Origin of the sequence: Microbacterium resistens, assembly GCF_021172025.1 — a bacterium.
GTDB lineage: Bacteria > Actinomycetota > Actinomycetes > Actinomycetales > Microbacteriaceae > Microbacterium > Microbacterium resistens.
Window position 1 is genome coordinate 1462386 of record NZ_CP082781.1, and the last position, 230023, is coordinate 1692408.

The 230023-nt window shown below is 71.6% G+C and carries 201 protein-coding genes, 1 tRNA gene and 1 pseudogene (2 of these 203 only partly in view); 78 read left to right on the top strand and 125 right to left on the bottom strand.

Annotated features, from left to right (window positions below; genetic code table 11):
- From infB to nusA, 3 genes are all read right to left on the bottom strand, one after another.
- Positions 1 to 2571, bottom strand: partial view of a translation initiation factor IF-2 gene (gene infB / locus K8F61_RS07130; RefSeq protein WP_231821166.1) — the 5' portion only. 183 nt of this gene lie to the left of the window's left edge; 2571 of the gene's 2754 nt are visible here — the first part of the coding sequence; its start codon is at positions 2569 to 2571; its stop codon lies off the left edge, out of view.
- Between the two features lie 59 nt (positions 2572 to 2630).
- Positions 2631 to 2876: a YlxR family protein gene (locus tag K8F61_RS07135; RefSeq protein WP_231821167.1), complete on the bottom strand. Its 246-nt coding sequence runs from the start codon at positions 2874 to 2876 to the stop codon at positions 2631 to 2633.
- A gap of 96 nt (positions 2877 to 2972) precedes the next feature.
- Complete coding sequence (gene nusA, locus K8F61_RS07140) at positions 2973 to 3962, bottom strand: transcription termination factor NusA (protein ID WP_067247186.1); 990 nt, start codon at positions 3960 to 3962, stop codon at positions 2973 to 2975.
- Positions 3963 to 4082: 120 nt separating this feature from the next.
- Here nusA and K8F61_RS07145 point away from each other — a divergent pair, with 120 nt between their 5' ends.
- On the top strand, positions 4083 to 5549 hold the full coding sequence (locus tag K8F61_RS07145) for an alanine/glycine:cation symporter family protein (RefSeq protein WP_231821168.1): 1467 nt from the start codon (positions 4083 to 4085) through the stop codon (positions 5547 to 5549).
- 43 nt (positions 5550 to 5592) lie between these two features.
- Positions 5593 to 6672 (top strand): DNA polymerase IV, encoded by a 1080-nt coding sequence (locus tag K8F61_RS07150; RefSeq protein ID WP_231821169.1) that lies wholly within the window; start codon positions 5593 to 5595, stop codon positions 6670 to 6672.
- A 55-nt stretch (positions 6673 to 6727) separates the two neighbouring features.
- On the opposite strand, the gene K8F61_RS07155 is transcribed toward K8F61_RS07150, so the two are convergent.
- A complete protein-coding gene (locus K8F61_RS07155) occupies positions 6728 to 7756 on the bottom strand; it encodes an LOG family protein (protein WP_219084632.1) in 1029 nt (342 codons plus the stop codon).
- A gap of 154 nt (positions 7757 to 7910) precedes the next feature.
- Positions 7911 to 9671: a proline--tRNA ligase gene (locus K8F61_RS07160; protein ID WP_231821170.1), complete on the bottom strand. Its 1761-nt coding sequence runs from the start codon at positions 9669 to 9671 to the stop codon at positions 7911 to 7913.
- Between the two features lie 323 nt (positions 9672 to 9994).
- Here K8F61_RS07160 and K8F61_RS07165 point away from each other — a divergent pair, with 323 nt between their 5' ends.
- Positions 9995 to 10927, top strand: coding sequence for a hypothetical protein (locus K8F61_RS07165; protein ID WP_231821171.1), 933 nt, complete (start codon positions 9995 to 9997; stop codon positions 10925 to 10927).
- A gap of 42 nt (positions 10928 to 10969) precedes the next feature.
- On the opposite strand, the gene K8F61_RS07170 is transcribed toward K8F61_RS07165, so the two are convergent.
- Entirely contained in the window at positions 10970 to 11743 is a 774-nt protein-coding gene (locus K8F61_RS07170; protein WP_231821172.1) for an isocitrate lyase/PEP mutase family protein, read from the bottom strand.
- Between the two features lie 82 nt (positions 11744 to 11825).
- Here K8F61_RS07170 and K8F61_RS07175 point away from each other — a divergent pair, with 82 nt between their 5' ends.
- Entirely contained in the window at positions 11826 to 13241 is a 1416-nt protein-coding gene (locus K8F61_RS07175) for an RNB domain-containing ribonuclease (protein WP_231821173.1), read from the top strand.
- A gap of 74 nt (positions 13242 to 13315) precedes the next feature.
- Here the strand turns inward: K8F61_RS07175 and K8F61_RS07180 are convergent, their stop codons facing one another.
- From K8F61_RS07180 to ispG, 3 genes are read right to left on the bottom strand one after another with little or no spacing between them, the layout of a single operon-like run.
- The gene (locus K8F61_RS07180) at positions 13316 to 14167 is read right to left on the bottom strand and encodes an alanyl-tRNA editing protein (protein ID WP_231821174.1); all 852 of its coding nucleotides are present in this window, start codon (positions 14165 to 14167) and stop codon (positions 13316 to 13318) included.
- A complete protein-coding gene (locus tag K8F61_RS07185) occupies positions 14164 to 15069 on the bottom strand; it encodes a phosphotransferase family protein (RefSeq protein WP_231821175.1) in 906 nt (301 codons plus the stop codon). Before K8F61_RS07185 ends, K8F61_RS07180 begins: the two co-directional genes overlap by 4 nt.
- Positions 15066 to 16217: a flavodoxin-dependent (E)-4-hydroxy-3-methylbut-2-enyl-diphosphate synthase gene (gene ispG, locus K8F61_RS07190; protein ID WP_174522541.1), complete on the bottom strand. Its 1152-nt coding sequence runs from the start codon at positions 16215 to 16217 to the stop codon at positions 15066 to 15068. Before ispG ends, K8F61_RS07185 begins: the two co-directional genes overlap by 4 nt.
- 209 nt (positions 16218 to 16426) lie before the next feature.
- Here ispG and K8F61_RS07195 point away from each other — a divergent pair, with 209 nt between their 5' ends.
- The 3 genes from K8F61_RS07195 (at position 16427) to K8F61_RS07205 (ending at position 19777) form a co-directional block, all read left to right on the top strand.
- The gene (locus K8F61_RS07195; protein WP_231821176.1) at positions 16427 to 18361 is read left to right on the top strand and encodes an anthranilate synthase family protein; all 1935 of its coding nucleotides are present in this window, start codon (positions 16427 to 16429) and stop codon (positions 18359 to 18361) included.
- 199 nt (positions 18362 to 18560) lie between these two features.
- Positions 18561 to 18806: a hypothetical protein gene (locus K8F61_RS07200; protein ID WP_231821177.1), complete on the top strand. Its 246-nt coding sequence runs from the start codon at positions 18561 to 18563 to the stop codon at positions 18804 to 18806.
- Positions 18803 to 19777, top strand: coding sequence for an SRPBCC family protein (locus K8F61_RS07205; RefSeq protein WP_231821178.1), 975 nt, complete (start codon positions 18803 to 18805; stop codon positions 19775 to 19777). The genes K8F61_RS07200 and K8F61_RS07205 overlap by 4 nt, the downstream gene beginning before the upstream one ends.
- A gap of 24 nt (positions 19778 to 19801) precedes the next feature.
- Here K8F61_RS07205 and K8F61_RS07210 read toward each other — a convergent pair whose 3' ends face one another.
- The 7 genes from K8F61_RS07210 to K8F61_RS07240 form a co-directional block, all read right to left on the bottom strand.
- Entirely contained in the window at positions 19802 to 21082 is a 1281-nt protein-coding gene (locus tag K8F61_RS07210) for an RNA polymerase sigma factor (protein ID WP_231821179.1), read from the bottom strand.
- Positions 21082 to 21447, bottom strand: coding sequence for a YciI family protein (locus K8F61_RS07215; protein WP_231821180.1), 366 nt, complete (start codon positions 21445 to 21447; stop codon positions 21082 to 21084). The genes K8F61_RS07210 and K8F61_RS07215 overlap by 1 nt, the downstream gene beginning before the upstream one ends.
- Before the next feature lie 108 nt (positions 21448 to 21555).
- Positions 21556 to 22926, bottom strand: coding sequence for an MFS transporter (locus K8F61_RS07220; RefSeq protein ID WP_231821181.1), 1371 nt, complete (start codon positions 22924 to 22926; stop codon positions 21556 to 21558).
- A 190-nt stretch (positions 22927 to 23116) separates the two neighbouring features.
- Positions 23117 to 23923 (bottom strand): SDR family NAD(P)-dependent oxidoreductase, encoded by an 807-nt coding sequence (locus K8F61_RS07225; protein WP_231821182.1) that lies wholly within the window; start codon positions 23921 to 23923, stop codon positions 23117 to 23119.
- Between the two features lie 237 nt (positions 23924 to 24160).
- Positions 24161 to 25495: a M50 family metallopeptidase gene (locus K8F61_RS07230; protein WP_231821183.1), complete on the bottom strand. Its 1335-nt coding sequence runs from the start codon at positions 25493 to 25495 to the stop codon at positions 24161 to 24163.
- Positions 25496 to 25555: 60 nt separating this feature from the next.
- Positions 25556 to 26641, bottom strand: coding sequence for a 1-deoxy-D-xylulose-5-phosphate reductoisomerase (gene dxr, locus K8F61_RS07235; protein ID WP_231821184.1), 1086 nt, complete (start codon positions 26639 to 26641; stop codon positions 25556 to 25558).
- A 62-nt stretch (positions 26642 to 26703) separates the two neighbouring features.
- Complete coding sequence (locus K8F61_RS07240) at positions 26704 to 27660, bottom strand: FKBP-type peptidyl-prolyl cis-trans isomerase (protein WP_231821185.1); 957 nt, start codon at positions 27658 to 27660, stop codon at positions 26704 to 26706.
- Between the two features lie 146 nt (positions 27661 to 27806).
- On the opposite strand from K8F61_RS07240, the gene K8F61_RS07245 reads away from it, so the two are divergent.
- Complete coding sequence (locus K8F61_RS07245) at positions 27807 to 28595, top strand: lysophospholipid acyltransferase family protein (protein WP_372449930.1); 789 nt, start codon at positions 27807 to 27809, stop codon at positions 28593 to 28595.
- Positions 28596 to 28611: 16 nt separating this feature from the next.
- Here the strand turns inward: K8F61_RS07245 and K8F61_RS07250 are convergent, their stop codons facing one another.
- On the bottom strand, positions 28612 to 29088 hold the full coding sequence (locus K8F61_RS07250) for an OsmC family protein (protein ID WP_219084621.1): 477 nt from the start codon (positions 29086 to 29088) through the stop codon (positions 28612 to 28614).
- A gap of 38 nt (positions 29089 to 29126) precedes the next feature.
- On the opposite strand from K8F61_RS07250, the gene K8F61_RS07255 reads away from it, so the two are divergent.
- Entirely contained in the window at positions 29127 to 30122 is a 996-nt protein-coding gene (locus K8F61_RS07255; protein WP_231821186.1) for an asparaginase, read from the top strand.
- Positions 30123 to 30155: 33 nt separating this feature from the next.
- Here K8F61_RS07255 and K8F61_RS07260 read toward each other — a convergent pair whose 3' ends face one another.
- From K8F61_RS07260 to prmC, 18 genes are all read right to left on the bottom strand, one after another.
- Complete coding sequence (locus K8F61_RS07260; RefSeq protein ID WP_231821187.1) at positions 30156 to 33053, bottom strand: FtsK/SpoIIIE domain-containing protein; 2898 nt, start codon at positions 33051 to 33053, stop codon at positions 30156 to 30158.
- Positions 33054 to 33110: 57 nt separating this feature from the next.
- The gene (locus tag K8F61_RS07265; protein ID WP_067247140.1) at positions 33111 to 33971 is read right to left on the bottom strand and encodes a PP2C family protein-serine/threonine phosphatase; all 861 of its coding nucleotides are present in this window, start codon (positions 33969 to 33971) and stop codon (positions 33111 to 33113) included.
- Positions 33972 to 34045: 74 nt separating this feature from the next.
- On the bottom strand, positions 34046 to 35035 hold the full coding sequence (locus tag K8F61_RS07270) for an aldo/keto reductase (RefSeq protein ID WP_067247137.1): 990 nt from the start codon (positions 35033 to 35035) through the stop codon (positions 34046 to 34048).
- Between the two features lie 75 nt (positions 35036 to 35110).
- Positions 35111 to 35911 carry a DUF5684 domain-containing protein gene (locus tag K8F61_RS07275; protein ID WP_231821188.1) on the bottom strand — a complete coding sequence of 267 codons (801 nt, stop codon included), beginning with the start codon at positions 35909 to 35911 and terminating at the stop codon, positions 35111 to 35113.
- A 195-nt stretch (positions 35912 to 36106) separates the two neighbouring features.
- Positions 36107 to 39907 (bottom strand): Ig-like domain-containing protein, encoded by a 3801-nt coding sequence (locus K8F61_RS07280; protein ID WP_231821189.1) that lies wholly within the window; start codon positions 39905 to 39907, stop codon positions 36107 to 36109.
- Between the two features lie 235 nt (positions 39908 to 40142).
- Positions 40143 to 40904: a YaaA family protein gene (locus K8F61_RS07285; protein WP_231821190.1), complete on the bottom strand. Its 762-nt coding sequence runs from the start codon at positions 40902 to 40904 to the stop codon at positions 40143 to 40145.
- Between the two features lie 105 nt (positions 40905 to 41009).
- Entirely contained in the window at positions 41010 to 41273 is a 264-nt protein-coding gene (locus tag K8F61_RS07290) for a F0F1 ATP synthase subunit epsilon (RefSeq protein WP_067248891.1), read from the bottom strand.
- A gap of 2 nt (positions 41274 to 41275) precedes the next feature.
- On the bottom strand, positions 41276 to 42730 hold the full coding sequence (atpD, locus tag K8F61_RS07295) for a F0F1 ATP synthase subunit beta (RefSeq protein WP_067248894.1): 1455 nt from the start codon (positions 42728 to 42730) through the stop codon (positions 41276 to 41278).
- A 23-nt stretch (positions 42731 to 42753) separates the two neighbouring features.
- Positions 42754 to 43653, bottom strand: a complete 900-nt coding sequence (locus K8F61_RS07300; protein WP_067248897.1) for a F0F1 ATP synthase subunit gamma — start codon at positions 43651 to 43653, stop codon at positions 42754 to 42756.
- Between the two features lie 19 nt (positions 43654 to 43672).
- Complete coding sequence (atpA, locus tag K8F61_RS07305) at positions 43673 to 45313, bottom strand: F0F1 ATP synthase subunit alpha (RefSeq protein WP_067248899.1); 1641 nt, start codon at positions 45311 to 45313, stop codon at positions 43673 to 43675.
- A 50-nt stretch (positions 45314 to 45363) separates the two neighbouring features.
- Entirely contained in the window at positions 45364 to 46152 is a 789-nt protein-coding gene (locus tag K8F61_RS07310; protein ID WP_067248902.1) for a F0F1 ATP synthase subunit delta, read from the bottom strand.
- The gene (locus K8F61_RS07315; protein WP_067248905.1) at positions 46152 to 46706 is read right to left on the bottom strand and encodes a F0F1 ATP synthase subunit B; all 555 of its coding nucleotides are present in this window, start codon (positions 46704 to 46706) and stop codon (positions 46152 to 46154) included. The genes K8F61_RS07310 and K8F61_RS07315 overlap by 1 nt, the downstream gene beginning before the upstream one ends.
- Before the next feature lie 27 nt (positions 46707 to 46733).
- Positions 46734 to 46970, bottom strand: a complete 237-nt coding sequence (atpE, locus tag K8F61_RS07320; RefSeq protein WP_017830994.1) for an ATP synthase F0 subunit C — start codon at positions 46968 to 46970, stop codon at positions 46734 to 46736.
- A 45-nt stretch (positions 46971 to 47015) separates the two neighbouring features.
- Positions 47016 to 47759, bottom strand: a complete 744-nt coding sequence (gene atpB, locus K8F61_RS07325) for a F0F1 ATP synthase subunit A (RefSeq protein WP_157518287.1) — start codon at positions 47757 to 47759, stop codon at positions 47016 to 47018.
- A 173-nt stretch (positions 47760 to 47932) separates the two neighbouring features.
- Entirely contained in the window at positions 47933 to 48442 is a 510-nt protein-coding gene (locus K8F61_RS07330) for a hypothetical protein (protein WP_231821191.1), read from the bottom strand.
- Complete coding sequence (locus tag K8F61_RS07335) at positions 48439 to 49617, bottom strand: MraY family glycosyltransferase (protein ID WP_067248914.1); 1179 nt, start codon at positions 49615 to 49617, stop codon at positions 48439 to 48441. Before K8F61_RS07335 ends, K8F61_RS07330 begins: the two co-directional genes overlap by 4 nt.
- On the bottom strand, positions 49614 to 50288 hold the full coding sequence (locus K8F61_RS07340) for an L-threonylcarbamoyladenylate synthase (protein WP_067248918.1): 675 nt from the start codon (positions 50286 to 50288) through the stop codon (positions 49614 to 49616). The genes K8F61_RS07335 and K8F61_RS07340 overlap by 4 nt, the downstream gene beginning before the upstream one ends.
- 38 nt (positions 50289 to 50326) lie before the next feature.
- The gene (gene prmC / locus K8F61_RS07345) at positions 50327 to 51205 is read right to left on the bottom strand and encodes a peptide chain release factor N(5)-glutamine methyltransferase (protein ID WP_418888079.1); all 879 of its coding nucleotides are present in this window, start codon (positions 51203 to 51205) and stop codon (positions 50327 to 50329) included.
- A 133-nt stretch (positions 51206 to 51338) separates the two neighbouring features.
- Between prmC and cysK the strand changes: the two genes are divergently transcribed.
- A complete protein-coding gene (gene cysK / locus K8F61_RS07350) occupies positions 51339 to 52286 on the top strand; it encodes a cysteine synthase A (protein ID WP_067248920.1) in 948 nt (315 codons plus the stop codon).
- Positions 52287 to 52291: 5 nt separating this feature from the next.
- Positions 52292 to 52861, top strand: a complete 570-nt coding sequence (gene epsC, locus K8F61_RS07355) for a serine O-acetyltransferase EpsC (RefSeq protein WP_067248922.1) — start codon at positions 52292 to 52294, stop codon at positions 52859 to 52861.
- A 24-nt stretch (positions 52862 to 52885) separates the two neighbouring features.
- On the opposite strand, the gene prfA is transcribed toward epsC, so the two are convergent.
- From prfA to lysA, 5 genes are all read right to left on the bottom strand, one after another.
- Positions 52886 to 53965, bottom strand: a complete 1080-nt coding sequence (gene prfA / locus K8F61_RS07360) for a peptide chain release factor 1 (RefSeq protein ID WP_067248924.1) — start codon at positions 53963 to 53965, stop codon at positions 52886 to 52888.
- A gap of 22 nt (positions 53966 to 53987) precedes the next feature.
- The gene (gene rho, locus K8F61_RS07365; protein WP_231821193.1) at positions 53988 to 56006 is read right to left on the bottom strand and encodes a transcription termination factor Rho; all 2019 of its coding nucleotides are present in this window, start codon (positions 56004 to 56006) and stop codon (positions 53988 to 53990) included.
- A gap of 163 nt (positions 56007 to 56169) precedes the next feature.
- The gene (gene thrB, locus K8F61_RS07370; protein ID WP_231821194.1) at positions 56170 to 57144 is read right to left on the bottom strand and encodes a homoserine kinase; all 975 of its coding nucleotides are present in this window, start codon (positions 57142 to 57144) and stop codon (positions 56170 to 56172) included.
- Positions 57144 to 58445: a homoserine dehydrogenase gene (locus K8F61_RS07375; RefSeq protein WP_231821195.1), complete on the bottom strand. Its 1302-nt coding sequence runs from the start codon at positions 58443 to 58445 to the stop codon at positions 57144 to 57146. Before K8F61_RS07375 ends, thrB begins: the two co-directional genes overlap by 1 nt.
- The gene (lysA, locus tag K8F61_RS07380) at positions 58442 to 59917 is read right to left on the bottom strand and encodes a diaminopimelate decarboxylase (RefSeq protein ID WP_231821196.1); all 1476 of its coding nucleotides are present in this window, start codon (positions 59915 to 59917) and stop codon (positions 58442 to 58444) included. Before lysA ends, K8F61_RS07375 begins: the two co-directional genes overlap by 4 nt.
- Positions 59918 to 60331: 414 nt before the next feature.
- Between lysA and K8F61_RS07385 the strand changes: the two genes are divergently transcribed.
- Entirely contained in the window at positions 60332 to 61417 is a 1086-nt protein-coding gene (locus K8F61_RS07385; RefSeq protein ID WP_067245080.1) for a YihY/virulence factor BrkB family protein, read from the top strand.
- Here K8F61_RS07385 and K8F61_RS07390 read toward each other — a convergent pair.
- Genes K8F61_RS07390 through K8F61_RS07400 form a run of 3 tightly spaced genes read right to left on the bottom strand, consistent with a single transcriptional unit; the run spans position 61368 to position 64920 of the window.
- Positions 61368 to 62204: an LmeA family phospholipid-binding protein gene (locus K8F61_RS07390; protein WP_231821197.1), complete on the bottom strand. Its 837-nt coding sequence runs from the start codon at positions 62202 to 62204 to the stop codon at positions 61368 to 61370. The two genes, K8F61_RS07385 and K8F61_RS07390, sit on opposite strands and share 50 nt — an antisense overlap.
- A gap of 9 nt (positions 62205 to 62213) precedes the next feature.
- Positions 62214 to 63881, bottom strand: a complete 1668-nt coding sequence (argS, locus tag K8F61_RS07395) for an arginine--tRNA ligase (protein ID WP_067245076.1) — start codon at positions 63879 to 63881, stop codon at positions 62214 to 62216.
- A 52-nt stretch (positions 63882 to 63933) separates the two neighbouring features.
- Positions 63934 to 64920, bottom strand: a complete 987-nt coding sequence (locus tag K8F61_RS07400; RefSeq protein WP_231821198.1) for an N-acetylglucosamine kinase — start codon at positions 64918 to 64920, stop codon at positions 63934 to 63936.
- 87 nt (positions 64921 to 65007) lie between these two features.
- On the opposite strand from K8F61_RS07400, the gene K8F61_RS07405 reads away from it, so the two are divergent.
- The 7 genes from K8F61_RS07405 to K8F61_RS07435 all read left to right on the top strand — a co-directional run bounded on the left by K8F61_RS07405 (position 65008) and on the right by K8F61_RS07435 (position 71911).
- Positions 65008 to 65952 (top strand): MurR/RpiR family transcriptional regulator, encoded by a 945-nt coding sequence (locus K8F61_RS07405; RefSeq protein ID WP_067245072.1) that lies wholly within the window; start codon positions 65008 to 65010, stop codon positions 65950 to 65952.
- Entirely contained in the window at positions 65949 to 66701 is a 753-nt protein-coding gene (locus tag K8F61_RS07410; protein ID WP_231821199.1) for a sugar isomerase domain-containing protein, read from the top strand. Before K8F61_RS07405 ends, K8F61_RS07410 begins: the two co-directional genes overlap by 4 nt.
- Before the next feature lie 53 nt (positions 66702 to 66754).
- On the top strand, positions 66755 to 68167 hold the full coding sequence (gene ngcE, locus K8F61_RS07415) for an N-acetylglucosamine/diacetylchitobiose ABC transporter substrate-binding protein (protein ID WP_067245068.1): 1413 nt from the start codon (positions 66755 to 66757) through the stop codon (positions 68165 to 68167).
- Entirely contained in the window at positions 68164 to 69189 is a 1026-nt protein-coding gene (locus K8F61_RS07420) for a carbohydrate ABC transporter permease (RefSeq protein WP_219084601.1), read from the top strand. Before ngcE ends, K8F61_RS07420 begins: the two co-directional genes overlap by 4 nt.
- Positions 69186 to 70091, top strand: coding sequence for a carbohydrate ABC transporter permease (locus K8F61_RS07425; RefSeq protein ID WP_231821200.1), 906 nt, complete (start codon positions 69186 to 69188; stop codon positions 70089 to 70091). Before K8F61_RS07420 ends, K8F61_RS07425 begins: the two co-directional genes overlap by 4 nt.
- A 117-nt stretch (positions 70092 to 70208) precedes the next feature.
- Positions 70209 to 71000: an SGNH/GDSL hydrolase family protein gene (locus K8F61_RS07430; RefSeq protein ID WP_231821201.1), complete on the top strand. Its 792-nt coding sequence runs from the start codon at positions 70209 to 70211 to the stop codon at positions 70998 to 71000.
- 128 nt (positions 71001 to 71128) lie between these two features.
- The gene (locus K8F61_RS07435; RefSeq protein ID WP_067245061.1) at positions 71129 to 71911 is read left to right on the top strand and encodes a glucose 1-dehydrogenase; all 783 of its coding nucleotides are present in this window, start codon (positions 71129 to 71131) and stop codon (positions 71909 to 71911) included.
- A gap of 13 nt (positions 71912 to 71924) precedes the next feature.
- On the opposite strand, the gene K8F61_RS07440 is transcribed toward K8F61_RS07435, so the two are convergent.
- The 5 genes from K8F61_RS07440 to K8F61_RS07460 form a co-directional block, all read right to left on the bottom strand.
- Positions 71925 to 72833, bottom strand: coding sequence for an ABC transporter ATP-binding protein (locus tag K8F61_RS07440; RefSeq protein WP_231821202.1), 909 nt, complete (start codon positions 72831 to 72833; stop codon positions 71925 to 71927).
- Entirely contained in the window at positions 72830 to 73921 is a 1092-nt protein-coding gene (locus tag K8F61_RS07445) for a FecCD family ABC transporter permease (RefSeq protein WP_231821203.1), read from the bottom strand. The genes K8F61_RS07440 and K8F61_RS07445 overlap by 4 nt, the downstream gene beginning before the upstream one ends.
- Positions 73918 to 74979, bottom strand: a complete 1062-nt coding sequence (locus K8F61_RS07450; RefSeq protein WP_231821204.1) for a FecCD family ABC transporter permease — start codon at positions 74977 to 74979, stop codon at positions 73918 to 73920. The genes K8F61_RS07445 and K8F61_RS07450 overlap by 4 nt, the downstream gene beginning before the upstream one ends.
- Positions 74980 to 75010: 31 nt before the next feature.
- A complete protein-coding gene (locus K8F61_RS07455) occupies positions 75011 to 76072 on the bottom strand; it encodes an iron-siderophore ABC transporter substrate-binding protein (protein ID WP_231821205.1) in 1062 nt (353 codons plus the stop codon).
- A gap of 115 nt (positions 76073 to 76187) precedes the next feature.
- A complete protein-coding gene (locus K8F61_RS07460; RefSeq protein WP_231821206.1) occupies positions 76188 to 77021 on the bottom strand; it encodes a helix-turn-helix transcriptional regulator in 834 nt (277 codons plus the stop codon).
- 98 nt (positions 77022 to 77119) lie between these two features.
- Here K8F61_RS07460 and K8F61_RS07465 point away from each other — a divergent pair, with 98 nt between their 5' ends.
- Genes K8F61_RS07465 through K8F61_RS07475 form a run of 3 tightly spaced genes read left to right on the top strand, consistent with a single transcriptional unit; the run spans position 77120 to position 81326 of the window.
- On the top strand, positions 77120 to 78742 hold the full coding sequence (locus K8F61_RS07465) for an ABC transporter transmembrane domain-containing protein (protein WP_231821207.1): 1623 nt from the start codon (positions 77120 to 77122) through the stop codon (positions 78740 to 78742).
- On the top strand, positions 78739 to 80571 hold the full coding sequence (locus tag K8F61_RS07470) for an ABC transporter ATP-binding protein (RefSeq protein WP_231821208.1): 1833 nt from the start codon (positions 78739 to 78741) through the stop codon (positions 80569 to 80571). Before K8F61_RS07465 ends, K8F61_RS07470 begins: the two co-directional genes overlap by 4 nt.
- On the top strand, positions 80538 to 81326 hold the full coding sequence (locus tag K8F61_RS07475) for a siderophore-interacting protein (protein ID WP_231821209.1): 789 nt from the start codon (positions 80538 to 80540) through the stop codon (positions 81324 to 81326). The genes K8F61_RS07470 and K8F61_RS07475 overlap by 34 nt, the downstream gene beginning before the upstream one ends.
- A 228-nt stretch (positions 81327 to 81554) precedes the next feature.
- On the opposite strand, the gene K8F61_RS07480 is transcribed toward K8F61_RS07475, so the two are convergent.
- The 7 genes from K8F61_RS07480 to K8F61_RS07510 all read right to left on the bottom strand — a co-directional run bounded on the left by K8F61_RS07480 (position 81555) and on the right by K8F61_RS07510 (position 86360).
- A tRNA-Arg gene (locus K8F61_RS07480) sits at positions 81555 to 81627 on the bottom strand.
- A 16-nt stretch (positions 81628 to 81643) separates the two neighbouring features.
- On the bottom strand, positions 81644 to 82348 hold the full coding sequence (locus tag K8F61_RS07485) for a DUF998 domain-containing protein (protein WP_231821210.1): 705 nt from the start codon (positions 82346 to 82348) through the stop codon (positions 81644 to 81646).
- Positions 82349 to 82405: 57 nt separating this feature from the next.
- Positions 82406 to 82795 carry a DUF1304 domain-containing protein gene (locus K8F61_RS07490; RefSeq protein ID WP_231821211.1) on the bottom strand — a complete coding sequence of 130 codons (390 nt, stop codon included), beginning with the start codon at positions 82793 to 82795 and terminating at the stop codon, positions 82406 to 82408.
- A 58-nt stretch (positions 82796 to 82853) separates the two neighbouring features.
- Positions 82854 to 83822 carry a DUF4436 family protein gene (locus K8F61_RS07495; RefSeq protein ID WP_231821212.1) on the bottom strand — a complete coding sequence of 323 codons (969 nt, stop codon included), beginning with the start codon at positions 83820 to 83822 and terminating at the stop codon, positions 82854 to 82856.
- Between the two features lie 75 nt (positions 83823 to 83897).
- Positions 83898 to 84719, bottom strand: a complete 822-nt coding sequence (locus K8F61_RS07500; RefSeq protein WP_231821523.1) for a CPBP family intramembrane glutamic endopeptidase — start codon at positions 84717 to 84719, stop codon at positions 83898 to 83900.
- A 44-nt stretch (positions 84720 to 84763) separates the two neighbouring features.
- On the bottom strand, positions 84764 to 85489 hold the full coding sequence (trmB, locus tag K8F61_RS07505) for a tRNA (guanosine(46)-N7)-methyltransferase TrmB (protein WP_067245049.1): 726 nt from the start codon (positions 85487 to 85489) through the stop codon (positions 84764 to 84766).
- 31 nt (positions 85490 to 85520) lie between these two features.
- A complete protein-coding gene (locus tag K8F61_RS07510) occupies positions 85521 to 86360 on the bottom strand; it encodes a DUF3097 domain-containing protein (protein WP_231821213.1) in 840 nt (279 codons plus the stop codon).
- A gap of 176 nt (positions 86361 to 86536) precedes the next feature.
- Here K8F61_RS07510 and K8F61_RS07515 point away from each other — a divergent pair, with 176 nt between their 5' ends.
- The 4 genes and pseudogenes from K8F61_RS07515 to K8F61_RS07530 all read left to right on the top strand — a co-directional run.
- Complete coding sequence (locus K8F61_RS07515) at positions 86537 to 88558, top strand: TPM domain-containing protein (protein ID WP_231821214.1); 2022 nt, start codon at positions 86537 to 86539, stop codon at positions 88556 to 88558.
- A gap of 54 nt (positions 88559 to 88612) precedes the next feature.
- Positions 88613 to 89356 (top strand): PspA/IM30 family protein, encoded by a 744-nt coding sequence (locus K8F61_RS07520; RefSeq protein ID WP_067245043.1) that lies wholly within the window; start codon positions 88613 to 88615, stop codon positions 89354 to 89356.
- 74 nt (positions 89357 to 89430) lie between these two features.
- Positions 89431 to 90258: an arginase family protein gene (locus K8F61_RS07525; RefSeq protein ID WP_231821215.1), complete on the top strand. Its 828-nt coding sequence runs from the start codon at positions 89431 to 89433 to the stop codon at positions 90256 to 90258.
- Positions 90255 to 90701 (top strand): annotated as a pseudogene (locus K8F61_RS07530) (Fe-S oxidoreductase); the annotation flags it as partial. The gene K8F61_RS07525 and the pseudogene K8F61_RS07530, both read left to right, overlap by 4 nt.
- Before the next feature lie 23 nt (positions 90702 to 90724).
- Here K8F61_RS07530 and K8F61_RS07535 read toward each other — a convergent pair.
- The 3 genes from K8F61_RS07535 to K8F61_RS07545 form a co-directional block, all read right to left on the bottom strand.
- Positions 90725 to 91210 carry an SIP domain-containing protein gene (locus K8F61_RS07535; protein ID WP_231821216.1) on the bottom strand — a complete coding sequence of 162 codons (486 nt, stop codon included), beginning with the start codon at positions 91208 to 91210 and terminating at the stop codon, positions 90725 to 90727.
- 61 nt (positions 91211 to 91271) lie between these two features.
- Positions 91272 to 91976, bottom strand: coding sequence for a tyrosine-protein phosphatase (locus K8F61_RS07540; protein ID WP_231821217.1), 705 nt, complete (start codon positions 91974 to 91976; stop codon positions 91272 to 91274).
- Positions 91973 to 92440, bottom strand: coding sequence for a carboxymuconolactone decarboxylase family protein (locus K8F61_RS07545; protein ID WP_231821218.1), 468 nt, complete (start codon positions 92438 to 92440; stop codon positions 91973 to 91975). Before K8F61_RS07545 ends, K8F61_RS07540 begins: the two co-directional genes overlap by 4 nt.
- Before the next feature lie 186 nt (positions 92441 to 92626).
- Between K8F61_RS07545 and K8F61_RS07550 the strand changes: the two genes are divergently transcribed.
- The 6 genes from K8F61_RS07550 to K8F61_RS07575 all read left to right on the top strand — a co-directional run bounded on the left by K8F61_RS07550 (position 92627) and on the right by K8F61_RS07575 (position 98639).
- Positions 92627 to 93556 carry an alpha/beta fold hydrolase gene (locus K8F61_RS07550; protein WP_231821219.1) on the top strand — a complete coding sequence of 310 codons (930 nt, stop codon included), beginning with the start codon at positions 92627 to 92629 and terminating at the stop codon, positions 93554 to 93556.
- A gap of 88 nt (positions 93557 to 93644) precedes the next feature.
- A complete protein-coding gene (locus tag K8F61_RS07555; protein ID WP_231821220.1) occupies positions 93645 to 95147 on the top strand; it encodes an ABC transporter substrate-binding protein in 1503 nt (500 codons plus the stop codon).
- 18 nt (positions 95148 to 95165) lie between these two features.
- Positions 95166 to 96116, top strand: a complete 951-nt coding sequence (locus tag K8F61_RS07560) for an ABC transporter permease (protein ID WP_067245029.1) — start codon at positions 95166 to 95168, stop codon at positions 96114 to 96116.
- Positions 96113 to 97018: an ABC transporter permease gene (locus K8F61_RS07565; RefSeq protein WP_231821221.1), complete on the top strand. Its 906-nt coding sequence runs from the start codon at positions 96113 to 96115 to the stop codon at positions 97016 to 97018. The genes K8F61_RS07560 and K8F61_RS07565 overlap by 4 nt, the downstream gene beginning before the upstream one ends.
- Complete coding sequence (locus K8F61_RS07570) at positions 97015 to 97824, top strand: ATP-binding cassette domain-containing protein (protein WP_231821222.1); 810 nt, start codon at positions 97015 to 97017, stop codon at positions 97822 to 97824. Before K8F61_RS07565 ends, K8F61_RS07570 begins: the two co-directional genes overlap by 4 nt.
- Positions 97821 to 98639 (top strand): ABC transporter ATP-binding protein, encoded by an 819-nt coding sequence (locus tag K8F61_RS07575; protein ID WP_231821223.1) that lies wholly within the window; start codon positions 97821 to 97823, stop codon positions 98637 to 98639. The genes K8F61_RS07570 and K8F61_RS07575 overlap by 4 nt, the downstream gene beginning before the upstream one ends.
- Positions 98640 to 98670: 31 nt before the next feature.
- Here the strand turns inward: K8F61_RS07575 and K8F61_RS07580 are convergent, their stop codons facing one another.
- Genes K8F61_RS07580 through K8F61_RS07590 form a run of 3 tightly spaced genes read right to left on the bottom strand, consistent with a single transcriptional unit; the run spans position 98671 to position 100689 of the window.
- Positions 98671 to 99216 carry a GNAT family N-acetyltransferase gene (locus K8F61_RS07580; protein WP_231821224.1) on the bottom strand — a complete coding sequence of 182 codons (546 nt, stop codon included), beginning with the start codon at positions 99214 to 99216 and terminating at the stop codon, positions 98671 to 98673.
- Positions 99213 to 99902: a uracil-DNA glycosylase gene (locus K8F61_RS07585; RefSeq protein WP_231821225.1), complete on the bottom strand. Its 690-nt coding sequence runs from the start codon at positions 99900 to 99902 to the stop codon at positions 99213 to 99215. The genes K8F61_RS07580 and K8F61_RS07585 overlap by 4 nt, the downstream gene beginning before the upstream one ends.
- Before the next feature lie 4 nt (positions 99903 to 99906).
- Positions 99907 to 100689: an SDR family oxidoreductase gene (locus tag K8F61_RS07590; RefSeq protein WP_219087069.1), complete on the bottom strand. Its 783-nt coding sequence runs from the start codon at positions 100687 to 100689 to the stop codon at positions 99907 to 99909.
- Positions 100690 to 100899: 210 nt separating this feature from the next.
- On the opposite strand from K8F61_RS07590, the gene K8F61_RS07595 reads away from it, so the two are divergent.
- The 3 genes from K8F61_RS07595 (at position 100900) to metX (ending at position 104905) form a co-directional block, all read left to right on the top strand.
- Positions 100900 to 102222 (top strand): bifunctional o-acetylhomoserine/o-acetylserine sulfhydrylase, encoded by a 1323-nt coding sequence (locus K8F61_RS07595; protein ID WP_219087070.1) that lies wholly within the window; start codon positions 100900 to 100902, stop codon positions 102220 to 102222.
- Positions 102223 to 102517: 295 nt separating this feature from the next.
- Complete coding sequence (locus tag K8F61_RS07600; RefSeq protein ID WP_231821226.1) at positions 102518 to 103495, top strand: hypothetical protein; 978 nt, start codon at positions 102518 to 102520, stop codon at positions 103493 to 103495.
- Positions 103496 to 103696: 201 nt separating this feature from the next.
- Entirely contained in the window at positions 103697 to 104905 is a 1209-nt protein-coding gene (metX, locus tag K8F61_RS07605) for a homoserine O-acetyltransferase MetX (RefSeq protein WP_231821227.1), read from the top strand.
- 37 nt (positions 104906 to 104942) lie between these two features.
- Here metX and K8F61_RS07610 read toward each other — a convergent pair whose 3' ends face one another.
- Both K8F61_RS07610 and K8F61_RS07615 read right to left on the bottom strand, forming a co-directional pair.
- A complete protein-coding gene (locus tag K8F61_RS07610; protein ID WP_231821228.1) occupies positions 104943 to 106160 on the bottom strand; it encodes an MFS transporter in 1218 nt (405 codons plus the stop codon).
- Between the two features lie 40 nt (positions 106161 to 106200).
- The gene (locus K8F61_RS07615) at positions 106201 to 106842 is read right to left on the bottom strand and encodes an NUDIX domain-containing protein (RefSeq protein ID WP_231821229.1); all 642 of its coding nucleotides are present in this window, start codon (positions 106840 to 106842) and stop codon (positions 106201 to 106203) included.
- A gap of 188 nt (positions 106843 to 107030) precedes the next feature.
- Here K8F61_RS07615 and K8F61_RS07620 point away from each other — a divergent pair, with 188 nt between their 5' ends.
- Complete coding sequence (locus K8F61_RS07620; RefSeq protein WP_231821230.1) at positions 107031 to 108596, top strand: nucleobase:cation symporter-2 family protein; 1566 nt, start codon at positions 107031 to 107033, stop codon at positions 108594 to 108596.
- 171 nt (positions 108597 to 108767) lie between these two features.
- On the opposite strand, the gene K8F61_RS07625 is transcribed toward K8F61_RS07620, so the two are convergent.
- From K8F61_RS07625 to K8F61_RS07635, 3 genes are read right to left on the bottom strand one after another with little or no spacing between them, the layout of a single operon-like run.
- A complete protein-coding gene (locus K8F61_RS07625; protein ID WP_067245003.1) occupies positions 108768 to 109094 on the bottom strand; it encodes a thiamine-binding protein in 327 nt (108 codons plus the stop codon).
- A 34-nt stretch (positions 109095 to 109128) separates the two neighbouring features.
- The gene (locus K8F61_RS07630; protein WP_231821231.1) at positions 109129 to 110391 is read right to left on the bottom strand and encodes a hypothetical protein; all 1263 of its coding nucleotides are present in this window, start codon (positions 110389 to 110391) and stop codon (positions 109129 to 109131) included.
- Complete coding sequence (locus K8F61_RS07635) at positions 110388 to 111269, bottom strand: NAD(P)H-hydrate dehydratase (protein ID WP_231821232.1); 882 nt, start codon at positions 111267 to 111269, stop codon at positions 110388 to 110390. Before K8F61_RS07635 ends, K8F61_RS07630 begins: the two co-directional genes overlap by 4 nt.
- Before the next feature lie 111 nt (positions 111270 to 111380).
- On the opposite strand from K8F61_RS07635, the gene K8F61_RS07640 reads away from it, so the two are divergent.
- On the top strand, positions 111381 to 112451 hold the full coding sequence (locus K8F61_RS07640) for an NADH:flavin oxidoreductase/NADH oxidase (RefSeq protein ID WP_231821233.1): 1071 nt from the start codon (positions 111381 to 111383) through the stop codon (positions 112449 to 112451).
- 60 nt (positions 112452 to 112511) lie between these two features.
- On the opposite strand, the gene K8F61_RS07645 is transcribed toward K8F61_RS07640, so the two are convergent.
- The 3 genes from K8F61_RS07645 to guaB1 form a co-directional block, all read right to left on the bottom strand.
- Entirely contained in the window at positions 112512 to 113573 is a 1062-nt protein-coding gene (locus tag K8F61_RS07645) for a hemolysin family protein (protein ID WP_219086882.1), read from the bottom strand.
- Positions 113570 to 114913, bottom strand: a complete 1344-nt coding sequence (locus K8F61_RS07650) for a hemolysin family protein (RefSeq protein WP_219086887.1) — start codon at positions 114911 to 114913, stop codon at positions 113570 to 113572. The genes K8F61_RS07645 and K8F61_RS07650 overlap by 4 nt, the downstream gene beginning before the upstream one ends.
- Before the next feature lie 148 nt (positions 114914 to 115061).
- Positions 115062 to 116519, bottom strand: a complete 1458-nt coding sequence (gene guaB1, locus K8F61_RS07655) for a GMP reductase (RefSeq protein ID WP_231821234.1) — start codon at positions 116517 to 116519, stop codon at positions 115062 to 115064.
- A gap of 166 nt (positions 116520 to 116685) precedes the next feature.
- Between guaB1 and K8F61_RS07660 the strand changes: the two genes are divergently transcribed.
- Both K8F61_RS07660 and K8F61_RS07665 read left to right on the top strand, forming a co-directional pair.
- Entirely contained in the window at positions 116686 to 120345 is a 3660-nt protein-coding gene (locus K8F61_RS07660; protein WP_231821235.1) for a multifunctional oxoglutarate decarboxylase/oxoglutarate dehydrogenase thiamine pyrophosphate-binding subunit/dihydrolipoyllysine-residue succinyltransferase subunit, read from the top strand.
- Positions 120346 to 120692: 347 nt separating this feature from the next.
- On the top strand, positions 120693 to 121058 hold the full coding sequence (locus K8F61_RS07665) for a hypothetical protein (protein WP_231821236.1): 366 nt from the start codon (positions 120693 to 120695) through the stop codon (positions 121056 to 121058).
- A 54-nt stretch (positions 121059 to 121112) separates the two neighbouring features.
- Here the strand turns inward: K8F61_RS07665 and K8F61_RS07670 are convergent, their stop codons facing one another.
- From K8F61_RS07670 to K8F61_RS07685, 4 genes are all read right to left on the bottom strand, one after another.
- Complete coding sequence (locus K8F61_RS07670) at positions 121113 to 122429, bottom strand: APC family permease (RefSeq protein ID WP_231821237.1); 1317 nt, start codon at positions 122427 to 122429, stop codon at positions 121113 to 121115.
- 118 nt (positions 122430 to 122547) lie between these two features.
- Entirely contained in the window at positions 122548 to 123849 is a 1302-nt protein-coding gene (locus K8F61_RS07675) for a GNAT family N-acetyltransferase (RefSeq protein ID WP_231821238.1), read from the bottom strand.
- Between the two features lie 80 nt (positions 123850 to 123929).
- Positions 123930 to 124175: a zf-HC2 domain-containing protein gene (locus K8F61_RS07680; RefSeq protein ID WP_067248159.1), complete on the bottom strand. Its 246-nt coding sequence runs from the start codon at positions 124173 to 124175 to the stop codon at positions 123930 to 123932.
- Complete coding sequence (locus K8F61_RS07685; RefSeq protein ID WP_157518235.1) at positions 124172 to 124855, bottom strand: sigma-70 family RNA polymerase sigma factor; 684 nt, start codon at positions 124853 to 124855, stop codon at positions 124172 to 124174. The genes K8F61_RS07680 and K8F61_RS07685 overlap by 4 nt, the downstream gene beginning before the upstream one ends.
- A 61-nt stretch (positions 124856 to 124916) precedes the next feature.
- Between K8F61_RS07685 and aroA the strand changes: the two genes are divergently transcribed.
- Genes aroA through bcp form a run of 3 tightly spaced genes read left to right on the top strand, consistent with a single transcriptional unit; the run spans position 124917 to position 127841 of the window.
- Positions 124917 to 126272, top strand: a complete 1356-nt coding sequence (gene aroA / locus K8F61_RS07690) for a 3-phosphoshikimate 1-carboxyvinyltransferase (RefSeq protein ID WP_067248162.1) — start codon at positions 124917 to 124919, stop codon at positions 126270 to 126272.
- On the top strand, positions 126269 to 127318 hold the full coding sequence (rsgA, locus tag K8F61_RS07695) for a ribosome small subunit-dependent GTPase A (protein WP_231821239.1): 1050 nt from the start codon (positions 126269 to 126271) through the stop codon (positions 127316 to 127318). Before aroA ends, rsgA begins: the two co-directional genes overlap by 4 nt.
- A gap of 46 nt (positions 127319 to 127364) precedes the next feature.
- Positions 127365 to 127841 (top strand): thioredoxin-dependent thiol peroxidase, encoded by a 477-nt coding sequence (gene bcp, locus K8F61_RS07700; RefSeq protein ID WP_231821240.1) that lies wholly within the window; start codon positions 127365 to 127367, stop codon positions 127839 to 127841.
- A gap of 20 nt (positions 127842 to 127861) precedes the next feature.
- On the opposite strand, the gene K8F61_RS07705 is transcribed toward bcp, so the two are convergent.
- Entirely contained in the window at positions 127862 to 128290 is a 429-nt protein-coding gene (locus K8F61_RS07705) for a hypothetical protein (RefSeq protein WP_231821241.1), read from the bottom strand.
- 246 nt (positions 128291 to 128536) lie between these two features.
- Between K8F61_RS07705 and K8F61_RS07710 the strand changes: the two genes are divergently transcribed.
- Positions 128537 to 128785, top strand: a complete 249-nt coding sequence (locus K8F61_RS07710; protein ID WP_067248175.1) for a WhiB family transcriptional regulator — start codon at positions 128537 to 128539, stop codon at positions 128783 to 128785.
- A 102-nt stretch (positions 128786 to 128887) separates the two neighbouring features.
- On the opposite strand, the gene K8F61_RS07715 is transcribed toward K8F61_RS07710, so the two are convergent.
- Together K8F61_RS07715 and K8F61_RS07720 are read right to left on the bottom strand one after the other, a co-directional pair.
- A complete protein-coding gene (locus K8F61_RS07715) occupies positions 128888 to 130372 on the bottom strand; it encodes a sensor histidine kinase (protein ID WP_067248177.1) in 1485 nt (494 codons plus the stop codon).
- 54 nt (positions 130373 to 130426) lie between these two features.
- Positions 130427 to 130813: an Rv3235 family protein gene (locus K8F61_RS07720; protein WP_067248180.1), complete on the bottom strand. Its 387-nt coding sequence runs from the start codon at positions 130811 to 130813 to the stop codon at positions 130427 to 130429.
- Between the two features lie 125 nt (positions 130814 to 130938).
- On the opposite strand from K8F61_RS07720, the gene K8F61_RS07725 reads away from it, so the two are divergent.
- The gene (locus tag K8F61_RS07725; RefSeq protein WP_231821242.1) at positions 130939 to 131535 is read left to right on the top strand and encodes a hypothetical protein; all 597 of its coding nucleotides are present in this window, start codon (positions 130939 to 130941) and stop codon (positions 131533 to 131535) included.
- 34 nt (positions 131536 to 131569) lie between these two features.
- Here K8F61_RS07725 and K8F61_RS07730 read toward each other — a convergent pair whose 3' ends face one another.
- Positions 131570 to 131842, bottom strand: a complete 273-nt coding sequence (locus K8F61_RS07730; protein WP_231821243.1) for a helix-turn-helix domain-containing protein — start codon at positions 131840 to 131842, stop codon at positions 131570 to 131572.
- A 97-nt stretch (positions 131843 to 131939) separates the two neighbouring features.
- Between K8F61_RS07730 and K8F61_RS07735 the strand changes: the two genes are divergently transcribed.
- Complete coding sequence (locus K8F61_RS07735; protein WP_231821244.1) at positions 131940 to 132557, top strand: SAF domain-containing protein; 618 nt, start codon at positions 131940 to 131942, stop codon at positions 132555 to 132557.
- Positions 132557 to 133834, top strand: a complete 1278-nt coding sequence (locus K8F61_RS07740; RefSeq protein WP_231821245.1) for a CpaE/TadZ family protein — start codon at positions 132557 to 132559, stop codon at positions 133832 to 133834. The genes K8F61_RS07735 and K8F61_RS07740 overlap by 1 nt, the downstream gene beginning before the upstream one ends.
- 8 nt (positions 133835 to 133842) lie before the next feature.
- Here K8F61_RS07740 and K8F61_RS07745 read toward each other — a convergent pair whose 3' ends face one another.
- The 3 genes from K8F61_RS07745 to secA form a co-directional block, all read right to left on the bottom strand.
- Complete coding sequence (locus tag K8F61_RS07745) at positions 133843 to 135066, bottom strand: pyridoxal phosphate-dependent aminotransferase (RefSeq protein ID WP_067249552.1); 1224 nt, start codon at positions 135064 to 135066, stop codon at positions 133843 to 133845.
- 9 nt (positions 135067 to 135075) lie between these two features.
- Positions 135076 to 135780 carry a GntR family transcriptional regulator gene (locus K8F61_RS07750; RefSeq protein WP_231821246.1) on the bottom strand — a complete coding sequence of 235 codons (705 nt, stop codon included), beginning with the start codon at positions 135778 to 135780 and terminating at the stop codon, positions 135076 to 135078.
- A gap of 91 nt (positions 135781 to 135871) precedes the next feature.
- Positions 135872 to 138679, bottom strand: a complete 2808-nt coding sequence (secA, locus tag K8F61_RS07755; protein ID WP_231821247.1) for a preprotein translocase subunit SecA — start codon at positions 138677 to 138679, stop codon at positions 135872 to 135874.
- A 205-nt stretch (positions 138680 to 138884) separates the two neighbouring features.
- On the opposite strand from secA, the gene K8F61_RS07760 reads away from it, so the two are divergent.
- Together K8F61_RS07760 and K8F61_RS07765 are read left to right on the top strand one after the other, a co-directional pair.
- Positions 138885 to 139493, top strand: a complete 609-nt coding sequence (locus tag K8F61_RS07760) for a PadR family transcriptional regulator (protein ID WP_231821248.1) — start codon at positions 138885 to 138887, stop codon at positions 139491 to 139493.
- A gap of 59 nt (positions 139494 to 139552) precedes the next feature.
- A complete protein-coding gene (locus K8F61_RS07765; protein ID WP_231821249.1) occupies positions 139553 to 140875 on the top strand; it encodes a coiled-coil domain-containing protein in 1323 nt (440 codons plus the stop codon).
- A gap of 344 nt (positions 140876 to 141219) precedes the next feature.
- Here K8F61_RS07765 and hpf read toward each other — a convergent pair whose 3' ends face one another.
- From hpf to mtrA, 5 genes are all read right to left on the bottom strand, one after another.
- Entirely contained in the window at positions 141220 to 141876 is a 657-nt protein-coding gene (hpf, locus tag K8F61_RS07770) for a ribosome hibernation-promoting factor, HPF/YfiA family (protein ID WP_067249527.1), read from the bottom strand.
- 88 nt (positions 141877 to 141964) lie between these two features.
- Positions 141965 to 142720 (bottom strand): ComF family protein, encoded by a 756-nt coding sequence (locus tag K8F61_RS07775; RefSeq protein ID WP_231821250.1) that lies wholly within the window; start codon positions 142718 to 142720, stop codon positions 141965 to 141967.
- 108 nt (positions 142721 to 142828) lie between these two features.
- Positions 142829 to 144532, bottom strand: a complete 1704-nt coding sequence (locus tag K8F61_RS07780; RefSeq protein WP_231821251.1) for an LpqB family beta-propeller domain-containing protein — start codon at positions 144530 to 144532, stop codon at positions 142829 to 142831.
- A complete protein-coding gene (mtrB, locus tag K8F61_RS07785; RefSeq protein WP_219086838.1) occupies positions 144529 to 146217 on the bottom strand; it encodes an MtrAB system histidine kinase MtrB in 1689 nt (562 codons plus the stop codon). Before mtrB ends, K8F61_RS07780 begins: the two co-directional genes overlap by 4 nt.
- A 6-nt stretch (positions 146218 to 146223) precedes the next feature.
- Positions 146224 to 146904: an MtrAB system response regulator MtrA gene (mtrA, locus tag K8F61_RS07790; protein ID WP_067250429.1), complete on the bottom strand. Its 681-nt coding sequence runs from the start codon at positions 146902 to 146904 to the stop codon at positions 146224 to 146226.
- A 188-nt stretch (positions 146905 to 147092) separates the two neighbouring features.
- On the opposite strand from mtrA, the gene K8F61_RS07795 reads away from it, so the two are divergent.
- From K8F61_RS07795 to K8F61_RS07815, 5 genes are all read left to right on the top strand, one after another.
- Complete coding sequence (locus tag K8F61_RS07795) at positions 147093 to 148481, top strand: DUF7847 domain-containing protein (protein ID WP_231821252.1); 1389 nt, start codon at positions 147093 to 147095, stop codon at positions 148479 to 148481.
- Entirely contained in the window at positions 148478 to 149119 is a 642-nt protein-coding gene (locus K8F61_RS07800; RefSeq protein WP_231821253.1) for a DUF4129 domain-containing protein, read from the top strand. The genes K8F61_RS07795 and K8F61_RS07800 overlap by 4 nt, the downstream gene beginning before the upstream one ends.
- On the top strand, positions 149116 to 150318 hold the full coding sequence (locus K8F61_RS07805; protein ID WP_231821254.1) for a DUF4350 domain-containing protein: 1203 nt from the start codon (positions 149116 to 149118) through the stop codon (positions 150316 to 150318). The genes K8F61_RS07800 and K8F61_RS07805 overlap by 4 nt, the downstream gene beginning before the upstream one ends.
- A gap of 158 nt (positions 150319 to 150476) precedes the next feature.
- Positions 150477 to 151400 carry an AAA family ATPase gene (locus K8F61_RS07810; RefSeq protein ID WP_067250832.1) on the top strand — a complete coding sequence of 308 codons (924 nt, stop codon included), beginning with the start codon at positions 150477 to 150479 and terminating at the stop codon, positions 151398 to 151400.
- Positions 151401 to 152708 carry a DUF58 domain-containing protein gene (locus tag K8F61_RS07815; protein ID WP_231821255.1) on the top strand — a complete coding sequence of 436 codons (1308 nt, stop codon included), beginning with the start codon at positions 151401 to 151403 and terminating at the stop codon, positions 152706 to 152708.
- Between the two features lie 139 nt (positions 152709 to 152847).
- Here K8F61_RS07815 and katG read toward each other — a convergent pair whose 3' ends face one another.
- A complete protein-coding gene (gene katG, locus K8F61_RS07820; RefSeq protein ID WP_231821256.1) occupies positions 152848 to 155109 on the bottom strand; it encodes a catalase/peroxidase HPI in 2262 nt (753 codons plus the stop codon).
- 83 nt (positions 155110 to 155192) lie between these two features.
- The gene (locus K8F61_RS07825; RefSeq protein ID WP_067250026.1) at positions 155193 to 155636 is read right to left on the bottom strand and encodes a Fur family transcriptional regulator; all 444 of its coding nucleotides are present in this window, start codon (positions 155634 to 155636) and stop codon (positions 155193 to 155195) included.
- Positions 155637 to 155817: 181 nt separating this feature from the next.
- Here K8F61_RS07825 and K8F61_RS07830 point away from each other — a divergent pair, with 181 nt between their 5' ends.
- Positions 155818 to 156588 carry an aquaporin gene (locus tag K8F61_RS07830; RefSeq protein WP_231821257.1) on the top strand — a complete coding sequence of 257 codons (771 nt, stop codon included), beginning with the start codon at positions 155818 to 155820 and terminating at the stop codon, positions 156586 to 156588.
- A 42-nt stretch (positions 156589 to 156630) separates the two neighbouring features.
- On the opposite strand, the gene K8F61_RS07835 is transcribed toward K8F61_RS07830, so the two are convergent.
- On the bottom strand, positions 156631 to 157623 hold the full coding sequence (locus K8F61_RS07835) for a stage II sporulation protein M (RefSeq protein WP_231821258.1): 993 nt from the start codon (positions 157621 to 157623) through the stop codon (positions 156631 to 156633).
- Positions 157624 to 157932: 309 nt separating this feature from the next.
- On the opposite strand from K8F61_RS07835, the gene K8F61_RS07840 reads away from it, so the two are divergent.
- Complete coding sequence (locus K8F61_RS07840; RefSeq protein WP_231821259.1) at positions 157933 to 158757, top strand: RDD family protein; 825 nt, start codon at positions 157933 to 157935, stop codon at positions 158755 to 158757.
- A 36-nt stretch (positions 158758 to 158793) separates the two neighbouring features.
- Here the strand turns inward: K8F61_RS07840 and ahcY are convergent, their stop codons facing one another.
- Together ahcY and K8F61_RS07850 are read right to left on the bottom strand one after the other, a co-directional pair.
- A complete protein-coding gene (ahcY, locus tag K8F61_RS07845; RefSeq protein ID WP_067250013.1) occupies positions 158794 to 160242 on the bottom strand; it encodes an adenosylhomocysteinase in 1449 nt (482 codons plus the stop codon).
- A 57-nt stretch (positions 160243 to 160299) separates the two neighbouring features.
- Entirely contained in the window at positions 160300 to 160506 is a 207-nt protein-coding gene (locus tag K8F61_RS07850; RefSeq protein WP_067250009.1) for a DUF3499 family protein, read from the bottom strand.
- A gap of 177 nt (positions 160507 to 160683) precedes the next feature.
- Here K8F61_RS07850 and K8F61_RS07855 point away from each other — a divergent pair, with 177 nt between their 5' ends.
- Positions 160684 to 161124 carry a hypothetical protein gene (locus K8F61_RS07855; RefSeq protein ID WP_231821260.1) on the top strand — a complete coding sequence of 147 codons (441 nt, stop codon included), beginning with the start codon at positions 160684 to 160686 and terminating at the stop codon, positions 161122 to 161124.
- 58 nt (positions 161125 to 161182) lie between these two features.
- Here K8F61_RS07855 and K8F61_RS07860 read toward each other — a convergent pair whose 3' ends face one another.
- From K8F61_RS07860 to manA, 4 genes are all read right to left on the bottom strand, one after another.
- The gene (locus K8F61_RS07860; RefSeq protein WP_231821261.1) at positions 161183 to 162577 is read right to left on the bottom strand and encodes a DUF5719 family protein; all 1395 of its coding nucleotides are present in this window, start codon (positions 162575 to 162577) and stop codon (positions 161183 to 161185) included.
- A complete protein-coding gene (locus tag K8F61_RS07865; RefSeq protein ID WP_231821262.1) occupies positions 162574 to 165963 on the bottom strand; it encodes a glycosyltransferase in 3390 nt (1129 codons plus the stop codon). Before K8F61_RS07865 ends, K8F61_RS07860 begins: the two co-directional genes overlap by 4 nt.
- Positions 165964 to 166101: 138 nt before the next feature.
- Positions 166102 to 166422, bottom strand: coding sequence for a WhiB family transcriptional regulator (locus tag K8F61_RS07870; protein WP_067246627.1), 321 nt, complete (start codon positions 166420 to 166422; stop codon positions 166102 to 166104).
- Positions 166423 to 166674: 252 nt separating this feature from the next.
- Positions 166675 to 167796 (bottom strand): mannose-6-phosphate isomerase, class I, encoded by a 1122-nt coding sequence (gene manA / locus K8F61_RS07875; protein WP_231821263.1) that lies wholly within the window; start codon positions 167794 to 167796, stop codon positions 166675 to 166677.
- Between the two features lie 86 nt (positions 167797 to 167882).
- Between manA and K8F61_RS07880 the strand changes: the two genes are divergently transcribed.
- The 4 genes from K8F61_RS07880 to K8F61_RS07895 all read left to right on the top strand — a co-directional run bounded on the left by K8F61_RS07880 (position 167883) and on the right by K8F61_RS07895 (position 172340).
- Entirely contained in the window at positions 167883 to 169322 is a 1440-nt protein-coding gene (locus K8F61_RS07880; RefSeq protein WP_231821264.1) for an O-antigen ligase family protein, read from the top strand.
- On the top strand, positions 169319 to 170617 hold the full coding sequence (locus K8F61_RS07885; protein ID WP_231821265.1) for an O-antigen ligase family protein: 1299 nt from the start codon (positions 169319 to 169321) through the stop codon (positions 170615 to 170617). The genes K8F61_RS07880 and K8F61_RS07885 overlap by 4 nt, the downstream gene beginning before the upstream one ends.
- 126 nt (positions 170618 to 170743) lie before the next feature.
- A complete protein-coding gene (locus K8F61_RS07890) occupies positions 170744 to 171700 on the top strand; it encodes a glycosyltransferase family 2 protein (RefSeq protein ID WP_067246624.1) in 957 nt (318 codons plus the stop codon).
- 1 nt (position 171701) lies between these two features.
- A complete protein-coding gene (locus K8F61_RS07895) occupies positions 171702 to 172340 on the top strand; it encodes a hypothetical protein (RefSeq protein WP_231821266.1) in 639 nt (212 codons plus the stop codon).
- Positions 172341 to 172460: 120 nt separating this feature from the next.
- Here K8F61_RS07895 and K8F61_RS07900 read toward each other — a convergent pair whose 3' ends face one another.
- The 9 genes from K8F61_RS07900 to rfbA form a co-directional block, all read right to left on the bottom strand.
- Positions 172461 to 173195 (bottom strand): ABC transporter ATP-binding protein, encoded by a 735-nt coding sequence (locus K8F61_RS07900; protein WP_231821267.1) that lies wholly within the window; start codon positions 173193 to 173195, stop codon positions 172461 to 172463.
- Entirely contained in the window at positions 173195 to 174013 is an 819-nt protein-coding gene (locus K8F61_RS07905; protein WP_067246616.1) for an ABC transporter permease, read from the bottom strand. The genes K8F61_RS07900 and K8F61_RS07905 overlap by 1 nt, the downstream gene beginning before the upstream one ends.
- A gap of 16 nt (positions 174014 to 174029) precedes the next feature.
- Positions 174030 to 175985 carry a glycosyltransferase gene (locus K8F61_RS07910; protein WP_231821268.1) on the bottom strand — a complete coding sequence of 652 codons (1956 nt, stop codon included), beginning with the start codon at positions 175983 to 175985 and terminating at the stop codon, positions 174030 to 174032.
- Positions 175986 to 175999: 14 nt separating this feature from the next.
- Positions 176000 to 177136: a UDP-galactopyranose mutase gene (gene glf, locus K8F61_RS07915; RefSeq protein WP_231821269.1), complete on the bottom strand. Its 1137-nt coding sequence runs from the start codon at positions 177134 to 177136 to the stop codon at positions 176000 to 176002.
- A gap of 115 nt (positions 177137 to 177251) precedes the next feature.
- Positions 177252 to 179336 (bottom strand): acyltransferase family protein, encoded by a 2085-nt coding sequence (locus K8F61_RS07920; protein WP_231821270.1) that lies wholly within the window; start codon positions 179334 to 179336, stop codon positions 177252 to 177254.
- A 195-nt stretch (positions 179337 to 179531) separates the two neighbouring features.
- Positions 179532 to 181703, bottom strand: coding sequence for an acyltransferase family protein (locus tag K8F61_RS07925; protein WP_231821271.1), 2172 nt, complete (start codon positions 181701 to 181703; stop codon positions 179532 to 179534).
- Complete coding sequence (rfbD, locus tag K8F61_RS07930; RefSeq protein ID WP_231821272.1) at positions 181700 to 183112, bottom strand: dTDP-4-dehydrorhamnose reductase; 1413 nt, start codon at positions 183110 to 183112, stop codon at positions 181700 to 181702. The genes K8F61_RS07925 and rfbD overlap by 4 nt, the downstream gene beginning before the upstream one ends.
- A 112-nt stretch (positions 183113 to 183224) precedes the next feature.
- Positions 183225 to 184223, bottom strand: a complete 999-nt coding sequence (gene rfbB, locus K8F61_RS07935) for a dTDP-glucose 4,6-dehydratase (RefSeq protein ID WP_231821273.1) — start codon at positions 184221 to 184223, stop codon at positions 183225 to 183227.
- Entirely contained in the window at positions 184223 to 185092 is an 870-nt protein-coding gene (gene rfbA / locus K8F61_RS07940; RefSeq protein ID WP_231821274.1) for a glucose-1-phosphate thymidylyltransferase RfbA, read from the bottom strand. Before rfbA ends, rfbB begins: the two co-directional genes overlap by 1 nt.
- Before the next feature lie 98 nt (positions 185093 to 185190).
- Here rfbA and K8F61_RS07945 point away from each other — a divergent pair, with 98 nt between their 5' ends.
- From K8F61_RS07945 to K8F61_RS07955, 3 genes are read left to right on the top strand one after another with little or no spacing between them, the layout of a single operon-like run.
- Positions 185191 to 187647: a hypothetical protein gene (locus K8F61_RS07945; protein WP_231821275.1), complete on the top strand. Its 2457-nt coding sequence runs from the start codon at positions 185191 to 185193 to the stop codon at positions 187645 to 187647.
- Between the two features lie 30 nt (positions 187648 to 187677).
- Positions 187678 to 188421: a glycosyltransferase family 2 protein gene (locus K8F61_RS07950; RefSeq protein ID WP_067246588.1), complete on the top strand. Its 744-nt coding sequence runs from the start codon at positions 187678 to 187680 to the stop codon at positions 188419 to 188421.
- A complete protein-coding gene (locus K8F61_RS07955; RefSeq protein WP_067246585.1) occupies positions 188418 to 188816 on the top strand; it encodes a DUF2304 domain-containing protein in 399 nt (132 codons plus the stop codon). The genes K8F61_RS07950 and K8F61_RS07955 overlap by 4 nt, the downstream gene beginning before the upstream one ends.
- 22 nt (positions 188817 to 188838) lie before the next feature.
- Here the strand turns inward: K8F61_RS07955 and K8F61_RS07960 are convergent, their stop codons facing one another.
- Positions 188839 to 189735, bottom strand: coding sequence for a glycosyltransferase (locus K8F61_RS07960; RefSeq protein WP_231821276.1), 897 nt, complete (start codon positions 189733 to 189735; stop codon positions 188839 to 188841).
- Between the two features lie 2 nt (positions 189736 to 189737).
- Positions 189738 to 190607, bottom strand: a complete 870-nt coding sequence (locus K8F61_RS07965; RefSeq protein WP_231821277.1) for a glycosyltransferase — start codon at positions 190605 to 190607, stop codon at positions 189738 to 189740.
- 68 nt (positions 190608 to 190675) lie between these two features.
- Here K8F61_RS07965 and K8F61_RS07970 point away from each other — a divergent pair, with 68 nt between their 5' ends.
- The 3 genes from K8F61_RS07970 to K8F61_RS07980 are packed head-to-tail and all read left to right on the top strand — an operon-like array spanning position 190676 to position 194051.
- Positions 190676 to 191866, top strand: a complete 1191-nt coding sequence (locus tag K8F61_RS07970) for a glycosyltransferase family 4 protein (protein ID WP_231821278.1) — start codon at positions 190676 to 190678, stop codon at positions 191864 to 191866.
- Positions 191863 to 192786: a glycosyltransferase gene (locus K8F61_RS07975; protein ID WP_231821279.1), complete on the top strand. Its 924-nt coding sequence runs from the start codon at positions 191863 to 191865 to the stop codon at positions 192784 to 192786. The genes K8F61_RS07970 and K8F61_RS07975 overlap by 4 nt, the downstream gene beginning before the upstream one ends.
- The gene (locus tag K8F61_RS07980) at positions 192783 to 194051 is read left to right on the top strand and encodes a lipopolysaccharide biosynthesis protein (RefSeq protein ID WP_219086141.1); all 1269 of its coding nucleotides are present in this window, start codon (positions 192783 to 192785) and stop codon (positions 194049 to 194051) included. The genes K8F61_RS07975 and K8F61_RS07980 overlap by 4 nt, the downstream gene beginning before the upstream one ends.
- A gap of 41 nt (positions 194052 to 194092) precedes the next feature.
- On the opposite strand, the gene K8F61_RS07985 is transcribed toward K8F61_RS07980, so the two are convergent.
- The 4 genes from K8F61_RS07985 to K8F61_RS08000 all read right to left on the bottom strand — a co-directional run bounded on the left by K8F61_RS07985 (position 194093) and on the right by K8F61_RS08000 (position 197976).
- The gene (locus K8F61_RS07985) at positions 194093 to 196030 is read right to left on the bottom strand and encodes a DUF6541 family protein (protein ID WP_231821280.1); all 1938 of its coding nucleotides are present in this window, start codon (positions 196028 to 196030) and stop codon (positions 194093 to 194095) included.
- Positions 196031 to 196145: 115 nt separating this feature from the next.
- Entirely contained in the window at positions 196146 to 197165 is a 1020-nt protein-coding gene (locus K8F61_RS07990; protein WP_231821281.1) for a glycosyltransferase, read from the bottom strand.
- A 43-nt stretch (positions 197166 to 197208) separates the two neighbouring features.
- Positions 197209 to 197694 carry a hypothetical protein gene (locus K8F61_RS07995; RefSeq protein WP_231821282.1) on the bottom strand — a complete coding sequence of 162 codons (486 nt, stop codon included), beginning with the start codon at positions 197692 to 197694 and terminating at the stop codon, positions 197209 to 197211.
- A gap of 30 nt (positions 197695 to 197724) precedes the next feature.
- The gene (locus K8F61_RS08000; RefSeq protein WP_231821283.1) at positions 197725 to 197976 is read right to left on the bottom strand and encodes an acyltransferase family protein; all 252 of its coding nucleotides are present in this window, start codon (positions 197974 to 197976) and stop codon (positions 197725 to 197727) included.
- A 208-nt stretch (positions 197977 to 198184) separates the two neighbouring features.
- On the opposite strand from K8F61_RS08000, the gene K8F61_RS08005 reads away from it, so the two are divergent.
- Both K8F61_RS08005 and K8F61_RS08010 read left to right on the top strand, forming a co-directional pair.
- Positions 198185 to 199072, top strand: coding sequence for an ABC transporter permease (locus tag K8F61_RS08005; RefSeq protein ID WP_157518093.1), 888 nt, complete (start codon positions 198185 to 198187; stop codon positions 199070 to 199072).
- Between the two features lies 1 nt (position 199073).
- Complete coding sequence (locus K8F61_RS08010) at positions 199074 to 199811, top strand: ABC transporter ATP-binding protein (RefSeq protein WP_231821284.1); 738 nt, start codon at positions 199074 to 199076, stop codon at positions 199809 to 199811.
- Positions 199812 to 199834: 23 nt separating this feature from the next.
- Here the strand turns inward: K8F61_RS08010 and K8F61_RS08015 are convergent, their stop codons facing one another.
- On the bottom strand, positions 199835 to 200905 hold the full coding sequence (locus K8F61_RS08015) for a glycosyltransferase (protein ID WP_231821285.1): 1071 nt from the start codon (positions 200903 to 200905) through the stop codon (positions 199835 to 199837).
- Between the two features lie 96 nt (positions 200906 to 201001).
- Between K8F61_RS08015 and K8F61_RS08020 the strand changes: the two genes are divergently transcribed.
- Complete coding sequence (locus tag K8F61_RS08020) at positions 201002 to 202762, top strand: DUF4012 domain-containing protein (RefSeq protein WP_231821286.1); 1761 nt, start codon at positions 201002 to 201004, stop codon at positions 202760 to 202762.
- A 151-nt stretch (positions 202763 to 202913) separates the two neighbouring features.
- Complete coding sequence (locus K8F61_RS08025; RefSeq protein ID WP_067248746.1) at positions 202914 to 203468, top strand: hypothetical protein; 555 nt, start codon at positions 202914 to 202916, stop codon at positions 203466 to 203468.
- A 252-nt stretch (positions 203469 to 203720) separates the two neighbouring features.
- On the opposite strand, the gene K8F61_RS08030 is transcribed toward K8F61_RS08025, so the two are convergent.
- From K8F61_RS08030 to K8F61_RS08050, 5 genes are all read right to left on the bottom strand, one after another.
- On the bottom strand, positions 203721 to 205196 hold the full coding sequence (locus K8F61_RS08030; RefSeq protein WP_418888080.1) for an LCP family glycopolymer transferase: 1476 nt from the start codon (positions 205194 to 205196) through the stop codon (positions 203721 to 203723).
- On the bottom strand, positions 205193 to 205660 hold the full coding sequence (gene purE, locus K8F61_RS08035; protein ID WP_067248789.1) for a 5-(carboxyamino)imidazole ribonucleotide mutase: 468 nt from the start codon (positions 205658 to 205660) through the stop codon (positions 205193 to 205195). The genes K8F61_RS08030 and purE overlap by 4 nt, the downstream gene beginning before the upstream one ends.
- Positions 205661 to 205794: 134 nt before the next feature.
- Entirely contained in the window at positions 205795 to 206919 is a 1125-nt protein-coding gene (locus K8F61_RS08040; protein WP_231821287.1) for a 5-(carboxyamino)imidazole ribonucleotide synthase, read from the bottom strand.
- Between the two features lie 126 nt (positions 206920 to 207045).
- Positions 207046 to 207594, bottom strand: coding sequence for a PH domain-containing protein (locus tag K8F61_RS08045; protein ID WP_231821288.1), 549 nt, complete (start codon positions 207592 to 207594; stop codon positions 207046 to 207048).
- A gap of 76 nt (positions 207595 to 207670) precedes the next feature.
- Positions 207671 to 208468, bottom strand: a complete 798-nt coding sequence (locus K8F61_RS08050; RefSeq protein ID WP_231821289.1) for a biotin--[acetyl-CoA-carboxylase] ligase — start codon at positions 208466 to 208468, stop codon at positions 207671 to 207673.
- Positions 208469 to 208657: 189 nt separating this feature from the next.
- Between K8F61_RS08050 and K8F61_RS08055 the strand changes: the two genes are divergently transcribed.
- Entirely contained in the window at positions 208658 to 210256 is a 1599-nt protein-coding gene (locus K8F61_RS08055; protein WP_067248765.1) for an acyl-CoA carboxylase subunit beta, read from the top strand.
- Positions 210253 to 210480, top strand: coding sequence for an acyl-CoA carboxylase subunit epsilon (locus K8F61_RS08060; RefSeq protein ID WP_067248768.1), 228 nt, complete (start codon positions 210253 to 210255; stop codon positions 210478 to 210480). Before K8F61_RS08055 ends, K8F61_RS08060 begins: the two co-directional genes overlap by 4 nt.
- 172 nt (positions 210481 to 210652) lie before the next feature.
- On the opposite strand, the gene K8F61_RS08065 is transcribed toward K8F61_RS08060, so the two are convergent.
- The 5 genes from K8F61_RS08065 to K8F61_RS08085 form a co-directional block, all read right to left on the bottom strand.
- The gene (locus K8F61_RS08065) at positions 210653 to 211921 is read right to left on the bottom strand and encodes an ROK family protein (RefSeq protein ID WP_231821290.1); all 1269 of its coding nucleotides are present in this window, start codon (positions 211919 to 211921) and stop codon (positions 210653 to 210655) included.
- A 237-nt stretch (positions 211922 to 212158) separates the two neighbouring features.
- A complete protein-coding gene (locus K8F61_RS08070; protein ID WP_219086150.1) occupies positions 212159 to 213184 on the bottom strand; it encodes a hypothetical protein in 1026 nt (341 codons plus the stop codon).
- Complete coding sequence (locus K8F61_RS08075) at positions 213181 to 214410, bottom strand: ATP-binding protein (RefSeq protein ID WP_067248778.1); 1230 nt, start codon at positions 214408 to 214410, stop codon at positions 213181 to 213183. Before K8F61_RS08075 ends, K8F61_RS08070 begins: the two co-directional genes overlap by 4 nt.
- Complete coding sequence (locus K8F61_RS08080; RefSeq protein ID WP_219086152.1) at positions 214400 to 215065, bottom strand: response regulator transcription factor; 666 nt, start codon at positions 215063 to 215065, stop codon at positions 214400 to 214402. Before K8F61_RS08080 ends, K8F61_RS08075 begins: the two co-directional genes overlap by 11 nt.
- A gap of 4 nt (positions 215066 to 215069) precedes the next feature.
- The gene (locus tag K8F61_RS08085; protein ID WP_231821291.1) at positions 215070 to 216362 is read right to left on the bottom strand and encodes a class I SAM-dependent RNA methyltransferase; all 1293 of its coding nucleotides are present in this window, start codon (positions 216360 to 216362) and stop codon (positions 215070 to 215072) included.
- Between the two features lie 87 nt (positions 216363 to 216449).
- Between K8F61_RS08085 and K8F61_RS08090 the strand changes: the two genes are divergently transcribed.
- Both K8F61_RS08090 and K8F61_RS08095 read left to right on the top strand, forming a co-directional pair.
- Complete coding sequence (locus tag K8F61_RS08090) at positions 216450 to 217100, top strand: Maf family protein (protein WP_067248787.1); 651 nt, start codon at positions 216450 to 216452, stop codon at positions 217098 to 217100.
- 105 nt (positions 217101 to 217205) lie between these two features.
- Positions 217206 to 218978, top strand: coding sequence for an acetyl/propionyl/methylcrotonyl-CoA carboxylase subunit alpha (locus K8F61_RS08095; RefSeq protein WP_231821292.1), 1773 nt, complete (start codon positions 217206 to 217208; stop codon positions 218976 to 218978).
- Positions 218979 to 219011: 33 nt separating this feature from the next.
- Here the strand turns inward: K8F61_RS08095 and K8F61_RS08100 are convergent, their stop codons facing one another.
- Positions 219012 to 219941 (bottom strand): hypothetical protein, encoded by a 930-nt coding sequence (locus K8F61_RS08100; RefSeq protein WP_231821293.1) that lies wholly within the window; start codon positions 219939 to 219941, stop codon positions 219012 to 219014.
- Positions 219938 to 221377, bottom strand: coding sequence for an NAD(P)H-quinone dehydrogenase (locus K8F61_RS08105; protein ID WP_231821294.1), 1440 nt, complete (start codon positions 221375 to 221377; stop codon positions 219938 to 219940). The genes K8F61_RS08100 and K8F61_RS08105 overlap by 4 nt, the downstream gene beginning before the upstream one ends.
- 106 nt (positions 221378 to 221483) lie before the next feature.
- Between K8F61_RS08105 and K8F61_RS08110 the strand changes: the two genes are divergently transcribed.
- Both K8F61_RS08110 and K8F61_RS08115 read left to right on the top strand, forming a co-directional pair.
- Positions 221484 to 222314 carry a purine-nucleoside phosphorylase gene (locus K8F61_RS08110; protein ID WP_067246140.1) on the top strand — a complete coding sequence of 277 codons (831 nt, stop codon included), beginning with the start codon at positions 221484 to 221486 and terminating at the stop codon, positions 222312 to 222314.
- Positions 222311 to 224002 (top strand): phospho-sugar mutase, encoded by a 1692-nt coding sequence (locus tag K8F61_RS08115; RefSeq protein ID WP_231821295.1) that lies wholly within the window; start codon positions 222311 to 222313, stop codon positions 224000 to 224002. Before K8F61_RS08110 ends, K8F61_RS08115 begins: the two co-directional genes overlap by 4 nt.
- 86 nt (positions 224003 to 224088) lie before the next feature.
- Here the strand turns inward: K8F61_RS08115 and K8F61_RS08120 are convergent, their stop codons facing one another.
- The gene (locus tag K8F61_RS08120; RefSeq protein WP_231821296.1) at positions 224089 to 225048 is read right to left on the bottom strand and encodes a type IV toxin-antitoxin system AbiEi family antitoxin domain-containing protein; all 960 of its coding nucleotides are present in this window, start codon (positions 225046 to 225048) and stop codon (positions 224089 to 224091) included.
- A 237-nt stretch (positions 225049 to 225285) separates the two neighbouring features.
- Between K8F61_RS08120 and K8F61_RS08125 the strand changes: the two genes are divergently transcribed.
- Complete coding sequence (locus K8F61_RS08125; RefSeq protein ID WP_231821297.1) at positions 225286 to 225876, top strand: GNAT family N-acetyltransferase; 591 nt, start codon at positions 225286 to 225288, stop codon at positions 225874 to 225876.
- Between the two features lie 43 nt (positions 225877 to 225919).
- On the top strand, positions 225920 to 226642 hold the full coding sequence (locus K8F61_RS08130) for a TSUP family transporter (protein WP_231821298.1): 723 nt from the start codon (positions 225920 to 225922) through the stop codon (positions 226640 to 226642).
- 77 nt (positions 226643 to 226719) lie between these two features.
- On the opposite strand, the gene K8F61_RS08135 is transcribed toward K8F61_RS08130, so the two are convergent.
- Together K8F61_RS08135 and K8F61_RS08140 are read right to left on the bottom strand one after the other, a co-directional pair.
- Positions 226720 to 227952, bottom strand: a complete 1233-nt coding sequence (locus K8F61_RS08135; protein WP_219085090.1) for a Gfo/Idh/MocA family protein — start codon at positions 227950 to 227952, stop codon at positions 226720 to 226722.
- Between the two features lie 29 nt (positions 227953 to 227981).
- A protein-coding gene (locus K8F61_RS08140) for an FAD-dependent oxidoreductase (RefSeq protein ID WP_231821299.1) crosses the window boundary here: on the bottom strand, positions 227982 to 230023 show its 3' portion. It continues 169 nt past the right edge of the window; the window shows 2042 of its 2211 coding nt (coding positions 170-2211); the start codon falls outside the window, past its right edge — the gene reads right to left on this strand; its stop codon occupies positions 227982 to 227984.

The following is a 230023-nucleotide window of genomic DNA, read 5'->3' on the forward strand; positions in this document are numbered from 1 at the left end:
GCGCGCCTTGGCGTTGCGCGTGATCGTGCCCGAGCGGACGATGACACCGGCGATGTTCCCGAACTTGGAGGAGCGGAACACCTCGCGGATCTCGGCGACGCCCGACTGGACCTCTTCGAACTCGGGCTTGAGCATGCCCTTCAGCGAGTTCTCGATCTCCTCGATCGCCGAGTAGATCACCGAGTAGAACCGCACGTCCACGCCCTCGCGGGACGCGGCCTCGCGGGCCTTGGTGTCGGGGCGGACGTTGAAGCCCACGATGATCGCGTTGTCGATCGTCGCCAGGTTCACATCCGACTCGGTGATCGCGCCGACGCCGCGGTGGATGATCCGCAGCTGGACCGAATCGTCGACCTCGATCTTGAGGAGCGACTCCTCCAGCGCCTCGACAGCACCGGACACGTCACCCTTGATGATGAGGTTGAGCGTCTCGACCTTGCCCTCCTCGAGAGCACGGGTGAAGTCCTCGAGCGAGATGCGCTTGCGGGCCTTGGCCAGCAGGGCGTTGCGCTCGACGGCCTCCCGCTTCTCCGCGATCTGCCGGGCCATGCGGTCCTCTTCGGTGACGATGAAGATGTCACCGGCACGAGGCACCGAGTTCAGGCCCTGCACCTGGACCGGACGGGACGGAGCGGCCTCCTCGACCGTCTCCCCGTTCTCGTCCAGCATCGCCCGCACGCGGCCGTAGGCCGTGCCCGCGACGATCGCGTCGCCGACGCGCAGCGTTCCGGACTGGATGAGCACCGTGGCCACCGAGCCGCGCCCCTTGTCGAGCTTCGCCTCGATCGCGACACCGCGCGCCGCCTTGTTCGGGTTGGCCGTGAGGTCCAGCCCCGCGTCGGCCGTGAGCAGCACGGCGTCCAGGAGCTCCTGGATGCCGGTGCCCGCGCGCGCGGACACGTCGACGAACATGACGTCGCCGCCGTACTCCTCGGCGACCAGGCCGTACTCGGTGAGCTGCTGGCGCACCTTGGCCGGATTCGCCTCGGGCTTGTCGACCTTGTTGACCGCGACCACGATCGGCACGTCCGCCGCCTGGGCGTGGTTCAGCGCCTCCACCGTCTGCGGCATGATGCCGTCGTCGGCGGCCACCACGAGGATCGCGAGGTCGGTCACCTGCGCACCGCGGGCACGCATGGCGGTGAACGCCTCGTGACCCGGGGTGTCGATGAAGGTGATCGCACGCTCGTTGCCCTCGTGCTCCGTCCACACCTGGTACGCACCGATGTGCTGCGTGATGCCGCCGGCCTCGCCCTCGATGACGTTGGTCTGCCGGATCGCGTCGAGCAGTCGCGTCTTACCGTGGTCGACGTGGCCCATGACGGTGACCACGGGAGGACGGATCTCGAGGTCGTCCTCGCTCTCCGCCTCCAGCTCCGCCTCGAGGTCCAGACCGAAGCCCTCGAGGAGCTCCTTGTCCTCGTCCTCGGGCGAGACCATCTGGATCTTGTAGCCCAGTTCGGCGCCGAGAACCTCGAAGGTGGCCTCGTCCAGCGACTCCGTCGCCGTGGCCATCTCGCCGAGGTTGAAGAGGATCGTGACGAGCGTCCCCGGCTGCACGGTGTACCCGTTCAGCGCCTCGAGCTTGTCCGCGAAGTCCGCGATGGACGCGCCGCGGCGCAGCCGGATCGTCTCGCCGTTGCCCTTGGAGACGTTGACGCCGCCGACGACCGGCGCCGACCGCATCTCGAACTCTTGCCGCTTCGCCCGCCGCGACTTGCGCTGCTTGCTCTTGCCGCCGCCCTTGCCGAACGCGCCGGCGGTACCGCCGCCGGGACCGCGTCCGCGGCCTCCGCCGCCGCCCGGGCGGCCGGCGAAGCCGCCGCCGGGACGCTGGAAGCCGCCGCCGGCACCCGCGCCGGCTCCGGCGCCGCCGGGACGGCCGGGACCGCCGGGGCGCTGCTGGAAGGGCGCGCCGGGACGACCGCCCTGACCGCCGGGACGTCCAGGACGACCGCCGGGACCGGGGCGGGGGCCGCCGATGCGAGGCGAACCGGGACGCGGCGCCTGCGGCCGCGGGATGTTGCCGGGCGTCGGGCGCTGGCCCATGCCCTGCTGGGAGGCGAAAGGATTGTTGCCCGGACGCGGGCCGGCCGGGCGCTGACCCATGCCCTGCTGCGACGCGAACGGGTTGTTGCCCGGGCGCGGCGCGCCCGGCTTGGGAGCCTGGCCGCCAGGCTTCGGAGCCGCGGCCGGACCGGGCTTCGGCCCGGCTGCCTGCTTGTCCGCCGGAGCCTCCGCCGCGGGGGCGGTCGGCGCGGGGGCGGAGGGAGCCGGGGTCTCGGCCTTGGCCGGGCCCGGCTTGGGACCGGGGACCGGGGCCTGGCCCTGGGGGCCGGGCTTGGGCGCGCCGGGCTTCGGCGCCGCGGACGGCTTGGCGTTCGCGGGCGCGGCGGCCCCTGCCGGCTTGTCCGACTCGATGGCCGCCCGCAGCTTGCGCGCGACGGGGGGCTCGATAGTCGAGGACGGGGACTTCACGAACTCGCCGAGCTCCTTGAGCTTGGCGAGTGCGAACTTGCTGTCGACGCCGAGCTCAGCGGCGATCTCGTGCACACGTGGTTTGGCAGCCACAATTCTCCTGTCTGGGTCGGTCCGCCCAGGCAGGGCAGACCACTAGTCGCGGACGGGTCTCATTTCGAGCCGTTCACTTTGTTTCCATAGCCGTTCAGCCGTTTCTCGTTGGTCTGCGTGTTCTCCGCCCAGGGCGGTTCCTGGGCTTCCGGGAAGTCCAGGGCGGGCGACACACGGAGCGCACGGGCGAATGCGCGGCGCCGCTGGGCGGCTTCGACGCATTCGGGAGTCGGATGCACCCAGGCGCCTCGGCCCGGAAGCACGGCGCGAGCGTCGAAGACGAGCGCACCGTCCCGGACGACCACCCTGAGCAGGGAGGCCCGAGACGCACGAGTGCGACAACCGACGCACGTTCGTACGGGATCCATCCTACACCTCGTCGCCTCGCGGATCCGCCGCGGTCACCCCTCGTCGAGGATGCTGTCGGGCTGGATGTCGATCTTCGCGCCCGTGAGCTTGGCGGCCAGCCGCGCGTTCTGCCCCTCCTTGCCGATGGCGAGCGAGAGCTGGTAGTCCGGCACCAGTGCGCGCACGGCCTTGGTGGCGGGGTCCAGGACGAAAGCGCTAGTGACCTTCGCGGGCGAGAGGGCGTTCGCGACGAACGTCGCGAGGTCCGCGTTGTGGTCGACGATGTCGACCTTCTCCCCCGCCAGCTCCTCGGTGACGGCGCGCACACGACGCCCGAGCTCGCCGATACAGGCGCCCTTGGCGTTGATCGCGGGGTCGTTCGCCTTCACCGCGATCTTCGTGCGGTGACCCGCCTCACGGGCGAGGGCGACGATCTCCACGAGCCCCGCGGCGATCTCCGGGACCTCCAGCGCGAAGAGCTTCCGCACGAGCCCCGGGTGCGTGCGGGACACCGTGATGGACGGCCCCTTCGCGCCCTTGGCGACGGACGTGACGTACACGCGCAGCCGCGATCCGTGACGGTACTCCTCGCCCGGGACCTGCTCCTCGGGGGGCAGGATCGCCTCGACCGAACCCAGGTCCACGTGGATCATGCGCGGGTTGGGCCCCTGCTGGATGACGCCCGCGACGATGTCGCCCTCCTTGCCGCGGAACTCGCCGAGGACGGCGTCGTCGGCGATGTCGCGCAGGCGCTGGCTGATCACCTGCTTCGCGGCGAAGGCGGCGATGCGTCCGAAGTCGGCCGGGGTCGCGTCCTCCTCGCCGATCACGGCACCCTCGTCATCGTGCAGCGGGACCAGGACGGCTACGTGCCCGGTCTTCCGGTCCAGCTCGACGCGGGTGCCGGCGGGCAGTTCGCCGTCCGAGGAGTCGTTCTTGGCGTAGGCCGTCAGGATCGCCTGCTCGATGATGGCGATCAGCTCGTCGAAGGGGATCTCCTTCTCGCGCTCGATCGTGCGCAGCAGTCCGAGATCGATGTCCATGGCGGGCCTCCCTATTCAGCTCTCAGCCGCGCGCCCCGCGCACGGCATCCGTACAACGATACCGGACCGGCCGGCCTCGATCCCCGGGGTCCGGCTGCCCTCTCGTGGATACTGGGCGGCATGGATGCGATCAACGAGTGGCTGCTGACGTGGGGCGATCGGTACTGGACCTGGGTCGTGCTGCCGATCGTGGTGGCCCTGGGTCTGTACTTCACCGTCCGCAGCGGCGTCGTGCAGTTCCGGCTCATCCCGGAGATGTTCCGGACCCTCACCAACCGGACGCCGCAGACGGCGGACGGGCGGCCGCAGTCGGTCTCCGCGTTCCAGGCCTTCACGATCTCCGCGGCCTCGCGGGTGGGCGTCGGCAACATCGCCGGCGTGGGGACGGCGATCGCGATCGGCGGCCCGGGCGCGGTGTTCTGGATGTGGCTGATGGCGTTCATCGGCGGCGCATCCAGCTTCATCGAGTCCTCCCTCGCCCAGCTGTACAAGGTGCGCGATCGCGACGGGTTCCGCGGCGGCCCCGCGTACTACATGAGCCACGGCCTCCGCGCCCGCTGGATGGGCGTTGTGTTCGCGGTCGTGCTCATCGTCTGCTTCCCCATCGCGTTCAGCTCCCTGCAGGCGAACACGGTGCAGGCCACCTTGGCCGCGTCGCTGCCCGCCGGATCGGACGGCTGGCTCCCGCTGGTGAGCGGCATCGTGCTGGCCGGCCTCACCGCGCTGGTCGTGTTCGGCGGGGTCCGCCGGATCGCTTCGGTCACCCAGACGCTCGTCCCGCTCATGGCGATCGCCTATCTCCTGCTGGGCCTCGTCGTGGTCGTCATGCACGCCGACCGCATCCCGGCGGTCATCGGCGCGATCTTCGGGCAGGCGTTCGGCCCCAACGAGGTGGTCGGCGCCGCGTTCGGGTACGTCGTGCTGCAGGGCGTGAAGCGGGGCATGTTCTCGAACGAGGCGGGGCTCGGATCCGCTCCGAACGCCGGCGCGACCGCCGCGGTCACCCATCCGGTGAAGCAGGGGCTCGTGCAGACGCTCGGCGTCTACTTCGACACGTTCCTCGTGTGCTCCATCACGGCGTTCATCATCCTCGTCTCCGTCCCGGACCTCGCCCAGGCCGAACGGGGCATCGGGCTGACGCAGGGGGCCCTCGTCGGAACCCTCGGCGAGTGGTCGAACATCGTCCTGAGCGTCATCATCTTCCTGCTGGCCTTCAGCACGATCATCGGCAACTACTACTACGGCGAGTCGAACATCGAGTTCATCACCACCCGACGCGGGACGCTCACCGCGTATCGCCTGGTCGCCGTCGCCGCCGTGTTCCTCGGCGCCCTCGTGTCGGCCGATGTCATCTGGAACTTCGCCGACGGGGCGATGGGTCTCATGGCGCTGGTGAACCTGATCGCCATCCTGCTGCTTTCGGGCATCGCGTTCCGGCTGCTGAAGGACTACACCGCCCAGCGACGGGAGGGACGCGATCCCGTCTTCACCCGGGACCGGCTGCCGGACGTGCGCGGGATCAGCGTGTGGGAGGACGAGGAGACCGTGACCGGTCCCATCTCCGCCCCGGCGCGCACGCGACGCTGATCCGGGGGTGCCGTCCTCGGGCATCGCCGGGCAGACTGGGCTCATGACCGGGACACCGATCCCCTGGGTGCTGCATGTCGATCTCGACCAGTTCATCGCCGCCGTCGAGGTGCTGCGGCGCCCGGAGCTGGCCGGCCTCCCGGTGATCGTCGGCGGGCGCGGGGATCCGGGGGAACGCGCCGTCGTGTCCACCGCGTCGTACGAGGCGCGGGATTTCGGCGTCGGGTCGGGCATGCCCCTGCGGATCGCGGCCCGGAAGGTGCCGGACGCCGTGATCCTTCCCGTGGACGCGCCCGCCTACCTGGCCGCCTCCGACGAGGTCATGGCGGTGCTGCGCGCGCATCCGGGCGCCGTGGTCCAGGTCCTCGGCTGGGACGAGGCCTTCGTCGGGATCCGCACCGCTGACCCCGAGGAGTCCGCGCGGCAGGTGCAGCGCGCGGTGCTCGAGCGCACCTCGCTGCACTGCAGCGTCGGCATCGGCGACACGCTCGTCCGAGCGAAGATCGCGACCGGCTTCGGCAAGCCCCGCGGGGTGTTCCGGCTCACCGCGGAGAACTGGTTCGACATCATGGGCGAGCGGCCCACCCGGGATCTCTGGGGCGTCGGCCCCAAGGTCTCCAAGCGCCTTCTCGGCCTCGGAATCCGTACCGTGGCCGAGCTCGCTTCCGCTGACGAGAAGGCTCTGATCGACGAGTTCGGGCCTCGGATGGGCCCGTGGTACCAGGAACTCGGCCGCGGGGAGGGGGCCTCCGTGGTCGACGACACCCCGTGGGTGGCGCGCGGGCACAGCCGGGAGACCACGTTCCCGAAGGATCTCCTGGACCCGGGCGACATCGCGGAAGCGGCCCGAACGCTGATCGATCAGGTCCTCGCCGACGTCGCCGAGGAGGGGCGTCCTGTCGTCGGGGTCGCACTCAAGGTCCGGTACGCGCCGTTCGTGACCAAGACGTTCACGAAGAGGATCCCGGAGACCTCGGCGCCGGAGGACGTCCGCGCCGCGATCCTGGCGCTGGTCGCACGGATGGAGGAGAACCGACCGGTGCGTCTGCTCGGCGTGCGCGCGGAGATGACGATGCCCGAGGGCGCGCGAGAGGGGCACACGCCGACCCGCGGCGGGTGGTGACCTGCCCTGAGCCACCGCCAGCCCCGCGAGACCCGCGTCGTGCCGCGCGCGTCGCTCAGGGCGCCAGGTCGTCGATCGCGCGGATCAGCTGGTACAGATCGCCCACCGCGCGCTGGCGCAGCCGCAGCACCAGTCGCGGGAGCTCGAGCTGGTCCGCGTCCGTGCGCTCCGGGCCCAATGGGCCGGACCGCTCGATCGCACCGGAGGCGCACATTCCGCCGAAGCGCTCGTTGAGTACGGCGAGCTGCTCGTCGGTGGGCTCCTGCCGGATGCGCAGGACCAGACGATCCCCCACCCAGCGCAGCGAGTCGTAGTTGCGCCAGAAGCCGGTGATCTCCGCCGCGGCGGCGTCGACGGAGTCGGTGATGAGAACCCGGTCCAGGTCATCCGGGGAGATGACGCCCGCGGGGACCAACTGCTCGTCGACGAATCTCCGGAGACCGGACCAGAAGCCGCCGCCGCGCGCATCCAGCAGAGCGATCGGCATGGGCTCCGCCTTGCCGGTCTGCTGCAGGGTGAGCAGCTCGAACATCTCGTCCAGCGTCCCGAACCCGCCGGGCAGACACACGAACCCGCGGGACTCCTTCATGAGCATCAGCTTGCGGGTGAAGAAGTACTTCATCGCCACCACCTGCGACTCCTGCGCGACGATCCCGTTCGCCTTCTCCTCGAACGGGAGCCGGATCGACACGCCGAGGGACTTCTCGGGCCCGGCGCCCTCCGCGGCCGCCTGCATGATGCCCGGGCCGGCGCCGGTGACGACCATCCATCCCTCTGCGGCGAGCGCCGAGGCGACGTCCCGGGCCTGACGGTAGAGCGGGTCGTCCTGCCGGGTCCGGGCGGACCCGAACACGGTCACCTTCGGCACACCGTGGAACGGACGGAAGAGGCGGAAGGCGTCTCGCATCTCGGCGAGCGCCGCCGACGCGATCTTCAGGTCGAGCCGGTCGGTCTCCTCCTGACCGAGCCGCAGAGCGGTCTGCAGCATCCGCGAGACCAGCGTGCGCTCCACGTGCACACCGGCCTCGTCCATGAGCGCATCGATGTCGGCCTGCAGCGTCTCGGGAAGGATCACGTCGGTCATGCTTTCAGCCTGGCACAGCCCGCCGCCGCCTCGCGCACGCCGTCGCCGACGCCCACGCCCCCGCGTTCCGGCACGCGAGAACAGGCGAACGCCCGGGATCAGGCGGATCGCGCCGATCCCTGCCTGTTCCCGGGCGTTCGCCTGATTCGGGGTGTCAGCGCGACGCGGCGAGGCGTCGGACGGCCTCGTCGGCGGGCAGCGCTTCGCGCTCCCCCGTCCGGCGGTCCCAGAGCTCGACCTGGCCGTCGGCCGCGCCGCGGCCGACGATGAGGATGCGCGGCACGCCCACCAGTTCGGCGTCGCCGAACTTGACGCCCGGCGACACCTTCGGGCGGTCGTCGTAGAGCACCTCGAACCCGTCGGACTCGAGCTGCGCGGACAGGCTCTCGGCGAGGGCGAACGCCGCCTCGTCCTTGCCCGTCGCCACGACGTGCACGTCGAACGGGGCGACCGAGGAGGGCCAGATGAGCCCCTTGTCGTCGTTGTTCAGCTCGGCGATGATCGCGAGGATCCGGGTCACGCCGATGCCGTAGGAGCCCATGGTGACCGTGACGAGCTTGCCGTTCTCGTCCAGCACCTTCAGCCCGAGGGCCTCGGCGTACTTCCGCCCGAGCTGGAAGACATGGCCGATCTCCATGCCGCGCGCGAGCGTCACCGGGCCTGAGCCGTCGGGAGCCGGGTCGCCCTCACGGACGTTCGCGATCTCCACGTAGCCGTCAGCGGAGAAATCGCGACCGGCGACGACGCTGTGCGCGTGCTTCTCGTGGATGTTCGCCCCGGTGATCCAGCGGGTCCCATCGGCGACCCTCGGGTCGAGCAGATAGCGGATGCCGGTCGCCGACTCCTCGCCGAGCACGGCACCCGTGGGCGACCAGGGACCGATGTAGCCCTTCACAAGAAGCGGGTGCTTGGCGAAATCGGCGTCGGTCGCGGGCTCGACCTCGGCCGGCGCGAAAGCCACCTCGGCGCGCTTCTCATCCACGTCGCGGTCGCCCGGGACGCCGACGACGACGAGCTCGCGTGAGCCGTCGAGGTGCGTGAGCGCCAGGACGACGTTCTTGAGGGTGTCCGCGGCGGTGACCTCCCCGTCCAGGACACGGTTGCTGTGGGCGACCAGCGTCTCGATCGTCGGGGTGTCCGGCGAGTCGAAGACGGTGGCCTCGGGGGCGTCCTCCCACCCGACCGCCTCGGGCGCCGTCGTCGTGTACGCCTCGACGTTGGCCGCGTAGCCTCCGGCCGAGCGCACGAACGTGTCCTCACCGACGGGCGTCGGGTGCAGGAACTCCTCGCTGCGAGAGCCGCCCATGGCGCCGGCATCGGCCTGCACGATCACGTACTCCAGGCCCAGGCGCTGGAAGATGCGCTCGTACGCGTCGCGTTGAGCCTGGTAGCTGGCGTCAAGCCCCTCGTCGGACGCGTCGAACGAGTACGCGTCCTTCATCGTGAACTCGCGTCCTCGGAGCAGGCCCGCCCGGGGACGCGCCTCGTCGCGGTACTTGTCCTGGATCTGGTAGATCGTCAGAGGCAGGTCCTTGTAGGACGAGTACAGATCCTTCACGAGCTGGGTGAAGGCCTCCTCGTGCGTGGGCGCGAGCAGGTAGTCGCCGCCCTTGCGGTCCTGGAGCCGGAACAGCAGCTCGCCGTACTCGTCCCAGCGGCCGGTCGCCTCGTACGCCTCGCGGGGCATGAGCGCCGGGAAGTGCACCTCCTGCGCCCCCGCCGCGGCCATCTCCTCGCGGATGACCGTCTCGATCCTCGCCTTGACCCGCAGCCCCAACGGCAGCCACGCGAAGATGCCGGCCGCCTGCGGTCGGATGTACCCGGCGCGGATCAGCAGCTTGTGGCTGGCGACCTCGGCGCCGGCCGGGTCTTCGCGGAGCGTGCGGAGGAAGAAGTTCGACAGACGTGTGACCACGCGATCAGTCTAGTGATGCCCGGCGTACCGCTTGTGCGGCCGCGGGCTGCCGGGCTCTGCGTTCGACGTGGTTCGCTGTCGGTGTGACCGAGACGCAGAAGACAAGAGCCGCCACCGTCGATCTCTGGGGTATCGCGGTACAGCTCTCCATCACGCCCCGTGGACAGGACGAATCCACCCGCAGTGCGCTACGGCGCGCCCTCAAGCGACGGCGACGTCTTTGGACGGTGCTGTGCGTCGGACTGGTCGTCACTGTTGCGAGCGCGACAGCCCTCGTCCTCGCTCTGCGGAGCTCAGCCCCGCTCCTTCCTCCGCTCTGCGTGTTGTCCCTGCTCATCGGCCTGCTCCTCACCGTGCCAGCGGGGACCAACCTGATCAGCGCGGGGATGTTCCATCGCCTGAGCAGATTCGGGCGCCGCTTCGATGCCGTGACCTGGTGGGTGTTTCTCCTGCTCGGCTACATTTCGGCAGGCATCTCCCTCACCGCTGCCCTCACGGCGCTCATCCTCGACACAACCTCGACGACCAGCACGGCGGCGAGCAAGTACGTGGCTGTCCTGCTGGGGCTGCTCGCAGTACTCTTCGCCCTCGTCGCCTCGTCCGCGTCCTCACCACTGATCTCGACGACGCCGAAGCCGCGGCTCTACCAGGCCCACGGTGCGCAGCTGCTATGGACCGTCGTTCTCATCGGCCTCGCCGTCAGTGCCGCCCCCTCGGCGCTGTGGCTGATCGAAGGAGTGCCAGATGAATCGCGGTGGGTCATCCTCTCGATCGCCGTCCCCCTCGGCGCGGGATACGTCGCAGCGCTCCTCGCCTGGCACCGGAAGGCGCTGGCGAGGATCGAGTCGGCGCGACAAGAGACCGCCGGGTCCGTCGGTGACGTTCTCGGCGCGCTGAGCACTGAGGAAGGCCGCAGCGATCTCATTCGCACCCTGTACCGGCTCGAAGTCGCACTCCGACCCAGTCCCTACCGATCGCAGTCCCCCGCTGCACCACCCTTGGCGGCCTCCTTCGAGATCTGCGAGATCGTGGGGCTCCTTCTCTGGGCCACCGGCGAACGTGCTTTTCCCGACTCGATCGCTCAGCGACGCCACCACCCCGAGTCGATCGCGAAGCCGTTCCGCGCCGTGGATCCCGAAGAGCCAGACCGCGTGCTCGCCGCCGCGCCCGCGTTCCTGAGAAGAGTCTCCGCCCGGTTGTTCCTCGGTGTCGAGGGGCCGGCCTCCTCTGAGCTCGCTTCCACATCTGTCGACTGATCAGCCCATCACACCGCCGTGACGGGACCGACGCCGCGGCGTTCAGTTCAGGGGGCGGGTGCCCTCCGGGATGCCTGCACCCGCGTAGATGCCTGACGCGGCGTCCTGGAGGGCGGTGAGCGCCACGCGCTGCGGCAGCGGTCCGTAGGAGATGCGGGCGACGCCGAGCTCCTCGTACTCGGGCGCGGTGAGCGCTCCGGGCAGTCCGATCACGCTGACCTTGCGCACGCCGATCCCCTCGACGAGCTGCCGGGTGACGTCGGCGTCGAGGATTCCCGGGACGAAGACGCAGTGCGCTCCGGCTTCCAGGTACGCCCGCCCCCGGGCGATCGCGTCGGCGACGCTCTCTTCCACCGGACGACCGCCGGCGCGGACGAACGCGTCCGTGCGCGCGTTGAGCACGAACGGCACGCCCTCGGCCTCGGCCGCGGCGATGATCGCCTCGACCGCGGCGACGGACTCCGCCAGCGGCTTCAGACGGTCCTCCACGTTCGCGCCGACCACGCCCGCGCCGATCGCGAGACGCGTCGTCTCCCCCGGCGCGCCGTAGGCGTCGTCGAGATCCGCGGTCACCGGCAGATCCGTGGACGCGGCGATGCGCCCCACCATGTCGATCATCAGGTCCCGCGGGATCGCACCGTCGTCGTAGCCGAAGCTCGACGCGATCGAGTGCCCCGCGGTGGCCAGGGCGGTCGTCTCCGGGAGGGCGGCCACGGCGGACGCCGAGACCACATCCCAGACGTTCACCACCCGCAGGATCTCCGGAGCGTCATAGAGGGCGGCAAGACGGACGGCACGATCGGTCGAAGAGGTCATGCGACCACGCTACCCATGCGGACGGACACCGGCGCCGGATCCGCCGAAGGCCGTCGTCGGAGGCGCGCCGTAGGCTGGCGTCATGCCGCAGCGCCGATCGCACGTCGCCCCGTCCGCCGAGCAGAGCGAGCTCGCCGCCGCCCTCGCCGACCTCCGGACGACCCTGGACGCGCCGACCTCCTTCTCGGCCGAGGCGGAGGCGGAGGCCGCCGAGGCGACCGCGACGACTCCCGACCTCGACCTGCGCGACATCCCGTTCGCCACGCTGGACCCGGCCGGCTCTCGAGACCTCGACCAGGCCTTCCATCTGGAGCGGGCAGGATCCGGTTTCACCGTTCGCTATGCGATCGCCGACGTCCCGGCCTTCGTCCGCCCGGGCGGAGCCGTGGATGCCGCGGCCCGCGAACGTGGTCAGACCCTCTACGCCGCCGACGGATCCATCCCGCTGCATCCCCGAGTGCTCAGCGAGGATCGCGCGTCCCTCCTGCCGGACGTGGACCGCCCCGCACTCGTATGGACGTTCGTGCTCGACGCCGAGGGAGCCGTGACCGATCGCCGCCTGGAACGCGCGCTGATCCGGTCCCGCGCCCAGCTCGACTACGTCGGCACCCAGCGGGCCCTGGACGCCGGCGAAGAGTCCCCCGCATCCCTTCTGCCCGAGGTCGGGGCCCTGCGGTTCGCCCAGGAGAGCGCCCGCGGCGGCGCCAGCCTGAACCTCCCGGACGAGGAGGTCGTGCGCCGCGAGGACGGCACGTACGCGATCGAACGGCGCCACCCGCTCCCGGTCGAGGAGTGGAACGCGCAGCTCTCGCTGATGACGGGCATGGCCGCCGCCGAGATCATGCTGGAGGCCCGGATCGGCGTGCTTCGCACCATGGCCCAGCCGGACGACGCGGCGTTCGAGGAGTTCCGCCGCCGCACCCGCGCCCTCGGACGACCGTGGACGACAGGACGATACGGCGACTACCTGAGAGGTCTCGACCGCGCGGATCCGCTCACCCTTCCGATCCTCGAGGCCGCGACCACCCTCTTCCGGGGCGCCGGCTACGTGACCTTCGACGGCACGGTGCCGCAGGACGCCGGCCAGGCCGCGATCGGCGCCCCGTACGCGCATGCCACCGCGCCGCTGCGGCGCCTGGTCGACCGCTGGGCCCTGACGATCTGCCTCGCCGCGGCCCGGGGCGAGGAGGTCCCGGATTGGGTCCGGGAGAGCCTGCCGACGCTTCCGGGGATCATGCAGGCGAGCGGCCAGCGGGCCTCGCGACTGGAGTCCGAGACGGTGAACCGGGTCGAGGCGGCTCTGGTCGCTCCCCTGATCGGCTCCTCGGTGCCGGCGACGATCATCGAGATCCGCAAGGACCGAGCCGAGGTCCAGCTCGTCGACCCGGTCGTCACCGCCACGGCGCCGGTCCCTCCCGGGGCGGCGCCGGGCTCGGTGGTGTCGCTGCGGGTCGTCCGGGCCGACATCGACCGCGGCGAGATCGAGTTCGCGCTCTGACCTCGCCGTTCGGGGCGCGTCCCGGGGCATGAGCACCCCGCGGAAGACCCCGATCCCCCGGCGGGCGCCCCGGATCAGGCCGAGGCCGGCACCGCCGTCGTCGTCATGACGAGCAGCTGCGGGTCGGACAGGTCCAGCGTCACCCGGATCGCGGCGAAATCCGCGGTGCTCGTGACGTGCGTGCCGCCGCAGAGGATCGAGGCGGTGCCCTCGGGAAGCTCGCACACCCAGCGACGCCGGTCCGTGATGGCGGGACCGTCGGTCTCGATCCGGCTGGGGGCGCCGGCCGCCACCCAGGCCGCGAGCTGCGCGTTGATCCGCTCCTCGCGCTCCGAGAGCGAGGCTGCGAACGTCTCGGTGTCGAACCCCGCCTTGCGCAGGCTCTTCCCCAGGCGGTACTCGTCGACCGATCCGTCCTGGCGGATCCGGCTGATCTGATTCGCGCGGCCCTCGAAGTCGGGGGTCCCCAACGCGTCCGACCCCGGATCCTTGCGCCAGAGGTCCGCGACGGCGAGGTCGAGGGCGAGGGAGGCGAGGTGACACGCCGTGTGCCCCCTGCTCAACCCCGCGCGGCGGTCGGCGTCGACGTCCAGGACGACGCGCGCCCCCGGAGCGAGCCATCCGGGCGCCTCGCCTCCGAGGCGGTGCCCCACGCCCCATGCCCATCCCTCGGCACCCCGCTTGACCGGGATGTCCGTCCCGACGGCGAGGACGCCGTCGTCGGACACGGCGACCATCACGGCCTCGGTGACCGGCACGGACTCCCCGTCAGGGTCGCGAACCCATCCGGTGTCCCCGGGCTGGTCCGGCCAGGTGTGGTCGACGGGATGGAAGGGCGTGGCGTCCACCACGAGGACGCCGCCGTCCACCCGCACCACCTGCGCGTCGCCGTGCACGTCCCCCTGCGCGAACGTCACCGTCGTCATCTCGTCTCCTCCGTCTCGCCCAGGACGTCCGCGATCATGCGATGCCCCTGTGCCTCGAAATCCTCGTCGCCCGTCTGGTACGCCCAGGCCGCGGTCCCCACGGCCTCCGCGAGGCGCAGCGCCGTCCAGTGGTCGTGCGCCCCCTCGCGGCCGAGGCGGGGATCCGCGCCATAGCCGTCGAGGAACGCATCCTCACACGACGGAGCGTCCCGCCATTGCTGCGCCGCGAGGCGCAGGAGGTCCGATGCGCGGCTGCGGAAGGAGAACCGTCCGAAGTCGATGACGCGGAGCCCGCGGGCCGGATCGTCGCCGTCGAGGAGCCAGTTGCGCGGCTGCCAGTCGCCGTGGGTCGGCACGAGCTCCGGGGTCCCCGGTCGGAGCCGGTCGAGCAGCGCCCGCACCTGCTCCTGGACCTCCGGGCGGATGCGGTGCGGCGAGGCGAGCGAGCGGCGGACGCGGTCGAGCACTCCCTCGTCGCCGGGGCGGGACGCCTGGTCGTGGAAGCGACGCAGCAGTTCGCCGGCACGGCGGTGGACCGCAGGATCGAACGCCGCGTCCGTCCCGTCCACGAGCTCGCCGGGAAGGTGGTCCGCCACGAACACGCGATCCTCCCGCGAGGCGTGCCGGAGCCGCGCCGCGAGGCCGTCCCGCGACCAGACGTCGGTCCAGCCGTCGTGCGCGTCGAGCTCCCGCCCGATGTGGTGGTTCGACGGATCTCCCGCCTTGACGATGAGACGACTCCCGTCGTGCTCCGCCTCGTACACGAACGCTGAGACGGAGCCGTGCCAACCCCGGTCGGCGACGATCCGGGCCCCGGGGATCCACTCGCTCAGGCGGGCACGCTGGGCGGCGCTCAACCGGTCCGCCCCGGGGATGTCCCGCGCGCCCGGGTGCGCGGTCACGCCGTGACGACCTGGGCGGTCCCGATCGGCGCGTCCGGGCCCATCTCGTCGGCGATCCGGTTCGCCTCCTCGATCAGCGTCTGCACGATATCCGCCTCGGGGACGGTCTTGATGACCTGGCCCTTGACGAAGATCTGCCCCTTGCCGTTGCCGCTGGCCACCCCGAGATCCGCTTCGCGGGCCTCTCCGGGACCGTTCACGACGCAGCCCATGACGGCCACGCGCAGCGGGACGGTCATGTCCTTGAGACCCTCCGTCACGCTGTCCGCCAGGGAGTACACGTCGACCTGCGCGCGTCCGCACGACGGGCAGGACACGATCTCGAGCTTGCGCTCGCGGAGGTTCAGCGACTGCAGGATCTGGTGGCCGACCTTGACCTCCTCCGCCGGCGGCGCGGACAGCGAGACCCGGATGGTGTCGCCGATCCCCTCCGCGAGAAGGATCCCGAAGGCGGTGGCGGACTTGATGGTGCCCTGGAAGGCCGGGCCCGCCTCGGTGACGCCGAGGTGCAGCGGCCAGTCGCCCATGGCGGCGAGCAGCCGGTACGCCTTCACCATCACGATGGGGTCGTTGTGCTTGACCGAGATCTTGAAGTCGTGGAAGTCGTGCTCCTCGAACAGCGACGCCTCCCAGCGCGCGCTCTCCGCGAGCGCTTCCGGGGTGGCCTTGCCGTACTTCTCCAGCAGGCGCTTGTCGAGCGAGCCCGCGTTGACGCCGATGCGGAGCGAGACGCCGGCGTCCTTCGCGGCCTTGGCGATCTCGCCGACCTTGTCGTCGAACTGCCGGATGTTGCCGGGGTTCACCCGGACCGCCGCACAACCGGCGTCGATCGCCTGGAAGACGTACTTGGGCTGGAAATGGATGTCCGCGATGACGGGGATCTGGCTCTTCTTGGCGATGATGTGCAGCACATCCGCGTCGTCCTGGGACGGAACGGCGACGCGGACGATCTCGCAGCCGGACGCCGTCAGCTCGGCGATCTGCTGCAGGGTCCCGTTGATGTCGGTGGTCTTGGTCGTGGTCATCGACTGCACCGAGATCGGGGCGTCACCGCCCACGAGCACCTTGCCGACCCGGATCTGACGGGTCTTTCGGCGCGGAGACAGGATGTCGGGGACGCGGGGCATCCCGAGGTTCACGGCTGGCACTCTTCCAGGGTAGTCGTCCGTCGCGCGACAGGGCCGGATGCACGCTGTGTGGTACCTTCAGGCGCATGTCCGTGAACTCCGACCGCCCGTCATCCGGTGGCTGGTGGCCCGCCTTCTAGGCGGACCGTTCGCGTACCACGAGACCGAGACCGCCCTCCCGGGGCGGTCTTCGTCGTTCGGCCGCACCGGATTCCCTCCAGGAGACACCGATGACCCCCACCGCCTCGCCGGAGTCCGACGCGACCAGGCTCCCGGCGCGTCTGCGCGCCCTCGCCGCCGATGCCTCCGCGTCCTTCGTCCTCCTCGCCCGCGAGGGCACCGACGCGGTAGAACTGCTCACCGGTCCGATCCGGGACGTCGAACTCCTCGCCGACATCCCTTTGCACGATGCGGACGGCGGATCCCGCGAGGTGTTCGCGCTCGTCCCCTTCCGCCAGGTGCGCGAACGGGGGTTCGAGGCGCAGGACGACGGGGCCCCTCTGCGGTGCCTCCTCGTGGAGGAGCATCTGACGGCGGACGCCGACACGGTGCGCCGGGCCCTCCCCGACGAGGCGATCCCGCTCCGGGACGGCGGGTTCGACCTCAGCGACGACGACTATGCCGCGATCGTCGAGACGGTGATCTCCGAGGAGATCGGGCGCGGCGAGGGCGCGAACTTCGTGATCCGCCGCGACTACACCGCGCGCATCGACGCGGATGAGCGCCACGCGGCGCTCACCTGGTTCCGCGCGCTGCTGGAGCACGAGCGGGGTGCCTACTGGACCTTCGCCGTGGTGACCCCGGACGTCATCGCGGTCGGAGCGAGCCCGGAGGCCCATGTGGTCGCCCGCGACGGGATCGTCACGATGAACCCGATCTCGGGAACCTTCCGTCACCCGGCGGGCGGGGCGACCGCCGAGACCCTGACCGCGTTCCTCTCCTCCACCAAGGAGACGGAGGAGCTGTTCATGGTCGTCGATGAAGAGCTCAAGATGATGAGCGCCGTCTGCTCGGACGGCGGACGCATCACGGGGCCGCATCTCAAAGAGATGTCCCGCCTCACCCACACCGAGTACATGCTCCGCGGCCGGAGCCGGCTGGACCCGCGGGAGATCCTGCGCGAGACGATGTTCGCCCCGACCGTCACCGGGTCCCCGATGCAGAACGCCTGCACGGTCATCCGGCGCCACGAGCGCAAGCCGCGCGGGTACTACTCCGGCGTCGCCGCACTGTTCACCCCGAACGCGGAGGGCGGACACGACGTGGACGCCCCGATCCTCATCCGCACCGTCTATCTGCGCGACGGCGCCCTCAGCGTCCCGGTCGGCGCGACCCTCGTCCGCCACTCGGCCCCCGCCGGCGAGGTCGGCGAGACGCACGGGAAGGCCGCCGGGGTGCTCGGGGCGATCGGGGCCGTCGCCCGCGACGCCGCCGCCGAGGCCCGGGCGGATGCGGACGCCCCGGGTGCGAAGAAGGATGCCGCTCGGCTCGCCGACGACCCCGCGATCGCCGCTCTCCTCGCCTCGCGCAACGAACGGCTCGCGGAGTTCTGGATCCAGCCGCAGGAGGACGACTCGGCCGCAGGGCCGTTCGCGGGCAGGACGGCGCTCGTCGTGGACGCCGAGGATCGCTTCACCACCATGCTCGCGCATCAGCTGCGCCATCTCGGCCTGGAGGTGCGGATCGCCGCCTGGAGCGAGGTCGCCGACGAAGACGTCGACCGGGCAGACCTGCTCGTCGCGGGGCCCGGCCCCGGCGATCCCCGTGATCCGTCCAGCCCGCGGATCACCCGGATGCGGGAGGTGGTCGCCCGGCGGCTCGACGCCGGCCGCCCTCTCTTGGCCGTCTGCCTGAGCCACCAGATCCTCGCCGACCGTCTGGGCATCGGTCTCGCGCCGCTGCCCAGCCCTCATCAGGGAGTGCAGAAGACCGTGCCCGTGTTCGAGGAGGACGCCTCGATCGGCTTCTACAACACGTTCACCGCACGGGTGGCGCCGGGAACGGCCGAGGTGGGAGCCGCGGAAGTGTCCGCGGATCCGGAGTCCGGCGACGTCTATGCCCTGCGCGGACCGGCGTTCGCCTCGGTGCAGGGGCATCTGGAGTCGATCCTCTCCCGTGACGGGATGCGCACGCTGCAGCGGCTCATCGCACACGCCCTGTCCTGATCCTCCCGCCCCGGCCGCCCGACGCGGCGCCTCGTCCGAGGAGCCATCCGAAACAGGCATTCGCGCGGGATCAGGCAACTTCTCGCCTTGTTCGCCTGATCGCGCGCGAATGCCTGATCTCGCGTGGCGGGCGTATCCCGAACCAGAACCTCTAGCAACTCTGGTTGACAGCGCGCAATAAGCAACGTAGGTTGCTTGCATGGAGTCGACACGGATCGCGGACCTCGCCGCGGACACGACCGATCCCCGCGCGGGACTCAGGGCCGTCGCGACGTTGCGCGCGCTCGCGGACACGCTGGAGCTGCGCCAGGTCGAGGCGGCTCTCCGCAGCGGCATGAGCTGGCAGGAGGTCGCCGACGCCCTCGGCGTCACCCGCCAGGCCGCGCACAAGAAGCACGCGAAGCGGATCGATCCGTCGATCCCCGTTCCCCGGAGGACCTCATGACGTTCACGCAGACCCTCACGACGAGCCACACCCTGTCGGTCACCGCCATGGAGGAGGCCTCCCGCCTGGGCCAGCACGAGGCCGACATCGATCATCTCCTGCTCGCGCTGACCCTGACCGAGCAGCCGGCGGGCCAGGTGCTGCGCGCCATGGGCGTCACCCTCCACGCAGCGCGGAGCGCGCTTTCGGAGCTTCGTGCTGATCAGCTCCGCTCCCTCGGCATCGCCACGCCGGAGCCCGCGCCGGGTCGCATCACGATGCAAGAGGGCGGCGAGTACACCTGGACGCCTCGTGCGGTCGAGCTGATGGGCCGCGCCGCCAAGCACGGCGGGGACGCGACCGCGGTGCTGCGACTGCTCATCGCCGAGCCGAGCGGACTGATCGCCGACCTGCTCGAACGCATGGGGCACAGCACCGAGGCGGTCGCCGACCGCCTCGACGAGGTCGGCACGCTCTCGCGCCATCACCCGCGGAAGGAGCCGGGCACCATCGTCGGCACCTCCGAGGCTTTCGTCCCCGCACCGATGGCGGAGGTGTGGGCGTTGCTTGCGGATGCGCGACGCATGCCGGAGTGGGAGCCGATGACCGAAGACGTCGACCCGCCGGTGGGATCCCCCTCCCCCGGATCGAGCTGGACGACGCTCGGACCCCGGACCTCGTCGAACGGCAAGTCCCTGCCCGCACAGACCCGTCGCCGGACCGTGGAGCTGCTCATCGCCGACGAGCCTGCGCAGATCGCCTGGGCCTTCCGGTTCCCGGATGCCCCGCGAAGCAACTCGGCCCGGCTGGAGATCGAACTGTCGCCTGCGGCGGGAGGCACGCAGCTCCATCTGACCTGGGGCTGGGTGCGCACGCGACGGCGGCGGCCGATCCTGGGTCTCGTCCTGCGTCCGCTCTACCGCTTCTTCCTGTGGCTCCAACTGCAGCAGATCTCCGGCGGGATCAGCCGAGCCCTCCGCTCCCCGAGCTGAACCGTGGCGCGGCCACGAAGGGGGTCAGTCGGCCACGCCGGCCGCGGCGATCCGCGCGTCGAGCAGGCGCCGTTCGGCGTCGTTCCCGCTGAGCTGTCGCGCCCGCTCATCCGCCGCCCGAGCCTCGTCGGCGCGGCCGATCCGTCGCAGGAGAGCGGCGCGCACGGCATGCCAGAGGCGGTAGCCCTCCAAGCGTGCTCCGACGGCTTCGAGCTCGTCGAGACCGGCGCGCGGCCCGGCGCACTCGGCGAGCGCCACGGCACGGTTCAGCCGGACCAGCGGAGACGAGTCGTAGACCAGGAGCAGGTCGTACAGGGCGAGGATCTGGGGCCAATCCGTGTCCGCTGCCTCCTGCGCGTCGGCGTGGCACGCCGCGATCGCCGCATGCAGCTGCCAGCGACCGGGTCGCCGAAGCGCACCGGCTCGCTCCAGCGCACTTCGCGCTGTCGCGAAGTCGGCCGCGTCCCACAGCGAACGGTCCTGGGCATCGAGAGGGACCAGACTGCCGTCCATCACGCGAGCGGGTCCGCGCGCCCGATGGAAGTGCAGAAGCGCCCGTAGCCCGTGCGCCTCGGCCTCGTCCGGGAGACAGAGCGCGATCACACCCGCGAGCCACAGCGCGTCGTCGGCGAGATCGTGTTCGGGGTCGGCGCTCTCGCCGTCGCGGAGCTGCGCCGCGTCGTACATCACCGAAACGACGGTGAGGACGAGGTCGAGCCGGGCGGCGCGCTCCCGCCCACGCGGGACACGGAGGGGGATGCCGGAGGCGGCGATCTTCCGCTTGGCCCGCACGATCCGTTGCGCGACCGTCGACTCGGGCTCGACGGTCGCGCGGGCGATCTGCGCCGTGGTGAGGCCCACGACCGCGCGAAGCGTCAGGGCGAGCTGTCCCGCGGGTGCGATGGCGGGGTGGCAGCAGCCGAACAGGAGCGGGAGCCGCTCGTCCAGCACCTCCTCGGCCTCTTCGCCCGCGGGCGCCGGCGCGCCCTCCCCGGCACCCGTCATCGCCGTGGCGGCGACAGCCTCGACCTTCTCGCGGTGTCGGCGCGAGCGCCGGACGAGATCGAGCGCGTCATGCCGGGCTGCGGTCATCAGCCAGGCTCCTGGCCGCGGGGGCACCCCGTCGCGGCGCCACGCCCGAATCGCCTCCTCGATCGCGGAGGACGTGGCCTCTTCGGCGACGTCCAGGTCGCCGAAGGAGCGGTGCAGCGCCGACACGACCCGCGCGGCCTCCTCGCGGACGACCCGCGCCAGCTCGGTGTCGGACCGGGAGGCGGCCCGGTCCGACACCGGTGCGCCGCTCATCAGGCGAACAGCTCCTCGTCGTCGCACATGGGGCGGATCTCCACGGCGTTGCCGGGGTGCTCCAGGGACGGCCAGGTCCGGGCGAGGGCCAGCGCCGCGTCGAGATCGGGAACGTCGATGAGGGTGAAGCCGCCGATGACCTCCTTCGCCTCGGAGAAGGGGCCGTCCACGACGACCGGACCCCGCTCGGAGGCCCGGACAGTGGTCGCGGATTCGGCGCTGTGCAGCGCCGCTCCGCCGTCGAGGATGTGCTGCGCGTTCGCCTCGTGCCATTCGAGGATGCGTGCGAGGTCCGCCTCCTGCACCTCCTCCGGCACACGGGCGTCCAGCTCGGGGTCGGAGGTGAACATCAGAACGTACTTCATGGGCGGTCCTTTCCTGATCGGGAACGGTTGGGGGGAACCGTTTCACAGGAACAGCGCTCGGGCAACCGCGAGATCGACACCGGTGGCGGATCTCACCCGAACCGCGGACTACCGCACCGGCACCTCCGCCACGGGCGTGTCCTCCGCCAGCGCGTCGACGGTGATCCGTCCCGTGTCGTCCGCCACTCCGCGCGTGGGGATCGTGAGGATGAAGACGATGCCGACCAGTGCCGCTCCGATCGCGAGGAAGGCGGCGGCGTAGGGGTTGCCGGTGAGTTGGGTGAGCTGCGCGGCGAGGTACGGACCGGCGCCTCCTCCGATGGCGGCGCCGAGCCCGAACCCGAGGGCGGCCCCGGTGTAGCGCACGCGTGCGGGGAAGACGGCCGTCATCGACGCGTACGCCGGGGCGGCGACCGCCCCGCCCAGGCCGCCGAGCAGGCAGAAGCCCGCCGCGCTGACCCAGAAGTTCCCGGCCGTCGCCTTCATGAGCATCATGACGGGGAGGAAGGACACCGCCAGGAGGCCCATGATGAGGATCATGGTCTTGCGCCGGCCTAGCCGGTCGATCACGAGCCCCGTCAGGATCGTGACGACGATCGCGGCGATCCCCTGCAACGAGGCCATGACCGCCGTCGCGCCCGGCTCGAATCCCGCCTCCCGCTGGAGGAACAGCGGGATGTACACGGCCAGGATGTAACCGATCATCAGGACGGTCCCGGTCAGCACCATCACCTTGAGCAGCGGACGCCAGTAGCCGACGATCAACTCTCGGACCGGCGAACGCTCCACCTTGTGCGCCGCCGCGAGGCGGCGGAACTCCGGCGAATCCTCCAGACGGAGGCGCAGGAGCAGGCAGAGGAGTGTGAGCGGAAGCGACAGCAGCAGCGGAACCCGCCATCCCCACTCGGCCATGACGCCTTCCGAGAGGACGGCGGTGATGACCGCCACCGCTCCGGGGGCGAGGAACGCCCCGGCGGCGGAGCCGAGCGGCGTGATGGTGCTGAGCAGACCGTGATTGCCGCGGTGGGCGTGCTCCGAGACGAACGTGGTGGATCCGGCGAGCTCGCCGCCGGCGGAGAACCCCTGCAGAAGACGAAGGATCACGAGCAGCAGAGGCGCGAGAGCGCCGATCGCGGCGTAGGTCGGGAGCAGGCCCATCGCCGTCGTCACGACCCCCATGCCGATCACGGTGACCATGAGGGCGAAACGCCGTCCCATCCGGTCCCCGAGGCGTCCGAAGAACAGCCCGCCGAGCGGACGGGTGAGGAAGCCGCTGCCGAGGGCGAGGATGGAGCTCAGGATCGACAGGAAGGGATCCTCCCCGGGGAAGAAGAGCGGCGCCGTGTAGACGATCAGGTAGGCGTAGACGAAGAAGTCGTAGGACTCGACGATCGTGCCGAGCAGCCCCGCGAGGGACGCGCGGCGCACCATCGCGGGGGTCGGGATGGGGGCGGAGACGTGCGATGCATGGTGGCTCATGGTGACCTCTCTGTCACGGACCGGGTGGGGGCACGGCGGCGGGGCGTGTTCGCCGCGCGGGACCACGGTGTCCCGCGCGCAACCCCTTGACATTGACGACTGTGGCCAACGGCCACTGCCTTGGACTCTAACACCAAGCAAGCGCTTCGTCACGCCTCATTCATGCATTGCACGCACCGACGAGCGCGGGTCAGCCCGGCATCCCTGCACCGCCGTTGGGGCGAAGGACCTGTCCGGTCACGAAACGCGAGGCGTCGGCGGCCAGGTACAGCACGGCCAGCGCGATGTCGACCGGCTCGCCCGTGATCCCGAGCGGGGACACGGAGGCACGGCGGGCGAAGACCTCGCGCCGAGCCTCCTCGTCGACCTCGCCGTCCGCCGTCGTCCAGTGGTGCGCGACCATCGGGGTGTCCACCCACCCGGGGGCGACGGCGTTGACCCGGATCCCCTGCGGACCGACCTCGACGGCCAGCGACCTCGTCAGCATCGCCACGGCGGCCTTCGTCAGCGAGTATCCGGCGATGCCGGCGGTCGGCAGGTCGATCGCGCTGGAGGCGACGTTGATGATGGATCCGGACCCCTGGGCGGACATCGCGCGGACCGCGCTGGCGCAGCCCCAGTACGTGCCCCGGAGATTGACGTCGAGCAGGAGGTCCACCTCCTCCTCGGGCATGTCGGCGACGGCGCCGTAGCGGATGACGCCCGCGACGTTGGCCCAGACGTCGATCCGCCCATGGCGGTCGCGAGTGGCCGACGCGAGATCCTCCATGTCCGTCCGTCGCGAGACATCGGAGACCAACCCGGTCACGGCACCGCCGGCCGCGTCGACGAGCGCGACGGTCTCGGCGAGCGTCAGGGGGTCGGCGTCGCTGACGAGCACGGCGGCCCCCGCCCTGGCGAGCGTGAGCGCCACGCTGCGCCCGATCCCTCCGCCAGCACCGGTCACGACCGCCACGCGGTCCGTCAGGTCGAAGTACGGCTCGATGTCGGCGTGCATGCGGGCGCCTCCCGGATCAGGCGGCATCATTCACACCGCGCTTCGCGTCGTTTGTCGCGAGCGTAGCCATTGGCCACGGATGCGTCAAACATCCCCCTGCGGTATCGCTCCACATCAGGCGTTCGCGCGAGTTCAGGCAACGCACGGGCGGTGTCGTCTGATCCGGCGCGAACGCCTGATCTCGCGCGGGGCGCGGCCGCGGCCACGCCCTGCGTTCGCGCGGACGTCGCTCCTGGCTCAGCCGCCGAGGAGGTCCACGGGGTTGAAGAGGTCCGCGATGAGCAGCAGAGCGCCCATGGCGATCAGGACGCCCGCGACGACGATGGTGAGCGGAACGAGGCGCGTCGCGTCCACCGGCTTCGGTGGGGGCCGACGGAACAGCCGCGCCCAGGCCCGCTTGACCCCGTCCCAGAGAGCCACCACGATGTGCCCTCCGTCGAGCGGAAGAAGCGGGACGAGGTTGAAGACGAACAGGGCGATGTTCAGCGAGCCGAGGAGGCTGAACAGCACCACGAAGCGGTTGAGCACCGGCGCGTCGGTGGCGGCGACCTCGCCGGCGAGCCGCCCGACGCCGACGACGCTGAGCGGACCGTTCGGATCGCGCTCTCCCCCGGTCACCAGCGAGACGCCGACGTCCCACAGCCGCACCGGCAGGGTCGCGATCATGGAGGCCACGCGTCCGACGTTGTCCGCGGCCGCCTCGACACCCGCGGTGAGCGGCTGGGGCACGTACGCGAGCTGCGCGCCGACCCCGGCGTACCCGACCGTCTTCAGGACCGGCGCGCCCCGCTCGTCGACGACCGCTCGCCCGTCGGCGTCCACCTCGCCGCGCTGGGCGGCCACGGGCGTCAGCGACAGCTCCACCGGACCGCCGTCGCGCTCGACGACCACCGCGAGCGTCCTGCCGGGCGAGGCCTGGATGATCGCGCTGGCCTCCGCGAAGGTCGTGACCTTCTCGCCGTCGATGGAGACGAGCACGTCCCCCGGGCGGATCCCGGCCTGTGCGGCGGGAGCCGCGGGGTCGCCGGGCGCGCATGCCTCCTGGGTGGACCCGGCAGGCAGCACGCACTCGGACACGGTGGCGATGGTGGTCGTCCCCTGCTGCACCCCGATGCCGCTGAGCAGCACCGTGAAGATCAGCACGGCGAGCACCAGGTTCATGAAAGGCCCGCCGAACATGACGATGATCCGCTTCCACACGGGCAACCGGTAGAACACCCGGTCCGCGCGCGAGGGGTCGATCGTCTCGTCGTTCGCGGTGCGGGCGTCCTGGATGAGGGCGCGGAACATCCCGCTGCCGGCTCGCCCCTCGACCTCGCCGTCCGCCGCAGGCGAGGGCGGGTACATCCCGGACATGGAGATGAAGCCGCCGACGGGCAGGGCCTTCACGCCGTACTCCGTCTCGCCGAACCGGCGGGACCACACGCGCGGACCGAAACCGATCATGTACTGGCCGACGTGCACGCCGAAGAGCTTCGCGGGCACGAGGTGCCCGATCTCGTGCAGCGCGATCGAGACGCCGATGCCGACCAGCATGAACAGCAGGCCGCCGATGTACAGGAGGATCTCCACCCGGACACGCTACCGTCCGGGATTAGGAGAACGCCGAGTCCGTCGGGGCCCGCCCCGTCCTCAGGAGCCGGCGGCGATGAGGCGATCCGCGCGCCGGCGCGCCCACTCCTCCGCCTCGGCCAGGCTCTCCAGAGTGAGGCTCTGCGGCGGCTCATGAGCGTCCACCACGGCCGCGATCGTGTCCACGATCCCGAGGAAGGACAGGCGTCCGTCGTGGAAGGCCGCGACCGCCTGCTCGTTGGCGGCGTTGTACACCGCGGGGAACGTCGCGCCGGCCCGCCCGACGCTCCTGGCCAGGGCGACGGCGGGGAAGGCGTCGTCGTCCAGCGGCTCGAAGGTCCAGGACGTGGAGGCCGTCCAGTCGATCGGTCGCCCGACACCCCCGACGCGGTGGGGCCAGTCCAGGCCCAGGGAGAGCGGAAGACGCATGTCGGGCGGCGACGCCTGGGCGATCGTGGAGCCGTCCACGAACTCGACCATCGAATGCACGACGGACTGAGGGTGCACGACGACCTCGATGTCCTCGTAGTCCACGTCGAACAGCAGGTGCGCCTCGATGACCTCGAGACCCTTGTTCACGAGCGTCGCCGAGTTGGTCGTGATGACCTTGCCCATGTCCCAGGTCGGATGCGCGAGGGCCTGCTCCGGCGTGATCCCCGCCATCTCGGCGCGGGACCTGCCGCGGAAGGGACCGCCCGACGCGGTGACGATCAGCCGGCGGACCTCGCCGTGCCCGCCCGAGCGCAGCGCCTGTGCGATCGCCGAGTGCTCGGAGTCCACCGACACGATCTGCCCGGGCTGCGCAGCCGCCGTGACCAGGGATCCCCCGACGATGAGCGACTCCTTGTTCGCCAGCGCGAGGGTCCTCCCGGCACGCAGCGCGGCCAACGTGCTGCCGAGTCCCACCGCGCCGGTGATCGCGTTGAGCACGACGTCGGCGTCGACGTCCCGGACCAGCTGCTCCGCCTCGGATGCGCCGAGCGCGGTGTTCTCCACCCCGAACTCCTCGGCCTGCGCGGCGAGGGTCCGCGCGTCCGTTCCCGCGGCCAGCCCGACCACCTCGAAACGGCGGGGATGGGCGCGGATCACGTCCAGCGCCTGGGTGCCGACGGAACCGGTCGAGCCGAGGACGATGATGCGACGCATGACGCCAGCCTACGGCGCCGGGCGCAGCGACGCGGAGCCCGGACGCCGCAGCGTCCGACGGCTCACTGCTGCGGTGCGGGCGTCGTGGCCAAGATGTCCACCACGAAGACGAGCGACTCGTCGTGCAGCTCGTGGTCCTTGTACTGGTCGGTCCCGTAGGCATCGGCCGGCGGCATCTCCACGACCACCTGGGATCCGACGGTCTGCCCCTCCAGCGCGGCCTGGAACCCCGGTACGACGCCGGTCGTCGGGAACTGGGTGGGAGCGCCGCGGGACCAGCTCGAGTCGAACTCGCTGCCGTCGCTCCACTTCACGCCCTTGTACTGCACCACGACGAGGTCGCCGGACTGCACCGTCGGCCCGTCCCCCTTCTTCAGGGTCGCCACCCGGGTCTGCGTCGGCGCGTCGGTGTTCGGGATCGTGATGCTCGGCGTGCCGTCGTCGGCGAGCTCGACGGCCGGCATGTCCTTCTCCGGCGCGACCGGCTCGCCCGTCGCCTGCAGCGGGAGCTCCTCGGTCGCCTCGGCGTACACGACGACGGGGTTCGAGCCCTCGCCGAGCGCGGAGCCCGGCAGCGCGAGGACCACCTGGGAGCCGAGGGGCCGGCACTCCAGAGCCACGAGGAAGAGCGACGCCTGGTTCGGCTCCAGAAGCACGGGGAGCTCCCCGCCCTCGCCGCGGTCGCTGGAGTCGAGCACCGTGTTGTCGGTGGCGTCGACGATCCGGTAGCGCAGCGAAACGAGGTCGTTCGCCGCCACGTCGTCGCCGTCGCCGTCGCGGAGCACCGTCCGCTCGACATCCTCGATCTCGAGGTCACCCGGAACCCGGACGTCCAGGTCCGCTCCGCTCCCGGTGACCTCGACGGCGTCGGAGGCGGCCCCGGGCTGTGCGTCGAGGAGGCAGGAGCCCGCCGACGGCGACGAGGTCGGATCAGGGGCCTCCGCTGCGCCTGCGCAGCCGGAGAGCAGGAGCGCCGACACAGCGGCGGCGGAGAAAGCGGCGACGAGACGATTGCGCACGGAGAACCTCGGGAGACATCGATCGGGAACACCCCATCCTCGCCCGCCGGGCTTTGCCGCGCCTGGGAGACGCGCCAGAAAGGGCTGGGCCGGCGGCGCGCGGGAGCATGCCCGCGCCGGCATGGACGCTGCCCTACCCTTGTCGGGTGACTCCCGAGCCCCAGCCCGCCGAAGACGCCCCGGACCCGACAGCCGTCGACGAGGCGGAGCTGCATCGCGCCGGCTTCCTGTACCTGTTCGGACGCGCGGTGCTCGCGCCGCTGGCCCGTCTCATCTACCGCCCCCGCGTGGAGGGACGGCGGAACGTGCCCAAGACCGGACCCGTCATCATCGCCTCCAACCATCTGTCGTTCATCGACTCCGTCGCGATCCCGGTCGCGGCTCCGCGTCGTGTGCACTTCCTGGCGAAGTCGAGCTACTTCGAGGGCAAAGGGATGAAGGGCCGGATGGTGGGCGGCTTCATGCGCTCCGTCGGCGCGATCCCGGTCAATCGCGGTGCGGGGCAGGCGGCGCTCGACGCGCTGGACCAGCAGCGCCGTCTGCTCGACGAGGGGCTCGCCGTGGCGCTCTACCCCGAGGGCACGCGCTCGACCGACGGGCGCCTGTACAAGGGCCGCACTGGCGCCGCGTTCCTGGCGCTGCAGACCGGAGCCCCCGTCGTGCCCGTCGGCCTGATCGGCACGGCCGATGCGATGCCGGTGGGTGCGAGCATGCCTCGGCTCGGGACCCGGGTCACGGTCCGCTTCGGCGAGCCGCTCGACCTCTCGCACCATGGGCCGGCCACGTCGGGACGGGCCCGCCGCCAGGCCACGGACGAGATCATGTCCGCGATCCACGCGCTGTCCGGGCAGGAGCTCGCCGGCGTCTACAACGAGGTCCCCGCGCAGGGCGCGATCGAGAAGATCAAGCAGGCCCTCCCTCACGAGCGCCGCTGAGGCCGGCCTCAGCGACTCACGGCGCCACCCGGATCGTCGCCTCGTGCCGGACCGGGAACGACACCGAGTTCGCGATGAAGCACCACTCGTGCGCCTGCGTGTGCGCGTCGCGCGCCGCCGGGACCATGGACTCGTCGGCGACGGTGACGACCGGTCGCAGCACGACCTCGGTGAAGGCGCCTCCGCCCCTGCCGTCCTCCACCATCGTGCCGCGGGCGTCGTCCCGGTACTCCACGACGACCACTCCCGCCGTCACGCACGCGTGCAGATACGACAGCAGGTGGCACTCCGACAGCGCCGCCAGGAGCAGGTCCTCGGGGTTCCAACGCGACGGGTCTCCGCGGAAGGGCTTGTCCGAGGAGGCGAGGAGGTCCGGCTTCCCGGTGATCGAGATCGTGACGTCGCGCGCATAGTCGCGATACCCGCTCGTTCCGGTCCCCCGGTTGCCCGTCCAGGTCGTCGTGAGTGCGTAGCCGTGCGTCCCGATGTCCATCCCGTCATCGTGCCACGCACGCCGGTAGGCTGGCGGACGTGGTGGAGACTCTGACCGTTCAGGATGCCGTCGAACTCGCCGTCGTCGAGCGGGGAGGGTTCGTCGAATCCCGCCATGTGGGCGCCGCGGTGGTCCTGTCCCCCGAGGGCGAGGTCGTCGCCGCGCACGGGAACGCGAGCGCCCTCGTGCTGCCGCGCTCGAGTCTCAAGCCGCTGCAGGCGATCGCCTGCCTCACCGCGGGCGCGCCGCTCGAGGGCGAGCAGCTCGGACTCGCGACCGCCAGCCACGCCGGCACCGACCGACACGTGGAGGTCGTGCGCTCGATGCTGGTGGAGGGCGGACTCACCGAGAACGACCTCGGCTGCCCCGCCGACTGGCCGTCCGACTCCGCGACGCGCGACGAGCTCGTGCGGGATCACGGCGAGCCGACCCGGATCCGGATGAACTGCTCTGGCAAGCACGCGGCGATGCTGCGGGCCTGCGTGGCGACCGGGTGGCCCACCGACGGCTACCTCGCGCCCGATCACCCGCTCCAACTCCACATCCGCGACGTCGTCGAGCGCCTGTCCGGGGAGAAGATCTCCGCGACGGTCGTCGACGGCTGCGGCGCTCCGGTGCACGCGCTGACCCTGATGGGCCTCGCTCGCGCGGTGCACCGCATCGGAACGGCCTCGGAGCGCTCCCCGTTCGCCCTGCACCGGGTCGCCGGCACGCTGGTGCGGACCGTGCGGGAACGGCCGTGGACGATCGACGGACCGGGACGCCCCGACACGCTCGCGATCGAGAAGCTGGGCGTGTTCGTGAAGGGCGGCGCCGAAGGCGTCATGGTCATGGTCGCCCCGAACGGCGCCACGGTGGCACTCAAGACGCTCGACGGCTCGCTGCGGGCGAGGACGATCGTGGCGGCGACGCTGCTGCTGCGCGCCGGCGCGCTGGAGCAGGGAGCGGTGGACGAGCTCGCCGCCGCCCTTCCGCTCGCCGTGCTCGGCGGCGGCGTCGAGGTCGGGTCCATCCGGCCTGCCGCCGGGATCTAGCGTCCCGCCCTGGGCTCTTCTCGACGGACCGGATCACGCTCCACCGGCCTCCCGGCCGTCCGCACGTGCTACGGCCTGTCGCGCCGCGCGCCTCGTCTGCGGAGGGCCGATCGGCGCCGGAACGTCCGCCGCGCGGGCGGGGTCCGCCTCGAGCGGAAGCAGGACGCGGGCAGGGCCCCGCCCGTCGCGGATCGACCAGGCGCGTCCTGCGTCCGGACGTGCGTACGGCGGCAGATCACGCACGCCGACGAGGGTGCGGAGCTCACGGGCCGCCTCGGCCACGACGAGGATCTCGCCCCGGTCCCGCACGCCGTGCCAGAGGCTCCAGTGCCGTTGCCACGCCTCCGCCTCGCCGACGAGCAGAAGGGTCCGCGAGGGCGCGATGAGGTCCTGGACCCCGGTCCCCGGAGCGATCTGGTCCAGTGTCCGGACCGTGACCCCGGGAACACCGGAGGTCAGCGCGGCCGCGGTCCTTCTGGGAAACGGTGCGATCACGCCGCACACCCCGGCCGACGGCCTCCAGGGCGGAGTGCGGTGCTCCTCGGTCGCCGATCCGGCGCCGTGGTGTCCCGCGGGGCCGCTCAGGCGTGCGATCTGGATCTCGCGACCGGCCAGGTTCGCCCGGCCGTCCGGACGCAGCGGATCGAACGACGCCGGCTCGCCGCCCGCGGCGAGATGCTCTCCCCGGCTCGGCATGCGGAGCACCACCCGCTGCGGCAGGAGGTCGGCGAGGGCCGCGACCGGCCCGGCGCTCCGCGACGCGGTGAAGACGACGAGGCATCCCCGTGTCGCCGCGGCACGGACCACGCGCTGCAGGCGCTCCGCCCACGCGACGGCGTACTCAGCGGGGAAGGACGCCAGCCGCGCGTCGAGATCGTCGCAGACGAGCGCGCGAGGCCACGCCGCCCGCCCCTCCGCCAGATCCTCGACGATCGACCAGGCCGCCTCCGGGTCGTCCGGGATCGTCCGGTGCGACGGAACCTGCCCGATCACCGTGCGCACGAGCGTGCTGCGGCCGGCTCCCGGCCCACCGAAGACGGCCAGACCGCGGTCGTGTCCGGGGCGGAGAACGACGACCGGCTGCCGTTGGTGTTCGGGGTCGTCGGAGAGACCGAGGACGACGGCCTCCTCCGGCATCGCTTCGGGTGAGGCTGCCCGCAGCGTCGCGGCGTCCACGTCCGTCGGAAGGGGCGGGAGCCACGGGCTCGTCGCCCGCGGCGACGCAGCATGGTCCTGGGCGATGCGACGCAGATCCTCCTCCTGCGTCCGACCGACCCGCATCAGCACGGGAGCGGTGTCCTGCGGACGACGGACCAGGACGAGACCGCGTCCTCCGGCGTCACCCGGCAGCTCCGCCGCGTCGTCCGCCCCGATCATCACGCGACTGTCGGCGGGGTCGGACACACGGAGACAGAGCCGCAACGGGCAGTTGGCGGCGAGCGCGTCGCGTACCACGCCCGTGGCTCGTTGCGTGCCCAGGACGAGGTGCATGCCGAGCGCGCGCCCCCGTGCCGCGATGTCGGTGAACACGGCTCCCAGGTCCGGATGCTCCTGGAGGAGCGCGGCGAACTCGTCGACGACGATGACGAGGCGCGACAGCCGCCCCTCCGCTTCGGCGATGCTCCGCGCTCCGCAGGCGCCGAGCTCCGTCTCGCGCCGCCGCAGCTCGGCCCGGAGGCTCCGGACCCCGCGCGCGGCGCCGTCGCCGTCGAGATCCGTGATGATCGCGGCGACGTGCGGCAGGTCTCGCAATCGTTCGAACGCGGTGCCGCCCTTGAAGTCGGCCAGGACGAACGACACCTCCTCCGGTCCGTGCGACGCGGCCAGTGCGGCCAGCCACGATACGAGCAGTTCGCTCTTGCCGGTGCCCGTCATGCCCGTGACCAGCGCATGCGGTCCGTCCTCCGCCAGATCGATCGCGACCTCGCCCTGCGTCCCGGCACCGAAGACGGCGCGGAGGCTCCCCGGCGCGGCGGGGCTCCGCGTCAGCTCCGCCAGTGCGACAGCGCCGGGGAGGCCGGGTTCCGCATCGGCGGCGTCGCGGAGCACATCCGCGATCTCCTCCGCCTGTGCCGCAGAGATCGCTTCGACCGCACAGCGCTCGTCCCCCGACGGAGTGCGCAGGAGCCCGGTCGCCGGATCCGTGACATCGAGCACCGTGGCGAGCCCGGACGGCGGCTCCTCGTCAGCCCCCACCGCGACAAGGTTCGTCCCCACGACGGCGTCCGCCGAGTCTCGCCGTCCGACGCGGACCGTCCAGGTCCCCCGCACGCGGCCGTGCGCATGCGGAAGCCCGGCGACACCGAGGGCTTCGAGGTCCTCTCCCACGATGCGCATCCGAGACGCCGGGAAACGCAGGCACAGTTGCACGACGAGGGCACGAAGGACCGCCTCCGCCACCGGGCGGGGTCCGCGGACGCACACTCCGTCGGCGAGCCGGACGGTCAGCGGCACGTCCTCCAGCAGACGCCGCTCGTTCCGGAAGAGACGTGCACGCTCCCCGTCCCCGCCATGGAAACGGATGGGGTTGGCGACCGCGCCGCGACCGAGCGTCAACGTCGCCGCCTCCGGAGCCTCCGCCGGACGGACCGGAGCGACGAGGACGCCGAAGGCGTCCGGAGAGCGTCGACGAAGTGCCGCGCGAACCTCGTCCGCGCGCTCGTCGTACTCGCGCTGCACGCGCATCCAGGCTTCGTCCTGCTCGATCCGCGCCCGCCGAGCATCGCGTCGCCGATGTCGGGCCGCGTCGACGAAGGAGGCGAGCAGCATGAGGGGCCCGAGTGCGGCGAAGGCGAGCGAGAGCATCGAGCCGGTCAGCGCCCACAGCGTCGCGCCGGACGCGACAGGCACGAGAGCGGCCACCACCGGCAGCGGCGTCCGTCGCGGCGGAGCGGGAGCGGCGGGGAGCAGGAGCGGTTCGACGGGGTCCATCACCCCAGTCCATCGTCCGCACGCCCCTCAGAGCGCGTCGATCACGATCTGCGTGGACTACTCCGTCGTATCGCCGACGGTGGAGGACGAGGACGTGTCCGGGAAGGTCTGCAGCTCCGCGGTCGGCGCGTCCTGTGCGGATGCCGGGGTGCGCACCACGTCGAGGACGATCAGGGTGACGTTGTCCCGTCCGCCGTTCTCCAGGGCGGCCGCCATCATCGCCGCCACCGCGTCCGCCGGGTCCGCGTTCTGGGCGAGGAAGTGCTGGATCCCGTAGTCCGTGAGCTCCTTGGTGAGACCGTCCGAGCAGATCACGAAGCGGTCACCGTCCTGCACCGCGAGCTCGCGGTAGTCCGGCGGCGTCGCCTCGCTCACGCCGACGGCCCGGGTGATCACGTTGCTGTAGGGGTGCCCCTCGGCCTCCTCCGGGCTGAGGCGACCGGCCGTGATGAGCTCCTGCACCACCGAGTGGTCGGTCGTCACCTGCACCAGCGCGCCGTCCCGCAGGAGGTACACGCGGGAGTCGCCGATGTTCAAGGAGACCCAGCGCGGGTCGCCGTCGTGCGTGTCGAGGAAGACGCCCGTCAGCGTGGTCCCGGTGCCCTCGTCCGTCGTCTCCGGATGCGCGGCGATGTCCTCGATCGCCGCTGCGAGCGCCGCCTCGATCGCGGCGGCGGTGATCGAGCCGTCGTGGACCGCGTCTCCCAGACGGGCGATGGTGCGCTGGCTCGCGATCTCCCCGCCGGCGTGGCCGCCCATGCCGTCGGCGACGACGAACAGCGGATACTCGGCGAGAAAGGCGTCCTGGTTGTTCTCGCGCCGCCGACCGCGGTCGGTCGCCCCCGCCCAGCGGAGATCGACGACGTCGCCGGAGGGGAGGGTGATCTCCCGCATGTGCGGTGTCGGCGTGTCAGGCACAGGATTCTCCCCGTCCTCGCGCGATCCGTGCGATCGTTCGAGTCTCACACATCGTAGTCGATGCTCCGGACCGGTCAGACCGCACCGGCAGCCGGATCGGCGGGCAGCGGGAACAGCGCGTCGATCGCGTCCAGGTCCTCGTCCGAGGGAGTCCATGCCGAACCGGCCCGCGCGTTGGCCTCGACCTGCTCGGCGGAGGTCGCCCCCGCGATGACGGAGGACACGCCCGGCTGCGCGAGGAGCCACCCGAAGGTCGCCTCCAGCATCGTGATCCCGCGCTCGTCGCAGAACGCCCGGTACGCGTCCAGGGCATCCCACGGCGCGTTCTCCCAGAGGTGGGATCGCGTCGACATGATGCGGCTCTGCGCCGGGCCTCCGTCCCTCGTGAACTTGCCGGTGAGCAGGCCGTTGTGCAGCGGGAAGTACGGGAAGAAGCCCAGGCCGTACCGGTTCACGGCCGGGAGCACCTCCCGCTCCGCAGCACGGGCGAGCAGCGAATACTGGTTCTGCGCCGAGACGAACCGCGGCCCGAGACGCCGCGCGGCGACGAACTCGGCCTCGGCGATCTGCCACCCGGAGAAGTTCGAATGGCCGAAGTAGCGGATCTTGCCGTCGCGGACCAGCTCGTCCAGGGCGTCGACGGTCTCCTCGATCGGAGTGACCGGGTCGGGGAAATGGAGTTGGTACAGGTCGATCCAATCCGTCCGCAGACGCCGGAGGGACTCCTCCACGGCACGGCGGATGTACCGGCGAGACCCCATTCCGGCGGGGAAGTCGTACCCCATGTCGTAGTGGCCGTGTCCGAACTTCGTGGCCAGCACCACACGGTCCCGTCGCCCGTCCAGGACCTCGCCCATCAGCGACTCGCTGAGCCCCGGCTCCTTGCCGTAGATGTCGGCGGTGTCGAGGAAGGTCACCCCGCTGTCGATGGCGGCATCGAGCACGAGACGCGAGCCTGCGATGGTCTCGGTGACGGTCCCGGCCCTTCCGAAGTTGTTGCATCCGAGTCCGGTGGCGGACACGAGCAGCCCGGAGGAGCCGACACGACGATCTGTGGTCACCATGCCTCCCACGTTACAGGCGGGGCGGCGAGCGCACGACGAAGGCCCCCGGTCCGAGGACCGAGGGCCTTGCTGCCCCTACGCGGGGGGCGTGTTGGGGTCGGCGGGCTTCTCCGGCTCCGTCGACGGCGGGGTCGGCGGCGCGGGCGGAGCCGGCGGCGTCACCGGCGGGACCGGAGGAACGGGAGGAACCGGCGGCACGCCCGCCCCGGTCTCCGGGGCCGACGGCGGTGCGTACCCGGGCTGCGCCGGGGGTGCGTATCCGGGCTGGGCCGGCGGCGCGTATCCCTGCGGAGCCGGGGGCTGGTAGCCCTCGGGAGCCGGCGCGTAGCCCTGGGCTGCGCCGTAGGCGCCGCCCGCCTGGGGCTGCGCGGACGGCTGCACGGGGATGCCCTCCCACTGCGTGCGGTCGGCGAAGAACGCGTTGTTCGCCCACGGCGCCGGGGCGATGTTCGGGTTCCAGCGAGACTTGTCGAACGCCGCGATACCCATCCAGACCAGGCTGAGGAAGATGTAAAGGACGACCCAGACGGCCTCCTTCTGCAGCTTCAGGCCCACGCGCCATGCGGCGATGACCATCAGGACGCCCGCGGCGAGTGCGACGATCTGGCCGAGGACGGGGATCCAGCCCAGCAGCACGGAGGCACCGATGGCGTACAGGATCAGCCACGGGCTCATGTCGCCGAGCTTGAGGAAGATCATGCTGTTGTACACGGGAACCCACGCACGCCACTTCCCCTGCACGCCGGCCTTCTCGAAGATCTTCATGAGGAAGATCGAGCCGATGACGTAGAAGATGACGGCGAACACGAGCGCGAAGCCCATGATCCCGAGCATGAAGGCGATGTAGCCCCCGTCGTAATAGATGGAGTCGTCCATGGTCCCTCCCGATGGATGATGTCGCGAAACAGTCCGTATCGCGTTGAACACCTTAGCGTGCCCGCGGAAACCGCACACTCCCCCGCGCCGGGCATCGGTATACCGGGGCGACGTGACGTGGCGAGCGTCTCAGCCGGGACCCGATCGTGCCCCGCGGCCCTCGGAGGAGCCGCGGGGCACGACGACGGCGAACGGTCAGGACCGGCGCCGCCGGTACACGAGGAACAGTCCGCCACCGGCGAGGAGGGCAATACCGAGAGCGATGGCCGTCCAGCTCAGCTCGGCGCCGGTAACCGGAAGCGTGCCGCCCGGGTTCGGCGTGCCAGGATCGCTGGCGCCCGGCGTCGGCTCTCCGGGTGCCGGGCTCGGCGCGGGCGTCGGCTCACTCGGGCTCGGCGTGGGGGTCGGCTCACTCGGGCTCGGCGTCGGCGTCGGCGTCGGCGTCGTGTCATCGACATAGGTGATGGTCACGGTGGCGCCGGTCTCGTTCCCGTTCCGGTCCTTCACCACGTAGTCGATCGGCGTGGGATTTCCCTCGAAGCCGTCCTCCGGAGTGAACGTGATGTCCCCGGTCTCCGGGTCCACGGTCCACGTCCCCTCACCAGGAACGACCAGTTCGAGCACGTGCTCCCCGGTGTCCGGATCCACGATTCGCACCGTCGAGGGGTCGAGGTCGCCCTTGTCGTTGTCCAACGTCGGCACCGTCACCGTGTAACCGCGCGGGTTGTTCAGCGACTCATCATCCGACGCCTCCGGCAGATACGTCACCGTCACAGTCGCACCGGTCTCGTTCCCGTTCCGGTCCTTCACCACGTAGTCGATCGGTGTCGGGTTCCCTTCAAAGCCGTCCTCCGGAGTGAAGGTGATGTCCCCCGTCTCAGGGTCCACCGTCCACGTGCCCTCACCGGGTACCGTCAGTTCGAGCACGTGCTCACCGGTGTCCGGATCCACGATTCGAACCGTGGACGGGTCCAGGTCGCCCTGATCGTTCCCGAGCACCGGGACCGTCACCACCTCACCGATACGGTGCCCGTCCGAACGATCGTCCGTCGCGATCGGCGCCGGGACATCGTCCACATAGGTGATGGTCACGGTGGCGCCGGTCTCGTTGCCGTTCCGGTCCTTCACCGTGTAGTCGACCGGGGTCGGATTCCCCTCGAAGCCGTCCTCCGGGGTGAAGGTGATGTCCCCGGTCTCCGGGTCCACGGTCCACGTCCCCTCACCAGGAACGACGAGAGACTCGGTCGGGTCGCCCGTTGCCGGGTCGGTGATCCTCACTGTGGAGGGGTCGAGGTCGCCCTTGTCGTTGTCCAACGTCGGCACCGTCACCGTGGTACCGCGCGGGTTGTTCAGCGACTCATCATCCGACGCCTCCGGCAGATACGTCACCGTCACCGTGGCACCGGTCTCGTTCCCGTTCCGGTCCTTCACCGTGTAGTCGACCGGGGTCGGGTTCCCTTCAAAGCCGCCCTCCGGGGTGAAGGTGATGTCCCCCGTCTCCGGATCCACCGTCCACGTCCCCTCACCAGGAACGACAAGGGAATCCACCGGGTTCCCGGTGGCCGGGTCGGTGATCCTCACTGTCGAGGGGTCGAGGTCGCCCTTGTCGTTGTCCAACGTCGGCACTGTCACCGCATCGCCGATGGTGTTCCCGTCTGAACGATCGTCCGACGCCTCCGGCAGATACGTCACCGTCACGGTGGCGCCGGTCTCGTTGCCTGCACGGTCGCTCACCGTGTAGTCGACCGGGGTCGGATTCCCCTCGAAGCCGCCCTCCGGAGTGAAGGTGATGTCCCCGGTCTCCGGATCCACCGTCCACGTCCCCTCGCCAGGAACGACGAGGGAATCCACCGGGTTCCCATCAGGGTCAGTGATCCTCACCGTCGAGGGGTCGAGGTCACCCTTGTCGTTGTCCAACGTCGGCACCGTCACCGTGGTACCGCGCGGGTTGTTCAGCGACTCGTCATCCGACGCCTCCGGCAGGTACGTCACCGTCACCGTCGCACCGATCGAATTGCCTGCACGGTCACTCACCGTGTAGTCGACCGGGGTCGGGTTCCCTTCGAAGCCGTCCTCCGGGGTGAACGTGATGTCCCCCGTTTCCGGGTCCACCGTCCACGTCCCCTCACCAGGAACGACGAGGGAATCCACCGGGTTCCCATCAGGATCGGTGATCTTCACCGTCGAGGGGTCGAGGTCGCCCTTGTCGTTGTCCAGCGTCGGCACCGTCACCGCATCGCCGATGGTGTTCCCGTCCGAACGATCGTCCGACGCCTCCGGCAGATACGTCACCGTCACCGTGGCACCGGTCTCGTTGCCGTTCCGGTCCCTCACCGTGTAGTCGACCGGGGTCGGATTCCCCTCGAAGCCGTCCTCCGGAGTGAAGGTGATGTCCCCCGTTTCCGGATCCACCGTCCACGTCCCCTCACCAGGAACAACGACGGAATCCACCGGGTTCCCGGTGGCCGGGTCGGTGATCCTCACCGTCGAGGGGTCGAGGTCACCCTCGTCATTCCCGAGAACCGGAACCGTCACTGCATCACCGATGGTGTTCCCATCCGAACGATCGTCGGTGGCGACGGGCGAAGACGTCAGCCCCGCATCGACATCGTTGGCCTGAGGAGTGTCGCTGTCCAGACGGATCGCGCCCGTCCGCCCCGAGGCGTCCACATCCGAGTCACGGGTCTGGTCGTCGCCCGCGTTCTGCGGCGCCCACGAACGTCCCTCCGGATCCGTGAAGCGCAACTGGTAGTCGCCATACGGAAGATCCGTGAAGCGGTAGCTGCCGTCGTCCCCGGTCACGACCGTGATCGGGTTGCCGTCGGCGTCCGTCACCGGGTTCCCGTCGGCGTCGAGCAGCTCGACCGTGACCCCAGCGATCCCGGGCTCATCGTCCCCGCGCACACCGTCGCGGTTCTCGTCCAGCCAGACCCGGTCACCGATCTCACCCAGCTGAGCGAGACGGAAGGACACGCGCTGCTTGTCGGCGTTTCCGTTGGACGTCGCACCGTCATCGAGCAGCAGACGCTCGGTCCGGACGGAGATCGAGCCGTTGACGCCGTCGGGGTTACCCCCGTTGCTGTTCGCGAAGTAGCTGGATCCCGTGCCGTACTGCGCGGCCGGGAACTGCGAGTACGGGGTTCCTGCCGCGCTCATGTTGAAGGTCACCGAAGTGAAGGTGCCCTTCAGGATGACGGAACCGCAGCCGGCCGCGTCCATGTCGGGTTGGCGGATGGCTCCGCTTCCGGTCCCCTGTGCAGGGACGCAGTTGCCGTTGGCATTGCTGTTGAGGAGTCGCATGGTGTTCGCGGAGTCGATCTGGAGGTTGGTCGCGCCGGGCGAGACGCTCGCCAGGGTCACCCCGGGTGTCGCGATCGTCCACTCGGTCGCATTGAACGATCCACGAGAGTGACTGTTGCCTGTTGCCTGGAAGAACCCGCCGATACCGGAGACGTCCATCACCATGTCGGTGACCGGGCGGTCGAAGGTGATGGTGAGCTGGCCGACGTCGCAGGCGCCGTCGAAGTTCTGGTGCTCACGCGTGCCGAGGTCTCCACCGCACCCCGTGGAGGCATTGGCCAGGAAACCCAGCGCAGGAACGTTCGCGGGGGTGGGATTGCCGTAGAACATCGCGGCTGTTCCGCCGTAGGAGCCCTGGTTCTCACCGGACACCAGCATGTTGGTGCCCGGCGTGCGATCGCCGTTCACCACGAACTCGGCGCTGATGCCGACGGGGCCCAACCGGGTGGGGAGCGACGAAACGGCCGAGTTGCGCCCCTCGTTGATCCCCACAGCCGTGTACTGCGTCTGCTGCTGTGCGCCCGTGAGCGTCCATGCATCGTTGAAGACGTAGCCGTTCTGCTCCGCCGCGGACGCCGCGGACGCGGTGACCAGGACGGACCCGGCAAGGCCCGCGGTCGCAAGGGCGGCAGCAAGGGCGGCGGCTCCGAGACGACGAAGCCTCGGTTGTGAGGACCGTGGTCTAGCGACGGACATTTTTCCCCCTCGATATGACAAACATCATGATTGCCATCGGGCGGGGCGCGTGCATCTGGCACGCAATACGATCCGCCCGGGCGCAAGAATCCTATCCTGTCGTTACCCGAAAGCAAATCATTGGCATGCAACGGCGGTCCGGACGAGGACGAGGTGGGGATGCCTGCCCGGCTCGCCTGCCGCCTGCGGCCGAGACGGATGAGAACGCGCGGGCGACAGGGAAAGACCGTCTGCGTCAGCGCTGTGCCGGCGGCTGCGCAGTGACCAACGCGAGGGTGCTCGGATCGTCCGTCTCACGAAGGTCGACCGCGCGCGTGCGCGCCCAGGCGAGCAGACCCCTCCGGCTGCTCGCTCGCGGGCGGTCCTCCGCGAGGGCGCGCACGAGCGCCCCCTTGGCATGCTTGTTGAAGTGGTTCAGGGCGCGGCCGCTCTCGGTGACCACGCGGACGTACGCCGAGGCCACCTCGGTGGGGACGGGGCCCAGCGCCACGTACGCCTCGGACCGCAGGTCCAGGACGAAGGAGGGCGACGCGGCCCGGATCGCCTCTGTGACGGCCGGTGCCCAATGCCGCGTGAGCGGTGCGAGCCCGGGAAGGGAGACGCCGGCGCCCAGACGGTAGGACGGGATCCGGTCCAGCGCCCCCACCGGACCGAACGGCGCGCTGTGGATCCATACGTGGGCGCCCAGCCAGCGCCGGGCGGCCGAGGGCAGCGACGATGCGTCCAGGGCGTCGAAGAGCACGCCCGTGTAGCGATCCACCGCCGGCATGCACGGCGCGGTCCGCAGGCGGGCGTTGTCCTGGACCGCCTCGCGCTGCCGGGGGCTGAGCTTGAGGACCCGCGCCGCCTCGTCCTCGTCGGCGGCCAGTCGCACGAGTGCGTCCACCGCCTCCTCCCGACGACGCCGGAGGGAGGGCAGCGCCAGCGCATCGAGATCGAGGGACGCGCCGGATCCGCCCGGGCGCTTGGTCTCGGACGGCGGAAGCAGGATCTTCACGCGATGGTCTCCTTCTGCGGGTCGATCCCGGCCCCGACGGACGGAGGCCGAGCGGACGGCGAAGCGCCGGCCCCCGTTCTCGGGGACCGGCGCTTCGGACGTCGATCAGGCGATCAGCGCCGCATTGCCGGCGACGATCGTCAGGACGTTGCCCTCCATGGAGAGGAAGCCGTCCTGCGCGTTCGCCAGCACCTTCGCGCCGTCTTCCTGGGTGATGCGCACCTGGCCCTCGGCGAGGATGGCCAGCACCGGCTCGTGCCCGGGCATGATGCCGATCTCGCCCTCGACGGTCTTGGCGACCACCAGGCTCGCCTCACCCGTCCAGACCTCCGCGTCCGCGGAGACGAGGCTGACGTGCAGGGTTGCCATGATCAGGCGTTCTCCTTCTGGATCTGCGCCCACTTCTCCTCGACGTCGCTGATCGCGCCGACGTTGAAGAAGGCCTGCTCGGCCACGTGGTCGAAGTCGCCGCGGGCGATGGCGTCGAAGGACTCGATCGTGTCCTTCAGCGGCACCGTCGATCCCTCGACTCCCGTGAACTTCTTCGCCATGTAGGTGTTCTGCGAGAGGAACTGCTGGATCCGACGCGCACGGGCGACGATGATCTTGTCCTCTTCCGAGAGCTCGTCGACGCCGAGGATCGCGATGATCTCCTGCAGCTCCTTGTTCTTCTGCAGGATCTGCTTGACCGTGGTGGCGACGCGGTAGTGGTCCTCGCCCAGGTAGCGCGGGTCCATGATCCGCGACGTCGAGGTCAGCGGGTCGATCGCCGGGTACAGACCCTTCGAGGCGATCTCACGCGAGAGCTCGGTGGTCGCGTCGAGGTGCGCGAACGTGGTGGCCGGGGCCGGGTCGGTGTAGTCGTCCGCCGGCACGTAGATCGCCTGCAGGGAGGTGATCGAGTGACCGCGCGTCGAGGTGATGCGCTCCTGGAGCACACCCATCTCGTCGGCGAGGTTCGGCTGATAGCCCACCGCGGAGGGCATGCGGCCGAGCAGCGTCGACACCTCGGAGCCCGCCTGCGTGAAGCGGAAGATGTTGTCGATGAACAGCAGCACGTCCTGCTTCTGCACGTCACGGAAGTACTCCGCCATCGTCAGGGCGGACAGCGCGACGCGCAGACGCGTCCCCGGCGGCTCGTCCATCTGGCCGAAGACGAGGGCGGTCTTGTCGAAGACGCCCGCCTCCTCCATCTCGCCGATCAGGTCGTTGCCCTCACGGGTGCGCTCGCCCACGCCGGCGAACACGGACACACCGCCGTGGTCCTGCGCCACGCGCTGGATCATCTCCTGGATGAGGACGGTCTTGCCGACGCCCGCACCGCCGAACAGGCCGATCTTCCCACCCTGCACGTAGGGGGTGAGGAGGTCGATCGACTTGATGCCGGTCTCGAACATGGTGGTCTTCGACTCGAGCTGGTCGAAGTTCGGCGCCTTGCGGTGGATCGGCCACCGCTCGGTGATCTCGATCTGCTCGCCCGGCTCGGCGTTGAGGACCTCGCCGATCACGTTGAAGACCTTGCCCTTGGTGACGTCGCCCACCGGGACCGAGATCGGCGCACCGGTGTCGCGCACTTCCTGTCCACGCACGACGCCGTCGGTCGGCTTGAGGGAGATGGCGCGGACGAGGTCGTCACCCAGGTGCTGGGCGACCTCGAGCGTGATCTCGGACGACTCGTCGCCGATCGTGATCGTGGTCTTCAGAGCGTTGTAGATGTCGGGGATCGAGTCGTGCGGGAACTCGATGTCGACGACCGGTCCGGTGACGCGCGCGACGCGCCCGACGACCGCGGTCGTGGCGTTCTCAGCCGTGGCGGTGGTGGTCATTTCTTCGTCTCTCTCTTAGAGGCTTACTTGCTCGATGCGAGGGCGTCGGCTCCACCGACGATCTCCGCGATCTGCTGCGTGATCTCGGCCTGACGCGCGTTGTTGCGCAGGCGGGTGTAGTCGGTGATGAGCTTGTCGGCGTTGTCGCTGGCCGACTTCATCGCCTTCTGCGTCGCGGCCTGCTTGGCGGCCGAGGACTGCAGGAGGGCGTTGAAGACACGGCTCTGGATGTAGACCGGCAGGATCGCGTCGAGCACCGTCGCCGCGTCCGGCTCGAACTCGTACAGCGGGTAGACCGCGCTGCCCGCCTCCGACTCGTCGGCCTCCGCGATCTCCAGCGGGAGCAGACGGACCGTCTCCGGCGACTGCGTCATCATGCTGACGAAGCGGTTGTAGACGAGGTGGATCTCGTCTACGCCGCCCTCGTCCCCGCCGCGCGAGAACGCCTCGAGCAGCGTCGCCGAGATCTCCTCGGCCGTGTGGAACGACGGCGTGTCCGTGTCCCCGGTCCACTCCGCCGCCGCGGCGAGGCCGCGGAACTGGAAGTAGCCGACCGCCTTGCGCCCGATGAGGTAGAACACCGGCTCCTTGCCCTGCTCGCGCAGGAGCTCCGCCATCTCCAGGCCCTCACGGAGGATCTGCGAGTTGAACGCGCCGGCGAGGCCGCGATCGCTCGAGAAGATCACGACCGCGGAGCGGGTGATCTTCTCGGGCTCACGCGTGAGCGGGTGGTCGACGTTGGAGTGCGTGGCGACGGCGGACACCGCCCGTGTCACGGCCCGCGCGAAGGGCGAGGACGCCTTGACGCGCGCCATCGCCTTCTGAATGCGCGAAGCCGCGATGAGCTCCATCGCCTTCGTGATCTTCTTGGTCGTCTGAGCAGAAGAGATCTTCTGCTTGTAGACCCGGAGTTGTGCGCCCATATCTCAGACTCCCCCGCGACTACGCGCGACGGCCCTTGACGATCTTCTCCTGGTTCACGTCGTCGACGTCCTGCGCCGCGTGCTCCTCGTGGCCGGGAGCCCCGATGCCGTGGCCCTTGCCGCCCTGGAACTCGAGGATGAAGGCGTCGGTGGCCTTCTCCAGCTCGGCGACGGTGTCGTCGTCGAGGACGTTCGTCTCGCGCAGGGTGTCGAGCACCTTCGTGTTGCGACGGAGGTGGTCCAGGAGCTCGCGCTCGAAGCGCAGGACGTCCTCGACCTCGATCGTGTCCAGCTTTCCGTTGGTGCCGGCCCAGATCGAGACGACCTGGTCCTCGACCGGGTACGGCGAGTACTGCGGCTGCTTGAGCAGCTCGGTCAGACGCGCGCCGCGGGCGAGCTGACGACGCGAGGCCGCGTCGAGGTCCGACGCGAACATCGCGAACGCCTCGAGCGAGCGGTACTGCGCCAGCTCCAGCTTCAGCGTCCCGGAGACCTTCTTGATCGACTTGACCTGCGCGTCACCGCCGACGCGGGACACCGAGATGCCGACGTCGACCGCGGGGCGCTGGTTCGCGTTGAACAGGTCCGACTGGAGGAAGATCTGGCCGTCGGTGATGGAGATCACGTTGGTCGGGATGTAGGCCGAGACGTCGTTGGCCTTGGTCTCGATGATCGGCAGACCCGTCATCGACCCGGCGCCGAGCTCGTCCGACAGCTTCGCGCAACGCTCCAGGAGACGCGAGTGCAGGTAGAAGACATCGCCCGGGTAGGCCTCACGCCCCGGCGGACGGCGCAGCAGCAGGGACACGGCGCGGTAGGCCTCGGCCTGCTTCGACAGGTCGTCGAAGATGATCAGGACGTGCTTGCCGCCGTACATCCAGTGCTGACCGATGGCCGAGCCGGTGTAGGGGGCGAGGTACTTGAAGCCCGCGGGGTCCGAGGCGGGAGCGGCCACGATCGTGGTGTACTCCATCGCGCCGGCGTCCTCGAGCGCGCCCTTCACCGAGGCGATGGTCGAGCCCTTCTGACCGATCGCGACGTAGATGCAGCGCACCTGCTTGGTGACGTCGCCGGACTCCCAGTTGGCCTTCTGGTTGATGATCGTGTCGATCGCGAGAGCCGTCTTGCCGGTCTGGCGGTCGCCGATGATGAGCTGGCGCTGACCGCGGCCGACGGGGATCATCGCGTCGATGGCCTTGACGCCCGTCTGCAGCGGCTCGTGCACGCTCTTGCGCTGCATGACGCCGGGCGCCTGCAGCTCGAGCTCGCGGACGCCCTCGGTCGCGATCTCGCCGAGACCGTCGATGGGGGCGCCGAGCGGGTCCACCACACGACCGAGGTAGCCGTCGCCGACCGGGACCGAGAGGACCTCGCCGGTGCGGGTGACCTCCTGGCCGGCCTCGATGCCGGTGAAGTCGCCGAGGACGACCACACCGATCTCGTGCTCGTCCAGGTTCAGCGCGAGGCCCTTGGTGCCGTCCGCGAACGTGACGAGCTCGTTCGCCATGACGCCGGGCAGGCCCTCGACGTGCGCGATCCCGTCGGCGGCGTCGATGACGGTGCCGACCTCGGTCGCCGCAGCTCCCGTGGGCTCGTACGCGGCGACGAAGTCCTTCAGCGCGTCACGGATGACGTCGGGGCTGATCGAAAGTTCTGCCATTGTCTTCCCTTTGTATCTGGGTGCGCGGTTCCCCGCGCGAAGTCCGTTTGTCAGCCTGCGAGCCGGTGCCGCAGGTCGGCGAGACGGGCGGAGATGCTGCCGTCGATGACGTCGTCCGCGACCTGCACGCGCAGGCCTCCGACGACGGAGGGGTCGAGGACCACGTTGAGTGCGACCCGACGGCCGTAGCGGCGGCTCAGCACGTCGGCGAGGCGGGCGCTCTGCGCATCCGAGAGCGGCGCCGCGGTGTGCACCGTCGCCACGATCCGGTCGCGCTGTGCGGAGACGATCCGCATCGCACGGCTGAGCAGCTGACGCACCCGGCGCTCGCGCGGCTGGCGCACGAGCGAGGCGACGATCAGACCGGTGGCGGCGCTGACGTCGTTGCCGAGGAGCTTGTGCACGAGAGCGCCCTTCGCCGCGCCGTCGCCGAGACGGCTGCCGAGCGCGAGCTCGAGCTCGGGGTTGGCCGCGACCAGACGCGAGACGGAGAACAGCTCCCCCTCCACGTCGCTGTCGGGCGCGGCGATCGCCGCCGCACGCACGGCCAGCTCCTCGATGCCGTCGACGAGGTCAGCGGCGCTGGACCAGCGCTCGCCGACCGCGACGCGGAGCACGTCCTGCACGGGTGCCGACGCACCACCGAAGACGCGGGCCACGAGGGCCGCGCGCGCCTCGCCGGACGCGGAGGGATCGGCGAGCGCGCCGCTCAGCGGGGACGACTCCCCGATCAGCCGCGCGGCGGAGAACAGCTCGCCGGCGCTGTCGAGGGTGATCCCGGTCGCCGCGGTCAGCGCCTGGCTCGACGCCGCGAGGGCCTGAGTGGTCGCGCTGCCCATTACTTCGCCGCCTCGGACGCCTCGAGGTCCGCGAGGAAGCGGTCCACGACGGCGGTCGCACGGGCGTCGTCGGAGAGGGTCTCCCCGACCACGCCGCCGGCGAGGTCGAGGGCGAGCGTGCCGACCTCGCCGCGCAGCGACACGAGCGCCGCCTGGCGCTCGGCCTCGATCTGCGCGGACGCCGCGGCGGTGACGCGCGCGGCCTCGGTGGTCGCGGCCTCCTTGGCCTCGGCGACGATCTTCTTGCCGTCCTCGCGGGCGGCCTCCCGGATCTCCCCGGCCTCGACGCGGGCCTCGGCGAGCTGGCGGGTGTACTCCTCCAGCGCGGCCTCGGCCTGCTTCTGCGCCTCATCGGCCTTGGCGATGTTGCCCTCGATGGCGGCGGAGCGCTCGTCGAGCATCTTCGTCAGACGGGGAAGGGCGACCTTCCAGACGACGATGAGGATGATGAGGAACCACAGCCCCGACCAGATGATGTCGTACCACGCGGGGATGAGGGGGTTCGGTGCCTCCCCGCCCTCGGCCGCGAGGTTCGTGACAAGAGCGTTCAGCATCCTGTCTCCTTCAAAGGTCGGTGGGGATTACGGGAAGGGGATGAAGGCGACGGCGATGCCGACGAACGCCAGCGCCTCGGTGAAGGCGATACCGATCCACATCAGGACCTGGAGGCGGCCGGCCAGCTCGGGCTGACGGGCGACGCCCTCGATCGTCTTGCCCACGACGATGCCCACGCCGATGGCGGGACCGATCGCGGCGAGGCCGTAGCCGACGGCTCCGAGGTGACCGTTGATCTCAGCGAGAACCGTAGTAGCGTCCACGGGGTTTTTCCTTTCGTTGGGTGGGAAGGCTTGTCGCCGACCCGCTCAGTGCTCTTCTGCGACCGCGAGCTGGATGTAGACCGCGGTGAGGACGGTGAAGACGTAGGCCTGCAGGACGACGACCAGCATCTCGAAGACGGTGAACGCGCCGCCGAAGGCGAGGGTTCCGACACCGAGCGCGGCCCAGCCGCCGCCTGCGGTGAAGAAGAAGAACTGGGTCGCCGCGAAGCAGAGGACCAGGATCATGTGACCGACGACGAGGTTCATCATCAGTCGGAGGGTCAGCGTGACCGGGCGCAGGACGAACGTCGAGATGAGCTCGATCACGGCCACGATCGGAAGCGCGAAGCCCGGGACCCCCTGCGGCAGCAGCGAGTTCTTGAAGAAGCGCCATCCGTGGCGGCGGATCCCCGCGTAGATGAAGGTGACGTAGCTGATGATCGCGAGCGTCAGCGGGACGGCGACGATGGCCGTTCCCGGCATGTTCAGGAACGGGATGATCCCGGTCACGTTCATGAACAGCACCATGAAGAAGATGCTCACGAGGATCGGGAGGAACCGGTCGCCGTCCTTGCGTCCGAGCAGGTCGTGCGCGATGCCGTTGCGGACGACGCCCAGGCCCATCTCGACCAGGCTCTGGAACCGGCCGGGGACGACGCGCATGTTGCGCGTGCCCAGCCAGAGGATCAGGACGACCGCGATGACCGAGAGGAACTGGATGAGGTGGATCCGGTGGATCGGGATGACGCCGAAGACGTTGAAGAGGATCTCGGGGAAGAACTCTTCCATCGAGGGGCCGTGGAACTCGCCGCCATCAGAGGCCAGTCGTGGGATCAGGGTCGCAGCGAGATTCAACAGCGCGGGCTCCAGCTTCGGGGCACCGGTCAGTACCGGGGCGACGATGGTCGGGGTGGATCACGGCGCAGCGCTCGCGGTCCGCGAGCGGGCACGTGTCAAGACTATCAGAACCGGGAGTTTCCTGAATCCGCGGCCCCGTCCGCCGAACCGGGCGCGCGGTCCTCGGGGACCTCGGTGGGCAGCTGCGCATCGCTGACGTTCGGCAGACGCATCCGCAGCAGCACGATCACGTCGACGACGAGCGACATCAGCACCCCGGCGACGATCGACAGGAAGAACACCATCGGCGAGATCCAGGGCTGCCCGCGCAGGACGAGCATGACGACGACGAACAAGCCGAGCTTGAGCAGCCACCCGCCGAGCACGATCGCGAAGAAGAGCTGGACGTAGAGCGCGTCGCCGTACCAGCGGTTGGCGATCAGGATGCTCAGCGCCGTGATCGCGAGGAACACCACGGCGAGCAGCACACCGACGAGGCCGCTCCAGACCCCGGAGACGCCGGCCACGAGCCCGCCGACGGCGGCGGCCACGGCGGCGAGGACGACGGCCGCGACGGCGGACCAGATCAGGGTGCGCCGAAGGATGGGCGTGCTGGACACGGGGCTCGGGCTCATCGGGGTTCCTCGGGTTCGGGGTCGGCGGCACGGGGCTCGGAGGCGGCGAGGGCGCGACGTCGGCTGGGGAGCAGGGTCACGGTGAGGCAGGCGGCCACGCCGAGGACGCCGAACAGCACGCCGAGAAGGTAGTCGCCGTACCAGCCCTCCCGCGTGCCGATGTACATCAGCAGCACCGACAGCGAGATGATCGCCGTCCACGCGTAGAAGATGAGGACGGCGTCGCGGTCGCGGTGGCCGAGATCGAGCATGCGGTGGTGCAGGTGCTTGCGATCCGGGGAGAACGGGGACTTGCCCGCGCGCATGCGCCGCAGCACGGCCAGCCCGAAGTCCAGCAGCGGCAGCAGCACCACGACCACCGGCAGCAGGATCGGGATGAACGCGCCGAGCAGCTGGGAGCGCCCGATCTGGTCCGGGGCGAGCATGGACGGGTTCAGCGAGCTCGTCAGCGAGATCGCCGAGGTCGCCATGAGTAGGCCCATGACGAGGGCGCCGGAGTCGCCCATGAACAGCTTCGCGGGGCTCCAGTTGGTCGGCAGGAACCCCAGGCAAGCGCCGATGAGGACCGCGGCGAGGAACGAGGCGAGGTTGAAGTAGCTGGACTGGCCCGTGTCCCTGGCCAGGATGTAGGAGTACGCGAAGAAGACGCCGTTCGCGATGAGGCACACCCCCGCGACCAGCCCGTCCAGCCCGTCGATGAAGTTGATCGCGTTCATCACGATCACGATCGCGAACATCGTGATCGCGATGCTCACCCAGCTCGAGCCGACGATCGGCTCGCCGATCGGGAGGAAGAGGATCTGGAGACCGCCGACCACGGTGATGAGCCCCGCAGCGACGAACTGCGCGCCGAGCTTGATCATCCAGTCGAGGTCGAACAGATCGTCGATCACGCCCACGACGGCGATCAGCAGCGCCGCGCCCAGCACCGCCCACATCGTCTGCGGCTGCGCCCAGATCGTCGCGAAGAAGGGGTTCGCGGAGGAGGCCCCGAACGCCGCGGCGATCCCCAGGAAGATCGCGACGCCTCCCAGACGCGGCGTCGGCGTCGTGTGCACGTCGCGCTCGCGGATCCCCGGGTACAGCTTGAAGCGCAGGCTGAGCTGCCACACCGCCCACGACAGCGCCAGCGTGATCGCGGCCGTGAGGATGATCGTGAAGAGGTACTGCTTCACGCGGGCTCTTCGAGGAGGTCGCCCAGCACGCGCGCCAGCTCGTCACGCGAGACCGCGCCGTTGCGCAGTACCCGCACGCGGGCGTCGTCGCCCCCGGGGCGCACGAGCGACGTGGCGTCGACGATGGTCGAGGGCACGCCGGTCGCACTGGGTCCGTGGTCGAGGTACACCGAGACGCTGTCGCCCAGCATCCGCTCGGCCGCGGCGGCCTCGACGGCCGCGTCCTTCCCGGTGAGGTTCGCGCTGGACACCGCGAGCGGCCCCGTCTCCTCCAGCAGCTCGAGGGTCACCCGGTAGTCGGGCATGCGCACCGCGACGGTGCCGTGGGTGTCGCCGAGATCCCACGCGAGGGACGGCTGGGACGGGAGCACGATCGTCAGCCCCCCGGGCCAGAACTCGTCCACGAGGCGCTGCACGGGTTCCGGGATGGTCTCGACGAGCGCCGCGAGCGCCGCCGTCGACCCGACCAGGACGGGCGGCGGCTGGTCCCTGCCCCTCCCCTTCGCGTCGAGCAGCCGCTGGACGGCGGCGGGGTTGAAGGCGTCGGCGCCGACGCCGTAGACGGTGTCGGTGGGGAGCACGATCAGCTCACCGCGGCCGATGGCCTGGCGCGCACGGCGCATGCCGGTGAGGAGCTGATCCGCGTCGCGGCAGTCGAAGACGGGGGACATGACCCCGTCATTCTACGGGGCGACGCCCCGGAATCCGCTCAGGGGCGGATGGCGGTCGTCGCGCGATCCCGCTGCGTGAGGTCGCGGTGGGTCGCCGTCGCCCGCCAACCGTCATCCTCCAGCAGCGCGCGGATCTGCGCGCCCTGCAGCTCGCCGTGCTCGAGGACGAGCAGTCCCCCGGGATGCAGGAGGGTGAGCGCGCGCCGGCTGATGACGCGGACCACGTCCAGGCCGTCCTCTCCCCCGTACAGCGCCAGGGCCGGGTCGTGCAGCCGCACCTCGGGGTCGCGGGGAACGGCGGCGTCCGGGACGTACGGCGGGTTGGAGATGACCACGTCGGCCCGACCCGCCAGCTCCTCGAACGCATCGGCGAGATCGGCCTGCACGAGCGTCAGGTTCTCCTGCCGCTCGGTGTTGCGTCGCGCCCACGCGTGCGCCTCCGGCGACACCTCCGCGGCGAAGACCCGGGCGTGCGGCACCTCCGTGGCCATCGCCAGGGCGATCGCGCCGCTCCCGGTGCCGAGGTCGATGCCGATCGGTGCGGGCACGGGCGCCGCCCGCAGCGCATCGATCGCGAACTGCGCGACGGTCTCGGTCTCGGGCCGAGGGACGAACACGCCGGGTCCCACCGCGAGCTCGAGGTGCCGGAACGGCGCACGGCCGGTCAGGTGCTGCAACGGCTCGCGACGGGAGCGGCGCTCCGCCAGGGCGCCGATCTCCGCGGCGGCAGGGCCCTCGATCTCGTCGCCGCGCAGGGCGGCGGCCTGCACGGCGCCGCGGCTCCAGCCCGGTGCGCCGTGCCCGCCGCCGAGGACGTGGGCGGCGATCAGCTCGGCGTCCACGACGGGATCGGGCACGCCCGCCTCCGCGAGCTTGCGGGCGGTTTCGCGCAGGATGCGGTCGAGGGAGTGCGGCACGAGCACCCAGCGTATCCGCCCTGCGCCGGAAGCCCTCCGCCATGGGGCGTCACACGTCTCCCGTCGGTGAGGCCGCTCGCCTAGGCTGACACCGCGCCCGCCTCCGCGGGCGCCCGTCGACGAAAGGGCAGCCATGGCCGGCATCCACTCCGACATCACCACCGCGTTCGGGAACACTCCCCTGGTGCGGCTGAACCGCGTGACCGAGGGCCTCGACGCGACGGTCCTCATCAAGCTCGAGTTCTACAACCCGGCATCCAGCGTGAAGGACCGCATCGGCATCGCCATGATCAACGCCGCCGAGAAGTCCGGGGCGCTGGCACCGGGCGGGACGATCGTGGAGTCCACCAGCGGCAACACCGGCATCGCCCTGGCGATGGTCGGGGCCGCACGCGGCTATCGCGTGATCCTGACCATGCCGGCGTCGATGTCGAAGGAGCGCCGGGTCCTCCTCAAGGCCTTCGGCGCCGAGGTCGTCCTCACCGACCCGACCAAGGGCATGGCCGGAGCCATCGAGGTCACCAAGCAGATCGTCGCGGACACCCCCGGCGCCGTCTGGGTGCGCCAGTTCGAGAACGCCGCCAACCCGCAGATCCACCGCGAGACCACCGCACAGGAGATCCTGCGCGACACCGACGGCGCCGTGGACGTCTTCGTCGCCGGGGTCGGCACCGGCGGGACCGTCACCGGGACCGGCCAGGCGCTGAAGGCGGCGAAGCCCGATGTGAAGGTCATCGCGGTCGAACCGAAGGACTCCCCCGTCCTCACGGAGGGACGCCCCGGGCCGCACAAGATCCAGGGCATCGGTCCCAACTTCGTCCCGGACGTGCTCGACCGCGAGGTGCTGGACGAGGTCATCACCGCGGACTTCGACGAGTCGCTGCGCGTGGCGCGCGAGCTCGCCGCCAAGGAGGGCCTGCTGGTCGGCATGTCGACCGGCGCCGCCGTCTCCGCCGCCCTCCAGGTCGCCGCGCGCCCGGAGAGCGCCGGCAAGACCATCGTCGTCGTCGCCCCCGACACGGGCGAGCGCTACCTGTCCACCGCTCTGTTCGAAGACCTCCGCGACGAGCCGAAGGACTGAGCCGGGTGGGGGCTCTGGCGCGGATCCGCGAGGACATCGCGGCCGCTCGTCTGCGCGACCCGGCCGCCCGGGGGCCGGTCGAGGTCGCCGTGCTCTATCCGGGGCTGCACGCCGTCTGGGCGCACCGGGTCAACCACGCGCTCTGGCGACGGGGGCTGCGCTTCCCCGCACGCCTCGGCTCGCAGGTGGCGCGATGGCTGACGGGTGTGGAGATCCACCCCGGTGCCCGGATCGGACGGCGATTCTTCATCGACCACGGCATGGGCGTCGTGATCGGCGAGACCGCGGAGATCGGCGACGACGTCCTGATCTACCACGGCGTCACGCTCGGCGGGCGCACCCGCAGCGCCGGCAAGCGGCACCCCACACTCGGCGACGGGGTCGTCGTCGGGGCGGGGGCGAAGATCCTCGGGCCGATCACGATCGGGGCGCGAACGGTGGTCGGCGCCGGGGCCGTGGTCACCAAGGACGCACCGGCCGATGCGCTCCTCGTCGGGGTTCCGGCCGCGCCTCGCGCACGGCGGCCCGATGGTGAGGCCGCGGCGCTGCTGCGCGCGCCCGAGTACACGATCTGACCGGGCGTCCGGGCGGACGACGCGTCAGTCGTCGCCGCCCAGCGCGGACAGCCGCGCCTCCTCGTCAGCGTGGATGGCGGACTCGATGATCGGGTCCAGCGCGCCGTCCATCACCTGGTCGAGGTTGTACGCCTTGAAGCCGGTGCGGTGATCCGCGATGCGGTTCTCCGGGAAGTTGTATGTCCGGATCCGCTCCGACCGGTCCATCCCCCGGATCTGCGAGCGGCGCGCATCGGATGCCGCGGCCTCCCGCTCCTCCTGCTGACGCGCGAGCAGCCGCGCCCGCAACACGCGCATCCCGGCCTCGCGGTTCTGCAGCTGTGACTTCTCGTTCTGCATCGACACGACGATGCCCGTGGGCACGTGCGTGATCCGCACCGCGGAGTCGGTGGTGTTCACCGACTGCCCTCCGGGCCCGGACGAGCGGAACACGTCGATCTTGAGATCGTTCTGGTTGATCTCGATCTCGTCCGGCTCGTCCACCTCGGGGAAGACGAGGACGCCGGTCGTCGAGGTGTGGATCCGCCCCTGCGACTCGGTGGCGGGAACACGCTGGACGCGGTGCACGCCGCCCTCGTACTTCAGGTGCGCCCACACCCCCTGCGCGGGGTCGGACGAGGATCCCTTGATGGCCACCTGGACGTCCTTGTAGCCGCCGAGGTCGGACTCCGTCCGCTCCAGCAGCTCCGTCTTCCAGCCCTTCGCGGCGGCGTACTGCACGTACATGCGCAGCAGGTCGGCGGCGAACAGCGCCGACTCGGCACCGCCCTCGCCGGCCTTGATCTCCATGATCACGTCACGGGCGTCGTCCGGGTCCCGCGGGATGAGCAGCCGTCGCAGGCGCTCCTGCGCCTGCGACAGGCCCTCCTCCAGGGCGGGGACCTCCGCGGCGAAGGCGTCGTCCTCCCTGGCCAGCTCCCGGGCCGCGGCGAGGTCCTCCCCCGCGGCGACCCAGTCGTCGTGCGCCTTGACGATCCGGCTCAGCTCCGCATAGCGGCGGTTGACGCGCTTGGCGCGGGCCGCATCGGCGTGCACGTCCGGGTCGGAGAGCTCCCTCTCCACCCGGGCGTGCTCGTCGCGCAGCGCCGAGACCTGTTCGAACATGACGGCTCCGGCCGGGTCCGGGTCAGCGGATGTTGTTCTCGTGACCGTGGCTGTGGCCGGCCGCGGGCGGCGCCGGGATCGACTTCTGCATCTGCACGAGGAACTCCACGTTGGAGCCGGTCTCCTTCAGCTTGCCGAGCACGACCTCCAGCGCCTGCTGCGGGTCGAGACCCGCCAGGGCGCGGCGCAGCTTCCAGGTGATCTTCACCTCGTCGGGGCTCAGCAGCATCTCCTCGCGGCGGGTGCTGGACGCGTTGACGTCCACCGCCGGGAAGATGCGCTTGTCGGCCAGCGCGCGCGACAGCCGCAGCTCGCTGTTGCCGGTGCCCTTGAACTCCTCGAAGATGACCTCGTCCATCTTGGACCCGGTCTCGACGAGCGCCGTGGCGAGGATGGTCAGCGAGCCGCCGTTCTCGATGTTGCGCGCCGCGCCGAAGAAGCGCTTGGGCGGGTACAGGGCGGCCGCGTCCACGCCGCCGGTGAGCACGCGCCCGGACGCCGGGGTGGAGATGTTGTAGGCACGGCCGAGGCGCGTGATCGAGTCGAGCAGGACCACGACGTCACGGCCCAGCTCCACGAGGCGCTTGGCGCGCTCGATGGCGAGCTCGGCGACGGTGGTGTGATCCTCCGCCGGGCGGTCGAAGGTCGAGGCGATGACCTCGCCCTTCACCGTCCGCTGCATGTCGGTGACCTCTTCGGGCCGCTCGTCGACGAGGACGACCATGAGGTGGACCTCGGGGTTGTTCTGCGCGATCGCGTTCGCGATCTGCTGCAGCACGATGGTCTTGCCCGCCTTCGGCGGAGCGACGATGAGACCGCGCTGCCCCTTGCCGATCGGGGCGACCAGGTCGATGATCCGCTGGGTCAGCTTCTCCGGCGCCGTCTCCAGACGCAGGCGCTCCTGCGGGTAGAGCGGGGTCAGCTTGCCGAACTCCACGCGGGTGGCGGCGTCGTCCACCGACAGCCCGTTGATCGAGTCGACCTTGACCAGCGCGTTGTACTTCTGCCGGCCCTGCTGCTCGCCCTCGCGCGGCTGCTTGATGGCGCCGACGACGGCGTCGCCCTTGCGCAGGTTGTACTTCTTGACCTGGCCGAGCGAGACGTAGACGTCGCTCGGGCCGGACAGATAGCCGGTGGTGCGCACGAACGCGTAGTTGTCGAGGACGTCGAGGATCCCCGCGATCGGGATCAGGACGTCGTCCTCTCCGATCTCGGTCTCGAACTCGTCGTTCGTGCCGCCGCCGCGTCGCTTGTTGCGCTGGCGGGTCCGGGACGAGGCGGACTCTTCGGACGACTCGTCGGCGTTGCCGTTCTGGCCGCCGTTGCCGTTGCGGTTGCGGTTGCGGTTGCGCGAGCGCCCCCGCGACCGGCCGCCCTGGTCCTCCGCGTCGCCGTCCTCCTGCTTCGGAGCCTCGACCGGCGCCTCCGCCTCGGCCGGGCGCTCCGCCGACTCCTCCGTGGCCGCCGCCGCGCCGCGGCCACGACCCGAGCGGCCACGGCCGCTCTTCGGCTTCGCCCGCTCCGCGGCGCCCGCCTCAGTCCCGTTCTCGGCCTTGTCGCCCGCGGCGTCGCCGGACGATTCCGGGGTCGGCGACGCGGCGTCCTTCTCGGCGCCGGCGGATGCCGGGACGGCCTCGGGCGCCGCCGCCTCGGCGTCGCCGTCGGTCTTGGTCGTCCGCGACTTGCGCGCACGGGACGGCTTCTTGGGCGCCTCCGCGTCCGCGCTCGCGGGCTCCGCCGCAGGGGCCTCGCCGTCGGCAGCGGGCTCCTCGGTCTTCTTCGCGCGGGATCGGCGCGGCGCCTTGGCCTTGGGGGCTTCGTCGCCGGCGTCGGCCGGGGTCTGGTCCGCCGGCGCCTCCGCGGGCTGAGCTCCCGCCTCCGCCGTCTCGGCGGCAGCGGCCGCCGACGCGGTCGTGGCGCGGCGCGGCGCCCGCTTGCGGGCCGGCGCCTTCGCCGCCTCCGCGGGTGCGGCCTCGGCGGTCGCCGGGGCGTCGGACGCCGGAACCGGCGCGTCGGACTGGGTCTCGGAGATGGTCTCCACGAGTACTCCTCTTCACGTCTGTGGGTGTGAGCGGATGGGTGCCGCAGCCTCGGCATGCGGCTGCACCGGCGATGCGCTGGGCCCGATGCTCAGCGCACGCGAAAGGACTCAGCGAGTCGTTCGGGTGGTGCGAGTGCGGCGCAGATTGCGCCTCGGGCCGGAATCACGATCGTGACGAAGAGCCCTCCGCTCGGTTCCTCACTGTACCACCTCGGACATCCACTGCGACGGCGCGGTGCTCCCACGGAGTGTCCGTGGCCTCCTCGGCGACCCGCGCGGCGTCCATCCGGCTTCCGGGGCCGTCGCACAGCACGAGCACGCTCGGCCCGGCGCCGGACACCACGGCGGCGAACCCCTCGGCGCGCAGCGCTCGCACGAGCCGGCTGGTCTCCGGCATCGCGGGGGCGCGATAGTCCTGGTGCAGGCGGTCGTCCGTGGCGTCCAGCAGCACGTCCGGGCTCTGCGTGAGCGCCGCGATCAGCAGCGCCGAGCGCGACACGTTGAACACGGCGTCCGCGCTGGGGACCTGTTCCGGCTGCAGGCTGCGGGCGGCCTTGGTGGACATCGTGTACCCCGGGACGAGCACCAGCGGCGAGACCCCCCGATGGACGAGGAGCTTCTTGTGCCGCGGGCCCTGCTCCCCCGTCCAGGCGATCGTCAGCCCGCCGAAGAGCGCCGGAGCGACGTTGTCGGGATGCCCTTCGAGCTCCGTGGCGAGCCGCAGCAGCGCATCGTCGTCGAGGTCCGCGATCCCGTCCAGCAGTCCCTTGGCGGCGAGCACGCCGGCCACGACGGCGGCGCCCGAGGATCCGAGCCCGCGGCCGTGCGGGACGCCGTTACGCGCCACGAGACGGATTCCCGGCATCGGCCTCCCGACGTCCGAGAACACGTGCGCGATCGAGCGGATCACGAGGTTCGTCGCGTCCCGGGCGATCTCCTCCGCGCCCGATCCGCTCACCTCCACCTCGATGCGCGCCTGTTCGCCGGCTGCGGGGGTCGCGAGCGCCGTCACCTCGAGCTCGTCGTACATGCTCACCGCGAGCCCGAGGGTGTCGAATCCCGGTCCGAGGTTGGCACTCGTCGCCGGGACCGTGACCTCGACGCTGCGGCCCTCCGGGACGACGGCGCCGTCCTCCATCACTCCCCCTCCACGCGCAGCACGGAGACCACGCGCTGCACGACGCTGCTCTCCGCGAGCCGGGCGACCGTGTCGCTGAGCGCCTGCTCGGACGCGCGATGCGTGCCGATCACGATCCGTGCCGTGGCGCTGTCCTCGCCCTCCACCGTCTGCAGCGCCGTCGCGACGGACACACCCTCCTCGCTGAGGATCCCGGCCACGGTCGCCAGGACCCCCGGGAGGTCCTCGACCTCGAGCGTGATCTGGTACCGGGTGGTGATACGGCCGATCGGCGCGAGGGACAGGCTCTGCCTCGCCGACTCGCCGACCCCCACGCCACCGGCGAGGTGGCGGCGAGCGGCCGAGACGACATCGCCGAGCACGGCCGACGCCGTCTGTACGCCGCCGGCTCCTGCCCCGTAGAACATCAGCGGCCCCGCGGCCTCGGCCTCCACGAACACGGCGTTGTTGCCGCCGTGCACCGTCGCCAGCGGATGCTCGCGATCGATGAGCGCCGGGTAGACGCGCACCGAGACGCCGCCCTCGGGGTCGGACAGCCGCTCGCAGATGGCGAGGAGCTTGATCACGTAGCCCGCACGACGGGCGTCGGCGATCATGTCCGCGGTCACCGACTCGATGCCCTCGCGGTGCACGTCCTCGAAGGACACCTGGGTGTGGAAGGCGAGGCTGGCGAGGATCGCGGCCTTCTGCGCGGCGTCGTAGCCCTCGAGGTCCAGCGTCGGGTCCGCCTCGAGGTATCCGAGCTCGGTGGCGATGCGCTGCGCCTCCTGCGCACTCAGGCCGTCCCGGTCCATGCTGTCGAGGATGAAGTTCGTGCTGCCGTTCACGATTCCGAAGATCCGCACGATCCGGTCGCCGGCGAGCGAGTCCCGCAACGGTCGGATGATCGGGATGGCGGCGGCCACCGCGGCCTCGTAGGACACGGACGCGCCCACCTGGTCGGCGGCCTCGAAGATCTCGGCCCCGTGCGTGGCGAGCAGCGCCTTGTTGCCGGTGACCACGTCCGCCCCCGAGCGGATGGCCGCCAGCACGTGCGACCGCGCCGGCTCGATGCCCCCCATCAGCTCGATGACGATGTCGGCGCCGAGGATCAGCGCCTCGGCATCGGTGGTGAGCAGCTCCCGGGGCAGCTCCGTGTCGCGCGGCGCGTCCGGGTCGCGCACGAGGATCCCGGCGAGCTCCAGCCGGGCGCCGCTGCGCTCGGACAGCTCCTCGCCGTGCTCGAGCAGAAGACGGGCGACCTGGGATCCCACGGATCCCGCACCGAGCAGGGCGATGCGGAGGGTGCGCTGCGGCGTCATGCTTCTCCTTCTCCGGCGGAGCCGGGCTGGGCGGCGGACGACTCCGCCGGTTCGGGTACGGCGTCGAGGCCCGCGTCGCGGCCAAGGAGGTCCGCGAGGGTCTCGCCGCGCACGATCAGGCGTGCGTGTCCGTCCCGCACCGCCACGACCGGCGGGCGGGGGGTGTGGTTGTAGTTGCTCGCCAGCGCGTGGCAGTACGCCCCGGTCGCCGGCACCGCGAGCAGGTCTCCGGGGGTCACGTCGGCGGGCAGGTACTCGTGCTCGACGACGATGTCGCCGGACTCGCAGTGCAGCCCCACCACCCGGACGAGCACCGGGTCCCCCGTGCCCGCACGGGAGGCGATCCTCGCCGAGTACGGCGCGCCGTACAGCGCGGGTCGCGCGTTGTCGCTCATCCCGCCGTCGACGCTGACGTAGAGCCGCTCGCCGCGCTCCCCCAGCGACACCGGCTTGGTCGTGCCGACCTCGTACAGCGTCACCCCGGCCTGGCCCACGACCGATCGCCCGGGCTCGAAGGCCAGCGTCGGCACCGCGATCCCGCGCACCTCGCACTCACGCGCCACCGCCTCGACGATCGCGGACGAGAGGACCTCGATGGGCGTGGGATCGTCGGCCGCGGTGTAGGCGATGCCGAAGCCCCCGCCGAGGTTCAGCAGCGGGAGGTCCCCTCCGGCGAGGAGCTCGGCGTGCAGGTCGACCACGCGGGCCGCGGACTCCGCGAAACCCGCCGCGCCGAAGATCTGGGAGCCGATGTGGCAGTGCAGTCCGAGCAGGTTCAGGCTCGGCATCTCGCGGATCCGCGCCGCCGCCGCGTGCGCCTCGTCCAGCGCGAAGCCGAACTTCTGATCCTCGTGGGCCGTCGCCAGGAAGTCGTGCGTCTCGGCGTGCACGCCGCTGTTCACGCGGATCAGGACGTCCTGCACGATCCCGGCGCGATCCGCCCCCAGGCGGGCGGCGATCGCGCCCAGGCGCTCGATCTCGATCAGGCTGTCGACGACGATGGTCCCGACGCCGACCTCCACCGCGCGTTCGAGGACGGCGACCGACTTGTTGTTGCCGTGGAAGCCGAGCCGGGCGGGGTCCGCCCCGGCGGCGAGCGCCGTCTCGAGCTCGCCGCGGCTGCACACGTCCAGGCGCAGGCCCTCCTCGCTCACCCAGCGCACCACGTCGGCGCTGAGGAACGCCTTCCCGGCGTAGTACACACGGGATCGGGTGCGGTGCGCCGCGGCGGCCGCGTCGAACGCCTCGCGGATCCGGCGGGCGTGGGCGCGCACCTCGTCCTCGTCGAGGATGTACAGCGGCGTGCCGAAGCGCGCGCGGAGCTCGGACACGCGGACGCCGCCGAGACGCAGCTCCCCGTCGTCGTCGCGACGGGCAGAGGCCGGCCAGACGGCGGGGACCAGGTCGTTCGGGTCGGCGGGCACGGCGAGCCATTCCGGAGCGAGGGGTTCGTCGGGCAGGGCGGAGACCACGGAGCACCAATCGTCGGGAGGGGTGTCGCCGCTTCCCGGGTCGCGTCGAGGACGGACCGCCGCGGAAGCGGTGCTCGGCGGGGCGTCCGGCCGAGTTCCCCAGCAGTCTAGGACACGCGAGGAGGGCGCCCCGTCGCGATGCGACATGTCATGACGCGCCTCGTCGGGCAGGCGCGTTCGGTCGTCGAGCGACACTTCGACTCGCTTCGCTCGCTCAGTGCGGGTCTCCGCGAGACGAGACGCGGTAACCGGTGGCTGGGGGCGTTTCGTCTCGGTGCTTCGCTCCTCGCTCAACGACCGGTGGCGGTGTTCGGTCGTTGAGCGAGCGGAGCGAGTCGAAACGTGGTGCCCCTCGGCCGGCACCGTTTCGTCTCGGTCCTCCAGTCCCCCAGGCGCGCCGGATACGCTCGACGCATGGACGCGACGCCGGAAGCCGAGCGACAGAACCCGTTCGCGCGGGCGATTCAGACCGTGATCGCCTTCGCGCTGAGACGCCGAGCGGTCCGGGCCGCGCTCCTCTACATCGAACGCCGCGGACCGGTGCTGGCGGACAGCATCACCTACCGCGCCCTGTTCAGCGTGTTCGCGGCGGTGCTCCTCGGCTTCTCCATCGCGGGTCTGTGGCTCGCGGGGAATCCGGAGGCGTTCCGCGCCCTCGTCGCGGCGGTGGACTCCGCGATCCCCGGGCTGGTGGGACCGGACGGCATCGTGGACGCCGAGGCCATCACCGCGCCCACCGGCCTCACCCTCACCGGCATCGCCTCACTTGTCGCGCTCGTCGGCGCCGCGCTCGGGGCGATCGGAGCCCTGCGGACCGCCTTGCGCTCCCTCGCCGGCACCGTGGGCGACGACGTGTTCTGGCTCTGGGTGATCCTGCGCAACCTCGCCCTCGCGATCGGCATCGCCCTCGCCGTCGCGGTGACGGCGTTCCTGACCGTCACGGGCGGCTCCGGCATCCGGGCGCTCACGGGAGCGCTCGGTGCGGAGGACTCTCCCGCGGCCGTGTGGGCGGAGCGGGCTCTGGACATCCTGATCATCCTCGTGATGGACACGCTGCTCGTCGCCGCGCTGTTCGTCGTGCTGTCCGGCGTGCGGGCCTCGGCGCGCGCGCTGTGGTCGGGCGCCCTCCTCGGCGGCCTCGGGCTCCTCGTGCTCCAGCAGCTGTCCGGCCTCTTCATCGGCGGCGCGCGGGCCAACCCGCTGTTGGCCTCCTTCGCCGCCCTCATCGCCCTCCTGATCTGGCTGAACCTCTCGGCGCAGGTCGTGCTCTACGCGGGCGCGTTCATCATCACCGCCGTCGAGGACCAGGACGACGCGACCGCCGGGCGACCGCGCACCTTCGAGGAGCGTCGACTGGAGCGCGCGGAACGGATGCTCCGGGCCGCGCAGGAGGAGCGCGACGCCGCGAGCGCGGCAGTGCAGAAGGCCGAGCCGTCCGCAGACGCGGCGGTCACCGCGAAGGGCAGGTCCCGTTCCGCTGCAGGGACGCGTCCGACGTGATCGCGCCGTCGGCGCGGAGCCCGGCGACGAGCTGCCCGTCGGTCACCGCCAGCGAGACCAGGTGCAGCCCGGCGGGGATCTGGTCGGCGATGCAGATGCGCTGCGGCGCCGTCAGCCCGTCCGCGAGGCCGCCGAAGCGGCCCGCCAGCTGAGCCGCGTCCAGCGTGACACCCGCGACCGACGCCGAGACGGCCGTCAACGCGATGTCGCCCTCCACCGCGTCGGGCTTCAGGGTGAGGGCGATCGGCAGGCTCTGTCCGAACAGGCTCAGAGCGCCCTTCGCCGTCACGTTCGCCCCTTCCAGGGCGATCTCGTCGACGGGGAGATCGGTGGCGGATCCGACGAGGTCGCCGAGCTGTTCCGCGGTGACCCGGATCGTTCCCGTCGCTCCCGTCATCGGCCCGCCGTGCAGGGGGAACCCCCGGGCCTCCGCCGTGACGGCTCCGGCGAACGGCCCCACGGCGACGTCGTCGGAGGACAGATGCAGGGCATCGAGCCTGCCGGCGAGCAGCTGCGCGAGGACGATGCCGTCGGTCGCGACGTCGATCTGCTGGTCCTCCGGCAGGTGCAGAGCCGTGATGACCTGCGTGCGCGCCACGTCGGCGACCACCGCCCGCGCGACGAACTCCGCCACGACGACGAGCGCGGCCAGCACGACGACCGCTGCGGCGACGATCCACGGCCATCGCCGTCGCGCGCGCGTCCCCGGTGCCGAGCCGTCACGCGGCAGCGGCACCGTGGCGTGCTGCGTGCCGAGATCTCGCGGGTACGGCTCCGTGTCGCCCATGCGCGGTGCTCACATCCGCTCGGGCGCCGAGACGCCGAGCAGCTCCAGCCCGTTGCGCAGCACCTGGCCCGTCGCGTCGTTGAGCCACAGACGGGTCCGGTGCACCGCCTCGACGGGGTCGTCGCTGAGCGGGATGACGCGGCAGTTGTCGTACCAGCGGTGATACAGACCGGCGAGCTCCTCCAGATAGCGGGCGACGCGGTGGGGCTCGCGGACCTCCGCGGCGAACGCGACGATCCGCGGGAACTCCTGGAGGGCGCCGAGCAGCGCCGACTCGGTCTCGTGAGTCAACAGCTCGGGCGCGAACTCGGAGCGGTCCACGCCGGAGTCGGCAGCGTTGCGGGCGACGTTGTGCGTGCGGGCGTGCGCGTACTGCACGTAGAAGACGGGGTTGTCGTTCGTCCGCTTCTGCAGCAGCTCGGGGTCCAGCGACAGCGGCGAGTCGGCGGGAGAGCGCTCGAGCGAGTACCGGAGGGCGTCCGTGCCCAGCCACTGCCGCAGGTCGTCCATCTCGATGATGTTGCCCGCGCGCTTGCTGAGCCGCGCGCCCCCCACGGACACGAGCTGGCCGATCAGCACCTCGACGTCCTTCTCCGGGTCGTCGCCGGCCGCGCCCGCGAGAGCCTTGAGGCGGTGCACGTAGCCATGGTGGTCCGCGCCCAGCAGGTAGATCTTGTGCTCGAAGCCGCGGTCGCCCTTGTTCAGGTAGTACGCGGCGTCGGCGGCGAAGTACGTGTACTCGCCGTTCGAGCGGCGGATCACGCGGTCCTTGTCGTCGCCGAAATCGGTGGTGCGGACCCACACCGCGTCCTCCTGGTCGAAGACGTGCCCCTGGGCGCGCAGCCGGTCGACCGCCTGATCGATCAGGCTCGGCCCGCCGTCGTCGCCGGGGGCGTGCAGGATCCGCTCGGAGAACCACACGTCGAAGTCGACGTTGAACGCCGCCAGCGACTGCTGCTGCTCGGCGAGCTGGAAGCGGTACCCGAGCTCGCGCGCCACGAGCCGCTGCTCCGCGTCCTCGAGCTCGAGGAAGTCCGGGCGCTCCGCCACCACGCGCGCCGCGAGGTCCGCGATGTAGCTGCCCGCGTAGCCGCCCTCCGGGGTCGGCTCTCCCTTGACAGCGGCGACGATGGATCCGGCGAACCGCTCCATCTGCGCACCGGCGTCGTTGATGTAGAACTCGCGCGCGACCCGGGCTCCGGACGCGGCGAGCAGGCGCGCGATCGCGTCGCCCAGGGCGGCCCATCGGGTGTGTCCGATGTGGAGCGGCCCCGTCGGGTTGGCCGAGACGAACTCGACGTTGATCGAGCGACCGGCCTGCGAGTCGTTGTGCCCGTATGCGGTTCCGGCCTCGACGATCGTCCGGGCCAGGGCTCCGGCCGCACCGGCCTCGAGGCGGATGTTGATGAAGCCGGGACCGGCGACGGAGACCTCGGCGATCCCATCGACGGCGCCCAGTCCGTCCGCGATCCGCTGTGCCAGCTCGCGGGGGTTCGTCCCGAACGGCTTCGCCAGCCGCATCGCGACGTTGGTCGCCCAGTCGCCGTGATCGCGGTTGCGCGGGCGCTCCAGCACGATGTCGGAGGCCGTGATCCCCAGCGGCTCACCGGGTCGTCGCTCGTCCGAGATCGGGGTCAGGACGGCGAGGACGGCTTCGGCGAGGGCTGCAGGGTTCATAGACCACCCATCCTAGGACCGCGGGCGCATCCGCACCGCGCGGCCACCGAGGTCAGCGGAAGCGCGCCAGGGTCGCGGTGAGCGCGGCCAGCGCGGAGGCGTCGGGCTCGTCCCCCGCCTCGCGCAGAGCCAGGTAGGCGGCACCGGCGGCGCCGTCCCCGACCCGCAGGATCTCGAGCGCCTCTCCACTGCGCGACGCACGACGGATGAACTCGTCCCGCAGGACCCCGGGCCTGGACAGCACGCTCCCGCCGACCACGATCGGGCCCGGTCCCGTCCGGACGACCTCGAGGGTCGCGGCGAGCGCGGCTCCGGCCTCGCGCAGGATGCCGCGCGCGGTCTCGTCGTCCTCGTGGTCGAAGGCGAGCGGGGCGAACCGCGAGAGCTCGACGGGGCGCTGCGCGTAGAGGGTCTCGACCAGCCGGGACAGCTCGCCGGGCCGTCCCTCCACAGTCGTCCCGCCGCGCTCGATGCCGCACGCGGTCAGCACGGCGTCGGTCAGCGCCGTCGGCGGTCCCCCGCCGTCGAGATCGGCGGCGGCCGCACGCGCGACCCGGTGACCGATCCAGAAGCCGCTGCCGCGATCACCGAGCAGCCACCCCAGTCCGTCGGCGGCCGCGGCGACGTCCCCGTCCTCGACGCGGATCACACAGGCGCCGGTCCCCGACACCAGCGCGTAGCCGGCCGGTGCCGCCGTCCCGCTGAAGTACAGCGCGAGCAGGTCGGATCGAAACTCGAGCCGCCCGGCGAAACCGTGCTCGGCCAGCAGTCCGCGCAGCCGCTCGCCGCCGCCGCCGGACGTGTAGCCGGCCATCGCCGCGACGATCACCGAGACGTCCCCCGCCCGGCGGCCGGCGACCGCGAGCGCCCCGTGCACGGCGTCGAGCACGGCCCGCGCGGAGGCCTCGGCCCCGACCGAGATCGGGTTCCCTCCCCCGCCGACGCCGTAGCCCAGGCATTCCCCCCGAGGGGTGGCGAGGACGGCCCTGGTCGAGGTGCCCCCGGCGTCCACTCCGAGCACCAAAGCGTCGTGACTCATTCGTGACCCGTCCTCGTTGACGCAGGGGCGAAATAAGAATAGTTTTCATCCGACGGCGCCAACGGTGGCCCGTTTTCAATGGAGGCAATGGTGCCACGGACATTGGACATCGGCAACGATCAGTCGATCTCGCGACGCATCGCGGCCCGCCGCGGCTCGATGCCCACGGCCATGTCCAAGATCGCCGACGTCATCGCCGATCAGCCCACCGCGCCGGTCGAGCTCACGATCACCGAGCTCGCCGCGCTCGCGGGGACGTCCGCCGCCACCGTCACGCGATTCAGCCGTGCCCTCGGCTTCGACGGCTACACGCAGTTCCGCGTGGGCGTGGCCAGCGAGATCGGCCGCGGCGACGCCGACGAGTCCTGGCGTGCGGACATCGGACGCGAGTTCGCGCCGGACGACGCCCCGGAGAAGGTGCTGCAGACCCTGCTCGCCCTCCACATCCGGAGCCTGGAGACCACCAGCGCCTGGCTCGATCTCGACGCGGTCGAGGACGTGGCGCGCGCGATCGCAACGAGCCGTCACGTCGACATCTACGGCGTCGGCGGCAGCGGCGTGATCGCCGAGGAGTTCCAGGGGCGGCTGTACCGGATCGGAGTGAACGCGCACGCCTGGCGGGACGTGCACGACGGGCTGACGAGCGCGGTGCTGCAGGACGCCTCCTCGGTGGCGATCGGGATCTCCAGCACCGGGCGCACCGAGGAGACCGTGCAGATGCTGTCCCAGGCCGGTGCCGTCGGCGCCCGCACGGTCGCGATCACGCACGACAGCGCCTCGTGGATCGCCTCCGTCGCCGACGACGCGCTGTGCACGGCCGCGCCGATGCCCTACCTGCGACCGGACGACCTCTCGGTCAAGCACTCGCAGCTTCTCGTCATCGACCTGCTCTATCTGCTGATCGCCCAGCACATGTTCTCGGACGCCGCCACCCGCCTCGCCGCGAGCGCCATGGCGGTCTCCGCCCACCGCCGCCCCGACCGTCCCAGCCGTCGCCGCACGGATCGCACCCCCACGGAGGAGACCCGATGACCGCCACCCCCGCCGCACTGCTGCACGAGGCGACCAGCCGGCTCGAGCGACTGGCCCGCGACGCCGAGGAGGGCGCCCTCGACCCGGCGATCGCCCTGCTGGTGCGCAGCCTCGAGGACGGCGGGGTGATCCAGGCGTTCGGGACGGGGCACTCGGAGGCGTTCGCCATGGAGATCGCGGGACGGGCGGGCGGGCTCATCCCGACGAACCGGATCGCGCTGCGCGACATCGTCCTGCACGGCCAGCGCACGGTGGACGTCCTGACCGGAACGCTGGAACGCGAACCGTGGGTGGTGGACGAGCTCATGGCCGTGTCGCCCGTCGGTGCGCACGACGCGTTCGTGATCGCCTCCAACTCCGGCGTCAACGGATCGATCGTCGGGGTCGCCCTGTGGGCCAAGGAGCACGGTCACCCGGTCATCGCGGTGACGAGCCTGGAGCACACCGCCCGGGTCGAGCCGAAGCACCCCAGCGGCAAGCGTCTCAGCGAGATCGCCGACGTCGTGATCGACAACCTCGCCCCCTACGGGGACAGCACGCTGGAGCTGCCCGGCGGGTTCGGGATCGGTGCGATCTCCTCGATCACCGCCGCCTTCATCGCGCAGCTGCTCACCCTCGGCGTCGCGCGGGCGATCGGAGACGCCGGCGACACCCCGCCGCTGTACATCTCCGCGAACATCCCCGGCGGCGACGAGCACAACTCCGCTCTGGAGGACCGCTACCGCGACCGACTGCGCCGCGGCGCCTGACCGTCCCTGCTCTCTCATCCCACCCGCACACATCAATGGAAGGCAGAACACACATGGAACTCAACGAAGCGTCCATCAGCCGCCGCACCCTGCTGCGCGGAGCCGCGCTCGCGGCCGTGCTCGTCCCCTTCGGCGTGAGCCTGGCCTCGTGCGCCGCGCCCGGTGGCGGCGGAGGCGGGACGGCGCCGAAGGGCGAGGTCACCGCGGACAACCCGTTCGGCGTCGCGGCCAACACCAAGGTCGACGCCGTCATCTTCGACGGCGGCTACGGCGTGGACTACGTCGAGAACGCGGCCAAGATCATGCAGGGCAACCACGACGGCGTCGAGGCCAAGGTCTCCCCGTCCACGAAGATCGCGCAGGAGCTCCAGCCCCGGTTCGTCGGCGGCAACCCGCCCGACCTCGTGGACAACTCCGGCGCCAACTCGATCGGCTGGAACACGATCCTCGACCAGCTCGAAGAGCTCGACGAGGTGCTGGAGGCGAACAACCTCGAAGGCGAGAAGATCAGCGACACCCTCTACGACGGCGTCAAGGCGCCCGGGACGTTCGACGGCCGGTTCGTCGCGCTGAACTACGTGATGACGGTCTACGGCATCTGGTACTCGGCGAGCCTGTTCCAGCAGAACGGATTCACGGTCCCGACGAGCTGGCAGGACCTGAAGGCCCTCGGCGAGGCGGCCAAGGCCAAGGGGAAGTACCTGTTCCTCTGGGGCAAGGAAGCGGCCACGTACTACCAGACCATGGTCGTCGACTCGGCCGTCATCCAGTCCGGCGACGACGTGCGCCTGCCGCTGGAGAACCTGGAGGAGGGCTGCTGGTCGCACCCGACGATCCAGGGCATCCTCACGATCCTGCATGACCTGATCCAGTCCGGGTACGTCAAGCCCGGCGGTGGCGGCACGCAGTTCACCCAGGCCCAGTCCCAGTGGAGCCTCGACCAGGAGGCGCTGCTGTACCCGTCGGGTTCCTGGATCGAGAACGAGATGAAGAAGCAGACCGCCGACGACTTCCAGATGACGGGGATCGCGGAGCTGCCGCTGGACGGGAACCAGACCACGCCGAAGGGCACCATGCGCGCGGAGGCCGGCGAGCCGTTCATCGTGCCGTCCAAGGCCAAGAACCCGGCCGGCGGCAAGGAGCTGCTGCGCACGATGCTCTCGAAGGAGAACGCGACCTACTTCGCCAAGGAGAAGCTCGCGCCCACCATCGTCAAGGGCACGGTGCCCGAGGACGGCTTCGGCTCGACCGCCCTGGTGTCGCAGACGAAGCTGCTGGAGGCCGCCGCCGGAAACGTGTTCACGATCAAGTCCTTCAACCTGTACGGCATGAACTCCGACCAGCTCCCCATCTGGAACTCGTTCCTGGACGGGAAGATGTCCGTCGAGGAGATCACCAAGCAGCTGCAGGATCTGACGGACAAGGTCCGAAACGACGACTCCGTCACGAAGATCGAGATCAAATGAGCCTCAGCGCTCCCGGTCTCGATGCGGCGCTGGACACCAGCGCGGTCGTCACCGCCCGCACGGCGCGCCGCAAGGCGCCCCGTGCGGGCCTGCGCCGCAAGCTCACGTTCGACTACGTCTCGTTCCTGCTGGTCTTCCTGGGCCTGCCCGTCGCGATCTTCCTGATCTTCGTCATCTCGCCGTTCATCCAGGCCGTCTACTACTCCATGACGAACTGGACCGGCTTCTCGACCGAGATGGACTTCGTCGGCGTCAGCAACTTCGTCCGGCTGTTCCAGAACGAGACGTTCCTGCAGGCCATGGGCAACAACGCTCTGCTCGCCATCGTCGTCCCGCTCATCACGCTCACCATCGCCCTGATCTTCGCGAGCATGATCACCGTCGGCGGGCCGAGCCACGGCCAGGTCCGCGGGCTCAAGGGCTCGAGCTTCTACCGCGTGGTGTCGTTCTTCCCCTACGTCATCCCCGCCATCGTCATCGGCATCCTGTGGAGCATGATCTACCTCCCCAACGGGCTGCTCAACGGACTGCTGGGCCTGGTCGGGATCGACACGAACGACTTCGCCTGGCTCGGCGACGAGCGCACGGCGATGCCCGTCACGATCTTCGTGATCGTGTGGGGCATGGTCGGCTTCTACATGGTGCTGTTCATCGCGGCGATCAAGGGGATCCCCGCCGAGACCTTCGAGGCCGCGCGCCTGGACGGCGCCGGACGCACGCGCACCATCGTCTCGATCGTGCTGCCGCAGATCCGCGACAACGTGCAGACCGCGTACATCTACCTGGGCATCATGGCGCTGGACGCCTTCGTCTACATGGCCGCCCTGAACCCGACCGGAGGACCCGGCAACACCACCCTGGTGATGAGCCAGTACCTGTTCCGCACCGCGTTCGAGAAGGGGCAGTTCGGCCTGGCGAGCGCCATGGGCGTCGTGCTGGCCGTGATCACCCTGGTCTTCGCCGGACTCGTCATCGGGCTGTTCCGACTCATCGGCGGCAAGGACGAAGGAGGACGCGCATGAGCCTCGACACCCGCACGAGCGTCACCATCGACAAGAGAGCGGCGCGGAGCTCCGCCCGTACGGTCCAGAGCACGACGAGCGACAAGGTCGTCGGCGGGATCTCCCATGTGGTCCTCGTGATCTGGTCGATCGCCGTGATCCTGCCGATGCTGTGGACGCTGCTCAGCTCCTTCAAGACGACCCGTGAGATCTTCGCCTCACCGTTCAGCCTCCCGGCGAGCTGGAACCTCGACAACTTCCTCTCCGCATGGACGAAGTACAACTTCGGGCTCATGTTCCTGAACACCGTGATCGTCGTCGGCGTCTCGCTGGTCCTCGTGATGGTGCTCGGGGCGATGTGCGCCTACGTGCTCGCGCGCTTCGCGCTGCCGGGCAGCCGGGTCATCTACTACCTCATGCTGGCGGGCCTCACGTTTCCGGTCTTCCTCGCCATCGTCCCGCTGTTCTTCATCCTCCAGGGGATGGGGCTGCTGAACACGCTCCCGGGGCTCATCCTCACCTATGTCGCCTTCGCCCTCCCGTTCACGGTGTTCTTCCTCTTCTCGTTCTTCAAATCCCTGCCCTACGAGATCCAGGAGGCCGCGTACGTCGACGGCGCGAGCGAGTGGCGGACGTTCTTCCAGGTGATGCTGCCCATGGCCCGCCCCGGTCTCGCGGCCGTGGCGATCATGAACTTCCTGGGCCTGTGGAACCAGTTCCTGCTGCCGATCTCGCTGAACACCGATCAGACCAAGTACGTCCTGTCCCAGGGCATGGCGAGCTTCGCCTCCGCCGCCGGCTACCAGGTCGACTTCGGCGCCATGTTCGCCGCGGTCATCATCACGATCGTCCCGGTGCTGATCGTCTACATCGTCTTCCAGCGCCAGCTTCAGGGCTCGGTGTCGCAGGGCACCTCCAAGTGACCGCGGGATGACGCGATGACGCCCCGCTCCGCCGGGGCCGCGACGGGGCGCGCCGTCTTCCGGGCCGCGGCCTCGTCCGTGGACGGGAGACGGCGCGCGCTCGCTTATCCTCGACGCATGCCCCGATCCGTCCGGCGCCTTCCCCGGCGCCGTCTCGCCCTGGTCGCCGCCCTCTCCGTGGTCGCCCTCTGCGCCGCCGTGCTCGGGCTGTGGCGGCCGTGGACGCCCGCGACGCCGATCGCGGCGGGATCGGGAGAGCCGGTCGTCGCCGTCGAGCCCGCTCCGCTCGCGCTGCCCGAGCACCCGCGCGTGCTCGTCTTCGGGGACTCGTGGACCTACGGCTCGGCCGCCGCCTCGCCCACGCTCGGATACGCCTACGTGCTGTCGGAGCTCCTGGGCGCAGAGACGATCGTGGACGGCGTCCGTGGCAGCGGGTACCTCAAGCCGGGTTGGGACGGGCCGGACTTCGGCACGCGCATCGCGGCGCTGGACCCGGCGATCGACCCCGACCTCGTGATCGTCCAGGGCTCGATCAACGACCGACTCCTGATCGACGAGGACTATCCGCACGCCGTCGACGCCGCATGGGACCGGCTGCAGGCGCTGTTCCCCCGGGCGCGCATCGTCGTCCTGGGGCCGGCGCCGCACGAGCTTCCGATCGCCAAGGGCACGATCAAGATCGATCACGCGCTCGACCGCCTCGCCGCGGAGCGCGGCTGGCATTACCTCTCCCCCGTCGCCGAGGACTGGATCACCGAGGCGAACTACGCGCAGGTCATCGACACGGGGGCCGGGCGCCTGCATCCGACGACGGCAGGGCATCGATACCTGGCCGAGCGCGTGGCCGAGTCGCTGCGGGCCCTCGCCCCGGAAGAGCCGGCCGCGGGCCGCATCGTCTCCGGGGACTGACGACAGGGCGCTCGCTTCCGGGTAGGTCGCCGGGCAGGACACTTCGACCGCCCCGCGCCGTGGCGACGGTTGCTGCCGTGACGACATAGAGTCATCTGGCATGCAATACGGAACAGCAGGAGGCATTCATGCAGCTCACCTCGAAAGTCGTCATCGTGACCGGCGGAGCACGCGGGCTCGGCGCCGAGTACGCACGAGGGATCGTCGCCGCCGGAGGTCGCGTCGCGATCACGGACCTCAACGAGCAGGGAGCCGCCGAGCTGGCGGCGGAGCTCGGCGACCACGCCATGTCCGTGGGGCACGACGCATCCGACGCGGACTCCTGGGCGCGCGCGGTGGCCGCAACCGAGGAGGCGTTCGGGCGGATCGACGGCCTGGTCAACAATGCGGGGATCCCGGCCCCGAGCAAGATGCTCGTCGACGAGCCGATGGACCATTTCCGCCGAGTGATCGACGTCAACCTCTTCAGCGTCCAGCTCGGGCTGCAGGCGGTCGTCCCGGCGATGCGCCGTGCCGGGGGCGGCTCGATCGTCAACATCTCCTCCGTGGCCGGGCTCGTCGGCATGGCCTTCTCCGGCTCCTATGGCGCCTCCAAGTGGGCGGTGCGAGGCATGACGAAGATGGCCGCCGTCGAGCTCGCACCGGAGGGCATCCGGGTGAACTCCGTCCAGCCAGGCACGATCTACACTCCGATGACCGCGGGCGACGTGTCCGAGGGCGACGGCGCCTTCTCCGTCGCGGCGATGGGACGCGTCGGCCGGGCCGAGGAGTTGCTCGGCGCGGTCGTCTATCTCCTCAGCGACGCGGCCAGCTACACCACGGGAGCAGAGCTGACGGTCGACGGCGGGTGGACCGCGGGCTCGTCGTTGGCGACGCTCGCCGCCGCATACGCGGAGACCATCGACCGATGACCCTCGCGGTGCGTCACCGTTCCCGCGCGGAGCGGTGGCGCACCGCCGGTGCGTCACCCGCGCCGAGCGGGCGACACGGGATCACCAGCGGCGTCCCCGTCTCCGGATCAGGCATGATGCGGCAGGGCAGATCGTAGACCTGTTCGACGAGCTCGGGCGTCAGGATGCGGGACGGATGCCCGGCGGCGACCACCGCGCCGTCCTTCATGACCACGAGATGATCCGCGTAACGCGCCGCCTGGTTGAGATCGTGGAGCACCACCACGATCGTCCGGTGCAGTCGCGAACGGAGCCGTTCGAACAACTCCAGGAGACCGTACTGGTGCGAGACGTCGAGGAAGGTCGTCGGCTCGTCCAGCAACAGCACCGGCGTCTCCTGCGCCAGCGTCATGGCGACCCAGACGCGCTGCCGCTGGCCCCCGGAGAGCTCCTCCACCAACCGGCCGGACAGCTCGGTCGTCCCGGTCGCCTCCAGCGCCGCCGTCACCGCGGCCTCGTCCGCCTCCGACCAGCGATCGAACATCCCCTGGTGCGGGTGCCGCCCGCGCGCGACGAGGTCCGCCACCCGGATCCCCTCCGGCGCGAGGGACGACTGCGGGAGCAGCCCGAGCCGCGTGGCCAGGCGACGCGTGGGGATGCGGTGGATGTCCGTCCCGTCGAGCAGGACCGCCCCGTCCGCCAGCGGCAGGACGCGGGCGATGGCGCGCAGCAGCGTCGACTTCCCGCACGCGTTCGGACCGATGATCGCCGTGTAGGACCCCGGGGCGATCGAGATGTCGACGCCGTCGAGGATCATCCGGCCGTCATAGCCCGCGCGCACGCCCTGGGCGCGGAGGATCTCCCGGGCGGCTGCCGCGTTCACCGAGGCCCCTGACGGCCCGCGCAGTCCGATGGTGCGACGGGGACGGGTGAGCGGGGTCATATTCTCCTCCGGAACTCCGAGACCAGGAGCCACGCCAGATAGGCGCCGCCCAGTGAGACGGTGACGACCCCGACCGGCAGCCCGAGCCGCTGCGCGAGCACGTCAGAGGCGAGGAGCGTGAACGCCCCGACGAGTGCCGAGGGCATGAGCATCATCCCGGATCCGCCTACGAGACGACGCGCGATCTGCGGGGCGGCGAGCGCGACGAACGAGATCGGTCCGGCCCCGGCGGTCACCAGCGCGGTCAGGGCCACGCCCAGCACGACCGCTGCTGCACGGATGCGATTCGCTCGCAGTCCCAGGCCTCGCGCGGCGTCGTCGCCCAGCTCGAGCTGCCGCAGCCCCGGGAGCACGGGGACGAGTGCGACGAGCAGCGCCACGAGGAGTGCGGTCAACGGCCAGAGCTGGTCGTAGCCGAGCGCGTTGAAGGAGCCCGCCGCCCAGAGCGCGGCGAGCATCGCGGTGTCGGCATCGACGGCGAGCATGAGCGCCGAGTTGAGCGAGGACAGCAGCGCAGCCACGCCGATCCCCATGATGATGAGCCGGAAGGGCTGCACGGTCCCGCGGCGCGAGGCGAGCATGTAGACCACGGCGGCCGTCGCGCACCCGCCCAGGATCGCCCCGGCCGCCACGTCGAGATAGCGGGTCGATCCGAGCAGCAGCATCATCACCACGGCCCCGGAGTAGGAGCCCGCGGAGAAGCCGATGACGTCCGGAGAGCCGAGCGGATTGCGGGTCAGCGACTGGAAGATCGCGCCCGACACCGCCAGTGCGACGCCGCAGGCGATCGCGAACAACGCCCTGGGCAGCCGCCACTGCACGACGAGCATGCGCGCCTGCTCGTCGCCCGCACCGATCAGGGCGCCCACCACGGCGTCGAGGGGCACGGAGAGGCTCCCTGTTGTGAGCGAGAGCAGGGCGAGCAGTGCCGTCGCGCCGGCGAGCGCGCCGCAGACGACCGCCGAGCGCGTCCCCGCCATCGTGGAGACACGCGGCAGACGCACCACGACGGCGCGGTAGCCGTGGTCCAGTGCCGGGCGGCGGAGCCACCGGGATGCGAGGCGCGGGGGAGTGTCGCCGTCGGTCACAGCCCGCTCACCGACCTCCGACGCGCGAGGAGGATCAGGACGGGCGCGCCGACGATCGCGGTCACGAGTCCGACCCGCAGCTCGCCGCTGGGCAGGATCACCCGCCCGAGGATGTCGGAGACCAGCAAGAGGATCGGGGCGAGGACGATCGTGTACGCGATGATCCAGCGCTGATCGGGACCGACGAACCACCGGACGGCATGCGGGATCATGAGCCCCACGAAGCCGATCGGACCCGCCAACGCCGTGGCCGTGCCCGCGAGGAGGGTCACGGCGACGATCACGACGACTCGGATGCGCCCTCCCCGGACGCCGAGCGAGGACGCGAGCTCGTCGCCCAGCGCCAGGGCGTTGAGGGAGCGGGCGACCGCGACGCTCAGCACGAGGCCGAGGAGGATCAACGGGGCGAACGACAGCACCACGTCGAGCGCGCGTCCGCCGAGCGAGCCGACGCCCCAGAACCGCAGGTCGTCGAACGTGTCCCGATTCCCCAGCACGATCGCGCTGCTGACTCCGCCGAGCACCGCGCTCAGGGCGACGCCGGCGAGCGTGAGCTTCGCCGGAGTCGCTGTGCCGCCGCCGGTCGCTCCGAGCAGGGAGACGAGCACGGTCACGGTCGCCGCGCCCAGCAACGCGAACCAGACGTAGCCGAGCGGGGCCGTGACGCCGAGGAATCCGACCGCCGCCGTGACGGCGAAGGTCGCTCCGGCGTTGACCCCGAGGATCCCCGGGTCGGCCAGCGGGTTGCGCGCGTAGGCCTGGATGAGGGCTCCGGAGACGCCCAGCGCCGGGCCGACCACGAGCCCGACCACGGTCCGCGGAAGGCGCAGCTCCCGGATCGTGACGTGCGCGTCGATCCCGTCGTCGTAGAACCACAGCGCCTCCCAGACAGTGCGCAAGGACATCTCGCGGGCGCCGACACCGATGCTCGCCAGCACGACGACCGCGAGCACCACGATGGCCGCCACCAGACCGACCAGACGCAGCGCCGAGGAGCGGGCGACGCCGGCCGGCGCGGTCCGCTCCTCGATCGCGCGCGCCGTGACCGGGATGGTCACCGTCGGTGCGTCCGTCGACCGGGCCGGAGCGTCATTCGGCGCCGCCGACCACGGCGCCGCCGTCGATCGCCGCCGAGATGTCCTCGATGTGGCCATGCTCGATCGCCCACGGAATGCTGAGGACGTCGGGGCCGCTCGTGGCCATGCCCAGCGTCGCCCCCTCTGCGACGTAGTAGCGTCCCGCGACGATCGGCGCCCAGCGACGGAAGACCGGGTGCTGGAGGGTGTAGGCGGTCTCCTCGGCGGAGTTGGACCAGGCCAGGACGACGTCGGCCTCGACATCGGAGAGCTTCTCGAGACTGATGCCGGTGTAGAAGAGCTCCGGATCCAGTCCCTCGCTCGCCGGGGCCAACGCCGGGCTGTCCACCATGCCGAACTCATGCAGCAGAGAGACGCGCGCGTCCTCGGTGATGTACGCGGCCATCTCCGCGGAGCCTTCCGTGAGGGCGAGGCTGTAGAGGAACGAGGCGCCCTCCAGGTTCGGATACCTCGCGGTCTCGGCGGCGATGGCCCGCTCGGTGCTCTCGATCACCTCTTCGGCCCGCTCCTGCTCTCCCAGGATGGTCCCGATGATCTCGGTGTGCTCCTGCCACGTCCCGGACGTGAACGGGCGGTCCATGTAGGCGACGGTCGGAGCGATCTCGCTCAGCCGCCGGTACTGAACCTCGGTGAGGCCCGAGTACACGGCGACGATGACGTCGGGGCGGAGGCTCAGGATCTGCTCGTAGTCGGGCCCGTCCTCGCTGCTGCGCAGGATCTCGGGCATCTCGCCTCCGAGCTCGTCCTCCACCTGCGCACGGAACCACGGCGAGAAGCCGTCCTCGTCGCCGCCCCAGGTCTCCGGGACTCCGACGGGCACGACACCGAGGGCTGCCACGATGTCGTGGTTCATCCAGCTGAGCGTGACCACGCGTTCGGGCTTCTCGGGAATCGTCGCCGTCCCCAGCGCGTGTTCGATGGTCACGGGGAAGTCCCCCGACGTCGTCACGGAGGACGGGTGTTCCTCCGCCCCGGGGGATGACGAGCAGCCGGCGACCACGAGGGCCAAGGCGGCGAGGAGGACGAGGACACCGGAACGGCGGAGTGTAGACATGGAACCTCTCAGCAGGCGATCGGCAGCCAAGTAAGGCTTGCCTTAGTCGAGCCTAGGGAGGACGACTTGCCACGGACTGACACGTCTTATCGCCGAGCAGACAGCCCTATCCGGCTCACTCGTCCGCGGATCCCGGCAGGAAGCGGTGCGGCGGCCGCCCCATGACGCGGTGGAACGCGGCGCTGAACGCGCTGATCGTCGCATAGCCGACGCGGCGAGCGACGATGCCGACCGGGATCCCGTCCCCGAGCAGGCGCACCGCGGCGGACATCCGCGCGGCCGTGCGCCATTGACTGAACGTCATCCCGGTCTCGGCGCGGAAAGCCCGTGCGAGCGTCCGAGCGCTCAGCGAGGCGGACCAGGCCCAGTCGTCCAAAGAGCGTCCATCCCCCGGGTCCACCATGATGGCGCGGGCGATCGCAGCGATGCGGTGGTCCCGCGGCAGGGGCAGCTCGATGACGGGCCGGGCCTCGTCGGCGATGAGCTCCAGGCACACGCGCTGCGCCCTCAGCCGCTGCTGCTTCGGCATCCCCGTCTCGGACAGGTACGCCAGCAGCTCCCGCAGAGCCGGGTTCACGGAGACCGCGCGCACCTCGCCGATCGGCGCCTCCCACGCATGGGGCAGCACATGCAGCGCCGCGAGCGTCGTCGCCGCCGACCGAGCGGCGGTATGCGCCGTGCCCGCCGGCACCCAGAGGCCCTGCCCCAGCGCCAGCCGATGCCGCGCCCCCTCCACATCGACGACCGCCGTCCCGCGCTCGGGCCAGAAGACGACGTGCTCGGGATGCCGGTGCTCCTCGGGAGAGCAGCCGTCCACGTCGTCCACATACGCATGGCGGAGATACCGGGTGGTGAGCAGATACCCCTCGGGGACGATCGGGCCGCGCAGCGGGGCCTCCGACCCCTGTAGCCGACGCGCGTCGGACAGCGGAGCGACAAGCGTCATCATCCGTCCTCCAGTTAGGTAAGGGTTACCTTCATTCTATTGTCTGATCGGCGACAACTTCCGTCGCCTGCTGAGATGCCCCGCTCCCTAACGTGAGAGGAGTGACTCCCCCGCCCCCGACCGCCCCGGCGACGCCGGGGCGCCTGATCCGCAGTGCGCTGATGTCGCACGGACGGGGATGGCGCCTGACCGCAGCCACGGCCGGGTTCATGCTCCATCAGGCATCCGAGGCGCTGGTGCCGGTGCTGATCGGCGTCGTCATCGACCGCGCCATCCTCCCCCGCGACCCGGCAGCTCTCCTGCTCTGGTGCGGTGCGCTCGCCGCCCTGTTCGTCGTGCTGTCCGTCAGCTATCAAACGGCGAGCCTGACCATGGTGCGGGTCTACGGCCACGGCGAGCACCACCTCCGCCAGCTCGCCATCGGACGCGTCCTGCATGTACGGCGTCTCGCTCCTCGCCCAGCCGGGGAGATCCTCTCCATCGCGACGAGCGACACCTACCGCGTCGCCGGCGTGGCCTGGAGCGTCGCCGAGCAGGGTGCCACGATCGCGGCGCTCCTGACGGCGGTGGTCACGCTCCTGCTCGTCTCGATCCCGCTGGGCATCGGCGTCCTTGCGGGCGCCCTCGTCGTCCTCTGGGCGATGGCGGCCCTGGCTCGCCCGCTGGAGCGGCGCGGCGCGGCCGAGCAGCGAGCGGCCGCGGCGGCGAGCGCCCTGGCGACCGACGCGATCGCGGGCCTCCGGGTCGTGCACGGCCTGGGCGCCCAGGGGGCGCTGCTGGCGCGCTACCGTCGAGCCAGCGCGGAATCGTGTTCGGGAGCGGTGCGCGCATCGCGCGCGCTCCTGAACTATCAGGCGGTGAGCACCGCGGTGTCGGTCGGCTACCTCGCCGTGCTCGCCGGGGTCGCCGGGTGGATGACACTGCAGGGCGCGCTCAGCCCCGGCCAGCTCGTCACGGTGGTCGGCCTGGCTCAGTTCCTTCAATCCTCCCTCGAGCACATCGGGACGTTCGGCGCGAACTGGGCGCACAAGCGCGCCTCCGCACGACGCCTGCATGAGCTGGTGACGGCCCCCTTCCTCCTCCCGGGCGGGGAGTCCGTCGCCCCTTCCTCCGGGCCGCTGCGCTGGGCGCGGCCCGGAGGCGCTCCCGTCGTGATGCGCGAGGGACGCATGACGGGCGTGCGGGTGAGCCGCGCCGATCAGGCCCGCGCGGTCGCGGCGCGGCTCGCCTTCCGCACTCCGCCGCACCCCGGCGAGGTCCTCCTCGGGGACCGGGATGCGCTCGCGCTCGGCCCCGGCGCCTACCGCTCGCGGGTCCTCGCCGCGCCCCACGATGCGACCCTCTTCACCGGGACGCTGCACGAGAACGTGGCCCCCGCGGGACCGCTTCAGGGCGACCTCGTGCGCGCGACCGCGCTCGACGACGTCATCGCGCATGCAGGATCGGCGAACCACCCGGTCGGGGAGTCGGGCCGTCGCCTCTCCGGAGGGCAGCGACAGCGTGTGCTGCTCGCCCGCGCCCTGCATTCCCCGGCCGACGTCCTCGTGCTCGACGAGCCGGTCACCGCCCTGGATCCGGTCACGAAGCAGCGCGTCGCCGCCGGCCTGGCCCGCACCGGGCGCACGATCGTCGTCATCACCGCCGATCCGGTCCTTCTCTCCGCCTGCCACGAGGTCGTCGACCTCGGCGCTGCGGAGACGGAAGGGGACGGGTCACGCCCATGACCGATGTCCTTCCGGTCGCCGGTCCTCGCGACACCCTACGCACGCTCCGGCCCCTCCTCTCCCGCCGACGCGGCTCCGTCTCCGCAACGATCCTGCTGCTGCTCGCGGGATCCGCCAGCGCTCTGGCGATCCCGCCCGTTCTCGGCCGCATCGTCGACGTCACCCTCGACGGCGGTCCCCCGGTCTCGATCGCGTCGTACGCCCTCATGCTCGCCGGCGCCGGTGCGGCCTCCGCCATGTGCTCCTGGTGGGGCGGGAGGCTGCTGGTCGCCAGCATCCAGGGAATGCTCGCAGAGCTCCGCGAGGGGGTGTTCGACGCCGCGTTGCGTGTCGATCCCGCCGTCGTCGAGGACGCCGGCAGCGCGGACGTCGTATCCCGGCTGACGGGCGACATCGACGCGGTGACCGAAGCGGCGTCCGGGGTCCTCCCCCGGTTCGTCGGCGCCCTGTTCACAATCGTGCTCACCGCCGCGGGCATGGCGGTGCTCGATCCCTGGCTCGCGGTGGCGGCGCTCGTCGCCGTGCCGATCCAGTTCCTCGCCGCCGCCCGGTTCCTCCGGCGCTCTCGGCCGCTCTACGTGCGGCTGCGCCGCGAGGAGGCATCCCGTGCGCAGGCGATCATCGAGGGCGTCGCCGGTGCGGAGACCATCCGCGCGCACGGACGCGAGGAGGCGCGGCTCGCCCTGATCGCGCGGCGCAGCCTCACCGCGATCGAGACCCAGCGGTCGACCGCCCGCGCACGCAATGTGTTCAACGGCACCCTGAACCTCGCCGAGCTCGTGGGGCTCGTCGCCGTGCTGGCGACGGGACTGTGGCGGGTCGGCGACGACGCGGTGACCGTGGGCGCCGTCACGGCGGCGGCGCTGTTCTTCCACCGGCTGTTCGGTCCGATCGGCGCGCTCCTGTCGAGCATCGACGACCTCCAGCGCGCCCACGCCGGCCTCGAGCGCCTCGCCGGTCTCCTCGGGCTGCCCCCGCAGGAGCGCACGGGGATCGTGATCCGAGACGGCGCCGTGATCCTGCGCGACGTCTCTTACTCCTACCGGTCCGCGTCCGCGACGCGGCCAGCCGTGGACGGCGTGAGTCTGAGCATCCCGGCGGGCTCCTGCATCGTCGTCGTCGGCGCGAGCGGATCCGGCAAATCGACGCTCGCCCGCCTCGTCTGCGGTCTCGGCATCCCCGACGCCGGGACCGTCCTCGTGGGCGGCGTCCCCGCCGCCCGGGCGATGCGCGCCGATCACCGTCCCGCCGTGATGACCGTGACGCAGGAGACGCATCTGTTCCCCGGCACGCTCGCAGACAATCTGCGGCTGGCCCGCGCGGGCGCGACCGACGAGGAGCTCCGGGAGGCGCTCGACCGGGTCGGCGCCGAGTGGACCGGCCCCTTCGAGGACGGCGTCGGCGCCGAGCTCGGCCCGGACCTCGACGCGCATCGGGTCCAGCAGATCGCGCTTGCCCGCGTCCTGCTCGCCGACCCGCCCGTGGTCGTGCTCGACGAGGCCACGGCCCATGCCGGATCCGACACCGCCGTGGACCGCGCCGTCGCCGCTGTGGTCCGGCACCGCACAGCGGTCGTGATCGCCCATCGACTGCACCACGCGGCGCTCGCGGACGACATCGTCGTGCTCGAGAACGGCCGGATTGTCGAGCACGGCACGATGTCCTCCCTGCTCGCCCGCGAGGGCACGTTCCGGACTCTCTGGACGGCCTGGCGCGACACGGCCGCCGACACCGCCCGAACCATCACCGAGACCGACGCCCTCGACACCGACACCTTCGAAAAGGAGAACAGCCCGTGGCCGTGCCCTGCGCCCCCGCCCGCGTCGTGACCGTGACGCGCCTCACCCCCCACATGATCCGGGTCAGCTTGGAGCCTCTCGGCGGATGGCGTTGGCACACGGACGGCATCGGAGACGAACGGATCGACATCGCCCTTCCCCGCCCGGGCGAGACCGTCGCCGACATCGCCGTCTTCAACCTGCCCGAGTACGGCTCGGGCTGGCAGGGTGAGGAGCCGCCGTGGCGCCACTACACGGTCCGCGCCGTGCACGACGGCGGACGACGGTTCGACATCGACTTCGTCGTCCACGGGCACGGCGTCGCCTCCTCCTGGGCGGAGCGGGCGGCCCCGGGTCACGTCCTCGGAGTCTTCAACGACCTGCCGAGCCGCTCCTACTACGACCCGCCCGAGGACGCGGTCGAGCAGATCCTGGTCGCCGACGCCACCGGCCTGCCCGGACTCGGCCGGATCGTGGAGGGCCTCGCACCGGGCACGCGTGCGATCGCGATCGCGGAGGTTCCCGACGAGGCGGATGTCCAGGAGTACGCCACCGACGGCGACGTCGAGTTCCGCTGGCTGATCGGCTCGGGCAACGGCCGTGGTCCGAGCTCGCTCCCGCTCGCCGTCGCGGAGCTCACCGCCCCCGCATCGCCCTGGTACGCGTGGGTCGCCTGCGAGGCGTCCGCCAGTCGTGCCATCCGTGGGGACCTCCGCGTACGACTCGGCTCCCCTCGGGATCGCCATCACGCGATCGGATACTGGACGATGGACAAGGCGGGCGACGCTCCCGCCGAGGTCGACTGAGCCGGACGCTCCGCGCGGACCAGGGATCGCGGCACGATGCCGGCGGGGTCCGTACGACAACGGGGCACGGCACGTCACGCTGATCGATCCGGAGCGGAACGGCGTGTCCCTGGCGGAGGCGCCGGTACCGTCGTGACGCCGACGGAGTCGGGCCCCGACGGCGACCAGGAACGGAGAGAGCCCCGGCATGCTGTGCATGCCGGGGCTCTCTCGATCGTCCTGCTGACGTGCCCCCGACAGGAATCGAACCTGCGACCTACGGTACCGGAAACCGGCGCTCTATCCGCTGAGCTACGGAGGCGTACCGAACGATCCTATCAGCGCCAGAGGGGCTTCTCGGACACCGGCATCCCGCGGGACCGTCGCCCGGAGATGATCAGGGCTCCGCCGACGAGGAACAGCCCGGCGAAGACCGGATATGCGGCGAGGCGCTCGATCCCGCCGAGCCCGAGCCCGAGGTCGGATCCGAGCAGGCCCGCGGCGATCGCGCCCAGTCCGATCACGGCCAGCACGGCGATCGCGAGCGCGAGCACCGGTCGCCCTTCGCGCGAGGCGAGGACGGCGACGGCGACCATCAGCAGGTTGCCGCCCAGGATCGCGAACAACGCGCCCAGGCTGTGCAGGAACAGCCGGACGGGATCGCCTCCGATCGCCTCCGCGAACGAGCCGGGGAACAGCCCGACCGTGATCAGACCGATCGCGTGGACGACGGCCAGGACGGCGACGACCATGCGCGCGATACGGTGCGGGCGTCCGGCGCGAAGGGCGTCGCCGAGGACGATCACCGCCGTCAGGACGAGGAGGCCTTGGAGCACGAAGGAGACGTCCATGAGGAGATAGGCAGGCGAGCAGACGGTCCGCCCGAGCTCCACGCATTCGGGAACCCCGAGGTCGCTGATGTAGTTCTCGCCGTAGCTGTACGGCGTCCTCGTCCAGGCGGCCGCCGTGATCGCCTCCGCGAGGAAGTACTGCACCCCGGCGAGCAGCAGCACGCCCGCGGTCGTCAGCCGAGTCCGATCCATGGCTCCATCGAACTCCGTCGAAGAGCTTCGAGCATCTCGGGGCCGATGCCCCGCCTGTCAGGGCAGGAGGTGGAGCACGAGAACGACGACGGCGAGGAGCGGGAACGCGCCCTGCATGGCGGCGGCACGGAGCTTGCTGCCGTCCGCGAGGACGAGCACGAGGGCGGCGGCGAGCATGGTCCCGGTGCCCGCGAGCATCAGCGTGACGCCCGCGCCGACGATGCCGACCGCGGCCAGCACGATCCCCGCCGCGGCCATCACCGCCAGGAACAGGTTGTAGAAGCCCTGGTTGAAGGCGAGCTGGCGCATGACGAGCGCATCCTGCTCGCTCGCCACTCCGAACACCTTCCGCGTCGCGGGCGCGGTCCACCGCACGGACTCCAGGACGAAGATGAAGACGTGCACGAGCGCGGCGAGGCCGGCGAGGATCGATCCGAGAAGGAGCATCCGACGATTCTGCCGCCCCGGGCTCGCGACCGCCAGCGCGTGGCCACCGGGGCGCAGCTCAGTCGGGGCGCTCGGCGTGTCCCCGCAGCGCTTCTCGGCGCCGCGCGGACGCTCTCGCCCGCAGGGATGCCGTGACCTCCGGCTGCGGGCTCCCCCAGCGATACCAGCCCACGACGCTGATCATCAGCGCCAGGATGAGCCCGGCGATCACCCAGAGCACCACCAGATAGTCCACCCAGGACCCGACCGGCGGCTGACCGGGCAGGAAGTTGCGCAGCGTCGGCGTCGCGAACAGCATGCCCGCGTTCCAGGTGAAGAAGCCGACCTCGACCCTCCGGCGCCCGCGGAACACCATGATCGCGACGGTGAGCCCGAGCACAGGCATGATGACCATGAGAGCCAGCAGGACGAGTCCGAACGCGATGGCCGCGGTCGCCCGCCGCACCTCGATCTCGTACTGCACGACGGAGCTCTGCCCCAGGACGTACCTCTGGTCGGTCTGCGCGAGCGAGATCACCCACCCCGGGACGTGGTGGGCGTCGAGCACCAGCCCGCCGGGCAGCGTCTGCGAGGCACCGTCACCCGCGGTGTATCCCACCGTGACCAGCGTTCGGGCGGGGTGACGGTCGAACGGCCACTGCTCGATCTGTCCGCTCGTCGGAAGCCGGACGGTCTGCGGCACATCGAGGTACCCGCCCGCGAAGGTCACGGTGCTGCTTCCGCCCGCGGACGTGAACAGCACCACCACGTCGCCGCCGTCCGACGCCTCGCTCAACTGCTCGCGGCTCTTCTTCGTGAGCGACACGTCGAAGGAGAGCCGGTCCGTTCCCGCATCGACGTCGGTCGGCGTGAGACGCACGTGGACGGCGGCCGGGTCCTCGTCGGCCGGCGAGGGGGAGGCAACCGGCGCCGTGCCCCGTGCATAGAGGAGGACGACGGCGGCGTACAGAGCGACGAACACCAGCGCGCACACCACGATGAAGGTCGGGAACGATCGTCTCCTCGACGCCTTCGCCCGCCCGCTCACGCTCCGCCCCTCTCCGCCGTCCCGCTCCGGGCACGGCTTCTCCGACGCTAGCAGCGGGCCGGACGCCGCTTCGGCTCAGACGAGGAAGATCGGGAGCAGCCCCGGGTTGTGCGCGTGCACCAGCACGAGGAAGACGACCGCGTCGAAGAGCAGGTGCACGGTCACGACATAGGCCAGCGAGTGGGTGCGCAGGAAGATGAACCCCTGCAGCAGCGCGAACGGGATCGTGAGCACCGGCCCCCAGGCCCGATACCCCAGCTCCCAGAGGAACGACACGAACACGATCGCCTGCAGGAGATTGGCCGCCGTGTCCGGGAAATGGCGGCGCAACAGGGCGAAGACGGTGCAGATGAAGAACAGCTCGTCCCAGATGCCCACGGCCCCGACCCCGACGAAGAGCCGGGCGATGAGGTCAGGGGTGTCGACCACCGGCCAATTGAGATAGACGCCGCTGGTGATGAAGTAGTACGGCAGGATCGCCCAGCCGAGGACGAGCACCAGGACGAGCCATCCCCACTGCCAGGTCGTCCAGCGGCGCCCCGTCCGCCACGGGAAGCGGATCGCGCGATCGCGGAAGACGAAGCGGGACACCACGTAAGGGACGACCACTGCACCGCCGAGCGCCAGGGTGAAGCGGAGCATCGCCGCGTTGTCCAGCTCGGCCGCCAGCGGGATGGCGCTGACGATCAGCAGGCCCAGGGCGATGAGGGTCAGGTCCCGGGTGAGGCTCTTCTCCCCCCGGCTCAGGATCCGTCCTCGCTCGGAGACCGCGGCGATGCCGATCCCCACGGCGAGCAGCGTCATCCCGAGCCAGGGCAGCAGGAGGACGAAGAAGGCCGGCGCCGCGAGGCACACGGCGAGGGCGGCGGCGACCTGTGCGGAGCGCGGCCCCGACATGACCGGCGTCCCGCCGGTCGCGTGCACCTCCGCTTCGCCCATGGTCACCCCCGGTCGACGCGCCGGTAGACGAGATCGCGGATGTCTCGCCCCTTGGCGATGCCCTTGCGCTCGAACGCCGTCATCACCCGTCCGTCGAAACGCTCGGCCCATTCACCGTCGAAGGCGCGCACGAACTCGGGCTCCGCGTCGAGGACCTCGCGCATCTGCAGGGCGTAGTCCTCCCAGTCCGTGGCCAGACGCAGCAGTCCGCCGTCGCGCAGCGCATGCCCGGCGATCCGGCCGAACCCCGGTCGCACGAGACGACGCTTCGTGTGGCGCTTCTTGTGCCACGGATCGGGGAAGAAGACCCACGCCTCGTCCGCCGCCGCCTCGGGGAGGAAGGAGGACAGCACCTCGGGCGCGTTGGCCTCGACGAGACGGAGGTTGCGCACCCCGGCGCGGTCGGCGTCGAGCATGGTGCGGGCGAGCCCCGCCCGGAACACCTCGACGGCGAGGAAGTCGGTGTCCGGCCGCGCCGACGCCGCGGCGACGATCGCATGCCCCTGCCCCGACCCGACCTCGACGATCAGCGCGGCCGCTCGCCCGTAGCGCTCGGCGGGGTCCAGTCGGGCATCCGGGTGCACCGACGTCCAGGCGACGTCGCGCGGCACGTCGATGAGGTATTGCGCGGACAGCTCCGCGAACGCACGCTCCTGCGCCTCGGACATCCGCCCGCTCCGGCGCACGAAGGAGACCGGTTCATCGCGGAAGGTGCGGGGCTCTGGCATCCCTCCAGGGTATCCGGGCGCAGACGCGGGCTCAGCCGGTCGGCTCGGTGACGAAGTCGATGAGCTCCTCCACCCGGCCGAGCAGGGCGGGCTCCAGGTCACGGTAGCTGGAAACTCTCGACAGGATCCGCTTCCACGCGTGCGCGATGTCGGCCTGCGTCTCGGCGGGCCAGCCGAACGCGTGGCAGATCCCGGTCTTCCAGTCCGTGCCCCGAGGGATCTGCGGCCAGGCGCGGATGCCCATCGCCGCGGGCGTCACGCACTGCCAGACGTCGATGTAGGGATGCCCGACGATCCGCAGGTGCGCGCCGTGCGGGCCCTGCAGGATGCGGTCGACGATGCGCGACTCCTTCGACCCGGCCACCAGGTGGTCCACCAGCACGCCGTAGCGGCGGGATCGACTCGGCGGCTCGGCGGCGAGGAGGTCGTCGAGCAGATCGATTCCCTGCAGGTACTCGACGACGACGCCCTCCACCCGGAGGTCGTCCCCCCACACCTTCTCGACCAGTTCGGCGTCGTGGCGCCCTTCGACGAGGATGCGGCTGGGCAGCGCGGCGCGGGCGCGCTGGTCGGCGACGGCGAACGAGCCCGACGCCGTGCGCTTCGGTCCCGATGCCTTCGCCGCCGGCATCACGAGCCGGACGGGCTCGCCGTCGATCAGGAAGCCGCCGCCGAGGGGGAACGCCCGCCGGCGCCCCTTCCAGTCCTCGAGCTCGACCAGGCCGCCCTCGACCCGGGTGATCGCCCCGCAGAACCCGTCGACCGCGACCTCGACGACGAGGTCCTTCTCCGCCGCGACGTCCGTCGCCTTCTTCGCGCCCTTGTCCCGCCAGCCAGCGGCAAGGACGTCCGATCCGTACCTGTCGTCCATCCCGACCAGCCTAGGTTCGCACCGGGGCTTTCCCTGGCCGCCCACGCGGAGACGGGCCCCGGGGGCGTCGGCGGCGACGATGCGTTCGCTGAGAGCGCTCGAGTCCGCTACCCGCTGTCGGAGGCCTGTGAATAGACTCGCAACCGGAGCCGCACGGCTCCGCGGAGGGAGCGAGCATGCGGGCGCGCTGGACGATCGTGGTCGGCCTGGTGCTGGCATTCCTCGTGTCGGGGACGTTCGCGTCCGCGGCGTCGGCCACCGATCCCGGGCGCCTGGACGAGGGGCACGTCACCGACGTCAGCGGCGTGCTCACGCCCGCGCAGGAGGACGCCGCGGAGGCGCGGCTGGCCGAACTGGCTGACAAGGCCGGCGCCGAGCTCTTCGTCGTCTTCGTCCCGGAGTTCACGAACCCGTCCGACAACGTCGACTGGGTGGCCGCGACGGCGAACGGCAACGGCTTCAACTCCCGCCAGTACCTCGTCGGGATCGCGACCGAGGGGCGGACGTTCGCCATCGCCGGCCCGACGCAGGACGGCCCGATCTCGGTCGCCGACCGCGAGAAGATCACCGACGCGATGCTCCCGGCGCTTCGGGAAAGCGACTGGGCCGGCGCCGTCACCGCCGGCGCCGACAAGGTGCAGGACATGCTGGTCGATGCTCCGGCCCGCGCGGCGACGACCTGGGCGATCATCGGCATCGTCGCCCTCGTCGCTGTCGTCATCATCGTGATCGTGGTCCTCGTCCGCCGCGCTCGCCGACGGGCTGCGGAGCGCGCCCGCAAGGAGCAGGAGATCGCCGACCTCGCCCAGCAGGCCGGCGTCGCGCTCGTCCGGACCGACGACGTGGTCCGCATGAGCGAGCAGGAGATGGAGTACGCCAGGGCACAGTTCGGCGACGAGGTCATCGGCGAGTTCTTGACGGCTCTGCAGACCTCGCGAAAGAACCTGGACGAGGCGTTCTCCCTGAAGCAGAAGCTCGACGACGAGATCCCCGACACGGACGCCCAGCGGCTGGAGTGGAACCAGCGGATCATCCAGCTCTGCTCGGAGTCGACCCAGGTCCTGGAGGAGCGCAAGGCCGACTTCGACGCGCTGCGGAAGCTCGAGCAGAACGCGCCCGAGGCGCTGGAGAACGTCCGCCGCCTCCGCGCCGCCGCGGGGGCGGAGATCGACCGTGCGGAGCAGATCCTCGCGACCCTGACGGCCACCTATGCCGCGACGGCCGTCTCCGCTGTCACCGACAACCCCGCACAGGCACGCTCGCGTCTGTCCTTCACGGACCAGCAGATCCAGGCCGCAGAGCAGCAGATCACGGCGGGCGAGACGGGCGACGCCGCCGTGGCGATCCGTGCCGCCGAGGGCGCGGTGCAGCAGGCGACGCAATTGGAGGACGCGGTCGAGCGCCTCTCGACGGACCTCAAGACCGCCGACGACGGCACCACCGGCCTCCTCGCCGAGATCCAGCAGGATCTGCAGACGGCACAGAGCCTGCCGGACGCGGACGGGTCCGTGGCCCGTGCGATGGACGTGGCCCGAGGCCAGGTCGCACAGGCCCAGGCGCTGCTCGGCTCCTCCGGGCGCGACCCGCTCACGGCTCTGCGCGTGCTCGACGCCGCGAACGACGCGCTCGACGCCGTCATCCAGCACGTCCGCGACGAGCAGGCGAAGATCGCGCACGCGCGCAGTGTGCTCGGCAGCACGATCCAGCGTGCCGACGCGCAGATCGCGTCCGCCGACGGCTTCATCCGCAGCCGCCGCGGCGCGATCAGCTCGGCGGCCCGCACCCGGCTCGCCGAGGCCCAGACCGTCCGCGACCACGCCCGCAGCGCCGCCGACGGGGACCCGGTCGCGGCCTTGGCGCTGGCTCAGCGCGCCGACAGCCTCGCCACCGAGGCGCTCCGACAGGCGCAGCAGGACGTCAACGCCTGGGACGACGGCCCGTGGGGCGGTGGCGGCGGGCGCGGAAACGACGACACCCTCGGCGCTCTTCTCGGCGGCATTCTCATCGGCCGCGCCTCGGGAAACCGCGGCGGCGGCGGAGGCTGGGGCGGCGGTGGCGGCGGCGGACTCTTCGGCGGGGGCGGCAGCAGCGGAAGCAGCGGCGGCTTCTTCGGCGGAGGCGGCGGAGGCTTCTCCGTCGGCGGCTTCGGCGGAGGAGGCGGCAGCAGCCACTCCGGATCCAGCGGAGGCCGATTCTGACCCTGTCCTGTCCCTGACCCACAAGCACGACCCGCAATGCGAAAGGAAACGCCCATGACCAAGCAGTCGATCTTCGGTCGCATCTCGACCCTGGTGAAGGCGAACATCAACGCGCTCCTCGACTCGGCCGAGGACCCGCAGAAGATGCTCGACCAGCTCGTGCGCGACTACACCAACAACATCGCCGACGCCGAGTCGGCCATCGCCGAGACGATCGGCAACCTGCGCCTGCTGGAGCGCGACCACGAAGAGGACGTCCAGGCCGCGGCGGAGTGGGGCAACAAGGCCCTCGCCGCCAGCCGCAAGGCCGACGAGCTGCGCTCCTCGGGCAGCGCCGCAGACGCGGACAAGTTCGACAACCTCGCCAAGGTGGCCCTGCAGCGCCAGATCAGCTCGGAGCGCGAGGCGAAGGCCGCCGAGCCGCAGATCGCGTCGCAGACGGAGATCGTCGACAAGCTCAAGAGCGGCCTCAACGGCATGAAGCAGAAGCTCGAGGAGCTGAAGAACAAGCGCAGCGAGCTGCTCGCCCGCGCCAAGGTCGCCGAGGCGCAGACCAAGGTGCAGGAGGCCGTGGGCTCCATCAACGTCCTGGACCCGACCAGCGAGCTGGGCCGATTCGAGGACAAGATCCGTCGTCAGGAGGCGATCGCCCAGGGCAAGGCCGAGATCGCCGCCTCGTCGATCGACGCGCAGTTCGAGAGCCTCGAGGACCTCGGCGAGCTCACCGAGGTGGAGGCGCGCCTGGCCGAGCTGAAGGCCGGCGGCGCGCCCAAGCCGCAGGCCGCGATCGAGGACTGAGGTCCTCCGCCGCACCCACGACGGGGAGGGCTCCCGACAGGGGCCCTCCCCGCTTCGATCCAGGGAGAAGGATCATGTCCCGTTTCCTCGTCGTCCCGCAGTGGCAGGGCTCCCCCGCTCCCCGCGCCATGCTCCTCACGGACGGAGCCGCCGCCATCGCCGGGGACCTCCCTCGGGCGGCCACCACCCTCCTCGACGTCCCTCTGGAGGCCGGTGACGCTCAGGGCACGGCCGTGCACCGGCTGAGCAGCCTGCGCCGGACCCAGGAGCTCATGCGGGACGTCCTGACCCAGCCGGGATCCGGGACCGCCGACGAGCCGACGATCGTCATCGGCGGCGACTGCAGCGTCTCGGTCGCCGCCGTCGACGCCCTGCCCGGCGGCCTGGACGACGTCGCGATCGTCTGGTGCGATGCGCACCCCGACCTCCACACGCCGTCGTCCTCCCCGTCCGGGGCGTTCTCCGGCATGTCCCTCCGTGCGATCCTCGGAGACGCGACTTCCCCGCTTCCCGCGCGTTCGGGCATCGCTCCCGAGCGCATCGTGCTCGTCGGAGCGCGGGCGATCGACGAACCGGAACGCCGGTTCGTCGACGATTCCGGGATCGCCGAGCTCTCCACGCTGGAGGACTCCGCCGCCCTCGCCCGGGCGGTCGCCGACACCGGAGCATCCCGCGTCTACGTCCACGTGGACGTGGACGTGATCGACCCCGCCGAGCTCGCCGGCGTCTCCCAGCCCGCCCCCTTCGGTCTCTCGGTCGCCGACCTCACTGCGGCCCTGCGCGCCCTGCGCGCCCAGCTCCCCCTCGCCGGGGCGACGATCGCCGGATTCGCTCCGCGGTCGCCGCTGGCCGCGGTCGACGACATGGGCACGATCCTCCGACTGATCGGCGCACTCGCGTGACGCGGACCGATCCGGACTCGGTGCTCCGAGAGGCGGCGGACGTCCTCGCGCGCGGGCGCCGATTCGACGCGAGGATCCCCTCGGTCCTGCTACGCTCCCCGCTCAGCCGGCTCGGCTACCTCTGGGGCACGGCCGTCGGGTTGGTGTGGGGCGGCCTGTGGAGCACCGGCCCCGTCGAACGGCGCGGGGGCCTGTGGGTCTTCCGCGGCATGCCCTCATGGACCTTCGCTCGCGGCGGCGTGTGCGTCGGCGGCTGCTTCCTGACCGGCGACGCCGAGCCGGACGAGCGTTTGCTGCGCCACGAAGCCGTGCACCGCACCCAGTGGCTCCGATACGGGTTCCTCATGCCGGTGCTGTACCTCTTCGCCGGGAGAGACCCGCTGCGCAACCGCTTCGAGATCGAAGCCGGCCTGGAGGACGGGAACTACCTGCCGCGGCGCGCTCGCAACGACGGAGTCGTCCGAGCTCAGACCAGCCGGGAGAAGCGCTCCGGTGCGTCGATGGCCGCCCGCTCGACGCCGAGGCGCCCGGTGAGGTGATCCACGATGTCGGCCGTGCCGACGAACCCGCCGAGCAGGGTGATGCGCGTGGGCAGCGAGGCGGCGGCATCCGTGTCGCCGACGCAGAGCATCTCATCCGCCCAGGCGATCGCCGCCCGGGCCACGGCGGCTCCCGGAGCGCAGCGGCGTCCGGTTCCCGGAGCGCCCGAGCGGGACGCACGGGGCAGCCAGGAGATCGTCATCCGCGGCGGTGCGGACAGAGGAACGATGGAGTCCGCATCCGGCACCTCGACGAAGATCCGCCCCGTCGTGCACAGCGGCAGAGTGGCCAGCAGCGCCTCCAGCTCCACGAGGGAGTGCTCGTCGGCCGTGATCAGGTGCTGGACCTGTGGGCGACGAGACGCCCGGCGCTGGGCGCGGGGCTTCGTAGCGAGGGCGGTGCGAGGAGTCATCGTGCCTTCAGCTTAGCACCCGAAGAAGGGTTGCCTTACCTTGCTCGACCCCGTCCCGCGGTCACTCGACCAGCGCGGCGCCCAGGGCATCGAGCTCGCGGCGGGTCAGCCCCGCGGCCAGCAGGTAGTCCGCGGCGGATCCGTAGCGCTCGTCCACATGGACGAGCAGGTCGCGCATCACCGGCGCCGGCGACGCCGTGGCCAGGGCGAGAGCGTGGCGCGCGTCCGGGTGATGCGCACGGAGCCGCTCCGCGACCATCCGCACGTGCTCCGGCGGCATGAGCGTCTCCGTCAGTGCGTAGTCGGCGATCACCGCCTCACGGTCCGCTCCGACCGCGGACAGGGCCAGCGCCACGCTCACGCCGGTGCGGTCCTTCCCCGCCGTGCAGTGCACGAGCGTCGGCTCCCCGTCGGCGAGCAGACGAGCCACCTCGACCATCCGCGCCGCGGCGTCGTCCACGAGGCGGCGGTACATCATCGGCAGGCTCACGTCCTCGACGAACAGGGAGGCGACCGATCCATGGAAGAGCGGAATGCGCGTGACCGGCACCTCGACGAGCGCGGACGGCTGGTAGCGGACCTCGTCGTCGTCGCGGAGGTCGACGACGCGGCGCACACGATCGCGCAGGATCGCCCGCCCGTGCGCCGTCAGACCGGAGAGGTGCCCGGAGCGCAGGAGCATTCCCTGCCGGATCCGGGAAGCTCCGGCAGGGATCCCGCCGACGTCGCGGACGTTCGCGGCGCCGGGGACGTCGAGGACGGTCACCGCGCCTCGCGCGGAGGAACCGGGTACCGCCCGGCGATGACGATCCGGTTGAACGCGTTGATCGAGACGCAGGCCCAGCTGAGGGCCGCGTACTCCTTCTCCGTGAAGACGCTTCCCACGCGGTCATACACGTCGTCGGGGATCCCCTCGTCGTGGATGAAGGTGAACGCCTCGGCGAGCTCGAGAGCCGCGCGCTCGCGGTCGGAGAAGACGCCCGACTCGCGCCAGGTCGGCAGCTGCGTGAGCGTGTCGATGTCGACGCCGGCGGCCAGAGCTCGGTCGACGTGGATCCGTGCACAGTACGCACAGCCGTTGAGCTGGGAGCAGTGGATGAGGACCAGCTCCTTCAGCCGGTCGTCGATGCCGTTGGCCCGGCAGATGTCCCCGACCGTGTTCGAGAAGGCGTCCAGTGCCTGATAGGCCGTCGGCTCGGTCCGGGACAGGTGCACACGCTTCTCGCTCATGGCCTCAGCGTACCCGCCCGCGCCCGCACCGGGACCGATGCGGAACGACATTGTTCGTCACATCGAAAATCAGATCGACAATCAAATTCACCTCACATGGCTCATAGTGAAGGTCATGACAGGCATTCCCTTAGCACTTTGCTCTCACATTTCTCTCGAGGGCTCCGGGGGGAGCACAATGAGGGCGTGCCCACCGAGACCACCGAGTTCTCCTTCCTCGATGCCCAGGCCCGCGCGCTCGGGGCGAGCGTCCCGTCGGTGGCGCGGGTGTCGCTCCCCCTTCCGGACGGGCGCATCCTCAGCGCGCTCCGCTTCGGGGACGACGCCCCCGACGTCACCTTCCTCCACGGCGCCGGGCTCAACGCGCACACGTGGGACACGACCATCCTGGCACTCGGGAAACCGGCGATCGCGATCGATCTCGCCGGCCACGGCGATTCCTCCTGGCGCGACGACCTCGATTACTCCGCCCGCACGCTCGCCGCCGACGTCGCCGTCGCGCTCGATGCGTGGACGCGGACGCCGCAGGTCGTCGTCGGACAGTCGCTCGGCGGCCTCACCGCCGCCGCCCTCGCGGCCTCGCACCCCGACCTCGTACGGGAGGTGATCGTCGTCGACATCACCCCCGACGTCGACACGAACGCCGGACCCGCGGTGCTGAGGACCTTCTACGAGCAGACGGACGCCGCGTCCCGCGACGAGCTCGTGGACCGGGCGATGGCGTTCGGCCTGGGCGGAAGCCGGGAGGACACCGAACGCGGCGTGTACCTCAACACCCGCGTCCGCCCCGACGGCCGTGTCGAGTGGAAGCACCACTTCGCCCGTCTCGCTGCTCAGCTCCTCGCCGCGCCGGCCACGGGGACGGACGCCTCGGCGGCAGCCCCCGCCCTCGGGGAGGACGGCTGGGAAGACCTCGCCGCCGTCACGGCTCCGCTCACCCTCGTGCGGGCGTCGCAGGGATTCGTCACGGAGTCCGACGCCGCCGCGTTCGCCGCGCGGATCCCCGGAGCACGCGTCGTCGAGCAGGACGCGTCCCACAACGTCCAGGAGACCGCCCCGGCCGCGCTGGCCGCGCTGATCCGCACCGCCGTCGACCGCACCGCCGCCCGTCCGTGACCCGGCGTCCCCCGCACACACCCCGCTTCTTCCCGTCCCTCCCCTGCACCCCGACACCGGCCACCGCCGCCCTCCGAGAGGAACTCCCATGAGCCGCCGTTCCACGGGTCTCGTCCTGATCACCGGCCTCGCCGCCGCCGCGCTCGCGCTCAGCGCGTGCTCGACGCCGTCCGGCGCCGGCACCGGTGAACCGGATGCCGGCGCCACGCTGAACGTCGGCCTGGTGCTGGAGCCGACCAACCTCGACATCCGGCGCACGAGCGGCGCCGCGCTCGAGCAGATCCTCGTCGACAACATCTACGAGGGCCTGGTGACCCGGACGCCCGACAACCAGATCACCGAGCGTCTCGCCTCCGAGTACTCGGTCTCCGAGGACGGCCTCACGTACACCTTCACCCTCAACGAGGGCATCACCTTCCACAACGGCGACCCGCTCACCTCGGTGGACGTGGTGTCGTCGCTGCAGGCCGTCAAGGACGACGAGTCCCTCCAGGGCCACGCCGAACTCGCCGGTGTCGCGCAGATCGCAGGACCCGACCTCGATACGGTGGTCATCACGCTCTCGGCCCCGAACCAGAACTTCCTCTTCTCGCTGACCGGTGTCGCCGGGCTGGTGTTCCAGAACGGGGACACCACCGACCTCAAGGACGCCGAGAACGGCACAGGGCCGTTCACCCTCGACACCTGGCGCAAGGGCAGCTCCATCACCTTCACCCGGTACGAGGACTACTGGGGCGAGAAGGCCGGCGTCGCCGAGGTCGTGTTCGACTACATCCCGGACTTCACCGCCGGCGTCAACGCGGCGCTCGACGGATCGCTCGACGTGCTCACGGCGGTGGATCCGAACCTCGCGCCGCAGCTGGAGAAGAGCGGCCAGTTCACCCTGACCACCGGTCGCACCACGGACAAGGCCACCCTCGCGTTCAACAACGCGAAGCCGCCGCTGGACGACGTCCGCGTCCGCGAGGCGCTGCGGCTGGCGATCGATCACGACGCGCTCGTGGAGGCCGTGGGTGCGGGGCAGACCCTCTACGGTCCGATCCCCGAGCTCGACCCGGGCTACGAGGACCTTTCCTCCGTCGCCCCGCACGACCCCGAGAAGGCCAAGCAGCTCCTCGCCGAGGCCGGCCACGAGAAGCTGGATCTGACGCTCACGATCCCGAACTTCTACGGCACGACGGTTCCCCAGGTGCTCGTCTCCGACTTCAAGAAGGTGGGGGTCGACCTCACCGTGAACTCGGTCGAGTTCCCCGCGTGGCTCGAGGACGTGTACAAGAACCACGACTACGACCTGAGCTTCGTGCTGCACGTGGAGCCCCGCGACTTCGGCAACTTCGCCAACCCCGAGTACTACTTCGGTTACAACAACCCCGAGGTCCAGAAGCTGTACGCCGACGCGCTCGCCGCCCTGGACGAGAAGACCTCGAACGAGCTGCTGGCCCAGGCCGCGCGCCTGGTCTCCGAGGACCATGCCGCGGACTGGCTGTACAACGGTGCGACGATCACCGCATTCGTTCCCGGTGTGAGCGGGTTCCCGGAGGACTCCATCAACTCGCGCCTGGACCTGCGCGGCGTCACCCTCGCGGACTGATCCGCCCGATCTCCCGCCGTGCTCCGCTACGCGCTCATCCGAGGGGCCCTGCTGATCGCAGGGCTCCTCGTGGCGAGCATCGTCATCTTCCTCGCTCTGCGGGTCTTCCCCGGGGACGTCGCCCAGCTCATCGCCGGGGACAAGGCCACCCCCGCGCAGGTGGCGGCGCTCCGTGAGGCCCTGGGCCTCGATCGGCCGCTGTTCGTCCAGTACGGCGAGTGGATCGGCGGGGTCCTGCGCGGCGACCTCGGGACCTCGCAGCTGAGCGGCGCCTCGGTGGCGGCGGAGATCGCGGCCAAGGCGCAGGTCACGGTCCCGCTGGGCATCCTGGCGCTGCTCATCGCCCTGCTGATCGCGATCCCGCTCGGGATCCTGGCCGCGCTGCTCCGCGGCCGCCGTGCAGGCGCTGCCGTCAACGTGGCGGCTCAGGCGGTCGCCGCGGTGCCGGTGGTGTGGGCCGGGATGATGCTCGTCGTCGTCTTCGCCGTGTGGCTGGGCTGGCTGCCCGCGCAGGGCTTCCCGCGGGACGGATGGGCGCGGCCGGACGCTGCGCTCCGCGCGCTGATCCTGCCCGCGCTGACGATCGGCGTCGTGGAGGGCGCCATGCTGCTGCGCTTCGTCCGCAGCGCGACGCTCCAGGCCGCGTCCCAGGACTTCGTCCGCACGGCCGCGGCCAAGGGGCTCACCCGCTCCCGCGCGCTCGTGCGCCACGGGATCCCGGCGGTCGGCCTCTCCATCGTCACCGTCCTCGGGCTCCAGGTGGCCGGGATCGTCGTGGGATCGGTCGTGATCGAACAGCTCTTCACGCTGCCGGGGATCGGCCGGATGCTCGTCGCCGACGTCGGCACCCGGGACCTGGTGAAGGTGCAGAGCGAACTGCTCGTGCTCACCGGGTTCGTCCTCGTCATCGGCTTCCTGGTCGATCTCGTCCACCACCTCGTGGATCCCCGGCAGAGGGAGGCCGCATGACCGACACGGCTCGACCGGTCCCCCGGAGGCGCGGAGTGCGCCGGATCTGGACCACGGCGGGAGGCCGGTTCGGTCTCGTGGTCGTCGCGATCATCGCCCTCCTCGCGCTCACCTCGCTCCTGTGGACGCCGTTCGACCCCCGCGCCACCGACGTCGCGGCCCGGTGGCAGGGGCCCGGATGGCCCCACCTCCTCGGCACCGACGGCACCGGGCGCGACATCCTCAGCCTGATCATGGCGGGAAGCCGAACCACGGTGCTCGTGGCGGTGGGAGCGGGCCTCGTGGCCACCGTGGTCGGCGTCCTCCTCGGGGCACTCGGAGCGCTCACGACCCGCGCGATCAGGGAGACCGTCGCGGTCCTCGTCGACATCCTGATCGCGTTCCCGGTGCTCATCATCGCGATGATGATCTCGGCGGTGTGGGGCGGTTCGCTGTGGGTGGTCGTGTGGGCCGTCGGCCTCGGCTTCGGTGTGAACATCGCCCGCGTCACCCGTCCGGAACTGCGTCGGGTGCAGCAGAGCGACTTCGTGCTCGCCGGTCGCGCCTCGGGCCTCACTCCACTGCAGAGCCTGGTGCAGCACCTGCTTCCCAATGTGGCCCCGGTCTTCATCGTGCAGCTGTCGTGGTCGATGGCCGTCGCCGTGCTCGCCGAGGCCGGGCTGTCCTACCTGGGCTTCGGCGCCTCGGTCGTGGATCCGTCCTGGGGCGTCCTCCTGGCGGACCTGCAGCGGTACATCGCCGTCCATCCGCTGTCGGTGGTCTGGCCGGGGCTCGCGATCACGGTGACCGTGCTCGCGCTCAACCTCCTCGGCGACGGCCTGCGTGACGCGACGGATCCGACCCTGCGACAGAATCCGCGTGCCGCCGCCGCGCGCTCGCACGTCCCGGAGGTGGTCGCGTGAGCCTCGAGGTCTCGGATCTGCGCATCGACATCGACGGCCGCCGCGTCGTGGACGGCGTCAGCTTCAGCGTCCCCGACGGCGCGCGGGTCGGTCTCATCGGCGAGTCCGGGTCCGGCAAGTCCCTGACCGCGCTCGCCGTGCTCGGCCTGCTCCCCGAGGGCGCGATCGCCACCGGTTCCGTGCGCTGGCGGGGGCGGGAGATCCTCGGTCTGCCCGACCGCGAGCTCGCCGCGGTGCGCGGCGACGAGATCGGGATCGTGTTCCAGGAGCCCCGCACGGCACTGAACCCGATCCGCACCATCGGGCGCCAGATCGCCGAGAGCGTCCGGATCCACGAGCGGATCGGACGCCGCGCGGCGCGGTCGAGGGCGATCGCCGAGGCGGAGCGCGTCCGCCTTCCCGACCCCGCGTCGATCGTCGACCGCTATCCCCATCAGCTCTCCGGGGGGCAGCGGCAGCGGGTCGCGATCGCCATGGCGCTGGCCGCCCGTCCGCGCCTGCTGATCGCCGACGAGCCGACGACCGCGCTGGACGTGACGATCCAGGCGGAGATCCTGACGCTGCTGCTCTCCCTCGTCGCCTCGGAAGGGATGTCGCTCGTGTTCATCACCCATGACCTGGCGGTGCTCGCCCAGGTCGCGACCCACGGCGTGGTCCTGGAGGACGGCCGGGTGGTCGAGGAAGGGCCCGTCGACACCCTGCTGAGCGCCCCGGCGTCCGCGGTCACCCAGGGCCTGCTGCGTGACGCGACCGCCACGCTCTGGCGGCCGGAGACGGGCGCGCAGGGCGAAGGGGAGCAGCCATGACCGCCCTGATCCGCGCACGCGGCCTCGGCCGCTCCTTCCCGGTCCCCCGCCGCTCCCTCGGCGAGCCCCGACGCACGACCACGGCCCTGGACGGCGTCGACCTCGACGTCGCCGAGGGGTCCGCGCTCGGCCTCATCGGCGAGTCCGGATCGGGGAAGTCGACCCTCGTCCGGCTGCTGCTGGCCCTCGATCGCCCGACGACCGGCTCCGTGCAGATCGCAGGTCGTCCCGTGGACGCCCGCTCCTCCGCGCGGGATCTGCACTGGCTGCGGCGCCTGACGGGCCTGGTGTTCCAGGATCCCTACGCCTCGCTCGATCCGCGACAGAGCATCGCGCGGATCGTGTCCGAGCCGCTGCGCGCCCTGGACATCGACGGAGATCACGCGGCGCGCGTCGCCGAGGTCCTGACGCAGGTCGGACTCGACCCGGATGCGGCGGAGCGGTATCCGCACGAGTTCTCCGGCGGGCAGCGCCAGCGGATCGCCCTGGCCCGCGCGATCGCCCACCGGCCCCGCATCCTGGTGGGTGACGAGCCGCTCTCGGCGCTCGACGTCACGGTGCGCGCGCAGATCCTGGCGCTGCTGTCCGAGCTGCGCGCCGAAGGACTGACCCTCATCCTCGTCTCGCACGACATCGGCGTGGTGCAGAACCTCTGCGACGCCGTCGCCGTGATGAAGGACGGCCGGATCGTGGAGCAGGGACCGACCGACGACGTCCTGCACAGACCCGCCGCGGACTACACGCGACAGCTGCTCGCGGCGATCCCGGTGATCCGCTCGTCCGGCGATGCCGGAGCAGCTGCGGCGGGCGTCTGACTCCCCGGCCTGCCGTCCGCGCGAGGCCGCGTCAGAGGGACTTCTGCAGGAACAGCACGTCCAGCGACCGACCGAACTTCACTCCGACCCGCTCCAGCCGGCCCGCCTCCTCGAACCCGAACCGTCGATGCAGCGCGATGGATCCCGCCGCGGCGGTCGGCTCGATGACGGCGATCACCTCACGGAGTCCGGCGGCCGTCCCGGCGTCCAACAGGGCCGACAGCAGGACGCGCCCGAGCCCGCGCCCTCCGGCGCCGGGCCGGAGGTAGATCGAGTCCTCGACGGAGAAGCGATACGCCGACTTGGGACGCCAGTGCTGGAGCAGGGCGTACCCGATCACACGGTCCGCCCCGTCCTCCGCCTCGGGTCCTGTGTCCTCGGCCACGAGGAACGGCAGGCCCGCCGCGGCGAGCACGGCCGCCTTCGTCTCCCAGTCCGCGAGCGTCGTCTCGATCTCGTCGAAGGTGACGGTGCTCTCTCGCACGTAGTGGTTGTAGATGTCGCGGATCGCGGGGAGGTCGCCGGCGACGGCCGGCCGGATCTCGACGCCCGCGGCCGGGGCGGCACCGACGCTCACGCGACCCGCCAGTCCACGGGACCCGCGCCGAGCTCGGCGAGCAGCGCGTTGGCCCGGGAGAACGGGCGGGAGCCGAAGAACCCGCGGCTGGCGGACAGCGGGGACGGGTGCGGCGAGGCGATCACGGGGGTGTCCCCCAGCATCGGACGAAGCCCCTCCGCGTCGCGACCCCACAGGATCGCGACCAGGGGCGCATCCCTCGCGACCAGGGTGCGGATCGCGAGCTCGGTGACCTTCTCCCATCCCCACCCGCGATGGGAGGCGGGCGCTCCGGGCCGTACCGTCAGGACGCGGTTCAGCAGCATCACGCCCTGATCGCTCCACGCCGAGAGGTCGCCGTGCGCGGCCGGGGGGATCCCGAGGTCGCTCTCCAGCTCGCGATAGATGTTCGTGAGGCTCCGGGGCAGCGGCCGCACGGATCGCTCGACCGCGAAGGACAGCCCGATGGGGTGCCCGGGGGTCGGGTACGGGTCCTGGCCGACGATGAGCACGCGGACGTCCTGGAGCGGACGGGAGAACGCGCGGAGGACGTGGGGTCCCGCAGGGAGGTAGCCGCGCCCGGCCGCGTTCTCCGCGCGCAGCCGGTCGCCCAGCTCGGCGATGAGGCCTCCCGCGGGGGCGAGCGCCTCGGCCCACCCCGGATCCAGCTGCCCGCTCTCCGCGAGCTCGGCGAGGGTCTGCGGCATGGGTTCAGTCCTCCCGACGGGGCCGCAACGGGCCGCGCGCGAGGAGGTAGTGGGCGGCCTGCGCCACCGGGCGCATCGTCACGAGGTCGAGGTTCACGTGGCCGGGGGCGTTCAGCGCGTACGCGATGACGTCGGCCACGTCGTCCGCGACCAGCGGGGCGTCGATCCCGGCGTAGACCGCCTCGGCGGCGGCGACGTCTCCGCCCAGTCGATTCAGGGTGAACTCGGGGGTGTGCACGAGACCCGGGGCGATCTCGACGACCCGGATGGGCTCCCCGTGCAGCTCCAGGCGGAGGGCGTGCACGAGCATCGACTCGCCGGCCTTGGCCGCGTTGTAGCCGGCTCCTCCCGGGTAGGCGGCCTGCGCCGCCGTGGAGGTGACGAACAGCACGTCGGCGTGCCCGTCCTCTGCGGCTGCGGAACGGAGCTGAGGCAGCAGCGCGGCGACGAGACGCTGCCCGGACAGCACGTTGGCCTCGTACATCCAGAGCCAGTCCTCGGGGGATCCGTCCTCGACGCGATCGGTCCCGCGGGCACCGCCGGCGACGTGTACGAGGGCGTGCACCGGTCCCGTGTCGGCGAGGTGGGCGGCGAGCGCCGACACGTCGTCCGCGTCCGTCAGGTCCGCCGCGAACGCGGCGGCCCCGGTCTCCTCCGCGAGCGCCTGCAGACGCTCCTCGCGCCGGGCCACCCCGACGACGTCCCACCCGCTCGTCCGCAGAGCGCGGACGGCTGCCTCGCCGATTCCCGTGCTCGCTCCGGTCACCACCGCTCGCCTGTTCACCATGGCTCCCACCGTACGACGAATCCTCGGTCGCGCCTGCCACCGGGCCAGCCTCGTCGCTTTTCCTGTTACGTCACATTTCCCGCGCGTTGTTGACAACGCGCGGGATCCGTAGTGTCGGGGTCAACATCGCGGCTCGCCCGATCCGCATCCGCATCCGCATCCGCATCCGCATCCGACCGTCGTCACGGCGGCCACGAGCAAGGGGAGACCATGTCCGACACCGACAACTGGCGTTTCGAGACCAAGCAGATCCACGCCGGCGCCGCTCCGGACCCGGTCACCAAGGCGCGCGCCACGCCGATCTACCAGACCACCTCGTACGTGTTCGACAACGCCGACCACGCCGCGAACCTCTTCGCCCTCGCGGAGTTCGGCAACATCTACACCCGCATCCAGAACCCGACGCAGGACGTCCTCGAGCAGCGCCTGGCGGCGCTGGAAGGCGGCACCGGCGCCCTCGTGCTCTCCAGCGGCCAGGCGGCGTCGACCTTCGCCATCCTGAACATCGCGCAGGCCGGCGACCACTTCGTCTCGTCCAGCTCCATCTACGGCGGCACCTACAACCTCTTCAAGTACACGCTCGCCAAGCTCGGGATCGAGGTCACCTTCGTCGAGAACCAGGACGACCCGGAGGAGTGGCGCCGCGCTGTCCGCCCGAACACCAAGCTGTTCTTCGCGGAGACCATCGGCAACCCGAAGATCAACGTCCTCGACATCCGCACCGTCGCCGACATCGCGCACGACAACGGCGTGCCGCTGATCGTCGACAACACGATCGCGACGCCGTACCTGATCCGCCCGTTCGAGCACGGCGCGGACATCATCGTCCACTCCGTGACCAAGTTCCTCGGCGGGCACGGCACCACGATCGGCGGCGCCGTCATCGACGGCGGCTCCTTCGCGTGGTCGCAGAACGTGGAGAAGTTCCCCGGGCTCACCGAGCCGGACCCGTCCTACCACGGGGCGTCCTACACCACGGCGGTCGGCGACGGCCTCGCCTACATCATCAAGGCGCGCGTGCAGCTGCTGCGCGACCTGGGGTCGGCGATCGCGCCGCAGAGCGCCTGGAACCTGATCCAGGGCATCGAGACGCTGTCGCTGCGCGTGGAGCGCCACGTGCAGAACGCGCAGGAGATCGCCGAGTGGCTGGACGCGCGCGACGACGTCGCGGCCGTGAACTACTCCGGCCTGCCGACCTCGCCCTGGTACGCCACGGCGAACCGGTACGCGCCCAAGGGCGTCGGCGCGGTGCTGTCGTTCGAGCTCAAGGGCGGCGTGGAGGCCGGTCGCGAGTTCGTGAACAGCCTCTCGCTCTTCAGCCACCTCGCCAACATCGGGGACGTGCGCTCGCTCGTCATCCACCCCGCCTCGACCACCCACGCGCAGCTCACGCCGGAGCAGCAGCTCTCCGCCGGGGTCACGCCGGGCCTGGTGCGCCTGTCGGTCGGTCTGGAGAACATCGAGGACCTGAAGGCGGACCTCGAGCAGGCCCTCGCCGCCGCGCGCACGGTCTCGGAGGCCGCCCGCGCCTGACACGCTCCTCCTCAGAGACGGAAGGGCCCCGGATCCACGATCCGGGGCCCTTCCGTCTCTCCCCCTCCTCCCTTCCCCTCCCCTTCCCCTCCTCTTCCCCTCCCCTTTTCGTCGAGACCCCCTCGTGCCGCCGAAACCCCCTCTTACATCGGTGTGCACGAGGGGGTCTCGGCGGCACGAGGGGGTTTCGGGAGAAGGATCCGCCTCGTCCTCCCCGACGGCCGGCGGCCGGAGGTTCTCCACCGATCCTGGGGACCGGCACCGCCGGGGCCGCCGCGCGGTGGAGTGTGCTCGCATGCCGTCGGATATCGACCTCGCCCGTGCCAAGAACCTGTTGATCCCCCGCGTCCGTCTCCTGGATGCGGGCCGCACCGAGCGCGAAGTCGGTGCGCTCGTCGAGTCCGGGGAGCTCCTCCGCGTCCGACGAGGGCAGTACGTGGCGGCGTCCGCATGGGGCGGACTGTGGAACGAGGGTCGCCATCTGCTCGAAGTCCTGGCCGCCCACCGCAACGCCGAGGATCCGGTGTTCTGGGGGCCGTCCGCCGCGGTGCTGCACGGCCTTCCGCTGTATCGAACCGCGCCCGCCCACGTGCACACCGTCATCGCCGATGCCCGGCACTCGCGGTCCCGGGCCGGCGTGATGATGCACGACGTCGCGATCGCCCCGGCCGAGATCGTGCGTGTCGACGGGATCCGCTGCACCTCCCTCGACCGCACGGTGCTCGACCTCACCCGCTCGCTCCGCCCCGACGCCGCGGTCGCGGCCGCAGACGCGGCGCTTCGCCGTGAGGCGGTCGACCATCACGTCCAGGACGAGGAGCGCGCAGACGCCTGGCGGAGCCGCCTGCTGGGTCGGGCCGCCGCCGAGCACGGTCGCGGGATCCGTCGCGCCCGTTGGATCCTCGCCTTCGCCGACGGACGCGCGCAGCTGCCCGGGGAGAGCGTGAGCCGGCTCCTGCTCCACGAGCTGGGATACGGCGCCGTCCCCCTCCAGGTGCACGTTCGCGGCGCGACGGGGAAGGACTACTGGATGGACTTCGGCTTTCCCCGATCCGCCGCCTTCGGCGAATTCGACGGGCTCGGCAAGTATCACGACCCGGGCCTTCGAGGCGAGCGCACCACGGCCCAAGCCCTTCTCGCCGAGAAGCAGCGTGAGGATGACGTTCGCGGGGTGACCGGGTGGCGCGTGGTCCGGTGGGGGTTCGAGCACATCCGCACGCCGGAGCTGCTCGGCGCGCGTCTCCGCGCCTTCGGCGTCCGCCCGCCCGCCTGACCCTTCTCCCCTCTCCCCTCTCCCCTCCTTCCTCCCCGTCAGGTCGTCGAAACCCCCTCGCGTCGCCCAGACCCCCTTGGAAACGCGTATCTGCGAGGGGGTCTCGGCGCTCCGAGGGGGTCTCGGCACGAAAAGGGAGGAGGAGGGAGGGAGGGCGTAACGTGCGGGCGGAGCGGGGCGGGGCACGGGAGAATGGAGGGCATGGACTGGCAGACCACCTCGGAAGACACCGTGCCCTCGGCGCGGGTGTCGGATGCGGACGCGCGTCTGCTGCGGGCACGCCCCCCGGCGACCGGAGCCTGGCGGGATGGAGACACCCCCGGCGACCGGCGGTTCGCGGCGTTCGGCGCCTTCCGCACCGAGGGCGGCGAGGAGCTGCCGGCGATCCGCCTCGCGTACGAGACCTGGGGCGAGCTGAACGCCGCACGCGACAACGCCGTCCTGGTCCTGCATGCCCTCACCGGAGACAGCCACGTCGTCGGCGACGCGGGCCCGGGGCACCCCACGAGCGGCTGGTGGGGAGACGTCGTCGGTCCGGGCGCACCGATCGACACCGATCGCTGGTTCGTCGTCGCGCCGAACATGCTCGGCGGGTGCCAGGGGTCCACCGGCCCCGCGAGCATCGCGCCGGACGGGTACGAGTGGGCGTCGCGGTTCCCGTACCTCACGATCCGCGACCAGGTCGCCGCGCAGGTCCGCCTCGCCGATGCCCTCGGGATCGAGCGATGGGGCGCCGTGATCGGCGGGTCGATGGGCGGGATGCACGCGCTCGAGTGGGCCGCGGGCTTCCCCGATCGCGTCGAGCGTCTCGCGATCCTCTCCTCTCCCCCGGTGACGACGGCCGACCAGCTCGCCTTGAACTTCGTCCAGTTGGAGACGGTGCGGATGGATCCGCGCTTCGCCGGGGGCGAGTACTACGACGCACCGGTCGGCGAGGGCCCGCACCGCGGTCTCGCGCTGGCCCGCCGGATGGCGCTGCTGAACTACCGGAGCCCGGTCGAGCTGAACCAGCGCTTCCAGCGCTCCTGGCAGTCGGACGTCTCACCGCTCGGACGGGGCGGGCGCTTCGCGGTGGAGAGCTACCTCGACTTCCACGGCAACAAGTTCACCCGGCGCTTCGACGCGAACAGCTACCTGACCCTGGTCGAGGCGATGAACTCGCACGATGTCGGCCGCGGCCGCGGCGGCGTGGAGGACGCGCTCGCCCGCGTCACGGCGACGACGCTCGTCCTCGGCATCGACACGGACCGGCTCTTCCCCGTCGACGGACAGCATCGGATCGCGCGCGGGATCCGGAACACCCTCGACGGGAACCAGGCGGTGGTGCTCGCGAGCGACTTCGGTCACGACGGCTTCCTCATCGAGACCGACGAGGTCGGGATCCACCTCCGACGGCTCCTGGACGCCTGACGGCGCCTCACGGTCGGGCCCGGATCGGGGCGATCGATCAGGCGACGGCCACGAGTTCCCGCCGTTCCGCCCGGTACGCGGCGAGCGCGACCAGCAGTCCGCCCGCTGCGAGCGCGGCGCCCACCCAGGCGGGAGCGGCGTAGCCCCAGCCGGCCGCGATCACGAGGCCCCCGAGGAAGGCGCCGAGGCTGTTGCCGATGTTCAGGGCGGAGTGGTTCAGGGCCGCGGCGATCGACTGGTTGTCCCCCGCCACGTCCATCAGACGGGTCTGGATGGCGGGTCCGAGAACGGACGACAGGAGACCCACGGCGAACGCGAGCGGCACGAGGAGCCAGATCGAGAAGGACAGCAACGCCAGGAGCACCAGCGCACCGCCCATCAGCACGAGTCCGCCGAGCAGGGTCCGGGCGAGCGCCCGGTCCGCGAGATGCCCGCCCAGCAGGTTGCCGACGGTCATCCCCACGCCGAACACCACCAGCGTGACGGGCACCATCCAGGGCGGCGCGCCGGCGTGCTCCGTGACCAGCGGCGCGATGTAGCTGTACACGGCGAAGAAGCCGCCGAAGCCGATGGCCCCGGTGGCGAGAGCGAACCACACCTGCGGGCGGCCGAAGACCCGCAGCTCCGAACGGAAGGTGCGGCCGGGGTCGCCGGCGTGGTCCGGGACGAAGAGCGCGATGCAGAGGACCGCGAGCGCGAAGACGACCGTGACGACCAGGAACGCGCTGCGCCACCCCAGGTGCTGCCCCAGGAACGTTCCGGCCGGGACCCCGACGACGTTCGCCACGGTGAGACCGGTGAGGATGAACGCGACGCCCTGCGCGCGTTTCCCGGGACCGAGCACGTCGGCGGCGACGAGCGCGCCGATGCCGAAGTACGCGCCGTGCGGCAGTCCCGCGAGGAAGCGGGCGATCCCGACGGTCTCGAAGGTCGGCAGGACCACGGCGAGGCCGTTGCCGATCATCAGCGCGACGGCGAGCCCGATCATCACCCGGTGCCTCGGATACCGGGCGACGACGCCGGCGATCGTGGGCGCGCCGAGCACGACGCCGAGGGCGTAGAGGGACACGAGGACCCCGGCGCGGCCGATCGCCTCCTCGGGGCTCTGCGCCCAGAGGGAGGGAAGGAGGTCCTGCGCGATGTCGGGCAGGAGGCCCATCGCGACGAACTCGGTCATGCCGATGCCGAAGCTGCCGACGGCGAGGGAGAGGAGCGCCCTCGTCGCCGCACCCCTCGAGAGAGTCGAGGGTTTCACCGGTTCAGTGTACCGGCGCGCGGATGGAGGATCGGCCGGCTCAGGGGCCGGTGTAGCGCCAGGGCAGCGTCGCCATCTCCAGCCGGTGCCGGCCACCGGGCGCCGGCGCGAGGTCGTGGGCGTCGTCGCCCTCCCACACCAGCACGGATCCGTCGAGCACGCGCGTCGAGAAGTGGAGGGGCGGCGCCGAGTCACGGTCGTCGACCGCTTCCGTGCCGCGCAACCGGTGCAGGGTGACCCAGGTCGGCGGGAAGAGCCGGAGGGATCCGCCCGCATGCGCGGCGAGGGCGTCGTGCGGCGTGAGCCAGGCCGTCTCGGCGACCTCGTCCGGAGAGGCGACGATCGCTCCGCCGGGATCCTCCGCCTGGAAGAACCAGGTGCGGATTCGGGGCTGCGCCTGGATCGGCGGCGTCCAGCAGGAGATCGGCGACACCGCTCCCAGTCGCAGGCCGACCTCCTCGGCGGTCTCGCGCACCGCCGCCCGCGCCGCGTGGTCGCGCTCGGTTCCGCCGCCGCGCCGATCCGACTCCTCGACGCGTCCGCCCGGGAACACCCATCCGCCCGCGAAGGATCCGCGGTCGGGACGACGCAGCAGCAGTACGGCGGGTCCGCGATCCGTCATCCGGAGGATCACCGCCGTGCCCGCGATGGGCAGGGTCTCCGACGGGGCATCGGCGCGCATGGCCTCACTCTAGGCCCGTCCCGCCGCGGACGGCGGCAAGGCGGGACGCCGGGGTTGACAAACGGTATACCACGCGCTTCACTGGAGTTCACCCAGCGGAAGTTCTTTTCCATTCTATGGAAGTAATGAGACGAGGAGCAAGCAATGACGCTTGAGATCGATACCGCCCGATGCCAGGGACGAACGGCATGAGCGCCAAGGACCGTGCCACCGGCAGGGCTCGCGCCCGGAAGAGGACGAGCAGACGCGACCCGCAGGGCGCCGTCCACGCCCCTCGGCCGGAGGACGAGCGCCTGCCGCTCGCCACCTCCTTCGCCTACGGCTTCCAGCACGTGCTGACGATGTACGGCGGGATCATCGCCCCGCCCCTGATCGTCGGATCCGCCGCCGGCCTCTCCCCTGCCGACATCGGTCTGCTCGTCGCGTGCTGCCTGTTCGTCGGTGGCCTCGCCACCGTTCTGCAGACCGTCGGCGTCCCCTTCTTCGGCGCGCAGCTGCCCCTCGTGCAGGGCGTCTCGTTCGCGAGCGTGGCGACCATGACCGCGATCGTCAACGGCGGCGGGATCCAGGCGGTCTTCGGAGCCGTCATCGTGGCGGGCGCCATCGGCTTCCTCATCACACCGGTCTTCTCGAAGGTCATCCGGTTCTTCCCGCCGGTGGTCACGGGCGTCGTGATCACCGCGATCGGCATCTCGCTGCTCCCCGTCGCAGCGAACTGGGCGATGGGAGGAAACCGTGCCGCGCCCGACTACGGCAGCCTCGGCCACATCGGGCTCGCCGGCCTGACGCTGGCGATCGTGCTGCTGCTGTCCAAGCTCGGCAACGCCGCGATCTCCCGCCTGTCGGTGCTGCTCGCGATCGTCATCGGCACGCTCGTGTCCGTCCCGCTCGGGATGGCCGACTTCTCCCGGGTGGGCGAGGGACCGATCTTCGCCTTCCCGACCTTCTTCGCCTTCGGGATGCCGACCTTCGACATCGCCGCGATCGTGTCCATGCTGATCGTGATCCTGGTCATCCTCACCGAGACGACCGCGGACATCCTCGCCGTGGGCGAGATCGTCGGCACCAAGGTCGACGCCAAGCGCATCGGCAACGGCCTGCGCGCCGACATGCTCTCGACCATGGTCTCCCCGGTCCTCAACTCGTTCCCGCAGAGCGCGTTCGCGCAGAACGTCGGACTCGTGGCGATCACCGGGATCAAGAGCCGCTTCGTCGTGACGGCGGGCGGGGTGATCCTGATCGTCCTGGGGCTGCTTCCCGTGCTGGGCCGTGTCGTGGCCGCCGTCCCGACCGCGGTGCTGGGCGGCGCGGGCATCGTGCTGTTCGGAACCGTCGCGGCAAGCGGCATCCGGACGCTCTCGAAGGTGGACTACCGCGGCAACATGAACCTCGTGATCGTGGCCGCCTCGCTCGGCATGGGGGTGCTGCCGATCGCGGCGCCGACCTTCTACGACCAGTTCCCGACCTGGTTCAGCACGATCTTCCACTCCGGGATCAGCTCGGCGGCGGTCACGGCGATCCTCCTCAACCTCCTGTTCAACCACCTGACGTGGGGCAATTCCAAGAACGGGTCGGTGTTCAACGCCGCTCCGGTGCGGATGGTCAGGGAGGAGGAGCTGGCCGCGCTGGAGGACGGCGACTACTACGTCGGCGGGAAGCTGATCGACGCGGGCGGCGCCGAGGTCCGGATCATCCCGACCGGCTCGGTGCCCGTCGTCGGGGGCGCAGAGGCGGCGGCCAAGAACGCCCGCTGACCGTCATGGAGACGAGGGGGCGCTCGTCCGCGAGGCGGACGAGCGCCCCCGTCTTCCTGTGTTCGGGATGCGCGGCACGGTGAGAGGGCCGGCAGCGGCCACCGGGCCCGGGAGCACGCCCTCGGCGCCGACGGCCGGCGACACCGCGACGGGGCAGATCCCGTCGAGCCCTTACCCCTCGATCTCGTCGATCGCCTGCTCCAGGCGCTCGATCTTCGCGTCCAGCTCGCCCGTGTAGCCGGGGCGGATGTCCGCCTTGAGGACGAGGGAGACGCGGGACCCGAACGGCATGACCGCGTCGGTGGCGCGCTTGACGACGTCCATCACCTCGTCCCACTCCCCCTCGACCTCCGTGAACATCGAGGTCGTCCGGTGCGGGAGCCCGGAGGCGCGGACGACGGACACGGCCGCCGCGACGGCGTCGTGCACCGACCCGTCGGGGCGGTCGACCCCGCTCGCCGGCGAGCCGGACGGGGCGACGGAGAAGGCGATGAGCATGGTGACCTCCAGGGATCGATGGGTGGGCGAGGACTCAGGCGGAGCGGGCGGGGACGGGCTTCGCCGCGGGAACGGGAACCGCCAGCAGGCGGCGGACGGAGACGACTCCGGCGACCACGACCACGAGGTTCCGCACGGTGAGGAGAAGGACCGGAAGGGGCTGAGCCCTCAGGAGGCCGTCGTAGGTGATCGGGTAGACGGCCTGGGTCAGGAGGCTCGCCGCCAGCACCAGCAGCGCCGGCAGCAGAGCCCGCCGCCGGTCGAGCAGCAGCCAGAGGACGACGGGGGCGATCAGCCAGGTCTGGAACTGCGGCGAACCGACCTTGTTGCAGACGATCAGCACGACCGTGAGAGCCAGGGCGGCCGGACCGAGGAGTCGGCGGACGCCGGCGCCCGCACGCAGCCTCAGGACGACCAGCCCGGCGACGGCCAGGGCGACGACGGCCATGAGCGGGGTGAGCACCGAGGAGACCGCGTCCGCGCCGGGCGCGACGATCTGGAAGGTGAGGATCTCTCGGCTGTACTCGATCCGGGCGGCACCCGTCACGGCGAGCCACAAGAACGGCGTCGCTGCGACGGCCTCGATCTGGAGCCCGCGCCCCGTCTGCTCGGTGAGGAAGCCGAAGAGGTACGGCGATCCGCCCAGCAGCACGAGCGTCCCGACGACGAGGGCAGTGACACCCGCGGCGGACGCGATCATCCGCGCTCGCGAGCGGAGGAGCACGACGGCGGCCACGAACACCGCTCCGGGCCAGATCTTGATCCACGCGCCGATCGTGAGCAGCGCCGAGGCCACGGCGGGGCGGGCACTCAGCAGCAGCACCGCCAGCACGGCCACCGGCACCGTGATCGCGTCGATCCGGTACACGGCGATGGGGCCGAGCAGCGTCATCGCGAGGATCCAGAACCAGGCCGCACGACGCCGCGCGGTCGACCTCCCGGTGCCCAGCAGCACGCCGAACGCGACGGCGTCCAGGATCGTGACGAGCACCGCCCATGCGACGAGGTAGCTCGCCGCGCCCGCCACCGGGGCCAGCAGCGTCGCGATCCCCTGGGCGGCGAGCATCGGAAGGAGGGCGAGCTGTGGATAGACCCAGGGCTCGGTCACCCCGACGATGGATCCGCCGGTCAGCGCGCTGCGGGACCAGGGCTCGTAGACGAGCACCACGTCGCCCATCGGCATGCTGGGCAGAATCCATCCCAGCACCGCGACAAGCGCGTGCGCGGCGAGGAAGGCGCTCCACAGCACCGTCCGCGATCGCCGGCCCGCCATCGTCCGCCCGATCCGGCCGGTCACGTGAGCAGGTCCTCGACCACGGCGGGGATCGCCTCCGCCACGTCCAGCGCGACGATCGGGCGGCCGGCGGCGCCGGGACCGGTCCTCGAGGCGGATCGCCCGGCGCGGCCGTGGATCCAGGCGCCCGCCGCGGCGACGTCGGCCGGCGACGCCCCCGGGGCGGCCGCGAGCAGCGCGCCGAGCACACCGGCGAGCACGTCGCCGGTCCCGGCCGTCGCGAGCCACGGCGTCCCGGCCTCCACCACGGTCACCGGTCCGTCGGGACCCGCGACGAGCGTCCGCGCCCCTTTGAGGAGCAGCGTCCCGCCCAGGGCGCGGGCGGTCTCCTGCACGGCGTCGGCCCGCCGGCCCTCGTCCGCGCCGTCTCCCGCAGCGAGCGCGCGCAGCCCCAGCGCGTCCCGGAGCCGGGCGAACTCCCGGTCGTGAGGCGTGGCGAGGACCGGTGCCGAGGCGTCGGCGAGGAGGTCGAGCGCACCGGCGTCCACGACGACCGGTACCGTTCCCGAGAGGATCCGCCGCAGCACCCGAGTCGCGGCAGGGTCCCGCTGCGACGCGTCCATCCCCGATCCGACGACCCAGGCGGACGCCCGTGGGAGGGCGCCCGCGGACTCGTCATCGTCGCCCTCGGGAAGGAGCTCGACCACGGTCTCGGGCCGCCGGGCGAGGACGGCGTCGCCGACCCGCCGCACGCCGAGGTGTCGGACGAACCCGGCGCCGGCGCGCCACGCCCCCTCGACGCCGAGCACGGCGGCCCCGGGGTACGCGTCGGAACCGGTGCACAGGGCGACAGCGCCCCGCCGGTACTTGTCGTCGTCGGGCCGCGGCGCACGCACGAGACGGCGCGTGTCGTCGCGGGACCACTCCCGAAGCTGCGGCATGGGTCCACGCTACCCGGGCGCGGGCGCGATCCCGCAGTCCCTCCCCCGCGAGCGCGGCCGTGTGACGCGCGGTTCGGGCCGGGCCCGGCGGGGCTGGGCTAGCGTCGAGTCGTGAGCATCCTGTTCTCTCCCCTGACCATCCGCGGCACGACGTTCCGCAATCGCCTCTGGGTCTCCCCGATGTGCATGTACAGCGCTGTCGACGGCGTCCCGCAGAGCTGGCACCGCGCCCATCTCGCACAGTTCGCGTCGGGCGGCGCGGGACTGATCGTGGCCGAGGCCACCGCCGTGGTGCCGGAGGGGCGGATCAGCCCCCGCGACACCGGGCTCTGGACGGACGAGCAGCGCGACGCCTGGGCGCCGATCGTCCAGGACGTGCACGAGCGCGGCGCGCTCATCGGCGTCCAGCTCGGCCACGCCGGTCGCAAGGCGTCGACGTGGTGGCCCTGGGCCCCGCAGCGCGGGTCGGTCCCCGCGTCCGAGGGCGGCTGGACCACGGTCGCGCCGTCCGCGGTCCCGTTCGAGGGCTTCGCCGCTCCGGCCGCGCTCGACGCGGCGGGGATCGAGCGCGTCGTGGACGGCTTCGCCGCCGCCGCGCGCCGCGCGATCGAGGCCGGTTTCGACGTGCTGGAGCTCCACGCCGCCCACGGCTACCTCCTGCACCAGTTCCTCTCCCCGCTGAGCAACCGACGCGAGGACGAGTACGGAGGCACGCCCGAGAATCGGGCCCGCCTGCTGCTGCGCGTCGTGGACGCCGTGCGCGCCGAGGCGGACCCGGGTATGCCGCTCTTCGTGCGGATCTCGGCGACGGACCACGCCGAGGGCGGGTTCACGCCGGAGCTCGCCGCCGCGGTCGCCGACGCTGCGGTCGCGCGCGGCGCGGACCTGATCGACGTGTCCAGCGGCGGTCTCGTCGCGCACCAGCGCATCGACGTCCACCCCGGCTATCAGGTGCCGCTCGCGGCGGCGGTGCGGCGCGGCGGGCGGATCCCCTCCTCGGCCGTGGGGCTCATCACCGCGGGCGCGCAGGCCGAGCAGGTGCTCGCCGACGGATCGGCCGACGCCGTGTTCGCGGGTCGGGAGTGGCTGCGCGATCCCCATTTCGCCCTGCGTGCGGCGCACGAGCTGGGGGTCGAGCTCGACTACTGGCCCGACCAGTACCTCCGCGCGCGCTGGCGCTGAACGACGCGAACGAGGCCCCGCGATTCGCCGGACGGATCGCGGGGCCTCGGCGCGAGCGGGTCAGCGACCGTGACCGCGCCGTGTGGCGTCCTGCACCTCCCCGACGAGCTCTTCGAGGATGTCCTCGAGGAACAGCACCGCGGTGGTGCGCCCCTCGGCGTCGCGCACCTGCGCCAGATGGCGTCCGGCCCGGCGCATGATCGCCAGGGCGTCCTCCAGGTCCGTGTCCTCCTGCACCGGCACCATGTGATGGATGCGCTTGGCAGGAATCGGCTCGAGCGCACGTTCCGCCGCATCGGGGCCCTCCGCGGAGCGGAGCACGTCCTTGAGGTGCACGTAGCCGACGGCGGCGCCGTCCGGATCCACGATGACGTAGCGCGAGAAGCCGTGCTTGGCGACGGCGCGCTCGACGTCGTCCGGCGTCGATCCCATGGGCATCGTCACCAGCGCGTCCAGCGGCACGGCGATGTCGCGCGCCTTCTTGTCCGTGAACTCCACCGCGGCCGCGACCGTCCCGGACGCGTCGTCCAGCAGACCCTCACGACGCGACTGCGTGACGATGGTCGCCACCTCGTCGAGCGTGAACGTCGACGCCGCCTCGTCCTTGGGCTCCACGCGGAACAGCCGCAGCACGCCGTTGGCGGTGGCGTTGAGTCCCCTGATGATGGGGAAGAACAGCTTCGACACCCACACGAGCGGCGTCGCCAGGATCAGCACGGCGCGATCCGGCACCGAGAACGCCAGGTTCTTCGGCACCATCTCGCCGAACACCACGTGCAGGAACGAGACCAGCACGAGCGTGATCGCGAACGCGATGACGTCCACGGCGCCGTCCGGAAGCCCGACGGCGTGCAGCGGCACGGCGAGCAGATGGTGGATCGCCGGCTCGGAGACGTTCAGGATGAGCAGCGAGCACACCGTGATGCCCAGCTGCGAGGTGGCGAGCATGAGCGTCGCATGCTCCATGGCGTACAGCGCGGTCTTCGCGGAGCGGGACCCGCGCTCGGCCAGCGGCTCGATCTGCGAGCGCCGGGCGGAGATCACGGCGAACTCGGCGCCCACGAAGAACGCGTTCGCCAGGAGGAGCACGAAAAGCCAGACCAGGCCTGCCCAGTCGCTCATCGGTCCGCCTCCGATCCGTCGGCGCCCCGGTCGGGCGCATCGCCGCCGTCCGCGGGCGCCGGAGTGAAGCGCACCCGGTCGACACGACGACCGTGCATGCGCACCACCGTCAGCGTGCCGCTGTCGATCGAGACCTCGTCACCCACCGAGGGGACGCGCTCCAGCACGCTCATCACGAACCCGCCGACGGTGTCGTACACGTCGCCCTCAGGAACAGTGATCCCGGTGCCGGCGAGCAGCTCGTCCGGACGCAGCTCGCCGGGGAACGTGATCGCGTCCTTGCCGCGCACGACGCCGGCCCTGCTCCGATCGTGCTCGTCGGACACCTCGCCGACGATCTCCTCCACCAGGTCCTCGAGCGTGACGACGCCGGCCGTGCCGCCGTACTCGTCCACGACGATCGCCATCTGATACCCCCGCGACCGCAGCTCCGCGATGAGGGCGTCGAGGTGGACCGTCTCCGGCACGCGCAGCGGCTCGGTCGCGAGCGCGGCGGCGGGCACCTCGGCCCGGCGCTCGCGCGGCACCGACACCGCGGCCTTGAGGTGCACGACGCCCGTGATGTCGTCGAAGTCCTCGTCGTAGACCGGGAAGCGGCTGTGACCGGTCCGTCGCGCGAGCTGGATGACATCGTCCGCCGAGTCGCCGGCGGCCACCGCGTGCATGCTGGGACGCGCCGTCATGACGTCGGCCGCGGTCAGCCGCGAGAACGTCAGGCTGCGATCCAGCAGCGTGGCGGTGTCGGCCTCCAACAGCCCGGCGCTCGCCGAGCGGCGCACCAGCGACGAGAGCTCCTCCGCCGAACGCGCGCCGGAGAGCTCCTCCTTCGGCTCGATCCCCATCGCCCGGAGCACGCCGTTGGCGCTGCCGTTGAGGAGGGAGATCGCCGGGCGGAACACCCAGGTGAAGGCGGTCTGGAACGGGATCACGACCTTGGCGGTCGCCCGCGGCAGCGCCAGCGCGAAGTTCTTCGGCACCAGCTCGCCGAGGATCATCGAGAGCATCGTGGCCACCGTCATCGCCACCACGACCGCCACGGCGTTGACCGCCGCCTCCGGCAGACCCCAGGAGGTCAGCACCGGGCGGAGCAGGTTCGACAGCGCCGGCTCCATCGTGAACCCGGTCAGCAGCGTGGTGAGCGTGATGCCCAGCTGCGCCGACGACAGGTGCGTCGAGGTGATCTTCAGCGCGGCGATCGTCATCGCGAGGCGGGTCTCCCCGCGCTTCTGCCGCGCTTCGAGATCCGCACGGTCCAGGTTCACCAGCGCGAACTCGCTGGCGACGAACAGACCGGTGCCGATCGTGAGCAGGAGCCCCACGCCCAGCCAGATGTAATCCATCATGGCGTCACCTCCGCGGAAGCGGAGACCGGGCAGTGGGGCATGGGACTACAAGAAGGAGGGTCGTCCATAGTGGCTCAGAGTGTAGCGGCCGTCCCTGTGGTTCTGCCGCGACCCGCTCCTCGCGGCCCGCTTCGGCGGGTCCCGGCTACCAGCTGACCGGCAGCGCCTTGCCCTCCTCGTATCCGGCGGCGGACTGCAGCCCCACCAGCGCACGTTCGTGGAACTCCGGGACGGACGAGGCGCCTGCGTAGGTGAAGGAGGACCGGACGCCGGAGGTGATCATGTCCAAGAGGTCCTCGACGCCCGGGCGGAGCGGATCCAGATAGATCCGCGAGGACGAGATCCCCTCGGCGAACAGCTCCTTCCGGGCCCGCTCGTAGGCGTCGAGCCGGCCGAACCGCGCCTGCACGGCCTTCGTGGAGGCCATGCCCCACGATTCCTTGTAGATCCGGCCGTCCTCGTCGGTCTGGAGCTCGCCCGGGGCCTCGATGGTCCCGGCGAACCAGGAGCCGATCATCACGGACGCCGCACCGGCGGCCAGGGCGAGCGCGACGTCGCGCGGATACCGCACCCCGCCGTCGGCCCAGACGTGCGCACCGTGCTCCCGCGCCGCCTCGGCGGTCTCCAGCACGGCGGAGAACTGGGGCCTGCCCACCGCGGTCATCATGCGCGTCGTGCACATCGCCCCGGGACCGACGCCGACCTTGAGGATCGTCGCGCCGGCGTCCACGAGGTCGCGCACCCCGTCGGCGGTGACGATGTTGCCTGCGACGATGGGGATGCCGAGCTCCAGTGCGGAGACCGTCCTCAGAGCGCGCAGCATGCCCTCCTGGTGACCGTGCGCCGTGTCGACCACGAGGACGTCCACGCCGGCGGCGGCCAGCGCCCTGGCCTTCGCCGCCACGTCGCCGTTGATCCCGACGGCGGCGGCGACGGCGAGCCGCCCGTCGGCGTCGACCGCCGGCGCGTACAGGGTGGATCGCAGCGCGCTGCGCGCGGTCAGGGTGCCGACCAGATGCCCGTGCCGCAGCATGCAGACGGTCTCGGCGCCGGTCGCCGTGATCGCGTCGAACGCCGCGCGCCCGTCCGTCACGTCCTCGACGTCGAGCGCGGGCGAGCCCTCGCGAACGAGGTCCCCGAGGGCGGCATCGGGCAGGGCCGTGGCCAGACGGGTCGCCGGGAGGATCCCGCGGATGCCGTCGGCGTCGACCGCGCCGTCGCGCGAGGTCGCGACGACCACCCCGTGCCCCTCGGTCGCCGGCAGCAGACGCAGGGCGTCCTCGACGGACGCGGACGGGTCCAGCACCAGCGGGGTGTCCCAGGCGACCGGCTGCCGCTTGACCCAGCGGATGGCCTCGTCCAGCTCCTGGAGCGGCATGTCCTGCGGCAGCACGCCGATCCCGCCGCGGCGGGCGAGGACGGCGGCCAGTCGCGGCCCCGTCACCGAGTTCATGTTGGAGGACACGAGCGGGATGGTCGCGGGCGTCCCGTCCAGCGGCGCGAGGTCGACCTGCAGACGGCTCGTGACCCCCGATCGGCGGGGGACGAGGAACACGTCCGAATAGGTCAGATCCACCATGGGGCGTTCACCGGAGAACTGCATGAGGCCAGGCTACCGACACGCCGTCGGCATGGGACCGGGCGAGGTCGTCGTGGCATGCCGTCCCCCGCCTGAAACGCGTTAGGCTTGAACACCAGAAGCGTGGCGATACCGGGGCAGGCCCGGAGCGGAAACCACCGATCTTCAGCGATGAAAGAGGCGATCCAGCGTGTCGAGCCAGGGGACCGGCGTCGGGACTTCGACTGACGGGGAGTTCGGAGCCAATTCCTGGCTCGTCGACGAACTGTACGAGCAGTTCAAGGCGGACCGCGACTCCGTCGACAAGGAGTGGTGGCCGATCCTGGAGAAGTACCAGCCCGGCCAGGCCACGACCGCCGCGGCCCCGGCGTCCGAGCCGCATCCGGTGACCGCGCCGATCCCGGTGATCGGGCAGCAGCCCGTGGCCCGCACCACGGCGAAGCCGGCCAAGGAGGCGCCGATCCCCGCACAGGCGCCGGTCAAGAAGGACGACGCCGACGCCGAGGAGGCGCAGGACGTCGTCACGCCCCTGCGCGGCATGCCGAAGACCCTGGCGCACAACATGGACGAGTCCCTGACCGTCCCGACCGCGACGAGCGTCCGCACGATCCCCGCGAAGCTGATGATCGACAACCGCATCGTCATCAACAACCACATGGCGCGCACGCGCGGTGGCAAGGTCAGCTTCACCCACCTCATCGGGTGGGCCATCATCCGGGCGCTCAAGGAGTTCCCGAGCCAGAACGTCTTCTACTCCGAGGTCGACGGCAAGCCGTCCGTGGTCGCCCCCGCGCACATCAACCTCGGGATCGCCATCGACCTGCCCAAGCCCGACGGCACCCGCGCGCTGCTCGTGCCGAGCATCAAGCGGGCCGACACGATGACGTTCAACGAGTACCTCAGCGCCTATGAGGACCTCATCCGCCGCGCCCGAGGGAACAAGCTGACCGCAGCGGACTTCCAGGGCACGACGATCTCCCTGACGAACCCGGGCGGGATCGGCACCGTCCACTCCGTGCCGCGTCTCATGAAGGGCCAGGGCTGCATCATCGGCGCGGGCGCCCTCGAGTACCCCGCGGAGTTCCAGGGCTCGAGCCAGAAGACCCTCAACGCGCTCGGCATCGGCAAGACCATCACGCTCACGAGCACCTACGACCACCGCGTGATCCAGGGCGCCGGATCCGGAGAGTTCCTGAAGAAGGTGCACGAGCTGCTGCTCGGGCAGCGCGACTTCTACGAGGACATCTTCCGGGCGCTGCGCATCCCCTACGCCCCGATCCAGTGGGCCGACGACATCGCCGTCGACCTGGCGGAGCGCATCGACAAGACCGCGCGCGTGCAGGAGCTCATCAACTCCTACCGGGTCCGCGGCCACCTGATGGCCGACGTCGACCCGCTCGAGTACGTCCAGCGCTCGCACCCGGACCTGGAGATCGAGAACCACGGGCTGACGTTCTGGGACCTCGACCGCGAGTTCGTCACCAACGGCTTCGGCGGGCACCGCGTCCTCAAGCTCCGCGACGTGCTCGGGGTGCTCCGCGACTCGTACTGCCGCACGATCGGCATCGAGTACATGCACATCCAGGACCCCGAGCAGCGGCGCTGGTTCCAGGACAAGGTCGAGGTCAAGTACGTCAAGCCGGGCCACGACGAGCAGCTGCGCGTACTCAGCAAGCTCAATGAGGCCGAGGCCTTCGAGACCTTCCTGCAGACGAAGTACGTGGGCCAGAAGCGCTTCAGCCTCGAGGGCGGCGAATCGCTCATCCCGCTGCTCGACGAGATCCTGCAGGGCGCCGCGCAGGCCGGCCTCGACGGCGCCGCGATCGGTATGGCCCACCGCGGCCGGCTGAACGTCCTGACGAACATCGCCGGCAAGACCTACGGCCAGGTGTTCCGCGAGTTCGAGGGCTCGACGCTCCCGGGCAACCAGCGCGGATCCGGCGACGTGAAGTACCACCTCGGCACCGAGGGGACCTTCGTCGCCGACGACGGCGCCGAGCTCCCTGTCTACCTCGCCGCCAACCCCTCCCACCTGGAGACCGTGGACGGTGTCCTCGAGGGCATCGTCCGCGCCAAGCAGGACCGCAAGCCCATCGGCACCTTCACCTGGCTGCCGATCCTCGTCCACGGCGATGCCGCGTTCGCGGGCCAGGGCGTGGTCGTCGAGACGCTGCAGATGTCGCAGCTGCGCGGGTACCGCACCGGCGGGACGATCCACGTGGTGGTCAACAACCAGGTCGGTTTCACCACGCTGCCGACGGACTCGCGCACCTCGGTCTACGCCACCGACGTCGCGAAGACCATCCAGGCGCCGATCCTGCACGTCAACGGGGACGACCCCGAGGCCGTGATCCACGTCGCGCAGCTCGCGTTCGAGTACCGCGAGCGGTTCCACCGCGACATCGTGGTCGACCTCGTCTGCTACCGCCGACGCGGGCACAACGAGGGCGACGACCCGTCGATGACGCAGCCGCAGATGACGGACCTCATCCAGGCGAAGCGATCGGTCCGCAGCCTCTACACCGAGGCCCTCGTCGGTCGCGGCGACATCACCCAGGAGGAGTACGACCAGGCGAAGGCGGACTTCCAGAACCGTCTGGAGATCGCCTTCGCGGAGACGCACGCCGCCGAGACCGGCGCGACCCCCATCGCACCGGAGGTGCAGGCCGTCGAGGAGCAGGCCGGAGCGCCGGAGACGACCGGTGTGCCGCGCGAGGTCATCCATCTGATCGGCGACGCGCACGCGAACAAGCCCGAGGGCTTCACCGTGCATCAGAAGCTGCAGCAGGCGCTGGACAAGCGCGTCGAGATGAGCCGGAACGGCGGCATCGACTGGGGCTTCGGCGAGCTGCTCGCCTTCGGCTCCCTGCTGATCGAGGGAACCCCGGTCCGCCTGGCGGGGCAGGACTCTCGCCGCGGCACCTTCGTGCAGCGTCACGCGACCCTGCACGACCGCGCCAACGGCCAGGAGTGGCTGCCCCTGACCAATCTGTCGGACAACCAGGGCCGCTTCTTCGTCTACGACTCGCTGCTCAGCGAGTACGCGGCCCTCGCGTTCGAGTACGGCTACTCCGTCGAGGCGCCCGAGGCCCTCGTGCTGTGGGAGGCGCAGTTCGGCGACTTCGTGAACGGCGCCCAGTCCGTGATCGACGAGTACGTCTCTGCGGCCGAGCAGAAGTGGGGTCAGCAGTCCGGTGTCGTCCTGCTGCTGCCGCACGGCTACGAGGGTCAGGGGCCGGATCACTCCTCGGCGCGCATCGAGAGGTTCCTGCAGCTCTGCGCCCAGGAGAACATGATCGTCGCCCGCCCATCCACGCCGGCCTCCTACTTCCACCTCCTCCGGAGGCAGGCGTACGCGCGACCGCGCAAGCCCCTGGTCGTGTTCACGCCGAAGGCGATGCTGCGCCTGCGCGGCGCGACGAGCCCGGTCGAGGACTTCCTGCAGGGCCGGTTCGAGCCGGTCATCGATGACGACCGGGAGCTCGACCGCTCCGCCGTCAAGCGCGTGATCCTGCACTCCGGGAAGGTGCACTGGGACCTGCGCGCGGAGCTGGAGAAGAACCCCAACCCCGAGATCGCGCTCGTCCGCGTCGAGCAGCTCTACCCCGTCCCGCTCGCGGCGGTGAAGTCGGTCGTCGACACCTATCCGAACGCGGAGATCGTCTGGGTGCAGGAGGAGCCGGAGAATCAGGGCGCATGGCCGTTCCTGGCGCTGCACTTCCTCCGGGCCGAGGGGCCACGGTCCGTGCGCGGCATCACGCGTCCGGCCTCGGCGGCGCCGTCCACCGGATCGTCGAAGGTGCACGCGGCCGAGCAGGCCGACCTGCTCAAGCGGGCCCTCACCCTCTGAGCGTGCGCGGGACGCGGGTCCGCGATCCTCACCGCGAAGCGGCGCTCCGGTTCTCCGGAGCGCCGCTTCGGCGTCTCCGGCGCACGACGCCCACGAGGACCGCCGCGATCGCCAGGACGACCGGGACCACCAGCGCGGCTCCGGCGAGCACAACATCAGTTCGAGCCACCGAGGCGCGGGAGGCGCCACAGTAAACCCCGGCTCATACGCGCTCCTGACCGATCCCGGGCTATGCCAAAGCCTTCTGCCAACAGAGAATTGCACCTGGTAATTGTCCGTCGACAAGCGGATCGAAAGATTCGATCCGCTTAGCTCAGCGGACTGCCCTCTCATCCTGCAGGAATGATATGGATCTCTACTTCACCCCAGACATCGAAGTTCCCATTGAATACGTGACCATCTCCGGAACCCAGATCGCTTGTTCGTACGCGCTGAAGGTCGAGGCGACAGACGGCGGCGACACAGGACCCCTCAGGGCGTGGCTGCGGGATCACGACTGGACAGGGTTTGGCCAGAAGGTCTATGACGACGCGATGGCAAGACCCTTCGTCCCTGACCCGCAGTATCCGGATGAATGGACACAGCAAAACCTCGATACGGCTTCGTGGACGGAAGCACTCGAAAGGAACGTTCGTGCCGAGCTTCCCGGCGAGCTCATTCCAGAGGGATTCCGTTTGCACGCCGCTTCGACGTGCGACGGGTGTCTGCGCTGAGCGGTGATCAATCCTGCCGCACGCGATTGTGCGCGGGACGCGGGTCCGCGATCCTCACCGCGAAGCGGCGCTCCGGTTCTCCGGAGCGCCGCTTCGGCGTCTCCGGCGCACAACGCCCACGAGGACCGCCGCGATCGCCAGGACGACCGGGACCACCAGCGCGGCTCCGGCGAGCACGAGGAGGCCCGCCGTGAGCACCGTCGCCACCACTGCCATCGCGTGCCCGAACGTGCGGCGAGGGAGGATCCGCACCGCGGCGATCATGCCGACCACATAGATCGCGACCATGCTCGCGGTGTGCACGAGGATGAACGGCTGCAGGTCGAACCCCGTCGCCCATGCGGCGGCGAAGTAGACGAGCACGAGCACGCCGCTGAACAGGAGCGCCCTCCGCGGCACGGCGCCGCTCTCCACCCCGCGGGCGAGGGCGCGCGGGATGTCACCCGTCGAGGCCAGCGAGGCGCCGAGCTTGGCGAACGCGGACAGGTACACGTTGAGCACGCCCACCGCGACGATGCCCGCCACGGCGCCGATCAGGAAGGGGGCGGCGTCGAGCTCGCCGACCCGGGCGAGATCCAGGAGCACCACGTCTCCGGCTCCGGCCCGGTCGCCGAGCGCGCCCACGGTGACGACCTGCAGGGCGAGATACGCCGCCCCGGACAGGATCAGCGTGACCGCGGTCGCGATCGGGATGGTACGCCGCGGCGACGCGAACTCGCCCGAGATGTGCGTGCCCACCTCCCACCCGGCGAACGCCCAGACGAACATGACGATCGCCGTCCCCACCCCGCCCCAGCCGTACGGCAGGAACGGCTGGAAGCTCTCCGCCCGGACAGCGGGCGCCGCCACTGCGAGCACGAGCACGACCACGCCGACGAGCAGTCCGGTCAGAGCCAGCTGGAGCCAGCCGGTCACGCGCACCCCGAAGAGGTTCGCCCCGAACGGCACGGCGAGGAACACCAGAGCCAGAAGCGGCACGGCGCCGGCGTCGATCCCCACGATGGTCGCGATGTAGCGTGCGCCGAGAACCGCCACGACGGGTCCTCCCGCCGCGACGCCGAACAGGAACCAGTACCCGGTCGCCCTCGCCGCCGTGGGGCCGAGCGCCCGCCGGGCATAGCTGGCGACCCCTCCCGGGTCCGGATAGCGGGCGGCGAGCGCCGCGAACGTGCCGGCCAAGGGGATCGCCAGGAGCGTCACCGCCGCCACCGCGACCACACTGGCCGGGCCGGCGACCTTCGCCGCCAGCCCGGGCAGCACCAGCAGGCCCGTGCCGAGGACCGAGGCGAGATAGAGGGCGACCCCCTGGGCGAGCCCCAGCCCACCTCTGGCCGGAGCGAAGGCGTCGGCGACCGCCGCACGTGTGGTCATGCGGCCACGCTAGCCGCGGGCACCGACAGCGGTCACCGTCCGCCCGGCCGCGCGGACAACTTTGGCTGGAACCCGACGGCGGATGACCGGATCGACGTCGTCCGGCCTGGTCGGGGCGTCAGTACCAGATGCCGAGGAGGGGCGCCGTGCTCGTCCGAAGCGCCGCGTCCAGCGCCGCCACACGCTCCGGCGACGCGTCCAGGCGCCCCGCGGCGTGCAGCGCACCGGGTGTCACTCCCCCGGCGTACAGCGCCGACAGCGTCTCGACGTCCGCCTGCAGCTCCGGCTCCGCGTCGGTGACCTCGACCTGCGCGACGCCGTCGTCCCCGATGACGACCTGCCACGTCCCGCCGGCGATGCCGAGCGGATCCTGCACGCCCAGGACCAGGGACAACGGCGAGGCGTAGGTCCTCGCCGTCAGGACGGCGGGGACGTCGAGCACGCGCAGCCAGCCGTGATCGTGGACCGTCATCTCCACCGACCGCTGATCGACGACCAGCCACGGCAGGGGGTCGTCGAGCGGCCGGAGGTCGGCGGTCACCGTGTCGACCAGGTCGTGCTGGAGGGCGAAGGCCCACAGCGCCCGCGTCGCCTCCGCCGTCTCCGCGCCGAGATGGCTGACCGACAGGGTGAAGCGGAACGCGTCGGGAGACGACGGGGAGAGGGAGAACACCAGGACGCCGCGCACGGCGCCGTCCTCGTCGAGGTAGCGCACGGCACGGACGGAGGAGGCCTTGTCGTCGCCCGGCGCGAGCCCCGCCATCCGCTCCCACCGTCCCGGCCAGCCCGGGATGTTGCCCACCCGGTCACCGCGGCTGCGCTCGTGGACCTCGGAGAGCGTGGTCGCGAGCTCCTCCTTCTCGATGTACTCGAACCGTCCGGGCGCGGGCGCGGCGCGCCACCCGGCGGTACGCGTGTCGATCCGCATCCGGGCGACGGGGAGCGCCGGGGCGAAGCCGTAGCGGCCGTAGATCGTCGCCTCGGACGCCGTCAGTCCCGCCAGCGGCACCCCCGCGGCCGCGGCGGCCCGCAGCTCCCCTTCGAGCAGGTTGCGGGCGATCCCCCGCCGGCGGTGCGTCGCCGACACGGTGACCGCGCTGATCGCCCACATCGGGATCTCGCCGCCGGGCACGGTCATGGGCGTCACCCAGCCGTTGACGGTGGCGACCGGGAGCGCCTCCGGGCCGGCCGCGGGAGGGAACACCCCGACGTTGCGGCGATAGGAGAGCGCGTCCCTCATGAAGTCCGCCGACTCCTCGCTCGGCGCCGCGTCGAGGAAGCCCCGCGCATCCGCCCGCGCGAAGGCCCGCCCAGCCGCCGGATCCGCGAGGTCGACGATGCGGTACTCGAGCCCCGACGCAGCCAGCCGATCGCGGGAGGTCGGGTCGAGGGGGACGTCGTGCGCGTCGATGAGGCTCATGCGACCAGCCTACGGTCGACGTGCCGGCCCCGGCGGCCATCGCCTGCGGGTTCGCTCGGACGACGCCCTCGCGGTACCGCTCAGTGCGCGGTGGCCTGGACGGCGCGCAGACGCGCCAGCACCTGATCGCGCAGCTCCTCAGGGGCCGTCTCCTTGCACGCGCGGGAGATGACCTCGGTCAGCGTCGTCGCCACCAGGGCCTCCTCGCGGCAGGACGGGCAGGACTCCAGATGCGCACGGATGTCGGCGTGCTCGGTCTTGCACACCTCATCCCGCAGGTACTCCTCCAGATCCCGCCGCGCCTTCTCGCAGCCGCAATCGTTCATTTCTTGCTCCTCGTGCCGGCCGCGGAGATGCCTCGCTCCGCGGCGTAGTCCGCCAGCAGCTCCCGGAGCATGCGTCGTCCGCGATGCAGACGGCTCATGACGGTGCCGATGGGCGTCTTCATGATGTCGGCGATCTCCTGGTAGGCGAAGCCCTCGACGTCGGCGAGGTACACCGCCAGCCGGAAGTCCTCCGGAACGGCCTGAAGCGCATCCTTGACGACGGACGCGGGCATGCGGTCGATGGCCTCCGCCTCCGCCGAGCGGCTGTGCGAGGCGGTGGTCGACTCGGCCCCGCCGAGCTGCCAGTCCTCGAGCTCGTCGATCGTGCCCTGGTGCGGCTCGCGCTGGCGCTTGCGGTAAATGTTGATGTACGTGTTCGTGAGGATGCGATACAGCCACGCCTTGAGGTTCGTCCCCTGCGTGAAGCTCGACCATGAGGCGTACGCCTTGACGAACGTCTCCTGCACGAGGTCCGCGGCGTCCGCCGGGTTCCTGGTCATCCTCATGGCCGCCGCGTAGAGCTGGTCCATGAAGGGGATCGCCTGCTCCTCGAACTCCTGCCGCGCGTCCGTCTCGCCCGTCGCCGTGATCGCGGGCGCGTCCTCCGATGCCTGGTCATCCATCGCCAGCCAGTCTAGGCCGTCGGGGTCCACGACCACGGGTTCGAGCGTCGCGATCATCGGTCGCCTTCCTGGGATCCGCCGGCGCTGCGGGAACAGCGCTTCAGTAGGGTAGGAACCGATGAGCGACGACAGGTATTCCCCCTCCCCGGCCCCGCCGCACGACGGGCGCTATCCCGCGCCCGTCGCCACGACGCCGCTGGCGAGCACCGTCTCGGTGCCCGGCTCCAAGTCGCTCACCAACCGCGAGCTCGTCCTCGCCGCGATCGCCGACGGCCCCGGGCGCCTGATCGCGCCGCTGCACTCGGACGACTCGGCGCGCATGGTCCAGGCGCTGCGGGCGCTCGGCGCCGCCATCGAGGAGGTCCCCGGCGCCGGAGCCGGGCCGGATCTGCAGGTGACCCCCTCCGCCATCCGCGGCGGCTCCACGATCGACTGCGGGCAGGCGGGCACCGTCATGCGCTTCATCGCCCCGCTGGCGGGGCTGGCGGACGGCGACATCACCCTCACGGCCCACGAGACCGCCCTGCACCGGCCGATGGGGGCGATGATCCATGCCCTGCGCGATCTCGGGGTGGACGTCGACGACGAGGGAAGCTGGTCCCTCCCGTTCACCGTCCGCGGACACGGCCGGATCCGCGGCGGCCGCGTGGAGATCGACGCCTCCGCCTCCAGCCAGTTCGTCTCCGGGCTGTTGCTCGCGGCACCGCGCTTCGACGTCGGGCTGCACCTCGTCCACACCGGCGAGCGGCTGCCCAGCATGCCGCACATCGACATGACCGTGGAGGCTCTGCACCGCCGCGGCATCCACGTGGAGCGTCCGGCCCCCGGGGAATGGGTGGTGGAGGCGGGCGCGCCGCGGGCGAAGGAGCTGCCGATCGAGCCCGATCTGTCGAACGCGGCGCCGTTCCTCGCGGCGGCGCTCATCGCCGGCGGGGAGGTCTCCGTAACCGGCTGGCCCGCGCACTCCACCCAGCCGGGGGCCCTGCTGCCGGACCTGCTCTCCGCGCTCGGCGCGCACACGTCCCGTCGCGGCGGCGTCCTGACGGTGCGCGGCGGAGAGCGCATCCACGGCGCGCAGCTGGACCTCTCCGCGGCCGGTGAGCTGGCGCCCACCTTCGTCGCCCTGGCCGCGTTCGCCGATGCACCGACGACCCTGCGCGGGATCGGGCACATCCGCCTCCATGAGACGGATCGCATCGCCGCGCTGTCGGGGAACCTGCGCGCGCTCGGAGGCGACGTCGAGGAGCTCCCGGACGGGCTGCGGATCACGCCGGCGCCGCTGCACGGCGGGGTGTGGCCGGCACACCACGACCACCGGATGGCGACCACCGGCGCGCTGATCGGTCTGCGCGTGCCCGACGTGGAGATCGACGACATCGGCACGACGGCCAAGACGCTGCCCGGCTTCACGCGCCTCTGGGAGGACATGCTCGCCGGATCCTCGGCGCCGATCGTCGGGGGCGCCTCCGCGTGAGCTGGCTGGGCGACGACGACGAGGACGACTTCGACGACTACGACGAGGCGCGGATCCGGACGCGTCCGAACCCGAAGGCCAACCGCCCGCGCACCAAGCGCCGTCCCGCCCACGCCGAGGCCGAGGTGGGTCGGGTGCTGGGCGTCGACCGCGGACGCTACGCGGTCCTCCTCGGCGAGGGCACGGACGAGGAACGCACCGTGACGACCGCCCGCGCCAGGGAGCTGCGGCGCACACCGATCGTCACCGGGGACCAGGCCCGCGTGGTCGGGGACGTGAGCGGCGACGAAGGCACGCTCGCCCGGATCGTGGGAATCGTCGATCGCACGTCGCTGCTGCGGCGCAGCGCCGACGACACCGATCAGGTCGAGCGCGTGATCGTGGCTAACGCCGACCAGATGCTCGTCGTGGTCGCCGCGGCGGACCCGGAGCCGCGCGAACGCCTCGTGGACCGCTATCTCGTCGCGGCGCTCGATGCGGGGATCCGCCCGCTCCTGGTCGTGACGAAGACAGACCTTGCCGACCCCGGTGCGTTCCTGACGCACTTCGACGGGTTGGACGATCTCCGCGTGTTCACCAGCGCTCGCGGGCACATGCCCGTCGAGGACATCGGCGCCGCCCTGGTCGGCCATTCGACCGTCTTCGTGGGTCACTCGGGCGTCGGCAAGTCCACGCTGGTGAACGCGCTCGTGCCCGGAGCCGACCGGGCGACGGGACACGTCAACGAGGTCACCGGACGGGGGCGGCACACATCCTCGTCCACGGTGTCGCTGCGGTATCGGGAGCCGCACGGGTCCGGGTGGGTCATCGACACGCCGGGCGTGCGCTCGTTCGGCCTCGGTCATGTCGACCCCGCCAACATCCTCGCCGCCTTCACCGAGCTCGCCGCCATCGCCGAGGACTGCCCTCGCGGCTGCACGCACCTTCCCGACGCCGAGGACTGCGCGCTCAACGAGGCGGCGGCATCGGGGGGACTCAGCGAGGCAGGGCGGGCTCGCCTGGACTCCCTGCAGCGTCTCCTGGAGACGTTCGGGGACCGCCCCTGAGCCCCTCCCCCGGTCCTCCGGTCGTCGGGCCGACTACGCTGGGACCGTGACGACTGAGCGACTCGAACCCGGAACGCCCGCCCCCGACTTCACGCTGAGCGACCAGGACGGCTCCCCCGTCTCCCTGGCCGGCCTTCGCGGCCGGAAGGTCGTCCTCTACTTCTATCCCGCGGCGATGACGCCCGGCTGCACCACGCAGGCGTGCGACTTCCGCGACAGCATCTCGTCGCTGCAGGGCGCCGGGTACGAGGTCGTCGGCGTCTCCCGCGACGAGCCGGCGAAGCTGAAGGAGTTCCGCGAGCGCGACGACCTCACGTTCACGCTGCTGAGCGATCCGGACCACGCGGTGCACGAGGCCTACGGGGTCTGGGGCGAGAAGAAGAACTACGGCAAGGTCATCCAGGGCGTCATCCGCTCCACGTTCGTCCTCGACGAGCAGGGCGTCGTCACCCACGCCCTCTACAACGTCAAGGCCACCGGACACGTGGCGCGTCTGCGCAAGACCCTCGGCATCGACGCCTGATCAGGCTCCGGTCCGGCCGGTCAGCGATCGGCCGGCGGAGCCTGGCCGTTCGGCTCCTCCAGGAAGCGACGGCGGGCCCGCGGTCCCTCCCTCCGCGTGAGCAGGAACAGCATTACGATCCCGAGCGCGCCGGGAAGCCCGACGGCCAGCACGAAGGCGGTCGGGAAGGGGCGCACGGACAGGGCGCTGAGCGCGGTCGCGACGGCGAGGATCTGCAGCACCATCCCGCCGGAGCGTCCCCAGGAGCGCCCGCGCAGCACGGCGATCGCCATGGCGACGAGCCCCAGTCCCCCGATGGCCGTCAGCACGATCAGCGCGAGCGCGGACGGCAGGGACGCCGCGTCCCCGGCGCCGAGGTGGAAGGCCTCGATCAGGGCGATCACGACGAGCGCGATCCCCTCGAGCGCCAGCAGCGCCGCCGTGACGATGGTGAGCTTCGAGGCGCGCATGGCCCTCCCGGTGTCGGTGCTCCGCCGTGCCCGTGGGCGGGCACGGCGGATGGAGTGCGGAGAAAACCCTTGATCATACGAGTTTCATGTAAGAGAATAGATCACAGCCATGTGCTCCCACAGCGGCGTGGGGCGAGCATCCGCTTGCAGTTCCCCTATGCATGACCGCGGGCAGCGCACCCGAACGTCGCCCGTTTCCGGAGTGCGCGTACGCGCGCTCATACGAAACCACACCGAGGAGCCCCCATGGATTGGCGCGACAAGGCCGCCTGTCTCACCGTCGACCCCGAGCTGTTCTTCCCCGTCGGGAACACCGGACCCGCCGTCGACCAGATCGAGAAGGCGAAGGCCGTCTGCGCCCGCTGCACCGTGACCGAGATCTGCCTGCAGTACGCCCTCGAGTCCAGCCAGGACTCGGGCGTGTGGGGCGGTCTCTCCGAGGACGAGCGTCGCGCGCTCAAGCGCCGCGCCGCCCGCGCCCGCCGCGCCTCCTGAGCCCCGTCGGGGCGTCTTCCCGCTGTTCGGGGCCCGTTCCGGGCCCCCGCGGCCCCGACCGGCGCCCCGACCCCCGGCCGTCCGCCCCGACGTGCGGATGCGTCAGGACCGGACCCAGCGCATCGGGATGTCGATGGTCACCTCGGTGCCTTCGCCGTCCGTACCCTGCCAGTCGATGGTCCCGCCGAGCTCGCCCTGGATCAGGGTGCGGATGATCTGCGTGCCCAGGCCCTGGCCGATCCGCCCCTCGGGCAGGCCGTGCCCGGTGTCGCGGACGATCACCCGCAGGTTCTCGTCCGTCCGCTTGGCCTCGATCGTGACCACGCCCTCCTGGCCGGCGAGCCCGTGCTCGACGGCGTTCGTCACGACCTCGGTCAGGGCGAGGGCCAGCGGCGTCGCATAGTCGCTCGGAAGCACGCCGAAGCGCCCGCTCGACTGCGTCCGCGCCCGCGTGTTCGGCGCCGCGGCGACCTCCGCCACCAACTTGAGCACACGGGCGAAGACCTCGTCGAAGTCGACCTTCTGCGCCAGTCCCCCGGCCAGGGTGTCGTGCACCACGGCGATCGACTCCACCCGTCGCATGGCCTGGGTCAGCGCGTCCCGCGCCTCCTCGGAATGCGTGCGCCGCGCCTGGATCCGCAGCAGCGAGGCCACCGTCTGGAGGTTGTTCTTCACCCGGTGGTGGATCTCCCGGATGGTCGCGTCCTTCGTGATGAGCTCCTGCTCCTGGTGCCGGAGCTCCGACACGTCGCGGCACAGCACGATCGCGCCGATCCGCGTGCCGTGGTCCCGCAGCGGGATCGCGCGCAGCGACACCGTGACGCCGCGCGCCTCGACGTCCGTGCGCCACGGCGCCCGGCCGGTGACCACGACGGGGAGCGACTCGTCGACCTGACGCGTGGCCGGGAGGATCCGGGCGGTGACCTCCGCCAGGGACTCCCCCTCGAGCTCGTCGTCGAAGCCCATCCGGTTGAAGGCGGACAGCGCGTTCGGGCTGGCGAAGGTCACCACGCCGTCCACGTCGATCCGGATGAGACCGTCCGAGGCGCGCGGGGCTCCGCGCCGAGGAGACGTGGGGGCGGCCAGGTCGGGGAACTCCCCGCTCGCCACCATGCGGAACAGATCGTCGGCGCACTCGTTGAAGGTGATCTGCTGGCGGGACGGCGTCCTCGCCTCACCCAGGTTGGTGTGCCGGGTGAGCAGGCCGATGACCCGCGGCGCGACGCCCTCCTGCACGCGCTCGCGGACGATCGGCACGGCGCGCACACGCGTCGGCGTCTCCTCGAACCAGTCCGGGGACGACGAGTCCACGATCTGCGCGGTGTCGAACGCCTCCTGCACCTGCGTGCGCCACTGGGGCCGGACACGTTCGCCGACGATGTCCCGATAGAAGAGCGTCGCCGCGCCGCTCGGCCGGGTGTGCGCGACCGCGATGAACGAGCCGTCCGAGGTCGCCACCCAGACCACGATGTCCGCGAAGGCGAGGTCCGCCAGCAGCTGGCCGTCGCCGGCGAGACGGTGGAGCCATTCGACGTCGTCGTCGTTCAGGCAGCCCTGGGCATGCACGAGGTCACTGAGAGTCGACACCCTCTCAGCCTACGGCCCGCGCAGGATCGACCCGTCCGCGGCCGCTGTGCATCGTCAGAGGACCGCGAGCGTGGTGACCCGCCATCGCCGGTCGTACCCTTCCAGCCGGATCGCCACGGCGCGGGTGCGGGCCGGACCCGCCACCACGATGGTCGCCTCGACCACACCGTCCGCGGGCGCGGAGCAGCGCGTGGACAGGATCCGGTACACCGGGCGCGTCGGCGCGACCCGGCGCGCGCTGCGTGCCCGCGCCGACAGGTTGGCGCGCGTGACGAGCGCCGCGTACGCCTCTTCCGTGAACCAGCGGGCGAGCTGCTCGACCTCGCGCACCCCGGCGAGGACCTCCAGAGCGCCCTGCGTGAGGCTGCGCAGCAACGGCAGCGGATCGGGCAGCTCGGCGGACGAGGTCGGCTGCGGCGCGAAGTCTTCGTACAGTGCCATCGATGGGCCCTCCCGGGATCGGACCTTCGAAGTAGAGCACGGGCCCGGGGCGCCGAACGGGCCGTGCGATGAGGAATGTGGATAACGCGTACGCGCGAATGCGATGGTCCTCTACGCTCGGCCGGATGGCATGGGAGCACCTGTTCGAGGACCTCGAGGACCAGCTCGCTTCGGGGTGGGAGGCGCAGCGGGCCGCGCTGGACGCGGAGTCCGAACGGCTGCGCATCGCCCGGCTGGAGCTGCGCACCCGGCTCGGCGCGCTGGTCCGCAGCGCCACCACGGTCACCGCGACGCTCGTCGACGCCACCACGATCCGCGGGCGTCTGTGCGGGGCGGGCGCGGACTGGGCCGCGCTCGTCCCGGCGGGAACGTCCGCGATGACGGTGCTCCCCCTGGCCGCCGTGACGCTGTGGGGTCTCGACCACGGCGCGGTCCTCGACAGCAGCACCGACGGAGAGTCGATGACGCCGCTGCAGGAGCGGATGACGCTCGGCTTCGTCCTGCGCGACCTCGTCCGCCGCCGCGCGGGCGTCACCGTCCGGATCCGGGGCGGACTCGTGCTCGCGGGGACGATCGACAGAGCCGGCGCCGATCATCTCGACCTCGCCCTGCACGACGCGGGAATGCCGCGCCGTACTCAGGCGGTGCAGGGGTTCCGCCTCATCCCGCTGGAGGCGCTCCTCAGCGTCCGCACCGAGGGCCCGACCCGCCTGCGCTCATGACGGCATCCGCGTGGGGAGCCGGGTCCTCGCACTGTCAGCGCCGGACCGGCGGACCCCACAGCTCCGGAAAGCTGGCGGCCTCGGACTGGCGCCATAGCGCGGCTCGCCGGCTGTCCTCGATCTGCGCGTCGAGATAGTCGGCGATGCTCTCCTCGTCTACGCGCCATCGCGCCGGGACTCCGACGCGGACCCCGCGCAGCCGCCCCTGAAGCACGAGGTCGATGACCTCGTCGACCTCGATCGCGAGCAGCTCGGCGACCTGTGCCGGCGCGAGGAGGGGCGCCTGCGGCGGGGGCTCCTGGGACATGCGACCATTGTCCTCCGGCACGCCGTTTCCGGTCCGAGGCCTGCCATGCTGTGGATAACTCCGTCGACACATGGCCCCGTTCTGTGACGATGTCCGGATGATCTCCGTACGTTCCTCCCGTCGCCCCTGGGCGGATCTCCGCTTCCTCATCGGGCTGGCCCTCATCGCCGCCTCGGTCGGGGGCGTGTGGCTCGTCGTGTCCGCCGCCCGGCAGACCGCCCCGGTGCTGCAGGCCACCCGTGTCATCGTCCCCGGGCAGGCCCTGACCTCCGCGGACGTGCGCGTCGTGGACGTGGCGCTCGCCGCCGCCGGGGACAGGTACCTCACGCCGACCTCCCTGGAGCCGGGATCCGTCGCCACGCGCACCATCGAGAACGGCGAGCTGGTGCCCGCCGCGGCGACCGCACCGGCGGACTCGACGTCGGTCACCTCGATCGTCGTGGACAGCGCCATCGCCGTCCCGCCGTCGATCGTCCCGGGCAGCGTCGTCGAGGTGTGGACCGCACCGCCTCTCCCCGACGGGCCGGGCTTCGCGCCGCCGAGGATCCTGCTGGCCGACGCCACCGTGGCCGCCGTCACCCGCGAGGAGAGCATGCTCGGCGGTTCCCGGGCGTCGCTGGAGCTGGTCGTCGACCGCGCCGAGGTCGGAGACGTCCTGGGCGCGATCACCGACGGCTCGGCGATGTCCGTCGTGCCGGTGCGGAAGCACCCCTGATGGCCGTTCTGCTCGCCCTCGACGAGGTCGTCGCGCAGGACCTGCGCGACGACCTCCCGCTCGCCGGGCACGTCGTCGCAGAGTGCATCCCCCCTTCCGTCCTCGCCGAGCGGATCGGTCGGGGACGGGCCCTGACCGCCGCCGGCCCGGTCCAGGCGGTGATCATGCCCGCCGATCGCGCGCTCATCGGGACCACGCTCCTCTCCGCCTGCGACCGCGCCGGCGTGCGCATCCTCCTGCTGGGCGACGGCGAGCGGGCGCGACGGCTCGCCCGTCGTCATGGTCTCGCCGATCCGCTGCCCGCCGACGCCACGGCCTGGACCATCGCGGATGCGCTCGCGGCCGCGAGCCGCCCGGGCCTCGCGCCGCCGACGGACCCCACCGACGAACCGCCGAGAGCGGGACGCCTCATCGCGGTCTGGGGGCCGCACGGCGCTCCGGGCCGCACCACGGTGGCCGTGCAGCTCGCAGCGACGCTCGCAGGATCCGGATCGGTCGCTCTCGTCGACGCGGACACGCATGCGCCCGCGATCGCGCTCCTGCTGGGCATCGACGACGACGCGCCCGGCCTCGCGGCCGCCTGCCGCCGCGCCGAGCGCGGTCAGCTCGACGGAGCGGAGCTGAGCCGACTGGCCCGTCCGGTCGAGACGGCGAACGGAACGCTCGACGTCCTCGCGGGCCTGAACCGACCGTCCCGCTGGCCCGAGCTCTCCACGGATCGGCTCCGGGCCGCGCTCACGGCCTCCCGGGCATGGGCCGACACCACGATCGTCGACGTCGCCGCGGGGCTGGAGGCGGACGAGGAGCTCCTGAGCGACCTGAGCATCCCCTCACGCAACGCCGCGACACGGACCGTCCTCGACGAGGCGGACCATGTCCTGGCGGTCGCCGCGGCGGACCCGCTCGGTGTCGCCCGGTTCGTCCGGGACTACCCCGAGGTCCGCGCGCACGCCGCCGACGCGCGCATCTCGGTCCTGGTCAACCGGCTGCGACCCGGTCCGCTCGGAATCGACGCCCGGGGACAGGTCCGGCGGGCGCTCGACCGGTTCTCCGGAATCTCCGACGTGCAGTTCCTGCCGGCGGATCCGAAGGGGTCGGACGCCGCGCTCCTGCATGCGCGGCCGGTCTGCGACGTCGCGCCGCGCTCTGCCTTCGCCGCCGCGATACGCCGCGTCGCCGCATCCCTGGAACGCGCGGACGCGCCGCTTGCCCCCTCCCCCGCCGGCGCGTCCGGCCGCCGCCGACGCAACGGGCGGCGGCCGGACGCACTCCGGTGAGCGCGGACCTACTGGCGGTAGCTGGAGAGGAAGTTGCCCAGGCGCTCGATGGCCTCGGTGATCACCCGCGGCTCGGGCAGGGTCACGACCCGGAGATGGTCCGGGGTGGGCCAGTTGAACCCGGTCCCCTGCACCAGCAGGATGCGCTCGGCGACGAGCAGGTCGTAGATGAGCTTGGCGTCGTCGTGGATCTCGTGCACGTTCGGGTCGAGACGCGGGAAGGCGTACAGAGCGCCCGCCGGCTTCACGCACGAGACGCCCGGGATCGCCTCCAGGCCTTCCCAGGCCGCGTCGCGCTGCTGGTGCAGCCGTCCGCTGGGCGCGATGAGGGCCTCGATCGACTGCACCCCGGACAGCGCCGCCTGGACGGCGTGCTGCGCCGGCACGTTCGGGCACAGCCGCGTCGACGCCAGGAGCGTGATGCCCTCCAGGAACCCGCGAGCGTGCTCCTTGGGCCCCGTGATCGCGAGCCAGCCCGACCGGTACCCCGCCACGCGATAGGTCTTGGACAGCCCGTTGAAGGTCAGGCACAGCAGGTCCGGCGCGAGCGTCGCCGTCGGGATGTGCACGGCGTCGTCGAACAGGATGCGATCGTAGATCTCGTCCGAGAGCAGCAGGAGGCCGTGCTCGCGCGCGATCTGCACCATCCCGGCCAGCACCTCACGGGAGTACACCGCGCCCGTGGGATTGTTCGGGTTGATGATCACGAGCGCCTTCGTCTTCGGCGTCACCTTGGAGCGCAGGTCCTCGAGATCCGGGTTCCAGCCGTTGTCCTCGTCGCAGAGGTAGTGCACCGGCGTACCGCCGGCGAGGCTCGTCATGGCCGTCCAGAGCGGGTAGTCGGGCGCGGGGATGAGCACTTCGTCGCCCTCGTCGAGGAGCGCCTGCATCGTCATGGTGATGAGCTCGGAGACCCCGTTCCCGAGGTACACGTCGTCCGGGTCCAGCGGCGGGAAGCCGTCGACCTCCTCGTAGCGGCTGACGACCGCCCGGCGCGCCGAGACGATCCCCTTGCTGTCGCTGTAGCCGTGCGCGGTCGGGAGGGTCGCGAGCATGTCCTGCACGATCTGGGGCGGGGCCTCGAACCCGAAGATCGCCGGGTTGCCGGTGTTGAGCTTGAGCACCGCGTTGCCCTCTGCCTCCAAGCGCGCCGCCTCGATGAGTGCGTTGCCGCGGATCTCGTAGAGGACGTGCTTCAGCTTGGACGACTGATCGAACTGGCGTGGTGTCATCGCCCAAGGCTACCGCCCGGCGAGGGCCTCCTCGGTCGGGTCGGGGCTCTCCGCCCGGGTGCGCACCGCTGCCGCGTGCGCTTCCCTCTCACGGCGGCTGCTGGCGATGTGCGCGGCCGCGAGCTCGGCGGCGCGGTCGCCGTCGCGGAGGCGCACGGCGTCGAACAGCCCCAGGTGCTCGTCGCCCATGTGCTGCACGTCGCTGTGCTGGGACAGCGCCCACCGCAGCCGACTGCGGATGCTGCGCATCATCGCCCGCAGCAGGTCGTTCTCACTGAGGTCGGTGACGATCTCGTGGAAGTCGGCCGCCGCGCGACGGGCGAGGACGTCGTCGCCCGCACGCGCCGCACGCTGTTCGGCGGTCAGGCATCGGTGCAGCCGCTCGAGCCCCTCGCGACGGTGGCGTTCGGCGGCCAGACGGAACGCCAGGGGCTCGAGCACCCCTCGCACCTCGTCGAGGTCCGTCATGTCGGCATCCGTGAACTCGCGGACGACCGCCCACGTGCGCGGGCGCAGCTCCACCAGTCCCTCGGCGTCCAGCTCCTTGAGCGCGTCGCGCACGGGCACGCGGCTGACGCCGATCTCAGCGGCGAGGTCGCGTTCGATGAGTCGGCTTCCCGGGGCGCGCTCGCCGTCGAGGATCGCGTCCCGAAGCCAGGACGCGACCCGCGTGGACTCGAGCTCACGGTCGTCGGCGGTGGTCACGGGGGCCATTCTTCCACTCCAGTGGCGTTCCGGACGGCAGCGCCCGCCCGGAACGACGACGGCCGGCCCCGAGGGGCCGGCCGTCGTATCGTCTCCCGCGCTACTTCTTCTTCGCCTGGGCGCGCCGCTCCGCGCGGTTCCCGGCCGGTGCGTCCTGCTCGACCCGCTGGCCGAAGGCGCCGCGCGCGGCCGGCGCGGCCGGCTCCTCGGCCTCCTCGCCGCCCTGGGCCGCGCGAGCGGCCGCCTGACGCATCCGGTCCGTGGCCGCCTGCTGCACCTGGCCCCGGTCGTTGCGGACCTCCACGTCCCCGGCGTCGTTGGGCGCCGAGTACTCCAGCCGCTGCTCGGACCCGGCTCCCACCAGGCCCTTCGCCTCGACCTCGGCGACGCCCTCCTCACCGGCGCGGCGCACCTCGACCTCGAGGTTGTAGAGGTAACCGACCGACTCCTCCTTGATCTGTCCCATCATCGACTGGAACATCGCGTAGCCCTCGCGCTGGTACTCGACCAGCGGGTCGCGCTGCGCCATGGCGCGCAGGCCGATGCCGTCCTTGAGGTAGTCCATCTCGTAGAGGTGGTCGCGCCAGCGGCGGTCGAGGACCTGCAGCACCACCCGGCGCTCCAGCTCGCGCGTGGCGGCCTCGCCGAGCGTCTGCTCGCGACGCTCGTACGCGATCAGGGCGTCCGAGAGGAGCTCCCGCTTGAGTCCCTCGGCGCTGATGCCGCCCTTGCGTCCGCCGGCTTCTGCGACGACCTCATCGATCGTGACGCCGACAGGGTAGAGCGTCTTCAGCTCCGTCCAGAGGCTGTCGAAGTCCCAGCTCTCGGTGTGCCCCTCGGCGGTGTGGTCATCCACGACCGCCGTGATGGCGTCCTCGATGAAGTGGCGGACGCGGTCCGCGATGTCGTCGCCCTCGAGGATGTGCCGACGGTCGGCGTAGATCGCCTCACGCTGGCGGTTCAGCACGTCGTCGTACTTCAGGACGTTCTTGCGCATCTCGGCGTTGCGCGCCTCGACCTGGCTCTGCGCGCTGCGGATCGCGCGGGTGACGAGACCGGACTCGATCGGCTGGTCGTCCGGGAAGTTCGAGCGCGCGAGGATCGCCTCGGCCGCCCCCGACTGGAACAGCCGCATCAGGTCGTCGGTGAGGCTGAGGTAGAAGCGGCTCTCGCCGGGGTCGCCCTGACGACCCGACCGTCCGCGGAGCTGGTTGTCGATACGGCGGGACTCGTGACGCTCGGTGCCGAGGACGTACAGCCCACCGGCCTCCGCGACCTTCGCGCCCTCCTCGGCGACCGTGGCCTTCATGGCCTCGTACGTCTCGTCCCAGGCGGCCTCGTACTCCTCCGGCGTCTCGACCGGGTCGAGACCCTTGCCCTTGAGCTCCTGCACCGCGAGGAACTCCGCGTTGCCGCCGAGCATGATGTCGGTGCCTCGTCCGGCCATGTTCGTGGCGACGGTGACGGCGCCGAGGCGTCCGGCACGCGCCACGATCTCCGCCTCGCGCGCGTGGTTCTTCGCGTTCAGGACCTCGTGCTTGATGCCCTTCTTGGACAGCAGCCGCGACAGGTACTCGCTCTTCTCCACGCTGACGGTGCCGACCAGGACGGGCTGCCCCTTGGCGTGACGCTCCGCGATGTCCTCGACCACCTGCGCGAACTTGGCCGTCTCGTTCTTGTAGACGAGATCGGCCTTGTCCTTGCGGATCATCGGCCTGTTCGTCGGGATCTGGACCACGCCCAGCTTGTACGTCGACATGAACTCCGCCGCCTCGGTGTCGGCGGTACCGGTCATGCCTGCGAGCTTCTCGTAGAGGCGGAAGTAGTTCTGCAGCGTCACCGTGGCCAGGGTCTGGTTCTCGGCCTTGACCGGGACGCCCTCCTTGGCCTCGATCGCCTGGTGGATGCCCTCGTTGTAGCGGCGCCCCACGAGGATGCGCCCCGTGTGCTCGTCCACGATCATGACCTCGTCGTTCATCACGACGTAGTCGGTGTCGCGCTTGAACAGGGCGAGCGCCTTGATCGAGTTGTTCAGGAACGAGATGAGCGGGGTGTTCGCGGACTCGTAGAGGTTGTCGATGCCGAGGTAGTCCTCGACCTTCTCGATGCCCGGCTCCAGCACGCCGACGGTGCGCTTCTTCTCGTCGACCTCGTAGTCCTCGCCGGCCTCGAGGGTCTTCGCGATCTTCGCGAACTCGGTGAACCAGCGGTTGGCCTCCCCCGACGACGGGCCCGAGATGATGAGCGGCGTCCGGGCCTCGTCGATGAGGATCGAGTCGACCTCGTCGACGATCGCGAAGAAGTGACCGCGCTGGACGAGGTCCTCCTTGCGCCAGGCCATGTTGTCGCGGAGGTAGTCGAAGCCGAACTCGTTGTTCGTGCCGTAGGTGATGTCGGCGGCGTACTGCTCACGGCGCACGTCCGGCGTCTGCCCGGAGACGATCACGCCCGTGGTCATGCCGAGGGCGCGGTACACACGGCCCATCAGCTCGGACTGGTACGACGCGAGGAAGTCGTTCACGGTGATGACGTGGACGCCGCGTCCCGCGATGGCGTTGAGGTAGCTCGGGAAGGTCGCGACGAGCGTCTTGCCCTCACCGGTCTTCATCTCGGCGATGTTGCCGCCGTGCAGGGCCGCGCCGCCCATGATCTGCACGTCGTACGCCCGCATGCCGAGGGTCCGCTTGGCCGCCTCGCGGACGGCCGCGAACGCCTCGGGCATGAGCTGGTCGAGGGTCTCGCCCTTCTCGAACCGCTCCCGCAGCAGCGCCGTCTCGCCCCGGAGGTCCTCGTCGCTGATCTTCTCGAAGTCCTCCTCGAGGGCGTTCACGGCCTTGACGACCTGCCCCAGACGACGCAGGGTCCGGCCTTCGCCCGCGCGCAGCAGCTTCTCAAGAGGATTCGCCACGGATGTCTCTCCTTGTGGTGGATGAAGCACGGCACGCAGAGGCACGCCGAACACATCCACCCATGTTACCGGCGCGTGACCTTGGCATCGCCTCCGAACTTCGCGCTCCGCGGACATCCGTCGCCGGACACGCCGCCGGTCGCGACGTGCAGACGCGCGGAGGCTCATCCCTATACTCGGAAACAGTTTCCGGGAAAGGGGACAGATGTCGGTCCGCCAGAGCCTCCTCGCGATCCTCGACCAGGGCCCCTGCTACGGGTACCAGCTGCGGGCGGAGTTCGATCGGCGCACGGGATCCGCCTGGCCTCTGAACGTCGGCCAGATCTACAACACCCTGGAGCGCCTGGAGCGGGACGGCCTCGTCGCGCGCGGCGAGCCGGACGAGCAGGGACACGTGTACTGGCGGATCACCCCGGCCGGCTCCGCGGACGTCGCCTCCTGGCTGGACTCCCCGGTCCTGCGCGAACAGGCGACCCGGGACGAGCTCGCCATCAAGCTCTCCGTGGCCGCCACGCTCCCGGGCGTGGACGCCGCCGAGGTCATCCGCCGCCAACGCGAAGCCTCGTCCGCCCGCCTGCAGGACCTCCGGCAAGCGACGCGCGCCGGAGCCGATCGGGAGGGTCCGGAGGAGCTGGCCCGATCCCTCGTGCTCGACTCGATGATCTTCGCCGCCGAGGCGGAGCTGCGGTGGCTCGACCACGTCGAGCAGCGCCTCGCCGCCCATCCCCGCCACGCGATGGCCCTGGAGCTCGCCACCGAGCGACCCAAGCGAGGCCGGCCCGCGCGATCGGCCCCGGCGGCGGTGCTCGCCTGATCGCGCACAGCGAAGCCGAACCCCAGCCGCGACATATCGGGACCTCGTAGGATCGACTCATGGCCGGGTTCTGGGGCAAGAGGAAACGTGAGCAGGAGGCGCTGCAGGCGCAGGACGACGATCTCGCTCGGCGCGCCGAGCAGGCGCTGGTCTCCGCCGACGAGCGGATCCGGACGGCCGGCGACGAGGTCGCCTTCGCCGTGGCCGAGCTGGGCGAGTCGCTGACCAAGGACTTCCGCGAGGCGCTCGACGCCGTGCGCTCGCACATGCGCGAGGCGTTCCAGCTGCATCAGCTCAACCACGACGAGATCCCCGACACGGCCGAGGAGCTTCGCACCCGCAACGCGCGCATCGTCCAGCTGTGCGAGTGGGCGGAGGACCTCATCGACGAGAAGTCCTCCGCGCTCGCGGAGTCCGTCTCGCGCGTGCGCCGCGCCCCGGAGATCACCGCGCAGGTGCGCACGGACGCCGCCGCCCTCGCCGAACGCCTCCCGCACGCCCGTCAGACGATCGAACGACTGACCCGCCGGTACTCGGACGAGGCGATGCTGCAGGTCTCCCGCAGCGCCGACGAGGCCGAGCAGCTGATCGCCTTCGCGCAGCACGGCGCGGACGTGTCCGAGCGCCGCCGCTCCGCACGCCAGAACGAGGAGGCCGTGCTGGCGCTGGAGACGGCGACGGAGGCCGTGCGCCGTGCCGGCGTGCTGCTCGACGCCGTCGAGGACTTCGAGATCGAGGCGCTGCGTGCGGAGTCCACCCTCGCCGAGGTCGTCATCGACTCCCGCGAGGACATCGTCGCCGCCCGATCCGTCGCCTCCGTCCCCGCCGTGGGAGAGGCGCTGCGGACGCTGGAGCAGGCCCTGGCGGCCCTCCCCCCGGCCGGCACGCGCTCGGATCCGTTCGCCGAGCTCTCGCGGCTGCGCGCCGCGAACACGGCACTGGACGAGGCGGTGGCCAAGGCGCGATACCGGGCCGAGAACCCGTTGCCGTCCGTCGAACACGTGCAACACGCCATCGACGACGCCGACCGGCAGCTGGGCGTGGCGCGTTCGCTGATCGCGGGCCATCGCGGCTGGATCGGCGCCGACGCCCGCACCCGGCTGGCCGAGGCGGAGCGGCTGCGCGTCGACCTTCCCACGCTGCTTCCCGCGGAGGACACGCGCGAGCAGGCCCTCGCCGCCGCGCGCCGGGTGGCCCAGCTCGCGGCCGAGGCGCTGCAGCTCGCGCAGCGCGACATCGACTCGTCCCGCCCGGACCAGGGCTGGGGCGGCGGTGACTCCTGGGGCGGCGGCGGTCGTCGCGGCCCCGGCGGCGGCGACATCGTCTCGGGCGTCCTCGGGGGCCTCGTCATCGGCAGCATCCTGGACGGCATCTTCGACTGAGGCCCTGCGCTGGGCTACCCGCGCGCCGCTCACGCGAGATCAGGCGAACGCGCGGGCTCAGGCGAACGCGCGACATCAGGCGATCCTGCTCTCTTACTGCCTGAACTCGCGCGTTTGCCTGATCTCGCGCGTTCGCATGTTCCCGTGACATCTCCTGTGCCTGCGTCGATGGAGACCCCCGCGCTGCACCCCTCACCAGGCGAGTTCAGGCGGACGCGCGAGTTCAGGCCCCCGTGCGCGTGGCTGCCTGAACTCGCGCGTTCGCCTGAACTCACGCGGGCATCGGATGCACGATGCGGCCCGGGGCACCGCGCCCCGGGCCGCATCGTGCGAGCGGCCGTGCGTCAGGAGGCGAGCTCCTCGGCCGGAGCCGCCTGGGTCGTCAGCGAGATGACGCCGTAGTCCCAGCCCTTGCGCCGGTAGACGACGCTGGGGTGGTCGGTGCGGGCATCGACGAACAGGAAGAAGTCGTGCCCGACGAGCTCCATCCGATCCACGGCCTCCTCGACCGTCATCCACTCGGCGTCGAAGTTCTTGGTGCGGATGACCACCGGGGAGTAGTTCTCCTCGTCGTCTCCCGCGATGGGGATCTCGCCCGTCGCGACGGCGTGCAGCACATCGGCGGGCGCGGGGCGGACGTCGATGCCGGTCAGCTCTCCGCTGCCCTTCTCGAAGTGCGCTCCCCTCGGGTGGTTGCGGCCGTCCACGCGCTTCTCCTTGGCCCGGCGGACCTGCTCCATGAGCTTGTCGATCGCCATGTCCAACGCGGCGAACTTGTCGCCGTCTCGCGCCTCGGCGCGGATCACCGGTCCGCGCCCGACCAGGGTGAGCTCGACGGTCTCGTCCTCGACCCGGCCGTTCCGATAGGACCGATGGGTGACCTTGACGTCGAGGCGTTGGGCCTTGGTCGCGAGGGTCGCGATCCGGGCCGTCTTCTCCTCGACGACCGTCCGGAACCGATCGCTGATGCTCACTCCCACACCGACGATGTTCGTTTCCATCCCTGACCTCCTTGTCCCGGTCCTCCCGGCCAAGGGCGGACCGTGGTCGCCTTGTGAACCCCTACCGTAGTCGCGGACGCGCGACCTGTCACCACCCGGATGCCCGTGTGTCGCCGCCGCCCGCGCCGGCCCGGTGCGCGTCGTCCGCCGACCCCGTCCGGGCGAGCCCGGCGCCCGGCGGCGTCGCGGCGAGCGCGACGCCGCCGACCACGCGGAACCCGGCGGCTCCGAGCGCCCGCGCCGCCTCGTCGAGCGTCGCGCCGGTGGTCACCACGTCGTCGACGACGAGGACCGACCAGCCGTCTCCCCCGCCCCGCGCCCGCATGCTGCCCGCGACGTTGCTCCGCCGTAGCGCCCTCCCGAGCCCCCGCTGGTCCCGCACCCGCCGGGTCGGCGTCAGGATCCGGCGCACCTGACCGCCCGTCCTGCGGGCGAGCAGCTCCGGGAGGCGGAACCCCCGACGCCGGAAGGACGCGTGAGAGGTGGGCACCGGGACGACGAGGTCGACAGGATCCGCATCCGGAGGGCGCGTGGCGAGGCACGCGCCCGCCGCCGCGCGCATGGCGGGGACGAGGGCGGGCAGCAGGCTGGTCCGCCCGTGCTCCTTGATGTCGCGGACGACCTGCGCGACGACGCCCTCGTACCGCAGCCCCGCGTGCACCGGCAGGCCGTCCGGCGTCCGCACGCACACCGGATCGGGCCGGAGCTGCGCCCGGCAGGTCGTGCACAGCGAGGTCGTCACCGCCCCGCAGCCTGCGCACTCCGCCCCGAGGAGCATGTCGGCGATGTCCGCGCCGAGCAGTCTCAGGCGGTCAGGCGGCGGTGGCGGAGTGTTGTGGTCCATCCCGGCACCCTGCCGCAGCGGACCGCGCCGCGGGGACGCCCGCCCGGATCTGTGAGCCGTCCGTCGCCGGTCAGGACGGTGCAGGACGAGCTCGTGCCCGCCCGCGGATCACGGGCTGTCGATCTGGGTCGCCAGCACCTGCACGCCGGCGCGCTCCGAGGACCAGGTCGTGCCGCTGCGCATCCACAGCGCACCGTCGTCCCCGCGCAGCCGCACGTTCGAGACAGGCGCGGCGGGCGCCACCGCCTGCGCGGCCACCGGGGTGTCCGTCGTCGTCGACGGCCCGCCGACCATCTGCTCGATGAGCTCCGGCCGCCCGTCGTCCTCGGCCAGGATGCCCAGCGTCCGGTCGTCGAGCCAGATCAGGTCGCGGACCTCGCCGGACACCCGTCCCGCGACGAAGTACGGCCGTCCGACGCCCGTCGGCTCCCCCTTCGCGTCGCGTTCGATGCCGGCGACCTCGATCCGCACCTGGGAGCCGACGGAGAGCGCCACGGCCACCCGGGCCCCGTCCCGGCTCACCGCCAGGGCGGAGATGCCCTGGGCGTCCTCGAACGCCGGCAGCGGATGGGAGACCACCGCGGGCGACCAGACCTGCACGCCGCCCGGGCTGGTGCGGGGCACGGTCCACGTGAACCCGTACGGATCCAGCGACGGTCTGATGAGGCCGGGGCGGCTGTCCAGCTCGTCCACCTGTTCCCCCGACACCGCGTACACACGGCCGCCGGTCGTCTGCACGATCGCCCGGGACGCCGCGCCGCTCGCCGTGATGGACGAGATCGGCTCCGGGAACCGTGCGATCGGCCCGGAGACGCCGTCGATCGGCGACACCTCGCTCCCGGACAGGTAGCCGAACCCGTCCTCCGTCAGCACGAGGGGGCGCGTGTCCACCGTGGTCGATGAGAAGGGCGCCGCCGAGGTGCCCAGCTCGGTGCCGTTCACCGTCAGGCGCACCTGGAGCACGCCGACCGCGGCCAGGCTCCGCTCGAGCTGCGTCCGCATCCGTGCGAGCGTGACGTCGTCGACGCCGAGCGCCGCCTGGCTCAGGTCCACCTCGGCGATCTGCGCGTCGACGGAGACCGTCTCCCGGCCGAGCTCGACGTCGCCGGTGAACGCGGTGCGCACCGACTCCACGAGCCAGGGGCTGGGGGCTCCCGCCACCAGGGCCTGGACGATGCGCGACGCGGTGTTCTTGCGCTTGGGAAACCATCGCACGTCCGGCACCAGATAGGTCCACGTCGCGTCGAAGTAGACCACCGGGTACGGCCGGAGGACGTCCTCGGCGGCGAAGGTCCGCGCGTCCAGCAGGATCCCGTCCGGCGCCCGGGCGATGCGCCACTGCCCCGCGTCGTCCTTCTTCAGCTCGTAGGAGACCTCCGCCGCGCCGGAGGCGACCGAGTAGGAGCCGTTCTGATCGATGGTCGCCGACTGCTGGATCGCGAGCCGGACGCTCGTCTCGTCCGTGTCCGCCTCGAGGGTCGGCCCCGCGTACCGGCGCTCCGCGGACGCGTCGATGGTGACGCCGGCATTCGGCTTCCAGCTCTCCTGGAACGGGCCGATGAGGAAGCTGCGGGCGACGTCCCAGTTGTCGGCGGGGTTCGCGGCGGCGTCGATGAACCCGCGCACGATCTGCTCGGGATCGGCGCCGTCCGAGGGCCCGCGGGCGAGGTAGGTCAGATCCGACTCGTCCGACGCACCGTCGCCCGAGTTCCCGGGCCGCACCTCGCCGGTCGTCGGGAGCGATGCGCACGCGGCCAGGCTCAGCGCCAGCAGCGCGACGACGGCGGAGCGGATGACGCGTCCGACGCTCATGAGTCCTCCTTCCCCGGTGCGGCGGAGGTCGGCGGCTCCGCGCGCGGCACCACGATCGGCTCGGTGACGACACCGAGATCCGCCAGGCTCGTCTGGGGCTCCAGCGGGACCGGCGAGGGGCCGTCCAGCGTGCGACCGTGCCGCGGCAGGGTGAGCACGAAATTCGTCCCCACGCCCCGTTCCGACCACACGGCCAGCGTCCCGCCGTGCAGACGGGCGTCGCCGAGCGCGATGGACAGGCCGAGCCCTGTGCCGCCGATCGTGCGCTGTCGCGAGGGGTCCGCACGCCAGAACCGGTCGAACACCCGCGCGGCGTCCGCCGGCGCCATGCCCATCCCCGAGTCCTGCACGCCGACGGCGACCGCGTGCTGGTTGCTGTCCACCGTGATCACCACCGGCCGCCCCTCGCCGTGCTCGATGGCGTTGCCGATCAGGTTGCGCAGCACCCGGCGCACGCGCCGCGGATCCATGTCTACCGGCGTATGACCGCCCGGTGCCACGAAGCGCAGCTCCGTCCCGTGGCCGGCGGCGAGCGGGCGCAGCTCCTCGGTCATGTCCTCGGCCAGGTGCGCGAGGCTGGTCGCCTCCGTCTCCAACTGCACGGACCCGGCGTCGTAGCGGCTGATCTCGAGCAGATCCGCGAGGAGGGTGTCGAAGCGCTGCACCTGGGTGTGCAGAAGCTCCACGGTCCGGCCGGTCGTCGGGTCGAAGTCCGCGCGCTGGTCGTTGAGGATGTCGGCCGCGAGCCGGATCGTGGTCAGCGGCGTGCGCAGCTCGTGCGAGACGTCGGACACGAAGCGCTGCTGGACCAGCGAGAGCTCGCTGAGCTCCTTGATCTGCGCCTCGATGCTCTCGGCCATCGCGTTGAACGATCGCCCGAGCGTGGCGAGCTCGTCGTCGCCGCGCACCGGGAGGCGGACGGCCAGCTCCCCCGCCGCCAGCCGGGCGCTGGTCTCCGCGGCCTCCGTCACCGGCTGGACCACCGACCGCAGCGCCACCCAGGCGATCGCGGCGATGAGGGCGACGAGGACGATCCCCGCCACCCACAGCACGCTCTGCACGAGCTGGAGGGTCTGCGCGGTGTCGGCGAGGTCGTACGCGATGTAGAGCTCGTACGCGCCCGCCCCGGGCAGCGTCAGGAGCTGCCCGACGACGATCCCGGCGTGCGCGGGCCCCTCCCCGTCCTCCAGGGCCACGGGCTGCCACCACTGCGTGTCCGCGTGCTCGATCACCGCCCGCTGGAGCTGCGGCGAGATCAGCGACTCCGTCATCCCCCGCTGGTACCCGGGCGGCGCCGTCAGCGACGGTGCGTCGTCGACGCGGCGGATCGTGATCATGTCCGACGAGGAGAACGTGCCCAGTCGCTCGATCGCGTCGCGCATGAGGCCGTCCAGAGCGGAGCGCTCTCCCTGCGCATCACCGGAGTTCAGCACGGACTGCGCGGAGGCGGTCGCTCGCTGCGCGTCGTCCAGCACCTGGGCCTTGCGCGCCTCCCAGAGGTTGTTCTGGATGGCCAGGGCCATCGCCACGCAGGTCACCAGGATCGCCACCGAGGTCAGGGCGAGCGTGACCACCAGCGTGCGGAACCGCAGCGAACTGCCCCAGAGCGCGGCGAGCGCCTGCGGCCAGCCCCTCCAGTCGCGCACGATCGCGGAGCCGGAGACCGGGGACGATGCGGGCGGCACGATGGCCTAGCCCGCGCTCCCGGCCCGGTAGCCGACGCCGCGCACGGTCATGACGATCCGGGGGTTGTCGGGGTCGAGCTCGACCTTCGCGCGCAGCCGCTGCACGTGCACGTTGACCAGCCGGGTGTCGGCCTTGTAGTGGTATCCCCAGACCTGTTCCAGCAGCATCTCGCGGGAGAAGACCTGCTGCGGCTTGGAGGCCAGGGCCACGAGGAGCTGGAACTCCAGCGGCGTCAGCGCGATCGGGTCCGTTCCCCGGCGCACCTCGTGCGCATCGACGTCGATCGTGAGATCCCCGATGCGCAGCACGTCCGTGCTCGACTGGGGCGTCGGACGGAGGCGAGTGCGGATCCGGGCGACGAGCTCCTTGGGATTGAACGGCTTGATGATGTAGTCGTCGGCGCCGACCTCGAGCCCGCGGACCACGTCGGCCGTGTCGCTGCGCGCGGTGAGCATGATGATCGGGACGCCGGACTCCGCCCGGATGCGGGTGCAGATCTCGATCCCGTCCATGCCCGGGAGCATGAGGTCCAGCAGAACGAGGTCGGGACGCTGGGTCCGCCACTCCTCCACGGCACGGGCGCCGTCCGCGCAGAAGACCGGTTCGAAGCCCTCGGTGCGCAGCACGATGCCGATCATCTCGGCGAGAGCCGTGTCGTCGTCGACCACGAGGATGCGTGAGGTCATGGTGCCCAGTCGTCTTTCGTCGCTCGAATGCAGGCGCGGACGATCCACGGCGCCCCCGCATGGGCACCAGCGTACTTCACCGCCGCGCGACCGACGGGGAGGCCCGGTGGCGGGTCGGCCGCGGCCCCGGGCCCGCCGGAGCCGGGTGTGACACGATGGACGCAGATCCACGACCTCCGGAGGAGCACGTGAGCGGACCGACCTGGACACCCGCCCCCCGCCCGGGGCTGATCCCGCTGCACCCGCTGGGCTTCGGCACCCTCCTGGGGAAGGCCTTCGCCGCTCTGCGCCACAACCCCAAGGTGCTGTTCGGTTTCGCGGTGGTCGTCCAACTCGTCGTCGTGATCGTCACCGCCGCCCTGCTCGGCGCCGTCATGGTCGGCGCCTTCTCCCGGCTGAACACCCTCCGCCAGGGCTCCGACGAGTTCCTCACGATCCTCATCGGCTCGACGGCCCTCGTCGCCGTGGCCGGGATCGCGATCAGCCTCGGGTCCGTCGCCTTCTCGGCTCTCGTCCAGGGCGTCGTCGCCTCCGACGTGGCGGCCGCCGTGCTCGGCGACAAGGCGACGCTCGGGGCCCTGTGGCGCCGCGTGCGTCCCGTCGCATGGCGGCTCATCGGATACGCCCTGCTGCTGGGCGTCGCCGTCTCCGCGCTCCTCCTGCTCCTGGCCGCCGTCACGTTCGGCGGGATCGGCGCCCTGGGCGGGTACTCGGAGGCGTCCCTGGCGATCGCGACGGTCGTCGCGATCCTCGCCTTCCTCGGCGCGCTCCCCCTCGGGATCTGGCTGAACACGAAGCTGCTGCTCGTGCCGAGCGTCCTCGTGCTGGAGCGGGCGACGATCCGCGGCGCGATCGTGCGGTCGTGGCGGCTGACCCGAGGACGGTTCTGGGTCGCCTTCGGGGTGACGGCGCTGATCGGGCTCATCATGGGCCTGGCGGCGCAGGTCGTCGGCATGCCGGCCTCGATGCTCAGCTCCCTGTTCATCCCCGTGATCGCGCCCACCGGGACCAACGACGCCTCCGCCATCGCGGGGTTCGTGCTGGCGATGCTCGTGCCGCAGCTGCTGATCATCGTGATCCAGGCGATCGCCACGGTCGTCCAGGCCACCGGTGCCACGCTCGTCTACCTGGACTGCCGGATGCGGCACGAGGCCCTGGACCAGGACCTGCTCGCGGCCGTGGAGCGGCGTCAGGCCGGACAGGATCTCGGCTCCGACCCGTTCGCCGTCGACCCGTCGCGCGCCGTGACCGCCGAGTACCGGCCGCTGCAGAAGACGGTGTGGGACTCTGCAGCCGCCCCCTATCCCGGGCCCGCCCCCTTCCCTGTCGGTACCCCGTACCCGCCCGCGCCCGGCTCCGTCCCGCCCGGGTCGTACCCGCCCGCGCCCGGGTCCTTCGCGCCGTCCGGACCCTCCGTCCCGCCGTACGCGACGCCGGCGCCGCCCGCCCCCGCGCCGGCCGCACCTCCCGCCGCCCCCGCACCGCCGGTAGCCCCGCTGCCGCCGACCGACGACAGCCCCTGGGCGCCGCGCGACGGCGAGCGTCGCTGGACGGCTCCGGGATCCGACGGCGCATGAGCCGCGTGCACCTGCAGATCCCGCTCATCCCCGACGGGGACGAGGCCCAGCGCTGGGCGGAGCAGGAGCTCTCGCGACCCGAGTACGCCGAGGCACGACCGACGCTGTTCGACCAGTGGGCCCGCGCCGTGGCGGAGTTCCTCGCCGACCTGTTCACCCCGCAGGGCGGCGGGAACCTCGGCCCTGTGGCGTTGACCCTCGTCTGCATCGTCGTCGTCGCCGCGCTCGTCATCGTCCTCATCCTCTGGGGCCGTCCGCGACGGTCGTTCGCCCGCCGCGCCGCCACGGACCTCCTCGGCAGCAGGGACGCCCGCTCCGCCGCGGAGCTGCGCGCGGACGCCGAGCGCAGCGCTCGCGCGGGAGACTGGGACGAGGCCGTCGTCCTCGGGTACCGGGCGCTCGCCCGCTCACTGCAGGAACGCGACCTCATCGCGCCCGCGCCCGGTGCGACGGCACAGACGATCGCCCGGGAGGCGACGGTCGCGTTCCCGGAGGAGGCCGAAGCGCTGCGGCGGGCGGCCGAGTCCTTCGACGATGTGCGGTATCTCCGCCACCCCGGCACGTCCGAGCGGTACCGGGACCTCGCGGACACCGACGCACGCCTCCAGGCGGCACGGCCGGAGCTGGTTGCCGCATGAGCACCGCGCAGGACAGCACGACGCAGGACGCCTCGACGGCGTCGACGGTCGTCCGCACGCGCGGCGGCGCCACCCGTGCGCTCGCGTGGATCCTGATCGTCCTCGTCCTCCTCGGCGTCGCGGTGGTCGCGCTCCAGGTGGCGGCGCAGCGCCCCGGGCTGCGCACGGGATTCGACCCCGAGGGCAACGGCCCCGGCGGCACCCGTGCTCTGGCGGAGATCCTCCGCGCCCAGGGCGTGGAGGTCGACGTGGTCCGCAGTCGTATCGAGGCCGCGCAGACGATGGACGAGCGCTCGACGCTCGTCCTGGCCGATCCGTACGCGCTCTCCGACGACGCCGTGCGGACGCTGATCGGCGAGGCGGACGACGTCGTGATGCTCACCGGCAGCGCCCGCATGCTGCGCATCCTCGGGCTCGGCGACTACGCCGCAGGGAGTGCATCCGGCCCGCTGACGGCCTCGTGCGACCTGCCGGAGTTCGCCCGGGTCGGCGAGATCGAGCCCGGTCAGCTCTTCCGGCCCGCGGACGGGGTCACCGCCTGCTTCGCCGACGATGCCGGGGCGGCCGTTCTCGTGGCCGACGAGGGCGACCGCCGCCGCGCGATCATCGACGGCTCGCGCCTGCTCACCAACGAGCGCCTCGCGGAGAACGGCAACGCCGCGCTGGGCCTGGCCCTCCTCGGTCAGCACGAGCGCGTCGTCTGGTACGTCCCCTCGTTCGGCGACACCGACCTCGAACCCGGCGACGCGGAGGCCACCCTGGCCGAGCTGACACCGGGATGGGTGACCCCGGCGATCCTCACCCTCCTCGTCGCCGCGATCGTGGCCGGCGTCTGGCGGGGCCGCCGCTTCGGCCCCCTCGTGGCGGAGACCCTCCCGGTGACCGTCCGCGCTTCCGAGACCATGCACGGGCGGGCGCGCCTCACCGCGCACGCCGCGGACGCCGGGCACGCCGCCCAGGCGCTGCGTGCGGGCACCATCGGACGCCTCGCCGCACGGCTGGCCATGCCCGCCGCCGATCCCGCCGCCGTCGCCGATGCGGCGGCGGACCGCGTGCAGGCGTCCCGGGACTCCGTGCGCCCGCTGCTGACCGGCCCGGTGCCGAGCACCGATCCCGACCTCATCCTGTTCGCGCGCCGGCTCGCCGCGCTCGAGACCGCGGTCGACGACGTCGTCCGCATCGAAAGGAGCACCCCGTGACCGATCCCCGCGACCCGGCCGCCGCGCCCCCTCCGCCCGCCGCCCCTCCGGCGCCTCCCACGCCCGCGCCGGGCCCGGGCGGGACGACGTCCTCGCCGGCGCCGGCGGACACGGCCTCGCAGCCCGCCGCCGATCCCGACGCCGGTCTCCGCGAAGCGATGCACCGCGTCCGGCTCGAGGTCGACAAGGCGGTGGTCGGGCAGCCGGGCACCGTGACCGGGCTCCTCGTGGCCCTGCTCGCCCGCGGACACGTGCTGCTCGAGGGTGTGCCCGGCGTCGCGAAGACCCTCGTCGTCCGCGCGTTCTCCCGCGCCCTCGGACTCGACACCACGCGCGTGCAGTTCACGCCCGACCTCATGCCCGGGGACGTGACCGGATCGCTCGTCTACGACGCCCGATCCGGAGAGTTCGAGTTCCGGCCCGGCCCGGTCTTCACCCACATCCTGCTGGCCGATGAGATCAACCGCACCCCGCCGAAGACCCAGGCCGCTCTGCTGGAGGCCATGGAAGAGCGCCAGGTGTCCTCCGACGGCGGCAGCCGCGCGCTGCCCGACCCGTTCCTCGTGGCCGCGACGCAGAACCCCATCGAGCACGAGGGCACCTACTCCCTTCCGGAGGCGCAGCTCGACCGGTTCCTCATGAAGCTCGTGGTCGGGATGCCCGAGCGCGACGCCGAGGTGTCGGTCCTCCGTCGGCACGCGGACGGCTTCTCGCCGCGGGAGCTCACCGACCTCCGCGCCGTCGTCTCGCGCGACGAGATCGTCGCCGCGCAGCGCGCCGCCGCCCGTGTGGAGGTCACCGACGACGTGCTGGGCTACGTCGTCGATCTGGCCCGCGCCACGCGACAGGCCCCGTCCGTGCAGCTCGGCGCCAGCCCGCGCGCATCCACGGCGCTGCTGGCCGCCGCCAAGGCCTGGGCCTGGCTCAACGGGTCGAGCGCGGTCACGCCGGATCATGTGCAGACCATGCTCGTCCCGGTGTGGCGGCACCGGCTCCAGCTCCGACCGGACGCCGAGATGGAAGGAGTGTCGGCCGACGCCGTGCTCTCCTCCGTCGTCCAGCAGACCCGGGTTCCGATCTAGGTGTTCGTCACCGGCCGTCTCGTCCTGCTCGTCGCCCTCGGCGTGGTCCCCGTCGTCCTGCTGGACGTCGCGGGGGTCTCGGCGTGGGTCGCGTTGGCCGGCTGGCTGATCCTCTGCGCCGTGCTCGTCTCCGTCGACGTGCTCGCCGCCGCCTCCCCCGCCGCGCTCCGGATCTCCCGTGACGTCCCGGCCCGATTGCGGCTGGGCGAGCCGGCCACGGCGGCCGTCCTGGTCCAGAACCCCGGCGCCCGTCGTCTGCGCGGCGTCCTGCGCGACGCCTGGCAGCCGACGGCGGGGGTCTCCGCCGCTCGGATCCCGCTCGACGTCCCGCCCGGGGAACGGCGTCGCCTGCCGGTTGCTCTGCGCCCCCGCCGCCGCGGCGAGCTGGAGAGCGCGTTCGTCGCGGTGCGCTCCGTCGGTCCGCTGGGGCTCGCCGGGCGACAGGCGCGGCACGCCGTGCGCGGCGCCGTCCGGGTCCTTCCCCCGTTCGCGTCCCGCCGTCACCTCCCCTCACGGCTCGCCCGGCTGCGCGAGCTGGACGGGAACACGAGCATCCAGGTGCGCGGTCAGGGCACCGAGTTCGACTCGCTGCGCGAATACGTCCGCGGCGACGACGTCCGCTCCATCGACTGGCGGGCCACCGCGCGCGCGGGCACGACGATGCTGCGCACCTGGCGGCCCGAGCGCGACCGGCACGTCGTGATCCTCATCGACACCGGCCGCACCTCCGCCGCGCGCGTCGGCGACGGCACCCGGCTGGACGCCGCGTTCGAAGCGACGCTGCTGCTCGCTGCTCTCGCGCAGCGGGCCGGCGACCACGTGCACCTGCTGCTGTTCGACCGGGTCGTGCGGGCCCGGGTGAGCGGGGTGGACGGCCCAGGGCTGCTCCCGGCGCTGACCGACGCCATGGCGCCCGTCCACCCGCGGCTGGTCGACACGGACTGGGGAGCGGCGTTCGCCGCCGTGCGGACGACGACCACCCGTCCGTCGCTGATCGTCGTCCTCACCGCGCAGGACGCGCCCGAGAGCGCCCGGAGCTTCCTCGGCGCCTTCCCCGCCCCGTCCCGCGCGACGACCGTGCTCGTCGGATCCGTCACCGACGAGTCGGTCGGCGACCTCGCGCGCGCCCGGCAGACCCGCGAGGACGTGTACCTCGCCGCCGCGGCCGAGCGCACCCTCCACGACGCCGCGTCCGTGGCCGACGCCGTGCGCCGCGCCGGCGGCGAGCCGCTGGCTGCGGATCCGGAGGCGCTGCCGCCGCGGATCGCCGACCGCTACCTGGAGCTGAAGGCAGCCGGCCGGCTCTGACGTCGAGCGGCGCGTCGCCGGCGTTTGGGGTCCGATTCCGGCCGAATCCCGCCCGTGCCGCGCCCCGGACCCCGCGAACGCGCCCCGAAACCAGGACGACCCCCGCCCGAGAAGGGCGGGGGTCGTCACCGGACGAGCGTCAGCGCAAGTCGAACCGGTCCAGCTCCGTGACCTTGGCCCAGGCGGCGACGAAGTCGCGCACGAACTTCTCGCCCGCGTCGTCCGAGGCGTAGACCTCGGCGAGCGCGCGCAGCTCCGAGTTCGAGCCGAAGACCAGGTCGACGCGGGTGCCGCGGCCGACGAGCTCACCGGAGCCGTCCTTGCGCCCCTCGAACGCGTGCGAGCCCGGGTCCAGAGGCTTCCACGTCGTGCCGAGATCGAGCAGGTTCACGAAGAAGTCGTTCGTGAGCACGCCCGGGCGGTCCGTGAAGACGCCATACGCGGAGCCGTCCCAGTTCGCACCGAGGACCCGGAGGCCGCCGACGAGCACGGTCATCTCCGGAGCGGTCAGGGTGAGCAGGTTGGCCCGGTCCAGCAGCAGATGCTCGGCGGGGATGCCGGCGACGTTCGACGCCGCGTAGTTGCGGAACCCGTCCGCCATCGGCTCCAGGAAGCGGAACGACTCGACGTCCGTCTGCTCCTGGGATGCGTCCGTGCGACCGGGGTGGAACGGCACCTCGATCTCGACCCCCGCTTCCCGCGCCGCCTTCTCCACCGCGGCGTTGCCCGCCAGGACGAGGAGGTCGGCGAGCGACACCCGGACGTCATCCGTCCGCGACGCGTGGAACGCCTCCCGGATCGACTCCAGCGCACCGATCACTCGGGCGACACGGGCCGGGTCGTTGACCTCCCAGTCCTTCTGCGGCGCGAGGCGGATGCGCGCGCCGTTGGCGCCGCCGCGCTTGTCGCTGCCGCGGAACGAGGCCGCCGCCGCCCACGTCACCGACACGAGGTCGGAGACCGAGAGGCCGGACTCGGCGATGCGTCCCTTGAGGTCGGCGATCTCGGCGGAGCCGACCAGCGCGTGGTCGACGGCCGGCACGTTGTCCTGCCAGATGAGCTCCTCGGCCGGGACCTCGGCTCCGGCGTAACGGGCCCGCGGGCCCATGTCGCGGTGGGTCAGCTTGAACCACGCGCGGGCGAAGGCGTCCGAGAACGCCTGGGTGTCGTCCTTGAACCGGCGGGAGATCTTGTCGTACTCCGGGTCCATGCGCAGCGCCAGGTCCGTGGTGAGCATCCGCGGCTCCCTGCGGCCGTCGGAGTGCGCGAGCGGGACCATGTCCGCTCCCCCGCCGTTGATCGGGCGCCACTGGTGCGCGCCGGCCGGGCTCTGGAAGAGCTCCCACTCGTAGGCGTAGAGGATGTGGAAGAACTCGTTGTCCCAGCGGGTCGGGTGGTAGGTCCACGTGACCTCGAGGCCGGAGGTGATCTGGTCGTCGCCCTTGCCGGTCCCGTGGTTGTTCTTCCAGCCCAGGCCCTGCATCTCCAGCCCTGCGGCCTCGGGGTTGTCCTCCACGTTCTCATCGGACGCGGCGCCGTGGGTCTTGCCGAACGTGTGACCGCCGGCGATGAGGGCGACGGTCTCCTCGTCGTTCATCGCCATGCGCGCGAACGTCTCGCGGATGTCGCGGGCCGCGGCGATCGGGTCCGGATTGCCGTTGGGACCCTCCGGGTTGACGTAGATCAGTCCCATCTGGACGGCGGCGAGAGGACGCTGCAGCTCGCGGTCGCCCGAGTAGCGCTCGTCGCCCAGCCAGGTCGTCTCCGGGCCCCAGTACACGTCGTCGTCCGGCTCCCACGCGTCGACCCGGCCGCCGGCGAAGCCGAAGGTCTCGAAGCCCATCGACTCCAGCGCCACGTTCCCGGCGAGGATCATCAGGTCGCCCCAGCTGAGCGCCTGACCGTACTTCTTCTTGACCGGCCACAGCAGGCGACGGGCCTTGTCGAGGCCCACGTTGTCCGGCCAGCTGTTCAGCGGGGCGAACCGCTGCTGCCCGGTCCCGCCGCCGCCGCGCCCGTCCGTGACGCGGTAGGTGCCTGCGCTGTGCCAGGCCATGCGGATGATGAGCGGACCGTAGTGGCCGAAGTCGGCGGGCCACCAGTCCTGCGAGACCGTGATGACCTCGTGGATGTCCTTCTTCACCTCGGCGAGGTCGAGCGCCTCGAACGCGGCCTTGTAGTCGAAGCTCGCGTCGAGCGGATTGCGCTCAGCGGTGTTCTTCGCCAGGATCCGGACGTTGAGCTGCTCCGGCCACCACACGCGGTTGGCCGAGCCCATCGTGGGGTGCGGCTGGGCATGCACGACCGGGCATGCGCCCGCGTCGTTCGGCTCGTCCGTCACGGTGACGGACTGGTCGATGTCGGTCGTGTCGTCGGTCCCCGGCGTCTGGAGATCGGTCATGGGTGTCCTTCCCTTGATTGCGGTCGATGAGGTGCGGTGGGGTCGGTGAGGAACGGCCGGAGCCGGTGCGGGAGGAGGGGCGGTCAGGCGGGATCGGTCTCCGCAGCGCACGCCGCGCACAGGCCCCAGTAGGTGACCTCGGCGGTCGCGATCCGGTATCCGTGCGTCTCGCTCGGGATCAGGCACGGCGCGTGGCCGGTGGCGCAGTCGACGTCCTCGACGCCCCCGCAACGCGTGCAGATGAGGTGATGGTGGTTGTCGTCGACCCGCAGCTCGAAGAGCATGGGGTGCCCCGCGGGCTCGATGCGTCGCACGATGCCGGCCGCGGCGAAGTCGCCCAGTGCGTTGTAGACCGACTGACGACTCGTGGAGGCCAGCGCCGGGCGCACCCGCTCGTACACGTCCTCCGCACTCGCATGCGGCTGGGCGCGCAGCGCCTCGAAGACCTGGCGGCGGGACTCCGTCACACGCAGGCCCGCACGCCGGATCGCCGCCTCCGCGACGAGGGGGGCGTGCGTCTCGGTCATGTCGCCAGCCTACCTGTTTCTTTGAATCATTCAAGACAACCTCGGTCCCGGGCGCGTCGCCGCAGTGGCCCCGCCGACAGGCGCTCGCCCCGGCGGCGCGCCTCGGAGCCGGTCGCCGCGGGGCGCGGGATCATCGGGAGAGCGCGACCCCCACCGCCGCTCCGAAAGGACCTCGAGCGCCATGAGCGACACCTCTGTCAGCGTTCCGCCTCCCCCCTACGGCACCCGCCTGGTCGCGGAGGCCTTCGGCACGTTCCTCCTGGTCTTCGGCGGGATCGGGACGGCCCTGTTCGCCTCGACGCGATTCACTGATCCGGCGGCGGGCCCGGGCGTCTACCTGGCCGTCGCGCTCGCTTTCGGCCTGACCGTCGTCGTCGGCGTCTACACGTTCGGGCCGTTGTCCGGCGGCCACTTCAACCCGGCCGTGTCGATCGGCGCCGCCGCGGCGGGACGCCTGCCGTGGCGGGACGTCGGCGGCTACGTCGTGGCGCAGTTCGTCGGCGGAGCCGTCGCGACGACCGTGCTGACGCTCCTGGGCACCTTCGGCCCCGACGGATGGCTCGCCCGGGTGCAGGACGGCGGATTCGCGAGCAACGGCTGGGGCGAGAGATCCCCGGGCGGATTCGGGATGTTCGCCGCGATCACCGCCGAGATCGTCCTCACCGCCGTCTTCCTGTTCGTCATCCTCGGCACGACCCACCCCCGCCGGGGCACCCCGTTCGCCGGTCTCGCGATCGGGCTCTCGCTGACCCTGATCCACCTCGTCAGCATCCCGATCGACGGCACGTCGGTGAACCCCGCGCGCTCTCTCGCGACGGCGATCTACGGGGGCGTCGTCCCCCTGTCGCAGCTGTGGGTCTTCCTCGTCTTCCCGTGCGTCGGAGCCCTCATCGCCGGGTACGCGCACCGCGCGCTGTTCGAGGGACGCGCACCGCACGCGGACCCGGCCTGACCGGGGCGCCGCCGCGCGCCTCGTAGGTTCAGCGGGCGCCGCTCAGCCGACCATGAGCGTCGGCGTCCCGGCCTCGTACTCGACGAGATCGCCCGTCTCCCCCTGGCGGGCGGCCCGACGCCCGACGCCGAGCATGTACACGAGGAACACGGCGAGCGCGGCGACGCCGATCCCGATCTTGATCGGCCAGGGAAGCGCCCAGCCCGTGACGAACCCCTCGACGAGTCCCGCCAGCGCCAGTGCGAACACGAGCCCCATCGCGACGGTGGCGAGGGATCGCCCCGCCTCGGCGAGCGCGGCGCCGCGGGTGCGGGCCCCGGGCGCCACCCAGGCCCAGAAGACGTGGAGACCGGCCGCCGCCGCGACGAAGATGCAGGTCAGCTCCAGCAGCCCGTGCGGCAGGAGATACAGCACAGCGACGTCGCCGCGGCCGTGAGCCGCGAGGATGGCGATCGCGACTCCCACGTTCATGGCGTTCTGCACGATCGCGTACACGGGCCAGATCCCCGTCACCCCGAAGAGCACGCACTGCGCGGCGATCCACGCATTGTTGGTCCAGACCATGCCGGCGAACACCGCCGGCGGGTTCTCGGTGTAATACCCGGTGAAGTCCTCGTCGGCGTACTGCGCGAGCAGGTCCGGCGGGCCGAGCGCCGCTACGAGGGCGGGGTCGGAGGAGATCCATGCCGCGGTCCCCGCGATGATGACGAGGGCGACGAGCGTGACCGCGAGAGTCGTCCAGCGCAGTCGATACAGCGCGGCCGGGAGCTGCCGGGCGAAGAAGCGCCCGGTCTGGACGAGGATGTTGTCCGCGGCCCCGGTCAGCCGCAGGCGTGCCCGCGCGAGGATCGTCGACACGTAGGCGCTCTGCGGCGACGTCCCGACCGAGGTCTTCAGGTCCGCGAGGTCCGCCGAGGCCGCGCGATAGCGCATGATCAGCTCGTCGACGCCCTCTCCGTCCAGGCGTGCGCGCGTCAGCTCGTCCAGGCGCGCCCACTCGGCGCGGCGGGCATCGGCGAGGGCGTCGGCATCCACCCGATTCACTGTACGCGTCCCGAGCGTCGGCAGCGTCAGCCCGGTCCGCCGGCGCGGACCGCAGCGGAGAACTCGCACAGCGGCAGCGGGACAGGGACGGCGGCTCCGCGTGAGCGTGTGGTCTCCGGGGGTGCGCGTGGTCCTCTCGTTCGCACGGCATGCGCACGCTACGGCGGCGAGACCCCGGTCCCGACTCCGCGCGAGCGTGTGGTCTCCGCCGGTGCTCGGCCCGGCTCGCGGCGCGACCGCACGGAGGTGACGCTCCGCAGGCAACCGATCCGATAGGGCCGCGTCTGATTTACTGTCCTCATGTCCGAACCGCAGGCCGCCGTCTCCCGGCCTGCCGACGACGAGGTGCTCTCCGGCGAGGCCGTCGCGATCGACGTGCAGCCGGTCGGCTTCTTCCTCCGGGCCCTCGGCGCGGTGATCGACGCCCTGCTGTCGCTGATCGTGATGGCCGCCTTCCTGTTCCTGCGGCTGTGGCTCGTCTCGGCGCTCGGATTCGACCCTGCCATCGACCGCATCCTCACCGTCCTCATGGCGGTCGTCGCCTTCGTGGTCGTGCCCTGCACGATCGAGGTGGCCACCCGCGGGCGCAGCCTCGGGCGGCTCGCCGTCGGCGGGCGGATCGTCCGCCTTGACGGCGGTGCGACCGGCTTCCGCCACGCTTTCATCCGCGCGCTCATCGGCGTCCTTGAGATCTACATGACCTTCGGCGCCGTCGCCGTGCTGACCGGCGCGTTCTCCGCCCGCTCGCAGCGCCTGGGCGACCTCGTCGCGGGCACGTACAGCCAGAGGGTGCGCACGCCCCGGCTGCCCGTGCACACGCCGAGCATGCCGCCCGCCCTGGCCGAGTGGGCGCGGGTTGCGGACGTCGCCCGGATGCCCGACCGCCTCGCGCGGAGGATCTCGCAGTTCCTGGAGCACGCCGACCGTCTGCTGCCCGCAGCGCGCGTCCGCGTCGCCCACGAACTGCTCACGGAGGCCGCGCCGTACATCTCGCCCCTGCCTTCCGCTCCGGACGAGGTGGTGCTGGTCGCGGCGACCGTCCTGCGCCGGGAACGCGAGACGCGCGCGCTGCGGATCGCGGACGAGCGCGCAGAGCAGCTGACCGGAACGCGCCTGCGCTCCTGACCTCGCCCCGCCGCATCCGCTCCGGGGACCGATCCGTCAGTAGCGGTAGTCGTCCCGCTTGTACGGACCCTCGACCGGCACGCCGATGTACGCGGCCTGCGCGGGCGTGAGCTCGGTCAGGACCGCGCCCAGCGCGTCCAGATGCAGACGGGCCACCTTCTCGTCCAACGCCTTCGGCAGGGTGTACACGCCCAGCGGGTACTGCTCCGGGCGCGTGAAGAGCTCGATCTGGGCGAGCACCTGATTGGTGAACGAGGCGCTCATCACGAACGACGGGTGCCCGGTCGCGTTGCCGAGGTTCATCAGCCGGCCCTCGCTGAGCACGAGGATGCTGCGCCCCGTGGGCAGTCGCCACTCGTGCACCTGCGGCTTGATCTCGACCGCCTCGGCGCCCTCCAGCGCGGCCAGCCCGGCGATGTCGATCTCGTTGTCGAAGTGGCCGACGTTGGCGACGATCGCGAGGTGCTTGAGGGCGAGCATGTCCGCCGTGGTGACGACATCGCGGTTGCCCGTGCCGGTCACGACGATGTCGACCTGGGGCGCCACGTCCGCCAGGCGCGCCACCTGGAACCCGTCCATCGCGGCCTGGAGCGCGCAGATCGGATCGACCTCGCTGACCAGTACCCGCGCCCCCTGGCCCCGCAGGGCCTCGGCCGCGCCCTTCCCGACGTCGCCGTAGCCGCAGACGAAGGCGACCTTGCCTCCGATGAGGACGTCGGTGGCGCGATTCAGCCCGTCCGGCATCGAGTGGCGGATCCCGTACTTGTTGTCGAACTTCGACTTCGTGACGGAGTCGTTGACGTTGATCGCGGGGAACAGCAGCTCCCCCGCGGCCTCCAGTTCATAGAGCCGGTGCACGCCGGTCGTGGTCTCCTCCGTGACGCCGACGATGCCGGCCGCCGCCCTGGTCCACCGCTGGGGATCCGCGTCCAGCGACCGTCGCAGCAGATCCAGGACGATCCGGTACTCCGGCGCGTCGTCGGCGCCGGCCTCGGGCACGGATCCGGCCGCCTCGAACTCGCGCCCCTTGTGGACGAGGAGGGTCGCGTCCCCACCGTCGTCGAGGATCAGGGTCGGGCCGTCGTGGCCCGTGGCGGACCAGTCGAAGATGCGGGCCGTGCAGCCCCAGTACTCCTCGAGGGTCTCCCCCTTCCACGCGAACACCGACACGCCGGCCGGCTCGTCCAGCGTGCCATCCGGGCCGACCACGACCGCCGCGGCGGCCTCGTCCTGCGTGGAGAAGATGTTGCAGCTGGCCCAGCGGACCTCGGCCCCGAGCGCCACGAGCGTCTCGATGAGCACCGCGGTCTGCACCGTCATGTGCAGGGACCCGGCGATCCGCGCACCCTTCAGCGGCTGGGACGGCCCGTACTCCGCGCGCAGCGCCATGAGCCCGGGCATCTCGTTCTCGGCGAGCCGGAGCTGGTGGCGGCCTGCCTCGGCCAGGGAGAGATCGGCGACGGCGTACTCGGGCGTGGTCGGCATCCGACCATCATCCCACTCCCCGCCTGGCCGGTGCAGACGGATCGTCACACGCGGATGTCAGGCGCGGAGGGTCTCGTGGCGGACGACGATCCACCCGGCCGGGACCGAGAGCCGGTCGGCGTGGATGGCGCAGAGGTCGTGCGCGTGCGGATCGTTCTCGGCACCCAGCGGACCCAGCGCGGCCATCTGGTCGCCGTAGTCATAGGTGAGCGTGGCCACGGCCTCTCGCGCGCAGCCGACCTTGGAGCAGAGTCGTCCGGACATCGATGCCAGCCTAGGCCCGGCGCCGCCGTGTCTGCGGGACGCCGCGCGGACTTCCTCGGTCCTGCCCGCGAGACCCCCTCGTCCCGCCCGGACCCCCTCCCAGATCCGTATGTGGAAGGGGGTATGGGCGGGCGGAGGGGGTCTCGCGTCGTGCGCTGGCGGACCTAGACTGGCGGCATGCACCGCCGTCGCCCGTCGCGCAACGCCGTCCCGCCTCGTCGGGCCGCGCGTCACGGCCGCCACGGCCGCCTCGGCCGGAGCCCGGTCGTCCGGCCGCCGCTGCCTCCGCTGGACGGCCGCCTGGACCGCTTCGATCTCGCCGTCGGCACCGCGGTCGACTTCCTCCGCTCCACATGGCCGGAGCTGCGCGACGTGCGCTTCGACATCGCCTCCATGCCGTCCGTCGTCGACGGCGAGTGGGTGCCGCGCTGGCACGTGGACACCCAGCGGCAGCGGATCGTCCTGTACCGGGTGCCGATCGAGCGGCTGCTCGTGCCCGGACACGACGACGACCTGCACCGGCGAGTGGCGACCGAGGGCGCGGTCTTCCGCGCCGCCGCGGAGTACGCCGGGCGCGACCCGTGGGAGTTCGGCGCGCCGGGACACCCGGACGACTGAGCGCGTCGTCGCGGCCGGCGGACGACTGAGCGCGTCAGCGGCGTCCGGACGACCCGCCCTAGGGGTAGACGGTGATCTGCGGAGACGTCGCGGTCGCCGGCCACACGGGATAGCCGGCGATCTGCGAGGGCCCCGAGAACGCGACCGCCGCGCGCACCGGCGTCGCGGACGTCATCGTGTACACCTGCTCGCCGTCCACCGCCGAGACCGCGGATCCGCCCGCGGGCACCTGGACCGTGACCGGGGCGCCCCCGCCGACCGGCTCCAGCGTCACCTCGGCGTCGACCGATCCGTCGTTGTGCAGGTGCAGCGTCGGCGACGGGCCCTTCGCGACCGCGAAGGCGGTCGTCCCCTCCAGCTCCGGCGCCGGGGTCATCCACGCGAAATCGGCCCCGCCGCCGCGTCCCGTCGTCTGCCAGGCCGCGGCCACGACAGGGGCGCTCGCGTCGATGTCGATGCTGTAGAGGCCGGGCTTCAGTTCGGACATGTCGACCTCGGCGGGCTGCCCCTCCGTGAGCGACACGCTCTTGGGCTCGCCGACCGCGGCGCCGCTGTCCGCCAGGCGCGCCTGCAGGGTCACCGTCGCGTCCGACGACGGGGCCAGCAGGCGCACGATCGTCGACGCCCCCTCCCCGTCCGGCGGCAGCACGACGCGCACCCCGAGCAGGGAGACCTCGGTGTCCGGACGAAGGACGCCGTCCTGGACGTCGATCCCGGCCGGGTCCAGCGTGCGGATGAGGCTCGACTGCAGAGCGACCCGCACCGGAGCGCCCTCGGCCGTGGCCTGGACGACGGGAGCGGTCTGCCCGGCGGCGCCGGAGGCGAGCGGGACCGAACGCTGCGACCCCGGAGGGATCACGAGCTCGCTCGTCGTGCGCTCCCCCTGCGTGCCGAAGAACCGGAACGTCACCGTGGCGGTGACGTCGCTCGGGTTCGCGACGAGGATGACGTCCCCCGATCCCGTCCCGGCGGCGCCCCCGACGATCCACGACTCCATGCTGGGCGTGCGGCAGGCGGCGGCGGCGTATCCGGACACGTCCGGAGCCGCGATCGCGACCGACTCGGCGGCGGCGGCCTGTGCGGGCTCCCGGTCCACCGGAGGAGCGACGAACATCGGAGACTCCGTGGTGCCGTCGACGTCGGGGATCGCGATCGTCCGCTCCTCGAGCCGGACCCCGTCGACGGCGCCGCGCACGATCTCGGGCGTCCCCGCGGTGGAAAGGCGCCCGGCGTCCTGCGCGTCACGCCCGAGAGCGCGGAAGGGGCCTGAGCAGGTGAGCAGCGCGTCCCCGGCGACAGGGGCGACGGAGCGGTGCGCGGGCTCCTGCGCGACGACCGGCCAGGCGGCAGGCACGGCCAGGACGACGCCGGCGACGCACGCGGCGCTGACGACGACGCCCGCGATCACCCGCGCACTGGTGGCGGCGGCTCGCGCGGCGGTGGGGCGGGTCATCGCTTCGGCTCCTCGGTCTCGGCGGCGTTCGCGGGTCGCGCCTCCGGCTCGGCGGCGGGGCCGCCGGGGGCCTCGCCCTGCCTCGGCTCGGGCGAGGCAGACGCCGTCGGCTCGGGCGATGCGGCGTCGTCCTGGGCACCGTTGTCGACCGCAACACCGTTGTCGCCGACCTCGACGATGACAGCGGCGGGATCGGCGCCCTCGACGGCGCCGGACGTGGCCGCGCCGGAATCGGCCTCGGCCGGACCGGGGTCGGGAGCGGTGTCCGCAGCCACATCCTCGGCGTCGGGGGTCTGGCCCTGCGCCGTCACGTCCGCGGCGGACGAGCCCGCGGTCTCCGCGGTGATCGCGGTCTCGTGCGCGGCGGGCGCCTCCGGCGCACCGTCGCCCTCGCCGGCCATCGGCGCATCCCCGTCCGCATCCGACGGTTCCGTTCGTGCGGGGTCCACGACCGTCTGCTCCCCGTCGCCGCTGCCGCCCAACGGCGCGGAACCCGCGGTGTCCGCGGCGGCCGGGCGGCGATCCTTCGCCTCCCGCTTGTTCCGCGGGGCACGCTTCGGGCGCTCCGGCTTCTCCGGGGCCGGGAGCGGTTGACGTTCGGGCACCAGTCCGACCGCTCGGGGCAGGCCGCGCGCGGCGCGGCGGGACGCGCGCGTGGGGATCGCGAGCAGCAGGGCGGCGAGCAGGATGACGAGCTGGACGGTCACCACGAGCTGCGCCATGCTCCGCTCGTGCGCCGGCAGCTCCGCACGCGGCGCCGGAACGGCCTCCATCCGCCACAGGGCGCCCTTGTCGGTATTGCCCGCACGGAGGAAGCCCGCGCGCTGATCGAGCGCGGTCACGGCCTCCAGGCGCAGTGCCCGGGCGGCGTCCGTCTCCTCCCCCGGTGCCGAGTTCAGCAGCACGTAGCGGATCCCCAGCGCGGACAGCTCGCTGGGGGCGTCGAACGCCCGCGAGGACACCAGGTCGACCGCGAGCTCGGACAGATCCCGTCCGCGCGGCTCGGTCGCGGTGCTGAGGAGCGTCGTCTGGGCGCCGAGGGTCTGGCTCGCCCCCCACACCGCCTCGACGCCGAGCCCCCCGGAGGGCTGGGGCGTGAGGACGAGGGTCCCGAGATCCTGGTCGTCGCGCGCCTGGGCGTTGATGAAGGCGGGCAGCGTGCTCTCCGTGGACTTGACGACGTCCGCGGTGCCGCGCGCGACCGCGGTCAGCGACGGGACCGCGCACACCGCGATGGCCGCCGCCGCGACGAGAGCGGAGACCCGTCGCAGCGACGGGAGTGTCACGAGGCTGTCCAGCGTGACGAGCGCACCGGCGAGCGCGCCCGCCCAGGCCAGGCTGAGCCCCGTCCCCGGCCAGATCGCGACCGGAGCCGACTGGGCGAAGCTCACCGCCACGCCCACCGCGAGGAACGCGGTCGCGAGCCCGGCGGCGGCGACGACCACCGAGAGGATGCCGGCGCTCCAGCGCGGCGCGACCGGAGCCAGCAGTGCGAGCACCGCCAGCGGAGCGGCGAGCCACAGTGCCCACGGGGCCGCCGTGCCGAGCAGCGCCGCCCAGCCCGCGTCGTCGTTCGTCGGCAGCCCTGCGGCGATCGCGAGGCGACCCGCGGCGTCGGCGCCGGCCTGCGGCAGGGCGACCGTCGCGCCCGGGTCGGCGAAGATCGCCCAGGTCTCGCCGTGGAACAGCTGCCAGAGGACGAGGGGCGCGAAGACGACGACAGCAGGGATGAGGGTCCAGAGCACCCGCACGGCACCGCGAACCGAGCGTCGTGCGAGGAGGATGACGATCGCGACGAGCCAGAGCAGCACGAGCGCGGGAGCGAGGGACGGCGCGCAGGCGAGGACGCCGGCGATGAGCAGCGACGCCGCACCAGCGGCCCCCCAGGAGCGGTGCGCGACGAGGCCGGCGTGGAAGACCCAGGGCAGGAGCAGGTGGGCGATGACCGCCGCCGGGCGCCCCTGCGCCAGCGCGATGACGAACGGGGGCGACAGCGCCCACACCGCGGCCGCGAAGATCCGCAGTCCCGCACGGTCGGTCAGCCGGGTGGCCGCGAACCACGCGCCGAGCACGGCGAGCGGCAGCGCGGCGACCCACAGCAGGACGAGCGCGTACGAGGGAGCGCCCGGCCAGAGGGTCCCCAGCAGCGCGACCACCCCGGCGAAGGGATCCGCGGGTCCGAACACCTCGACGCCCAGTCCGCGCTGCCCGTAGGCGGCGTCGCGCCACAGTGCGGCGACCGTCTGACGCAGCGGGAGCAGCGCTCCGCCGCCCAGCGCGGGCCAGGCCAGCAGCGATGCGAACGCGACGACGCTCACGACGAGCGCCGCGAGCACCGCCCACGCGCCGCCGCGGGAGAAGAACCCGAGCTCCTGCACGGCCCCGCCCTCGGAACCGTGCCCGTCATCGAGGCGCTGGCGGAACTGCGCCCGGCTCATCCGCAGCGGCGCCAGGCTCGCCCAGCTCGCCGCGCGGCCCGCCTTCAGGGCGCGGCGGGACTGCGCGACCGCTCCGCCGCTCACCATCGCGAGCGCGGCCGCGCCCCACTCCGGTGCGACGGCGGCCGGCCGCTTGCCGACGAGGTGCGTCACCGAGCGCCACAGCGCCAGGGGAAGCAGGGAGAGCCAGTGCAGCGGCACGGCGGCCGCAGGAGCGTAGACCAGGCGGCGGTGCAGCTGGGCCCGCCGTTCTTCGAAGGCCCTCGCCGCGCTCGTCGCTCTCCCGGGGTCGACCACGACGGCCACGCGAGCGTCCGCGGTGAGCACGACCCGTCCCCCGGACAGCCGCGCGCGCACCCCGATGTCGAGCCCCTCGTCGGCGCCGCCGAGCCCGGGGTCAGGGCGCAGCGCGCCCTGCCGCTCCGCGCGGATGAGCATGCCGCGGACATCCGCGCCGAGCGCGTCGTCCGTGCCGTCGTGCTGCCCCTGGTCGTACTCGCCCGCGGCCGGGTCGACCGCGCGTCCGTACCGCGTCATGGTCTGACCGAAGGAGACGATCCGGTCCGGGTCGTCTGCGCCGACGAGCTTCGGCGCCGCCGCCGCGGCGGACGGCGAGCGCTCCAGCGCTCCGGACAGGCGTTCGAGGGCCGACGGCTCCGGCACGGTGTCGTCCGTCAGGATCCAGACGGCGGACCCCGGCGCGACGCGCGGGGCGGCGAGGCCGACCGCGGCGGCGAGCGTCGCGTTCGCCCGGGTCTCGATCACGGCCTCCGCGGCGCGGGACACGGCGGCGCTGCCGCGCAGGGGCGCCGAGGATCCGCACACCACGATGGTGAGCGCGGCCGGCGGGAGGGTCTGCGCGGACAGGGCGTCGAGGGTGCGCAGGACCCGCGCGAGGGAGGTCGCGCTCGTTCGGGTGACGAGGATGGCGTGTACTCGGGCAGGCATGACCTGGCCAGCCTAAGCGGGTGTCCGCGTGGGACCCGTACGTGGCCGGGCGCGTCGAGGATTACGCGCCCGGAGGGGCCGTGCGGGCCGGCCGGCGTCGCAGGCCGCTGGCCTTCTGCACGAGGACGTGCGTGGCGGTCAGCTCGCGCGGCGCTTGAGCTTCCGGCGCTCGCGTTCGCTGAGCCCGCCCCAGATGCCGAAGCGCTCGTCGTTGTTGAGCGCGTATTCGAGGCACTCGCCCCGGACGTCGCACGAGGCGCAGATCCGCTTCGCGTCCCGCGTGGATCCGCCCTTCTCCGGGAAGAACGCCTCGGGGTCCGTCTGCGAGCAGAGCGCGTCGGTCTGCCAGGCGAGGGCGTTGTCGTCCCCCTCCGCCGGCGGGCGGCGGACGCCGGGGACGCCGAGGTTGACGGGGTCGACGAACCAGTCCTCGGGAATGTCGGAACGGTAACCCGTCATATTCGCCCTCCCTGTCTGGCCCCCCGGTCGCATCGCGGGCCGCGTGCACCACTAATTACACCCGTGTGATTCGCCATGGTCAAGTCGCGGATCGTAAACCCTCAACCGGGCCTTGAACCTTCACGACGCGCCATCGGCGTGTCGCCGCGCGCACGACCTTCTGCGCGCGTCCATCCGCCGAGTGGTCAGTTTCTGTGGGTCGCGCCACGCTGAACCCGCAGAAACTGACCACTCGACGCCGGGCGAGGGGAATCAGGCGGGCGAGCCGGGCTCGGCCAGGAACGCCTCGCCGGGCCCCGAGAGCACGAGGCGCGTCTCATCCTCCGACGCGTAGAGGGCCGCTCCGACCCGCACGAGATGCTCGTCGCCGCCCGGGACCGACACCCGCACATCGCCCGCGGTGGCGAGGACGATCGCCGGGCCGCGCACCTCGATCGTGCGGGGCGCGCTGTCCAGCGTCAGCCGTCGCAGCGCGAAATCCGCCACCGGGACCGGGTAGGCCTGCTCCGCGGCGCCGGCGTCCGCGCGCAGCACCGGCACCTCGCCCGGGGTCGTGTCGACCACCGACAGCAGCTCCGCCACATCGATGTGCTTGGGCGTGAGGCCCCCGCGCAGCACGTTGTCGCTCGCGGCCATGATCTCCACCCCGAGCCCGGACACGTACGCGTGCAGGAGCCCGGCGCGGAGGAACAGCCCCTCGCCCCGCGCGAGCACGACGCCGTTCATCAGCAGGGCGACGACGACGCCCCGGTCGCCCGGGAACCGATCCGCCGCGCGGCGGACGAGGTCGAGCTCTCCCTCGTCGGCGGCGTCGGCATCCTCCACCGCGGCGATCACCTCGGACACCTCGGACTCCGTGGCGTCCGCGAGCGCCCAGCGCAGCGCGGCGCGCAGGGGATCCGCGTCTCCGGCGAGCAATTCGCGGAGTCGGACCACGCCGGGCGCCGACCCGAGGCCCGCGACCAGCCGACGGGTCTCTGCGAGCGGGCGCAGGCCGGACAGCGCCTCGAAGCGCTCGCTCAGCGCCACGATCAGCTCCGGCTTGTGGTTGTCGTCCCGGTAGTTGCGCGCCGGGTCGTCCATGGCGATGCCCGCCTCCCGGGCGAATCCCTCACGAGCCTGCTCCCGCGTGGGATGCACCTGGATGGATAGGGGCGCGTCGGCGGCGAGGAGCTTGAGCAGATACGGGAGCGTGCCGCCGGTGACCGCGTCGAGCGTGCGGCCGTCGCCGAGGTCGGCCGGGTCGCCGGGATGGTCCCCGAACCACACCTCGGCCTCCGGGCCCGGCGCCGGCGGGCGGGACTCGAGGTCGGCGAGCAGGGTCGAGGATCCCCACGCGTAGTCGCGCGGCGTGTTCGTCAGCGCATGCAGCATGCCCTCAGCGTAGGGGCGCCGGGCCGCGCTCGTCCCCGCCGGCGCCTTCCCGGACCCGCCCGAGTGCGCGCGATACCCTGAACCTCGTGGCGCAGCACTCCCGGATCCCGGTCGCTCCCCCGCCGACCGCGCCCGTGCGCGAGTCCACGGGGAACATCGTCCTGCGCGGGTACGTCGTGCTGCTGCTGTTCGCGGTCCTCGCGCACACGGCCGTGTTCAACCTCCTCGGCGAGCCCGGGGCCCTCGTCGTGCTCGTCGTGCTCTTCGGCGGCGTCCTCGCGATCGGCGTCCCGTTCGTCGTCCGTCGGCGACCTGTCGCCTTCCCGTGGCGCCGGTTGCCGTGGACCGCGCTCGGCTACGTCGCGTTCGGCCTGATCTCGGTGCTGTGGTCGCGATGGCCGGGCGCCACGGTCCTGACGGGCGCGCTGCAGGCCGCGATCACGGTGACCGCGCTCTTCATCGGCTTCGCCATGAGCTGGCAGGAGATCGTCCGCGCCCTCTCCTCCGCCCTCAAGTGGATCCTCGGGCTGTCGCTCGTCGTCGAGGCATGGATCGGGCTGCGCGGCTCGCCGCTGCTGCCCAACTTCGCGGATCTGCCGGACGGGAAGATCGACCCGCACTGGTACTGGGTCCGTGGCAACCTGTTCGACGGCGGCCGGGTGCAGGGCATCGTCGGCAACTCGAACTCCCTGGCCATCCTGTGCCTGCTGGCGCTGATCGTGTTCGGCGTCCTCTTCGCGGCGCGGGTCCGCCGACGCGGCGCGCTCGTGGTGTGGTCCGCGATCGCCGTCTTCCTGCTCGTGCGCGCCTCGTCCGCGACGACCTACGCGTGCGCGGCGGCCGTCGTCGTCGTCCTGGTGACCGCGCTGCTCATGCGTCGCGCTCACCGTCCGCGCCAGCGCACGCCCCTGTACCTCGTGTTCGGGGCGACCGCCGTCCTCGCCGCCGCAGTCCTGTGGTTCGCGCACGACGCCCTCTTCCGGCTGCTCGGCCGGAGCTCGGACCTCACGGGACGCCTCGAGATCTGGGAGCGGGTGCTCGAGCGCGCCGGCGAGCGCCCCGTGGCGGGGAACGGCTTCTCGTCCCCGTGGGTCCCCTGGGACCCGGCCTTCGACGGATGGATCCGCGATCACGGCATCACCGTGTTCCACGCCCACCAGATGTGGCTCGACGTCCTCCTGCAGCTCGGGGTGATCGGGCTGGTGCTCATGGCCGTCACGTACGGCGCGCTGGTGTGGCGGGCCTGGTTCTTCGCCGTGGACCGCCCCCGCTGGGACCTCGACGCTCGCCGTCCGTACTCGGCGCTCGCGCTGCTGCCGACCCTGACCGTCGCGATGCTGCTCGTGCAGGGGCTGGCCGAGTCCGGACCCATCATGCTGTGGGGCTGGATGCTCGTCGTGCTGTTCTCGTTCAAGATCAAATCGGTCCCCCTCATCGGGCGCGGACTCAGCGAGCGGGACCGCACCGTGGAATGGGGCGCGCGCGAGCGGCGCGCGACGACGCCGGGGACGGGACGGACGCCGTGACCGCACCGCGCCATCCGCTGGCGCGCCTGCTGTCCTCCGTCGAGATGGCGCGGGCGTTCACCCTCGCCACCCTGCTGGCCGTCTTCGGCTCGTTCGCCGTGGCGAGGCTGACCGACACGGTGACGCTCGTCACGATCGTCGCGTCGCTCTGCGTGATCGGCGCCGGCATCCTCTTCGTCCGCCGCGAGGAGCTGTCCGCCCTGCGTCTGGCGCCCTCGACGCTCCTCGCCTTCCTCGCGTGGACCCTGTCCACCGCGATCTGGTCCACCCACACGACGCAGACCCTGCGCGGGTGGGCGGCGCTGCTCGGATTCGCCTTCCTCGCGGTCGTGATCGGCCACATCCGCGACACCCTCCAGACGGTCCGCGCGCTCGGCGACGCGCTGCGGATCCTGCTGTGCCTGTCCCTGGCCGTGGAGATCCTGTCCGGGATCCTCCTCGACATGCCGATCCGGTTCCTCGGCGTGCAGGGCGACATCGCCCTAGGCGGTCCGGTGCAGGGCCTGTTCGGCAGTCGCAACATGCTCGGCTTCCTCGCCGTCGTCGCGCTCATCACCTTCGTCGTGGAGTGGCGCTCCCAGTCCGTCGCGGCGCCCGTGGCGATCCCCTCGATCGCACTGGCGGGGTTCCTCGCCCTCCTCTCCGATTCGCCGACCGTGCTCGTCCTCGCCGTCGCGGTGGGCATCGCGGCGACGGCCCTGGTCCTCGTCCGCCACGCCCGGCCGGAGCGGAGGGCGCCGCTGCAATGGACGCTCGGCGTGCTCGTGACCCTGGGACTCGTGATCGCCTTCGTCTTCCGCCACGGGATCATCGCGTGGCTCGACGCCGGATCGGACTTCAGCACCAGAGCAGACCTCTGGAACGCCCTCCTGGAGTACTGGAAGGCGCGCCCGATCCACGGGTGGGGCTGGTTCGGTCCCTGGACGCCCACGGACTACCCCTTCAACGCGATCAACTTCGTCGTCGGCGATCATCACCGCACGGCGCTCAACGCCTTCTTCGACACGCTGCTGCAGACGGGGGCGGCCGGGCTCAGCCTGTTCGCCCTGCTCGGGGGGATCGCGCTCGTCCGGTCCTGGCTCGTGGCGAGCGTCCGCCGGTCGGTCGTCTACGCCTGGACCCCGCTCGTGCTGGTCACCCTCGCCGTGGACTCGGTGTTCGAGAGCTTCACCCTCGCCGACGCGGGCTGGTTCCTGCTGGTGCTGTGCGCCCTGCGCGCCGGTCAGTCGCGGTCGTGGCGGGAGAACATCGACGCGGCGCAGACCGGCACGCTCCCCATACTGCCCTCCCGGTGAACGCGGGCCCGTCCTCCGCGCGGGGATCCCGCGTGCCCCGCGGGGCGGGGCGGGATCGACGAGCGGCGCGGGTAGGCTGGAACCCGGCCGCAGGCCGCCCTTCCCAACCCGCCGGAGCCTCTTGCCGTGACCTCATCAGCGTTCGATCCCGCCTCAGCGACGATCGTCATCGTCACCTACAACCGTTCGCATCTGCTCCGTGGGCTGTTGGAGAGCATCGAGGCGATGGACCCGAAGCCCGGGCGCGTCGTCGTCATCGACAACGCCTCCGCGGACGACACCGGCGATCTCGTGCAGGGCTTCCGCGACCGGATCGGCCCGGAGCTCGTCTACCGGCGACTGGAGACGAACACCGGCGGGTCCGGCGGCTTCAGCGAGGGCATGCGCACGGCGTATGAGCTCGGGGCGGAGTGGATCTGGCTCATGGACGACGACGTCGAGGTGCTGCCCGACGGCCTGGCCAAGATGGGCAAGTGGGCCCCGCGCTTCAAGAGCATCCAGGGGCGCCGCTACGACTACGACGGCAGCGCCTTCTACTGGCAGTACCGGGTGGCGGAGCGCATGGGGATCCCGATCCCGTTCGCGCCCGCCGGCTTCGACGCGTCCGGCTTCAAGGAGATGAACAGCGGCTGCTTCGAGGGCATGTTCATCCATCGCTCGATCGTGCAGCAGATCGGACTCCCCGACCCTCGCTTCTTCATCTACTGGGACGACCAGGTCTACGGCTGGCTCGCGTCCCGCAGGACCACCGCGGTGATCGTGGACGACTTCGTGCTCCGCCGCACGCGCGAGATCAAGCAGTGGGACATGGGCATCCGCCACATGAACGCGTCGAGCAACGCGTACCGGTACTACATCATGCGCAATCGCGCCTACATCAAGCAGTACTACCGCGTGCACGGCGTGTACAACCCGGTGATCTTCGGTCTCGGCACCGCGATGACGTTCGCGAAGGAGATCATCCGGCTGCTCTTCGTCGAGCGGACCGTGCGGGGCACCAGCAATCTCTTCCGGGGTCTCCGCGACGGCGGGCGACTCGGACGCGACCGCTCCTGGCGGCCGATGGCACCTCTGGAGGCGTGACATGAGCGATCAGCAGCCGACGCAGCCCCGGGCGGAGTGGGTCTTCCCGCCAGAACGGAACCGGAAGGGCCGCGCCGCCCTCATCGTGATCCTCGTGCTGGTGGTCGTCCTCATCGCGGCGCTGCTGGTCTTCTTCATGATCCCGAAGGGCGCACCGGGGCCGGACCCGACCTCCTCGCCCTCGGCGTCGTCCAGTCCGACCGGGACGCCCTCGCCCACGCCGAGCGGGGGCCCGTCCCCGACGACGGCGCCCTCCCCGGCACCGACCACGCCCGCGCCGACCCCGGATCCGACCGTCCCCCCGACCGAGCAGCCTCCGCCGCCGGATCCCGACGTCGAGACCTTCCGTGGCTCGGTGGCCCCGCGTCTGGACGACGCCGTCAACGGGCTCGACATGGTGACGGGCACGACGGGGCAGGAGGCGCTGGACGTGGTCGACCAGCTCCAGCAGGACGCCCAGATCCTCAACGACACCCCGGCGCCCTCGTCGCTGGCGGAGAGCTGGCCGGCCGCGCTCGGCGACTACGCCGCGCGCCTGGCGGACCTGCGCGGTGCCGCCGAGGCCGGATCCGACACGCAGCCGGCGCTCGACGCGGCGAAGGGCGCCCTCGGGTCCCTGCGCGCCCTGATCGGCCTCTGACCCCCGTTCCTTCCCCTTATTGTCGAGACCCCCTCGGGGCGTCGAGACCCCCTCGCAGATACGTGTCTCAGAGGGGGTCTGGACGACGGGAGGGGGTTTCGACGAGCTGGCTCGGACTCGCTACGTCGCGTGGTCGGCGTCGTAGCGCTCCAGCACCTCGTCCAGCGGCGCGTCGAGGACGAGCGAACCCTTGTTCAGATAGAGCCCGCGTGTGCAGAAGCGTCGCAGATCGCGTTCGCTGTGCGAGACGAAGAACAGGGTCCGCCCCTCGGCGAGCAACTCGTCGATCCGGCGGTAGCACTTGTCGCGGAACGCCTTGTCCCCCACCGCGAGAACCTCGTCAACGAGCAGGATGGGCTCGTCCAGCTGCGACACGACGGAGAACGCCAGGCGCACCTTCATGCCGTTGGAGAGATGCTTGTAGGGCGTCTCCTGGAAGTCCTCGAGCTCCGCGAATGCGATGATCCCGTCGTACCGGCGGCTGACCTCGGCCTTGGACATGCCGTGCAGGCCGGCGGTCATCCGGACGTTCTCCCGGACGGTGAGGTCGCCGACGAACCCGCCGGTGAGCTCGATGAGCGGCGCGACGCCGCCGTTGACCCGGACCGTCCCCTCGTCGGCGAGCAGCACCCCGGCCACGAGGCGCAGCAGGGTCGACTTGCCCTGTCCGTTGCGCCCGACCACACCGATGGACTCCCCCTTCTGGACGGTGAAGGAGACGTCCCGCAGCGCCCAGAACTCGCCCGAACGCGAGCGTCGGGATGAGCCCCCGAACAGGTCCTTGAAGTTGGGGCGTCCGCGCCGGCGAGTCCGGAAGCGGACGCCGACTCCGTCGACGGTGATGGCCGCTGACATCACAACTCCTTCAGAACCGTGCGCTCGAGCCGACGGAAGACGAAGATCCCGAGGGCGAGGATGCCGACGCTCATCACGGCGCTGACGACGACCGGGTACGTCACCCACTGATCGGGGAAGAAGGCGACCCGGTACAGGATCATGATCCCCGTCAGCGGGTTGTAGGCGCCGAGGTGCTCGAAGACCCCGGGGAGGTCCTTCACGCTGTAGATGATCGGCGTCGCATAGAACAGCGCACGCAGGATGAGGCCCGTGGTGCGCTCGAGATCGCTGAACAGGACGCACAGCGGGGCCACCAGATACCCGAGGCCCACCAGGAGGACCACCTGCAGGATCACCGCGACGGGGAACAGCAGGATCCCCCAGCCGATGTGGACGACCTTCGACGGATCGGTCTCCGTGAGGAGGTTGACGACGACGAACAGCGCCAGCACGGGGAGGGAGAACAGGAACTCCATGCCCTTGCTCAGCACGGTCCGGTTCACCCAGATCGTGCGCGGGATCGCCGTGGAGCGGACCAGCCGAGCGTCCTTGCGGAACGCCCTCGTGAAGTCCTTCACCGCGATGTTGAACCACACCCACGGCAGCAGCGCGCTGACGAGGAAGAGGATGTACGGCTCCTCCCCGACCGTGCGATGGAACACCTGGGTGAAGACGAACCAGTAGATCACGCTCATCGCGAGCGGATCGAGGACGCTCCACAGGTAGCCGAGGACGCTCGTCGAATAGCGGACCTTGAGATCCCGCGCCGAGAGCAGCCACAGCGAATGCAGGTAGCGCCGGGGCGTGCCCGGCTCACCGATCGTCGTGGCGCTCACCTCTTCGCGTCCTCCGTCACCCGGCGTGCGTGCCGGATTCCTCGGCCGCGCTCGTCGCGGCGAACGTGCGCCGCCAGCTCTCCGGGGAGGTCACCTCCGGCATCTGCTGGGCGTACTGGTCGGCCAGCGCCTTCCACTGCCGCGACAGCCGCCAGTTCAGGCGGATGCTGCGCCACAGGAACTTGTGCATGGTCGCACGGTCGCGCTGGTACCAGGCCACGCCGATCCCGTCCGGGGAGGTCACGAGCGCCGAGTCGATGTCCGCGAACCGCCACCACGTGATGTCCTGCGCGGGGATGATCCGCTCCGGGTTGCGGCGGCTTCCCGACGCCTGCTTGATGAGGAGCTGACGCACGCCGACCCGGGCCGCCAGGATCAGCGCCGCGATCGGGTTCGTCGGCCGGCTGACCCGACCCAGCAGTGCACGCGACGAGCGGCGCACCGGCGGGAGCGTCAGCAGATCCTCGACCACCTTGGAGTCGATGTAGTCCCCGCGCAGCGCGCGGATCTCGGCCTGTTTCACCGGGAGCATCTCCGGGAGGCGGTGGGGTCCGCCGAACACGTCGAACAGTGCCTCGTGACGAAGCCGCACGGACGAGTACTGCAGCATGAACAGCAGCTTGATGTCTCCGAGGAGACTGTGCAGCGGCAGGTAGCCGCCGCCCTTCACGTGCGAGTGCAGCAGACCCGTGATCACCCGGTTGCGGTGGATGAAGTACTCCTCCCACGTCCGGGTGGGGTCCTTGTCGTGCCAGGCCATGTGCCAGACGGCGACCCCGGGGAGGCACACGGTCGGGTAGCCGCGCTCCCGGGCCCGCAGCGAGAACTCGATGTCGTCGAACTTGAGGAACACCGGGATCGACAGCCCGAGCTCACGCAGCAGCTGCGTGGGGATCAGGCACATCCACCAGCCGTTGAAGTCCGCGCCCAGGTAGCGGTGCAGCTCCGGGGTCTCGCGCAGCGGCTCCTCGGCGAAGTCGTGGTCGTACTCGCTCGCGCCCGAGGGACGCATCCAGCTCTTCCGCGGGTCCCACACCTCGCCCTGCGTGTACAGCACCGAGCGGTCGTCGAGGTGGAGCATCCCGCCGCCGACGATCGTGGGCGTGGTCGCGAAGTCCCCGAAGCGCACGGCGCGGACGATCGCCTCCGGCTCGGAGATCGCGTCGTCGTCCAGGAGCAGCACGTAGCGGCTGTCCTCCGAGTCCAGCGACTCCAGCATGGCACGGGAGAAGCCGCCGGATCCGCCCATGTTGGGCTGACGGATGATGGCGAGCTTCGATCCGAGCCGGTCGGCCGCCTCGGCGAAGCCGGGCTGGTCCGAGACCAGGTCGGTGCCCTGGTCCACGACCACGACGCGGTCGATGACGTCATGGACGTGCTCGTTCTGCCCCACCGCGATGATCTGGTTCAGGCAGTACGAGGGGCGGTTGAACGTCGTGATCCCGACGGTCGCCTTCCCCGGCGTCCACCCCTCCGGCGCCTCGACCTGCCATTCGGCCGACACCAGCGTCGCGTCCTCCGCGCCTGCGGCGATGTCGAACCAGTACGAGCCGCCGTCGATGAACGACGTGATCGGGAGGTCGAAGGAGACGGACTCGCCGTCGAACCGCTGCGACGCCAGCGCGGAGGCGCGGCCCCGGGCACTCGACTTGTAGACCGACAGCAGCCCCCGTCCCTCGAGGGTCGCGACCAGGCGCACCGAGCGCACCTTCGTCCAGTGCTGCCAGTAGCTGGCCGGGAAGGCGTTGAAGTAGGTGCTCAGCGAGACGCGGCGGTGCGCGAAGACCCGGATGGAGCGACGCCCGAGGATCTCGTACGCCTCGCCGGGCTGGGATCCGTCGCCGGTGCCGGTGTCGACGTAGAGCGCGGAAACCTCCGCGACGCCTTCGACCGGGAACACCGCGTGGTTGACGGTGACGAACTGCGGCGCGCCCTGCGCCTCGACGCCGGGCGCCTTCTTCTCAGAAGCCATGTCCTCGCTCTTCCTCACGCCAGTTGGTTGTTCCACATGGACAGTGCGGAGCCGATGGCCATGTGCATGTCGAGGTACTGGTAGGTGCCGAGGCGTCCGCCGAAGTACACGTCCTTCTCGCCCTTGCCGAGCTCACGGTAAGCCAGCAGCCCCTCACGATCCGCCGCGGTGTTGACCGGGTAGTACGGCTCGTCCCCGCGCTCGGCGAACCGGGAGAACTCCCGCATGATCACGGTCTTGTCCGTCGGGTACCGGTCGGCGCGCTCGGGATGGAAGTGACGGAACTCATGGATGCGCGTGTACGGCACATCCGCATCCGGATAGTTCATCACGCTCGTGCCCTGGAAGTCACCGACGTCCAGCACCTCCTGCTCGAGATCGATCGTGCGCCACCCCAGCTCGCCCTCGGCATAGTCGAAGTACCGATCCACCGGACCCGTGTACACGACCGGCACCTGCCCGACGGTCGCCTTCTTGTTCAACGGCTGCGCCTCGTCGAAGAAATCGACGTTGAGCTTCACGTCGATGTTCGGGTGGTCCGCCATCCGCTCCAGCCATGCCGTGTACCCGTCCGTGGGCAGGCCCTCCCACGTGTCGTTGAAGTAGCGGTTGTCATACGTGTACCGCACCGGCAGACGGCTGATGATCGACGCGGGAAGCTCCCTCGCATCCGTCTGCCACTGCTTGGCCGTGTAATCCCGGATGAACGCCTCGAACAACGGCCGCCCGATCAACGCGATCCCCCGCTCCTCCAGGTTCTTCGCCTCATGCGCATCGAACTCGCCCGCCTGCTCCGCGATGAGCGCGCGCGCCTCCGCCGGAGTGTACGCCGCCTGGAAGAACTGGTTGATCGTGCCCAGATTGATCGGCAACGGATACACGACACCCTTGTGGGTCGAATACACGCGATGCACATAATCCGTGAACGTCGTGAAGCGATTCACGTACTCCCACACCGTCGGGTTCGAGGTGTGGAACAGATGCGCACCATACCGGTGCACCTCGATCCCGGTCTCCGGCTCGTCCTCGCTGTACGCATTACCACCGATGTGGTGGCGGCGATCGATCACAGTGACCTTACGGCCCGCAGCAGCCGCCCGCTCGGCGATGGTGAGCCCGAAGAAACCAGACCCGACGATGAGGAGATCCATGTATGTCGCTTTCTGTCGGCCGTTCGAGGCCCGTCAACGTGCAGGTGCGCCACGCCGGGCGCACGACAGACAGAGTCTACCGGGCGCCGCTGGGCGCACCCTTGAAGCGCGCGGCTCAGCGCGGCAGGATGCCGTTGCGGTCGAGCATCCGCGCCAGGACGGGGGCGAGGGTCTCGCCATACACCCGCGACAGGTGGTTGTCGTCGATGTAGAGCGCGATGTTGCCGATCACGCCCTCGCAGACGCCGTCCGGGCATAGCCACGGCGTGTAGTCGATCGGGATGACGCGCTCGTCCAGCCGCATCATCGGGTCGTCCTCCCCCAGCGCGTCCTCGATGGGCACCGCGCAGTCCTCGCCGTCATCGGCGCCGGCGACGCACTCGTACATGTCGAAGGCGAAGCGCGGGTTGTCGCGGACCCCGAGGACGGGGATGTCGGCGTCGAGGAGGGTCGACAGCGAGGTCTCGACGCCGCGCAGCAGCCGTTCCGGCTCGGCGGCGGACGCCCGGGTGGTCACGACGTACACCGCGTCCGGCGCGAGGTCGACGGCATATGCGAGGGCGGCGCCGAGCCAGTCCTGGCACGCCGGGCCGCCCACGCCCCGGTCCTCCTCCTCGGCGCCGATCGTGCACCCGCCCTTGAGCAGCGTCACGACGCCGATGCCGCGCTCGTCGGCGACGCGCTCCAGAGGCGTGGCGAGCTGCTGCGCGTGCGAGTCGCCGATGACGAGCACGGTCCGGTCGGCGTCGAGCGCGTGCGAGCTCTGGTCGCAGGACCCGCTGAGCACGTCGTCGGCGGGCGCGAACCGGCCGCTGCACGGACCGCCGACGGCGACCCACTCGGCCGACAGCTCGGTCGCGACGGGGATGAGCGGCGCATCCGGGTCGGTGATGTCCAGCGGGGTGTCCAGCTGCCCCGCGCCCGGATACCCCTTCGCAGAAGCGGAGGCCATGATCTCGGCAGCCTTCTCCTGCTCGCGCGCCTGCCATCCCCAGGTGGTCGCCCCCACGAGGCCCACGCAGACGAGCACGACGACCGCGCTCAGCGACCACGACCGGTCCAGGATCTTCGCGCGTCGCAACGGCGACTCCACGAGGGCGGACAGGATCCGCGCGAGCACGAGCGAGATGCCGATGATCGCGGCGCCGGCGGCCAGATCCGGGTGCCCGGTACCGCTGACCACGATCCACGTGATGAGCACCGGCCAGTGGATCAGGTACAGCGCATACGCGTCGCGCCCGAGGAACAGCAGAGGCTTGGCGGACAGCAGCCGCACCGGCGAGCCGCGCACGGCGCCCTCGCCGGAGACGATGACGAACGCGGTGCAGAGCACGGGCCACAGCGCCAGGTAGCCGGGGAACCCGCCCTGGACGTCGAGAACGATGCCGCAGGCGATGATGCCGGCGAGCCCGATCCATCCCAGCGACGCGCGGAGCCAGGGCCAGAGCCGGACCGACGGCAGCACCAGGGCGACGAGGGATCCGGCGGCGAACTCCCACAGGCGGGTGCGGGTGTCGAAGTAGGCGAACTGCTGGTTCGCCTGGGTCTCGACGATCGAGAACCACAGCGAGACGGTGAACACCGCCGTGAACACCACGACGAGGGCCGGACGGATCCAGTGACGTCGCTGGAGGAACAGCAGGGTGACGAGGCCGATGAGCAACGGCCACAGGACGAACACCTGACCCTGCACCGAGAGCGACCAGAAGTGCTGCAGCGGGCTCGCGATCGCACCGTCGCGCGCGTAGTAGTCGACCTCGTTGAAGGCCAGGGACCAGTTCTCGTAGTAGAACTGGCTCGCCAGCGTCTCCTGCCACAGTCTCGGCCAGTCGGTGGCCGGGAACAGGAAGTACGCCGTCGCCAGGACGCCGATGAGCGTCACGCTGGCCGCGGGGACCAGTCGCCGGAACTTGCGCAGCCAGTACCGGCCGAGATGCAGCCGCCCTCCCCCGGCGGCCCGGCGCGCGAGCGAGGCCGTGAGGAAGAACGCCGAGATCATCAGGAAGACGTCGACGCCGCCCGACACGCGGCCGAGCCAGACGTGGTAAACGACCACGAGGAGGATCGCGAGCGCCCGCAGCCCGTCGATGTCAGCGCGGTAGCCCGCGGTCCCGTCCGCCGACAGCGTCCGCGCAGGACCGGTCCTCTTCGCCGCCGCCGAGGACGCGGGACGCTTCTCCTCCGCCAGTACCCCGGTCATCGCCGTCCCTCCTCGGACGAGGCGTCGGGGTGCGGGTCGGGATACAGCATGCGGGAGGGCGCTCCAAAGGTCGTTCGGGTTGCGGCGCGTCTCGTGCGGCGTCCACCTCGTCGTGGGGCGATGGACGAGCGCGCGACGATGTCGGGGTCGATGAGCGAGTCTACGGGGTTCCCCTGATCCCCGCTGGGAGCATCCTCAATCGGACAGCGCACGGTCGATGGCAGGGAGGAGATCCGGGGCGAGCCGCGCCGCGTACGGTCCGCTCATGTGATCCGCGTCGAAGTAGACGGGCATGCCTCCCACCGCGGCAAAGCACCGCTCGGCGTCGCAGAACCGGTCGCTCAGGTCGACCGGATGGACGCCCTCCTGTGCCGACGCGGTCGCCAGGACGAGGGGGTCCGGCGGGAGGGCCGCATCGCGGGGGACGGCGCACTGCTCCGGCGACGAGGCGCGCAGCACCACGCAGTCGGGATCGCGCACATCCGCGTTGAGCGGGATGTCGATGATCGGGAGGATCCGGATCCCGGCGTCGGTCCACCGTGTCCAGGTCCGGCGGAGCCCGTCGGCGAACACCGCGTCGTGTCCCACGCCCGCCTCGTCCGCGACGAGCTGCTGTCGCGCCGCCATCGAGGTGATGACGAGATCCGGAGACTCGCTCACGAGGGTCTCGGTGAGCTGCGCCGCCCACATCCGGCAGCGCTCGTAGTCCACCGGACCCCACTCCGTGTCGAACCCGATGAACGGGACATCGGCCGCCGGACACCCCGGGAACGTGCTGATGGTGAGCCGCCAGCCCCGCTCGCGGGCGATCGCGAACAGCGCCCCCTGCCACTGCTCTGCGTGCGAGTCTCCGACGAGCCACACGCGCGGGCCGTCGCCGAAGTCGCACTCCCTGGTCGTCTGGCGGTCGTCCATCCGCAGCCGGTCGTCGTACGCCGCGCACTCGGGCGCCAGCGCATAGTAGGCATCGGCGTCGGAGACGACCGGCTCCGCCACGGCGAGCGAGGGGTCGCAGCCGCTGCCCGGCAGCAGAGCCCCGGGTCCGGCGCAGTCCGCGGGGACACCGGCGGGAAGCGCGATCGGCTCTCCCACCGGCACGGGTGTCGCGCGTGTGGATCCGGCGAGCGCGGCCGCACCGGCCGTCGTCACCACGACGAGCATCATCGCGCCCATCCCCAGCAGTGCTCGCCGCGTCGTGCGCCACCAGGGCGAGCGCTGCGCCGGGACCTCGACGAGACGCCGCGTGACCCCCGCGAGCACGAGGGCGACACCGAGCACGCCGAGCTCGACGGGGAGCGTGAGGGGATGACGCAGCAGGAACGGGATCAGGATGATCAGCGGCCAGTGCCACAGGTACAGCGAATAGGAGACGTCGCCGAGCCACTGCACCGGACGGCTGTGCGTCACGCGCGACAGCACCGGCAGGGCGGGACGCCCGGCACCGGCGACCAGCACCAGCACCGTGCCGAGGACCGGCAGCAGCGCCGCCGCCGACGGGAAAGGGGTCCGGGAGTCGAACAGCACGGCCGAGACCGCGATGGCGGCCGCGCCCACGACCGCGACCGCCGCGGCCACGGAGGTGCCGAAGCGGGCGAACACGGCGCCGGGGACCAGGGCGACGAGAGCGCCCGCCGCGAACTCCCACATCCGGGTGAACGTGACGAAGTACGCCGGGGCCGGCGCGGCCGCGGTGAACAGGACGCTGAGGGTGAGGGAGACCGCCGCCACGCCCCCGGCCACGCTCGCGAGCAGCCAGCCGGTGGATGCGGCGTCGACGGTCCAGACGGGGTTCTGCGACCGCGTCGTCACCGGGCCGTTGGCCCGGCGTCGGCGCGCGAGCAGCAGGAACGCCGCCAGCAGCAGCACCGGCCAGACCAGGTAGAACTGCTCTTCCACCGACAGCGACCAGTAGTGCTGGACCGCGCTCGCGGCGCCGTTGTGCGCCGAGTAGTCGACCGAGAGCCCCGCGAGCGTCCAGTTCTCCACGTACACCGCGCTGGCGATCGTCTGGAGGGCGTTGTCGGTCCACCGCGTCGGAGGGAGCAGGACCCACACCCCGACGATCGTCACGAACAGCACCAGGAGCGCCGCGGGGAGGAGCCGACGGATCCGTCGGGCGTAGAACGCGCCCAGGCGTACCCGTCCGTCCCGGCGGAGTTCCGCGACGAGGTGCCCGGTGATGAGGAACCCGGAGATCACGAAGAACACGTCGACACCGACGTACCCGCCGGTGAGGACGGACGGCCAGAGATGATTCGCCACCACCAGCGCGATCGCGACGGCGCGCAGCGCCTGGATGTCCGGCCGGAATCCCCGAGCCCGCCGCGACGCTGCGACGGCGGTCCGCGTCGCCGCGGGCGCGGTCACGTGCGGAGGTACTCCCGGAGCTGGGCACGGAAGTCGCGGGGCACGAAGCCCGTCGCCTCGATCGCGCCGAGGTCGAGCACGCTGTTGCGAGGACGCGGGGCGACGGGACCGGCGGCGGAGGCGAAGTACTCCTCGGTGCTCACCCCCGTCACCCGATCGGGGTCGGCTCCGACGAGCGCGAAGACCTCACGCGCGACGTCCGCCCACGTCGCCGGCTCGCCGGATCCGCTGAGGTTGTAGACCCCGTACGCGGGGCGTTGCGCCAGCAGGTGCAGGATCGCGCGGGCGATCTCGTCCGCGAAGGTCAGCCGGCCCCGCTGATCGTCGACGACGGACGGATCGATGCCGCGCTCGGCGAGCGACGCCATGGTCCGAACGAAGTTCTTCCCGTCGCCGATCACCCAGGACGTGCGCACGACGTAGTGGCGCGGGACCGTCGCGACGACGGCGTCGCCGGCGGCCTTGGTCTGGCCGTAGACGCCGAGGGGGCAGACGGCATCCGCCTCCCGATACGGCTCCGCGGAGGTCCCGTCGAAGACGTAGTCGCTGGACACGTGGACGAGGGTGAGGCCGTTCTCGGCGGCGACGCGCGCCAGGGCGGCGACGCCGGTCACGTTGGCCGCCCACGCCTGAGCGCGCCCTTCAGCGGTCTCCGCCGCATCCACGGCGGTGTACGCGGCGGCGTTGATGATCACGCCGTAGTCGCGCCAGCGACGCGAGGCGACGAAAGCCGGATCGCCGAGATCCAGCGTCTCCCGGGTCGCGTACTCGACGTGCGCGGCATCGCCCAGCGCCTGGCGCAGCGCCCGCCCGAGCTGCCCGTTCGCCCCGACCACCAGCGTCTTGCGCGGCGGGATGGGGGCGACCTCGGCGAGCCGCGGGTGGGCCTTGTCCTTCTCCGAGATCTCGACGTCGGCCAGAGGGATGGGCCAGTCGATCGCGACGGTCTCGTCGGCGAGATTGAGGAACGAGTAGCTCGCATCCGGCGACCAGTGGTCGTTCACGAGGTACGTGTACGCGGTGTCCGGTTCCAGGGTCTGATACGAGTTGCCCACGCCCCGGGGCACGAAGATCGCCTTCGACGGGTCGAGCTCCGCGGTGAAGACCGTGCCGAAGCTCGGTCCCTCTCGCAGGTCCACCCAGGCTCCGAAGATCCGCCCGGTCGCCACCGAGACCCACTTGTCCCACGGCTCCGCGTGGATGCCGCGGGTGGTGCCCACCGCGTCGTTGAACGAGATGTTGTTCTGCACCGGACCGAAGTCCGCCAGCCCCAGCGCGGTCATCTTCTCGCGCTGCCAGTTCTCCTTGAACCACCCGCGCGCATCGCCGTGCACGGGCAGGTCGAGGACGATCATCCCCGGGATCGGGGTCTCCTGCACGGAGAGCTGCTTGCCGAACTCGACCGCCATCAGAGCTCCGCCTTCCGGTCGTCGAGCGGGCGCAGCGACACGAAACGCGCCACGGCCGTCACTGTCTCACTCCCCGGTCGTCGAGCGAGCCCAGCGAGACGAAACGCAGCCATCACTGTCCCTTCGAGGCGTAGAACGCCTCCGTCGCGTCCTTCGCCGGCGCCCACCAGGCCTCGTTGTCGCGGTACCACTGGATCGTGGCCGCCAGGCCCGCCTCGAAATCGGCGTACTGGGGCGTCCACCCGAGCTCCGTGCGGAGCTTGGTCGAGTCGATGGCGTACCGCAGGTCGTGGCCGGCGCGGTCGGTCACGTGGTCGTAGGCGTCGCGCGGCTGGCCCATCTCCTGGAGGATCAGCTCGACGACCTCCTTGTTGTTGCGCTCCCCGTCGGCGCCGATGAGATAGGTCTCCCCCACCCGGCCCTTGTCGAGGATCGTCAGCACGGCGGAGGAGTGGTCGTCGGCGTGGATCCAGTCGCGCACGTTCTCCCCGGCGCCATAGAGCTTGGGGCGGATGCCGCGGATCACGTTGGTGATCTGGCGCGGGATGAACTTCTCGACGTGCTGGAACGGACCGTAGTTGTTCGAGCAGTTCGAGATGGTGGCCCGCACGCCGAAGGAACGCACCCACGCGCGCACCAGCAGGTCGCTGCCCGCCTTGGTGGACGAGTACGGGGACGACGGGTTGTACGGCGTCTGCTCGGTGAAGCGCTCCGGGTCGTCGAGCTCCAGGTCGCCGTACACCTCGTCCGTCGAGATGTGGTGGAAGCGACGGTCGTGGGCGCGCGCGGCCTCCAGCAGCGTGTACGTCCCGACGATGTTCGTGTCCAGGAACGGCCGCGGGCTGTGCAGGGAGTTGTCGTTGTGGGACTCGGCGGCGTAGTGCACGACCGCGTCGACCTCGCCGAAGAGACGGTCGACGAGCGCGGCGTCGGCGATGTCGCCCTCGACGAAGCGCACCCGGTCCTCGGGAAGCCCCGCCAGCGAGGCGCGGTTGCCCGCGTAGGTCAGCTTGTCCAGCACCGTGACGGTGTGATCGGTATGCCCGATCACGTGGTGCACGAAGTTGGAGCCGATGAAGCCGGCACCGCCGGTGACGAGGAGGTGAGACATCAGCGGCCCCTTTCCAGGACTTCGATCAGGTAGTTGCCGTAGCCGGACTTCACGAGCTTCTCCGCCCGCTCGCGCAGCTCCGCGTCGGAGAGGAAGCCCTGGCGCCACGCGACCTCCTCGGGCACGCCGATCCGGAGCCCGGTGCGCCGCTCCATCGTGCGGACGTAGTCGGCGGCGTCGGTCATCTGGTCGAAGGTCCCGGTGTCCAGCCAGGCCGTGCCCCGCGGCAGCACCTCGACCTGGAGGGATCCCCGGCGCAGGTACTCGCGGTTCACGTCGGTGATCTCGTACTCGCCGCGCGCGCTCGGCGCGAGGCCGCGGGCGATCTCGACGACGTCGTTGTCGTAGAAGTACAGCCCGGGGACGGCGTAGTTGCTCTTCGGCTGCGCCGGCTTCTCCTCCAGCGAGACCGCCGTGCCCTCCGCGTCGAACTCCACCACGCCGTACGCGCTCGGCTCGGCCACCCAGTAGGCGAACACGGCGCCGCCGTCGACGTCGGAGTACCGCTTCAGCTGGGTGCCGAGCCCCGGGCCGTACAGCAGGTTGTCGCCGAGGACCAGGGCCACCTTGTCGTCGCCGATGAAGTCGGCGCCGATGGTGAACGCCTGGGCGAGGCCGTCGGGCGAGGGCTGCTGGGCGAACGTGATCGAGATGCCGAACTGCGATCCGTCGCCGAGGAGCCGCTCGAAGTGCTCCGCGTCGTGCGGAGTGGTGATGATCAGGATGTCCTTGATCCCCGCGAGCATGAGCGTCGACAGCGGGTAGTAGACCATCGGCTTGTCGTAGACCGGGATGAGCTGCTTGGAGACGCCGAGGGTGATCGGGTGCAGCCGGGTCCCGGAACCGCCGGCGAGGATGATGCCTTTCACCCGACTATCGTGGCACACGGCGCCCGAAAGACCGCCCCGTGCATGCCCTCTGCGCGCGGGATACCGGCACGGCGGCGGTGAGCAGGGATGATGGAGCGGTGCGCCCCCACAAGACCTCCCCCCGCCGCTGGGTCGGCATCGTCGCCGCCGTCGCGGTCGCCGCAGCGCTTCTCAGCGCGTCGCCGGCCACCGCCGCCGTGCCCGCCGCCCTCACCGCCGACACCGCCGCCGCGACCGCGCTCCCCCAGGACGTCCCCGCCGCCGTGCGCCCCGCCGCCGACCTGTCCCAGTTCCGCGCCGGGAACATCATCTCGGACCGGGTGTTCACGGACGCCGGGACGATGACCGCCGGCCAGATCCAGTCGTTCTTCGAGGGCAAGGTCTCGAGCTGCCGGTCGGGCTACACCTGCCTGAAGGACTTCCGCATCTCCAGCGTGAACCGCCCGGCCGACAGCTACTGCCGCGGCTACAGCGGCGCCTCGAACGAGCTGGCCTCGACCATCATCGCGCGCGTCGCCCAGTCCTGCGGCATAAACCCCCAGGTCCTCGTCGTGATGCTCCAGAAGGAGCAGGGCCTGGTCACGCACACGTGGCCGAGCCAGTGGCGCTACGACGCCGCCCTCGGCCAGGGCTGTCCCGACGACGCCCCGTGCGACCCGTCGTTCGTCGGGTTCTTCCACCAGATCTACGGCGCCGCCCGACAGATGAAGATCTACCTCGAGGGCGAGTGGTTCACCTGGTTCGCTCCGGGCAACACCTGGAACATCCTCTACAACCCCGACCGCGGCTGCGGGTCCTCCCCCGTCTACATCGAGAACGCCGCCACCTCCGCGCTCTACTACTACACGCCCTACCAGCCCAACGCGGCGGCCCTGCGCGCCGGCTACGGCGAGGGCGACGCCTGCTCCGCGTACGGCAACCGCAACTTCTACAACTACTTCACCGACTGGTTCGGCAGCACCCAGGGAGGGACCGTCCCCCCGCGAGGGCTCGTCCGCGTGCCGGGGCAGGACGCGATCTACCTCATCAACAACGGCGTCAAGAGCCACGTGCAGACCGCGGAGGACTACGCCGCGTTCCGCTCGCGACTGGGCGACGCCGTCTCCGTCTCCGCCTCGTCGCTGAACGCGGTCCCGGCCGGACCGGCCGTGCGCCGCTACGTCCACGACCCACGCTCGGGCACGCTGTTCCTCCTCGAGGCGGACGGCACCCGGCATCGCTTCGCCACCCCGGCCCAGATCGAGCTGTTCGGCTATTCGTTCCCGAGCTACGTGAACCTCGAGGCCGCGATCATGGACAAATTCACGAAGGGCGCCGACGTCGGGTCCTTCATCCGGTCCGGATCGGCGCCGGAGATCTACCAGACGCAGGGCGGCAAGAAGCGCTACGTGTCGAGCATCGAGGCATGGCGGGAGATCTCGAAGAACACCCCGGGCTACGTCGCGTCGATGGACCCCTCGGCGTTCGGCCGGGTCACCGCCGGCGCGCCGGTGTTCGCGCGCCACAGCCTCGCCCGCGTGGCGGGGAAGCCGGAGGTGTACCTCACCCTGCCGACCGGCGCCCTCGTCTGGGTTCCGAACCTCCCGCTGGCCGCGGAGCTCGGCGCCACCAGGATGGTGATGGTCTCCGATCTGGCCGTGCGCAGCGCGCCACGCCGCTCCGGCGCGCTCTCGCCGGTCGTGGCGTGCGGGACGCCGCGGTACCTCGCCGCGTCGGGCCGGCTCAACCCGCTCAGCGGCACCGACACGGGCGGGTTCACCGTGACGGCCCTCACCGCGGCCGACTGCGGCTGGATGCCGAAATCCGCGACCAGCTACACGGGCCGACTGTTCGTGCAGCCGAAGGGAACCGGCGACGTGTTCCTCCTCCAGCGGGCGCGCCTGCGACACGTGCAGGACTACGCCACGCTGATGAGGCTCAACGGCAATCGTCCCCTTCGCCTCGCCGCGTGGAGCCCGGGCACGGCCGACTGGGTCGGGCGCGCCGGCCCCGTGCTGCCCGACGGCGCCTTCGTCCAGTTCTCCGGCCGGGGCGAGGTCTACCGTCATCGCACCGGCAGCGTCCTCCAGCACGTGCGCGACTATGCGACTCTGCTGCGTCTGGGCGGCGGCGTGATCCCGCCGATCCAGACCCTCCCCGGGGCCTACCGCGGAAGCTACACCTTCGGCTCCCCGATCCTCCGCGACGGAGACATCGTGCGGATCGCAGACGGCGCCGAGGTCTACGTCTTCGAGTCGGATGCCCTCCACCACATCCTCACGGAGGAGGACCTGCTCCGCCGCGGCGACGGAGAGACACCGGAGATCATCGAGATCCCGTCCGAAGAAGCCGACGACTACCCGATCGGCGACCCCGCTGCGCCGGTCGAGCCCGCGCCGGTCGAGCCCACGCCGGTCGAGCCCGCGCCGGAGCCCGCTCCGAGCCCGGAGCCGACGCCCGAGCCCACTGTCGTGCCGTCGCCGGAGCCGACGGTGGAGCCGACGCCCGCTCCCAGCGCGTCGCCCTCGCCGGACGTCGAGCCCACGCCCGGGTCCTCCGACGCCCCTGCCGAGTGACGCAGGCGCCCCGACTAGACTGAACGGACTATGACGACACTGCCTGATCGAGTGCTGGTCATCGTGCCCGCGTGGAACGAGGCCCGCAACGTCGGGAACACCGTCACGGAGATCCGGATGGCGGATCCCTCCTACGACGTCGTCGTCGTCGACGACGGCTCCCGCGACGGGACGGCCGACGTCGCCAGGGCGGCGGGCGCCACGGTGATCTCGCTCCCGTTCAACCTGGGCGTGGGCGGCGCCATGCGGACCGGCTTCACCTACGCGCATCGTCACGGCTACCGCCGGGCCATCCAGGTCGATGCCGACGGCCAGCACAACCCGGCCGACATCGCCCGGGTCCTGGCCGGGCTCGAAGACGCGGACATCTCCATCGGTGCCCGCTTCGCCGAGGTGGGCGACTACTCCGTCCGCGGCCCCCGCCGGTGGGCGATGCTGTTCCTCGCCGGCACCCTGTCGCGCGTGGCGAAGACCCGCCTGACGGATGTCACCAGCGGGTTCCGCGCCGCGAACCAGCGCGCGATCGAGCAGTACATCGCCTACTACCCCGCCGAGTACCTCGGCGACACCATCGACTCGCTGGTCGCGGCGTGCCACGCCGGACTCGTGGTCACCCAGGTGCCGGTCGCGATGCGCCCGCGCGCCCACGGCAACCCGAGTCAGGGGCCCATCGGCGCCTCCGTCTACCTGCTGCGCTCGGTGTTCGCCCTCGCCCTCGCCCTGATGCGCGGCCCGCGTCGTGCACAGGCCGTCGCACGAATGGAGCAGGCATGATCGTCGCCGTCGGCATCGCGATGGCCGTCATCATCCTCGCGATCGTCTTCTGGATGCTCCTGGCGCGGCGCCTGCGCGAGAAGTACGCGGTGATGTGGATCGTCATCGCGGTCTGCGTCCTGATCCTGGGGCTGTTCCCCGGGCTGTTGGTGTGGGCGACCGGGCTCCTGGGGGTCCAGGTGCCGGCGAACCTCCTCTTCTCGCTCGCGATCGTCCTTCTCCTCGGAGTCTCCCTGCACCTGTCGTGGGAGCTCTCGCACACGGAGGACGAGATGCGCCGGGTCGCTGAGGAGGCCGCGCTGGCCCGTACGGAGCTGGAGCGGCTGAGCCTTCGGATCGACCAGCTCGAGGCGGCGCGTCCCGGCGACGACGCCGCCGAGCCGCCCCGCCGCTAGCACCGACACGCCGCGCCGAGCGTCAGCGGAGGGCTGTCGACAGCAGCGTCCCGGCGCGACGGATGTCACCGGCGAGCACGGCGCCCATCGCCTCCGCCGCCCCGTGCAGACGCGAGATCGTCCGCCGGCGGCCGATCCGCGCGGCACGGTGCCACCCGCGCCCGGACATGCGCGCCGAGTAGGCCAGTGCGAAGTCCCTCTCCTGGGCGAACCGGAGCCCCGATGACGCGGTCGTCGAGGAGACCGAGGCGCGATGGCGCCGGTAGTCGAACACGACGTCGTCGTACACGAGCAGGGAGCCGCCGTCGAGGGCGATGTCGAGCAGGAGAGCGTAGTCGAGAGCGACCGCGTACTCCTCGCGGAAGCCGTGGGCGCGCGCCGTCTCCGTCCGCCACGTGAGCGAGGGGAAGTACGCCCAGTCCGCCCGCATGAGGCTCTCGGCCATGCGCTCCCCGGACAGGAGGACGCCACCGGTCCCCCCTCGCGGGCGCAGCACCGCCTTGATGCGGTCGGCCAGCGGAAGCACCGGACGGCCCTCCTCGTCGATCACGCGGACTCCGGGTTGCACGATGTCCGCCTCGGGGTGGGCGGCCAGCCGCGCGGCGACGCTGCGCAGATAGCCCGGGTGCATCAGGTCGTCGTCGCCGAGCATGACGAAGTGGGGTGCGCGGACGAGGTCGAGACACCGGCTGAAGTTCCGTGCCAGACCGATGTTCTCCGCGTTGCGCACATACTCGATGCGGGCGTCCCCCTGCGCCTCCAGGCGCTGCCGGATCCGTTCCTCCGGATACGCGTCGTCCACCACCACGAGCCGCCAGTGCGGGTACTCCTGCGCCAGGACGGACTCGATCGCCGCCCACGCCCGGCCGGCCGGGCTGTAGTACGGAAGGACGACGTCGATCACACGGTCGTCGGCCATGCTCAGTGCCTGCCCTGGCGGCCGGCCAGGCCGTCACGGATGCCGCGGACCGCCGCCGGCAGATGCAGCCGGCGGTCACGGCGGACACCCACGACGAGCTCCTCAGCGGCGCGGCGCGCGACCCCGACGACCGCCGGGACGACCGGAAGCCGTGCCTTTCGCGCGAACAGCACCATGTTGCGCAGGCCCAGTCGGAGGGGGTGAGCGCCGGGCTCCTGCTGCGCGGTCTCCGAGACGACGAGCGTCCGCCAGCCGGCGCGGGCGAGAGACCATCCCGTATCGACGTCCTCGAAGTAGAGGAAGTACCGCTCGTCGATGCCGCCGATCCCCTCGAGCGCCGTCCCGCGGTAGAGCGCCACGGCGCCGTCCACCCAATGCACCGCTCGCGCGTCGCCGACGACCTCGTCCGTGCGGTGGTAGGCACGTCCGCCCCGGGTCAGCACCCCGCCCGAGGAGAAGATCCGGTCCGGGCGCGAGACCCATCGCAGCGTCGGCGCCACGCACCCCGCCCGGGGGTCGTCCGACAGCGCGTCCAGGAGCGCACCGGCGAGCGTCGGGGCGAAGACCGCGTCGTGGGTGAGCACGAGCAGGTTCGCGATCCCCGCGGCGCGCGCGCGGGCCGCGGCGATGTTGACCGCGGCGGCGTAGCCGGGATTGTCGTCCCGGGTCACGAGTTCGAGAGGGAGCGCGAATCCGGCGAGGGAGGTCTCCTCGATGTCACCGCCGTTGTCGACGACGACCACGAGCTCGGGCGGGCGGGTCTGCGCACGGAGGCGCTCGAGCACCGCGCGGAGCAGATCCGGTCGGTGGTACGCGATGACAACGGCCGCGTAGCCGGGAGCCGGCACGGCGGCGTCATTCGTCTCGGACATCGACGCCTAGGCTAGCTGATATGCATTCGCCCTCACCTGTGCCCGGCCGTCGACCCGCCGTCGCCAGCGTGACCAAGTACATCCCGTACGCGGGGATCGCGCACGCGGGTGGAGAGTACGCGCTTCAGCACTACCGGGCGCTTCGGGCGGACGTCGAGCTGACCGCGATCGCGCCGGCGAGCGCGCTGAACCGTGAGGCCGTGGCGAAGGGGGCCGAGGGCCCTCTTCTGCTGCTCTCGGGCCACGGACCGACCTCCTCGGATCGTCTCAAGCTGCTGGCCGACATCGGCTCACTGCTTCGCGGCAGCACCGCTCATGCCTGGTTCGCCGGTGCGCTCCGTCGCAGCGGCTCGGCGGCGGCGCTCCTTGCCGGCGCTGAGGTGGTCGAGTTCCAATGGTCGGAGATGGGCAGCCTGATCCCGCTCGTCCGGGCGCGGTCCCCCCGCGCCCGCCTCGTCGTCATCGCCCACGACGTCATCACGCAGCGTTGGTCGAGGGCTGCTGAGACGGCGGAGAATCCCCTCCTGCGCACCGCCTACCGCATGGCAGCGGCGTGGAGCGCCCGTCGCGAGCGACGCACGTTCGAGGCCGCCGACCGGGTCGTGGTGTTCAGCGAGAAGGACGCGGGTCTGGTCCGGGCGCTCGCGCCGGACGCTCGCCCCGAGGTCGTGCGCCCCGGCTTCCCCGTCCCGCCCGTCGCGGTGCCGCAGCCGGCGGACGCGTCGCCCACGGTGGTCTTCAGCGGTGCCATGGGCCGCCCCGACAACGATGAGGCCGCGCGGTGGTTCCTCCAGCGGGTCTGGCCCCAGGTGCGGGCGACGGTGCCCGGCGCGCGTTTCACCGTGGTCGGTGCGCATCCGACCCCCGCCCTCCGCGATCTGGCCGCCGCCGACGATTCCGTGACGGTCACGGGTTTCGTGGAGTCGATGGATCCCTATCTCGACCAGGCGGATGTCGTCGTCGTGCCGTTGCACAACGGCGCCGGGGTCAAGTTCAAGACGATCGACGCCCTCCTCCGCGGGATCCCTGTGGTGGCGACGCCGGTCGGGGCCGAGGGGATCGAACGGGAGGGGGCGATCCGCCGCGTGACCGACGATCCGGACGCCTTCGCCGCCGCGGTCGTCGATGTCCTGCAGGACCCCGACCGTCGGCACGAGGCGGAGGTGCGCGAATGGGCGGTCGGCGAATACGGGCTGGAGGGCTTCCGGTCCCGGATCACCACGCTGTACCGAGAGCTGATCGAGGAGGGCCCCCGATGACCCAGAGCACCACCGACGTCGTGGTCTCCGCCGTGATCCCGACCTTCCGTGCCCCCGAGGCCCTGCGCGAACGGGTGCCGGAGCTGCTCGCCCAGGTACAGACGGTCATCCTCGTCGACGACGGCACGGCGACGACGAGCGCGTTGGGGATCGACGATCCGCGCGTCGAGGTGATCGAGCTTCCCGAGAACGGCGGCATCGCCCGGGCGCTGAACGTCGGATTCGACGCTGCGCGCACACGCGGCGCGACACACGTGCTGACGCTCGATCAGGACTCCTGGATCCCGGAGGGCTACGTCGAGCGCGCCCTCCGCGCGCTGTCCGACGCGATCCGGCGCGGCGAGGAGCCGGTCGGAGCGGTCCCGTCCTCGGCGGGAGGGACCCGAGTGGTCCTGGACCGGGAGGGAGTGCCGTTCGATCCGATCCAGGCCGGTCAGCTGGTCCGGATGGACGTGTTCGACCGGCTGGGCGGTTTCGACGAGACGCTGTTCATCGACGCGGTGGACAGTGAGTACACGCTGCGCGCGTGGCAGCACGGCTCCCGATACGTGCTCGTCCCCGATTCCGACATCGGCCACGAGCTGGGGACGCTCGTGCCGCTCACGGTCTTCGGCCGTCGGCTGGTGCTGGGCGGCCGCCCTCGGCACCTGCTCTACCACGCCCCGTTCCGCACCTATTACATGGTGCGCAACTCCGTGGTGCTGGCGCGGCGCTACGGACGCGAACGGCGTGCCTGGACCCGGCGACGCACCCGCCTGCTCACCTCGATGATCCTCGGCGGGCTGCTGGTCGCCGGCGACCGGCGTGCACAGCTGCTGGCCCTGCGCGAAGGCATCCGCGACGGCCGTGCCGGGGTCGGCGGACGGATTCCCGACGAGCTGATGACGCGTCTGCGCCGTCTGGGCAGGAAGGTCGGATGAGCGCCGTCCCCGGGCCCCGCGGGGGCCGGGCGCGGAAGGCGATCGGACACGAGCTGGTCCGTCGCTCGTTCCTGTTCTCGCTGTCGATCATCCTCTCCACACTCGTCGGGGTGCTCTCGATCCCCATCCTGATCGAGCAGTTCGGCGACACGACGTGGGCACGGTTCGCCGTACTGCAGTCGATCGCTCAGTTCCTCGCCGTCATCGTGGGGTTCGGTTGGGGGGCGACGGGGCCGAGCACCGTCGCCGGCCTGCCTGCGGACGAGCGCAAGGCGTTCTTCGCCACGTCCGTTCTCGCCCGCGTCGTCATCATGATTCCGGTCCTCGTCCTCGGCGCACTGATCGCCTCCGCGATCGTTCGCATGGACCTGCTCACCGCGGCCCTCGCCGCTCTCACCTCCGTCGCACCGGCGGCAGGTGCCGCGTGGTACTTCATCGGGACGAATCGCCCCGTCGCCCTCTTCTTCTTCGATGCGCTGCCGGCGATCCTCGGACAGGCCGCCGCCCTCGTGGGTGTGCTCCTCGCCCCGTCCCTGCTGGTCTACGTGTCCTGCACGGCCGGGTTCGCGATGCTCGGCCTCCTGTGCTCCTGGCTGTTCGTCGCCACGCGCACGGCGGACGGGCCGTGGCGCGTCGACCGGTCCCAGACCCTGCGAGGGCTCCTGCAGGATCAGATGCCCGGGTTCACCGCGACGTTCACCTCGAGCCTCATCACCACGCTGCCGACCGTCATCGTGCAGCAGATCGTCGCTCCGTCCGCGCTTCCGCTGTTCGTGCTGGCGGACCGGCTCTCCCGGTACGCGGGGCTCGTCCTTGCCCCGATCCTCCAGGCGATCCAGAGCTGGGTGCCCGAGGCCGGACGCGAGCACATCCGTTCGCGCGCACGGATCGCCATGCTCGTCGCCGCTGCCATCGGCGTCGTCGGCGCCGTCGGCATGATCACGTGCGCGCCGTGGGTGTCGGCTCTGCTGTCACAGAACAAGGTCGCCATCCCGCTCCTGCTCGCGGTCGTGATGGGCCTCGGCTTCGCGGGCGAGGCGATCAGCCAGGTCGTGGGCCTCGCGGTGCTGGTCACGATCGGTCGGTCCCGCGATCTGGCGCTGTCGGCGAGCGTGGCCACCGTGGCCGCACTGCTCGGAGTGCTGGTCGGTGCGCTGCTCCTCGGCGTCCCGGGGGCCTTGATCGCCCTCGCGCTCACATCGATCGGCCTGGCGGTCTATCGCTCGCATGCGGCACTGCGCGGCCTCGCGGCCACTGCCTCCTGACCGCGGTCACGCGGAACCGACGTGCGGCCCCGGGCCTGCGACTACCCGCAGGCCGTGACCCGATAGAGGCGGGCGTTGCCCTCCTCGTCCACGAGCTCGACCGCGTCCGAGGTCGAGAGCCGGTCAAGACCGCGGTAGTGGTGACGCCCCTCGTTGACCTCACGCCGGCCGAAGTCGAGCACGTAAGAGACGCGACGCTCCGCCAGCAGGTCGCAGACCTCGGATCCCGCCTGGGCGGTGTCGAGCCCATCGAGGATCTCCTGCATCTCCGGGGAGACGTACATGAGCGTGTGCGGCAGAAGGACCTCACGGTCCGCGAGCGCGTATGCCAGGGCCGTGCCGGTCCACGGGCTCCCGACGATGACCGCGTCCGCCGGCACCTCGTCGTCCAGTCGATCCAGCAGTGCCCACTCGTCCGTGCTCAGGAGCGGGGCCTTGGCGGTGAGGGCGTAGTTCGCCCGTGCGTCGCGGACCGCCTGTCGCATGCTCATGGCCTGCGGAAGCGGGAACACCGCGACCACGAGGGCGGCCAGCGCGAACGTCGCCACGGCGGGACGGGCCAGGCGTCGGCGTGCGATGAGCGCGTCCCATGCGGCGGTGAACCCGAGCGCCGTCAGGGGCACCCACACGAGGGGCATGATCGCGGCGAGCCGCGGGATGTTGTTGTACCACGCCCCGACGAGGACGTCGCGCAGCAGAAGGTACGGCACCCCTGCCACGGTCACGTACAGTCCTGCGGCGAGGAGGAAGAGGGCGAACGCCAGCCAGCCCCGCGTGCTCCTCTGCCGGAACACCGCGACGAGACCGAGCACGACGAGCAGGGCCATGCCGAGGTTCACCGGGGCGCGGTCCACGGACGCCGTGGCGATCTCGCCGATCGCCTGTCCCACGGTCATCTCCGGAAGCCATGTGCGCGCATCGGCCGGCGGCCGCAGGACGTACCAGAGGACGCCGGCGACCACGAGGTACGCGCCGATCGACGCCCACGGCCACAGGCCGCCGGGCGGTCGGCCGGGGACGACCCGGGCGCGCCGGACGAGCGCGGTCACGAGGACGACGGTGCCGAACGCGAGGAGGATGACGAACGCCCCCGGATGGCTGATCGCGATCGCGGGGAGCAGACCCGCCAGGGCGACGAGCCACGGGACGCGCTCCCGCGCATCCCGGTGCGCGCCGAGCACGGCACGGATGAGCAGCGCCAGAGAGACCGGGACGAAGCTCAGCGCCATCATGTACGGGAAGAGCACGCCGTAGTCGGCGGGGAGGATCGGGAACGCCGGGAAGCACGTGGCCGCCGCGGCCGCCGCGATGATCGTCACGGTGCGGCTGCCCCAGAGCTCACGGGTCAGCGTCACGATGCCGGTGGTCCAGACGAAGGCGGCGAAGCCGATCACCAGCGCATTCGACGCCACGGGGATCGAGACGCCGCAGAGCTCCACGAGCAGGGCCGAGAGCGCATGCCATCCCGCCGGGTAGAAGGTCGGCGCCACGCCCGACTCCGCGCTGGTCAGGGAGGACACCCAGAACGGGGAGGCGTTCCCGGTCTCGAGGATGTACCGGACGGCGTTGAGGTGGAAGATGTTGTCGAAGGTCTGCGAGATGTGCTCCGGCGACGAGATCATCAGGAGCACCTGCGCCAGGATCACGACCGGCGCGGCCACGGTCGCTGCGATCGCCCACGGACGCAGCCGGGCGTCCGCGGACCCGAGCGATCGTCCCCGCCAGATCAGCAGTCGGAGGACCGCCGCCAGCGCCAGGAGCACCACCGCGAGCAGCGCCACGGGGAGGATCCCCCACCGCAGTCCCAGCATCGGCGCGATCGTCGAGGCCAGTACGACGATCGTCACGGACGCGGGCCCGGAGACGGCGACCGCCCACAGCCCGCGCAGCCCGAGGACGCGGGCCACCAGGTAGCCGGGGACGAAGAGCAGCAGACCGAGGGTGCCGAGGGCGAGCAGGAATTCGATCCAGGTCGTCATGGGAATGTCGTGCGCTCCTCGTCCGCGGCGGTGGGCTTCTCCGGCGCTGTGCCGCCAGACGGCAGGGCGAACGCCGGATCGATCCTATCCCGCGGAGGTTCGTGCTCCCCCGTGCTCAGCGCGGCGTCCGCGCGGAGGCGCGCACGGCCAGGGCGTGGGCGCGCCGGCGGCCGCCCGTGAGCGTTCCCGCCGCCCAGCCGACGAGGTACTCCAGAGAGGAGCGGCGCACCATGATGCCCTTCGCCTCGGCCTCGCGTTGCAGTCGGCGCAGCGGACCGAGCCGGCGCCGCCGACCGAAGGCGGCGGAGACGGCCTCGTCCACCGGTCGCCCGCGCCGTTCCAGCACCTCGACGATCACCTGTCGCCACCCCACCTGGACGAGGAAGAACATCCGCAGCACCGCCAAGGGCGATGCGCTTCCCTCGTACTTGCGCGCCTTGGCCAGCGTCTCGCGGATCGTGTCGCCGAGCCCCATCGCCTTCTGCTGGGAGGGGTCGCCGTACACGTTCGCACCGTGCTGGACGTAGTCCTGCACCACGTCCTCGACGATGGCGAGATCGCCGTACGTCGCCGCCACGACGGCCAGCCAGTGATCGTGTGTCTCCACCCGGGTCGGCACGCGGGGGAACGGGAGGGCCGTGGCGAGCAGCTCGCCGCGGAACACGCAGAGCGAGCCGGTGACCTGGTTGGCGAGCACGAGCTGGGCGGCGCCCCAATAGGCGCGGTCGGTCGTTCCGAGCACCTCCCCCGACGGGTGACGCACCAGGCGCGCCTGCCCGGAGGCGAGCGGGGCATCGGTCAGCCGCTGCGTGAGGACGGCCAGCTTCTCCGGATACCAGTGATCGTCCTGGTCGCTCAGCGCGACCCACTCCGCGTCCGAGGGGACCTCGAGCAGTCCTCGTTCGAAGTTGAGGTAGAAGCCGCGGCGCGTCCCGTCCGCGACGACGCGGAACCGAGGGTCGTCGCCGACCGTCTCCGCGAGCACACGTCGCACGGTCTCCGCCTCGCCGTCGACGGAGATGACGCACGTCCACTCGCGCAGCGTCTGCTCCTGGATGCTGCGCAGCTGGCGAGCGAAGAGATCAGGCGCCGGTTGGTAGGCCGCGAGGACGATCCAGCCGCGCGTCGAGGTCATGCCTGCCCGTTCCCCTCATGTCCGTCGGATTGCCCTCACGAGCCTACCCGCGGAATCCGACCGCCTCGGGCTCAGCCGACGACGACCGCCTCGTCGCCGGTCCGGGCGGGACCGGCGGTGCCGCGGCCGCCGTCGCCCGTCGCACCCGGCGTATGACCGGTCGCTCCACGAACAGCCAGCTCGCCCACGCCAGTGCGAACGTCACCGCGGTGCACACGAGGATGAGGACGAACAGGTTCGTCGAGGGACCGCCCACCGTGACGGCGAGCTGTTGCACCGGCCATGCGTAGATGTCGAACCCATAGGACAGGGACCAGAGCGAGCCGTTCCAGACGTGCGGGTACGGGACGTCGGCGAGGGTCTGACCGATCTGATACGTGTTCATCCGGAGGAACAGATCGCTCCACACGTACTGCACGGGAGTGGGGCCCTCGTCCAGGAACCCCTCCAGGGATCCCCGCGAGATCAGCAGCGCGACCGGTGCGAACACGAACGCGGTGACGACCAGGCACACGAGGAACCCGGGCATGATCCGCGCCACCCGGTGGACGAGGTAGGCTCACGCCGTCGTGCCCAGCCGCGAGCGGGTGATGAGGACGCCGCTGATCAGGAAGAAGGCGTACACCGCCCAGGTGCCCAGGCTCACGCCGGCGATCGCGGGCGCGTCCGGCACCCCCAGGACCGCGTAGCTGTGCACCCACAGGACGAGGAAGGCCAGGATCAGCCGGAACAGGTTGAGGCTGTTCGAGCCGTAGGGGAAGGTGATCCGCCGGGTGACCCAAGCACGCGCGTCGCCGACCTGTGTCCGCATGTCGCCTTCTGCCCTGTCAGCGCGCCCTCATCGGCGCGACGGTGGACGGGATGCCTCGCCGGTGAGTGCACCCGTTGCGGTCATGCTAGCCACGCGGGACACCGACACCGTGCATCCCGACACGAGCGCGTCGGCGCGTCGGCGTCGGACCGTGCCGGACGGACCCGACACCCTAGGATGGGTGGGGATCTCGCCCGAAGAGACCCGTATGGAAGTGAGAACCGTCGTGTCGCAGCCCTCTGCCGCAGCCGCGGACCGCCTCATCGCGCCCGGCGCCAGCGGCGGCTTCTTCGACGTGTTCCGTCGACGCTACCTGCTCAGCCTGATCGTGAAGAAGGAGGTCGGCATCCGCTATCGCGGATCCGTCCTGGGGTGGTTGTGGTCCTACGTCAAGCCGCTCATCCAGTTCCTCGTCTTCTTCTTCGCCCTGGGCGTCTTCATGGGGCTGAACAGGTCGATCGACTACTACCCCATCTATCTGCTGTCCGGCATCACCGCGGTGACGTTCTTCAACGAGTCCTTCGCCAACGGGACCCGTTCCCTCGTCGACAACGCGGCCCTGATCAAGAAGATCTACTTCCCGCGGCAGATGTTCCCCGTGGCGAGCACCTTCGTCGCCGCGGTCAACACGGTCCCTCAGATCATCGTCGTCATCGTCATCGCGCTGTTCTTCGGCTGGACTCCCTCGCTCCTGCACCTCGCGGCGCTCCTGCTGGGCCTGGTGATCATCGCCCTGCTCGCCACCGGGCTGGGCATGCTCTTCGGGGCGATCAATGTGACGTTCCGGGACGCCCAGAGCTTCGTGGAGATCATCGTGATGATCTCGGTGTGGGCGTCGCCGGTCATGTATCAGTGGCAGATGGTGCAGTCGCAGGTCCCCGAGACGGTCTTCCAGCTCTATGCGCTGAACCCGATCACCGCGGCCGTCGAGCTGTTCCACTACGGCATCTGGCAGCCGCTCGACCCCGGCGAGGGCACCGTGTTCCCCGACCTGTGGATGCACGCCGGCATCGCCCTGGGCGTGTCCCTGATCATCGTCGTCCTCGGCGAGCTCGTCTTCCGGCGACTGGAGGGTCGTTTTGCACAGGACCTCTGATGTGACGCACGCCGCCACGGACACGACCCGGATCGTGGTGGACGACGTCCACAAGCACTTCAAGCTGCGCCACACGCACTCGATCAAGGAGACCTTCGTCGCGGCCATGCGGCGCAAGAAGCTCACCACCGACTTCCAGGCGCTCGACGGCGTCTCGTTCTCGATCGACCAGGGAGAGTCCGTCGCGCTGCTGGGCTACAACGGCTCGGGCAAGTCGACGATGCTGAAGCTGATCTCCGGCGTGCTGCAGCCCGATCAGGGGCGTGTGCTCACCCGGGGACGGGTCGCCGGTCTCATCGAGGTTGGCGCCGGGTTCCATCCCGACCTCTCCGGACGGGAGAACATCTTCCTCAACGCCGCCATCCTGGGGATGACGAAGAAGGAGATCGAGGATCGCTTCGACGCCATCGTGGAGTTCAGCGAGATCGAGAAGTTCATCGACACCGAGGTCAAGCACTACTCCTCCGGGATGTTCCTGCGCCTGGCGTTCTCCGTCGCGATCCACACCGAGGTCGACATCCTGCTCATCGACGAGATCCTCTCCGTCGGCGATGAGCCGTTCCAGCAGAAGTGCCTCGCGCGCATCCGCGAGCTGCACGACCAGGGCAAGACCCTCGTCGTGGTGAGCCACGACCTGGACATGGTCTCCGACCTCTGCGCGCGCGGCGTCCTCCTGCGCGACGGCAAGGTGCGCTTCGACGGCCCCAGCAAGGAGGCCGTCGAGATCATGCGCGCCTAGAGGCGCCCGCGGGAGGCGCGCCGTCAGAGCTCGGCGTGCAGCGCCCACACCTGTGCGGACGCGCCGCTCCAGCTGAAGGCGCGCGCGCGGTCACCGGCGATGACCCGGAGGCGCTCCCCGCCCGCGTCGACCGCCTCCGCGAGCGCGTCCGCGATCTCTTCCGCGGGCACGAGGAGGCCGCCGTCGGCGATCACGTCGCGGTGCACCCCGGTGTCGAGCGCGACGACCGGGGCGCGCAGCGCCATGGCCTCCAGCAGACGCCAGGGCCAGGACGCGTGCGGATCGAGACAGACGAAGGCGCCCGCGCCGTCGAGGACCGCAGCACGGTCGGCGGGAGACGACCGCTCCCGCACGTGCACCCGTGCGGCGGGCAGTCCTGCGGACTCGGCAAGATCGATGATCCCCGCCTCGCCCCCGTCGGCCGCATCGAGGACGACGACCGCGCGGCGCAGCACCGCCGCCGCGCGCAGGCCCGGCAGCAGGTCCTCCCCTGCACCGGCCAGCACGACGTAGTCGTCCGGCAGGCCGGCCGCAGAACGGCGCGTCGCCGCGTCCGAGGGGACCGCGACCTGCGGCGACGGGGCTCCGGCGATGACGCGGATGCGGTCGCCGAGCGCCGCGATCTCCGCCAGCCGCGCCGCCACCGCGTGCGTGGGCACGACGACCGCGTCCGCGTGGCGCACCGCTCGGCGCAGCAGCGCGCGCTGCGAGAGCACGACCGCCCGCGGCAGCGTCTCCGGCGCGTCCCAGGGGCGCAGATCCCACAGCGTCGGCACGGTCTGATCGTGATCGTTGAGGCGATCATGACGGACGAGGGGCGCGAGCAGCGTCATCGCGTGGATCATCCCGCCGCCTACGCGCGGGGCAAGCCCCATCTGCCATGCGGCCGTCAGCTCCCGGCGGGCGAGCGGCAGTCGCCGCACCGAAGCGACGCCCTCCGGGACCCCTTCCACGCCCGCCGGCACGATCGCCTCGACGGTACAGCCCCGGGGTGCGGTCTCGATCAGGCCCGCCACGAGCGCGGTCGAGGCCTCGGACAGGTCGGCGGCCCCGTCGGCGCCGAGCTGATCCAGGACGACACGAAGCTGAGCCATAGCGCGAGCCTACTGCGGCGGCCCTCGGAATCCGCCGAGGCACGTCCCGGGCCGAGGCCGTACGGTCCCTCATCCGCTCATGCTTGAATGCTTCCCATGAGCGATGGGCGGCTTCCGGTTCGACGGCGATGGATCGGCACGACGGTCGGCGTCCTGGCCGTCGCACTTCTCCTCGCGATCGGGTGGCTGGTCGTGCGCGGCCTCGGCGCTGCGAACGACCTGTCGCAGGTGGCCGCCAACGCCTCCGCGCTGAAGGCCGCGATCGCGAAGGGCGAGCTGGACCGCGCGGACACGCTCTCCCACCGCATCGCCGACCACGCGGCATCGGCGCGCGGTCTCACCTCGGACCCGGTGTGGCGCGCCTTCGAGGTCGTCCCCTGGCTCGGACCGAACCTCACCGCCGTGCGCGAGGTGTCCGAGATCGCCGACGACGTGTCCGAGGACGCGCTCGGGCCTGTCGTCTCGGTCCTCGGCGACGTGGATCTCAGCGCGCTGGGCCTGTCGGGAGGCGCGATCGACCTCGCGCCGTTCACCCAGGTCGAGGCGCCGCTGGGCCAGGCCTCGGCCGCGCTCGGGGACGCCTCCGCCCGCGCCGCCCGCATCGACGCCGAGGCGACGCTTCCGGCGCTCGCCGACGCCGTCCGCGAGCTGCGCGGCACGATGGACGACGCGACGACCGTCGTCGGCGCGCTGCACGGCGCCGCGCAGCTGCTGCCCTCGATGCTCGGCGGGTCCGGACCGCGCACGTACGTGGTGGCAATGCAGAACAACGCCGAGCTGCGCTCGTCCGGCGGGATCGTCGGCGCCCTGGCCGTCGTCCGCGCGGAGGGCGGGCGGATCGGGCTCGTCGGGCAGGCGTCCGCGGCGGACTTCCGCGCGCTGGCGTCCTCACTTCCCCTGTCGGAGCCCGTGGTCGCCCTGTTCGAGGACCGGCCAGGCCGCTTCATCCAGAACGCCACGAGCATCCCCGACTTCCGCGAGGCCGGTCCGGTGATCGCCGAGATGTGGACGCAACGCTTCGGCGGCCCCGTGGACGGCGTGCTCGCGGTGGACGCGGTGGTCGCCGCCCACCTGCTCGAGGCGACCGGACCGGTCCAGGCCGGGCCGGTGACGCTGGACGCCGAGCCGGCCCGCGAGCTGCTGCTGTCCGGGATCTATCAGAGCGTCCCTGACCCCGCCGCGCAGGACCAGGTCTTCGCCCAGGTCGCGGGCTCGCTGTTCTCGGCGGCGCTCGGCGCGCCCCCGCGTGCGCTGATCAGCGCCCTGGCCGACGCGGCGGACGAGCACCGCATCCGGATCTGGAGCGCGCACCCCGAGGAGGAGGAGATCCTCGCGGCTTCGACGCTCGGTGGCGGGGTCCCGGCCGACGGCACCGACACCGCCACCGTGGGCGTCCTCCTCAACGACATGACCGGCGCGAAGATGGACTTCTACGCGAAGGCCCAGGTCGCGGTCTCGTATGGCGTCTGCGACGGCCAGCCCACGACGAGGGTGAGCACGACCTGGACCAACGCGGCCCCCGCGGACGCCGCCGAGACCCTCCCGCCGTACGTCACGGCGGGAGGAGCCTTCGGCGTCCCGCCGGGCTCCACGGAGACCCTCGTGGCCGTCTACGGCCCGCAGGGCGCGCTCCCGGCCCGCTACGACCGCGACGGCGAGAAGGGCTCCGTGCAGACGGCGACCCTCGAACGACGACCGGTGATCCAGCACTCCGTGCGCCTGGCTCCGGGAGAGTCGACCACCATCACGGTGGACTTCACCGGGGAGGGCGCAGGCCGGCGGCTCACCGATGTCCGCCACACTCCGATGGCGGGTCCGATCGTCACATCGGTGAAACCCATCGTGTGCGATCGGTGACGGATCGCCCTCTGATGGGGTAGTGTTCTGAGCAACAACTGGGGATACCGGGTGGTCCGCGCGCTATGGGGGCGTACGGGGCACCCGACGATCGATCATCGCTGGGGAGTGATGCCGATCGATTCCGCGTGAATCTCACTGGGGGAGAAACATGCTCAAGAAGGCTGCTGCCATCACTCTGGCCGCGGGTGCGCTCGTCTTCGCTGCGCCCGCCGCCTCGTTCGCCGCGGATCCGTACGTCGGACCGCCCTCGGTGGCCGTCGACGGACCGATCATCGACGTCTGCAACGTCTCGACGGTGTCGTTCGGCGCCGGGTACTTCGTGCCCGGTGAGGTCGTCGGGATCACGATCGCCGGCGCGTCGGCCGAGACCGCGCAGTACTCCGGCAACACCGCGATGGAGGACGGGAGCCTGGTGCTGACGTTCATCCCGCCGGCCGATGGCCAGGGAGCGTATGCGGTGACGTTCGCGGGCGCGGAGCGCTCGTACACAGCGACGATCACGGTGCAGAGCGGAACGGACGCGGCGTCGAGCTGCGATCACGATCCGTCGGTCGGCGCCGGAAGCTCCGAGGCGACGTCTGGGGACGCCGGTCTCGCGGTGACGGGCGGGGACATCTCGCCGTGGATCGTCGGCGGAGGCGCCCTGGGCGTCGCCGCCGGTGGCGTGCTGGTGGCGGCTGGGGTTCGCCGCAAGCGCGCCTGAGGGGTCTCGTCGTCGGCCCGGTGAGGCCGTCCGAGACCGCCTGGGCGGTGGAGGCTCCCCTCCCCTCACACCCCTGCCGCCCAGGCTTCCTCCTCTGTGCCCGCTCGCTGTCTCAGCGGGCGCCGGTGAGAGGCGAGGGAGCGGGCGTCGCGAGGCGCACGGCTTCGAGGGGGCGCTCAGCTCTGCGGCGCCGCTCAGCCGTCGGTCGGCGCCGCGCTCCGGCGACGCCAAGCCGTCCTCACGCGGCGCTGATCAGCCCTCGGAAGGGGCGGACCCGTCCTCCGGAGCCTCGGTGGGCGGGTGCAGCGCGTTCTGCACCATCTGCCGCACCTGCTCCCAGTCCGGCTCCCACTCGTCGACGCCGTTCTCCGGCGTCAGCTCGATCGTGGTGACCGGCTGCTCCTTGGCCTTCAGGACCAGGTCGAAGAACTCCGGGAGCTTGTCCTGGGGCAGGTCGGTGCGCACCATGTCGGTGCCCGCCTGTGCGACCTCGGTGAACCGACTCAACACATTCTGCGGAGAGAACTGGCCGAGGATCGCCTCCTGCAGCTGACGCTGCCGCTTCATCCGATCGAAGTCGCTCGTGGTGTACCGCGACCGCGCGTACCACTGAGCGGTGTCGCCGTCCATGCGCTGGGTTCCCGGCTCGATCCACCCGATCGCCCAGTCCTCCGCGGGCTCGCCGTCGTAGGAGGGCCCGCCGCCCTTGGGCAGCCGTTCGGCGACCGTGATCTCCACGCCGCCGAGCGCGTCGATCAGGGCGGCGAAGTGGTTCATGTCGATGAAGACGTAGTACGGGATCTGGATCCCCAGGACGCCCTCGGCCGCGTCCTTGGTCGCCTCGATCGCGGGGCTCGAGTCCTGCGCCTCCGCGTCCGGATACAGCGCCGCGCCGTCGCTGCACTGCTCCACCGCGTTCGTCAGCTGGTTGATCCCGGCGCCCCAGCCGCACTCCTCGTCGTCGTGCTCCTGGAAGCCGTCCGGGTACTGCTCCTGCATCGGTCCTTCGGCGAAGGGCACGTTCGGCATGTCCCGGGGGATGCCGGTGATCGTCACGGCACCGGATTCCGCGTTGACCGACACCACCGAGATGCTGTCGAAGCGCATCGAGTCCCGCCCGTCGCCGCTGTCGGCACCGAGGAGGAGGATGTTGTAGTAACCGTCGCTCGGGGGAAGGCTCGGCCCTCCCCCGCCGAACAGCGTCGTGATCGCGCCGCGGCTCGTGCCGACGATGTTGGCGGCGTACGCCGCTCCCCCGCCGAGCAGTCCCAGCACGAGCACCGCCACCATCGGCAGCGCGATCCTCGCGTACGGCTTGACCCGGACGAGACGCACGAGTCGCAGCGTGTCGAACGTGAGCACGACCCACAGCAGGGCGTATCCGATCAAGGCGACCTGCACGAGGGTCAGCACGAGCCAGGAGATCCAGCCGCCGCCCACGGTGAGCCACAGCAGCCCCTGCCGCCAGAGCAGCCCGAACAGCAGCGTCACGACAAGCCCGGTCCACAGCGCCAGGGTGGCGCCCAGACCGAAGCGGCCCAGCCGACGGTTGCCCGCGAGCACCTGCGCCGACCCCGGCACCAGGACGTTCAACAGGACGAGCCACCAGCCCCGCGTGGTCATCGCGGCCGGAGACGAGGTGTCCGGCCGGCGCATCGGCTTGGTCTCGATGACCCGGGTGCGCTGCGCGGCGCGAGCCGGCGCCAGCGGTTCGCGCAACACGGTCACAGCGAGTCCTTCAACCGCTGGTTCTTCTCCTCGACGACGCCTTCGAGCTCACGCGCGTACGCTTCGACGCGATCCGCCAGTGCGGGGTCGGACGCGCCGAGGATCCGCGCGGCGAGCAGACCGGCGTTGCGCGCACCGCCGATGGAGACCGTGGCGACGGGGATCCCCGCCGGCATCTGCACGATCGAGAGCAGGGAGTCCATCCCGTCCAGGTAGGCGAGCGGCACCGGGACGCCGACCACCGGCAGCGCGGTGACCGACGCGAGCATGCCCGGCAGGTGCGCGGCTCCTCCGGCCCCCGCGATGATGACCCGCAGCCCGCGTTCGCGCGCCTCACGGCCGTACCGCACCAGCTTGTCGGGCGTCCGGTGGGCGGAGACGACCTCGACCTCGTGGGCGATCCCGAAGTCCGTGAGCGCCTGCGAGGCGTCGCTCATCACGCGCCAGTCCGAGTCGGAGCCCATGACGACCCCGACCAGGGGCGCGGCGGCGGAGTGCAGTGTCCCAGTCACCACAACAGGGTACGGGCGGGTGCTGGGAGATCGCCGATGCGGCGCGCGATCACCGTCATGCTGGTGATCACCTCTTGTGCGCCCGATCAGGCGAACCGCGCCGCCGTTGACCGCGCCTCGTACACCGCGTCGTCGAGGTCGTCGCCCGTGACGTTGACGTGGCCGACCTTGCGACCGGGGCGCGGAGCCTTGGCATAGGTATGCACCTTGGCGGACGGATGCGCGGCGAGCGCGGCGGGGAGTCGGTCCGTCATCGCCGCATCCGCGGGCCCGCCGAGGATGTTCACCATCACGGCCCACGTCGCCCGCGGCGACGGATCGCCCAGCGGCAGATCGGCGACCGCGCGAAGGTGCTGCTCGAACTGACCCGTGATCGCGCCGTCCTGGCTCCAGTGGCCGCTGTTGTGGGGACGCATCGCCAGTTCGTTCACCAGGATCCGCTCGTCGTCGGTCTCGAACAGCTCGACGGCGAGCATCCCGGTGACCCCCAGCCCCTCGGCGATGCGCACGCCGATGCGGGCTGCCACCTCGACGAGCTTCTCGCTCGCGTCAGGGGCCGGCGCGATCACCTCGGCGCACACGCCGTCGCGCTGGACCGTCTCCACCACGGGGTACACGACCGCATCTCCGGACGGACGCCGGGCCACCTGCTGCGCGAGCTCGCGCACGAACGGCACCAGCTCCTCGGCCAGCAGCGCGTCCCCGTCCGCGGTGGCGGCGAACCAGTCGGCCGCCTCCTCGGCCCGCGAGACGACGCGCACGCCCTTGCCGTCGTATCCGCCGCGCGGAGTCTTCACGACCGCGCGACCGCCGTGGTCGTCCAGGAAGGCCTGGAGGGCGGCCTCGTCCTCCACGCGCGCCCAGTCCGGCTGAGGCACGCCGAGCTCCTCGAGCCGGGCGCGCATCGCCAGCTTGTCCTGCGCGAACTGAAGAGCATCCGGGCCGGGATGGACCTCCACGCCGTCGGCCTGGAGGAGGCGCAGCACCTCCTGGGGCACGTGCTCGTGATCGAAGGTGACCACGTCGACCTCACGGGCGAACCGGCGCACGGTCTCGGCGTCCCGGTAGTCGCCGACCTGCGTGGCCGCCAGCTGCGCCGCCATGCCGTGGTCCTCGGCGAGGACGCGGATGTCCAGGCCGAGCTCGACCGCCGGGGCGATCATCATGCGGGCCAGCTGGCCTCCGCCGATCACACCTACGCGCACCGCCATACACACCGGCCCTTCGTCATCGGCGCCGCCGACCGCGACGCCCGCCCTCTCCATTCTCGCGCACTCCGGCGGGGAGCACCGCCGCAGTGCCCGTGGTCGAGAGCCGGCCGATCGCCGGAGCGCGTGTCAGTCGTCGAGCTGGCCGGTCGCCTGCGCGTCCCGGTGCGCGAGGATCTGTCCCACCTCGACCTGGTCGGCCAGCGTCTCGTGCACGAGCGCGACGTCGGGCACGCCGACGAGCCGCAGCGGAGCGTCGACGCCGTTCGAGAGCGTGATGGTCCCGGCCCCCGCCATCCGCTGGAGCACTCCGCGGCGGACCTGGATCGTGTACCCGCGGGCGTGGGACATCTCCTGGCTGTGCCGCGCGCCGATGCCACGGCGGGCGATGACCCGGCGCGTCGTGATCGTGTACCCGTGGGAGAGCCACACGAAGTACGGAACGACCACGAGAAGCACGACGACGAGACCGGCCGCCGCCAGCAGCATCCAGTCCTGGAGGGGAGCCGGCAGGTTGCCGAGGAGGTACGCCGTGGCACCCGCGACGACGATCAGCACGAGGGCGGACCAGAAGAGGTGACGGGCATGTCCGTGGAACCGCGCGATGAGGCGCTCCTCGGTGGGCACCCCGGGCGGCGGCGTCATCGGCCGCCCGCCGAGCCCCACCGGTTGCGTCATGGCTCCATTCTGTCGCCCTGCCCCGGTGAGGCGGGCAGCCGCGCGGTGTGTCCCTCGCTCCCCGGCGACGCGGCGGTCACACGGTGCGCAGGTGGACGATGTCTCCCGCGGCGACGCGGTGTCCTGTTCCGTCCTCCGCGCGCACCTCCAGGCACCCGTCGCCCGCAAGGCCCGTCGCGACGCCGCGAAGGGTCGATCCGTCCGGGAGCTCCACGCGCACCGCCTGGCCGAGGGTCAGGCAGCGGGCCGCCACCGCGGCGCGCACACCGCCCGCGTCGGCGCCGTGTTCCGCCAACGCCGTGAGATGACGGTCCAGTCGCGCCAGGTACCCCGCGACGAGGAGGTCGACGTCGCACTCCGTCCCCTCGACCGCGAAGGAGGTGGCGGTGTCGACCGGGAGCTGCTCCGGGGTCATGGCGGTGTTGACGCCGGTGCCGACGATCACCGTGTCCGTCCCCACGGCCTCGGCGAGCACGCCGCAGATCTTCCGCGGCGGCCGGGTGCCGTCTCCGGAGCCCGCGGCGCCCACGAGCACGTCGTTGGGCCACTTGACCCCCACCGTGCGGCCCGGCAGCTGCGCGGCGACCGCATCCGTCATCGCCGCTCCCGCCGCCAGCGGGATCCACCCGCGCTCCGCCGCGGGGATGGCCGGGATCCGCAGCAGCACCGAGACGGCCAGCGCCGACCCCGCCGGGGCCACCCAGCTGCGGTCGAGGCGTCCTCGGCCCGCGCGCTGGTCCTGCGTCAGCAGCACGGAGAGGTGCGGCCACCCCGCGGCGTCGGCGGCGTGTGCGCGCAGATCGGCGTTGGTGGATCCGGTGGCGTCGAGCACGTCGAGGCGCGACGCCGCCGCGCGGGTGTGGGCGAAGTCCATGCCGTCACCCTATCGATCCGCCGAGGCGCCCCCGAGACCCCCTCCTGTCGCCCGAACCCCCTCGCATCTACGTATCTGCGAGGGGGTCTCGGCGGCGCAAGGGGGTCTCGGCGACAGTACGGAAAGAACAGCGGATCGGCCGTCGCGTTGTGCGAGGCGTCCAACGTCTGCGGACACCCCGCCGCTAGGGTGGAACCCGTGACGGATACGCCTGACCTCTCCACCACCGCCGGCAAGATCGCCGACCTGCACGCGCGCTACGACGAGGCCGTCGTCGCCGCCGAGGCGAAGGCGAAGGAGAAGCAGCACGCCAAGGGCAAGATGACCGCCCGCGAGCGCATCGAGCTGCTCGTCGACACCGGAAGCTTCGTCGAGTTCGACGAGTACGTGCGCCATCGCACCACCGCTTTCGGCATGGACCGCAACCGCCCGTACGGCGACTCCGTGGTCACCGGCGTGGGCACCATCCACGGCCGCACCGTCGCGGTGTACTCCCAGGACTTCACGACCTTCGGCGGCTCCCTGGGCGAGGTGTCCGGCGACAAGATCATCAAGATCATGGAGTTCGCCCTCCGCAGCGGCATCCCCATCATCGGGATCCTCGACTCGGGCGGCGCCCGCATCCAGGAGGGCGTGCTCGCGCTGAGCAAGTACGGCGAGATCTTCCGTCTGAACACCCGCTCCTCCGGGGTGGTCCCCCAGATCTCGATCATCATGGGTCCGGCCGCCGGCGGCGCCGTGTACGGCCCGGCGCTGACCGACTTCGTCATCATGGTCGACAAGACCAGCCAGATGTTCGTCACGGGCCCGGACGTCATCAAGACCGTCACCGGCGAGGACGTCGGGATGGAGGAGCTCGGCGGCGCCCTGACGCACAACACCCGCTCGGGCGTCGCGCACTACCTCGCCGAGGACGAGGACGACGCGATCGACTACGCCCGCACGCTCCTGAGCTACCTGCCCGACAACAACATGGCGGAGCTGCCCTCGTACGCGAGCGCGTTCGCGTTCGAGACGACGGACGCGGACCGCACGCTCAACACGCTGATCCCGGACTCGCCGAACCAGCCCTACGACATCCACACCGTCATCGAGCACGTCGTGGACGACGGCGACTTCCTCGAGGTGCAGCCGCTCTTCGCCCCGAACATCGTGATCGGCTTCGGCCGCGTCGAAGGGCGCTCGGTCGGCATCATCGCCAACCAGCCGTCGCAGATGGCGGGCACCCTGAACATCGAGGCCGGCGAGAAGGCCAGCCGCTTCGTGCGGTTCTGCGACGCGTTCTCGATCCCGATCGTCACTCTCGTCGACGTCCCCGGCTACCTCCCCGGCACCGACCAGGAGTGGACCGGCGTGATCCGCCGCGGCGCGAAGCTCATCTACGCCTACGCCGAGGCCACCGTGCCGCTCGTCACCGTGATCCTGCGCAAGGCCTATGGCGGCGCCTACATCGTGATGGGCTCCAAGCAGTTGGGCGCGGACGTGAACCTGGCCTGGCCGACCGCCGAGATCGCGGTCATGGGCGGCCAGGGCGCCGTCAACATCCTCTATCGCGGGGAGATCAAGAAGGCCGAGGAGGCCGGCGAGGACGTCGCCGCCGTGCGCACCCGGCTCGCCAACGAGTACACCTACAACGTGACGTCTCCCTTCCTCGCCGCCGAGCGGGGCGAGATCGACGGCATCATCGAGCCCGCCAACACCCGGGTCTCCATCGCCAAGGCCCTGCGGGCGCTCCGCGGCAAGCGCGCGGAGCTGCCGCCGAAGAAGCACGGGAACATCCCGCTGTGACCGCGGCGGAGGACCGGGACGCGCCGGTGGAGATCCAGGTGGTGCGGGGCGCGGCGAGCGAAGAGGAGCTGGCCGCGCTGATCGCCGTGCTCTCGGCGGCCTACACCGCCGAAGAAGAGGCGGCCGTGACCGTCGACCCTCCCGTATCGGCGTGGATGCGAACCCAGCGCGCACTGCGCGCGCCGCTGCGGCGGGACATCCCCTGGGGTCGGTTCTCCGGCTGAGGGCTCCGACGCCTGCCGTCGGTCGTCCCCCGGAACCGGCCGATCCGGTCGCGTCGACGCGCTTCGGGGCCGGGCAGCCCCCGTCCCGACCCCGTTCGCGTGCGCGACGCACCCGCGGAGCCGTCCCCCAGTGACCATCCCCACGGATGCAGAGATACTACATCGATTGTAGTTAAGCCGGCAAGCCGCTCCCGCGCCCGTGCGCCCACGCCGGGTCGCCCGCCGGCAGGTACAGCGTGGCCGCGTGCGGCGAGTGCACGGCATCGAGAACCAGGCACGCCGCGCCGACGGCGGCGACGTCCTCCCCCGCGACCGCACCCGTCACGGGAAGGGTCCGCATGGCCGCCGTCGCGCTCTGGGCGGCGAGCAGGCCGGGCAGCACGCGAAGATACACGGACTCCAGCCGGGACCAGGACGGGCCGCCGAGCACGACCCGGTCGACGTCGAGCATGTTCGTCAGCACCGAGATCGCCCGCGACAGGTGCTCGGCCGCCGTCTCCAGGACGCGGACTGCCCCTTCGTCCCCCGTGCGCGCACGGTCGCACAGGCTCGTGAAGCGCGCGTCGGGGGTCTCGTCCCCCGCCCCGAGCACCCCCTCTCGCTCCGCCCGTTCGACGATCGCCTGAGGCGTGCAGACGACCGCGACGCAGCCGCGCGCGCCGCACGTGCACACCGGACCGTCGGGGTCGACCATGATGTGCCCGATCTCCCCGGCGTTCCCGGAGACGCCGCGCACGACCTCGTGCCCCATCACGAGTCCCGCACCGATCCCCGTCCCGAGATACACGAACAGGAACGACGACGCGGTGCGCTCGCCCCCGCGCCACAGTTCGGCGACGGCGGAGGCCGTGGTGTCCTTGTCCAGCAGCAGAGGCATCGCCGTGGCCGCGCGCAGCTCGTCCCGCAGCGCCACCCGGTGCCAGCCGTCGAGCTTGGGCGGATCGATGATGGTGCCCGCCGTGTCGAGAGGCCCCGGGGCCGCCACGCCGACGCCGACGATGCGTTCGCGGTCGACGCCGGAGGACCCGATCAGCCGCTCGATCGCGTCGGCGATCGCGTCGATCACCGCGGAGGGCGCGCCCACGGCGGTGCGCTCACGGGCGTGCGCGACGACGTCGCCCGCGAGGTCAAGGATGACCACGGTCGTGACCGACGGATCCAGATGCACGCCGACGGCGAGCTCGCGCGCCGCGTTGAGCTTGAGCAGGGTGCGGGGCTTGCCCGGCCCGCGGATCGTCCGCCCGGCCTCGAGGACGAGCCCCTCCTCCAGCAGGCGGCGAGCGATGTTCGTGACCGCCTGGGCCGAGAGTCCGGTCACCTCCGCGATCTCGCTCCGGCTCAGCCCCGCGCCGGAGCGGCGGACGGCTTCGAGCACCACCGACTGGTTGAAGTCGCCCATCCGCGGAAGGTTCGTTCCTCGACGAGGTCCGGGCTCGCTCATGGGTCCATTCTCATCCACCGCGGCTGCTCCGCCAGGGCGCGTCGGCTTTGTCCCCCAAAATACCTACAGACATTCCTCTTGCGCCCCGGAAGACTGTTCTTGCAACGCTTCGCGTTCGGCCGGTCCTCCGCCACAGGGTAGACGGACGATCACCGGCCTTCCGCGGACGGTTTTCGGGTAACCGCTCCGCATCTGGCGAGGGGCGGGCGGCTTCGCCGCCCCTCGCCTCCTTCTGACTCACGTCCGCTCGTCGCGTGATCCGTCCACGGTCCGACGGATCTCCCGCCACAGCTCGACCGAGTCCTCGTCGGACGACGCACCGGCGGCCGAGCGTCCCACGACGGTCACCGCCACCTCCGCGTCGCGCGCCGCACGGATGATGAGGCGCGCCGAATCGGCGTCGCGCAGCACGGCGGCGAGCTCCGCGCGGATGCGATCCCGCGCAGCCTCGTCCAGCCCGTCCAGACCGCCCTCGTCGAACACCGTCACCGTCGCCCCGCGCCGACGGGCGGCGGCGATCGAGGCGCGCGCCTCCTCGTTCAGCAGGTTGGCGCCGCGGATCTCGTCGCGCAGGCGCCCCTCCGCCAAGCGCGCCTCGACGCGCTCGTCCTCGGAGAGGTCGCCGCGACTCTCGATCACCCGGGCGAGACTCGGACCCGCCACGGCCAGCGCGTACTGCACGCGTTCACGCCGGGCGCGCTGCCGCACCGCCTGTGTCGCCTGCCAGGCGGAGGCCGCCTGCTGGATGCTCGCCAGACGGTCGGTGTCCCGGACGGCCCGCCCCCAGAACGCCACGAGCAGCTGCGCGATCACCATCCAGACCGCGGAGCCGACCAGTCCCAGGGCCAGCGCGTCCCCCACGCCGAGCCAGGCGGAGGTCGAGGCGGCCAGCGCGACGAGCGCCAGCCAGCCGAACAGGCTCCGGCGGCGCACCACGCAGATGACCCCGATGACGCCGACGCCGCCGATGTACCACGTCGCGTACGGCGCGCGCAGGGCATCCTGCGTCAGGGCGAGGTTGACGGCGATCGGGATGCCGACCCCGGCGCCCAGGGCGACGAGTGCCGCCCACAGCGGCATGCGCAGGCGCGTCCGCGCCCCCACCATCACGATGGTGACCACGACCAGCAGGAATGCCGCGATCGCCACGACGAGCAGCTGCGGGTTCGCCGGCGGCGTGGTCCACCACAGCGCGCGGGACGCGAAGTACAGGGCGAACCCGAGGGCCAGCGCGGTCGCGACGTTGCGGACGGTGAGCCTCATGACTCGGACCACCCCAGCGTCACGGTGGTTCCACGCCGGTCCGACTCGATCGTCGCCGTGCCCCCGACCGCGGCCATGCGGGCGAGGATCGAGGCGCGGATCCCCAGGCGATCCGCCTTCACCTGCCCGGGGTCGAAACCGTTGCCCGTGTCGCTGACCTTGATCGTGAGGCCGGTGTCCCCGTGTCCCTCCACCACGATCGTGAGACCCCGGCCGCCCGCGTGGGCCACCGCGTTCCCGATCGCCTGGCGAGCGGCGAGGGCCACGGCGCGCGCCACCCGATCGGGCACGGATCCGTGCCCGAAGCGATCCAGCACGGCGGTGGTGTCGAGCTCGGCGACGGCGCGTTCGAGGTCCTCCGCGATCCGCTCGATCGCCACCGGCTCCTCGCTGCCCTCCTGCAGGCTGGCGGCCTCCGCATTGGCCAGGCGGGTCAGCGCCTCCCTCGCCATCGCGACGGCGAGGTCGCGCTCGCGCTCCGTCCTGGCCCGCTCGGCGGCGATGAGGGCGGCGAGCACGCTGTCGTGCATGAGGGCCGCGACCGCCACGCGTTCCTGCTCCGCCGCGGCCGTCCCCGCCGCAGAGGCGTACGACTCCACGGCCCTGGTGCGGGCGTCGTCGACCCCGGTGGCGACCGAGCGGAACATCCAGCCGAGCGCGACGAGCACGCAGCCGAGGATCAGGGTGAACGAGACGTCGAACGCAGTGGTGACCCAGAACTCCCGCTGGAAGTCGCCCTGCGCGAGCCGGACCAGGCCGTAGAGGAAGGGACCGGCCAACGCCCACAGGAGTTGGAGCGCGAGCGGGAAGGCGACGACCGCCGCGACCCCGGCGACGTTGACGAGGAAGAAGATCCACGGCTGCTGATCGGGGTCCGCGGCCTGGCGCACGGCGACGAAGGGCCACAGCACGAGATCGAGGACGTAGGCGACCGTGAACACGCCCGCGGCGATCCGCACCCCTCGGCCGACCACGCACGTCACGAGCATGATCGCCCACGGCACGAAGACGAGCGCCATCATGAGGACGTGCGGCGCGTCGAGTCGAGTGAGCGTGCCGACCGCGGAGATCAGCGCCTGAGTGCCCAGGGCCAGCGCGCCGACGCCGACGACGATGGCGATGATCCGCTCCATCCGCCTGCCGGCGAACCGCTCCAGCTCCCGGCCGACCTCGCCGGGCGTGGGGATGTTCGCCCACGCCTCGCGGAGCGTGCGCTCAGGGGACACTCGGGGCTTCCTCCTGCGGCGGCGTGACGATCCCGTCCTCCATCGCGCGCCGCAGCAGGTCCACCTTCGTCGGCGCCGGGCGGCCGACCTCGACGTACTTCACCCGCACCCGGGTGATGTTCTCCTTGGCGGTCGAGTACGCCACGCCGAGCCGTTCGGCGACCACCTTGAGCGGAAGCCCGGTGGCGTACAGCCGCAGCACCTCCCGTTCCCGGCTGGAGAGCTGCGCGTCGGCGAAGGCGCGGTCGCCGTCCACGGCGCTCGCCCACTCGACGTTGTTCAGCGCCTCGCCGCGCGCCACGGTGTGCACGGCGGCGATGACGTCGTCCAGCGGGGAGGACTTGCTGATCACCCCGGCGGCACCGGCGGCGAGCGCCTCCCGGACGGCGACGGGCCGGTCCGCCACGCTGTGGATGACGACGCTGGAGCCGTCCGCGACCAGGCGGGTGACGTTCTCGGTGACGGTCGTGCCGTCGCCGAGGGTGAGATCCAGCACGACCACGTCGGCCGGCACCAGCCCGATCCGACGACGGGCGTCGAGGTACTCCCCGACGCCGGCACCCGTGAAGAGGACCTCGAAGTCGGCCGCTTCGAGGGCGGCCGTGAGCCCGAGACGAACCGACTCGTGGTCGTCGATCAGGGCGACGCTGCTCATGCCTTCAGCCTACCGAGGCGACCGCGCCCACGACGGGCACCAGGCGGGCGACGACCTCGAAGTGGTGGGTGTTGGGGAACAGGTCGAACGCGCGGAGCTCCTCGACGTCGTAGCCGCGCGCGCGGAAGGTGCCGAGGTCCCGGGCGAAGGCGACCGGATCGCACGCCACGTACACGACCGCCGACGGCGCGAGCGCGACGACGTCCTCCACCACGGCCCGCCCGGCACCGGAGCGGGGCGGGTCCAGGACCACGGTCCCGCCGGCGTGCGCGCGCGCCGCGGCCTCGTCCCGGCGACGGTCCGCGAGGAAGCGATCGACCCGCGCGGTGATCGCCTCGACGCCGAGATCGCCGAGGTTCTCGCGGGCGTGCGCGATCGCGCGCGGACTCGACTCCACCGTCGTGATCGTCCTCGCGCCGAGACGCCCGAGGGTGGCGGCGAAGAGCCCGACGCCGCCGTAGAGGTCGAGATGGGCGGAGTCCGGGTCCACCCGGTCGGCGAGCAGGTCCGCGACGGCGGCGTCCAGCGTGTCGGCCGCCTCGGGATGCACCTGCCAGAAGCCGTCGGCGTCCACGCGGAACTCCCGCCCCGCTGCTCGTTCGACGAGCACCTCGGGGACGGGACGTGGGGCGCGCGGGGCACGACGGCGCGCGCCCTTCCCCGCGCCCCCTTCTCGGGCGGCGGCGGCCTTCCGGAGGATCCGGACCTGCCCGTCCGACGCCTCGACCAGCTCGACGCGGCCCTCGCCCCGGGCACGCAGGGTCCGTGCGGCCGCGGCGATCGACGGGCGGGCCAGCGGCAGGTCCTCGACGGGGACGATCCGGTGGCTGCGCGCGGCATAGGGCCCGACATGGCCGTCGGCGTCGGCGTGCAGCGTGACGCGCGTCCGCCAGCCGCCGTCGTGGTCCGAGACGGCGGCGACCTCGGGCGCATCGACCCCGCCGCCCGCGAAGCGATCGAGCGCTTCGGCGAGCACCTGGCGCTTGAGGGCGCGCTGACGCCGCGGGACGATGTGACCGAACTCCGCGCCGCCCGGGCGCGCCTCCGGATCCCGGTCGATCGACGCCTCCGCCCACAGATGCGGCCGGCGGTCCGACGACGGCTCCGGGACCTCCACGGCGACCGCCCGCCAGAACGCCGGCTTGGAGGCGTCCGTCACCCGGGCGCGCACGCGCTCGCCCGGGATCGCGTCGGCGACGAAGACCACACGCCCGTCATGGCGGGCGACGCTCACCCCGCCGTGGGCGATGCCGGTCACGTCGAGGTCGAGCAGGTCGCCGGAGTCCGCGGAAGTCACCTCCCGATGATCCCATGCCGACCGCGCGGGCGGCGGCCCGCGGCAGCGTCGCCGGCACCGTGGTCGCTCCCCGGCTAGCGTGGTCGCATGCGCGTCTGCCTCGCCTCCACCTCCCCCGCCCGCCTCGCCCTCCTCCGCCAGAGCGGCATCGAGCCGCTCGCCCTCGCGCCGGACGTGGACGAGGAGGCGGTCGCGGCGGACGAGGAGGCCCGCCGCGGGACTCCGCTCAGCCCGGCCGAGCTCGTCCTCCTCCTCGGGCGCGCCAAGGCCGCCGACGTCGTCGCCCGCGTGCGCCGGGAGCAGCCGGACTTCGACGGGATCGTCATCGGCGGCGACTCCATGTTCGAGATCGACGGACGCGTGTACGGCAAGCCGCACACCGCGGAGGCGGCCACCGAGCGGTGGGCCGGGATGCGCGGCCGCACCGGTGTGCTCCACTCGGGACACGGCGTCTTCCGTGTGCGCCCCGGCGCGGATCCCGTCGAGGCCCACGCGGTCGCGGAGGCGTCCGTCTCCTTCGCCGCCGACGTGTCTGACGAGGAGATCGCCGCGTACGTCGCGTCCGGGGAGCCGCTGCACGTGGCGGGCGCCTTCACGGTCGACAGCCTCGGGGGAGCCTTCATCGAGCGGGTCGAGGGCGATCCGTCGACCGTCGTCGGCATGTCCCTGTCCACCCTGCGACGCCTCGTCGGCGAGCTCGGGGTGACCTGGACCGACCTCTGGAACCGGACGGCCTGACACCGCCCACCTTCGGAACGCTCGGAGGGAGACGACTACGACTCCGCGCGATTCTTGTGGAGGGTCGTCAAAAATATCGGACGTGCTCTCGCTAGGCTGACATCCATGCCTGAAATCGCCAAGGTGCTCGTCGCCAACCGCGGCGAGATCGCCGTCCGCATCATCCGTGCTGCGCGCGACTCCGGTCTCTCCTCCGTCGCCGTGTACGCGGACCAGGACCGCGATGCGCTGCACACCCGGCTCGCCGACGAGGCGTACGCCCTGGGGGGCGCCACCAGCGCCGAGACCTACCTGCAGATCGACAAGATCCTCTCCGTGGCCCGGCGCGCCGGCGCCGACGCCGTGCACCCGGGGTACGGGTTCCTCGCCGAGAACGCCGACTTCGCCCGTGCCGTGATCGGCGCCGGGCTGACCTGGATCGGCCCGTCCCCCGAGGCGATCGAGGCCCTGGGCGACAAGGTCACCGCCCGCCACGTCGCCGAGAAGGTCGGCGCCCCGCTCGCCCCCGGGACGCCGGGACCGGTCGAGAGCGCGGAGGAGGTCGTCGCCTTCGCGAAGGAGCACGGCCTTCCCATCGCCATCAAGGCGGCCTACGGCGGCGGCGGCCGGGGCCTGAAGGTCGCCCGCGAGCTCGACGAGGTGGCCGAGCTGTTCGAGTCCGCCACGCGCGAGGCCGTGGCCGCGTTCGGACGCGGCGAGTGCTTCGTGGAGAAGTACCTCGACAAGCCGCGCCACGTCGAGACGCAGTGCCTCGCCGACGCGCAGGGCAACGTCGTCGTCATCTCCACCCGGGACTGCTCACTGCAGCGACGCCACCAGAAGCTCGTGGAGGAGGCTCCCGCGCCGTTCCTCACCGACGAGCAGAACCGGGCCCTCTACGAGGCGTCCAAGGCGATCCTCCGCGAGGTCGGCTACGTCGGAGCCGGCACGTGCGAGTTCCTCATCGGCGCCGACGGCACGGTCTCGTTCCTGGAGGTCAACACCCGCCTGCAGGTCGAGCACCCCGTCTCCGAGGAGATCACCGGGATCGACCTCGTCCGCGAGCAGTTCCGCATCGCGGCGGGCGGCACCATCGACTACGACGACCCGCAGCCGCAGGGGCACTCCCTGGAGTTCCGGATCAACGGCGAGGACCCCGGCCGCGGCTTCCTCCCCCAGCCGGGCCCGATCCACGTCTTCAAGACGTTCGGCGGGCCGGGCGTGCGCCTGGACTCCGGCGTGACCGCGGGAGACGAGGTCTCCGGCGCGTTCGACTCGCTGCTGGCGAAGATCATCGTCACCGGCAAGGACCGTGCGGAGGCGCTGGAGCGCGCCCGCCGCGCCCTCGACGAGTTCGAGGTGTCGGGGCTTCCCACCGTTCTGCCCTTCCACCGCAAGGTCGTGCGCGATCCCGCGTTCACGGCGGAGGACGGCCGGTTCGGCGTCTACACGCGTTGGATCGAGACCGAGTTCGTCAACGACATCCCCGCCTGGGACGGCGAGCTCAGCGACCCCGCGGCCGCCCCTGCCCGCCACACGGTCGTCGTCGAGGTCGGCGGCAAGCGCCTGGAGGTCAGCCTCCCCGACCGCGTCGCCGCCGCGGCCGCCACCGCGGCCGGCGCCCGCCCCGCCGCGGTCCCGCCCTCGCGGCGCAGCCACGCGACGAGCGTCGCGGCGGGCGCGTCCGGGGACGCGGTGAAGTCTCCCATGCAGGCGACCGTCGTGAAGGTCGCCGTCGAGGACGGTCAGTCCGTCGTCAAGGGCGACCTCGTCGTCGTGCTCGAGGCGATGAAGATGGAGCAGCCCCTGCAGGCGCATAAGGACGGGGTCATCGGCAACATCAACGCCGCTCCCGGCGAGACCGTGTCCGCCGGGCACCGTCTGCTCACGATCGACTGACGCGCAGCCGGGGCCCCGCCCCGGCTGCGCGGCTCAGCGCCGCCCGCGACCCTGAGCGCCGGCCCAGGCGTTCCAGGCGACGAGCCTGCGCTGACCGAAGGTCGTGCCGAGCTCCGCCCGTTCCTCGGGACGGGCGCGGTAGTGGGTCAGCACGCCCCACACGACCCAGGGATGGACGCGGAGTCCCGCCGGGGTGAGCATCAGCACGCCCGGCAGCTCGCCCTCGGTGCGCGCCGCGTCGATCCGCAGCTCGATCAGTGGCGCCGGCGGGGTGCGGGAACGGCTCGACTCGATCCGCCGCGGCGTGATCTCCGAGATCGCGTCCCACGGCACGTACAGCGGGTCGCCGAGCCGGATGAGGGCGATGCCCGACGGTCCGACGGCCAGCCCCACGGGTCGCCGCCCGAAGGACCCGAGCCGATGCTGTGCGAGGGTGCTGCGCACCGCCGCCACGAGGAACAGCGCGGCCATCGGCACCGTGACGACGAGTGTCAGCAAGGCGCTGTCACGGCCGCCCAGGGCGATGAAGATCGCCGCCGGCACCGCCGCGACCAGCACCAGGGCGAGCACCCAGAACATGATCAGCAGCGGCAGCCCGACGCGGCGCTGCCGGAGGAAGTGCACCCACGAGTCCGGGGGCGCCTGCTCCGCCTCGGTCAGGACGACCGCGTTGACGAACTCCGGCTCGCCGCGGCCGAACGGGCGACGAAGCCCCAGGACGAGGACCGCCGCTCCGATCAGCGCGAACGCGACCGGGCTGAGCGCGGCCATCCCCGCTTCCGTGACGCCCGGCAGCATCGCGAGGGACACGCCGAGCATCGCCGCACCGCCGACGACGAGGAACGGCGACCGGCCACGGGCCGCCGGCCCCCACACGCTCGGCCAGGCGACCGGGATCGGCTCCGCCCGACGCCCCGCCTCCGCGGACGGGCCCGGAACGGCGGACGGGGCCGGCGTCGTCACGAGATGTTGACGAGGTGCATCGCCCGGGTGGCGTCGGTGATGCTGCCCGACAGGGACGGGTAGGCGGCGAAGACGCGCGAGACCTGGTCGACGTTGAGGCGCCGCTCCACGGCGAGCGCGATCGGATAGATGAGCTCGGACGCCTTGGGCGCGACGATCACGCCGCCGATGACGGTGCCCGACCCCTTGCGGGCGATGATCTTGACGAAACCGTCTTTGATGCCCATCATCTTCGCGCGCGGGTTCGCCGCCAGCGGCAGCTTGAACGCGATCCCGTCGGCGGCGCCGTCCTCGACGTCCTTCTCGGAGAAGCCGACGGTCGCGATCTCGGGGGCGGTGAAGATGTTCGCCGTGATCTTCCGCTGCTCGAGCGGGATCACGATGTCGCCGAGCGCATGGAAGACGGCGGTGCGCCCCTGCATGGACGCGACCGACGCGAGCGGGAAGAAGTTCGTGCAGTCGCCCACGGCGTAGATGTTCGGGACCGAGGTGCGGGCGACGCGGTTGACCCGGACATGCCCGGACTCGGTGAGCTCCACGCCCGCCTCCTCCAGCCCCACCCCGGTGGTGTTCGGGATCGACCCCACGGCCATCAGGCAGTGACTGCCCCCGACCACGCGACCGTCGGAGAGCGTGACCACGACGCCGTCGTCGGTCCGCTCGACCCGGTCCGCACGCGACTTGGACAGCACCTGCATGCCGCCCCGCTTGAACACCTTCTCCAACACCTTCGCGGCGTCCTGGTCCTCGCCGGGAAGGACCTGGTCGCGGCTGGAGACGAGCGTCACCTTGGCCCCGAGGTTCATATAGGCCGAGGCGAACTCCGCGCCTGTGACGCCGGAGCCGACGACGATCAGGTGCTCGGGAAGCGCCTTCATGCTGTACAGCTGGGTCCACGTGAGGATCCGCTCGCCGTCCGGCTTGGCGGAGTCGAGCTCCCGTGGGGACGCCCCGACGGCGACGACGAGCGTGTCCGCCTCGACGCGGTCGAAGTCCGTGCCGTCCGGGCTCGTGGACACCACGATCGCCCGCGGACCGTCCAGTCGCCCATGGCCGGAGAGGATGCGCACCCCGGCGTCGACCAGGGCCGAGCGCATGTCGTCCGACTGCTGGCGCGCCAGGGTCAGCAGCCGATTGTTCACCGCGGCGAGGTTGATCGCGATCTGCGGCTTGAGGGGCTTGCCCTCGGCGCCCTTGGCGTAGAACTGCACGCCCAGGTCCGTCGCCTCCGAGATGGCGACCGCGGCGTCGGCCGTGGCGATGAGGCTCTTCGACGGCACGACGTCGGTGAGGACCGCCGATCCGCCCACCCCGACCCGCTCGACCAGCGTCACCTCGGCTCCGAGCTGCGCGGCGGCCAGCGCCGCCTCATATCCGCCGGGACCGCCGCCGAGGACGGCGACGCTCTGCCTGTTCGCGAAGGGTGTCGAGGACATGCCTCCATTCTTCCCCACTCCTGCGCGCCGGCGCGCACGATCCCCGCCCGCATGCTCATCCGCGCCCGACCGCGCTCGGACGGGCACGGGGACCTAAAGTGATTGCATGGCTGACTGGAACAACCCCCTCGACGACCCCGCCGCGGACCCCTTCGCGATCGCCGCGGAGGCCGCCGCCGACCTGCACCGGCTGACCGGCGTCGAGAAGCACGACATCGCGGTCACCCTCGGCTCCGGCTGGGGCAAGGCCGCGGAGCTCATCGGCGAGACCGTCGCCACGATCCCCGCCACCGAGGTCACCGGCTTCTCCCGGCCCGCGCTGGAGGGCCACGTCGGGACGCTGCGCAGCATCCGCACCCCCGGCGGGAAGCACGTGCTGGTGATCGGCGCGCGCACCCACTACTACGAGGGCCACGGCGTCCGCCGGGTGGTGCACAGCGTGCGCACCGCCGCCGCCGCGGGCGCGGCCACGATGGTGCTGACCAACGGCGCCGGAGGCATCCGCGAGACCTGGCGCGCCGGACAGCCCGTCCTGATCAGCGACCACATCAACCTCACCGCCGACTCCCCGCTCGAGGGTGCGACCTTCGTCGACCTCACCGACCTGTACTCGCGGCGTCTGCGCGACGTCGCCCGCTCGATCGATCCGAGCCTCGACGAGGGCGTGTACTGCCAGTTCCGCGGGCCCCACTACGAGACACCCGCCGAGGTGCAGATGGCGAAGACGATCGGGGGTCACATCGTCGGCATGTCCACCGCGCTCGAGGCCATCGCCGCGCGCGAGGCCGGCATGGAGATCCTCGGATTCTCGCTCATCACGAACCTCGCCGCGGGCATCCAGAAGACGCCGCTCAGCCACGCGGAGGTGATCGAGGCCGGACGAGAGGCCGAGCCGGTGATCTCCTCCCTCCTGGCCCGCGTGATCGGAGCGCTGTGAGCGCCGCGGCCGACCGCCTGGCCCAGGCGCGGGCGTGGCTGCGACAGGACCCCGATCCGGAGACGCGCGACGAGCTGGCGGGCCTGATCACCCGGGCGGGGTCGGGCGACGAGGCGGCGATCGCGGAGCTGGACGACCGATTCGGATCGCGACTCGCCTTCGGGACGGCGGGCCTGCGCGGCGAGCTCGCCGCGGGCAGCAACCGGATGAACCGCGTGCTCGTGGCCCAGGCCGCGGCCGGCTTCGCGGCGTTCCTCCTGGAGCGCGCATCCGGATCCGCCCCAACCGTCGTCATCGGCTACGACGGTCGGCGCAACTCCCGTATCTTCGCCCTGGACTCGGCCGAGATCTTCGCCGGCGCCGGTCTGCGGGCGATCCTGCTCCCGCGGCTTCTGCCCACGCCCGTCCTGGCCTTCGCGGTGCGGCACCTCGGCGCCGACGCCGGGGTGATGGTCACGGCCAGCCACAACCCGCCGAACGACAACGGCTACAAGGTCTACCTCGGCGGCGAGGACCACGGCTCCCAGATCGTCTCCCCCGCGGACGCGCAGATCGCCTCGCACATCCAGCGCGTCGCCGACGAGGGCGACGTCCGGGAGATCCCCCGCTCCTCCGCGTACGAGACGGCGGGCGAGGAGGTGTTGGACGCCTACGTGTCCGCCACCGCCGCCGTGGCGCCCGCCCCTGCCGGCGCCGACGGGATGCGCTGGGTCTACACGGCCATGCACGGGGTGGGCTGGGAGACGGTCGAGCGGGTGCTCGCCGCCGCCGGCTACCCCGCCCCGTCGACGGTGGCCGCGCAGCTGCGACCGGATCCGACCTTCCGCACCGTGTCGTTCCCCAACCCCGAGGAGCCGGGGGCCATGGATCTGTCCTTCGCCCGCGCGCGCGAGACCGGGGCGGAGCTGGTGATCGCGAACGATCCCGATGCGGACCGCCTGGCGGTGGCCGTCCCGGATCCGTCCGCGCCCGGCGGGTGGCGTCGCCTGTCCGGCAACGACGTCGGCCTGCTGCTGGGCTGGCGGGCCGCTCGTGCCGCCCGGGACACCCGCGTCGAGGGGACTGCGAGCGCATCCCTCGCCTGCTCGCTGGTGTCGTCGCCGGGGCTCGGTGCGATCGCCGAGCGCTACGGCCTCGACTTCCACGAGACGCTCACCGGCTTCAAGTGGATCTCCCGTGCCCCCGGAATCGCCTTCGGCTTCGAGGAGGCGCTCGGCTACCTCGTGAACCCGGACACCGTGCGGGACAAGGACGGGATCTCCGCGGCCGTCGCCCTGCTCGGGCTCGCCGCGGAGGCTCGCGGGCGAGGCGCGACCCTCGTCGACCTCCTCGGCGAGCTCGCCGCGGAGATCGGCCACTACGCGAGCGACCAGGTCTCCATCCGGGTGGAGGACATCTCGCTCATCGGCCGGATCATGTCCGCCCTGCGCGCCGACCCGCCGGCCTCGTTCGGGAGCGCGGTCGTCGCGTCCGCCGAGGACCTCCTGACCGCCGGCGACGGCGTCCCCGCCGGCGACGTGCTGCGCTACCGCCTGGCGGACGGCTCCCGGGTGATCGTGCGACCCAGCGGCACCGAGCCGAAGCTCAAGGTGTACATCGACGCCCGTGCGGAGTCGGCCGAGGCGGCGCGGACCGCCGTCGGCGCCCTCGCCGACGCCGTCCGGGAGCTGCTCGCCCGGTTGAGCTGAGCGGCGCTGCGTCCCGGTTCGGGGTCCGTTTCGGTGCGAGAACGCCCCGACACGGGCCCCGACCCCCGGGAATCCGCCCCGAAGCGTCACGGGGCGGCGATCCCGAACGCGGCCAACCGCGCGCCGAGGTGACGCGCTGTCCTCACGTGTGGCCATCCCCATCGAGCGAACCGACGCTGCGTGGTCCCACGGATCCAGTCCTCGCGCTGCTTCTCTTCGTCGAGCACCGCATCCGCCGCCCTCCCCGCCTGCATCCGACCGTCGACGTACTTGATCGCACCGTCGAACTCGCCCCACGCATCGGCCTCCTCGATCCCGAAATCGACGAAGAAGCGGCTTCCCGGACGAGGCCCGGCGACCTCGACCTGCAGTCGGATCCGGCGGAATCCGATCTCCGCGAGCCGGATGCGGCTGACGCTCTCACCGGGGAGCTGGGCTCGGCCGTCGGCGAAGGCGAGGACGCGACGCGCCCGCGCCCGCCCGTGGGCCGAGCGCTCCGCGATCTGCTCCGCGGCGCGGCGGAGACGACGCGCCCGCTCGGGATCGTGACCGTGGTTGCGCAGCTCGGCGACCCGGCGCAGCGCGGCGTCGGCGACGACGACCGCCTGCTCGTACGAGGCGGTGCGAGCCACATCGGCGACGGTGCGGGCCAGCGAGGTGCATCGGATGCCGTGCACGGTCTCGACCTCTCCCGCGGACAGCTCGCCGCGGTGCCGGATCGTCCCGCGCCCCGTGCCCGGTCGCTCCGATCCCAGTATCACGTGGACGCGCTCCGGGTCCGGTCGCATCAGCGGCAGGCCGTGCAGGGCCGCCGCGCTCTCATGGGACACGACCACGCCGTCTGACGAGCCCTGGACGAGGGCGACGGCGCGCGCGGCCACGCGCTCCTCCGGCGACGCGGCATCCCAGTCGTCGTCGCGGACGTACACGCCCGGCCGGATCCGGATCAGCGCTCCGTCGACGGACGGAGAGCGGAAGCGGTCGCCGACCGCACGGACGTCGGCGAGCGCGGCACGCCGGTACAGAGGGGGGATCACGAGAGGCACGCCAGCCATCCTCGGCGCGCGCTCCCCCTCGTTCCCCGCACTGCACGCGATCCGTGGATCCCTCCCGATCCCTGCTCGCCTGTGGAGGACGAGCCCCGCGGCCGATTCCGGGGTCCGGATCCGCGGTTCGGGGCTCATTTCGGGGGCGTGTCGCCCCGCGAGGGACCCCGAACCCCCGGGGAGGACCCCAAACCCTGCGAAGGGCGGGGTGAGGGGTGGGGCCGATACGCTCGGAGGATGGACTTCGTCACCTCCGTCACCCTCCAGAACGACCTCGTCCGGCTGGAGCCGCTGAGCGACGCGCACGCGGAGGAGCTCGCCGCGGCCGCGGCCGATGCGGTCCACCCCTGGTACACGGTCGTGCCCTCCGCCCAGGAGGTCCCGTCCGAGATCGCCCGGCGCCTCGCGGAGCATGCCGCGGGACGCATGAATCCGTTCGCGATCCGCCGCGTCGCCACGGGACGACTGGTCGGGATGACGACGTACTGCAACGTCGACCAGCCGAACCGACGCGTCGAGATCGGCTACACGTGGCTCACCCGTTCCGCCCAGGGCACCGAGGTCAACGCCGCCGCGAAGCGCCTGCTCCTCCAGCACGCGTTCGAGGCCTGCGACGCCATCTCCGTCCAGCTCTTCACCCACGCGATGAACGGTCCCTCCCGCGCGGCGATCGAGCGGCTGGGCGCGAAGCTCGACGGCATCCTGCGCAGCCACCGCATCATGGCGGACGGATCCCTCCGCGACACCGCGGTGTACTCGATCCTCCCCCACGAGTGGCCCGCGGTCCGCAGCGGCCTGGACGCGCGTCTGGCCCGGCACCGCGCATGATCGCCTCGCCCCGCGTCGCCGCGCTCCGGCGGCGCCGATCCCGATGATCCTCGCCCTCACGGCCGGGTCCACGCTGCTCGCCGGCGTCATCCAGCGCATCACCGGCCTCGGCTTCGCCCTCGTCCTCATCGGGCCCGCGGTACTGGTCTACGGACCGCTGGACGGGGTCACCCTCACGGTCCTGCTCGCCGTCGTCGCCTCGCTCTGCGCGCTGCCGCAGGCATGGAAGGACGTGGACTGGCGACGCACCTCGGGGCTGCTCGTGGCGGGCATGCTCGTGGCGCCCCTCGGGGCGCTGACCGCCGGCGTCCTCCCGGAGCCGGCGCTGCTGCTGCTGATCGCGGCGATGGCGGTGTTCGCGCTGGTCGCGCACCGCATCCGTGCGCTCGCTCCGGCGCTGCGCGGACGCCGCGGCGGAGTCGTGGCGGGGGCCGCCGCCGGCTACATGCACGCGTCCAGCGGGCTGTCGGGTCCGCCGCTGGCGGCCTACGCCGTCGGCGACGGGTGGGGCCAGACTCGCTTCGCCGCCAGCGCACAGGTGATCTTCGTCGGCTACGGGACGCTCTCCGTGCTGCTGCGGGGGCTGCCGCCGCAGCCGATCCCCGAGGTCGTCCTGCTCGCGGCGTGCACGGCGGTCGGGATCTTGTTCGGCACCCTGCTCACGCGCAGCATTCCGCCGCGCATCGCCCGCATCGCGATGCTCGCCTGCGCCTGGGCGGGAGCCGGAGTCGTCCTGGTGCGCGCGGTGCTCTCGATGCTCGCGTAGCCCGCGGCGCTCTCCGCGGTTCGGCCTCGCCCCACCCCTGCCTCGTCGCCCGCGCCGCGACGAGGCAGGCCGCGGAGTCAGGCCGTCTCGGGGACCCGCTCCGGCGGCGACAGCACCGCGGGAGCGTCGCCGAAGTCGCGGATCGGGAGGCGTTCGCCGCCGCGCAGCGCCGACTCGTGCGCGACGATGCCGGGCAGCGTGTAGCGGGCCGCGACCCACGCGTTCACCGCGGGCATGGTGCCCGTGTCCACCGCGACGGCGAAGTCGTCGACGAGGAAGTGATGGGACCCCTCGTGACCGTTCGGCGCGCCGTCGAACTCCGCCGGCAGGCGGGATCGGTCGTGCACCGGTGCGCTGCCGGAGACGAAGGCGGCGCGCAGCGACGGCGAGACGTTGGCGAGCGCCGGGTCGTCCTCCGACAGCGACGCGTGGACCTCGAGCAGTTCCGAGACGTCGGTCACGGTCTCCTTGTCCTGCCACAGCGACACGGTCGCGAGCTGCTCGAACGAGCCCTCCGTCCCGAAGAAGCGGAACCGGGACTCGCGGATCGGCGACGGATAGCCGACCCGGCGCATCTCGTTCGTGCGCATGACGCCGCCGTCGGAGAGCTCGAACAGCGCCGAGGCGTTCGAGAAGTCGTTGCCGAACATGCTCACCCCGCGGTCGAACACGCCGTCCCCGCGGTCGTCGCGGACCCCGATGCAGCTCACCGAGACGGCGTGGACCGGGAGGACGCCGAGCACACCGCCGATCGCGTGGGTGGGGTACAGCATGGGCGGGTAGCTCGCCGTGGCCCGCCACTGCTCGCCGCCGCTGTACTTGTAGGCGTCGTAGAAGCCGAGGTCCATGTCGTGGACGTAGTCCCCCTCCGCGTAGAAGACCCGCCCGAACGCCCCGTCCGCGAACTGGCGCCGCGCGTACACGGTCGCCGGGTTGTAGTGGCTGGTCTCCCCCATCATGTAGGTCAGCCCGGTCCGGCGCACCGCGTCGATGATCGCCTCGATCTCGGCCTCGCTGATCGCCATGGGCACGGCGGAGTACACGTGCTTCCCGGCCTCCAGCGCCTGCACGACGAGCGGCCCGTGGGTCCACCGCTGGGTGAAGATCGCCACGGCGTCCACGTCGCTCGCGAGCAGGTCCTCGAAGGTGGGGACGCTGCCGGCGAGGCCCAGGCGGGCGACCAGCTCCGCGGAGCGCTCCGGGAGCAGATCGGTGACGAGGATGTCGCCGACCCGCGGGTGCAGCTGGAACAGCTTCGCGAACTGGCCGGCGAACTGGCCGGCTCCGACGATGCCGAGAGAGAACGTCATTTCCTGATCTTTCCTTTCCGATGACCGTCTCACGCGAAGGCGCGGACGGCGACGATGCGGGCATGCGGGTCGCCGGCGGTGGCCCGCACGACGATGCGGAGGGCGGCGACAGGACCGTGTCCTCCGAGGTCGTGGATCCGCCGGCGGCGGCGGTTGTCGACGACCTCGTCGACGACGACCCAGCCGTCCGCGGTCCGCGCCTCCACGCGGTAGTCGCGCACGAGCGTGAGCATGACCTCCTGGGGCGTCCGGTGGTGATGGAGGTTGATGAGGTCCTCGTTCGGGTCGTCGTCGAAGAGGATCTCGACGCGTCGCGGGGAGACCGGCTCCTCCCACGCGATCGTGAGCGCGGGCTCCGCGTCGCCCGCGTCGGCGGCCCACGCGTGGGGTCCGGCGAACGGCCGCAGAAGGCCGTCGGCGACGCGCTCGGGCGCGAAGACGTCTCCCGCCGGGGCGTCGATGCAGAACCCTCCCCGCCCGAACGGACGGTCCGACCACTCGCGCAGCCGCTGCGGGCGCTCGTGGCGGGGGTCGAGCTCCTTCCACGTGAGCGACAGCGTCCCCGGCGCGCGCTCGGCGGCGACATGGACGCCGAGCCCGGGGTGGGCGTGCAGCACCACGAACACGTTCGCGTCCCGCGGCGCGCCCTCCAGCTCCAGGGACACCTCGGCGTCCTCCCCCGCGGGGACCTCCGCCGTCCGCGTCGCGAGCGCCTCGACGGGCACATAGTTCTGCCCGCGGCCCGTGGAGTGGACCGTGTAGGTCAACGTGGTCGGCTCCGGCGCACGGAGCCGGATCCGCACCGGTTCCTCGGATCCCGTCGGGGGAAGGACGAAGCCGGCGTCGACGTCGAGGGCGTGCACGCCGACCGACGGCCCCGTGCGGAGGCGCTCGATCCGGCTCGTCGCCGAGATCCGGCCCGTCCGGACGAGGTCGCCCTCGCCGTCGTCCGCGAGGCCGAAGACCGAGCCGTCCGCGCGCAGAAGCCGCTGCTGGAGCGCCGGCGCGGGCACCTCGCGGGGCGGGACGCCCCGCTCGACGGCGAGCGCCGCCGCGGTCCCCGCCGCCTGCCCGATCGTGGCGCACGTCGCCATGACGCGGGTCGAGCCGAAGGCCACGTGCGAGGCGGAGATGTCGCGCCCGGCCATCAGCATGTTCTCGACGTTGCGCGAGTACAGCGAGCGGTACGGGATGGGGTAGATGCCGTCGGCGTAGGCCTGCTTGGCCCCGGCCTCGGTCGCGTACATGCCGCCGGGCGGGTGGAGGTCGATGGACCAGCCGCCGAACGCCACCTGGTCCGGCTGGTCCCGCTGACCGACGATGTCGTTCTGCGTCAGGACGTAGTCGCCGACGAAGCGCCGGTACTCGCGCTTGCCCGGGATCGACCCGACCCACTCCAGCGTCATGGTCTCCGCGTCGAAGCGGCCGGAGTTCTTGATGTGATCCCAGATGCCGTAGATCACCGACCACAGCTCGTCCCGGATCGCCTCGTTCTCCGTCACGGTGTCCAGCTCTCCGCCGAACTCGATCCACCAGTAGGCGCATCCGTCGTCGCCGGCGCGGATGATGCGGTTATCCGGGATCGGGGTGGTGGTGATGTCCTTGGCGAAGGCGGGCGGGATGAAGCGGACGGGCTCGCCCGCGTCCTTCGTGTAGAACAGGAGCGTGCTCCCGAGCGTGATCGTGTCGGCGGTCTCCGGCGCCCACGGCTCGCCGTACTCCGCCCGCGCCTCCCGGCCGATCCGGTGCTCGGCGCCGGCGAGCGCCCCCACGAGACCGTCGCCGGTGGCGTCGATGAAGACGTCGCTGCGGAACTCGGTGAGGAGCTCGGATCCCATCGTCCACCCCGTGACGGCGTCGATGCGCCGATGGTCGGGCTCCCCGCTCGCCGTCACGAGACGCACATCGGTGTTCAGATGCAGGGAGATGTTCGGCTCGGCGCGCACCGTCTCCAGGATCAGCGCGTCCCACAGGTAGGGGTTGCCCTGGGGGTTGCGGTACTGGTTCTCCACGAAGAGCTCGCCCATGATCCCGCCCTCCCGTGCGAAGTGGTTGTAGCCGTGCGCCGTGG

Coding starts and splice junctions, on each gene's coding strand:
- K8F61_RS07275 (WP_231821188.1), bottom strand. CDS start 35,911: ATGGACGACTCCATCTATTACGACGGGGGCTACATCGCCTTCATGCTC.
- K8F61_RS08020 (WP_231821286.1), top strand. CDS start 201,002: ATGAGCGATGGGCGGCTTCCGGTTCGACGGCGATGGATCGGCACGACG.
- ngcE (WP_067245068.1), top strand. CDS start 66,755: ATGGAACTCAACGAAGCGTCCATCAGCCGCCGCACCCTGCTGCGCGGA.
- atpA (WP_067248899.1), bottom strand. CDS start 45,313: ATGGCAGAACTTTCGATCAGCCCCGACGTCATCCGTGACGCGCTGAAG.
- K8F61_RS07205 (WP_231821178.1), top strand. CDS start 18,803: ATGACGTTCACGCAGACCCTCACGACGAGCCACACCCTGTCGGTCACC.
- K8F61_RS07150 (WP_231821169.1), top strand. CDS start 5,593: ATGACCGGGACACCGATCCCCTGGGTGCTGCATGTCGATCTCGACCAG.
- K8F61_RS07515 (WP_231821214.1), top strand. CDS start 86,537: ATGCGGGCGCGCTGGACGATCGTGGTCGGCCTGGTGCTGGCATTCCTC.
- K8F61_RS07430 (WP_231821201.1), top strand. CDS start 70,209: ATGCCCCGATCCGTCCGGCGCCTTCCCCGGCGCCGTCTCGCCCTGGTC.
- K8F61_RS07870 (WP_067246627.1), bottom strand. CDS start 166,422: ATGACGGGTTACCGTTCCGACATTCCCGAGGACTGGTTCGTCGACCCC.
- K8F61_RS07920 (WP_231821270.1), bottom strand. CDS start 179,336: ATGACCGGGGTACTGGCGGAGGAGAAGCGTCCCGCGTCCTCGGCGGCG.
- K8F61_RS07990 (WP_231821281.1), bottom strand. CDS start 197,165: ATGACCTCGACGCGCGGCTGGATCGTCCTCGCGGCCTACCAACCGGCG.
- K8F61_RS07775 (WP_231821250.1), bottom strand. CDS start 142,720: ATGGACCACAACACTCCGCCACCGCCGCCTGACCGCCTGAGACTGCTC.
- K8F61_RS07390 (WP_231821197.1), bottom strand. CDS start 62,204: ATGGGCGACACGGAGCCGTACCCGCGAGATCTCGGCACGCAGCACGCC.
- K8F61_RS07455 (WP_231821205.1), bottom strand. CDS start 76,072: ATGTCTACACTCCGCCGTTCCGGTGTCCTCGTCCTCCTCGCCGCCTTG.
- K8F61_RS07980 (WP_219086141.1), top strand. CDS start 192,783: ATGAGCGCCGTCCCCGGGCCCCGCGGGGGCCGGGCGCGGAAGGCGATC.
- K8F61_RS07315 (WP_067248905.1), bottom strand. CDS start 46,706: ATGCTGAACGCTCTTGTCACGAACCTCGCGGCCGAGGGCGGGGAGGCA.
- K8F61_RS07865 (WP_231821262.1), bottom strand. CDS start 165,963: ATGCCTGCCCGAGTACACGCCATCCTCGTCACCCGAACGAGCGCGACC.
- ahcY (WP_067250013.1), bottom strand. CDS start 160,242: ATGCCGACCACGCCCGAGTACGCCGTCGCCGATCTCTCCCTGGCCGAG.
- K8F61_RS07170 (WP_231821172.1), bottom strand. CDS start 11,743: ATGACCTCTTCGACCGATCGTGCCGTCCGTCTTGCCGCCCTCTATGAC.
- K8F61_RS07850 (WP_067250009.1), bottom strand. CDS start 160,506: ATGTCCGGACGACTCTGCTCCAAGGTCGGCTGCGCGCGAGAGGCCGTG.
- K8F61_RS07565 (WP_231821221.1), top strand. CDS start 96,113: ATGACCGACACGGCTCGACCGGTCCCCCGGAGGCGCGGAGTGCGCCGG.
- mtrA (WP_067250429.1), bottom strand. CDS start 146,904: ATGACCTCACGCATCCTCGTGGTCGACGACGACACGGCTCTCGCCGAG.
- K8F61_RS07440 (WP_231821202.1), bottom strand. CDS start 72,833: ATGACCCCGCTCACCCGTCCCCGTCGCACCATCGGACTGCGCGGGCCG.
- aroA (WP_067248162.1), top strand. CDS start 124,917: ATGAGCGACGACAGGTATTCCCCCTCCCCGGCCCCGCCGCACGACGGG.
- K8F61_RS07535 (WP_231821216.1), bottom strand. CDS start 91,210: ATGACTCCTCGCACCGCCCTCGCTACGAAGCCCCGCGCCCAGCGCCGG.
- K8F61_RS07340 (WP_067248918.1), bottom strand. CDS start 50,288: ATGTCCCCCGTCTTCGACTGCCGCGACGCGGATCAGCTCCTCACCGGC.
- K8F61_RS07410 (WP_231821199.1), top strand. CDS start 65,949: ATGACCGCCACCCCCGCCGCACTGCTGCACGAGGCGACCAGCCGGCTC.
- K8F61_RS07520 (WP_067245043.1), top strand. CDS start 88,613: ATGACCAAGCAGTCGATCTTCGGTCGCATCTCGACCCTGGTGAAGGCG.
- K8F61_RS07995 (WP_231821282.1), bottom strand. CDS start 197,694: ATGCCCGGGTTCCTCGTGTGCCTGGTCGTCACCGCGTTCGTGTTCGCA.
- K8F61_RS07740 (WP_231821245.1), top strand. CDS start 132,557: ATGGCCGTTCTGCTCGCCCTCGACGAGGTCGTCGCGCAGGACCTGCGC.
- K8F61_RS07615 (WP_231821229.1), bottom strand. CDS start 106,842: ATGCGCGCCGATGCCCCGTCGGAGACCCTGCCCATCGCGGGCACGGCG.
- K8F61_RS07670 (WP_231821237.1), bottom strand. CDS start 122,429: ATGACCACACGTGCGGCGGTCGCCGACGCCTTCGCTCCGGCCAGAGGT.
- K8F61_RS07220 (WP_231821181.1), bottom strand. CDS start 22,926: ATGAGCCACCATGCATCGCACGTCTCCGCCCCCATCCCGACCCCCGCG.
- K8F61_RS08025 (WP_067248746.1), top strand. CDS start 202,914: ATGCTCAAGAAGGCTGCTGCCATCACTCTGGCCGCGGGTGCGCTCGTC.
- K8F61_RS07555 (WP_231821220.1), top strand. CDS start 93,645: ATGAGCCGCCGTTCCACGGGTCTCGTCCTGATCACCGGCCTCGCCGCC.
- K8F61_RS07225 (WP_231821182.1), bottom strand. CDS start 23,923: ATGCACGCCGACATCGAGCCGTACTTCGACCTGACGGACCGCGTGGCG.
- K8F61_RS07675 (WP_231821238.1), bottom strand. CDS start 123,849: ATGAGCCTCATCGACGCGCACGACGTCCCCCTCGACCCGACCTCCCGC.
- K8F61_RS08130 (WP_231821298.1), top strand. CDS start 225,920: ATGATCCTCGCCCTCACGGCCGGGTCCACGCTGCTCGCCGGCGTCATC.
- K8F61_RS08050 (WP_231821289.1), bottom strand. CDS start 208,468: ATGGACTTCGCCCACACCCGCGCGGCGGCGTCGCGCCTCGACGTGCTC.
- atpB (WP_157518287.1), bottom strand. CDS start 47,759: ATGGAAGAGTTCTTCCCCGAGATCCTCTTCAACGTCTTCGGCGTCATC.
- K8F61_RS07330 (WP_231821191.1), bottom strand. CDS start 48,442: ATGAGCCCGAGCCCCGTGTCCAGCACGCCCATCCTTCGGCGCACCCTG.
- K8F61_RS07250 (WP_219084621.1), bottom strand. CDS start 29,088: ATGGACATCGGGACGCACGGCTACGCACTCACGACGACCTGGACGGGC.
- K8F61_RS07145 (WP_231821168.1), top strand. CDS start 4,083: ATGGATGCGATCAACGAGTGGCTGCTGACGTGGGGCGATCGGTACTGG.
- K8F61_RS07490 (WP_231821211.1), bottom strand. CDS start 82,795: ATGCTCCTTCTCGGATCGATCCTCGCCGGCCTCGCCGCGCTCGTGCAC.
- K8F61_RS07705 (WP_231821241.1), bottom strand. CDS start 128,290: ATGCGCGCCTCGAAGCTCACCATCGTCACGGCGGCGCTGCTGGCGCTC.
- K8F61_RS08015 (WP_231821285.1), bottom strand. CDS start 200,905: ATGGCTCAGCTTCGTGTCGTCCTGGATCAGCTCGGCGCCGACGGGGCC.
- katG (WP_231821256.1), bottom strand. CDS start 155,109: ATGACCGATCTCCAGACGCCGGGGACCGACGACACGACCGACATCGAC.
- atpD (WP_067248894.1), bottom strand. CDS start 42,730: ATGACCACCACCGCCACGGCTGAGAACGCCACGACCGCGGTCGTCGGG.
- K8F61_RS07745 (WP_067249552.1), bottom strand. CDS start 135,066: ATGACACCACGCCAGTTCGATCAGTCGTCCAAGCTGAAGCACGTCCTC.
- K8F61_RS07825 (WP_067250026.1), bottom strand. CDS start 155,636: ATGACCGAGACGCACGCCCCCCTCGTCGCGGAGGCGGCGATCCGGCGT.
- K8F61_RS07910 (WP_231821268.1), bottom strand. CDS start 175,985: ATGGCTTCTGAGAAGAAGGCGCCCGGCGTCGAGGCGCAGGGCGCGCCG.
- K8F61_RS07985 (WP_231821280.1), bottom strand. CDS start 196,030: ATGACGACCTGGATCGAATTCCTGCTCGCCCTCGGCACCCTCGGTCTG.
- K8F61_RS07290 (WP_067248891.1), bottom strand. CDS start 41,273: ATGGCAACCCTGCACGTCAGCCTCGTCTCCGCGGACGCGGAGGTCTGG.
- K8F61_RS07840 (WP_231821259.1), top strand. CDS start 157,933: ATGTCCGAACCGCAGGCCGCCGTCTCCCGGCCTGCCGACGACGAGGTG.
- K8F61_RS07300 (WP_067248897.1), bottom strand. CDS start 43,653: ATGGGCGCACAACTCCGGGTCTACAAGCAGAAGATCTCTTCTGCTCAG.
- K8F61_RS07635 (WP_231821232.1), bottom strand. CDS start 111,269: ATGCCGCAGCTTCGGGAGTGGTCCCGCGACGACACGCGCCGTCTCGTG.
- K8F61_RS07375 (WP_231821195.1), bottom strand. CDS start 58,445: ATGACGCCGCAGCGCACCCTCCGCATCGCCCTGCTCGGTGCGGGATCC.
- K8F61_RS07470 (WP_231821208.1), top strand. CDS start 78,739: ATGACCGATGTCCTTCCGGTCGCCGGTCCTCGCGACACCCTACGCACG.
- prfA (WP_067248924.1), bottom strand. CDS start 53,965: ATGTTCGAACAGGTCTCGGCGCTGCGCGACGAGCACGCCCGGGTGGAG.
- K8F61_RS07600 (WP_231821226.1), top strand. CDS start 102,518: ATGCCGTCGGATATCGACCTCGCCCGTGCCAAGAACCTGTTGATCCCC.
- K8F61_RS07750 (WP_231821246.1), bottom strand. CDS start 135,780: ATGGCCCCCGTGACCACCGCCGACGACCGTGAGCTCGAGTCCACGCGG.
- K8F61_RS07595 (WP_219087070.1), top strand. CDS start 100,900: ATGTCCGACACCGACAACTGGCGTTTCGAGACCAAGCAGATCCACGCC.
- K8F61_RS08125 (WP_231821297.1), top strand. CDS start 225,286: ATGGACTTCGTCACCTCCGTCACCCTCCAGAACGACCTCGTCCGGCTG.
- K8F61_RS07810 (WP_067250832.1), top strand. CDS start 150,477: ATGCACCGCGTCCGGCTCGAGGTCGACAAGGCGGTGGTCGGGCAGCCG.
- cysK (WP_067248920.1), top strand. CDS start 51,339: ATGGCCGGCATCCACTCCGACATCACCACCGCGTTCGGGAACACTCCC.
- K8F61_RS07955 (WP_067246585.1), top strand. CDS start 188,418: ATGATCGTCGCCGTCGGCATCGCGATGGCCGTCATCATCCTCGCGATC.
- K8F61_RS07405 (WP_067245072.1), top strand. CDS start 65,008: ATGGTGCCACGGACATTGGACATCGGCAACGATCAGTCGATCTCGCGA.
- K8F61_RS07270 (WP_067247137.1), bottom strand. CDS start 35,035: ATGGTGACCACAGATCGTCGTGTCGGCTCCTCCGGGCTGCTCGTGTCC.
- K8F61_RS07965 (WP_231821277.1), bottom strand. CDS start 190,607: ATGTCCGAGACGAATGACGCCGCCGTGCCGGCTCCCGGCTACGCGGCC.
- K8F61_RS08070 (WP_219086150.1), bottom strand. CDS start 213,184: ATGAGGCTCACCGTCCGCAACGTCGCGACCGCGCTGGCCCTCGGGTTC.
- K8F61_RS07280 (WP_231821189.1), bottom strand. CDS start 39,907: ATGTCCGTCGCTAGACCACGGTCCTCACAACCGAGGCTTCGTCGTCTC.
- K8F61_RS08080 (WP_219086152.1), bottom strand. CDS start 215,065: ATGAGCAGCGTCGCCCTGATCGACGACCACGAGTCGGTTCGTCTCGGG.
- K8F61_RS07645 (WP_219086882.1), bottom strand. CDS start 113,573: ATGAGCGACTGGGCAGGCCTGGTCTGGCTTTTCGTGCTCCTCCTGGCG.
- K8F61_RS07800 (WP_231821253.1), top strand. CDS start 148,478: ATGAGCCGCGTGCACCTGCAGATCCCGCTCATCCCCGACGGGGACGAG.
- metX (WP_231821227.1), top strand. CDS start 103,697: ATGGACTGGCAGACCACCTCGGAAGACACCGTGCCCTCGGCGCGGGTG.
- K8F61_RS07720 (WP_067248180.1), bottom strand. CDS start 130,813: ATGGCACTGTACGAAGACTTCGCGCCGCAGCCGACCTCGTCCGCCGAG.
- K8F61_RS07425 (WP_231821200.1), top strand. CDS start 69,186: ATGAGCCTCGACACCCGCACGAGCGTCACCATCGACAAGAGAGCGGCG.
- K8F61_RS07525 (WP_231821215.1), top strand. CDS start 89,431: ATGTCCCGTTTCCTCGTCGTCCCGCAGTGGCAGGGCTCCCCCGCTCCC.
- K8F61_RS08110 (WP_067246140.1), top strand. CDS start 221,484: ATGGCTGACTGGAACAACCCCCTCGACGACCCCGCCGCGGACCCCTTC.
- K8F61_RS07735 (WP_231821244.1), top strand. CDS start 131,940: ATGATCTCCGTACGTTCCTCCCGTCGCCCCTGGGCGGATCTCCGCTTC.
- K8F61_RS08005 (WP_157518093.1), top strand. CDS start 198,185: ATGGAAGTGAGAACCGTCGTGTCGCAGCCCTCTGCCGCAGCCGCGGAC.
- K8F61_RS07760 (WP_231821248.1), top strand. CDS start 138,885: ATGTCGGTCCGCCAGAGCCTCCTCGCGATCCTCGACCAGGGCCCCTGC.
- trmB (WP_067245049.1), bottom strand. CDS start 85,489: ATGCCAGAGCCCCGCACCTTCCGCGATGAACCGGTCTCCTTCGTGCGC.
- K8F61_RS07665 (WP_231821236.1), top strand. CDS start 120,693: ATGGATCTCTACTTCACCCCAGACATCGAAGTTCCCATTGAATACGTG.
- purE (WP_067248789.1), bottom strand. CDS start 205,660: ATGGGCTCCGACTCGGACTGGCGCGTGATGAGCGACGCCTCGCAGGCG.
- K8F61_RS08105 (WP_231821294.1), bottom strand. CDS start 221,377: ATGTCCTCGACACCCTTCGCGAACAGGCAGAGCGTCGCCGTCCTCGGC.
- K8F61_RS07805 (WP_231821254.1), top strand. CDS start 149,116: ATGAGCACCGCGCAGGACAGCACGACGCAGGACGCCTCGACGGCGTCG.
- K8F61_RS07385 (WP_067245080.1), top strand. CDS start 60,332: ATGGACGCGACGCCGGAAGCCGAGCGACAGAACCCGTTCGCGCGGGCG.
- K8F61_RS07685 (WP_157518235.1), bottom strand. CDS start 124,855: ATGATCGCGACGCTCGAACCCGTGGTCGTGGACCCCGACGGCCTAGAC.
- K8F61_RS07215 (WP_231821180.1), bottom strand. CDS start 21,447: ATGAAGTACGTTCTGATGTTCACCTCCGACCCCGAGCTGGACGCCCGT.
- K8F61_RS07200 (WP_231821177.1), top strand. CDS start 18,561: ATGGAGTCGACACGGATCGCGGACCTCGCCGCGGACACGACCGATCCC.
- K8F61_RS07780 (WP_231821251.1), bottom strand. CDS start 144,532: ATGAGCGTCGGACGCGTCATCCGCTCCGCCGTCGTCGCGCTGCTGGCG.
- K8F61_RS08045 (WP_231821288.1), bottom strand. CDS start 207,594: ATGACGCAACCGGTGGGGCTCGGCGGGCGGCCGATGACGCCGCCGCCC.
- K8F61_RS07855 (WP_231821260.1), top strand. CDS start 160,684: ATGCACCGCCGTCGCCCGTCGCGCAACGCCGTCCCGCCTCGTCGGGCC.
- K8F61_RS08000 (WP_231821283.1), bottom strand. CDS start 197,976: ATGCGGACACAGGTCGGCGACGCGCGTGCTTGGGTCACCCGGCGGATC.
- K8F61_RS07590 (WP_219087069.1), bottom strand. CDS start 100,689: ATGGTGAACAGGCGAGCGGTGGTGACCGGAGCGAGCACGGGAATCGGC.
- K8F61_RS07500 (WP_231821523.1), bottom strand. CDS start 84,719: ATGTCGGGGCCGCGCTCCGCACAGGTCGCCGCCGCCCTCGCCGTGTGC.
- K8F61_RS07485 (WP_231821210.1), bottom strand. CDS start 82,348: ATGGATCGGACTCGGCTGACGACCGCGGGCGTGCTGCTGCTCGCCGGG.
- K8F61_RS07860 (WP_231821261.1), bottom strand. CDS start 162,577: ATGACCCGCCCCACCGCCGCGCGAGCCGCCGCCACCAGTGCGCGGGTG.
- K8F61_RS08095 (WP_231821292.1), top strand. CDS start 217,206: ATGCCTGAAATCGCCAAGGTGCTCGTCGCCAACCGCGGCGAGATCGCC.
- K8F61_RS07950 (WP_067246588.1), top strand. CDS start 187,678: ATGACGACACTGCCTGATCGAGTGCTGGTCATCGTGCCCGCGTGGAAC.
- K8F61_RS07650 (WP_219086887.1), bottom strand. CDS start 114,913: ATGGATTACATCTGGCTGGGCGTGGGGCTCCTGCTCACGATCGGCACC.
- K8F61_RS08065 (WP_231821290.1), bottom strand. CDS start 211,921: ATGAGCGAGCCCGGACCTCGTCGAGGAACGAACCTTCCGCGGATGGGC.
- K8F61_RS07545 (WP_231821218.1), bottom strand. CDS start 92,440: ATGAGCGAGAAGCGTGTGCACCTGTCCCGGACCGAGCCGACGGCCTAT.
- K8F61_RS07420 (WP_219084601.1), top strand. CDS start 68,164: ATGAGCCTCAGCGCTCCCGGTCTCGATGCGGCGCTGGACACCAGCGCG.
- nusA (WP_067247186.1), bottom strand. CDS start 3,962: ATGGACATCGATCTCGGACTGCTGCGCACGATCGAGCGCGAGAAGGAG.
- K8F61_RS08090 (WP_067248787.1), top strand. CDS start 216,450: ATGCGCGTCTGCCTCGCCTCCACCTCCCCCGCCCGCCTCGCCCTCCTC.
- guaB1 (WP_231821234.1), bottom strand. CDS start 116,519: ATGCAGTTCTCCGGTGAACGCCCCATGGTGGATCTGACCTATTCGGAC.
- K8F61_RS07400 (WP_231821198.1), bottom strand. CDS start 64,920: ATGAGTCACGACGCTTTGGTGCTCGGAGTGGACGCCGGGGGCACCTCG.
- glf (WP_231821269.1), bottom strand. CDS start 177,136: ATGGATCTCCTCATCGTCGGGTCTGGTTTCTTCGGGCTCACCATCGCC.
- K8F61_RS07960 (WP_231821276.1), bottom strand. CDS start 189,735: ATGGCCGACGACCGTGTGATCGACGTCGTCCTTCCGTACTACAGCCCG.
- rfbB (WP_231821273.1), bottom strand. CDS start 184,223: ATGTCTCACCTCCTCGTCACCGGCGGTGCCGGCTTCATCGGCTCCAAC.
- K8F61_RS07310 (WP_067248902.1), bottom strand. CDS start 46,152: ATGGGCAGCGCGACCACTCAGGCCCTCGCGGCGTCGAGCCAGGCGCTG.
- K8F61_RS07725 (WP_231821242.1), top strand. CDS start 130,939: ATGGCATGGGAGCACCTGTTCGAGGACCTCGAGGACCAGCTCGCTTCG.
- K8F61_RS07575 (WP_231821223.1), top strand. CDS start 97,821: ATGACCGCCCTGATCCGCGCACGCGGCCTCGGCCGCTCCTTCCCGGTC.
- hpf (WP_067249527.1), bottom strand. CDS start 141,876: ATGGAAACGAACATCGTCGGTGTGGGAGTGAGCATCAGCGATCGGTTC.
- K8F61_RS07680 (WP_067248159.1), bottom strand. CDS start 124,175: ATGAACGATTGCGGCTGCGAGAAGGCGCGGCGGGATCTGGAGGAGTAC.
- K8F61_RS07510 (WP_231821213.1), bottom strand. CDS start 86,360: ATGGACGACAGGTACGGATCGGACGTCCTTGCCGCTGGCTGGCGGGAC.
- manA (WP_231821263.1), bottom strand. CDS start 167,796: ATGCTGCATGCGCTGACGAACACGCCGCGCGACTACGCGTGGGGATCC.
- K8F61_RS07900 (WP_231821267.1), bottom strand. CDS start 173,195: ATGTCAGCGGCCATCACCGTCGACGGAGTCGGCGTCCGCTTCCGGACT.
- K8F61_RS08040 (WP_231821287.1), bottom strand. CDS start 206,919: ATGGCGGTGCGCGTAGGTGTGATCGGCGGAGGCCAGCTGGCCCGCATG.
- argS (WP_067245076.1), bottom strand. CDS start 63,881: ATGAACCCTGCAGCCCTCGCCGAAGCCGTCCTCGCCGTCCTGACCCCG.
- K8F61_RS07975 (WP_231821279.1), top strand. CDS start 191,863: ATGACCCAGAGCACCACCGACGTCGTGGTCTCCGCCGTGATCCCGACC.
- K8F61_RS07830 (WP_231821257.1), top strand. CDS start 155,818: ATGAGCGACACCTCTGTCAGCGTTCCGCCTCCCCCCTACGGCACCCGC.
- K8F61_RS07765 (WP_231821249.1), top strand. CDS start 139,553: ATGGCCGGGTTCTGGGGCAAGAGGAAACGTGAGCAGGAGGCGCTGCAG.
- K8F61_RS07195 (WP_231821176.1), top strand. CDS start 16,427: ATGACCCCCACCGCCTCGCCGGAGTCCGACGCGACCAGGCTCCCGGCG.
- K8F61_RS07175 (WP_231821173.1), top strand. CDS start 11,826: ATGCCGCAGCGCCGATCGCACGTCGCCCCGTCCGCCGAGCAGAGCGAG.
- thrB (WP_231821194.1), bottom strand. CDS start 57,144: ATGGAGGACGGCGCCGTCGTCCCGGAGGGCCGCAGCGTCGAGGTCACG.
- K8F61_RS07460 (WP_231821206.1), bottom strand. CDS start 77,021: ATGATGACGCTTGTCGCTCCGCTGTCCGACGCGCGTCGGCTACAGGGG.
- K8F61_RS07260 (WP_231821187.1), bottom strand. CDS start 33,053: ATGGACCCCGTCGAACCGCTCCTGCTCCCCGCCGCTCCCGCTCCGCCG.
- K8F61_RS07625 (WP_067245003.1), bottom strand. CDS start 109,094: ATGCTCATCGCCTTCTCCGTCGCCCCGTCCGGCTCGCCGGCGAGCGGG.
- K8F61_RS07710 (WP_067248175.1), top strand. CDS start 128,537: ATGGATTGGCGCGACAAGGCCGCCTGTCTCACCGTCGACCCCGAGCTG.
- K8F61_RS07155 (WP_219084632.1), bottom strand. CDS start 7,756: ATGACCGACGTGATCCTTCCCGAGACGCTGCAGGCCGACATCGATGCG.
- K8F61_RS07730 (WP_231821243.1), bottom strand. CDS start 131,842: ATGTCCCAGGAGCCCCCGCCGCAGGCGCCCCTCCTCGCGCCGGCACAG.
- K8F61_RS07435 (WP_067245061.1), top strand. CDS start 71,129: ATGCAGCTCACCTCGAAAGTCGTCATCGTGACCGGCGGAGCACGCGGG.
- K8F61_RS08135 (WP_219085090.1), bottom strand. CDS start 227,952: ATGACGTTCTCTCTCGGCATCGTCGGAGCCGGCCAGTTCGCCGGCCAG.
- K8F61_RS07180 (WP_231821174.1), bottom strand. CDS start 14,167: ATGACGACGGTGACGTTCGCGCAGGGGGACGTGCACGGCGACGCGCAG.
- dxr (WP_231821184.1), bottom strand. CDS start 26,641: ATGCGTCGCATCATCGTCCTCGGCTCGACCGGTTCCGTCGGCACCCAG.
- rfbD (WP_231821272.1), bottom strand. CDS start 183,112: ATGGCGGTCGAGTTCGGCAAGCAGCTCTCCGTGCAGGAGACCCCGATC.
- K8F61_RS07620 (WP_231821230.1), top strand. CDS start 107,031: ATGAGCGCCAAGGACCGTGCCACCGGCAGGGCTCGCGCCCGGAAGAGG.
- K8F61_RS07895 (WP_231821266.1), top strand. CDS start 171,702: ATGAGCGATCAGCAGCCGACGCAGCCCCGGGCGGAGTGGGTCTTCCCG.
- K8F61_RS07585 (WP_231821225.1), bottom strand. CDS start 99,902: ATGCCGCAGACCCTCGCCGAGCTCGCGGAGAGCGGGCAGCTGGATCCG.
- K8F61_RS07210 (WP_231821179.1), bottom strand. CDS start 21,082: ATGAGCGGCGCACCGGTGTCGGACCGGGCCGCCTCCCGGTCCGACACC.